Origin of the sequence: Pantoea sp. MT58, assembly GCF_014495885.1 — a bacterium.
Lineage (GTDB): Bacteria > Pseudomonadota > Gammaproteobacteria > Enterobacterales > Enterobacteriaceae > Pantoea > Pantoea eucalypti.
In genome coordinates this window covers 3,036,663-3,262,300 of sequence record NZ_CP061083.1, presented here as the reverse complement: position 1 = coordinate 3,262,300, position 225,638 = coordinate 3,036,663, and the positions used below count along the sequence as shown (strand labels likewise).

219 protein-coding genes, 3 tRNA genes, 3 rRNA genes, 1 other RNA gene and 1 other annotated feature (2 of these 227 cut by a window edge) are annotated in these 225,638 nt (G+C 55.4%); of the genes, 134 read left to right on the top strand and 92 right to left on the bottom strand.

From position 1 onward, the window contains the following. The 13 genes from bamA to IAI47_RS15430 all read left to right on the top strand — a co-directional run. Positions 1-681: the final stretch of an outer membrane protein assembly factor BamA gene (bamA, locus tag IAI47_RS15490; protein ID WP_003852645.1), read on the top strand. Its footprint begins 1,731 nt before the window's first position; only the last 681 of its 2,412 coding nucleotides appear in the window; its start codon lies off the left edge, out of view; the stop codon is at positions 679-681. A gap of 110 nt (positions 682-791) precedes the next feature. Further along, complete coding sequence (skp, locus tag IAI47_RS15485) at positions 792-1,289, top strand: molecular chaperone Skp (RefSeq protein WP_003852644.1); 498 nt, start codon at positions 792-794, stop codon at positions 1,287-1,289. 3 nt (positions 1,290-1,292) lie between these two features. Beyond that, a complete protein-coding gene (lpxD, locus tag IAI47_RS15480) occupies positions 1,293-2,318 on the top strand; it encodes a UDP-3-O-(3-hydroxymyristoyl)glucosamine N-acyltransferase (RefSeq protein ID WP_008925640.1) in 1,026 nt (341 codons plus the stop codon). Between the two features lie 152 nt (positions 2,319-2,470). Next, on the top strand, positions 2,471-2,926 hold the full coding sequence (gene fabZ / locus IAI47_RS15475) for a 3-hydroxyacyl-ACP dehydratase FabZ (RefSeq protein ID WP_003852639.1): 456 nt from the start codon (positions 2,471-2,473) through the stop codon (positions 2,924-2,926). A gap of 3 nt (positions 2,927-2,929) precedes the next feature. Then, positions 2,930-3,718, top strand: coding sequence for an acyl-ACP--UDP-N-acetylglucosamine O-acyltransferase (lpxA, locus tag IAI47_RS15470; protein ID WP_003852636.1), 789 nt, complete (start codon positions 2,930-2,932; stop codon positions 3,716-3,718). Between the two features lie 3 nt (positions 3,719-3,721). After that, positions 3,722-4,870 (top strand): lipid-A-disaccharide synthase, encoded by a 1,149-nt coding sequence (gene lpxB / locus IAI47_RS15465; protein WP_003852634.1) that lies wholly within the window; start codon positions 3,722-3,724, stop codon positions 4,868-4,870. Next, the gene (gene rnhB / locus IAI47_RS15460; protein WP_008925641.1) at positions 4,863-5,489 is read left to right on the top strand and encodes a ribonuclease HII; all 627 of its coding nucleotides are present in this window, start codon (positions 4,863-4,865) and stop codon (positions 5,487-5,489) included. The genes lpxB and rnhB overlap by 8 nt, the downstream gene beginning before the upstream one ends. A gap of 31 nt (positions 5,490-5,520) precedes the next feature. Further along, positions 5,521-9,003 carry a DNA polymerase III subunit alpha gene (dnaE, locus tag IAI47_RS15455; RefSeq protein WP_003852631.1) on the top strand — a complete coding sequence of 1,161 codons (3,483 nt, stop codon included), beginning with the start codon at positions 5,521-5,523 and terminating at the stop codon, positions 9,001-9,003. A gap of 12 nt (positions 9,004-9,015) precedes the next feature. Next, a complete protein-coding gene (gene accA / locus IAI47_RS15450) occupies positions 9,016-9,972 on the top strand; it encodes an acetyl-CoA carboxylase carboxyl transferase subunit alpha (protein ID WP_003852630.1) in 957 nt (318 codons plus the stop codon). Positions 9,973-10,143: 171 nt separating this feature from the next. After that, positions 10,144-12,294 carry a lysine decarboxylase LdcC gene (locus tag IAI47_RS15445; protein ID WP_008925642.1) on the top strand — a complete coding sequence of 717 codons (2,151 nt, stop codon included), beginning with the start codon at positions 10,144-10,146 and terminating at the stop codon, positions 12,292-12,294. Between the two features lie 64 nt (positions 12,295-12,358). Next, a complete protein-coding gene (locus tag IAI47_RS15440; protein ID WP_003852628.1) occupies positions 12,359-12,748 on the top strand; it encodes a VOC family protein in 390 nt (129 codons plus the stop codon). Positions 12,749-12,800: 52 nt separating this feature from the next. Next, the gene (tilS, locus tag IAI47_RS15435; protein ID WP_008925643.1) at positions 12,801-14,120 is read left to right on the top strand and encodes a tRNA lysidine(34) synthetase TilS; all 1,320 of its coding nucleotides are present in this window, start codon (positions 12,801-12,803) and stop codon (positions 14,118-14,120) included. Further along, positions 14,120-14,428 carry a cytochrome c gene (locus tag IAI47_RS15430; protein ID WP_003852625.1) on the top strand — a complete coding sequence of 103 codons (309 nt, stop codon included), beginning with the start codon at positions 14,120-14,122 and terminating at the stop codon, positions 14,426-14,428. Before tilS ends, IAI47_RS15430 begins: the two co-directional genes overlap by 1 nt. 40 nt (positions 14,429-14,468) lie before the next feature. Here IAI47_RS15430 and rof read toward each other — a convergent pair whose 3' ends face one another. After that, positions 14,469-14,729 carry a Rho-binding antiterminator gene (gene rof, locus IAI47_RS15425; protein WP_008925644.1) on the bottom strand — a complete coding sequence of 87 codons (261 nt, stop codon included), beginning with the start codon at positions 14,727-14,729 and terminating at the stop codon, positions 14,469-14,471. Further along, positions 14,716-14,916, bottom strand: a complete 201-nt coding sequence (locus tag IAI47_RS15420) for a YaeP family protein (RefSeq protein WP_003852623.1) — start codon at positions 14,914-14,916, stop codon at positions 14,716-14,718. Before IAI47_RS15420 ends, rof begins: the two co-directional genes overlap by 14 nt. Before the next feature lie 217 nt (positions 14,917-15,133). Between IAI47_RS15420 and arfB the strand changes: the two genes are divergently transcribed. After that, positions 15,134-15,544, top strand: coding sequence for an alternative ribosome rescue aminoacyl-tRNA hydrolase ArfB (arfB, locus tag IAI47_RS15415; protein WP_003852622.1), 411 nt, complete (start codon positions 15,134-15,136; stop codon positions 15,542-15,544). Between the two features lie 350 nt (positions 15,545-15,894). Here arfB and proS read toward each other — a convergent pair whose 3' ends face one another. From proS to metN, 6 genes are all read right to left on the bottom strand, one after another. Continuing rightward, the gene (gene proS / locus IAI47_RS15410) at positions 15,895-17,613 is read right to left on the bottom strand and encodes a proline--tRNA ligase (RefSeq protein ID WP_003852621.1); all 1,719 of its coding nucleotides are present in this window, start codon (positions 17,611-17,613) and stop codon (positions 15,895-15,897) included. Positions 17,614-17,702: 89 nt separating this feature from the next. Further along, entirely contained in the window at positions 17,703-18,407 is a 705-nt protein-coding gene (tsaA, locus tag IAI47_RS15405) for a tRNA (N6-threonylcarbamoyladenosine(37)-N6)-methyltransferase TrmO (RefSeq protein ID WP_003852620.1), read from the bottom strand. Next, positions 18,404-18,802: an Rcs stress response system protein RcsF gene (gene rcsF, locus IAI47_RS15400; protein WP_003852619.1), complete on the bottom strand. Its 399-nt coding sequence runs from the start codon at positions 18,800-18,802 to the stop codon at positions 18,404-18,406. The genes tsaA and rcsF overlap by 4 nt, the downstream gene beginning before the upstream one ends. Before the next feature lie 128 nt (positions 18,803-18,930). Further along, positions 18,931-19,746 (bottom strand): MetQ/NlpA family lipoprotein, encoded by an 816-nt coding sequence (locus IAI47_RS15395; protein ID WP_003852616.1) that lies wholly within the window; start codon positions 19,744-19,746, stop codon positions 18,931-18,933. A gap of 30 nt (positions 19,747-19,776) precedes the next feature. Next, complete coding sequence (locus tag IAI47_RS15390) at positions 19,777-20,430, bottom strand: methionine ABC transporter permease MetI (RefSeq protein WP_003852613.1); 654 nt, start codon at positions 20,428-20,430, stop codon at positions 19,777-19,779. Further along, positions 20,423-21,454: a methionine ABC transporter ATP-binding protein MetN gene (gene metN / locus IAI47_RS15385; RefSeq protein WP_003852611.1), complete on the bottom strand. Its 1,032-nt coding sequence runs from the start codon at positions 21,452-21,454 to the stop codon at positions 20,423-20,425. Before metN ends, IAI47_RS15390 begins: the two co-directional genes overlap by 8 nt. A gap of 189 nt (positions 21,455-21,643) precedes the next feature. Between metN and gmhB the strand changes: the two genes are divergently transcribed. From gmhB to IAI47_RS15350, 7 genes are all read left to right on the top strand, one after another. Further along, a complete protein-coding gene (gmhB, locus tag IAI47_RS15380; RefSeq protein ID WP_003852609.1) occupies positions 21,644-22,204 on the top strand; it encodes a D-glycero-beta-D-manno-heptose 1,7-bisphosphate 7-phosphatase in 561 nt (186 codons plus the stop codon). Positions 22,205-22,610: 406 nt separating this feature from the next. Then, positions 22,611-24,151 (top strand): 16S ribosomal RNA (locus tag IAI47_RS15375). Between the two features lie 88 nt (positions 24,152-24,239). Continuing rightward, positions 24,240-24,314: transfer RNA gene (locus IAI47_RS15370), tRNA-Glu, on the top strand. A gap of 230 nt (positions 24,315-24,544) precedes the next feature. After that, positions 24,545-27,452 (top strand): 23S ribosomal RNA (locus IAI47_RS15365). Positions 27,453-27,547: 95 nt separating this feature from the next. Beyond that, positions 27,548-27,663: ribosomal RNA gene (gene rrf, locus IAI47_RS15360) — 5S ribosomal RNA — on the top strand. The 16S, 23S and 5S rRNA genes sit together here with 2 tRNA genes alongside, the layout of an rRNA operon. A gap of 87 nt (positions 27,664-27,750) precedes the next feature. Then, positions 27,751-27,827 (top strand) — tRNA-Asp (locus IAI47_RS15355). Between the two features lie 634 nt (positions 27,828-28,461). After that, a complete protein-coding gene (locus tag IAI47_RS15350) occupies positions 28,462-29,253 on the top strand; it encodes an endonuclease/exonuclease/phosphatase family protein (protein WP_033742994.1) in 792 nt (263 codons plus the stop codon). Between the two features lie 110 nt (positions 29,254-29,363). Here IAI47_RS15350 and mltD read toward each other — a convergent pair whose 3' ends face one another. Both mltD and gloB read right to left on the bottom strand, forming a co-directional pair. Continuing rightward, a complete protein-coding gene (mltD, locus tag IAI47_RS15345) occupies positions 29,364-30,740 on the bottom strand; it encodes a murein transglycosylase D (protein ID WP_033742950.1) in 1,377 nt (458 codons plus the stop codon). A 71-nt stretch (positions 30,741-30,811) separates the two neighbouring features. Continuing rightward, positions 30,812-31,567: a hydroxyacylglutathione hydrolase gene (gloB, locus tag IAI47_RS15340; protein WP_003852545.1), complete on the bottom strand. Its 756-nt coding sequence runs from the start codon at positions 31,565-31,567 to the stop codon at positions 30,812-30,814. A 42-nt stretch (positions 31,568-31,609) separates the two neighbouring features. Between gloB and IAI47_RS15335 the strand changes: the two genes are divergently transcribed. Then, positions 31,610-32,347: a class I SAM-dependent methyltransferase gene (locus tag IAI47_RS15335; RefSeq protein WP_003852547.1), complete on the top strand. Its 738-nt coding sequence runs from the start codon at positions 31,610-31,612 to the stop codon at positions 32,345-32,347. On the opposite strand, the gene rnhA is transcribed toward IAI47_RS15335, so the two are convergent. After that, on the bottom strand, positions 32,329-32,796 hold the full coding sequence (gene rnhA / locus IAI47_RS15330) for a ribonuclease HI (RefSeq protein ID WP_003852549.1): 468 nt from the start codon (positions 32,794-32,796) through the stop codon (positions 32,329-32,331). The two genes, IAI47_RS15335 and rnhA, sit on opposite strands and share 19 nt — an antisense overlap. Positions 32,797-32,847: 51 nt before the next feature. On the opposite strand from rnhA, the gene dnaQ reads away from it, so the two are divergent. Further along, positions 32,848-33,579 carry a DNA polymerase III subunit epsilon gene (gene dnaQ / locus IAI47_RS15325; RefSeq protein WP_008924823.1) on the top strand — a complete coding sequence of 244 codons (732 nt, stop codon included), beginning with the start codon at positions 32,848-32,850 and terminating at the stop codon, positions 33,577-33,579. A 134-nt stretch (positions 33,580-33,713) separates the two neighbouring features. Beyond that, a tRNA-Asp gene (locus IAI47_RS15320) sits at positions 33,714-33,790 on the top strand. Positions 33,791-33,839: 49 nt separating this feature from the next. Here the strand turns inward: IAI47_RS15320 and IAI47_RS15315 are convergent. Beyond that, entirely contained in the window at positions 33,840-35,348 is a 1,509-nt protein-coding gene (locus IAI47_RS15315) for an NCS1 family nucleobase:cation symporter-1 (protein ID WP_003852551.1), read from the bottom strand. A gap of 143 nt (positions 35,349-35,491) precedes the next feature. Between IAI47_RS15315 and IAI47_RS15310 the strand changes: the two genes are divergently transcribed. From IAI47_RS15310 to puuE, 3 genes are read left to right on the top strand one after another with little or no spacing between them, the layout of a single operon-like run. After that, entirely contained in the window at positions 35,492-36,214 is a 723-nt protein-coding gene (locus tag IAI47_RS15310; RefSeq protein WP_003852553.1) for a GntR family transcriptional regulator, read from the top strand. Then, positions 36,211-36,942, top strand: coding sequence for an allantoin racemase (hpxA, locus tag IAI47_RS15305; RefSeq protein ID WP_003852554.1), 732 nt, complete (start codon positions 36,211-36,213; stop codon positions 36,940-36,942). Before IAI47_RS15310 ends, hpxA begins: the two co-directional genes overlap by 4 nt. 32 nt (positions 36,943-36,974) lie before the next feature. Next, on the top strand, positions 36,975-37,928 hold the full coding sequence (puuE, locus tag IAI47_RS15300; protein WP_003852556.1) for an allantoinase PuuE: 954 nt from the start codon (positions 36,975-36,977) through the stop codon (positions 37,926-37,928). 50 nt (positions 37,929-37,978) lie between these two features. Here the strand turns inward: puuE and hpxZ are convergent, their stop codons facing one another. The 4 genes from hpxZ to IAI47_RS15280 are packed head-to-tail and all read right to left on the bottom strand — an operon-like array spanning position 37,979 to position 41,534. Next, positions 37,979-38,359 carry an oxalurate catabolism protein HpxZ gene (hpxZ, locus tag IAI47_RS15295; protein ID WP_003852558.1) on the bottom strand — a complete coding sequence of 127 codons (381 nt, stop codon included), beginning with the start codon at positions 38,357-38,359 and terminating at the stop codon, positions 37,979-37,981. Next, on the bottom strand, positions 38,359-39,756 hold the full coding sequence (locus IAI47_RS15290) for an AtzE family amidohydrolase (RefSeq protein ID WP_003852560.1): 1,398 nt from the start codon (positions 39,754-39,756) through the stop codon (positions 38,359-38,361). The genes hpxZ and IAI47_RS15290 overlap by 1 nt, the downstream gene beginning before the upstream one ends. Then, on the bottom strand, positions 39,753-39,935 hold the full coding sequence (gene hpxX, locus IAI47_RS15285; RefSeq protein WP_003852562.1) for an oxalurate catabolism protein HpxX: 183 nt from the start codon (positions 39,933-39,935) through the stop codon (positions 39,753-39,755). Before hpxX ends, IAI47_RS15290 begins: the two co-directional genes overlap by 4 nt. A gap of 12 nt (positions 39,936-39,947) precedes the next feature. After that, complete coding sequence (locus IAI47_RS15280; RefSeq protein ID WP_003852564.1) at positions 39,948-41,534, bottom strand: gamma-glutamyltransferase family protein; 1,587 nt, start codon at positions 41,532-41,534, stop codon at positions 39,948-39,950. 151 nt (positions 41,535-41,685) lie between these two features. Here IAI47_RS15280 and hpxU point away from each other — a divergent pair, with 151 nt between their 5' ends. The 9 genes from hpxU (at position 41,686) to uraH (ending at position 49,085) form a co-directional block, all read left to right on the top strand. Then, the gene (hpxU, locus tag IAI47_RS15275) at positions 41,686-42,525 is read left to right on the top strand and encodes a MurR/RpiR family transcriptional regulator HpxU (RefSeq protein WP_008924824.1); all 840 of its coding nucleotides are present in this window, start codon (positions 41,686-41,688) and stop codon (positions 42,523-42,525) included. Between the two features lie 191 nt (positions 42,526-42,716). Continuing rightward, positions 42,717-43,502, top strand: a complete 786-nt coding sequence (locus IAI47_RS15270) for a transporter substrate-binding domain-containing protein (RefSeq protein WP_003852569.1) — start codon at positions 42,717-42,719, stop codon at positions 43,500-43,502. Between the two features lie 10 nt (positions 43,503-43,512). Then, the gene (locus IAI47_RS15265) at positions 43,513-44,181 is read left to right on the top strand and encodes an amino acid ABC transporter permease (protein WP_008924825.1); all 669 of its coding nucleotides are present in this window, start codon (positions 43,513-43,515) and stop codon (positions 44,179-44,181) included. Next, positions 44,181-44,837 (top strand): amino acid ABC transporter permease, encoded by a 657-nt coding sequence (locus IAI47_RS15260; RefSeq protein ID WP_033742952.1) that lies wholly within the window; start codon positions 44,181-44,183, stop codon positions 44,835-44,837. Before IAI47_RS15265 ends, IAI47_RS15260 begins: the two co-directional genes overlap by 1 nt. Beyond that, positions 44,818-45,549, top strand: coding sequence for an amino acid ABC transporter ATP-binding protein (locus tag IAI47_RS15255; protein ID WP_008924827.1), 732 nt, complete (start codon positions 44,818-44,820; stop codon positions 45,547-45,549). The genes IAI47_RS15260 and IAI47_RS15255 overlap by 20 nt, the downstream gene beginning before the upstream one ends. Before the next feature lie 220 nt (positions 45,550-45,769). Further along, the gene (locus tag IAI47_RS15250; protein ID WP_003852571.1) at positions 45,770-47,005 is read left to right on the top strand and encodes an alanine--glyoxylate aminotransferase family protein; all 1,236 of its coding nucleotides are present in this window, start codon (positions 45,770-45,772) and stop codon (positions 47,003-47,005) included. Then, entirely contained in the window at positions 47,002-48,255 is a 1,254-nt protein-coding gene (hpxK, locus tag IAI47_RS15245; RefSeq protein WP_008924828.1) for an allantoate amidohydrolase, read from the top strand. The genes IAI47_RS15250 and hpxK overlap by 4 nt, the downstream gene beginning before the upstream one ends. A gap of 3 nt (positions 48,256-48,258) precedes the next feature. Further along, positions 48,259-48,753 carry a 2-oxo-4-hydroxy-4-carboxy-5-ureidoimidazoline decarboxylase gene (uraD, locus tag IAI47_RS15240; RefSeq protein ID WP_008924829.1) on the top strand — a complete coding sequence of 165 codons (495 nt, stop codon included), beginning with the start codon at positions 48,259-48,261 and terminating at the stop codon, positions 48,751-48,753. Next, a complete protein-coding gene (gene uraH / locus IAI47_RS15235; protein WP_008924830.1) occupies positions 48,750-49,085 on the top strand; it encodes a hydroxyisourate hydrolase in 336 nt (111 codons plus the stop codon). The genes uraD and uraH overlap by 4 nt, the downstream gene beginning before the upstream one ends. An 11-nt stretch (positions 49,086-49,096) precedes the next feature. On the opposite strand, the gene IAI47_RS15230 is transcribed toward uraH, so the two are convergent. Both IAI47_RS15230 and IAI47_RS15225 read right to left on the bottom strand, forming a co-directional pair. After that, the gene (locus IAI47_RS15230) at positions 49,097-49,864 is read right to left on the bottom strand and encodes an amidohydrolase (RefSeq protein WP_008924831.1); all 768 of its coding nucleotides are present in this window, start codon (positions 49,862-49,864) and stop codon (positions 49,097-49,099) included. Further along, on the bottom strand, positions 49,852-51,012 hold the full coding sequence (locus tag IAI47_RS15225; RefSeq protein ID WP_187961150.1) for a pyridoxal phosphate-dependent aminotransferase: 1,161 nt from the start codon (positions 51,010-51,012) through the stop codon (positions 49,852-49,854). The genes IAI47_RS15230 and IAI47_RS15225 overlap by 13 nt, the downstream gene beginning before the upstream one ends. Before the next feature lie 332 nt (positions 51,013-51,344). Between IAI47_RS15225 and IAI47_RS15220 the strand changes: the two genes are divergently transcribed. The 3 genes from IAI47_RS15220 to IAI47_RS15210 are packed head-to-tail and all read left to right on the top strand — an operon-like array spanning position 51,345 to position 53,183. Beyond that, entirely contained in the window at positions 51,345-51,959 is a 615-nt protein-coding gene (locus IAI47_RS15220; RefSeq protein ID WP_003852577.1) for a methylthioribulose 1-phosphate dehydratase, read from the top strand. Continuing rightward, positions 51,956-52,639 (top strand): acireductone synthase, encoded by a 684-nt coding sequence (gene mtnC / locus IAI47_RS15215; RefSeq protein ID WP_008924833.1) that lies wholly within the window; start codon positions 51,956-51,958, stop codon positions 52,637-52,639. The genes IAI47_RS15220 and mtnC overlap by 4 nt, the downstream gene beginning before the upstream one ends. Position 52,640: 1 nt before the next feature. Further along, positions 52,641-53,183 (top strand): acireductone dioxygenase, encoded by a 543-nt coding sequence (locus IAI47_RS15210; protein WP_003852580.1) that lies wholly within the window; start codon positions 52,641-52,643, stop codon positions 53,181-53,183. Between the two features lie 54 nt (positions 53,184-53,237). Here IAI47_RS15210 and mtnA read toward each other — a convergent pair whose 3' ends face one another. Next, positions 53,238-54,260 (bottom strand): S-methyl-5-thioribose-1-phosphate isomerase, encoded by a 1,023-nt coding sequence (gene mtnA, locus IAI47_RS15205; protein WP_003852582.1) that lies wholly within the window; start codon positions 54,258-54,260, stop codon positions 53,238-53,240. A 121-nt stretch (positions 54,261-54,381) separates the two neighbouring features. Here mtnA and mtnK point away from each other — a divergent pair, with 121 nt between their 5' ends. Continuing rightward, positions 54,382-55,581, top strand: coding sequence for an S-methyl-5-thioribose kinase (mtnK, locus tag IAI47_RS15200; RefSeq protein ID WP_187961149.1), 1,200 nt, complete (start codon positions 54,382-54,384; stop codon positions 55,579-55,581). 383 nt (positions 55,582-55,964) lie between these two features. On the opposite strand, the gene fadE is transcribed toward mtnK, so the two are convergent. After that, positions 55,965-58,415 carry an acyl-CoA dehydrogenase FadE gene (fadE, locus tag IAI47_RS15195; protein WP_008924834.1) on the bottom strand — a complete coding sequence of 817 codons (2,451 nt, stop codon included), beginning with the start codon at positions 58,413-58,415 and terminating at the stop codon, positions 55,965-55,967. A 253-nt stretch (positions 58,416-58,668) separates the two neighbouring features. On the opposite strand from fadE, the gene lpcA reads away from it, so the two are divergent. Continuing rightward, positions 58,669-59,247: a D-sedoheptulose 7-phosphate isomerase gene (gene lpcA, locus IAI47_RS15190; protein WP_003851153.1), complete on the top strand. Its 579-nt coding sequence runs from the start codon at positions 58,669-58,671 to the stop codon at positions 59,245-59,247. Between the two features lie 49 nt (positions 59,248-59,296). After that, a complete protein-coding gene (locus IAI47_RS15185; protein ID WP_003851154.1) occupies positions 59,297-60,064 on the top strand; it encodes a class II glutamine amidotransferase in 768 nt (255 codons plus the stop codon). Here IAI47_RS15185 and dpaA read toward each other — a convergent pair. Beyond that, entirely contained in the window at positions 60,035-60,781 is a 747-nt protein-coding gene (gene dpaA / locus IAI47_RS15180; protein WP_008924835.1) for a peptidoglycan meso-diaminopimelic acid protein amidase, read from the bottom strand. The genes IAI47_RS15185 and dpaA overlap by 30 nt on opposite strands. Positions 60,782-61,025: 244 nt before the next feature. Here dpaA and dinB point away from each other — a divergent pair, with 244 nt between their 5' ends. Next, positions 61,026-62,081, top strand: coding sequence for a DNA polymerase IV (gene dinB, locus IAI47_RS15175; RefSeq protein ID WP_008924836.1), 1,056 nt, complete (start codon positions 61,026-61,028; stop codon positions 62,079-62,081). A 36-nt stretch (positions 62,082-62,117) separates the two neighbouring features. Here dinB and IAI47_RS15170 read toward each other — a convergent pair whose 3' ends face one another. From IAI47_RS15170 to pepD, 6 genes are all read right to left on the bottom strand, one after another. Next, a complete protein-coding gene (locus IAI47_RS15170; RefSeq protein WP_008924837.1) occupies positions 62,118-63,185 on the bottom strand; it encodes a sugar ABC transporter substrate-binding protein in 1,068 nt (355 codons plus the stop codon). Between the two features lie 25 nt (positions 63,186-63,210). Next, positions 63,211-64,212, bottom strand: a complete 1,002-nt coding sequence (locus tag IAI47_RS15165; protein ID WP_008924838.1) for an ABC transporter permease — start codon at positions 64,210-64,212, stop codon at positions 63,211-63,213. Then, entirely contained in the window at positions 64,209-65,714 is a 1,506-nt protein-coding gene (locus IAI47_RS15160) for a sugar ABC transporter ATP-binding protein (RefSeq protein WP_008924839.1), read from the bottom strand. Before IAI47_RS15160 ends, IAI47_RS15165 begins: the two co-directional genes overlap by 4 nt. A gap of 595 nt (positions 65,715-66,309) precedes the next feature. Next, entirely contained in the window at positions 66,310-66,759 is a 450-nt protein-coding gene (locus tag IAI47_RS15155) for a DUF943 family protein (protein ID WP_003851165.1), read from the bottom strand. 1 nt (position 66,760) lies between these two features. Then, the gene (locus tag IAI47_RS15150; protein ID WP_008924841.1) at positions 66,761-67,603 is read right to left on the bottom strand and encodes a YPO3983 family protein; all 843 of its coding nucleotides are present in this window, start codon (positions 67,601-67,603) and stop codon (positions 66,761-66,763) included. 271 nt (positions 67,604-67,874) lie between these two features. After that, complete coding sequence (pepD, locus tag IAI47_RS15145) at positions 67,875-69,332, bottom strand: beta-Ala-His dipeptidase (protein ID WP_003851169.1); 1,458 nt, start codon at positions 69,330-69,332, stop codon at positions 67,875-67,877. 253 nt (positions 69,333-69,585) lie between these two features. On the opposite strand from pepD, the gene gpt reads away from it, so the two are divergent. The 3 genes from gpt (at position 69,586) to crl (ending at position 71,965) form a co-directional block, all read left to right on the top strand. Next, positions 69,586-70,044: a xanthine phosphoribosyltransferase gene (gene gpt, locus IAI47_RS15140; RefSeq protein WP_003851171.1), complete on the top strand. Its 459-nt coding sequence runs from the start codon at positions 69,586-69,588 to the stop codon at positions 70,042-70,044. A 115-nt stretch (positions 70,045-70,159) separates the two neighbouring features. Continuing rightward, positions 70,160-71,407, top strand: coding sequence for an esterase FrsA (frsA, locus tag IAI47_RS15135; protein WP_008924842.1), 1,248 nt, complete (start codon positions 70,160-70,162; stop codon positions 71,405-71,407). 156 nt (positions 71,408-71,563) lie between these two features. After that, positions 71,564-71,965 carry a sigma factor-binding protein Crl gene (gene crl, locus IAI47_RS15130; RefSeq protein ID WP_003851176.1) on the top strand — a complete coding sequence of 134 codons (402 nt, stop codon included), beginning with the start codon at positions 71,564-71,566 and terminating at the stop codon, positions 71,963-71,965. A gap of 259 nt (positions 71,966-72,224) precedes the next feature. Here crl and ompC read toward each other — a convergent pair whose 3' ends face one another. Beyond that, positions 72,225-73,337, bottom strand: a complete 1,113-nt coding sequence (ompC, locus tag IAI47_RS15125; protein WP_008924843.1) for a porin OmpC — start codon at positions 73,335-73,337, stop codon at positions 72,225-72,227. Positions 73,338-73,575: 238 nt separating this feature from the next. Between ompC and proB the strand changes: the two genes are divergently transcribed. From proB to IAI47_RS22080, 10 genes are all read left to right on the top strand, one after another. Continuing rightward, positions 73,576-74,679 carry a glutamate 5-kinase gene (gene proB, locus IAI47_RS15120; protein WP_008924844.1) on the top strand — a complete coding sequence of 368 codons (1,104 nt, stop codon included), beginning with the start codon at positions 73,576-73,578 and terminating at the stop codon, positions 74,677-74,679. 10 nt (positions 74,680-74,689) lie between these two features. After that, entirely contained in the window at positions 74,690-75,943 is a 1,254-nt protein-coding gene (proA, locus tag IAI47_RS15115; RefSeq protein WP_008924845.1) for a glutamate-5-semialdehyde dehydrogenase, read from the top strand. Between the two features lie 360 nt (positions 75,944-76,303). Beyond that, positions 76,304-77,035: a S24 family peptidase gene (locus IAI47_RS15110; protein WP_008924846.1), complete on the top strand. Its 732-nt coding sequence runs from the start codon at positions 76,304-76,306 to the stop codon at positions 77,033-77,035. Between the two features lie 422 nt (positions 77,036-77,457). Next, entirely contained in the window at positions 77,458-77,736 is a 279-nt protein-coding gene (locus IAI47_RS15105) for a hypothetical protein (protein ID WP_008924847.1), read from the top strand. Positions 77,737-77,939: 203 nt separating this feature from the next. After that, positions 77,940-78,407 (top strand): glycoside hydrolase family protein, encoded by a 468-nt coding sequence (locus IAI47_RS15100; protein ID WP_003854415.1) that lies wholly within the window; start codon positions 77,940-77,942, stop codon positions 78,405-78,407. Next, positions 78,404-78,751 carry a hypothetical protein gene (locus IAI47_RS15095; protein WP_008924848.1) on the top strand — a complete coding sequence of 116 codons (348 nt, stop codon included), beginning with the start codon at positions 78,404-78,406 and terminating at the stop codon, positions 78,749-78,751. Before IAI47_RS15100 ends, IAI47_RS15095 begins: the two co-directional genes overlap by 4 nt. Beyond that, positions 78,748-79,041 carry a hypothetical protein gene (locus IAI47_RS15090; protein WP_008924849.1) on the top strand — a complete coding sequence of 98 codons (294 nt, stop codon included), beginning with the start codon at positions 78,748-78,750 and terminating at the stop codon, positions 79,039-79,041. Before IAI47_RS15095 ends, IAI47_RS15090 begins: the two co-directional genes overlap by 4 nt. 203 nt (positions 79,042-79,244) lie before the next feature. Continuing rightward, on the top strand, positions 79,245-80,999 hold the full coding sequence (locus tag IAI47_RS15085) for a glycosyl hydrolase family 28-related protein (protein WP_003854410.1): 1,755 nt from the start codon (positions 79,245-79,247) through the stop codon (positions 80,997-80,999). Between the two features lie 377 nt (positions 81,000-81,376). Beyond that, on the top strand, positions 81,377-81,589 hold the full coding sequence (cspA, locus tag IAI47_RS15080; RefSeq protein ID WP_003854408.1) for an RNA chaperone/antiterminator CspA: 213 nt from the start codon (positions 81,377-81,379) through the stop codon (positions 81,587-81,589). Between the two features lie 3 nt (positions 81,590-81,592). Then, the gene (locus tag IAI47_RS22080) at positions 81,593-81,763 is read left to right on the top strand and encodes a cold-shock protein (RefSeq protein ID WP_085980553.1); all 171 of its coding nucleotides are present in this window, start codon (positions 81,593-81,595) and stop codon (positions 81,761-81,763) included. A 297-nt stretch (positions 81,764-82,060) separates the two neighbouring features. Here the strand turns inward: IAI47_RS22080 and IAI47_RS15075 are convergent, their stop codons facing one another. The 3 genes from IAI47_RS15075 to IAI47_RS15065 form a co-directional block, all read right to left on the bottom strand. Next, positions 82,061-83,638: a methyl-accepting chemotaxis protein gene (locus IAI47_RS15075; protein ID WP_008924850.1), complete on the bottom strand. Its 1,578-nt coding sequence runs from the start codon at positions 83,636-83,638 to the stop codon at positions 82,061-82,063. A 299-nt stretch (positions 83,639-83,937) separates the two neighbouring features. Further along, complete coding sequence (locus IAI47_RS15070; protein WP_003850104.1) at positions 83,938-84,087, bottom strand: hypothetical protein; 150 nt, start codon at positions 84,085-84,087, stop codon at positions 83,938-83,940. 81 nt (positions 84,088-84,168) lie between these two features. Next, complete coding sequence (locus tag IAI47_RS15065; RefSeq protein ID WP_003850102.1) at positions 84,169-85,131, bottom strand: chemotaxis protein; 963 nt, start codon at positions 85,129-85,131, stop codon at positions 84,169-84,171. 167 nt (positions 85,132-85,298) lie between these two features. Here IAI47_RS15065 and IAI47_RS15060 point away from each other — a divergent pair, with 167 nt between their 5' ends. Beyond that, positions 85,299-85,691 carry a YgiW/YdeI family stress tolerance OB fold protein gene (locus IAI47_RS15060; protein ID WP_008924851.1) on the top strand — a complete coding sequence of 131 codons (393 nt, stop codon included), beginning with the start codon at positions 85,299-85,301 and terminating at the stop codon, positions 85,689-85,691. Positions 85,692-85,727: 36 nt separating this feature from the next. Here IAI47_RS15060 and dbpA read toward each other — a convergent pair whose 3' ends face one another. Further along, positions 85,728-87,110, bottom strand: a complete 1,383-nt coding sequence (dbpA, locus tag IAI47_RS15055) for an ATP-dependent RNA helicase DbpA (protein ID WP_008924852.1) — start codon at positions 87,108-87,110, stop codon at positions 85,728-85,730. Positions 87,111-87,523: 413 nt separating this feature from the next. On the opposite strand from dbpA, the gene IAI47_RS15050 reads away from it, so the two are divergent. Beyond that, entirely contained in the window at positions 87,524-87,742 is a 219-nt protein-coding gene (locus tag IAI47_RS15050) for a hypothetical protein (protein WP_008924853.1), read from the top strand. 192 nt (positions 87,743-87,934) lie between these two features. On the opposite strand, the gene IAI47_RS15045 is transcribed toward IAI47_RS15050, so the two are convergent. Then, complete coding sequence (locus IAI47_RS15045) at positions 87,935-89,323, bottom strand: amidohydrolase family protein (protein WP_008924854.1); 1,389 nt, start codon at positions 89,321-89,323, stop codon at positions 87,935-87,937. Positions 89,324-89,413: 90 nt separating this feature from the next. Continuing rightward, entirely contained in the window at positions 89,414-90,274 is an 861-nt protein-coding gene (locus IAI47_RS15040; protein WP_003850092.1) for a LysR family transcriptional regulator, read from the bottom strand. An 87-nt stretch (positions 90,275-90,361) separates the two neighbouring features. On the opposite strand from IAI47_RS15040, the gene IAI47_RS15035 reads away from it, so the two are divergent. The 6 genes from IAI47_RS15035 to yniD all read left to right on the top strand — a co-directional run bounded on the left by IAI47_RS15035 (position 90,362) and on the right by yniD (position 96,066). Then, positions 90,362-91,534, top strand: a complete 1,173-nt coding sequence (locus IAI47_RS15035) for a cyanate transporter (protein ID WP_008924855.1) — start codon at positions 90,362-90,364, stop codon at positions 91,532-91,534. A gap of 206 nt (positions 91,535-91,740) precedes the next feature. After that, positions 91,741-93,396, top strand: coding sequence for an L-lactate permease (gene lldP, locus IAI47_RS15030; protein WP_003850089.1), 1,656 nt, complete (start codon positions 91,741-91,743; stop codon positions 93,394-93,396). Then, positions 93,393-94,166: a transcriptional regulator LldR gene (lldR, locus tag IAI47_RS15025; RefSeq protein ID WP_003850087.1), complete on the top strand. Its 774-nt coding sequence runs from the start codon at positions 93,393-93,395 to the stop codon at positions 94,164-94,166. Before lldP ends, lldR begins: the two co-directional genes overlap by 4 nt. Next, positions 94,166-95,353: an FMN-dependent L-lactate dehydrogenase LldD gene (gene lldD / locus IAI47_RS15020; protein ID WP_008924856.1), complete on the top strand. Its 1,188-nt coding sequence runs from the start codon at positions 94,166-94,168 to the stop codon at positions 95,351-95,353. Before lldR ends, lldD begins: the two co-directional genes overlap by 1 nt. A 57-nt stretch (positions 95,354-95,410) precedes the next feature. Continuing rightward, the gene (locus IAI47_RS15015) at positions 95,411-95,839 is read left to right on the top strand and encodes an OsmC family protein (protein WP_003850085.1); all 429 of its coding nucleotides are present in this window, start codon (positions 95,411-95,413) and stop codon (positions 95,837-95,839) included. A gap of 155 nt (positions 95,840-95,994) precedes the next feature. After that, entirely contained in the window at positions 95,995-96,066 is a 72-nt protein-coding gene (yniD, locus tag IAI47_RS22075) for a small membrane protein YniD (protein ID WP_370581736.1), read from the top strand. 115 nt (positions 96,067-96,181) lie between these two features. Here yniD and IAI47_RS15010 read toward each other — a convergent pair whose 3' ends face one another. The 3 genes from IAI47_RS15010 to IAI47_RS15000 all read right to left on the bottom strand — a co-directional run bounded on the left by IAI47_RS15010 (position 96,182) and on the right by IAI47_RS15000 (position 97,506). Beyond that, on the bottom strand, positions 96,182-96,415 hold the full coding sequence (locus tag IAI47_RS15010) for a hypothetical protein (protein WP_008924857.1): 234 nt from the start codon (positions 96,413-96,415) through the stop codon (positions 96,182-96,184). A gap of 99 nt (positions 96,416-96,514) precedes the next feature. Next, positions 96,515-96,685, bottom strand: coding sequence for a hypothetical protein (locus tag IAI47_RS15005; RefSeq protein WP_003850083.1), 171 nt, complete (start codon positions 96,683-96,685; stop codon positions 96,515-96,517). A 170-nt stretch (positions 96,686-96,855) separates the two neighbouring features. Then, positions 96,856-97,506, bottom strand: coding sequence for a CPBP family intramembrane glutamic endopeptidase (locus IAI47_RS15000; protein ID WP_003850082.1), 651 nt, complete (start codon positions 97,504-97,506; stop codon positions 96,856-96,858). 213 nt (positions 97,507-97,719) lie between these two features. Between IAI47_RS15000 and IAI47_RS14995 the strand changes: the two genes are divergently transcribed. The 3 genes from IAI47_RS14995 (at position 97,720) to IAI47_RS14985 (ending at position 101,373) form a co-directional block, all read left to right on the top strand. After that, on the top strand, positions 97,720-100,323 hold the full coding sequence (locus IAI47_RS14995; RefSeq protein WP_008924858.1) for an EAL domain-containing protein: 2,604 nt from the start codon (positions 97,720-97,722) through the stop codon (positions 100,321-100,323). Positions 100,324-100,600: 277 nt separating this feature from the next. Further along, positions 100,601-100,897 carry an I78 family peptidase inhibitor gene (locus tag IAI47_RS14990; RefSeq protein WP_003850080.1) on the top strand — a complete coding sequence of 99 codons (297 nt, stop codon included), beginning with the start codon at positions 100,601-100,603 and terminating at the stop codon, positions 100,895-100,897. Positions 100,898-101,055: 158 nt separating this feature from the next. Continuing rightward, positions 101,056-101,373 (top strand): hypothetical protein, encoded by a 318-nt coding sequence (locus IAI47_RS14985; protein ID WP_003850079.1) that lies wholly within the window; start codon positions 101,056-101,058, stop codon positions 101,371-101,373. Positions 101,374-101,386: 13 nt separating this feature from the next. Here IAI47_RS14985 and IAI47_RS14980 read toward each other — a convergent pair whose 3' ends face one another. Next, positions 101,387-101,638, bottom strand: a complete 252-nt coding sequence (locus tag IAI47_RS14980) for a biofilm development regulator YmgB/AriR family protein (RefSeq protein WP_003850078.1) — start codon at positions 101,636-101,638, stop codon at positions 101,387-101,389. Positions 101,639-102,072: 434 nt separating this feature from the next. On the opposite strand from IAI47_RS14980, the gene IAI47_RS14975 reads away from it, so the two are divergent. Beyond that, entirely contained in the window at positions 102,073-103,344 is a 1,272-nt protein-coding gene (locus tag IAI47_RS14975) for a multidrug efflux MFS transporter (RefSeq protein ID WP_008924859.1), read from the top strand. Here IAI47_RS14975 and IAI47_RS14970 read toward each other — a convergent pair. Then, entirely contained in the window at positions 103,229-106,363 is a 3,135-nt protein-coding gene (locus IAI47_RS14970) for a beta-galactosidase (RefSeq protein ID WP_008924860.1), read from the bottom strand. The two genes, IAI47_RS14975 and IAI47_RS14970, sit on opposite strands and share 116 nt — an antisense overlap. Positions 106,364-106,762: 399 nt before the next feature. Then, positions 106,763-106,954 (bottom strand): hypothetical protein, encoded by a 192-nt coding sequence (locus IAI47_RS14965; RefSeq protein ID WP_003850076.1) that lies wholly within the window; start codon positions 106,952-106,954, stop codon positions 106,763-106,765. Here IAI47_RS14965 and iraP point away from each other — a divergent pair. The 3 genes from iraP (at position 106,953) to IAI47_RS14950 (ending at position 109,377) form a co-directional block, all read left to right on the top strand. Further along, positions 106,953-107,207, top strand: a complete 255-nt coding sequence (gene iraP, locus IAI47_RS14960) for an anti-adapter protein IraP (protein WP_003850075.1) — start codon at positions 106,953-106,955, stop codon at positions 107,205-107,207. The two genes, IAI47_RS14965 and iraP, sit on opposite strands and share 2 nt — an antisense overlap. A gap of 112 nt (positions 107,208-107,319) precedes the next feature. Then, positions 107,320-107,622, top strand: coding sequence for a PsiF family protein (locus IAI47_RS14955; protein ID WP_003850074.1), 303 nt, complete (start codon positions 107,320-107,322; stop codon positions 107,620-107,622). 228 nt (positions 107,623-107,850) lie between these two features. Beyond that, a complete protein-coding gene (locus tag IAI47_RS14950) occupies positions 107,851-109,377 on the top strand; it encodes an FAD-dependent oxidoreductase (protein WP_008924861.1) in 1,527 nt (508 codons plus the stop codon). 54 nt (positions 109,378-109,431) lie between these two features. Here the strand turns inward: IAI47_RS14950 and proC are convergent, their stop codons facing one another. Next, the gene (gene proC, locus IAI47_RS14945; protein ID WP_003850072.1) at positions 109,432-110,244 is read right to left on the bottom strand and encodes a pyrroline-5-carboxylate reductase; all 813 of its coding nucleotides are present in this window, start codon (positions 110,242-110,244) and stop codon (positions 109,432-109,434) included. Between the two features lie 168 nt (positions 110,245-110,412). Between proC and IAI47_RS14940 the strand changes: the two genes are divergently transcribed. Further along, positions 110,413-110,868 (top strand): YaiI/YqxD family protein, encoded by a 456-nt coding sequence (locus tag IAI47_RS14940; RefSeq protein ID WP_003850071.1) that lies wholly within the window; start codon positions 110,413-110,415, stop codon positions 110,866-110,868. On the opposite strand, the gene IAI47_RS14935 is transcribed toward IAI47_RS14940, so the two are convergent. Next, the gene (locus IAI47_RS14935) at positions 110,865-111,593 is read right to left on the bottom strand and encodes a DUF2076 domain-containing protein (RefSeq protein ID WP_003850070.1); all 729 of its coding nucleotides are present in this window, start codon (positions 111,591-111,593) and stop codon (positions 110,865-110,867) included. The two genes, IAI47_RS14940 and IAI47_RS14935, sit on opposite strands and share 4 nt — an antisense overlap. Before the next feature lie 315 nt (positions 111,594-111,908). Between IAI47_RS14935 and aroL the strand changes: the two genes are divergently transcribed. The 3 genes from aroL (at position 111,909) to ppnP (ending at position 113,308) form a co-directional block, all read left to right on the top strand. Further along, positions 111,909-112,433 (top strand): shikimate kinase AroL, encoded by a 525-nt coding sequence (aroL, locus tag IAI47_RS14930; RefSeq protein ID WP_008924862.1) that lies wholly within the window; start codon positions 111,909-111,911, stop codon positions 112,431-112,433. 111 nt (positions 112,434-112,544) lie between these two features. Next, positions 112,545-112,736, top strand: coding sequence for a YaiA family protein (locus IAI47_RS14925; protein WP_003850063.1), 192 nt, complete (start codon positions 112,545-112,547; stop codon positions 112,734-112,736). A 275-nt stretch (positions 112,737-113,011) separates the two neighbouring features. Next, entirely contained in the window at positions 113,012-113,308 is a 297-nt protein-coding gene (ppnP, locus tag IAI47_RS14920) for a pyrimidine/purine nucleoside phosphorylase (RefSeq protein WP_003850060.1), read from the top strand. 28 nt (positions 113,309-113,336) lie between these two features. Here ppnP and IAI47_RS14915 read toward each other — a convergent pair whose 3' ends face one another. Continuing rightward, positions 113,337-114,749: a hypothetical protein gene (locus IAI47_RS14915; protein WP_008924863.1), complete on the bottom strand. Its 1,413-nt coding sequence runs from the start codon at positions 114,747-114,749 to the stop codon at positions 113,337-113,339. A gap of 83 nt (positions 114,750-114,832) precedes the next feature. Next, entirely contained in the window at positions 114,833-115,744 is a 912-nt protein-coding gene (gene rdgC, locus IAI47_RS14910; protein ID WP_003850053.1) for a recombination-associated protein RdgC, read from the bottom strand. Between the two features lie 146 nt (positions 115,745-115,890). Between rdgC and mak the strand changes: the two genes are divergently transcribed. Beyond that, on the top strand, positions 115,891-116,802 hold the full coding sequence (gene mak, locus IAI47_RS14905) for a fructokinase (protein ID WP_003850052.1): 912 nt from the start codon (positions 115,891-115,893) through the stop codon (positions 116,800-116,802). 84 nt (positions 116,803-116,886) lie between these two features. Here mak and eat read toward each other — a convergent pair whose 3' ends face one another. Further along, positions 116,887-118,251 carry an ethanolamine permease gene (gene eat / locus IAI47_RS14900; protein WP_008924864.1) on the bottom strand — a complete coding sequence of 455 codons (1,365 nt, stop codon included), beginning with the start codon at positions 118,249-118,251 and terminating at the stop codon, positions 116,887-116,889. 250 nt (positions 118,252-118,501) lie between these two features. On the opposite strand from eat, the gene IAI47_RS14895 reads away from it, so the two are divergent. Together IAI47_RS14895 and IAI47_RS14890 are read left to right on the top strand one after the other, a co-directional pair. Beyond that, positions 118,502-119,506, top strand: coding sequence for a phosphotransferase enzyme family protein (locus IAI47_RS14895; protein ID WP_008924865.1), 1,005 nt, complete (start codon positions 118,502-118,504; stop codon positions 119,504-119,506). 161 nt (positions 119,507-119,667) lie between these two features. Beyond that, on the top strand, positions 119,668-120,735 hold the full coding sequence (locus tag IAI47_RS14890) for an AraC family transcriptional regulator (RefSeq protein WP_003852478.1): 1,068 nt from the start codon (positions 119,668-119,670) through the stop codon (positions 120,733-120,735). Here the strand turns inward: IAI47_RS14890 and IAI47_RS14885 are convergent. Further along, complete coding sequence (locus IAI47_RS14885; protein WP_223296435.1) at positions 120,732-121,109, bottom strand: cell envelope integrity TolA C-terminal domain-containing protein; 378 nt, start codon at positions 121,107-121,109, stop codon at positions 120,732-120,734. The genes IAI47_RS14890 and IAI47_RS14885 overlap by 4 nt on opposite strands. Positions 121,110-121,277: 168 nt before the next feature. On the opposite strand from IAI47_RS14885, the gene IAI47_RS14880 reads away from it, so the two are divergent. The 3 genes from IAI47_RS14880 to IAI47_RS14870 are packed head-to-tail and all read left to right on the top strand — an operon-like array spanning position 121,278 to position 122,979. After that, positions 121,278-121,955: a CsgG/HfaB family protein gene (locus tag IAI47_RS14880; protein ID WP_008924867.1), complete on the top strand. Its 678-nt coding sequence runs from the start codon at positions 121,278-121,280 to the stop codon at positions 121,953-121,955. Positions 121,956-121,966: 11 nt separating this feature from the next. Then, on the top strand, positions 121,967-122,326 hold the full coding sequence (locus tag IAI47_RS14875; protein ID WP_008924868.1) for a DUF4810 domain-containing protein: 360 nt from the start codon (positions 121,967-121,969) through the stop codon (positions 122,324-122,326). Then, a complete protein-coding gene (locus IAI47_RS14870; protein WP_008924869.1) occupies positions 122,323-122,979 on the top strand; it encodes a DUF799 domain-containing protein in 657 nt (218 codons plus the stop codon). Before IAI47_RS14875 ends, IAI47_RS14870 begins: the two co-directional genes overlap by 4 nt. A 29-nt stretch (positions 122,980-123,008) precedes the next feature. Here IAI47_RS14870 and IAI47_RS14865 read toward each other — a convergent pair whose 3' ends face one another. After that, a complete protein-coding gene (locus IAI47_RS14865) occupies positions 123,009-126,683 on the bottom strand; it encodes an AAA family ATPase (RefSeq protein WP_008924870.1) in 3,675 nt (1,224 codons plus the stop codon). Then, positions 126,680-127,879, bottom strand: coding sequence for an exonuclease subunit SbcD (gene sbcD / locus IAI47_RS14860; protein ID WP_008924871.1), 1,200 nt, complete (start codon positions 127,877-127,879; stop codon positions 126,680-126,682). Before sbcD ends, IAI47_RS14865 begins: the two co-directional genes overlap by 4 nt. A 197-nt stretch (positions 127,880-128,076) precedes the next feature. On the opposite strand from sbcD, the gene phoB reads away from it, so the two are divergent. The 6 genes from phoB (at position 128,077) to proY (ending at position 135,436) form a co-directional block, all read left to right on the top strand. Then, positions 128,077-128,766, top strand: a complete 690-nt coding sequence (gene phoB / locus IAI47_RS14855; RefSeq protein WP_008924872.1) for a phosphate response regulator transcription factor PhoB — start codon at positions 128,077-128,079, stop codon at positions 128,764-128,766. Between the two features lie 14 nt (positions 128,767-128,780). Continuing rightward, complete coding sequence (phoR, locus tag IAI47_RS14850) at positions 128,781-130,094, top strand: phosphate regulon sensor histidine kinase PhoR (protein WP_008924873.1); 1,314 nt, start codon at positions 128,781-128,783, stop codon at positions 130,092-130,094. Positions 130,095-130,113: 19 nt separating this feature from the next. After that, entirely contained in the window at positions 130,114-131,034 is a 921-nt protein-coding gene (locus IAI47_RS14845) for a PstS family phosphate ABC transporter substrate-binding protein (RefSeq protein ID WP_008924874.1), read from the top strand. Positions 131,035-131,195: 161 nt separating this feature from the next. Continuing rightward, positions 131,196-132,302, top strand: coding sequence for a cobalamin-independent methionine synthase II family protein (locus tag IAI47_RS14840; RefSeq protein ID WP_008924875.1), 1,107 nt, complete (start codon positions 131,196-131,198; stop codon positions 132,300-132,302). A gap of 391 nt (positions 132,303-132,693) precedes the next feature. Continuing rightward, positions 132,694-134,013: a branched-chain amino acid transporter carrier protein BrnQ gene (brnQ, locus tag IAI47_RS14835; protein ID WP_008924876.1), complete on the top strand. Its 1,320-nt coding sequence runs from the start codon at positions 132,694-132,696 to the stop codon at positions 134,011-134,013. A 70-nt stretch (positions 134,014-134,083) separates the two neighbouring features. After that, entirely contained in the window at positions 134,084-135,436 is a 1,353-nt protein-coding gene (proY, locus tag IAI47_RS14830) for a proline-specific permease ProY (RefSeq protein WP_003852502.1), read from the top strand. 513 nt (positions 135,437-135,949) lie between these two features. Here the strand turns inward: proY and IAI47_RS14825 are convergent. The 3 genes from IAI47_RS14825 to IAI47_RS14815 form a co-directional block, all read right to left on the bottom strand. Continuing rightward, on the bottom strand, positions 135,950-137,206 hold the full coding sequence (locus IAI47_RS14825) for a histidine-type phosphatase (RefSeq protein WP_008924877.1): 1,257 nt from the start codon (positions 137,204-137,206) through the stop codon (positions 135,950-135,952). After that, positions 137,207-138,019 (bottom strand): inositol monophosphatase, encoded by an 813-nt coding sequence (locus tag IAI47_RS14820; RefSeq protein ID WP_003852505.1) that lies wholly within the window; start codon positions 138,017-138,019, stop codon positions 137,207-137,209. A gap of 207 nt (positions 138,020-138,226) precedes the next feature. Continuing rightward, a complete protein-coding gene (locus IAI47_RS14815; RefSeq protein ID WP_008924878.1) occupies positions 138,227-138,808 on the bottom strand; it encodes an ACP phosphodiesterase in 582 nt (193 codons plus the stop codon). Positions 138,809-138,911: 103 nt separating this feature from the next. On the opposite strand from IAI47_RS14815, the gene queA reads away from it, so the two are divergent. From queA to secF, 5 genes are all read left to right on the top strand, one after another. Continuing rightward, entirely contained in the window at positions 138,912-139,982 is a 1,071-nt protein-coding gene (gene queA, locus IAI47_RS14810; protein WP_003852507.1) for a tRNA preQ1(34) S-adenosylmethionine ribosyltransferase-isomerase QueA, read from the top strand. Between the two features lie 77 nt (positions 139,983-140,059). Next, complete coding sequence (gene tgt / locus IAI47_RS14805; protein ID WP_003852508.1) at positions 140,060-141,208, top strand: tRNA guanosine(34) transglycosylase Tgt; 1,149 nt, start codon at positions 140,060-140,062, stop codon at positions 141,206-141,208. Beyond that, positions 141,208-141,540, top strand: coding sequence for a preprotein translocase subunit YajC (gene yajC, locus IAI47_RS14800; RefSeq protein ID WP_003852509.1), 333 nt, complete (start codon positions 141,208-141,210; stop codon positions 141,538-141,540). The genes tgt and yajC overlap by 1 nt, the downstream gene beginning before the upstream one ends. A gap of 25 nt (positions 141,541-141,565) precedes the next feature. Continuing rightward, positions 141,566-143,413, top strand: coding sequence for a protein translocase subunit SecD (gene secD / locus IAI47_RS14795; protein WP_071778534.1), 1,848 nt, complete (start codon positions 141,566-141,568; stop codon positions 143,411-143,413). Positions 143,414-143,423: 10 nt separating this feature from the next. Beyond that, a complete protein-coding gene (gene secF / locus IAI47_RS14790) occupies positions 143,424-144,392 on the top strand; it encodes a protein translocase subunit SecF (protein ID WP_003852511.1) in 969 nt (322 codons plus the stop codon). A 59-nt stretch (positions 144,393-144,451) separates the two neighbouring features. On the opposite strand, the gene IAI47_RS14785 is transcribed toward secF, so the two are convergent. Both IAI47_RS14785 and lysM read right to left on the bottom strand, forming a co-directional pair. Further along, positions 144,452-145,030 (bottom strand): DUF3251 domain-containing protein, encoded by a 579-nt coding sequence (locus IAI47_RS14785; RefSeq protein WP_008924881.1) that lies wholly within the window; start codon positions 145,028-145,030, stop codon positions 144,452-144,454. A gap of 16 nt (positions 145,031-145,046) precedes the next feature. Then, positions 145,047-145,484, bottom strand: coding sequence for a peptidoglycan-binding protein LysM (gene lysM / locus IAI47_RS14780; RefSeq protein ID WP_003852513.1), 438 nt, complete (start codon positions 145,482-145,484; stop codon positions 145,047-145,049). 186 nt (positions 145,485-145,670) lie between these two features. On the opposite strand from lysM, the gene nrdR reads away from it, so the two are divergent. From nrdR to pgpA, 6 genes are all read left to right on the top strand, one after another. Next, positions 145,671-146,120 carry a transcriptional regulator NrdR gene (gene nrdR / locus IAI47_RS14775; RefSeq protein WP_003852514.1) on the top strand — a complete coding sequence of 150 codons (450 nt, stop codon included), beginning with the start codon at positions 145,671-145,673 and terminating at the stop codon, positions 146,118-146,120. Between the two features lie 3 nt (positions 146,121-146,123). After that, entirely contained in the window at positions 146,124-147,224 is a 1,101-nt protein-coding gene (ribD, locus tag IAI47_RS14770; RefSeq protein WP_008924882.1) for a bifunctional diaminohydroxyphosphoribosylaminopyrimidine deaminase/5-amino-6-(5-phosphoribosylamino)uracil reductase RibD, read from the top strand. Positions 147,225-147,314: 90 nt separating this feature from the next. Then, on the top strand, positions 147,315-147,785 hold the full coding sequence (gene ribE, locus IAI47_RS14765) for a 6,7-dimethyl-8-ribityllumazine synthase (protein ID WP_008924883.1): 471 nt from the start codon (positions 147,315-147,317) through the stop codon (positions 147,783-147,785). A gap of 19 nt (positions 147,786-147,804) precedes the next feature. Next, on the top strand, positions 147,805-148,224 hold the full coding sequence (nusB, locus tag IAI47_RS14760; protein WP_003852517.1) for a transcription antitermination factor NusB: 420 nt from the start codon (positions 147,805-147,807) through the stop codon (positions 148,222-148,224). Between the two features lie 55 nt (positions 148,225-148,279). Beyond that, entirely contained in the window at positions 148,280-149,257 is a 978-nt protein-coding gene (gene thiL, locus IAI47_RS14755) for a thiamine-phosphate kinase (protein WP_003852519.1), read from the top strand. Next, complete coding sequence (pgpA, locus tag IAI47_RS14750; RefSeq protein WP_003852520.1) at positions 149,247-149,741, top strand: phosphatidylglycerophosphatase A; 495 nt, start codon at positions 149,247-149,249, stop codon at positions 149,739-149,741. The genes thiL and pgpA overlap by 11 nt, the downstream gene beginning before the upstream one ends. A gap of 56 nt (positions 149,742-149,797) precedes the next feature. Here pgpA and IAI47_RS14745 read toward each other — a convergent pair whose 3' ends face one another. The 4 genes from IAI47_RS14745 to xseB form a co-directional block, all read right to left on the bottom strand. Beyond that, positions 149,798-150,772, bottom strand: a complete 975-nt coding sequence (locus IAI47_RS14745; protein WP_008924884.1) for an aldo/keto reductase — start codon at positions 150,770-150,772, stop codon at positions 149,798-149,800. An 81-nt stretch (positions 150,773-150,853) separates the two neighbouring features. Continuing rightward, positions 150,854-152,719 carry a 1-deoxy-D-xylulose-5-phosphate synthase gene (dxs, locus tag IAI47_RS14740; protein ID WP_008924885.1) on the bottom strand — a complete coding sequence of 622 codons (1,866 nt, stop codon included), beginning with the start codon at positions 152,717-152,719 and terminating at the stop codon, positions 150,854-150,856. 19 nt (positions 152,720-152,738) lie between these two features. Beyond that, positions 152,739-153,638 carry a (2E,6E)-farnesyl diphosphate synthase gene (ispA, locus tag IAI47_RS14735; RefSeq protein ID WP_003852522.1) on the bottom strand — a complete coding sequence of 300 codons (900 nt, stop codon included), beginning with the start codon at positions 153,636-153,638 and terminating at the stop codon, positions 152,739-152,741. Continuing rightward, positions 153,638-153,880 (bottom strand): exodeoxyribonuclease VII small subunit, encoded by a 243-nt coding sequence (xseB, locus tag IAI47_RS14730; protein ID WP_003852524.1) that lies wholly within the window; start codon positions 153,878-153,880, stop codon positions 153,638-153,640. The genes ispA and xseB overlap by 1 nt, the downstream gene beginning before the upstream one ends. Positions 153,881-154,112: 232 nt before the next feature. Here xseB and thiI point away from each other — a divergent pair, with 232 nt between their 5' ends. Further along, entirely contained in the window at positions 154,113-155,561 is a 1,449-nt protein-coding gene (gene thiI, locus IAI47_RS14725; protein WP_003852525.1) for a tRNA uracil 4-sulfurtransferase ThiI, read from the top strand. A gap of 66 nt (positions 155,562-155,627) precedes the next feature. On the opposite strand, the gene yajL is transcribed toward thiI, so the two are convergent. Next, positions 155,628-156,224, bottom strand: a complete 597-nt coding sequence (gene yajL / locus IAI47_RS14720) for a protein deglycase YajL (RefSeq protein ID WP_003852527.1) — start codon at positions 156,222-156,224, stop codon at positions 155,628-155,630. Next, the gene (gene panE, locus IAI47_RS14715; RefSeq protein WP_008924886.1) at positions 156,178-157,098 is read right to left on the bottom strand and encodes a 2-dehydropantoate 2-reductase; all 921 of its coding nucleotides are present in this window, start codon (positions 157,096-157,098) and stop codon (positions 156,178-156,180) included. Before panE ends, yajL begins: the two co-directional genes overlap by 47 nt. A gap of 135 nt (positions 157,099-157,233) precedes the next feature. Here panE and IAI47_RS14710 point away from each other — a divergent pair, with 135 nt between their 5' ends. Then, positions 157,234-157,725: a YajQ family cyclic di-GMP-binding protein gene (locus tag IAI47_RS14710; protein WP_003852530.1), complete on the top strand. Its 492-nt coding sequence runs from the start codon at positions 157,234-157,236 to the stop codon at positions 157,723-157,725. A 565-nt stretch (positions 157,726-158,290) separates the two neighbouring features. Here the strand turns inward: IAI47_RS14710 and IAI47_RS14705 are convergent. The 8 genes from IAI47_RS14705 to IAI47_RS14670 form a co-directional block, all read right to left on the bottom strand. Continuing rightward, a complete protein-coding gene (locus IAI47_RS14705; RefSeq protein ID WP_008924887.1) occupies positions 158,291-159,655 on the bottom strand; it encodes an MFS transporter in 1,365 nt (454 codons plus the stop codon). A gap of 132 nt (positions 159,656-159,787) precedes the next feature. Next, positions 159,788-160,675 (bottom strand): heme o synthase, encoded by an 888-nt coding sequence (gene cyoE, locus IAI47_RS14700; protein ID WP_008924888.1) that lies wholly within the window; start codon positions 160,673-160,675, stop codon positions 159,788-159,790. 13 nt (positions 160,676-160,688) lie between these two features. After that, complete coding sequence (locus tag IAI47_RS14695; protein WP_008924889.1) at positions 160,689-161,018, bottom strand: cytochrome o ubiquinol oxidase subunit IV; 330 nt, start codon at positions 161,016-161,018, stop codon at positions 160,689-160,691. Continuing rightward, positions 161,018-161,632, bottom strand: coding sequence for a cytochrome o ubiquinol oxidase subunit III (locus tag IAI47_RS14690; protein WP_008924890.1), 615 nt, complete (start codon positions 161,630-161,632; stop codon positions 161,018-161,020). Before IAI47_RS14690 ends, IAI47_RS14695 begins: the two co-directional genes overlap by 1 nt. Further along, positions 161,632-163,614: a cytochrome o ubiquinol oxidase subunit I gene (gene cyoB / locus IAI47_RS14685; RefSeq protein WP_008924891.1), complete on the bottom strand. Its 1,983-nt coding sequence runs from the start codon at positions 163,612-163,614 to the stop codon at positions 161,632-161,634. The genes IAI47_RS14690 and cyoB overlap by 1 nt, the downstream gene beginning before the upstream one ends. Before the next feature lie 4 nt (positions 163,615-163,618). Next, the gene (gene cyoA / locus IAI47_RS14680) at positions 163,619-164,545 is read right to left on the bottom strand and encodes a cytochrome o ubiquinol oxidase subunit II (RefSeq protein ID WP_008924892.1); all 927 of its coding nucleotides are present in this window, start codon (positions 164,543-164,545) and stop codon (positions 163,619-163,621) included. A gap of 444 nt (positions 164,546-164,989) precedes the next feature. Continuing rightward, complete coding sequence (gene ampG, locus IAI47_RS14675) at positions 164,990-166,480, bottom strand: muropeptide MFS transporter AmpG (protein ID WP_008924893.1); 1,491 nt, start codon at positions 166,478-166,480, stop codon at positions 164,990-164,992. Between the two features lie 57 nt (positions 166,481-166,537). After that, positions 166,538-167,116 (bottom strand): lipoprotein, encoded by a 579-nt coding sequence (locus IAI47_RS14670; protein WP_008924894.1) that lies wholly within the window; start codon positions 167,114-167,116, stop codon positions 166,538-166,540. A 286-nt stretch (positions 167,117-167,402) separates the two neighbouring features. Here IAI47_RS14670 and bolA point away from each other — a divergent pair, with 286 nt between their 5' ends. From bolA to IAI47_RS14625, 9 genes are all read left to right on the top strand, one after another. Then, positions 167,403-167,717 (top strand): transcriptional regulator BolA, encoded by a 315-nt coding sequence (bolA, locus tag IAI47_RS14665; RefSeq protein WP_008924895.1) that lies wholly within the window; start codon positions 167,403-167,405, stop codon positions 167,715-167,717. A 293-nt stretch (positions 167,718-168,010) separates the two neighbouring features. Next, on the top strand, positions 168,011-169,315 hold the full coding sequence (gene tig, locus IAI47_RS14660) for a trigger factor (RefSeq protein ID WP_008924896.1): 1,305 nt from the start codon (positions 168,011-168,013) through the stop codon (positions 169,313-169,315). A 335-nt stretch (positions 169,316-169,650) separates the two neighbouring features. Further along, positions 169,651-170,274, top strand: a complete 624-nt coding sequence (clpP, locus tag IAI47_RS14655) for an ATP-dependent Clp endopeptidase proteolytic subunit ClpP (protein WP_003850496.1) — start codon at positions 169,651-169,653, stop codon at positions 170,272-170,274. A 134-nt stretch (positions 170,275-170,408) separates the two neighbouring features. Then, the gene (gene clpX / locus IAI47_RS14650) at positions 170,409-171,680 is read left to right on the top strand and encodes an ATP-dependent protease ATP-binding subunit ClpX (RefSeq protein ID WP_003850494.1); all 1,272 of its coding nucleotides are present in this window, start codon (positions 170,409-170,411) and stop codon (positions 171,678-171,680) included. A 186-nt stretch (positions 171,681-171,866) separates the two neighbouring features. Next, complete coding sequence (lon, locus tag IAI47_RS14645) at positions 171,867-174,221, top strand: endopeptidase La (protein WP_003850493.1); 2,355 nt, start codon at positions 171,867-171,869, stop codon at positions 174,219-174,221. A 214-nt stretch (positions 174,222-174,435) separates the two neighbouring features. Beyond that, positions 174,436-174,708: a nucleoid-associated protein HU-beta gene (gene hupB / locus IAI47_RS14640; RefSeq protein WP_033731763.1), complete on the top strand. Its 273-nt coding sequence runs from the start codon at positions 174,436-174,438 to the stop codon at positions 174,706-174,708. Positions 174,709-174,957: 249 nt separating this feature from the next. After that, positions 174,958-176,826: a peptidylprolyl isomerase gene (ppiD, locus tag IAI47_RS14635; protein WP_008924898.1), complete on the top strand. Its 1,869-nt coding sequence runs from the start codon at positions 174,958-174,960 to the stop codon at positions 176,824-176,826. A 140-nt stretch (positions 176,827-176,966) separates the two neighbouring features. Beyond that, a complete protein-coding gene (locus IAI47_RS14630) occupies positions 176,967-177,320 on the top strand; it encodes a helix-hairpin-helix domain-containing protein (RefSeq protein WP_008924899.1) in 354 nt (117 codons plus the stop codon). A gap of 100 nt (positions 177,321-177,420) precedes the next feature. Further along, positions 177,421-177,819 carry a thioesterase family protein gene (locus IAI47_RS14625; protein ID WP_003850485.1) on the top strand — a complete coding sequence of 133 codons (399 nt, stop codon included), beginning with the start codon at positions 177,421-177,423 and terminating at the stop codon, positions 177,817-177,819. Between the two features lie 49 nt (positions 177,820-177,868). Here IAI47_RS14625 and queC read toward each other — a convergent pair whose 3' ends face one another. After that, on the bottom strand, positions 177,869-178,564 hold the full coding sequence (gene queC / locus IAI47_RS14620) for a 7-cyano-7-deazaguanine synthase QueC (RefSeq protein ID WP_008924900.1): 696 nt from the start codon (positions 178,562-178,564) through the stop codon (positions 177,869-177,871). Positions 178,565-178,605: 41 nt separating this feature from the next. Further along, complete coding sequence (locus tag IAI47_RS14615; protein WP_008924901.1) at positions 178,606-180,324, bottom strand: SgrR family transcriptional regulator; 1,719 nt, start codon at positions 180,322-180,324, stop codon at positions 178,606-178,608. A gap of 91 nt (positions 180,325-180,415) precedes the next feature. Between IAI47_RS14615 and cof the strand changes: the two genes are divergently transcribed. Continuing rightward, on the top strand, positions 180,416-181,237 hold the full coding sequence (cof, locus tag IAI47_RS14610) for an HMP-PP phosphatase (protein ID WP_008924902.1): 822 nt from the start codon (positions 180,416-180,418) through the stop codon (positions 181,235-181,237). 34 nt (positions 181,238-181,271) lie between these two features. Here the strand turns inward: cof and IAI47_RS14605 are convergent, their stop codons facing one another. Further along, on the bottom strand, positions 181,272-182,306 hold the full coding sequence (locus IAI47_RS14605) for a PLP-dependent cysteine synthase family protein (protein ID WP_008924903.1): 1,035 nt from the start codon (positions 182,304-182,306) through the stop codon (positions 181,272-181,274). A gap of 116 nt (positions 182,307-182,422) precedes the next feature. On the opposite strand from IAI47_RS14605, the gene IAI47_RS14600 reads away from it, so the two are divergent. From IAI47_RS14600 to amtB, 5 genes are all read left to right on the top strand, one after another. Further along, complete coding sequence (locus IAI47_RS14600) at positions 182,423-182,884, top strand: Lrp/AsnC family transcriptional regulator (protein ID WP_033742960.1); 462 nt, start codon at positions 182,423-182,425, stop codon at positions 182,882-182,884. Between the two features lie 24 nt (positions 182,885-182,908). Continuing rightward, positions 182,909-184,678, top strand: a complete 1,770-nt coding sequence (locus tag IAI47_RS14595) for a SmdA family multidrug ABC transporter permease/ATP-binding protein (RefSeq protein ID WP_008924905.1) — start codon at positions 182,909-182,911, stop codon at positions 184,676-184,678. Beyond that, on the top strand, positions 184,671-186,446 hold the full coding sequence (locus IAI47_RS14590) for a SmdB family multidrug efflux ABC transporter permease/ATP-binding protein (protein ID WP_008924906.1): 1,776 nt from the start codon (positions 184,671-184,673) through the stop codon (positions 186,444-186,446). Before IAI47_RS14595 ends, IAI47_RS14590 begins: the two co-directional genes overlap by 8 nt. A 257-nt stretch (positions 186,447-186,703) precedes the next feature. Further along, a complete protein-coding gene (gene glnK, locus IAI47_RS14585) occupies positions 186,704-187,042 on the top strand; it encodes a P-II family nitrogen regulator (protein WP_003850469.1) in 339 nt (112 codons plus the stop codon). A gap of 34 nt (positions 187,043-187,076) precedes the next feature. Beyond that, positions 187,077-188,363, top strand: a complete 1,287-nt coding sequence (gene amtB, locus IAI47_RS14580) for an ammonium transporter AmtB (protein ID WP_003850465.1) — start codon at positions 187,077-187,079, stop codon at positions 188,361-188,363. Positions 188,364-188,412: 49 nt separating this feature from the next. Here amtB and tesB read toward each other — a convergent pair whose 3' ends face one another. Continuing rightward, positions 188,413-189,276 carry an acyl-CoA thioesterase II gene (gene tesB / locus IAI47_RS14575; RefSeq protein WP_008924907.1) on the bottom strand — a complete coding sequence of 288 codons (864 nt, stop codon included), beginning with the start codon at positions 189,274-189,276 and terminating at the stop codon, positions 188,413-188,415. Between the two features lie 190 nt (positions 189,277-189,466). On the opposite strand from tesB, the gene IAI47_RS14570 reads away from it, so the two are divergent. Continuing rightward, the gene (locus IAI47_RS14570) at positions 189,467-190,024 is read left to right on the top strand and encodes a YbaY family lipoprotein (RefSeq protein WP_008924908.1); all 558 of its coding nucleotides are present in this window, start codon (positions 189,467-189,469) and stop codon (positions 190,022-190,024) included. A 30-nt stretch (positions 190,025-190,054) separates the two neighbouring features. On the opposite strand, the gene IAI47_RS14565 is transcribed toward IAI47_RS14570, so the two are convergent. Further along, positions 190,055-190,372 (bottom strand): MGMT family protein, encoded by a 318-nt coding sequence (locus IAI47_RS14565; RefSeq protein ID WP_003850460.1) that lies wholly within the window; start codon positions 190,370-190,372, stop codon positions 190,055-190,057. Between the two features lie 187 nt (positions 190,373-190,559). Here IAI47_RS14565 and ffs point away from each other — a divergent pair. Then, positions 190,560-190,656: signal recognition particle sRNA small type (gene ffs / locus IAI47_RS14560), an RNA gene on the top strand. A 135-nt stretch (positions 190,657-190,791) separates the two neighbouring features. Here ffs and IAI47_RS14555 read toward each other — a convergent pair. From IAI47_RS14555 to IAI47_RS14545, 3 genes are all read right to left on the bottom strand, one after another. Beyond that, positions 190,792-191,007, bottom strand: a complete 216-nt coding sequence (locus IAI47_RS14555; RefSeq protein WP_003850458.1) for an HHA domain-containing protein — start codon at positions 191,005-191,007, stop codon at positions 190,792-190,794. Between the two features lie 24 nt (positions 191,008-191,031). Continuing rightward, positions 191,032-191,409, bottom strand: a complete 378-nt coding sequence (gene tomB, locus IAI47_RS14550; protein WP_003850455.1) for an Hha toxicity modulator TomB — start codon at positions 191,407-191,409, stop codon at positions 191,032-191,034. A 147-nt stretch (positions 191,410-191,556) separates the two neighbouring features. Further along, entirely contained in the window at positions 191,557-191,910 is a 354-nt protein-coding gene (locus IAI47_RS14545; RefSeq protein WP_008924909.1) for a hypothetical protein, read from the bottom strand. Positions 191,911-192,250: 340 nt separating this feature from the next. On the opposite strand from IAI47_RS14545, the gene IAI47_RS14540 reads away from it, so the two are divergent. From IAI47_RS14540 to IAI47_RS14530, 3 genes are read left to right on the top strand one after another with little or no spacing between them, the layout of a single operon-like run. Continuing rightward, a complete protein-coding gene (locus IAI47_RS14540; RefSeq protein WP_008924910.1) occupies positions 192,251-192,919 on the top strand; it encodes a metal ABC transporter ATP-binding protein in 669 nt (222 codons plus the stop codon). Then, positions 192,916-193,755 carry a metal ABC transporter permease gene (locus IAI47_RS14535; RefSeq protein ID WP_003850449.1) on the top strand — a complete coding sequence of 280 codons (840 nt, stop codon included), beginning with the start codon at positions 192,916-192,918 and terminating at the stop codon, positions 193,753-193,755. Before IAI47_RS14540 ends, IAI47_RS14535 begins: the two co-directional genes overlap by 4 nt. 15 nt (positions 193,756-193,770) lie before the next feature. After that, positions 193,771-194,649, top strand: a complete 879-nt coding sequence (locus IAI47_RS14530; RefSeq protein ID WP_187961148.1) for a metal ABC transporter substrate-binding protein — start codon at positions 193,771-193,773, stop codon at positions 194,647-194,649. A gap of 45 nt (positions 194,650-194,694) precedes the next feature. Here IAI47_RS14530 and ykgO read toward each other — a convergent pair whose 3' ends face one another. From ykgO to IAI47_RS14510, 4 genes are all read right to left on the bottom strand, one after another. Beyond that, positions 194,695-194,835 (bottom strand): type B 50S ribosomal protein L36, encoded by a 141-nt coding sequence (ykgO, locus tag IAI47_RS14525; protein WP_003850445.1) that lies wholly within the window; start codon positions 194,833-194,835, stop codon positions 194,695-194,697. Positions 194,836-194,838: 3 nt separating this feature from the next. After that, positions 194,839-195,099, bottom strand: coding sequence for a type B 50S ribosomal protein L31 (locus IAI47_RS14520; protein WP_008924911.1), 261 nt, complete (start codon positions 195,097-195,099; stop codon positions 194,839-194,841). Positions 195,100-195,260: 161 nt separating this feature from the next. Beyond that, complete coding sequence (locus tag IAI47_RS14515; RefSeq protein ID WP_003850443.1) at positions 195,261-198,416, bottom strand: multidrug efflux RND transporter permease subunit AcrB; 3,156 nt, start codon at positions 198,414-198,416, stop codon at positions 195,261-195,263. A 16-nt stretch (positions 198,417-198,432) separates the two neighbouring features. Then, entirely contained in the window at positions 198,433-199,626 is a 1,194-nt protein-coding gene (locus IAI47_RS14510; protein ID WP_008924912.1) for an efflux RND transporter periplasmic adaptor subunit, read from the bottom strand. Positions 199,627-199,768: 142 nt separating this feature from the next. Here IAI47_RS14510 and acrR point away from each other — a divergent pair, with 142 nt between their 5' ends. Further along, on the top strand, positions 199,769-200,407 hold the full coding sequence (gene acrR, locus IAI47_RS14505) for a multidrug efflux transporter transcriptional repressor AcrR (RefSeq protein ID WP_003850439.1): 639 nt from the start codon (positions 199,769-199,771) through the stop codon (positions 200,405-200,407). On the opposite strand, the gene rsmS is transcribed toward acrR, so the two are convergent. Genes rsmS through priC form a run of 3 tightly spaced genes read right to left on the bottom strand, consistent with a single transcriptional unit; the run spans position 200,404 to position 201,398 of the window. Continuing rightward, positions 200,404-200,556 carry a pleiotropic regulatory protein RsmS gene (gene rsmS, locus IAI47_RS14500; protein ID WP_003850436.1) on the bottom strand — a complete coding sequence of 51 codons (153 nt, stop codon included), beginning with the start codon at positions 200,554-200,556 and terminating at the stop codon, positions 200,404-200,406. The two genes, acrR and rsmS, sit on opposite strands and share 4 nt — an antisense overlap. An 8-nt stretch (positions 200,557-200,564) precedes the next feature. Continuing rightward, positions 200,565-200,810, bottom strand: a complete 246-nt coding sequence (locus IAI47_RS14495) for a membrane protein (RefSeq protein ID WP_008924913.1) — start codon at positions 200,808-200,810, stop codon at positions 200,565-200,567. A gap of 57 nt (positions 200,811-200,867) precedes the next feature. Beyond that, positions 200,868-201,398 carry a primosomal replication protein PriC gene (priC, locus tag IAI47_RS14490; protein ID WP_008924914.1) on the bottom strand — a complete coding sequence of 177 codons (531 nt, stop codon included), beginning with the start codon at positions 201,396-201,398 and terminating at the stop codon, positions 200,868-200,870. A gap of 57 nt (positions 201,399-201,455) precedes the next feature. Here priC and IAI47_RS14485 point away from each other — a divergent pair, with 57 nt between their 5' ends. The 6 genes from IAI47_RS14485 to htpG all read left to right on the top strand — a co-directional run bounded on the left by IAI47_RS14485 (position 201,456) and on the right by htpG (position 207,745). Then, on the top strand, positions 201,456-201,845 hold the full coding sequence (locus tag IAI47_RS14485) for a DUF454 family protein (RefSeq protein WP_003850431.1): 390 nt from the start codon (positions 201,456-201,458) through the stop codon (positions 201,843-201,845). Positions 201,846-201,989: 144 nt separating this feature from the next. Further along, on the top strand, positions 201,990-202,541 hold the full coding sequence (apt, locus tag IAI47_RS14480) for an adenine phosphoribosyltransferase (RefSeq protein WP_008924915.1): 552 nt from the start codon (positions 201,990-201,992) through the stop codon (positions 202,539-202,541). A gap of 157 nt (positions 202,542-202,698) precedes the next feature. After that, the gene (gene dnaX, locus IAI47_RS14475) at positions 202,699-204,777 is read left to right on the top strand and encodes a DNA polymerase III subunit gamma/tau (RefSeq protein WP_008924916.1); all 2,079 of its coding nucleotides are present in this window, start codon (positions 202,699-202,701) and stop codon (positions 204,775-204,777) included. Next, positions 204,119-204,180, top strand: a sequence feature (DnaX frameshifting element). It overlaps the preceding gene by 62 nt. Positions 204,778-204,832: 55 nt before the next feature. After that, positions 204,833-205,165, top strand: a complete 333-nt coding sequence (locus IAI47_RS14470) for a YbaB/EbfC family nucleoid-associated protein (RefSeq protein WP_003850423.1) — start codon at positions 204,833-204,835, stop codon at positions 205,163-205,165. Next, positions 205,165-205,770: a recombination mediator RecR gene (gene recR, locus IAI47_RS14465; protein ID WP_003850420.1), complete on the top strand. Its 606-nt coding sequence runs from the start codon at positions 205,165-205,167 to the stop codon at positions 205,768-205,770. Before IAI47_RS14470 ends, recR begins: the two co-directional genes overlap by 1 nt. A 100-nt stretch (positions 205,771-205,870) precedes the next feature. After that, complete coding sequence (htpG, locus tag IAI47_RS14460; protein ID WP_008924917.1) at positions 205,871-207,745, top strand: molecular chaperone HtpG; 1,875 nt, start codon at positions 205,871-205,873, stop codon at positions 207,743-207,745. A 33-nt stretch (positions 207,746-207,778) separates the two neighbouring features. Here htpG and IAI47_RS14455 read toward each other — a convergent pair whose 3' ends face one another. Next, entirely contained in the window at positions 207,779-208,648 is an 870-nt protein-coding gene (locus IAI47_RS14455; protein WP_003850416.1) for a LysR substrate-binding domain-containing protein, read from the bottom strand. 189 nt (positions 208,649-208,837) lie between these two features. Between IAI47_RS14455 and IAI47_RS14450 the strand changes: the two genes are divergently transcribed. The 4 genes from IAI47_RS14450 to IAI47_RS14435 all read left to right on the top strand — a co-directional run bounded on the left by IAI47_RS14450 (position 208,838) and on the right by IAI47_RS14435 (position 212,905). Further along, a complete protein-coding gene (locus IAI47_RS14450; RefSeq protein WP_008924918.1) occupies positions 208,838-209,722 on the top strand; it encodes a DUF6024 family protein in 885 nt (294 codons plus the stop codon). A 105-nt stretch (positions 209,723-209,827) separates the two neighbouring features. Further along, a complete protein-coding gene (gene adk, locus IAI47_RS14445) occupies positions 209,828-210,472 on the top strand; it encodes an adenylate kinase (protein ID WP_003850412.1) in 645 nt (214 codons plus the stop codon). Between the two features lie 113 nt (positions 210,473-210,585). Beyond that, the gene (hemH, locus tag IAI47_RS14440; RefSeq protein ID WP_003850410.1) at positions 210,586-211,545 is read left to right on the top strand and encodes a ferrochelatase; all 960 of its coding nucleotides are present in this window, start codon (positions 210,586-210,588) and stop codon (positions 211,543-211,545) included. Between the two features lie 58 nt (positions 211,546-211,603). After that, positions 211,604-212,905, top strand: a complete 1,302-nt coding sequence (locus IAI47_RS14435) for an inosine/guanosine kinase (RefSeq protein WP_003850408.1) — start codon at positions 211,604-211,606, stop codon at positions 212,903-212,905. A 223-nt stretch (positions 212,906-213,128) separates the two neighbouring features. On the opposite strand, the gene ybaL is transcribed toward IAI47_RS14435, so the two are convergent. Then, positions 213,129-214,823 (bottom strand): YbaL family putative K(+) efflux transporter, encoded by a 1,695-nt coding sequence (gene ybaL, locus IAI47_RS14430; protein ID WP_003849412.1) that lies wholly within the window; start codon positions 214,821-214,823, stop codon positions 213,129-213,131. Between the two features lie 587 nt (positions 214,824-215,410). Between ybaL and ushA the strand changes: the two genes are divergently transcribed. Next, positions 215,411-217,147, top strand: coding sequence for a bifunctional UDP-sugar hydrolase/5'-nucleotidase UshA (gene ushA / locus IAI47_RS14425; protein ID WP_225613890.1), 1,737 nt, complete (start codon positions 215,411-215,413; stop codon positions 217,145-217,147). Between the two features lie 34 nt (positions 217,148-217,181). On the opposite strand, the gene IAI47_RS14420 is transcribed toward ushA, so the two are convergent. Further along, positions 217,182-217,613 carry a multidrug/biocide efflux PACE transporter gene (locus IAI47_RS14420; RefSeq protein WP_003849418.1) on the bottom strand — a complete coding sequence of 144 codons (432 nt, stop codon included), beginning with the start codon at positions 217,611-217,613 and terminating at the stop codon, positions 217,182-217,184. 89 nt (positions 217,614-217,702) lie between these two features. On the opposite strand from IAI47_RS14420, the gene IAI47_RS14415 reads away from it, so the two are divergent. After that, positions 217,703-218,572 carry a LysR family transcriptional regulator gene (locus IAI47_RS14415; RefSeq protein WP_033742998.1) on the top strand — a complete coding sequence of 290 codons (870 nt, stop codon included), beginning with the start codon at positions 217,703-217,705 and terminating at the stop codon, positions 218,570-218,572. On the opposite strand, the gene ybaK is transcribed toward IAI47_RS14415, so the two are convergent. From ybaK to copA, 3 genes are all read right to left on the bottom strand, one after another. Beyond that, entirely contained in the window at positions 218,569-219,048 is a 480-nt protein-coding gene (gene ybaK / locus IAI47_RS14410) for a Cys-tRNA(Pro)/Cys-tRNA(Cys) deacylase YbaK (protein ID WP_003849421.1), read from the bottom strand. The genes IAI47_RS14415 and ybaK overlap by 4 nt on opposite strands. A 172-nt stretch (positions 219,049-219,220) precedes the next feature. Next, the gene (locus tag IAI47_RS14405; RefSeq protein WP_008924922.1) at positions 219,221-220,024 is read right to left on the bottom strand and encodes a TraB/GumN family protein; all 804 of its coding nucleotides are present in this window, start codon (positions 220,022-220,024) and stop codon (positions 219,221-219,223) included. 70 nt (positions 220,025-220,094) lie between these two features. After that, on the bottom strand, positions 220,095-222,608 hold the full coding sequence (gene copA, locus IAI47_RS14400; protein ID WP_008924923.1) for a copper-exporting P-type ATPase CopA: 2,514 nt from the start codon (positions 222,606-222,608) through the stop codon (positions 220,095-220,097). Positions 222,609-222,705: 97 nt separating this feature from the next. Between copA and cueR the strand changes: the two genes are divergently transcribed. After that, positions 222,706-223,110, top strand: a complete 405-nt coding sequence (gene cueR / locus IAI47_RS14395; RefSeq protein ID WP_003849426.1) for a Cu(I)-responsive transcriptional regulator — start codon at positions 222,706-222,708, stop codon at positions 223,108-223,110. On the opposite strand, the gene IAI47_RS14390 is transcribed toward cueR, so the two are convergent. The 4 genes from IAI47_RS14390 to IAI47_RS14375 form a co-directional block, all read right to left on the bottom strand. After that, positions 223,098-223,544, bottom strand: coding sequence for an NfeD family protein (locus IAI47_RS14390; RefSeq protein ID WP_003849428.1), 447 nt, complete (start codon positions 223,542-223,544; stop codon positions 223,098-223,100). The two genes, cueR and IAI47_RS14390, sit on opposite strands and share 13 nt — an antisense overlap. After that, a complete protein-coding gene (locus IAI47_RS14385; RefSeq protein WP_008924925.1) occupies positions 223,544-224,458 on the bottom strand; it encodes an SPFH domain-containing protein in 915 nt (304 codons plus the stop codon). The genes IAI47_RS14390 and IAI47_RS14385 overlap by 1 nt, the downstream gene beginning before the upstream one ends. A gap of 58 nt (positions 224,459-224,516) precedes the next feature. Beyond that, positions 224,517-225,374, bottom strand: coding sequence for a co-chaperone YbbN (locus IAI47_RS14380; RefSeq protein WP_003849432.1), 858 nt, complete (start codon positions 225,372-225,374; stop codon positions 224,517-224,519). Positions 225,375-225,453: 79 nt separating this feature from the next. Further along, on the bottom strand, positions 225,454-225,638 hold the 3' end of the coding sequence (locus IAI47_RS14375) for an SDR family oxidoreductase (RefSeq protein ID WP_003849434.1). It continues 589 nt past the right edge of the window; 185 of the gene's 774 nt are visible here — the last part of the coding sequence; the start codon falls outside the window, past its right edge; the stop codon is at positions 225,454-225,456.

Genomic DNA, 225,638 nt, shown 5'->3' with positions numbered 1-225,638 from the left:
AACACCCTGGACCGCGGATTCTTCCCGACATCCGGTAACCGCACTAACCTGAATGGTAAAGTGACGATTCCTGGTTCAGATAACAGCTTCTATAAGGCCACGCTGGATAGTCAGCAGTATGTGCCGATTAACCAGGATCGTACCTGGGTGCTGTTGGGACGTGGTCGTATCGGCTATGGCGATGGACTCGGCGGCAAAGAGATGCCGTTCTACGAGAACTTCTATGCCGGTGGTTCAAGCACGGTTCGCGGCTTCCAGTCCAACACCATTGGACCGAAAGCAGCCTACTTTAATAACAACTCGTCGAACTGCCGAATTGCCGATCCAAATGGCGTTTGTAAGTCTGACGATGCGGTGGGCGGTAACGCCATGGCGATCGCCAGCCTTGAGCTGATCACGCCAACGCCGTTCCTGAGCGAGAAGTATGCTAACTCGGTGCGTACCTCGGTGTTCGTCGATGCCGGTACCGCGTGGGATACCCATTGGGAAAATACAGCGGAAACGCGTGCGGCAGGCATTCCTGACTACAGCGATCCAAACAACATTCGTGTATCAAGCGGTGTTGCGTTGCAGTGGATGTCACCGCTTGGCCCGCTGGTGTTCTCTTACGCCCAGCCGTTCAAGAAAGTCGATGGAGACAAGTCAGAGCAGTTCCAGTTTAACATTGGTAAAACCTGGTAATGTTCTGAGCAAGGATGCATAGCTGAAGTATTGCTGCCGGGCAGCACCTGTTGCTGTTCCGGCGCAAACACTGTGTCGCTGACACAAACGTTGATGGTAAGGAGTTTATAGTGAAAAAGTTGTTGTGTGCCGCAGGTCTGGGTCTTGCTTTAGCGGTTTCCGCTGGTGTTCAGGCTGCTGACAAAATTGCAGTGGTAAACGTGTCCAGCATTTTCCAACAGTTACCGCAACGTGCGACTGTTGCTAAACAGCTGGAAAACGAGTTCAAAGGCCGTGCAACTGAGTTGCAGAGCCAGGAGCGCGATCTGCAAACTAAAATGCAGCGTCTGCAGCGTGACGGTTCTACCATGAAGGCAAGCGAACGCAGCCGCATGGAAAAAGATGTCATGTCTCAGCGTGAAGCGTTCTCTTCAAAAGCACAGGCTTTTGAGCAGGATAACCGTCGTCGTCAGATGGAAGAGCGTAACAAGCTGCTGAGCCGTATTCAGGATGCCGTTAAGAAAGTCGCTGACAGCGATGGTTACGACGTCGTGATCGACGCCAACGCGGTGGCTTATGCATCAAACGCAAAAGACATCACAGCTGACGTGCTGAAACAGGTTAAATAATTCATGTCATCTATTCGACTGGCTGATTTAGCCCAGCAGTTGGATGCAGAATTGCACGGAGATGGCGATATCGTCATCTCCGGTATTGCTTCTATGCAATCCGCCACAACTGGCCAAATCACTTTTCTTGCAAACAGCCGTTACCGCGAGCAACTCGCCCTGATTAAGGCCTCAGCCGTGGTGCTGACGGAAGCGGATCTGGAGTGGTGTAATACCGCAGCGCTGGTAGTGAAAAATCCCTACCTGACTTATGCGCGTATGGCACAAATACTCGATACCACGCCACAGCCGGCGCAAAATATCGCCCCCAGCGCGGTAATTGACCCCTCAGCCCGACTCGGCAACAATGTCGCCATTGGCGCCAATGCAGTGATCGAAGCGGATGTTGAGCTGGGTGACAACGTAGTTATTGGTGCGGGATGTTTTGTTGGCAAAAAAACCCGTATTGGCAGTGGCACCCGTCTCTGGGCCAACGTCTCTGTTTATCACGAGATCGAAATTGGCCAGGATTGTCTGATTCAGTCAGGTACCGTCATCGGTTCTGATGGTTTCGGCTATGCCAACGATCGCGGTAACTGGGTGAAAATCCCGCAGTTAGGCGCGGTAATTATCGGCGATCGCGTCGAAATAGGGGCCTGCACCACCATCGATCGCGGTGCGCTTGATAACACTCTGATCGGCAATGGTGTTATCATAGACAACCAGTGCCAGATCGCTCACAACGTAGTTATTGGCGACAATACTGCGGTTGCAGGCGGTGTGATCATGGCGGGTAGTCTGAAGATTGGACGTTACTGTATGATTGGCGGTGCCAGCGTCATTAACGGCCATATGGAAATCTGTGACAAAGTAACGGTGACCGGTATGGGTATGGTCATGCGTCCTATCACAGAGCCAGGCGTTTATTCGTCAGGCATTCCGCTGCAACCCAACAAAACCTGGCGTAAAACTGCAGCGCTGGTGATGAACATCGATGATATGAGCAAACGCTTAAAAGCCATCGAGCGCAAGGTCGGCAAAGACGACTAACCGCCATCCCAAAACTGACCGGCTTTCATAATAAAAATGTTAAGCAGGGAAGCCCGGCGCCACAGTACCTATTTGCGGCCTGCGGAAGATCATTTTGATCTGTGCAGGCCGTGTTATTGATGTCATCAGATTTTTAGGACAGGAAGAGTATTTTGACTACTGAAACTCATACTCTGAAAATTGAAGAGATTTTAGAGCTGCTGCCGCATCGCTATCCGTTTCTGCTGGTAGACCGTGTGCTGGAATTTGAAGAGCACAAATACCTGCGTGCAGTGAAGAACGTTTCTGTTAATGAACCGTTTTTCCAGGGGCACTTCCCTGGTAAACCGATTTTTCCTGGCGTTCTGATCCTGGAAGCGATGGCGCAGGCCACCGGTATTCTGGCGTTTAAAAGCGTAGGTAAACTGGAGCCAGGCGAACTCTATTACTTTGCCGGTATCGACAGTGCCCGCTTTAAGCGTCCTGTGGTACCAGGTGACCAAATGATCATGGAAGTCACTTTCGAGAAAACCCGCCGTGGTCTGACCCGCTTTAAAGGCGTGGCGACTGTTGACGGTAAAATCGTTTGTGAAGCGACCATGATGTGTGCCCGCAGCCGGGAGGCATAATTCGTGATTGATCCAACCGCCACTATCCATCCCAGTTCTGTCATCGAAGAGGGCGCTATCATTGGCGCCCGTGTTCACATTGGCCCGTTTTGCTTTATCGGCGCGAATGTTGAGATTGGTGAAGGAACAGTACTGAAGTCACATGTTGTGGTGAATGGCCACACGCGTATCGGTAAAGATAATCAGATCTACCAGTTTGCCTCAATTGGCGAAGTGAATCAGGATCTGAAATATGCCGGTGAGCCAACACGGGTTGAGATCGGTGATCGCAACCGTATTCGTGAAAGCGTGACGATTCATCGCGGCACCACGCAGGGTGGCCATGTCACCACAGTGGGCAGCGATAATCTGCTGATGGTCAATGTCCACATTGCGCATGACTGCGTGATTGGTAACCGCTGTATCTTCGCGAACAATGCCACCCTGGGTGGTCACGTGACGGTCGATGATTTCGCCATTATTGGCGGCATGACAGCGGTACATCAGTGGTGCATCATCGGTGCGCACGTGATGGTTGGTGGCTGTTCCGGCGTGGCGCAGGATGTTCCGCCTTACGTTATTGCGCAGGGTAACCATGCGACGCCGTTCGGTATCAATATTGAGGGTCTTAAGCGTCGTGGCTTCAGCAAAGAGTCGTTGCATGCGATTCGCAACGCTTACAAGCTGCTCTATCGCAGTGGCAGAACGCTGGAAGAAGTGAAGCCGGAGATCGAAGCCATTGCGCAACAGCACAGCGAAGTGCAGCCTTTCTACGACTTCTTTACCCGTTCAACCCGTGGATTAATTCGTTAATCCATGTCAGCGCGTCCTTTAACGATTGCCCTGGTCGCCGGAGAAACCTCCGGCGATATTCTTGGTGCAGGTCTGATTCGTGCCCTGAAAGTGCGCCATCCTGATGCACGCTTTGTCGGTGTGGCGGGCCCACTGATGCAGGCTGAAGGGTGTGAAGCCTGGTATGAGATGGAAGAGTTAGCGGTAATGGGCATTGTCGAGGTGCTGGGTCGCCTGCGACGCCTGCTGACAATCCGCCGCGATCTCACCCGACGTTTTAGCGAGCTCAGACCCGACGTTTTTGTCGGTATTGATGCGCCCGATTTTAATATCACGCTGGAAGGCAATCTCAAACGTACGGGCATCCGTACGATCCACTATGTCAGTCCTTCGGTGTGGGCATGGCGGCAAAAGCGCGTGTTTAAGATTGGCCGAAATACCGATCTGGTGCTGGCCTTCCTGCCGTTTGAAAAAGCCTTCTACGATCGTTATAACGTTCCCTGCCGCTTTATCGGTCACACCATGGCGGATGCCATGCCGCTGCAACCTGATAAGCAGGCTGCGCGCCGTCATCTCGGCATTGCGGACGATGCGCTCTGTCTGGCACTGCTGCCGGGCAGTCGTGGTGCGGAAGTGGAAATGCTCAGTGCTGACTTCCTGAAAACAGCCCAATTATTGCGTCGTCACTATCCGGCGCTGGAAATCGTGGTGCCGCTGGTTAACGCCCGTCGCCGTGAACAGTTTGAGAAGATTAAAGCTGACGTTGCGCCTGAACTGCCGATGCATCTGCTGGATGGACAGGGTCGTGAGGCGATGATTGCAAGCGATGCCGCACTTCTGGCATCCGGGACTGCCGCACTGGAGTGCATGCTGGCAAAATGCCCGATGGTCGTCGGTTATCGCATGAAACCGGCCACTTACTGGCTGGCGAAACGGCTGGTGAAAACCCCTTACGTCTCGCTGCCAAACCTGCTGGCAGGGCGTGAGCTGGTCAAAGAGTTACTGCAGGATGCGTGTCAGCCCGACGCCCTGGCTGCAGCGTTAGATCCGCTGTTGCATGCCGGGCCTGAGCGCGAAACTTTGCTGCAGACGTTTCATGAATTACATCAACAGATCCGCTGGAACGCCGATGAGCAGGCAGCGGATGCAGTACTGGAGCTGGTGAATGCCTGATTTTATCTATCCTGTCGCCAGACTGATTGCCGGTGTGGACGAAGTGGGGCGCGGTCCGCTGGTTGGCGCGGTGGTCACTGCTGCGGTGATCCTCGATCCGGCAAATCCGATTACCGGCCTGGCGGACTCGAAGAAACTGTCGGAAAAACGCCGCCTGGCGTTGTACGACGAAATCAAAGAGAAGGCGCTGGCATGGAGTCTGGGACGCGCAGAACCTGAAGAGATCGATCAGCTCAACATTCTGCACGCTACCATGCTGGCGATGCAGCGTGCGGTAGCTGGCCTGAGTATCCAGCCCGACTATGTGCTGATTGATGGTAACCGTTGCCCGGCATTGCCTATGCCTTCACAGGCCGTCGTCAAAGGGGATAGCCTGGTTGCCGAAATCAGTGCAGCATCGATCATCGCCAAAGTCTCGCGGGATCGTGAGATGGCCGAACTGGATCTGCTGTTCCCGCAGTATGGTTTTGCACAACACAAAGGCTATCCAACGGCGCTGCATATGGAAAAGCTGACACAATATGGCGCCACGCCGCACCACCGTCGTAGTTTTGCGCCCGTACGTAATGCGCTGCTCGATGCTGAAGTACTGGCTGCCCGCCAGACCCTTACGCTTTAATAGCCTGACGCTGTTTTAACCGGAAACTGATATGGCTGAACCCCGTTTTATACATCTGCGTGTCCACAGTGACTATTCGATGGTTGATGGCCTGGCAAAAACCGGGCCGCTAATCAAGAAAGCGGCTGCCCTTGGCATGCCGGCGATAGCGATTACCGACTTCACTAACCTCTGTGGCCTGGTGAAATTCTACGGTGGCGCGCACAGCGCAGGGATAAAGCCGGTCATTGGTGCCGATTTCAACGTGGCCAGTGAGCTGATGGGGGATGAGCTGACACAGCTTACCGTGCTGGCGTCCAGTAATACCGGATACCAGAACCTGACGCTGCTGATCTCCCGCGCCTATCAGCGCGGTTATGGCGTGGACGGACCCATTATCGATCGCGACTGGCTGATCGAATTGCAGGAAGGATTAATACTGTTGTCGGGTGGGCGACGCGGCGATGTAGGTCGTAGCCTGCTGCGCGGTAACAATGCGCTGGTGTCGCAGTGCCTGTCGTTTTACCAGCAACATTTTCCCGATCGCTACTACCTGGAGCTGATCCGTACTGGCCGACAGGACGAAGAGAGCTATCTGCATGCAGCCGTTGAACTTGCGATTGCAGAGGGAATACCGGTCGTTGCCACCAATGAAGTCTGCTTTATCAATGCAGAAGATTTCGATGCGCACGAAATTCGCGTTGCCATTCATGACGGCTATACGCTGGATGATCCCAAGCGTCCGCGCAACTACAGTCCTCAGCAATATATGCGCAGCGAAGAGGAGATGTGCGAGCTGTTCTCGGACATCCCGGAAGCGCTGGAGAACAGCGTAGAGATTGCTAAGCGTTGTAACGTGACGGTGCGACTGGGCGAATATTTCCTGCCACAGTTCCCGACCGGTGATATGACTACCGAAGATTATCTGGTGGTGAAATCCCGCGAGGGGCTGGAAGAGCGCCTGGCGTTCCTGTTCCCGGACGAAGCTGAGCGCGCAGAAAAACGTCCGGAATATGATGAGCGTCTGGAGATTGAGCTCACCGTTATTAACCAGATGGGATTCCCCGGCTACTTCCTGATCGTGATGGAGTTCATCCAGTGGTCCAAGGATAACGGCGTGCCGGTGGGCCCAGGTCGTGGCTCCGGTGCCGGTTCGCTGGTGGCCTATGCGCTGAAAATCACCGATATCGATCCGCTGGAATTTGACCTGCTGTTCGAACGTTTCCTGAACCCGGAACGCGTCTCGATGCCCGACTTCGACGTCGATTTCTGCATGGAGAAGCGCGATCAGGTCATCGAACACGTCGCTGATATGTACGGACGTGAAGCGGTTTCCCAGATTATCACCTTCGGTACCATGGCGGCGAAAGCGGTTATCCGCGATGTGGGCCGCGTGCTGGGTCATCCTTACGGCTTTGTTGATCGCATTTCAAAACTGATCCCGCCCGATCCCGGCATGACGCTGGAAAAAGCCTTTATTGCTGAACCGCAGCTTCCTGCGATGTATGACGCAGATGAAGAGGTGAAGGCGCTGATCGATATGGCGCGTAAGCTGGAAGGGGTCACGCGAAACGCCGGTAAACATGCGGGTGGCGTGGTCATTGCGCCAACGAAAATCACGGATTTCGCGCCGCTTTACTGCGATGAACACGGGCAGTTCCCGGTCACTCAGTTCGATAAAAATGATGTGGAATATGCCGGCCTGGTGAAGTTCGACTTCCTGGGTCTGCGTACGCTGACCATCATCGACTGGGCGCTGAAGATGATCAACCCGCGCCGGGAGAAGCAGGGGCTGGAGCCGATCGATATCGCCTCAATCCCGCTGGATGATAAGAAAAGCTTCGATATGCTGCAGCGCTCGGAAACCACAGCGGTATTCCAGCTTGAATCGCGCGGCATGAAAGATCTGATTAAGCGTCTGAAGCCCGACTGCTTCGAAGATATGATCGCACTGGTGGCGCTGTTCCGTCCTGGCCCACTGCAGTCCGGCATGGTAGATAACTTTATTGACCGTAAGCATGGCCGTGAAGCGATCTCTTATCCCGACATTCAGTGGCAGCACGAAAGCCTGAAGCCGGTGCTGGAACCGACTTACGGCATCATCCTCTATCAGGAACAGGTGATGCAGATCGCCCAGGTTCTCTCCGGTTACACCCTGGGCGGCGCAGATATGCTGCGACGCGCCATGGGTAAAAAGAAACCCGAGGAGATGGCCAAACAGCGCTCCATATTCCGCGATGGTGCCGAAAGCATGGGCATCGACGGCGAACTGTCGATGAAGATCTTCGATCTGGTAGAAAAATTTGCAGGTTATGGCTTTAACAAGTCACACTCTGCGGCTTACGCACTGGTCTCCTATCAGACCCTGTGGCTGAAAGCGCACTATCCGGCCGAGTTCATGGCGGCGGTGATGACCGCCGATATGGATAACACCGAGAAAGTGGTGGGCCTGGTTGATGAGTGCTGGCGGATGGGGCTGAAAGTCCTGCCGCCCGATATTAACTCGGGTCTCTATCCCTTCCATGTTAATGACGCGGGCGAGATCGTTTACGGTATCGGCGCGATCAAAGGCGTGGGTGAAGGCCCGATTGAAGCGATTATCGACGCCCGTAATGAAGGTGGCTATTTCCGCGAACTGTTTGATCTCTGTGCCCGTACTGACACTAAAAAGATCAACCGTCGGGTGATGGAAAAACTGATTATGTCCGGGGCTTTCGATCGCCTTGGACCGCACCGCGCCGCCCTGATGAGTTCACTCAGTGACGCGTTAAAAGCCGCCGATCAACACGCGAAAGCGGAGGCGATTGGCCAGGCAGATATGTTTGGCGTGCTGGCGGAGGAGCCGGAGCAGGTTGAGAAATCGTACGCCAGCGTCACGCCGTGGCCTGAGCAGGTGCAGCTGGATGGTGAGCGGGAAACGCTGGGGCTATATCTTACCGGCCACCCTATTAATCAGTATCTGAAAGAAATTGAGCGTTATGTTGGCGGGGTGCGTCTGAAAGATATGCATCCTACCGATCGGGGTAAAATTACTGTGGCGGCTGGTCTGGTGATCGCCGCGCGGGTAATGGTCACCAAGCGCGGCAACCGAATTGGTATCTGTACTCTGGACGATCGCTCCGGTCGTCTTGAGGTGATGTTATTTACCGATGCGTTAGATAAATACCAGCAGTTGCTGGAGAAAGACCGAATCCTGATCGTCAGCGGACAGGTCAGCTTTGATGACTTCAGTGGCGGGCTTAAAATGACCGCGCGTGAAGTCATGGACATCGACGAAGCTCGCGAAAAATACGCGCGCGGACTTGCTATCTCGCTGACGGACAGGCAAATTGATGACCAGCTATTAAACCGGCTCCGTCAGTCCCTGGAACCTCATCGTTCAGGGACTATTCCGGTGAATCTCTACTATCAGAGAGCCGACGCGCGAGCGAAGCTGCGCTTTGGTGCAGCGTGGCGAATTTCGCCCAGCGATCGTTTACTTAACGATCTGCGCTCGTTGATTGGATCGGAGCAGGTGGAACTGGAGTTTGACTAGAACAGGAACATTATGAGTCTTAATTACCTGGATTTTGAACAGCCAATTGCAGAACTGGAAGCGAAGATCGATTCGCTGACTTCAATTGGTCGTCAGGATGATAAACACGTTAATCTGGATGAAGAAGTTCAGCGTCTGCGTGAGAAAAGTGTTGAGCTGACCCGTAAAATCTTCGCTGATTTGGGCGCATGGCAGATTGCTCAACTGGCGCGTCATCCGTTACGTCCTTACACCTTTGACTATGTTCGCAACGCCTTCGACGATTTCGATGAGCTGGCGGGCGACCGTGCTTATGCGGATGACAAAGCGATTGTGGGCGGGATTGCGCGTCTTGATGGACGTCCGGTGATGATCATCGGGCATCAGAAAGGCCGTGAAACCAAAGAGAAGATTCGCCGTAACTTCGGCATGCCAGCACCGGAAGGCTATCGCAAAGCGCTGCGCCTGATGGAGATGGCTGAGCGTTTCAAAATGCCAATCATCACCTTCATCGACACACCGGGTGCGTATCCTGGCGTGGGCGCGGAAGAGCGTGGGCAGTCTGAAGCGATCGCCCGCAACCTGCGTGAAATGTCTGGCCTGAAAGTACCGGTTATCTGTACGGTTATCGGTGAGGGCGGTTCTGGCGGTGCGCTGGCGATTGGCGTGGGCGACAAAGTGAATATGCTTCAGTACAGCACCTATTCAGTGATCTCGCCGGAAGGCTGTGCCTCCATTCTGTGGAAAAGCGCTGACAAAGCGCCGCTGGCTGCTGAAGCGATGGGCATTACCGCTCACCGTCTGAAAGAGCTGAAGCTGATTGACTCAGTGATCCCTGAGCCGCTGGGTGGTGCACATCGCCGTCCGGTTGATATGGCGCAGTCTCTGAAGCAACAGCTGCTGGCTGATCTGGCCGATCTCGATGGATTAAGCACTGAAGAGCTGCTGGATCGTCGTTATCAGCGCCTGATGAGCTACGGCTACGCCTGATTCAGGCTCAGCCAATCAGGAAGCGGACTTCGGTCCGCTTTTTTTATGCCATGGGTTTAACGCGGTACGCTGCCTGATGCCTTTCAGCCTCATCTGATCGTCCCCTTGCTACACCTTCCCCTGGTTAGCGGTTATGCTTGTCCGGTTGCACAACAATCACGGAGATGGGCATTGAATATTCTGGCGATCATGGGCGCGCACGGCGTGTTTTATAAAGATGAACCGTTACGCGAACTCGACGCGGCGTTAAATCTGCAAGGCTTCCAGCTGCTTTACCCAAAAAACAGTGACGATCTGCTGAAACTGATCGAACACAATCCGCGTATCAGCGGCGTCATCTTCGACTGGGACGCGCACAACAGCCCGGAACTGTGCGGTGAGATTAATCAGCTCAACGAATACCTGCCACTGTATGCCTTTATCAACACCCACTCTCAGATGGACATCAGCATCAATGAGATGCGCATGCCACTGCACTTTTTTGAATATGCGCTGAATGCCGCCGACGATATTGCATTGCATATCCGGCAGTATACCGATGACTATCTCGACCACATTACGCCACCACTGACTAAAGCGCTGTTCACCTATGTGAAAGAGGGCAAGTACACCTTCTGCACGCCGGGCCATATGGCGGGTACCGCGTTTCAGAAGAGCCCGGTAGGCTGCCTGTTTTATGATTTCTTCGGGGCCAATACCCTGAAGTCAGATATCTCAATTTCCGTTACCGAGCTGGGTTCGCTGCTGGATCACACCGGTCCACATCTTGAAGCGGAAGAGTATATCGCACGCACTTTTGGTGCCGAACAGAGTTACATGGTGACCAACGGCACCTCAACGTCGAACAAAATTGTCGGCATGTATGCGGCACCGTCGGGCAGCACCGTGCTGATCGATCGCAACTGCCACAAGTCACTGACGCATCTGCTGATGATGAGCGATCTGATCCCCATCTGGCTGAAGCCGACCCGCAATGCACTGGGGATTCTTGGCGGGATTCCAAAGCATGAATTCACCCGCGAGAGCATTACGCAGAAAGTCGCGACGACCGATCGCGCCACGTGGCCGGTTCATGCGGTAATCACCAACTCCACTTACGATGGGCTGCTCTATAACACCCAGTACATTAAAGAGACGCTGGATGTGCCGTCGATTCACTTCGATTCAGCCTGGGTGCCTTACACCAATTTCCATCCGATTTATGCCGGGAAAAGTGGTATGAGTGGCGAGCGCACCCCGGGCAAAGTGGTGTATGAAACGCAATCGACCCATAAACTGCTGGCGGCGTTTTCGCAGGCATCCATGATTCACATTAAAGGCGACTACGACGAACAGACGTTTAACGAAGCCTATATGATGCACACCACCACGTCGCCCAATTACGCCATCGTCTCCTCTATTGAAACTGCTGCTGCAATGCTGCGTGGTAATCCCGGCAAGCGGCTGATCAATCGCTCGGTTGAGCGTGCGCTGCACTTTCGTCGTGAGGTTCAGCGCCTGCGTGAAGAGTCCGACAGCTGGTTTTTCGATATCTGGCAGCCGGAACAGGTCGACGAAGCGCAATGCTGGGCGATCCAGCCCGGCGACGAGGATTGGCACGGATTTACGCAGGCCGATCGCGATCATATGTACCTCGATCCGATCAAAGTCACTATCCTGACGCCAGGAATGAGCGAGCTGGGAGAGATGGCAGACGAGGGGATCCCGGCAGCGCTGGTGGCGAAGTTTCTTGATGAGCGCGGCATCGTGGTGGAGAAAACCGGCCCCTACAACCTGCTGTTCCTTTTCAGTATTGGCATCGACAAAACCAAAGCGATGAGCGTGCTGCGCGGTCTGACTGAGTTCAAACGCGCCTACGATCTCAATCTGCGGGTAAAGAACATGCTGCCGGATCTCTACGCTGAAGATCCCGACTTCTATCGCAATATGCGCATTCAGACGCTGGCGCAGGGGATTCATCAACTGATCCGTCATCATGACCTGCCGCGACTGATGCTGCAGGCATTTGATGTCCTGCCCGAAATGAAGATGACGCCGCATCAGGCGTTTCAGCAACAGGTGAAGGGCAACATCGAAACGGTGGATCTCAGCGAACTGGTCGGGCGGGTGTCGGCCAACATGATTCTGCCTTATCCACCAGGCGTGCCACTGGTGATGCCAGGAGAGATGATTACGGAGAAGAGCCGTGCCGTGCTCGATTTCCTGCTGATGCTGTGCAGTATCGGCCGGCATTATCCGGGCTTCGAGACCGATATTCACGGTGCCAGTCTGACGGAAGAGGGCGAGTATCGCGTCCGCGTGCTGAAAAACGATCCGGCATAAATCTTTAAACGACTAATAGCGGCAGGGTGTCTGGGGACAGCCTGCCCGAATCAGGATATTCAACATGTTGCAGTTAACCGCTATTCACCACATCGCCATCATCGCTTCCGACTATCAGCGCAGCAAAGCGTTCTATTGTGACGTGCTGGGCTTTCGTCTCATGGGCGAATATTACCGTGAAGCGCGCGACTCCTGGAAAGGCGACCTGGCCCTGGAGGATCGCTACACTATTGAGCTGTTCTCTTTTCCTGAGCCGCCGGCGCGCGTCAGTCATCCCGAAGCGTGTGGCCTGCGTCATCTGGCCTTTACCGTGCCGGATGTGGCCGCCGCTGTCGCAACGCTGGCCAGTAAAGGCGTAATCTGCGAGCCGATTCGCATCGATGAACTGACGGGTAAACAGTGTACGTTCTTTGCCGATCCGGATGGTTTGCCGCTGGAGCTTTATCAGGCGTAAAATAGCGCGCTCAGCGGGCGACATTCAGTGGCCCGACTTTCTGGATCCTGCCATGCCTTTGCCCGCTTTTGACGCCATGTTGCAACCTGATGCCGCGCTGGTGGTCGCCTTCAGTGGCGGACTCGATTCAACCGTGCTGCTGCATCAGCTTCGCGGCTGGCAGCAGCAGCATCCCGAATCCCATCTGCGGGCGTTACATGTTCATCATGGGCTTAGCCCGAATGCCGATTGCTGGGCAGCGCACTGCCTGTCGGTATGCGAGCAGTGGCAACTGCCATGTGAGGTACTGCACGTTACCGTGGATGGCAGGGAAAACGGCATTGAAGCCGCCGCCCGCACCGCCCGTTATCAGGCGCTCAGTGCGGCATTGTTGCCGGGTGAAGTGTTACTGACCGCGCAGCACCTCGACGATCAGTGTGAAACCTTTATGCTGGCGCTGAAGCGCGGCAGCGGTCCGGCCGGGCTGGCGGCGATGCCTGCTGCGCGTGCGCTGGGTTCGCATCAGCTGCTGCGTCCACTGCTGAATCAGTCGCGGCAGTCGCTTGAAACCTATGCCAGAACCCATCAGCTGGTGTGGATCGAAGATGAAAGTAATCAGGATCTTCGCTACGACCGTAACTTCCTTCGTCAGCGGCTGCTGCCGGCGCTTTACCAGCGCTGGCCCCATTTTGCCGAGGCGACAGCCCGAAGTGCGGCGTTGTGCAGTGAGCAGGAGCAGTTACTGGATGAACTGCTCACCGGACAACTCAATGAGCTCATCCAGCCAGATGGCAGCCTGCACTTTCCGCCCTTGATGGTCATGAGTGAGTTGCGTGCTAATGCGTTATTGCGCCGCTGGATCGCCGGGCAGGGCGGCAGGATGCCCTCCCGTGAAGCGCTGAAACGTATTCGCGATGAAGTCATGGCGAGCCGGGGGGATGCACAGCCGAAGCTGCGATTCGGTCAGGCTGAACTCCGCCGCTACCGTCAGCAGCTCTACTGGCTGCCGTTGCGCAGTTCACTGCGCTACACCGAGCTGGCATGGCCCGATCTCTGCCAGCCGCTGGTGTTACCGCAGAATCTCGGCACGTTATGCGCCAGCCAGGCGCAGAGCCTGTTGCGTTATCCTCAGCCGGATGAGCAGGTCAGCGTACGCTTTCATGCGCAGGGTCACGTTCATCTGGTGGGCCGTCAGGGTGGAAGGGAAATGAAAAAGTTGTGGCAGGAGTTGCAGATACCTCCGTGGCAGCGAGAACGGCTGCCGTTAATCTTTTATAACCAGACGCTGATCTGTGTTCCGAATCTGTTTGTCACCCACGCTGGCGCGGCTGTTGATCAACAGGGCTGTCAGATAGTCTGGGACAGGGCATGCAGCGCAGAGGAACAACAATAATGAAGCAATGGTTTATCGCCTTTTTAGTGGGCGCCGTATTACCGGCGTGGGCTGCGGGCGATGCGCAACGCGGCGCACAAAAAGCAGGGAGCTGCATGGCCTGCCATGGTGCAGCAGGTAAAGCGGCTGTGCCCCTCTATCCCAATCTGGCCGGGCAGCACGCACCTTATCTGGAACAGGCTTTGCACGCCTACAAAAAGGGCGAGCGCACTGGCGGCCAGGCTGAGGTGATGAAGGCATTTGTAGCGGGATTGAGTGACAGTGATATAGCTGATCTGGCGGCGTACTACAGTTCGTTGCAGCCCTGAGGGTTAACAGGGCGGGAAGGTCCCGCCCGTGATGCGTCTATTACTCAGCGCTGACAACCACCGTACCCAGTTCGGGATGGGTAAAGCTGGCAATATGGTCGAGACGTAATTCGCGATGTTCACCGGAAAGATCGATAGCCAGATATTCCACGTTCTTGCGTGAAAAAATCTCTTTGGCCTTTGCCTTGAGCTGTTCGCCATCTTTCATTTCCAGCGACAGCATCCAGGTATTCTGGCAGGCGAGTTCCAGATTATCGTAGTCATCACAATTGATAGGTTGGTACGCTTCATTTATCAACATAGTCGCTCACCAATAAGTTAGCAGCGGCGTAGGCCGCCTGTTCCCTGACAGAAGAGTTTAGCTCAGTATTTGCGGCAATATCATTAAGTGCCTTCAATGCGCAGCCAATCGCATCCGGAATGTAACCTAAGTCTCCGCTGCCGATTTCGGCATATTTCCGGCGAACTAACTCACAATAATTTTGCACATGGCCCCCCTCAGCAGAGCGTCGATACTCTGGTTAACTGGCGACTATATCATAGCCATTTAGAGGAAATCAGCCTGCGTAAAGCAGGAACAGTGCGCGAATCACTGCTAAAGTGACAGATTCCGCTGTCTGGGACGGAATGAATCAGAGCACAAAAGGTTAATTTGATGAACAGGTTATCGGAGGTCAACGTGATTAAGGTGTGGGGAGCAAGCTGATGATTATGCTATCCCGTTCGGTTGAGATTCCGGAGAGTGAGATCGAGCTGACGGCTATTCGCGCTCAGGGCGCTGGTGGACAACATGTCAACAAAGCCAGCACGGCCATTCATCTGCGCTTTGATATTGCTGCTTCTTCGCTGCCCGCGTTTTATAAAGAGCGGCTGCTCACTGCCAGTCATCATTTGATTACCGGAGATGGCGTGGTGGTGATTAAGGCGCAGGAGTATCGCAGTCAGGAGATGAATCGTGAAGCGGCACTGCAACGTCTGGTCAATCTGATCCAGGAGCTGAGTACCGTGGAAAAAGCCCGGCGCGCTACGCGGCCGACCCGCGCCTCGAAAGAGCGTCGTCTGGAAGGAAAAGCCCGTCGCAGTTCGACGAAATCGATGCGCGGCAAGGTGCAATAAAAAACGCCCCGCAGGCGGGGCGTTTGAGTACTGATCAGGCAGCTCAGCGTGACTCTGGCAGCAACGAATAAGCGCATGGCGAAGGGAACAGGGTCAGAAGAGGAAAGCGTCCCGCGCCATGGACAAAAACGCCGGGAGCGTTTTTGAACAACGCCATGCGTTGGCCCGGTCAGGGCGCACCTCATGGATGAGGTGCGTAATCGCGCGGGCCGAGCATGCCATGGATGGCGGCTTTTGCGTCTTTCCGATCTGACCCTGTTTCCTGAGCAGATACGGAATTACAGCAACCGGGCAAACTCTTAAGCTGTTAGAGGCCACACAAGCAAGTTATCTGACCTTTCCTTCACAATTTACTTGTTCAGTGCTTTCAGCAGGAACTCAACAATTTCATCCTGCTTAATCATCTGCTTCTCACCGGCACGACGTGATTTGTATTCAATCTCCTGGTTGTCGAGATTGCGATCGCCGATGACGATGGTGTGTGGCACCCCGATCAGTTCCATATCGGCGAACATCACGCCCGGACGCTCTTTGCGGTCATCCAGGATAACTTCAACGCCTTTGGCACGCAGCGTGGCATATAACTCTTCTGCCAGCTCTTTAACACGGAACGATTTCTGCATATTCATCGGCAGAATCGCCACCTCGAACGGTGCCAGTGCGGCTGGCCAGATGATGCCACGATCGTCATGGTTTTGCTCAATGGCTGCCGCCACCACGCGAGTGATGCCGATGCCGTAGCAGCCCATGCTCATCACCTGATTACGGCCATCTTCACCCTGAACGGAAGCTTTCAGCGCGTCAGAATACTTAGTACCGAGCTGGAAGATGTGACCGACTTCAATACCACGTTTAATCTGCAGCGTGCCTTTGCCATCCGGGCTTAAATCGCCTTCGACCACATTACGGATATCCGCAACGCTGGCCAGCGGCAGATCGCGCTCCCAGTTAATGCCGAAGTAGTGTTTACCATCGACGTTGGCACCGGCGCTGAAATCGCTCATCTTCGCCACGGTACGGTCAGCAATGATCGGCATCTGCAGACCCACAGGCCCGATTGAACCCGGACCCGCACCCACTGCGGCGCGAATCTCTTCTTCCGTCGCGAACACCAGCGGCGATGCAACGATGGCAGATTTCTCTGCTTTGATCTCATTCAGCTGATGATCGCCGCGAACCAGCAGGGCAACCAGCGCGTGACCGCTCTCTTCTGCACCTTTAACAATCAGCGTTTTCACTGTCTTTTCGACAGGTACATTGAATTGCTCAACCAGCTCCGCGATGGTTTTTGCGTCTGGTGTTTCGACCAGCTGCATCTCCTGAGATGGTGCGGCACGTTCACCGGCCGGTGCGACGGCTTCGGCCAGCTCAATGTTAGCGGCGTAATCAGAATCGGTAGAGAAAATCACATCATCTTCACCGCTCTGCGCCAGCACCTGGAACTCATGTGATGCGCTGCCGCCGATAGAGCCGGTATCGGCCTGCACAGCACGGAAATCCAGTCCCATACGGCTGAAGATCTGACTATAGGCGCGGTACATCGCGTCATAGGTTTCCTGCAGCGACGCCTGCGACGTATGGAACGAGTAAGCATCTTTCATGATGAACTCACGTGAACGCATCACGCCAAAACGTGGACGCACTTCATCACGGAATTTGGTCTGAATCTGATACAGGTTGAGCGGCAACTGCTTATAAGAGCTCAGTTCGTTGCGGATCAGGTCAGTGACCACCTCTTCATGCGTCGGACCCAGCACGAACGGACGCTCGTGGCGATCGGCAATACGTAACAGTTCCGGGCCATACTCCTCCCAGCGACCGCTCTCCTGCCACAGGTCGGCGGGCTGCACAACCGGCATTAAAATCTCAACAGCGCCCGCGTTGTTCATCTCTTCACGCACGATGTTTTCGACTTTTTTCAGCACGCGAACCCCGGTCGGTAACCAGGTGTACAAGCCAGAAGCCAGTTTGCGGATCATACCGGCGCGCAGCATCAGCTGGTGGCTGATCACTTCAGCGTCGGAAGGCGTCTCTTTCTGAGTAGAGAGCAGATATTGAGTAGTACGCATTGATTACGGTTCCAGTTGATCGGAAAGTCACAGACAGAATTTTGCTGGCGGCTAGTGTACCAGTGAGATCACCGCCTCAAAAGCGGGTTTTAACGCGGGTCGATAGCGATCACTTCAGTACCGGCATCATCAATGCGCCAGCGGACATTAAAATCCATCAGCCAGGCCGCATATTCCCGCGCCTGCGTTTCGCCCTGACGATAAGCCGGACGGGGATCCTGTGCCAGCACTTCACGGATAAAGCGTGCCAGATTGGGGTAGCGCGACTGCTGCTGAAGCTGCTGCTGGGCCAGTGCGGAGAAGCGAACCGGCATATCAGCCGCAGGGGCAGCCTGAGCAAAACCTGCCTGGGCATGAGGCAGCGCTTCGGCAAAAGGCAGATAAGGTTTGATATCCACTACCGGAGTACCATCGACCAGGTCCAGACTGCCAAGCTGCAGAATCACCTGCTGCTTCTCAATTCTGACACCTTTCAGTTCAACCAGCGACATCCCAATGGGGTTGGGACGGAACGTGGAACGTGTCGCGAAAACACCCATGCGCGCATTGCCGCCCAGACGGGGAGGGCGAACCGTGGGACGCCAGCCACCTTCCATCGTCTGATGGAAAACAAACAGCAGCCAGAGATGGCTGAACGCTTCCAGTCCACGTACCGCTTCCGGCTGATTGTAAGGTGGCTGCAGATGAAGCTCGCCGCCGCCATCCTGCACCAGGCCTGGCTGACGCGGTACGGCAAACTTCTCCTTCCACGGCGAACGAATTACCCCAATTTGCGCAAAGGCGAATTCACTCATTGATTGCTGACTTTCAGCGCTGAACCCTGACACACCGCCTGGCGATAACAGCCTGGTGTGCCGGTAACGATTTCACACTGATGCAGCAGCACTGCATTGGCTTTCATCTGTGATGCTTTGATCTGCAGACGTTTCCGTGCTGTAGCGATATTGGCCGGGGAGTTCTGATTGCTCATCTGGCAATCTTCAGCGGAGACTTCACCCAGATCGCGGAACGGCTTACTGACCAGATCGGCGGCATCGGTATAGAGCTTAACGGGTGCGGGTCGTGCCACAGGCTTATGGGTCGGTTCACTGGATTGCTGCGGCCGGGACGGTGCGCTGCTTATCGGGTGATACTCATGAACACACCCTGTCAGCATCAATGCTAACAAGCAGAGCGGTAAAAAACGCATGGCAACATCCTCAGGTTTCAAAAAGTGGCGTTATTGAAACAAGGACAAGAATAAATAACAAGTCGGGCAGGGCACCCAATAGCAGAAAGGGCGGCATAGCGCCGCCCTTAGGGAGATCACGGACTGAATTACCAGCCTTTAACCGCGCCGCCGTTAAAGACTTTATTAGCTTCTGCGTTAACTTCGTCAGACTGGTAAGCCTTAACGAATTTCTTCACGTTTTCCGCATCTTTATTATCTTCACGCGCGACAATCAGGTTCACATAAGGTGAATCTTTATCTTCGACGAAAATGCCATCTTTCGCGGGTGTCAGGCCAATCTGGCTCGCGTAAGTGGTGTTGATCACTGCCAGAGCAATCTGCTGATCGTCCAGTGAACGTGGCAGCTGTGGCGCTTCCAGCTCAACAATTTTCAGATGCTTAGGGTTCTCAGTGATATCCAGTGAGGTTGGCAGCAAGCCCACGCCATCTTTCAGTTTGATCAGACCGACTTTCTGCAGCAGCAGCAGTGTACGGCCCAGGTTGGTCGGATCGTTTGGAATAGCAACCTGCGCGCCATCCTGCAGCTCATCCAGTGATTTGATCTTCTTCGAATAGCCCGCGATTGGGTAGACGAAAGAATTACCCACTGAAACCAGCTTGTAGCCACGATCTTTGATCTGCTGATCAAGGTAAGGTTTGTGCTGGAAGGCGTTAACGTCGATATCGCCTTTGCTCAGCGCTTCATTCGGCAGAACGTAATCGTTGAAAGTGACCAGCTCAACGTCCAGACCATACTTATCTTTAGCCACTTTCTGCGCGGCTTCAGCAACCTGCTGCTCAGCACCGACAATCACGCCCACTTTGATGTGGTTAGGGTCTTTCTCTTTTTGATCGCAACCTGCCAGCGCAATCGCGCCAATCAGTGCACCCACAGCGGCAATTTTCTTGAATCTGAAAGACATATCCTTTCCTTCTTAATAATGTGATATTGCTTACTTATGGGACACAGCATGCACGATGCGGTCGCCACAGAATTGAATGAGATACACTAAAACCACTAACAACACTAATACCGTATTCATCACAGTGGCGTTATATCCGATATAACCATACTGATAACCGATCTGGCCCAGGCCACCGGCACCCACCGCGCCACCCATGGCGGAGTAACCGACCAGCGTAATCAGCGTGATGGTCGCCGCGTTCACCAGGCCCGGCATCGCTTCCGGCAGCAGAACTTTACGGATGATCTGCATTGGCGTGGCACCCATGGCACGTGACGCTTCAATCAGGCCGGTTGGCAGTTCCAGTAAGGCGTTTTCAACCATACGCGCAATAAACGGCGCAGCACCGACGGTCAACGGCACGATAGCCGCCTGCAGTCCGATTGAGGTGCCGACGATCACGCGGGTAAAGGGAATCATCCAGACCAGCAGGATAATGAAAGGAATCGAGCGGAAGATATTTACCAGCGCGGAAAGCACGCGATAAAGACCCTGATTCTGAAGAATCTGTCCTGGACGGGTCACATAGAGTAAAACGCCGACCGGCAGGCCCAGCACAAAACCGAAAAAGCCTGAGACGAAGGTCATCATCAGCGTTTCCCACACGCCCCGTCCCAGCAACCACATCATCGCTTCAGACATAACCTAACACCTCTACTTTCACATGATTCTCCTTCAGCCAGGCAATCGCCTCGCGGGTATCGCTCTCTGTGCCGTGCATTTCTGCCAGCATAATGCCGAACTTCACGCCACCGGCGTAATCCATCTGCGCACTGATAATGTTGTTATTCACGTTGTAACGGCGGGCCGCTTCGGAAAGCAGCGGCGCATCAACCGATTTACCGGTGAATTCCAGTCGCAGCAGCGGCACGGTATTTTCAGATGCGGTGGCAGAAAGGCGCTGCTGATAGTCATCCGGGATATCCAGATGCAGCGTGGACTGAATAAACTGCTGCGCCAGTGGCGTTTTAGGATGAGAGAAGACTTCGCTGACACTATCTTTCTCAATCAGCTCACCGTGACTGATGACCGCAACCTGATCGCAGATGCGTTTCACCACATCCATCTCATGGGTAATCAGCAGAATCGTCAGCCCCAGGCGGCGGTTGATGTCTTTGAGCAATTCCAGAATTGAACGTGTGGTCGCGGGATCCAGTGCGCTGGTCGCTTCATCACACAGCAGGACCTTGGGATTACTGGCCAGGGCACGAGCAATCGCGACGCGCTGCTTCTGTCCGCCCGACAGATTGGCGGGCCAGGCATCATGCTTATCGGATAATCCCACCAGTTCCAGCAACTCAGTGACGCGAGCGTTGATCTGCGCACGCGAGAGATTACCCAGTTCCAGTGGCAGAGAGACATTGCCCGCAACCGTTCGTGAGTTCATCAGGTTAAAATGCTGGAAGATCATGCCGATCTGGCGGCGCGCCTGGGTTAACTGGCGTTCGTTGAGTGCGGTTAAATCCGCCCCATCGACCAGTACGCGGCCCGAGGTTGGGCGCTCCAGCAGGTTAACGCAACGAATCAGTGTACTTTTACCGGCACCGGAAGCACCGATAACGCCATAAATCTGTCCGGCAGGCACATGCAGGCTCACATCCGTTAATGCCGGAATAGTCCGCGAGCCTTGCTGAAACACTTTGGTGATATTTTCAAGTTTAATCATTATGTTATTAATTATCGTATTGCGTTGTCCGTGGTGTGGGAAACCTCGTCGCTTTTGTTCATTATAAAAGCTGGATGGATGTTAAGGCATCCAGACGTCTAAATCAATGAAAGTGATTCAATCTGACATTCTCCCTTTTATAGCAATCATGCGATACTGATCGGCAATTTTTACAGCAGGAGTTTCTACGTGGCGAATAAAGTCCCCGCTATTTTTCTTGATCGTGATGGCACCCTTAATGTCGATAATGGCTATGTCCATGAGATTGATGACTTCCAGTTTATTGACGGCACCATTGAAGCGCTGCAACAACTGAAGGCAATGGGATATGCGCTGGTGGTTGTGACCAATCAGTCTGGTATCGCGCGCGGTATGTTTACCGAAGATACCTTTATGCGGCTGACTGAATGGATGGACTGGTCGCTGGCCGATCGCGACGTTGATCTTGATGGCATCTATTTCTGTCCTCACCATCCTGAAGCAACAGTTGAAGCGTTTCGTCAGGAATGTGACTGCCGTAAGCCGCAGCCAGGCATGCTGCTGACGGCACAGGAAGAGCTGCACATTGATATGGCTGCTTCTTATATGGTGGGTGACAAGCTGGAGGATATGCTGGCCGGGCAGGCTGCCGGTGTCGGCACCAAAGTGCTGGTGCGCAGTGGCAAACCGATTACCGCTGAAGGTGAAGCCGCAGCAGATTGGGTAATTAATAGCCTTGCAGAGCTGCCAGGACGCATTAAAAAGGGTTAAAACGGCGCTTTTGTGCAAATTTCAGGCGAACAGTGAAAAAGTTGTAATTTGCACTTGCGCTATCTCAGCCGTTCCCTATAATGCGCCTCCACTGACACGGCAAACCGGCAACGGAAAACGGGTCAGCAGGCACAGGAGACTGCGCCGCCGGAGAAAAACTTCTGAAATAGAGGTTGACTCTGCAGGAGGAAAGCGTAATATACGCCACCTCGCGACAGGACGCTAACGCACTGTTCGCACTGCTCTTTAACAATTTATCAGACAATCTGTGTGGGCACTCGCAGGATTGATATCAGCGTCTTAGGACGCAACAAAATATCAAAGCCTCACGAGTGAACACATAATGAAATTCATTATGACGTTTTACAGATGAGCACCGCTTAACTTGTTTAAGCAAATCAAACTTAAATTGAAGAGTTTGATCATGGCTCAGATTGAACGCTGGCGGCAGGCCTAACACATGCAAGTCGGACGGTAGCACAGAGAGCTTGCTCTTGGGTGACGAGTGGCGGACGGGTGAGTAATGTCTGGGGATCTGCCCGATAGAGGGGGATAACCACTGGAAACGGTGGCTAATACCGCATAACGTCGCAAGACCAAAGAGGGGGACCTTCGGGCCTCTCACTATCGGATGAACCCAGATGGGATTAGCTAGTAGGCGGGGTAATGGCCCACCTAGGCGACGATCCCTAGCTGGTCTGAGAGGATGACCAGCCACACTGGAACTGAGACACGGTCCAGACTCCTACGGGAGGCAGCAGTGGGGAATATTGCACAATGGGCGCAAGCCTGATGCAGCCATGCCGCGTGTATGAAGAAGGCCTTCGGGTTGTAAAGTACTTTCAGCGGGGAGGAAGGCGGTGAGGTTAATAACCTTACCGATTGACGTTACCCGCAGAAGAAGCACCGGCTAACTCCGTGCCAGCAGCCGCGGTAATACGGAGGGTGCAAGCGTTAATCGGAATTACTGGGCGTAAAGCGCACGCAGGCGGTCTGTTAAGTCAGATGTGAAATCCCCGGGCTTAACCTGGGAACTGCATTTGAAACTGGCAGGCTTGAGTCTTGTAGAGGGGGGTAGAATTCCAGGTGTAGCGGTGAAATGCGTAGAGATCTGGAGGAATACCGGTGGCGAAGGCGGCCCCCTGGACAAAGACTGACGCTCAGGTGCGAAAGCGTGGGGAGCAAACAGGATTAGATACCCTGGTAGTCCACGCCGTAAACGATGTCGACTTGGAGGTTGTTCCCTTGAGGAGTGGCTTCCGGAGCTAACGCGTTAAGTCGACCGCCTGGGGAGTACGGCCGCAAGGTTAAAACTCAAATGAATTGACGGGGGCCCGCACAAGCGGTGGAGCATGTGGTTTAATTCGATGCAACGCGAAGAACCTTACCTACTCTTGACATCCACGGAATTCGGCAGAGATGCCTTAGTGCCTTCGGGAACCGTGAGACAGGTGCTGCATGGCTGTCGTCAGCTCGTGTTGTGAAATGTTGGGTTAAGTCCCGCAACGAGCGCAACCCTTATCCTTTGTTGCCAGCGCGTGATGGCGGGAACTCAAAGGAGACTGCCGGTGATAAACCGGAGGAAGGTGGGGATGACGTCAAGTCATCATGGCCCTTACGAGTAGGGCTACACACGTGCTACAATGGCGCATACAAAGAGAAGCGACCTCGCGAGAGCAAGCGGACCTCACAAAGTGCGTCGTAGTCCGGATCGGAGTCTGCAACTCGACTCCGTGAAGTCGGAATCGCTAGTAATCGTGGATCAGAATGCCACGGTGAATACGTTCCCGGGCCTTGTACACACCGCCCGTCACACCATGGGAGTGGGTTGCAAAAGAAGTAGGTAGCTTAACCTTCGGGAGGGCGCTTACCACTTTGTGATTCATGACTGGGGTGAAGTCGTAACAAGGTAACCGTAGGGGAACCTGCGGTTGGATCACCTCCTTACCTGAAGATACCTTCCCGCGCAGTGTCCACACAGATTGTCTGATAAAAAGTAATGAGCAGGACGGCTGCGAAGTCGTGACACTATCGTGTCCCCTTCGTCTAGCGGTTAGGACTCCGCCCTTTCACGGCGGCAACAGGGGTTCGAATCCCCTAGGGGACGCCACCTGCTTGGTGACAGGTGAAAGGTGTCTCCATACAGTATCTCAAAACCGTTCTGGTTGCGTAAGCAGCCGTGGCGCGTTTGAGATATTTGCTCTTTAACAATCCGGAACAAGCTGAAAATTGAAACGACGTGTCGTTTTCATTCTCCGTAATAAGAATGAAAAGCGCGACATGTTCGAGTCTCTCAAATGCTTGCAGCTCGCAGCGTTGTAAAACGCCTGTGGGTTGTGAGGTTAAGCGACTAAGCGTACACGGTGGATGCCCAGGCAGTCAGAGGCGATGAAGGACGTGCTAATCTGCGTAAAGCGACGGTAAGGTGATATGAACCGCTACAGCCGTCGATGTCCGAATGGGGAAACCCGGTGCACTCTGTGCATCATTGCAGCATGAATACATAGTGCTGCAAGGCGAACCGGGGGAACTGAAACATCTAAGTACCCCGAGGAAAAGAAATCAACCGAGATTCCCCCAGTAGCGGCGAGCGAACGGGGAGCAGCCCAGAGCCTGAATCAGCATGTGTGTTAGTGGAAGCGTCTGGAAAGTCGCAGGGTACAGGGTGATACTCCCGTACACAAAAGCACACGTGCTGTGAGCTCGATGAGTAAGGCGGGACACGTGGTATCCTGTCTGAATATGGGGGGACCATCCTCCAAGGCTAAATACTCCTGACTGACCGATAGTGAACCAGTACCGTGAGGGAAAGGCGAAAAGAACCCCGGCGAGGGGAGTGAAACAGAACCTGAAACCGTGTACGTACAAGCAGTGGGAGCCTTCTTTATGGGGGTGACTGCGTACCTTTTGTATAATGGGTCAGCGACTTATATTCTGTAGCAAGGTTAACCGTATAGGGGAGCCGCAGGGAAACCGAGTCTTAACTGGGCGTTAAGTTGCAGGGTATAGACCCGAAACCCGGTGATCTAGCCATGGGCAGGTTGAAGGTTGGGTAACACTAACTGGAGGACCGAACCGACTAATGTTGAAAAATTAGCGGATGACCTGTGGCTGGGGGTGAAAGGCCAATCAAACCGGGAGATAGCTGGTTCTCCCCGAAAGCTATTTAGGTAGCGCCTCGTGAACTCATCCTCGGGGGTAGAGCACTGTTTCGGCTAGGGGGCCATCCCGGCTTACCAACCCGATGCAAACTGCGAATACCGAGGAATGTTATCACGGGAGACACACGGCGGGTGCTAACGTCCGTCGTGAAGAGGGAAACAACCCAGACCGCCAGCTAAGGTCCCAAAGTCATGGTTAAGTGGGAAACGATGTGGGAAGGCACAGACAGCCAGGATGTTGGCTTAGAAGCAGCCATCATTTAAAGAAAGCGTAATAGCTCACTGGTCGAGTCGGCCTGCGCGGAAGATGTAACGGGGCTAAACCATGCACCGAAGCTGCGGCAGCGACACTATGTGTTGTTGGGTAGGGGAGCGTTCTGTAAGCCGTCGAAGGTGTGCTGTGAGGCATGCTGGAGGTATCAGAAGTGCGAATGCTGACATAAGTAACGATAAAGCGGGTGAAAAGCCCGCTCGCCGGAAGACCAAGGGTTCCTGTTCAACGTTAATCGGAGCAGGGTGAGTCGACCCCTAAGGCGAGGCCGAAAGGCGTAGTCGATGGGAAACAGGTTAATATTCCTGTACTCGGTGTTACTGCGAAGGGGGGACGGAGAAGGCTATATCAGCCGGGCGACGGTTGTCCCGGTTTAAGCGTGTAGGCGGAGGGTCCAGGTAAATCCGGTCCCTTATCAACGCTGAGGCGTGACGACGAGGCACTACGGTGCTGAAGTGATAAATGCCCAGCTTCCAGGAAAAGCCTCTAAGCATCAGGTAACACAGAATCGTACCCCAAACCGACACAGGTGGTCAGGTAGAGAATACCAAGGCGCTTGAGAGAACTCGGGTGAAGGAACTAGGCAAAATGGTGCCGTAACTTCGGGAGAAGGCACGCTGGCGCGTAGGTGGAGGGATTTACTCCCCGAGCCGAAGCCAGTCGAAGATACCAGCTGGCTGCAACTGTTTATTAAAAACACAGCACTGTGCAAACACGAAAGTGGACGTATACGGTGTGACGCCTGCCCGGTGCCGGAAGGTTAATTGATGGGGTTATCCGCAAGGAGAAGCTCTTGATCGAAGCCCCGGTAAACGGCGGCCGTAACTATAACGGTCCTAAGGTAGCGAAATTCCTTGTCGGGTAAGTTCCGACCTGCACGAATGGCGTAATGATGGCCAGGCTGTCTCCACCCGAGACTCAGTGAAATTGAACTCGCTGTGAAGATGCAGTGTACCCGCGGCAAGACGGAAAGACCCCGTGAACCTTTACTACAGCTTGACACTGAACATTGAGCCTTGATGTGTAGGATAGGTGGGAGGCTTTGAAGCGCGGACGCCAGTTCGCGTGGAGCCAACCTTGAAATACCACCCTTTAATGTTTGATGTTCTAACGTAGGCCCGTGATCCGGGCTGCGGACAGTGTCTGGTGGGTAGTTTGACTGGGGCGGTCTCCTCCTAAAGAGTAACGGAGGAGCACGAAGGTCAGCTAATCACGGTCGGACATCGTGAGGTTAGTGCAATGGCATAAGCTGGCTTGACTGCGAGAGTGACGGCTCGAGCAGGTGCGAAAGCAGGTCATAGTGATCCGGTGGTTCTGAATGGAAGGGCCATCGCTCAACGGATAAAAGGTACTCCGGGGATAACAGGCTGATACCGCCCAAGAGTTCATATCGACGGCGGTGTTTGGCACCTCGATGTCGGCTCATCACATCCTGGGGCTGAAGTAGGTCCCAAGGGTACGGCTGTTCGCCGTTTAAAGTGGTACGCGAGCTGGGTTTAGAACGTCGTGAGACAGTTCGGTCCCTATCTGCCGTGGGCGCTGGAGAATTGAGGGGGGTTGCTCCTAGTACGAGAGGACCGGAGTGAACGCACCACTGGTGTTCGGGTTGTCATGCCAATGGCATTGCCCGGTAGCTAAGTGCGGAAAAGATAAGTGCTGAAAGCATCTAAGCACGAAACTTGCCCCGAGATGAGTTCTCCCTGACTCCTTGAGAGTCCTGAAGGGACGTTGAAGACTACGACGTTGATAGGCCGGATGTGTAAGCGCAGCGATGCGTTGAGCTAACCGGTACTAATGACCCGTGAGGCTTAACCTTACAACGCCAGAGGCGTTTTTGAGAGAGACGATTTTCAGCCTGTACCGGATAATAATCTGCGCGGCCTTCACGGGCGGCGCGGAGAACAGAATCTGCCTGGCGGCTTTAGCGCGGTGGTCCCACCTGACCCCATGCCGAACTCAGAAGTGAAACGCCGTAGCGCCGATGGTAGTGTGGGGTCTCCCCATGCGAGAGTAGGGAACTGCCAGGCATTAAATTCGTTCCTTTTCCCCTGACAAGGAAAGCAACAGGAACAGACGGTTCTCAGCCGGTTGCTGAGAACCGTGAAAGAATCGGTGGAGCGGTAGTTCAGTTGGTTAGAATACCTGCCTGTCACGCAGGGGGTCGCGGGTTCGAGCCCCGTCCGTTCCGCCACTTAATTGGAAAGCCCTGACTTAACGGTCAGGGCTTTTTCCATTGCAGCTAAATCAGTCCGGGAAGTTCGCGCACTGATTCCCATCGATTTGCAGGATCATGTTAACGACAGCTGATAATCTGAACATAAAGCAATAATCCCGTTGTCGATTCCACCATTACGAATGTGTTCGGTTAAACGCCGACAATGCCAGCCTCTTAAGCGTTCACATACGCTGTCGCTGCTCAGCTGTCCACTCAGTAAGAAAACGATAAAAGCCCGCACCCAGGCTGGCTCACCCCAGTGTCGTAGCAGTCAACCGCATTAAGGCGCATCCCGACCGGCAGACGTAGTGACTGCAACGGTGCTCCCTCCGCCACTTCACAATCGATCATAAAGTCCGAAAGACGGCTAATATCCTTACCCAAAGACAGAGCTGATTAATTGTCTGCCCACTGTCAGGGCTCAATGATGACAAAGACAATGTCGCCTCCCGATCTGCCTCGATTTGCTTAGCGAGCGAAAAAGGGCTGCTTTATGCTGGAAATGCGTGATGAATTCCGACATTCACCTGCATCCATTGAAACCCCGGTCTAGAATCCCTATAACAGACAGGTGTTAACTGTATTTTTGAATCATCAGCCAGGCGGGAAAGTGCGCAAAAAAACTTATGCAATGCGATATGTAGCAGGACAACCAGTGGAACAGATCTTTCCACCTGGCGCGATGCTCCATCTCGGTCAGGCACTGCCTCCCGGCGCCCCGTTGCCTGCGCATCCAAATCTCAAGGTCCTGGTATGGAACATCTTTAAGCAGCAACGCGCAGATTGGATGTCAGTACTGGAAGGATTTGGTAAGGATGCACATCTTGTATTACTGCAGGAGGCGCAGACCACACCTGAACTGGTGGAGTTTGCGACCAGTAACTATCTGGCTGCCGATCAGGTGCCCGCCTTTGTGCTGCCTCAGCACCCCTCTGGAGTGATGACACTTGCCTCTGCGCACCCGGTCTATTGTTGTCCGTTACGTGAGCGAGAACCTCTGCTGAGGCTGTCAAAATCGGCACTGGTCACGGCTTACCCTCTGCCGGCCGGTGATATGCTGATGGTCGTCAACATCCATGCGGTTAACTTCAGCCTCGGTGTGGACGTTTACAGTAAACAGCTGGGACCTATTGGTGAGCAGATTATGCACCACCAGGGACCGGTAATTATGGCCGGTGATTTTAATGCATGGAGCCGTCAGCGCATCAATGCGCTCTACCGGTTTGCACAGCGGATGAAACTGGAAGAAGTCATGTTTACTGTCGACCATCGTCGTAAAGCGTTTGGCCGCCCGCTGGATTTCGTCTTCTATCGCGATCTCAGAGTGAGCGAAGCATCCGTACTGGTCACGCGCGCGTCCGACCATAATCCGCTACTGGTGGAGTTCAGTTCAGGACGTTAGTAAGAGACATTAAGGCTGCCAGCAGAAGGCAAGGGAAGGGGAGGGGAATGCGTAAACGGCGGCAGATGCATAAAAGAAAAAGGCTGACAATTGTCAGCCTTTTCAACGTATCAGGTATCAGGGGTTGCGTTATTATTCACAAACAGCGTTAAGTTATCGCCGGGTTGAATATCTTTCGCATTGTCCAGCACACTGTTCCAGCGCATCACGTCTTTAATATTGACGCCGTGATGACGGGCAATACTGTCAAGAGAATCACCCTTACGAACACGGTAGGTGATGCTGTTGCCGTTATCAGCCAGTCGGGTGCCATTCGAACCGATAGTCAGAGTCTGACCCGGTCGGATATCAGCACCGCGCAGGTTGTTTTCCTGCTTCAGTGTCGAGACGCTGACGCCAAGTTTAGCGGCGATACCAGAAAGCGTATCCCCACGTCGCACTTTATACCCGCCACTCGCGCTGGCTTTTGCAAGCTGCGTCGGCTGTACTGCTGCGATGTCACCGGAAGCCAGTGAGTTACGCAGTTTAGCGACGTTCGACTTCGGCACCATAATATAGTGCGGGCCGTTTGGCGCTGTTGCACCGCCTTTGTAGCCGGTATTGAAGCTCTTCAGTTTCGTGAGCGACATACCTGCCATTTCGGCAGCCTGCGTCAGCTGTATCTGCTGACCCACTTCCACTCGCGCCAGAGCACGACTTTCATTAGGTGTCGGCAGTTTGATACCGTAACGCTTGTTATTTTTGAGCAGTTCACTCAGAGCTAACATTTTAGGCACATACACGGTTGTTTCGCGTGGCAGCGATAAATGCCAGAAGTCAGTCGGCTTACCGCGCGCCTTGTTCTGCTTAATCGCTTTAAGCACACGTCCTTCACCACTGTTATAGGCGGCGATGGTTAATAACCAGTCACCGTCAAACATAGTGTTAAGACGCTGCATCATATCCAGCGCAACTTTCGTGGATGCGACCACATCACGTCGCCCATCGTAATACTGGTTTTGTTTCAAACCATAGTTTCGACCCGTAGCTGCAACAATCTGCCAGATGCCAGCGGCATTGGCGGATGACGTTGCCCGGGGGTCAAAAGCGCTCTCCACTATGGGTAGCAGTACCAGTTCCATCGGCATTTTACGTTTCTGTATCTGCTCGACTATCCAGTACATGTACGGCTCTGCCCGTAATGTTACATCGTGGAGATAGCTCTTATTTTTTAAAAATTTTCTTTTTTGTTCGCGGATTGCCGGGTTTTCCGGAATCCCCATCTTCAACTCGTCACTAATGAAACTCCAGAGATCTGCGTCTGCTGCGAGGCCAGTTCCATCTTCCTGCCATCGCGGCGACAAAAACTCGTCTCCGTACTTTCCATTTTCACCTTGACCAGCTGAAGACAGACTCTGTGCATGCTGTTCGGGAATATTGGCATCGTTCCTGGACGCCTGACATCCCACCAGCAAGACTGAGGCGAGTAATATCGCTTTAGCCTTCATATGTGTGTCAATAGTTCGCTTAAAAGACGAGCAACTATACGTGACGACTTTTCACAACACAACCCGAAAAATCAAAAAGCGTCTTTCTTCTCGCGTAGAACAGCAAATGTATGCCATAGCGGTTCATCAGAAACATTAACGTTTAAAGCGCGTTGTAAATCAACGTCTTGCGAACGGAGAAATAAATTAATTGACCGTTCGTGCGCCAGTTTTACAGGCAGACTAATGCCATTTTCAGCGCGTAAGTCCTTAATTTTCTGATATTCGGCCATTATTTGCGGGTCATGAGGCAGAATAGCCGCAGCAAACTTCAAATTGGATAAAGTATATTCATGCGCGCAACAGACTAAGGTTTCTCCTGGTAGCTGATTAAGCTTTTGAAACGAATCATACATTTGCTCTGCTGTGCCCTCAAAAAGGCGTCCACAGCCACCTGAAAAGAGGGTGTCTCCGCAGAAAAGATAAGGGGCGCTGTAATATGAGATATGTCCTAAAGTGTGACCAGGGGTATGAATCACGTCGAAAGTCAGCCCCAGAACCGTGACTTTATCCCCTTCGCTGACGATCGTTCTGGCTCCTTTGGCCTCGGTTTCCTGAGGGCCGTACACCTCCAGTTGCGGGAAATGCTCACACAGGGTTTTCACTCCACCGGTATGATCGTTATGGTGGTGAGTCAGCAGGATGGCGACCGGCTCCCAGCCGTTGGACGCCATTTTTTCTAACACCGGTTGGGCTTCGCCGGGATCGACAATCAGGCATTTACCTTGATCATCCGTCAGTGCCCAGATGTAGTTGTCCTGCAACGCAGGAATACTGGTAAGATTCATCATCACCTCTCGCAGGTCGTAGTAAAAGGAAGAGCGTAAAGCATGAAGCCCGCTAAATCACGCCAGATTCTGAACGCTCCGCTGTCATGGCGCGATATGCCGTGGGGAGAGTATTTCCGCGACGCGTTAACGCAGCAGCTTCAGCCTTACCTCGGAAAGCTATATGGCTTTCATATGCTTAAGCTTGGCAATCTCAGCGCAGAAATCAACACAGAAAATTGTGCTATTTCACATCAGGTCAATGTGGGCAGTAAAGGTGAGCAGTTGCAGGTGCTGGCCGACCCGATGCAGTTGCCGTTTGAGTCGAAGTCGGTGGATGCCTGTCTGATGGCCCATACGCTCGCCTGGAGCCAGGATCCTCATCGGGTATTGCGCGAAGTGGACAGGGTGTTAATCGATGATGGCTGGATGATCATCAGCGGTTTTAATCCCTTCAGCCTGCTTGGCGTGAGCAAAATGGTGCCGGGATTAACTCGCAAGGCGCCGTGGAGCGGACGGATGTTCAGCCAGATGCGGTTGCTCGACTGGCTGGGGCTGCTGAATTATGAAGTGGTTTATCGCACCCGGTTTCAGGTGCTGCCGTGGCATCGACAGGGCGGGAAACTGATCAGCGCCCACTTACCGGCGCTGGGCTGCCTGAATATTGTGGTGGCACGTAAACGCACCTTCCCGCTGCTGCCGACACGTGCAAAGAAGAGCCTGAGTACCAGCAAGATCCGCCAGACGGTCAACGCGACGCGTCAGTTCCGCAAGGCAGAGGATCAGGACTCGGCTTTATAACCGATATCTTCAAAGGCAGGGTTTTCAGCTGCAGTGCGGGCCAGCACGTCGCAGCGTTCATTTTCCGGATGTCCGGCATGCCCTTTAACCCACTCCCACTGAATTTTGTGGGTGCTGAGTGCTAAGTCGAGACGCTGCCAGAGATCGACATTCTTTACTGGCTTTTTATCGGCGGTTTTCCAGCCACGCTTTTTCCAGTTATGAATCCAGCTGGTGATTCCCTGGCGCACATACTGACTGTCGGTGCTGAGCACCACATCGCAGGGTTGAGTCAACGCTTCAAGCGAAACAATCGCCGCCATCAACTCCATCCGGTTATTGGTGGTAAGGTGATAGCCCGCGCTGAACGTCTTTTCATGCTGACCGTAGCGTAAAATCGCACCATAACCGCCGGGACCGGGATTTCCGAGGCAGGATCCATCGGTGAATATTTCTACCTGTTTGCGCATCTCTGGTAGACTTCCTCTCAAAAACGCTAAGTCTGACATAAAACGGGTCTTATGAGCACTGCAAATAACCGCCAGATCGTTCTCGATACTGAAACCACCGGCATGAACATGATCGGGGTACATTATGAGGGGCACCGCATCATTGAGATTGGTGCGGTGGAGGTGATTAACCGTCGCCTGACCGGCAACAATTTTCATATGTATCTCAAGCCCGATCGGCTGGTCGATCCTGAAGCCTTTGGTGTCCACGGGATTGCAGATGAATTTCTTGCCGACAAGCCCGCGTTCAGCGACATCGCTGATGAGTTTCTCGACTACATTCGCGGTGCTGAATTAGTCATTCACAACGCACCGTTTGATATCGGCTTTATGGACTACGAGTTCTCAAAGCTGAACCGTGGCATTGAGAAAACCGAAACCTTCTGCAAAATTACCGATAGCCTGGCGCTGGCGCGTCGTATGTTTCCCGGCAAGCGTAACAGCCTTGATGCGCTCTGCTCGCGTTATGAAATAGACAACACCAAGCGTACTCTGCACGGCGCACTGCTCGATGCCGAGATTCTGGCGGAAGTCTTCCTGACCATGACCGGTGGTCAGACGTCGCTCTCGTTCTTATCGGAAAGTGAAAGTGCCCGTGAGGCGCAGGGAGAGAGCATTCAGCGCATCGTCCGTCCCGCCTCTGCACTGCGCGTGGTTACGGCCAGCGAAGAGGAAGTGGTTGCCCATGAGTCCCGTCTGGATCTGGTGATGAAAAAGGGTGGCAGCTGTCTGTGGCGTGGCTGAATGGCCTGTTTTTGTGGATAAAATCAACGCCAAGCTGAAAAAAACAGCAAACGATTTATTCACCTGGAAAAAGCGTTGACGCCGTAACAACCTGCCATTACTATGCGCCTCGTTCTCGACGGGGAACAAAGCGCGGAGCGGTAGTTCAGTTGGTTAGAATACCTGCCTGTCACGCAGGGGGTCGCGGGTTCGAGCCCCGTCCGTTCCGCCAATCTCTTTAAAAAAGCCGATTCAGAAATGAATCGGCTTTTTGCTGTCTGCTATTCAGCGACGGCCTGGTTCTTCTGCGCCACTACCTCGCCATGCGCGCGGGTCACATCTTCAGCTTCACGATCTTCACGGGCGATAAAGCGATAGCAGCCCGCCGCCAGACCAGCACCAATGAACCAGCTGAAGTTCGCCACCTGATGCAGGGAAGGGATAAAACTAATCACCAGGCAAATCGCTACCGACGGCAGCAGCGCGCCAATTGCTTTGGGGTTAAAGCCACCGCGATACCAGTAACGACCAGATGGCGTGTCATTAAACAGATCGTCGACTGAGATACGGCCACGCTTAATCAGATAGAAATCGGTTAACAGAATCCCGAACAGCGGCCCGATAAAGGATCCCAGCACATCCAGTGTGTAGTGAATCAGCTCAGGCGACTGGAACAGGTTCCACGGCGTTAACAGCACTGAACCAACGGCGGCGATCATCCCACCGGTGCGGAAGCTGATTTTCTGTGGGGAACAGTTCGAGAAGTCAAACGCGGGTGAAACGAAGTTCGCCACGATGTTGATGCCGATAGTGGCGGTAATCATGGTCAGCAGACCAATCGCGACCGCCAGATCGTTGCCGACCATGCTTACGGTTTCGATGGGATCGGTAATCATTTTGCCAAACAGCGACTGGGTGCCCGAGACAATCACCACCGTCACCACTGAGAACAGCAGGAAGTTAAACGGCAGGCCCCAGCGGTTGCCGCGACGAATCTCGGACATATTCTTGCCGTAGCGTGAAAAATCACCGAAGTTTAACAGCGGCCCGGAGAAGTAAGAGACCACCAGCGCCGTGGCCGTAATCATCTGCCAGGTCTGTTCGCCTGCGGTCAGCGATTTGCTGGCGAGGGTAAAGGAGATGCCATCGAAACCGGTCTTGTATACAATCCAGCCCGCCAGTGCCACCATCACCACATAGACCGCCGGTCCAGCGACATCAATAAACCGCTTAATGGCGTTCATGCCGTGCCAGAACACCATCGCCTGCAGTAACCACATAATGCCGAAACAGCACCAGCCCAGCAGCGACAGGCCCAGCCAGTGTGGCACGGTCATTGATGTCAGCGACGGCGCAAACTTCAGCAGCACCAGCATCAGGGCATTCGCCGCCAGATAGGTCTGAATGCCATACCAGGCGAACGCGATCAGCCCGCGAATCACCGCCGGAATATTGGCACCAAACACGCCAAACGCCTGACGACAGATCACCGCATAAGGGACACCCGCCATCTGGCTCGGTTTCGCCACCAGGTTGGCACAGATTTGCACGATGCAAATCCCGGCCAGCAGGCAGAGCAGCACCTGCCAGCTGGCTAATCCCAGCGTGAAGAAACTGGCGGCTACCACATAGCCGCCCATGCTGTGCACATCGGACATCCAGAAAGAGAAGATGTTGTACCACGACCAGTTCTGATTGCGAGTCGGTGCCAGGTCTTCGTTACAAAGCCGTGGGCTGTAACGTGCACTGGCTTCAGAGGCCGCGCTGGCCACCGTTGATTGTTTTGGCATGAAACCTGCTCCTGTACCTGAAAGTGGAATGAATAATCTGGTAAGACGGCATTGCAGGATTCAGGCCAGATCTGTTTTGTTGTATACAATATTTATTTTTCAAGTATACGATAGTGGCACACAGCGAGCGACCGGAGCAGGTAATGACGAGTAAAACAGGCCAGCGAGACGCCACTCATCTGCAGGACAAAGATGAAGGGATTTACCAGGCGTTGATGAACGCTATTGTTGAGCACCAGCTGCCGCCGGGCAGTAAATTGCCGGAAGAGGCACTTTCCGCGGTCTTTGGGGTGAGTCGCACCGGCATCCGCAAAGTGCTGCAGCGCCTCGCGGCGGTGCAGATGGTCACCCTGACGCCCAAACGTGGTGCGCAGGTGGCGACACCCGGCGTTGAAGAGGCACGTGACATCTTCTCAACCCGCAGTTTAATGGAGTGCGCCAATCTGCCTGCGGTACTGGCGCATCTGCAGCCTCCGCATCTGGCTGCACTGGAGCAGCTCATTGCACAGGAAAACCAGGCGCACGCCGATCATGATGGTCCGGCAGCCATCCGGCTTTCCGCCGCGTTTCATATTCAGCTACAGGCGATCTCCGGTAATCAGGTGCTCACCGGCATGGTGACCAGCCTGACTCAGCGCTCCTCACTGGTAATTGCCGCCTGGGGCGCGCCCTGGCAGCGCGGCTGTCGCTGTGACGATCACGCAAATCTTCTGGCGTTACTGCGCGCTCGTGCGCTGGAACCGCTGACTCTCGCGCTTCAGCATCACTTTGAGCACATCGTTTCCAGCCTGCACTTTGAGCGCAGCGGAGAAACCCTGCCCGATTTCTCCCGACTGTTTGCCTCAGTCTCTGGAGTCGCTTCATGAGTCTGATTCAGGTCATTAATCCCAACACCAGTCTGGCGATGACCGAAACTATCGCTCAGGCCGCGCGTGCGGTCGCCGCGCCGGGCACCGAAATTCTGGCGGTTTCGCCGTCGCAGGGCGTGCCCTCCATTGAAGGGCACTTCGATGAGGCGATCGCCGCCATCGGCGTGCTGGAGCAGATCAAGCTGGGCAGGGAGCAGGGTGTCAGCGGACATGTCATTGCCTGCTTCGGCGATCCGGGTTTACTGGCCGCACGCGAGCTGGCCAGCGGGCCGGTAATCGGCATTGCGGAGGCGGCGATGCACACCGCCACGCTGCTGGCGACACGTTTCTCCATTGTCACCACGCTGCCGCGCACGCTGGTGATTGCGCGTCATCTGTTGCAGCAGTATGGTTTTACCCATCACTGTGCCGCGCTGCATGCCATCGATCTGCCGGTACTGGCGCTGGAGGATGGCAGCGGTCTGGCGCAGGAAAAAGTGCGGCAGCGCTGTATTCAGGCGAAACGGGAAGATGGCAGCGGGGCGATTGTGCTGGGTTGTGGCGGAATGGCGACGCTGGCGGCTTCGCTGACCCAGGAGCTGGGCCTGCCGGTGATTGATGGCGTCAGCGCAGCGGTGAAAATGGTCGAGTCGCTGGTGGCGCTTGGTTTTGGCACCAGCAAACATGGCGATCTGGCCTGGCCTTTGCAGAAACCTCTCTCAGGTGCGTTTCAACATCTAAACTAACGGAACTTTCCCGAATCAAAACAGGTGGAGTAATGACTGACGCTGCAGAGAAGAAAGAGTACAGCTTTAACAAAAACTATCCGCGCGATTTAATCGGTTATGGCGCCAATCCGCCGCACGCCGCCTGGCCCAATAACGCCCGTGTGGCAGTGCAGTTTGTCCTGAATTACGAAGAGGGTGCAGAAAACAGTGTGCTGCATGGCGATGCGGGCTCAGAGCAGTTCCTCTCCGACATCATCGGTGCAGCCAGCTATACCGATCGTCACATGTCGATGGAGTCGCTGTATGAGTACGGCTCCCGCGCCGGCTTCTGGCGCATCCACAATGAATTTCAGAAACGTGGTCTGCCGCTAACCGTTTTTGGTGTGGCGATGGCGCTGGCGCGTCATCCGGAAATTGTCGAGGCGATTAAACAGGCGGACTACGATGTGGTCAGCCACGGCTGGCGCTGGATCCACTATCAGGGCATGGATGCAAAAACTGAACGTCAGCATATGCAGCAGGCGGTGGATGTGCTGGTGGATCTGTTTGGGAAAGCGCCAACAGGCTGGTACACCGGGCGCGACAGCCCGAACACCCGTCGGCTGGTGGTGGAGCAGGGTGGGTTCAGCTACGACAGTGACTACTACGGCGATGATCTGCCGTTCTGGACGCAGGTTACCTGCCAGGATGGCACGGTAAAACCGCACCTGGTTATTCCTTACACCCTTGAGTGCAACGATATGCGCTTTGCCTCGCCGCAGGGGTTTAACACCGCCGAACAGTTCTTCACCTATCTGCGCGACACCTTTGATGTGCTGTATGAAGAGGGAGACACGGCGCCGAAGATGATGTCGGTCGGCATGCATTGCCGCCTGCTGGGTCGCCCTGGCAAATTCCGCGCGTTGCAGAACTTCCTCGATCACATCCAGCAGCACGACGACGTCTGGATCTGTACCCGCCAGCAGATTGCTGACCACTGGATCGCAACTCACCCGGCACCTTAAGCCAGTTCCGGCGCTTGCCCCGTTCTGAACGGGAGCAGCGCCGGATGCCGTCAGCTCATCAGACTGACCTGCGCCGCCACGATGCACCAGCCGTGGGGCATTCGCACCCAGGTCTGCTGCTGACGGCCAATCTTATCGCTGCCAGGGCGGGTAAATTCGGTGCTGCAGACCGCATAATCCTCGCCAAAAGTCGTAATCACGGTGTTCCGTAGCGTCCTGTTCAGACCGGCTGAAGGACGCGCGGCACGGAAGGCCCGAATTTCATCAATGCCATACAGATTCTCACCCGCCCCAAGACGCACGGTTCGCGGGTCATGCCAGAAGAGCGCATCCAGTTCTTCCACGTCATTGCTGACCAGCGCCTGCTCGTAGCGATAAAACTGCGCCGTTACCTCAGTGAGCACCTGCGGTAAATTAATCTCTCTGTTCATCAGGCTCCTGCCATATTCATTTGCGGCATCGTAATGCCCTGTTGTTCCAGTGCCCAGGCGGCGCGTAGTACTGCCTCTTCATTAAACGGACGGGCGATAAGCTGTAATCCAATCGGCAGGCCACTTCGGGTCGCCAGCGGCACGGTACAGACCGGCAATCCCAGGAAGGAGATCGGCTGCGTCAGCATTCCCATGCTCGCCTTGGCGGGCAGCGACTCACCCTGAATCGTCAGAGTTTGCTGACCGATAGTAATCGCGCTGCAGGGCGTCGCTGGGGCGATCAGCACATCGAACCGATCAAACAGCGGTAACACCTGCTGCTGAAAATGGCGACGGAAACGCTGTGCCTGCACATACCAGGCACCAGGCATCATGGTACCGGCCAGCAGACGCTCACGTGAGTTCGGTTCAAACTGCTCCGGCATCTGGCGCAGGGCAGGCAAATAGTGATTGCCGCCCTCGGCAGCGGTCATGATAAACGCCGCCGAGCGGGCCAGCTCCGCCTCCGGCATCAGCACCTCTTCCTGAGCCTCAAGCGCGGCTGCAACTGCCGCGACGGCCGCGCGGGCATCCTCATCGCACCAGCGGGCAAAAAAACCACCCAGTACGCCACAGCGCAATCCTTCGCTGCCCTGTGACAGCCCTGGCAGCGTCTCGGCCAGTGGACGGTCAGCCTGAAACGCGTCAGCGTGGTCTGCACCCTGCAACAGGTCATACACCAGTGCCAGGTCCTCAACCCGGCGCGCCAGTGGGCCGATGTGATCAAGGCTGGCGACAAACGGATGGCTGCCGCTGCGTGACAGACGACCAAAAGTTGGCTTAAGACCAAAAATACCGCACAGCGAGGCGGGCACCCGAATCGAGCCGTTGGTGTCGGTGCCCAGTGAAAAGTGGACCAGCCCGGCGGCCACGGCGGCGGCTGAACCGCCTGAAGAGCCGCCCGCCACGCGGCTCAGATCGCGCGGATTGTGCGTCGCACCATAGTGGCTGTTTTCGGTGGTAAAACCATAGGCATAAGCATCCATGTTCAGCATGCCCGACAGCAGCGCGCCTGCGTGACGCAGTTTCTCCACGGCAAACGCATCTGCCTGGGCCGCAGGGCGATCGCGGAACAGGCTGGCACCGGCCAGTGTGCTGTGACCCGCCACATCAAACAGGTTTTTCACCGCATACGGGATGCCCGCCAGCGGTGGCAGGGTTTCGCCGCGCTGCCGCTGCGCATCAATCGCGCTGGCCTCTTTTAACATGCGCGGCCCGGTCACTTCCGTCCAGGCATTCAGCGCCGGATTATGCTGCTCAACGGCCTGCAGCGTGCTCTTCGCTACCTCCACCGCGCTGATCTCACCCTGCTGGATCGCCCGTTGCAGGCTCTGAATCGAAACATCACCTAATCTCATGCCTGGTATACTCCTGCCACTTCCAGCCGATCGTCCAGCGGAAACGCCATCAGCGGTGCCGCCATCTCCGCGATACGCGACAGCTGGATCAGCAGTTCAGCGCGGCGGGCGTCATCCAGTTCCAGTTGCAGTATCTGCTCCATATGGCCGATGTAGCTGGCCCAGTCGTGTTGATTCATGATTCGCTCCTGTTAAAAACCGGCAGCGCTGCCGTTACTGCGCGGATCGCTTGCGCCCTCAAACATGCCGTTGCTGTGACGCACGATGGCGCCCGCATGGCCAACGGATTCGCTGAAGTCCGGCAGCAGCTCCACCTCATGTCCCCACAGACGCAGCATTAATACCGTTTCGTCGTCAAAGCGGCCTTCCAGTTTTAATGAGTCTGATGATTGCCCCCAGGTCCGGCCCAGCAGCCAGCGCGGCGCACTGACCGCCTGCTGTAACGGCAGGCCCTGAATGACATGGCGGGTAAAAATCGCCGCCTGGGTCTGCGGCTGACCATCTCCGCCCATGGCGCCATACACCATTGTCCGGCCATCTTTCAGGCGTGCAGCGGCGGGATTCAGGGTATGAAACGGCTGCTTGCCGGGCGCAAGGGCGAGTAAATGGTCAGGATCCAGGCTAAACGCCGCGCCACGGTTCTGCCAGGTAATACCGGTGCCGGGCAGCACCACACCACTGCCAAACTCGTGATAGATGCTTTGAATAAAGGAGACCGCCAGACCGCTGCTGTCCATCACGCCCATCCAGACGGTATCGCCCGGGCCGCGTCCGCTCCCCCAGGCTGCCGCCTCACCATCGGTGATCTGGCTGGCGAGTGTGGCAAGGTGATCGCTATCCAGCAGCGCCTGCAGATCTTCGGTAACGTGACGCGGATCGGTGATGTGTTTGTCCCGCAGCGCAAAGGCTTTCTTGGTGGCTTCAACGATGCGGTGCACCGTCTGCGCGTCATCAGCCTCCGCCATCGCCAGCCAGTCGGTGATGCCGAGGATGGCCAGCGACACCATGCCCTGCGTCGGCGGGGCGATATTCCAGATGTCGCCTTCACTGTGTGCGAGGTGCAGTGGCGTTGTGCGGCGGGCGCGATGCTGCTGCAGATCGTTCAGCGTCACCGGCATGCCCAGTGTCGCCATCTCGTCGGCCAGATGATGAGCCAGCGGGCCGCGATAAAAACTGTCGAGTCCCTCTTCGGTGAGCTGACTCAGGGTGTTCGCCAGTGCGGGCTGGGTAAAACGGCTGCCGGGCTGCGGCACCTCGCCGTCAGGCATAAACGTGGCGCTGAAGCCGGGCTGATGCTGTAACTCACTGCGGAACGTTGCGGTGGCGGCGCTCTGTGAAGCGGTCACCGGAATGCCGTCGGCGGCGTAGCGAATGGCATCACGCAGCAGACGAGCCAGCGGCAGCGGCGGGGTGCCCATCTCCTTAGAGAGCATCAGTGCCTCCTGCCAGCCACTGACTGTACCGGCTACGGTCAGCGCCGCTTTCGGTCCGCGATGTGGGATTTTCGGGTGATCGGCGTAAAAATCGCGGTGAGCCAGTGAACCTGCTGCGCCGCTGGCGTCGATAGCGACAGGATCACCACCGGGCGGCAGAATCAGCCAGAAACCGTCGCCGCCCAGTCCATTCATGTGTGGATAGACCACAGCGATAGTTGCGGCGGCGGCCACCATCGCTTCAATGGCATTACCGCCATCACGCAGTACCGCGAGTGCGCTTTCACTCGCCAGATGGTGCGGCGTCACCGCCATCCCCTGCGGGGCCATATTGCTTTGAATCATCGTTTTCTCATTCTTCGGGTGACAGAACCCATAACAAAGCAAGAGCTGTTCCAGTTTTCACCCTGCGATGACAATGCGCCGGTTAACCTGGCGTAAATTGTGCTAGGTTTTGCTAAACAAAAGTGCTGAAACAAAAGTTACAGGACGCCTTATGCAACAGCTTGATGAACGACTCAGAAGTCACTATCCCCAGCTCTCGCCACAGGAACAGCGCATTGCTGACTTCGTGTTTGACCATTTCGATGACCTGATCAGCTACAACAGCGCCGAGCTGGCGCGGCTCAGTGGTGTGTCGAAAGCCACGGTCAGCAGGCTGTTTAAGCGTCTGGGCTACGAGAAATACAAAGATATGCGTGATGAGTTACGCATCCTGCGTCAGAGCGGCATGCCGCTGACAGATAATCGTGATGCCGTGCAGGGCAATACCTTGCTGGCACGCCACTATAAGCAGGAGATGGCGAATCTGACGCAGTGGGTTAACAGCCTGGATGCACAGCACTTTAACGAGGTTATTCAGCAGCTGTCGCAGGCAAAACGCATCTTTATCATCGGTATGCGCAATGCCTACCCGGTGGCGCTGCACCTGCGCCAGCAACTGGTGCAGGCGCGTTCACAGGTGCATATTCTGCCGCAGCCGGGCCAGACGCTGGCAGAGGAGCTGGTGGATATCACACCGGACGACATGGTCATCGTGATGGCCTTTCGTCGTCGTCCACGCATCATTCGCCCGCTGATGCAGCAGTTGCAGGCAGCCGGTATCCCGCTGCTGGCGCTGTGTGAGCCGCAGGCGCAGACGGTGATTGCGCTGGCGCGCTGGCAACTCTGTACGCCGCTGGACAGCGTCTCCGCCTTCGACAGTTACAGTGCCGCCATGAGTCTGGTTAACTTGATCGCCAATGCCCTGCTGCATGAAATGCTGGCTCAGGGACGTCAGCGGATTCATCAGATCGCTGACCTTTATCAGCAGTTCGACGAACTGGAGCACCGTTAGCAGGCACCGTTTTGGTGCTTTGCCCCATTTCAGAACGCCGCTTCCCCGGCGTAGTCGCTCCGATTACGCCCGCATTCTGCTGAACTCTCTGCCGCTTAACCCTTTTTTTGTTGCCGCCCGGATTGGCACATTAGTTGCAGATTGCATGTCAAAGAATCTTTTGTTTCACGTTAATCTCACCGGGGTGCATAATGAAAAAAGTTTTAATGGCGGTAGCAGCTGCAGCATTACTGATGGCTCAGGCGGGAAGTGCGCTGGCCGATCAACTGCAGGACATCCAGAAGCGCGGTGTCATCCGCGTCGCTGTGCCGCAGGATTTCCCACCCTTTGGCTCGGTCGGCACTGACCTTCAGCCGCAGGGGTATGACATCGACACGGCGAAATATCTGGCAAAGCAGATGAAACTTAAGTTGCAGCTGGTGCCGGTCAGCAGTGCCAACCGCGTGCCTTATCTGCAAACTGACAAGGTCGATCTGGTTATCTCCAGCATGGGTAAAAATGCCGAGCGTGAGAAAGTGATCGACTTTACACGTGCCTATGCGCCGTTCTTCCTGGGCGTATTTGGTCCGAAAGGTGATGAGATCAAAGCGGCGTCGGCGCTGAGCGGCAAGTCGATTGGCGTCACGCGCGGTGCGGTAGAAGACATGGTGCTCAGCGACGTTGCGCCGAAAGATGCGCAGATAAAACGCTATGAAGATAACAACACCACGTTGTCTGCCTATCTCTCCGGTCAGGTGCAATATGTCGCCACCGGTAACCTGGTGGTCGCCGCGATTGCACGCCAGAATCCGGCTAAAGCGCCTGTCGCGCAGTTTATGCTGAAAGATTCACCCTGCTTTATCGGCCTGAAGAAAGATGAGCCTGCGCTGAAAGCGAAAGTCAATGCGCTGATTGAGCAGGGCATCAAAGATGGCACTCTGAATAAACTGTCAGAAGAGTGGCTCAAAGCGCCGCTGCCCGCCAACCTCGGCGCCTGAGGACGGATTCATGACCGGGCAACTTAACTTTCCCGCCCTGTGGCCCTACTGGCCGGAGCTGCTCTCCGGTCTGTGGGTCACCCTCCAGCTGACGGTGCTGGCGACGACCGGTGGTGTGGCGCTGGGCATTGCGGGCGCGGCGCTGCGCAGCGGCAAACCCAGCTGGATGAGCCGCCTGTGGGGCATCTATGTCGAGCTGATCCGCAATACGCCGTTTGTGGTGCAACTGTTCTTTATTGTTTTCGGTCTGCCTGCGCTGGGGCTGAAACTTACCGCTGGCGAGGCGGCGCTGCTGGCGATGCTGATCAACCTTGGCGCTTACAGTACCGAGATCATCCGCGCCGGAATTCAGGTAACACCCAAAGGGCAGTGGGAAGCAGGCCGGGTGCTGGGATTAACCCGCAGCCAGACGTTTTTGCGGGTGGTGTTGCCGCCTGCACTGCAGCGCATTTACCCGGCGCTGGTCAGTCAGTGCATCATCGTGATGCTGGGGTCGTCGGTGGTGTCCCAGGTTTCTTATGAGGAGCTGACCTTCGCCGCTAACCTGATTCAGTCGCGTACCTTCTTAAGTTTTGAGGTCTATCTGGTGACCACGCTGATCTACCTGGCGTTGTCGATTGCGATGCGCCATCTGCTGCTGGCAATTGGCCGTAAATGGTTTGGAGTGCAGCCATCATGATGACGACCTTTACTGACTGGGACATCCTGCGCAACCTGCTGCTGGCGGCGCGCTGGACCCTGTTACTGTCGCTGGTGGCCTTTGCCGGCGGAACGCTGGTAACGCTGCCACTGCTGTTTCTGCGTCTGCTGCAACGCAAGTGGCTGACGCGCGTGATACGCGGTTACACCGCGCTGTTTCAGGGCACGCCGCTGCTGATGCAGCTGTTCCTGGCATTTTTCGGCGTCGGGCTATTCGGCATTGATGTCGCGCCCTGGACCGCAGCTTCGCTGGCATTGACCTTCTACACCAGCGCCTTTCTGGTGGACATCTGGTACGGCAGCATTCGCGCCCTGCCGAAAGGGCAGTGGGAAGCGTCGCGCTGCCTCGGCCTGACCTTTGGTCAGACGCTATGGCGGGTGGTGGCACCCCAGGCGATCCGCATCGGTATCGCGCCGACCGTGGGCTTTGCCGTGCAGGTGATCAAGGGCACCGCGCTGGCCTCAATAATCGGCTTCATTGAGCTGACTAAGGCGGGCACCATTCTGAACAACGTGACCTATCAGCCGTTTAAAGTCTTTGGGCTGGTGGCGCTGGGCTACTTCCTGATGTGTTATCCGCTGTCTCGCTACAGCCAGTATCTGGAGAAAAAATTCAATGCCGCTCATCACCATTAATCAGGTGCAAAAATATTACGGCGACAATCATGTGTTGAAAGGCGTGGATCTGGATATCGACATGGGCGAGGTGATCTCGATCATTGGTCGCAGTGGATCCGGCAAAAGCACGTTGCTGCGCTGTATGAACGGGCTGGAAGGCTATCAGGAGGGCAGCATCAAGCTCGGCGGGATGACGATTACTGACCGTGATTCGCAGGCGCGTGAAATCAGCCGCTCGGTCGGAATGGTATTTCAGAGCTTCAATCTGTTCCCGCACATGACGGCGCTGGAGAACGTGATGCTGGCGCCGCGCCGGGTGCTGAAGAAAAGCGAGGCCGAGTGCCGGGCGCTGGCGGCGCAGATGCTGGAGAAAGTCGGGCTGGGTGAACGTCTTGACTACTATCCTGCCAGCCTCTCTGGCGGTCAGCAGCAGCGCGTGGCGATCGCCCGTGCGCTGGCGATGACGCCGAAAGTTTTACTCTGTGATGAGATCACCTCCGCGCTCGATCCTGAACTGGTGGGCGAAGTGCTTAAAGTTCTGGAGCAGCTGGCGGCAGAGGGAATGACGCTGATCCTCGTCACCCATGAAATGAGCTTCGCCCGCGACGTGGGCGATCGTGTGGTCTTTATGCATCAGGGGCGCGTCTGGGAGCAGGGCGACAGTAAAACGCTGTTCGCCCAGCCGCAGACGCCGGAGCTGAAGCAGTTTATCTCTTCGGTTCGTCTCTAAATGTTTAGTTTGACAGGCGTTTATTGTTGCAGACAGTCTGACCACGGACAGCGCGGAACAACCGGAGCGTACACGAAGTACGTGAGGATGACTCGCTGTGCTCGCCCCTTCAGGGCCGCCCTTACGGGCGTTCAGGTTGCTAAAGCAGCCTGTGTGAGCACTGCCCGGGGCCAGAATGGCAAATAAAATAGCCTGTCGGGCATCAGAAAAGGAAATGATGATGGATATAACACAATACCCGCAACTCAATCCGCCACAGCGTCTGCTGATGGGACCGGGACCGATCAACGCCGATCCCCGCGTGCTGCGCGCCATGTCGAGCCAGCTGCTGGGTCAGTACGATCCCGCGATGACCCACTACATGAACGAAGTGATGGCGCTCTATCGCGGCGTGTTCCGCACAGAGAACCGCTGGACGCTGCTGATTGATGGCACCTCTCGTGCCGGCATCGAATCGATACTGCTCTCCGCTATCCGCCCTGGCGACAAAGTGCTGGTCCCGGTGTTTGGCCGCTTCGGTCATCTGCTGTGCGAAATTGCCCGCCGCTGTCGTGCGGACGTTCACACCATCGAAGTGCCGTGGGGCGAAGTCTTTACCCCGGACCAGATTGAAGATGCGATCAAAAAAGTGCGGCCACGCCTGCTGCTGACCGTGCAGGGCGATACCTCGACCACCATGCTGCAGCCACTTGAGCAGCTGGGGGCGATCTGTAAACAGTACGGCGTGCTGTTCTACACCGATGCCACCGCGTCGCTGGCGGGCAACCCGCTGGAAACGGATGCCTGGGGACTGGATGCCGTATCGGCGGGGATGCAGAAATGCCTGGGCGGCCCATCGGGCACGTCACCGATCACCCTGAGCGCAGAGATGGAAGCGGTGATCCGCAAACGCAAATGCGTGGAGCAGGGGATCCGCACCGAGGCGCATCAGGATGGAGATGATGAAATGATCTACTCCAACTATTTTGATCTCGGCATGATCATGGATTACTGGGGGCCGGAGCGGCTTAACCATCACACCGAAGCGACCAGTGCGCTGTTTGGCGCCCGCGAGTGTGCCCGTCTGATCCTGCAGGAAGGGCTGGATAACGGCATCGCCCGTCACAAACTGCATGGTGAAGCGATGCTGAAAGGCATTCAGGGAATGGGGCTGGAGACCTTTGGCGATCTGAAAAACAAGATGAACAACGTGCTGGGCGTGATGATCCCGTCAGGTGTCAACGGCGATCAGGTGCGCAAACTGATGCTGGAGGATTTCGGCATTGAGATTGGCACCTCATTTGGTCCGCTGCATGGCAAGGTGTGGCGCATCGGCACCATGGGTTACAACGCGCGCAAAGATTGCGTGATGCAGACGCTATCGGCGCTGGAAACAGTGCTGACTCATGTTGGTTATCGCACGCCGCAGGGCGCGGGTGCGCAGGCCGCCTGGGATCACTACGGGAGCCAGGCATGATGATGAGTGCCAGCGAAGCTCAGGCCGCTGCACAGCGCGTGATGGCGCGCTGTGATGCGCTGGCAGCGATCAGCGAAACGGCTGAGGGCCTGACCCGCGTCTACCTGTCGGCGGAACATCTGCGCGCCAACGCCTGCGTCGGTGAGTGGATGCAGGCAGCGGGGATGCAGGTGTGGCAGGATGAAGTCGGCAATATCTGTGGGCGCTATGAGGCGGCAGAAGCGGGTGCGCCTGCGCTGCTGCTCGGCTCCCATCTCGACACGGTGCGCAACGCCGGCCGCTACGACGGGATGCTGGGCGTGCTCAGCGCCATTGAAACCGTACAGTGGCTAAATGAACATCAGCGCCGCCTGCCGCTGGCCATTGAGGTGATTGGCTTTGGCGACGAAGAGGGCACCCGTTTTGGCATTACGCTGCTGGGCAGTCGCGGGATTACCGGCAGCTGGCCGCAAAGCTGGGTGACACATCCCGACGGCAATGGCATTACTGTCGCGCAGGCGATGGCCGATGTTGGTCTCGACAGCGACAGGATCGCATCTGCGGCGCGGCGGGTTGAGGATATCGTCGGATATCTTGAGCTGCACATCGAACAAGGCCCCTGTCTGGAGCAGGAAGATCTGGCGCTGGGTGTGGTCACGGCGATTAACGGTGCGCGCCGCCTCAACTGTCGTTTCACCGGCGAAGCGGGCCATGCGGGAACGGTGCCGATGACGCATCGCAAAGATGCGCTGGCCGCCGCCGCCGAGTGGATGGTGTTTATCGAGCAGGCCACCCGTGAGCAGGATCCGCAGCTGGTCGCGACTGTGGGCACGATTAACTGCGCGCCGGGTGCAGTGAATGTGATACCCGGCGAGGTATCGCTGTCGCTGGACGTGCGCGGTCCGCTGGATAATCCGCTGGAGACGCTGCTCTCCAGCCTGCTAACGCAGGCTGAGGCGATTGCGCTGCGTCGTGGACTTCGCTTCGAGTCGAACGAATATTATCGCATCGGTGCTACCGCCTGTGACTCCGTGCTGCAACAGGCGCTGAGCCATGCAGTGGAAACGGTGCAGGGTCGTAGTCTGTCACTGCCGAGCGGGGCCGGGCACGACGCTATCGCTATCGCTGAACGCTGGCCGGTCGGCATGTTATTTGTGCGTAACCATCGCGGCATCAGTCATCATCCGGCAGAGTCGGTGGCGGTTGACGATGTGGCTCCTGCGCTGCAGGCTTATCTGGAAGCGGTCTCGCTGATTGCCGGACGGAGTTAAAATATGGAGTTAGCCACATTTAATCAGCTGTCAGCTGACGAGGCGCAGTCGGCCATCCGGCACTGTGTGGCGATCCCGCACTGGCAGCAGTCGATGGTGGCGGGCCGGCCTTTTGCCACCATTGAGGCGCTACTGGCCACTGCCGATGCGCTGGCTCGCCAGTGGCAGCAGCCCGAGCTGGAAGCGGCCTTGTCAGCACATCCCCGCATTGGCGAACGCGCGGACGGCGCGGACAAAGAGTCTGTACTGTCGCGTGGGGAGCAGTCCGCGATGCAGCAGGCCGATTATGCTCTGCAACAGGCGATGCAGCAGGGGAATAAGGCTTATGAAGCGCGTTTTGGCCGGGTGTTTCTGATTCGTGCCAAAGGGCGCAGCGGCGAACAGATGCTCGCAGAGTTGCAGCGTCGGTTGCAGAATAGCGATGTTACCGAGCAGCAGGAGGCGCTGGATCAACTGCGTGAAATTACCCTGTTACGCCTTAAGGAGACGATTCAATGAGCACTGTGACCACCCATATTCTCGACACGGCGCTGGGTAAACCGGCCAGCGGCGTGGCGATTTCACTGGAGCAGAACAGCCCGGAAGGCTGGTTTCCGATTTCACAGGGTGAAACGGACAGCGACGGGCGTCTGAAAGATCTGACGCCTGAGCCGCTGACGCCGGGCCACTACCGTTTAACGGCGGAAATCGGCGACTATTTTGCCGTCGCCGGTCGGGATGCGCTCTACGTCAGTGCACAGATCGATTTTCTGATCGCTGAGGCGGGCAGCCATTTTCATCTGCCATTTCTGATTTCGCCCTGGTCCTGGTCAACTTATCGCGGCAGTTAACCGGCGGTGGTTTACAGCGAAAACCGGTCTGCATCCTGCCAGGCCGGGAAGCGCTCGCGGTAAGCCTGAAGCGCGTCCAGTGACAGCTCGGCATCCAGCCGGGCGCGCTGATGCTGCTCGGCCGCGCTGAGGATCTCCCCCTGCGGTGAAATAATCTGGCTGTCGCCACTGTAGTGATGCTGATTGCCATCGCTGCCAACGCGGTTACAGCCTGCCACGTAAGCCTGATTTTCAATCGCCCGCGCTAACAGTAGCGCCTGCCAGTGCAACGCACGTGGCGCAGGCCAGTTGGCGACATAGAGCGCCAGATCGTAATCATTGCGGTTGCGCGAGAAGACCGGGAAGCGCAGGTCGTAACAGATTTGCGGCAGAATGCGCCAGCCGCGCCACTCAAACACCTGCCGCTGTTCGCCGGGCTGATAGTGGTGATGCTCGTCCGCCATACGGAACAGGTGACGCTTGTCATACTGATGCAGCGTGCCGTCCGGTTCGACCAGCAGGAAGCGGTTTACCGCGCCGTGTTCTGTCTGAATTGCCGCGCTGCCGCCGACCAGGGCATCGGTGCTGCGGGCATGCTGGTGCAGCCACTCAACCACCTGCGCCTCTGGCAGCGAGCTTTTCGCCGCCTCCATCGCAAAGCCGGTCGTAAACATCTCTGGCAGGATAATCAGATCGCGTCCGGTAAGTCCGGCCAGTTGCGCGTCAAAATGGCGCAGGTTGGCCTCGCCATCCATCCAGCTCAGCGTCTCCTGCAATAGCGTGATTTTCAAAGCTGACATAAGCGCTCCGCGGCGGCATCTAATGTCGCCGGCTGTTTGGCAAAACAGAGGCGGATCAGTTTATGGGGGAAAGCATCGGCGCAGAACACCGACAGGGGTATCGCGGCGACGCCGACTTCACGGGTCAGCCACTGGCAGAAACTGACATCATCCCGATCGGAGATGGCGCTGTAATCGACCAGTAAAAAGTAGGTCCCTTCGCAGGGCAGAACCTTAAAGCGGCTGTTGCTCAGCGCCGTGGCCAGCCTATCGCGGCGATCGCGATAGAACGCTGGCAGTTCAAGATAGTGTTCCGGATGCTCACGCAGCATATCGGCGATTGCCAGCTGCGCCGGGGTATTCACCGAGAAGGTCAGGTATTGATGCACTTTGCGCAGTTCAGCGATGATCGCCGCAGGGGCAATGCAATAGCCCACTTTCCAGCCGGTCATATGGAACGTCTTGCCAAACGACGACACCGCGATGGCGCGCTGACGCAAATCAGGATGGGCCAGCACACTGGCGTGGCCCGCCTCATCGAAGCAGATGTGCTCATAAACTTCGTCGCTCAGCACATAAACCGGGTGCGCCGAAATCGCCTGCCACAGCGCGGCGAAATCGGATTGCTGCCAGACGGTAGCGGTAGGGTTGTGCGGCGTATTCAGAATCACCAGCCGGGTTTTGTCACTCAGCAGCGCAGCAAACGCCTGCCAGTCCACCCGAAAAGCGGGCGGCTGCAGCGTAATGCGTTTCATCACGCCGCCAGACAACTCCACCGCAGGCTCATAGCTGTCGTAGCTGGGATCAAAGCAGATCACCTCATCGCCCGGCCGCACCAGTGCGGTAATCGCCGCATAGAGCGCTTCAGTTGCACCCGCCGTCACCGTAATCTCCGCGTCAACATCCGGGCGGTAATCATAAAGTCGCGCGGTTTTCTCCGCTATCGCCTCGCGTAACGGCAGCGCACCGGTCATCGGCGCATACTGATTCGCGCCCTGGCTGACGTGATACGCCAGCCGCTGCTGCAGATAGTCCGGGCCGCTGAAATCGGGAAAGCCCTGAGAGAGATTGATGGCGTTATGCTGCTGCGCCAGCGCACTCATCTGGCTGAAAATCGTGGTGCCGAGTAAGGGAAGTTTACTCTCGGGGATCAGGTTGTGCTGCGTCATGGTGTCAGGCCTTAAGCGCGAAAATTGATGCGGTGTCACCCGGTGTTTGTGCCACTATAAACAGGATGGTAGTATTTGGCAATCAAGACGCTTAGACGGCTAAATGCTTCATGCTCCGCGCGTCAGCGGTGTTGGCTGCACTTGCTTACCCGAGTCACTTACTCATGTAAGCTCCCCGGGATAAGCGCGCTTGCCGCCTTGCTGACACACGGATCATTTCGCATTTACATGCGCCATGTTACACACGGTCCATTTAGCATTTGCATGCGTCATGATCCGCGCGTCAGCAGCGTTTGCTTACCCGGGATTACATTTCACCGTAAGGAACCTTTATGTCGCAGAGTCTTCCGTTAGATCAGCTGGTCGCCGCCTGTCACTGGATTGGCGAAAAAGGCTGGGCACCGGCCACCGGCGGAAATATGTCCGTGCGCCGCGATGAACATGTCTGCCTGCTGAGTGAATCGGGCAAAGATAAAGGCACGCTGACGCGGGATGACTTTATTGAGGTCGATATCGCCACCAGCCAGTCGCTCTCTGGCCGTAAGCCGTCGGCAGAAACCGGCCTGCACACGATGATCTATCGCCTCTTTCCTGAGGCGGGCGCGGTGCTGCACACCCACACGGTGAATTCGACCGTGCTGTCGCGGGTGGAGCAGGGTGCGGCGCTATTGCTGCACGGCTATGAGATGCAAAAATCGTTAAGTGGTCAGCATACTCACCTGGATACGCTGGCGATTCCCGTGTTCGACAATAGCCAGGATATCGCGGCGCTGGCGTCAGAAATTGAAGATTACGCCGCACGTTTTCCGCTGCGTTACGGTTTTCTGCTGCGCGGCCACGGCTTAACCTGCTGGGGCCGGGATGTCAGCGAAGCCCGCCGTCATCTGGAAGGTCTGGAATTTTTATTTGAATGTGAACGTCAACGTCGCCTGCTGGAGAAAGCATGATTCGCGCCATTGTTACTGATATCGAAGGCACTACCAGCGATATCCGCTTTGTACATAACATCCTGTTTCCCTATGCCCGCAAGCATCTGCCGGATTTCCTGCGTGAAAATGCGCACCAGCCCGACGTGGCGGCCGCACTGCAGTCGGTGCGCGAAGAAGCCGGTCAGCCGCAGGCCGATCTGGCTGGCGTGACAGATATTCTGCTGGGCTTTATGGACCAGGATCGCAAATCGACCGGCCTGAAGGCGTTGCAGGGCATGATCTGGCGCGATGGCTACGTGAACGGCAGTTTTACCGGTCATCTCTATCCCGACGTCGTGCCTGCGCTCAGCCGCTGGAAGGCGCAGGGCATTGAACTCTATGTATATTCCTCCGGCTCGGTTGCGGCGCAGAAATTGTTATTTGGCTACAGCGATGAAGGTGATATTACTGGCCTGTTCAGTGGCTATTTTGACACCCACGTCGGCGCCAAACGCGACGTCGCGGCTTATCGCACTATTGCCGCTGAGATGGGGCAGCCAGCGGAGCAGCTGCTGTTTCTCTCTGATATTCATCAGGAGCTGGATGCCGCCGCAGAGGCGGGCTGGCAGACATTGCAATTACTGCGTGGCGATGCGGACAATGAGAGCCGCCATCGTCAGGTGACGGATTTTTCTCAGATTAACCCGGAGTCGATTTAGCATGAGCGCACTGACTATTTTTACCGACCGTGAAGCCAGCCAGCCGGTGTGGCACAGCACTGACGCGGAAGCGATTCGTGACCGCCTGAATGCAAAAGGTGTCCGTTTTGAGCGCTGGGAAGCCGATCGTGATTTGGGTGAAAATCCGGATCCCGAAACGGTGATCAACGCCTATCAGCATGCGATTGATCGGCTGGTGGCGGAAAAGGGCTATCAGAGCTGGGATGTGATCAGCATGCGTGCTGATAACCCGCAGAAAACCGTGCTGCGGGAGAAATTTCTCAATGAACATACGCACGGCGAAGATGAAGTGCGTTTCTTTGTCGAGGGTGCCGGGCTGTTCTGCCTGCATCTGGATGGCGAGATCCTGCAGATCCTCTGCGAAAAAAACGATCTGATCTCAGTGCCAGCGGGAACGCCGCACTGGTTTGATATGGGGTCGTCACCCCACTTCACGGCTATCCGTATTTTCGACAATCAGGAAGGCTGGGTGGCGAACTTTACCGGCGATAAGATAGCGGATGCCTATCCGCGTCTGGCGTAATCTGTCAGCCTGTTATGCGAGGCGTCTCCATAGCGGCAAACGCCTCGCAGACCATTACTGCGGCTGGAAGATGCCGTCCTGCACCTGGTCAGGCGTCACCACGCCGGTGTCCAGCACCCAGCCGCTGATCAGCGCCGCTGGCGTCACGTCAAACGCCGGGTTATAAACCCAGGCTGCTTCTGGCGCCCACTGCACGCTGCCAAAACTGCCGGCAACGCCCGTCACTTCACTGGCGGCGCGCTGCTCAATGGGAATCGCTGCGCCGTCAGGACAGCTGCGATCCAGCGTGGTATGCGGGGCCGCCACGTAGAACGGGATCTGATGATAATGCGCCAGCACCGCCAGGCTGTAGGTGCCGATCTTATTGGCGACATCGCCATTGGCGGCAATGCGGTCAGCGCCGACCCACACCGCATCTACGTCGCCACGGGCCATCAGGCTGGCGGCCATGGAGTCGGTAATCAGGGTGTAGGGAACCGCCAGCTCGCCCAGTTCCCAGGCGGTTAAGCGGCCGCCCTGTAACAGCGGACGGGTCTCATCAACCCACACATTCTTAATCAGGCCCTGCTGATGGGCACGGGCAATGACGCCCAGCGCGGTACCCACACCCGCCGTTGCCAGCCCGCCGGTATTACAGTGAGTCAGCAGCTGGCTATTAGGTTTCACCAGCGTGCAACCCGCATCAGCGATGGCATCACACAGTTGCTTATCCTCCTGCACCAGCCGCCAGGCTTCCTGAGCCAGCGCAGGCGCAAAGTCCCGCTGGGCCAGCGCCCCTTTCATCCGATCAAGATTGTTCATCAGGTTGACGGCGGTAGGGCGGGCGGCGCGCAGGGTCTCCAGCGCCTGAGCCAGTTCAGCGCGCGGCTGCCCCTGTTCTGCCAGCAGCGCCAGCAGCAGCGAGGCAGAGAGGCCGATTAGCGGCGCACCGCGCACCCGCAGTGCATGAATATGTTCAATCAGTTGAGGCACGCTGTGCGCGGGCAGCCAGTTCTTCTGCTGCGGCAGTGCCTGCTGATCCAGAATCCAGAGCTGATTGTCACGAACCTGTAAGCTGGTGGTTTGAAGTGTCTGCATTGTGGGTGAAATCCATGTTGCGTTAATGATGCGTATTGTGCCAACATGCTGAACGGATGTATAGACGTCTGAACGGCTTATTACACCTGAGTGACCCCCTTCGAATGATGAGGAACAGGCAATGTCGCAATACCGTACCTTTACTGCTGCTGATGCTGTGGAATATGCCCGACAATTTGGCGGCGTGGACAATCCTGCCGCGCTGAGCAGCGCAGAAGAGATTGGTGATGGCAACCTCAACCTGGTGTTTAAGATTTATGACGATCAGGGCATCAGTCGCGTTATCGTCAAGCAGGCACTGCCTTATGTGCGCTGCGTGGGGGAGTCCTGGCCGCTGACGCTGGATCGGGCGCGGCTGGAAGCGCAGACGCTGGTCGAGCACTACAAATATTGTCCGCAGCACACGGTGAAGATCACCCATTACGAGGCGGAGCTGGCGGTGATGGTGATGGAAGATCTCTCCAGCCATCGCATCTGGCGTAGCGAGCTCGTGAAAGGCGCTGACTACCCGGAAGCGGCTCAGCAGTTAGGCAACTATCTGGCGCAAACCCTGTTTCATACGTCCGATTTCATCCTGCATCCGCATCAGAAAAAAGCGGAAGTGGCGCGTTTCATCAATCCGGAAATGTGTGAAATCACTGAAGATCTTTTCTTCAACGATCCCTACACCAATCATGAGCGCAACAGCTATCCTGAAGCGCTTGAACCACTGGTCGCCAGCCTGCGTAATGATGATGCCCTGCGCATCGCGGTGGGCGGTCTTAAGCATCGTTTCTTTGCTCACGCCGAAGCACTGCTGCATGGGGATATTCACAGCGGCTCGATTTTCGTTGCTGACGGCAGCCTGAAAGCGATTGATGCGGAATTTGGCTATTTTGGTCCCATCGGTTTTGATGTTGGTACTGCGGCAGGCAACCTGCTGATTAACTACTGCGGCCTGCCAGGTCTGCTGTCTCCGCGCGAGGCCGCCGATGCCCGCGAGCAGCGCCTCAGCGATGTGCATACCCTCTGGACGACCTTTGCTTCAGGCTTCCTGGCGCTGGCGGCAGAGAAAACCCGCGATGAGGCGCTGGCTTATCCAGGCTATGCGGAAGCGTTTCTGCGTAAAGTATGGGCTGATACCATCGGTTACTGCGGCACTGAGCTGATTCGCCGCACGGTGGGAATGTCACATGTGGCGGATATGAAGCTGATTGCCGATCCGGCGATGCGCACTGACTGCATCCGTAATGCGATTAACCTGGGTCGCACGCTGATTCTGGCAGCCGATCACGTCGAAGATGTGGATGCGCTGATTGCCCGCATCCGTCAGGCAGGATAAAAAAAGCCGACATGATGTCGGCTTTCAGGTAAATCAAAGGCTGGCTATAAGAGTGTGCCCGCGCCGGTAACAGGGACAGATCGGAAAGTTGCTAAAGCCATCCCTGGCTCGCTCGTCCCGCGTCGTCCTGACGCGGGACGCTTTCCTCTTCTGACCCTGTTCCCTGCGCTTTGGGCTTAATTATTGCGGCCAGATTTCCCCTGATTTGGCATAGTGCCGCCCTACTGATGAAGAGCGCTGAACTTCAAGCGATGGGACCATATGCCTGGAATAAAGCATCGCGGGCCATGGATGGCCCGCGCTGAGCATGCCATGGATGGCGTTTTTGCGTCTTTACGGAAGGCGTATGCTCCCTGAGCCGATGCTGCAGGCCAACGCTAACCCTATGCCGCCTCACTTGCGCGTGACGCAGGCTGAGGGGCTTTCTCGGGCACCGGTACTGCCAGTGCCTCCGGCTCAAACTCATCGACGTTGATCGAACGCAGACGGCTGACTTCGGCACGCTGCAACACTTCCGCCTCTTTGGCATCAATCCAGCCCTGATCCAGCGCACGCTTCGCCAGCGCGTCCAGACGGGTAAAGGAGAGGTGCTGCTTCGTCTGTTTGCACAGCCTGTCATGAATCCCTTCTGCCGCCATCACATCCTGCAGCGCCTGTTCCAGCTGACCGGCAGGGTTATGCTCACTCGGCGTCAGGTACATGCCGCGGCCCAGTCGGCTGCGGGTGGCTGACGGCTGCTGCAGCATTTTTGCCAGCTGATGATCCAGACGGTCAGACGGAGCAGGGCAGTGATGACCGCCAGCGAAAATCGTCATCCGCAAGGCGCCCGCCACCAGACGGTTCGGGAAGTTACGCAGCAGATCGTCAATAGCCACTTCTGCCTGATGCAGCGCATCCTGCACGCCCCAGTGAACCAGCGGCAGATCGGCTTCGTTACGACCTTCATCGTCATAGCGTTTCAGGGTTGCGGAGGCCAGATAGAGCTGGCTCAACACATCGCCCAGACGCGCCGAGATACGCTCGCGACGTTTCAGGCTGCCACCCAGCACCGCCATCGACACATCAGAGAGCAACGCCAGGTTGGCACTGATGCGGTTCAGGTGCTGGTAATAACGGCGGGTGCCATCGCGGGTCGGGCTGGCGCTGGTGCGTCCGGCAGTTAAGCCCAGCCACAGGCTGCGCATCGTGCTGCTGCCCACATGACCGATATGGCTGAACAGCGCCTGATCGAACGCATTCACATCGTTGCTGGCTGCCGCCGCCATCTCCTGCAGTACATAAGGATGGCAGCGAATCGCACCCTGACCAAAGATAATCATGCTGCGCGTCAGAATGTTCGCGCCTTCCACGGTGATAGCGATCGGCGCACCCTGATAGGCACGGGCCAGGAAGTTACTGTTCCCGAGCATAATGCCTTTACCGCCGGCAATATCCATAGCGTCGATAATGGCGCGCTGACCGCGATGGGTGCAGTGATATTTCACAATCGCCGACAGCACCGCCGGTTTTTCACCCTGCATAATGCCGGCTGTGATCAGCGTAGCGGCCGCATCCATCACATAAGCATTACCCGCAATGCGTGCCAGCGGCTCTTCAATCCCTTCCATCTTACCGATTGAGACGCGGAACTGGCGGCGGATATGGGCATAAGCACCTGTTGCCAGCGCCACACTTTTCAGGCTGCCGGTTGAGTTCGATGGCAGCGTAATGCCGCGACCCACTGACAGACATTCCACCAGCATCCGCCAGCCCTGGCCGGCCATTTCCGGACCGCCGATAATATAGTCAATCGGCACAAAGATATCGTTGCCGCGTGTCGGCCCGTTCTGGAAAGGCACGTTAAGCGGGAAGTGGCGATGGCCAATTTCCACACCGGGCGTGTTGGTCGGAATCAGCGCACAGGTAATACCTGGATTCTCATTGTCGCTGAGCAGATGATCCGGGTCGGAAAGTTTAAACGCCAGGCCCAGCACGGTGGCGATCGGTGCCAGTGTAATGTAGCGCTTGTTCCAGGTCAGGCGCATACCCAGCACCTGCTGACCTTTCCATTCGCCCATGCAGACGACGCCAGTATCGGGGATCGCGCCGGCATCTGAACCTGCTTCCGGGCTGGTCAGCGCAAAGCAGGGGATCTCATCGCCGCGTGCCAGCCGGGGCAGGTAATGATTTTTCTGCTCTTCGGTGCCGTAGTGCTGCAGCAGTTCGCCCGGACCCAGTGAGTTAGGCACACCCACAGTAATCGCCAGAATCCCGGAGACGCCCGACAGCTTTTGCAGCACACAGGCTTGTGCATAGGCAGAGAAATCGAGGCCGCCATACTCTTTTTTAATGATCATCGCGAAGAAACGATGCTCTTTCAGATATGCCCAGAGTTCCGGCGGCATATCGGCCAGCTCATGGGTGATCTGGAAATCGTTGGCCATGCGGCACGCTTCTTCGACCGGGCCATCAAGAAAGGCCTGCTCCTCGGCAGTCAGGCGTGGCTGAGGATAGTTGTGCAGCTTCTGCCAGTCCGGTTTGCCCTGGAACAGATCGCCTTCCCACCAGGTGGTACCCGCATCGATGGCCTCTTTCTCGGTGCGCGACATCGGCGGCATTACTTTCTGGAAGCGCTGAAAGATCGGCGTTGAAAAGAGGCTGCGGCGCAGCGACGGCAGGTTAAACGGCAGCAGAATGATCGCCAGTGGCAGCAGCAGCCATGGCGTCCAGAGATGCGCAACAGCCATCGCCGCAGTCCACAGCAACAGAATGGCGCTGCTGAGCCGTAACGACAGGCGGTGGTAGAACAGGGCGCCAATCAGCGCCACCGTGGCAAGTATCGAAACAACCATCATAATGAACCGCTCCAAGTAGTAAGAGGTCTGACCTGTTATACAGAGAGGTTTAGAGCAGTTGAGAGCATTTATCAATTTGTTTACATCGCAATTACAACCTGCCTCACAAAAACCTGTTTTAGCCCATTTTTGCAGCACCTTCGGCAACAATATTCCGCGTTAGAGTCCGGACCGACGTGGCATGACGCTTTGCGCTGACCGGCCATTCCGTTAAACTTGCTGCGATTAACCTCTCCTAAAAAAGGACATCCCTATGTACCAGGACATCATCCGCTCTGAGCTCAATGAAGCTGCTGATACGCTGAATAAATTCCTCAGCGACGATGCCAATATCCATGCGATCCAGCGTGCTGCGGTACTGCTGGCTGACAGCTTTAAGGCTGGCGGAAAGGTACTTTCGTGCGGTAACGGCGGTTCACATTGCGATGCGATGCACTTCGCCGAAGAGCTGACCGGTCGCTACCGTGAAAATCGTCCTGGCTATCCGGCGATTGCCATCTCTGACGTCAGCCACCTCTCCTGCGTCAGTAATGATTTTGGTTATGACTATGTCTTTTCGCGCTACATAGAAGCAGTAGGGCGTCCGGGCGATGTGCTGCTGGGCCTCTCAACCTCCGGTAACTCTGCCAATATCATTAAAGCGATTGAAGCTGCCCGTGCGCAGGGAATGAAAGTGATCACCCTGACCGGTAAAGATGGCGGTAAGATGGCAGGCAGTGCCGACATTGAAATCCGGGTGCCGCACTTTGGTTATGCCGATCGCATTCAGGAGATCCACATTAAAGTGATCCACATCCTGATGCTGCTGATCGAAAAAGAGATGGTGAAGTAACAGCGCTGGCCTCCCACAGGCGGAGGCCACTTAATCAGAGGCGGTAGCTATGTGCGAATTGCTCGGGATGAGCGCCAATGTTCCCACGGATATCTGTTTCAGCTTTACCGGACTGGTTCAGCGTGGCGGTGGGACCGGGCCTCACAAAGATGGCTGGGGCATTACCTTTTACGAAGATAAAGGCTGCCGTACGTTTAAAGATCCGCTGCCGAGCTTTAACTCACCGATTGCGCGTCTGGTGCAGGAATACCCGATAAAATCACATTCGGTGGTGGCGCATATCCGCCAGGCGAATCGTGGTCAGGTGTCGCTGGAAAACACCCATCCGTTTACCCGTGAGCTGTGGGGCCGTCACTGGACCTATGCGCACAACGGACAGCTCAAGGGGTATCGGCAACTGGAGACCGGCACATTCCGGCCGGTAGGCGAAACGGACAGCGAGAAGGCGTTTTGCTGGATCCTGCATCAGCTGGCGACGCGCTATCCACGCACGCCGGGCAACTGGCCTGCGGTGTTTCGTTTTATCGGGGAGCTGGCTGGCACGCTGCGGCAGAAGGGCGTGTTTAACATGCTGCTGTCAGACGGGCGATATCTGATGGCCTTTTGCTCCACCAACCTCTTCTGGATCACCCGTCGTGCACCCTTTGGCCGGGCGCAGTTACTGGATCAGGATGTGGAGGTTGATTTTCAGCAGCACACCACGCCGCATGACGTGGTGACGGTGATTGCTACGCAGCCACTGACGGCCAATGAAACCTGGCAGCGGATTGCGCCAGGTGAATGGGCGTTATTCTGCCTTGGAGAGCGCCAGGAATGAACGGGAGGCCGCTTCGGGACTGGCTAAAACCGGTGCCGGGCTGCTGTTCATCACATATTTACCGCTGGCGACGTTGACCGTCGGCGGCTGGTGATATTTAGCAAAATAAGCGTATCCGGGCTGGAGCTGCTGCCAGAAACTGGCATCGCTGGAGTAGCGGTGACGCTGCATGTTGCTGTCAGTCATGCGGAACGGATAGATGCTGATGCTGACATCCTGCTGGCCATTACGCAGCGCCGCGTTCACATAAGTAAAAATCTCATCCATATAGGCGTTCGTCATGGCATAGCAGCCAATTGACTTACAGTCGCCATGAATCATCAGGTAGTTGCCGCTGTAGCCCTGATTACGATCGAACTGATTCGGGAAGCCAATGTTGATCGCGCGATAAAAACGGCTATCCGGCTTCAGCTGATTCAGCTTCACGTTGTAAAAACCTTCCGGGCTTTTGAAATCGCCTTCACGGCGTTTCGGGCCGAGGCCGCCAGAAAAGTTACAGATGCGGTAGGTATCCAGCAGGCGATATTCATTACCGATTTTGCCGTAGAGTTCGAGGGTGCGTTCTTCCTTGAAAATCTGGATATAGACCGGGGTGCCCAGTAACTGTTTCTTTAATTCTTTGCTGACCGGAGCCGCTGTCTGGACGGGTTCGGGTGTCATTGCCATGCTGAGGGCTGGCAGTAAAATCATCGCAAACAGGAGTGCGATTTTGCCCATGCTGTGTATACCTTAAGGTGAATAGAACATGACGCAAATTGTGCGTCTCTGTTTGCATTATCGGAACTGTCCGCTATCGCAGCGCAACATTAAACATTGTCTGTTTTTTTAGCAAGACGCTGGCAGCCAGATTCGCGATTTACTGAAGGATATTCGGCCACAAATTTGTAAACTTTAATTGTGGGCGCGGCAAATATTGCAGTTACCCCTGCCAACTGTATACTTATCCAGTGCCGGAGGGGGTATGCGTAAAATCATTCATGTCGATATGGACTGCTTCTATGCCGCGGTGGAGATGCGTGATAATCCCCAGCTGCGCGACATCCCGATCGCGATTGGTGGCAGCCGTGAACGTCGTGGCGTCATCAGCACCGCCAACTATCCGGCCCGCAAATATGGCGTGCGCAGCGCGATGCCAACTGGCATGGCCCTCAAGCTATGCCCGCATCTCCGTTTGTTGCCAGGACGTTTCGATGCCTACAAAGAAGCCTCCGCACAAATTCGCGACATCTTTACCCGCTACACCCCGCTGATTGAACCGCTCTCCCTGGATGAAGCCTATCTGGATGTCACCGACAGCCCGCACTGTCACGGCTCTGCCACACTGATGGCGCAGGCGATCCGCGCCACCATCTACCGTGAAACCGGGCTGACCGCTTCAGCGGGCATCGCGCCGATTAAGTTTCTGGCAAAGATTGCCTCTGACCTGAATAAGCCCGATGGGCAGTTCGTGATTACGCCGCCGGAGATGGCCGGTTTTTTGCTGACGCTGCCGCTGGCGAAGATCCCCGGTGTTGGCAAAGTCTCGGCCAAAAAGCTGGAGGAGATGGGGCTGGTGACCTGCGGTGACGTGCAGAAGGCCGATCTGGCGCTACTGTTAAAGCGCTTTGGTAAGTTTGGCCGGGTGCTGTGGGAGCGCAGCAATGGCATTGATGACCGCAGCGTCATTGTGGAGCGCGAGCGTAAATCGCTGGGGGTGGAACGCACGCTGGCAGAAGATATCAGCGACTGGGATGCCTGCCTGGAGATAATCGATTTTCTCTATGCCGAGCTGGATCGCCGGCTGACGCAGATCCGACCCGACAGGCAGGTGGCGCGTCAGGGCGTTAAACTCAAGTTCAGTGATTTTCAGCAGACGACCCAGGAGCATATCTGGCCGGTACTGAATAAAGAAGACATGATTGCCATCGCCCGGAAAACCTGGGATGAGCGTCGTGCCGGGCGCGGCGTGCGGCTGGTGGGACTGCATGTCACCATGGTCGATCCCCAGCTTGAGCGTCAACTTCTGCTGGGTCTGTAACGGTCAGCCTCACCGTTCGGCAAGGCTGACGCCGGATTACTTCTTATATTTCGCCTCAAGGGTGGCAAACCACGGCGCGACGAAATCCTCATTGCTGCCCCAGCCCGGAATGATCTTGTTCAGCGACGCGACGTTCACCGCACCAGGCTGGCTGCCGAGCTGCTGCTGAGAGATCGATGCCGCTTTAAACTGGTAAGTCGCAGGCGTCTCTTCACCGGCAATCTTCTTCGCCACCAGCCGCATATTCACCGCGCCAATGGTTTTAGGGTCGACCGCCACCGTCTGCACCCACGGGCTGTTCTTCTCACGCATCAGCTGCAAATCCTGATTCGAGACATCAATACTGTAGAGCTTGATCTCGGTCCGGCCATTCTCCTGCAGCGCTTTGTAAGCGCCCTGGCTGAAGGCATCCCAGGCACCCCAGATTGCGTCGATTTTGCCTTTCGGGTATTTCGCCAGAATCGCACCAATTTTGTTGGCGGTGTCGCCCTGTACGTCCGTTGAAACTGCGCCAATCGACTCCAGCTGATGAATGCCCGGATTCTCTTTCAGCAGCTTTTCATACACCACCTGGCGGCGTTCCATCGGCGGGAAACCGGCAACCCACAGCTTGACGATATTCGCCTTGCCGTTGAAATCATGGATAAGCTGACCCAGCGACAGCTGCGCCAGTGAAGCGTCATCCTGCGCGGTGACGGTGACGCCCGGAATCGGACTATCTACCGGCGTATCAAATACTGACAGCTTGATGCCCGCGTCGGCAATGCGCTTCACCAGGCCGCTGGCGTAGGGCGCTTTACCGTGCGACAGCACGATGCCGTCATATTTCTGGCTGATCGCCTGATTCACGAAATCCTGGAAGCGCGCATCGTCGCCGTTGCTCAGGAAGGTGCTGACTTTAAAGCCCAGCTGGCGACCCTGCTGAATGGCACCGGCCACAAACTGGGTGGTGTTGTCATCAGAGCCAAGGTTGCGGATCACCGCAATACGGATCGGGCCATCATGGCTGGCGATAGCCGCAGGCACCGGCGTGACGGTCTCCGCGAAGGCAGCGCTGGCGTTCAGCAGGCTCAGGGCCAGCAGCGAGAGTGTTATTTTTTGCATTGTTATCAACTCCGGTAAACGCGCCTCAGCGGCGCTGGATATAGGTGATCGCCAGTGCTAAAGCCAGCACCAGCCCTTTAATAATGTCCATCGCGTAGTAGGGAACAGAGAGCATCACCAGACCGTTCTGCAGCACGCCCAGAATCACCGCGCCGACCAGCGTGCCCAGCGCATTGGGCTTGCCGGAGCCGGCCAGCGAGAAGCCGATCCATGCCGCCGCGACGGCGTCCATCAGGTAGCCGCTTCCGGCGTTAACCTGCGATGAACCGATACGCGAGGCGAGCAGGATGCCGCCCAGGCCGGCCAGCAGTGAGGCGATTACATAAGCCAGCACCCGATAGCGTGTAGTGCGGATGCCGGAGAGGCGCGCTGCCTCTGGATTGCCGCCCAGCGCGTACATCCGGCGACCATGTTTGGTCAGAGACAGCGCCAGCTGCGCGGCGACGGTCACCACCAGCATGATGATGACAATGGTTGGCACCTGGCCGAGCAGGCCAAATGTCGCCGGAATAGTGCCTTCCGCCATATCACCGCTCGGCAGCACCATGTTTTCAGTGATGGATCCGCCAAAGCTGTAGGTCATCGCCACACCCTGAATCACAAACAGCGTTGCCAGCGTCGCCAGCATGTCGGGGATACGCAGGATCACAATCAGGAAGGCGTTAAACAGACCGACCAGCGTGCAAAGCGCCAGGGTTATCAGGATCGCGGTGGGGGTGCCGAAGCCGTACCAGACAAACAGTGAAATCACTAACGCATTCGCCAGTGAGGCGGTCGAGCCGACCGACAGATCAAAGCCGCCCACGGTCAGTGATATCGACACGCCAATTGCAATCACCGTAACAATGGCAATCGATCGCAGAATATTGATGATGTTATTGGGTTCAAGGAAGCTGTCGGAGGCCAGGCCAAAGGCGGCAATCAGGATTACCACCGTGAGCAACATGCCCCATTTGTAGAGAAAGTCGAACAACTGGTGACGCCATGGCGAGGGTGTCAGGTTCAGGCTGGTTTCTTTGCTGCTCACGCAGGGGTTCCTCCGGTGGAATAGAGCAAAAGCGTCTCTTCAGTGACGTCGCGTGCAGCCAGCTCGGCCACGATGCGTCCATCCCAGAGCACGCAAATCCGGTCGCATAAACCGACCAGTTCAGAAAATTCACCCGACGCGTAAATAATGCCTTTCCCTTCGCGCGCCAGGTTATCGATCAGGGTGAACAGCTCGGTTTTGGCTTTAATGTCCACGCCTTTGGTCGGCTCATCGAAGATCAGCACATCCGCGTTGTTGCGCAGCCATTTGCCAATGGCCACCTTTTGCTGGTTGCCGCCGGAGAGACGTCGCAGTGTCTGTGCCGGACCGGTGGTGCGCACCTGCAACTGCCGTATAACCTGCTCTGCCCAGCGCCACGCCTGGCGATGACCAAACAGGCTCCAGTGCGAAAAGCTGTCGTCGGCGCTGACGCTGAGGTTCATTGCGACGGATTCATCAATAAAGATCCCCTCTTTGCGACGCTCTTCCGGCACCAGCGCCATACGACGACTGACCGAGTCGTGCGGCGAACGGGGCCGCCACGGCTGACCGTGCAGTTCACCGCCACTGACGCGGCTTTTGCTGGCACCAAACAGCGCTTTGCAGAGCTCGGTTTTGCCGGCACCGGCCAGTCCGGCAATCCCCAGAATTTCACCTTTATGCAGCCGCAGCGAGATATCCTGCAGCAGCTGCTCATCGTGCAATCCTTCCACCGCCAGCAGCAGTGGCTGTGCCTGTTGTTCGCGGCGGGCCGGAAAGATATCGGTCAGCTGATGGCCCAGCATCTTCTCCACGATCTGTTCGCCGCTCAGCGCCGCCATCGGGCCGGTTTCGATTAACCGGCCATCACGCAGCACCGTCAGCTGGTCGCAGATCGCTTTGAGTTCATGGATACGGTGAGAGATAAACACCACGCCGATACCGCTTGCTTTAAGACGACGCACCACGGCAAATAGCCGCTCGCTTTCGTGCTGATCCAGCGGGGCAGTGGGTTCGTCGAGAATCAGGAAGCGGCAGTGATGCGACAGCGCCCGCGCCAGCAGTATTTGCTGCTTTTCCGCCAGAGTGCAGCGCTCAACCAGCCGGTTAACGTCCAGCGCCACGTCGAGCTGAGCCAGTAAGGCCCGGGCCTGACGGCGAATCTCGCCCCAGCGATAGCGGTGGCCTGGCTCTGCCAGCCGATCCAGCAGAATGTTTTCCGCCACGCTGAGCTGCGGTACCAGGGCGACATCCACTTCCTGCTGAACCAGATGGATACCCAGCTGTTTCGCGTCACGCGGGGTGCGGATAGAAACCGGCTCCCCATCCAGCAGGATCTCGCCGCTGTAGTGACTGTGCGCGCCGGAAAGGATCGCCATCAGCGTAGACTTGCCCGCGCCGTTAGCGCCGGTCAGCGCATGCACCGAATGGCCCTCACTGCGGAAATCCACCGACGATAGCGCGGAAAAACCGCCAAAAGCGATGGAGATATTACGCATCTCAAGGCAGTTTACCCCTGGCATGTGATGATTCTCCTGAAGAAACACTGGCCGCATTTTTTCCTGAACCTTCAGGCGCGGCAACAGCCGAAAGCGCATAAGCTAGCACGAAATCTTATTAGCCATCCAGACATCTGGACATAATGGCGGCTGTGACCAGAGAAGCGCGGGAACGTGGCGGAATAGCGGGGGAAAGGGTGGAAAAAGCAGCGAATTATGCTGAGAAAAATTCGCTGCTATAAAAACAGGTTAGAGCCGGGTAGAAGGTACTTAAGAGTCAGATGCCAGCTCAGCGTCTATCCCGGAGCCCGCGATGGTAACGGGAGCTGGGAGATGACAAAATGGGAAAAGGAAAATTTTTTACTAAAACAGCACTGAAGCCGCTACTACCTTTATGAATAGCAATGATCTCAGGCGGATGTGAGGCTAACCAAAAAATAGCCAGCCATCGATACCCCTGCAACAGCAAGCAGTAGGCTCGTCTTTTGTAATAATGCTCTTCATTATAGCTTCCGATATTATTAAGACTCCTGGCTATATTGTTCATGACTATTTTAAAGTTGAAGTGATAACTGGCTAATAGCCGATTTAATAGCTGCCCACTATCCTGTCAGGACAGTTAATGACTTTCTAGCTTTGTTATTTTACCGTCATCTTCCAGGCTGTATTCTCCATCATCGACAGTAAATGTAATGCCACTGTTTTTGCTGTAACTGATTATAAAAACCCTGTCCTTTTCAATGCAATTCATGGGGGGCTTCATGTCAGAAAAACAGAGGCGGTCATATTTATCATCTTCTTTGTACCCTTCTCCAAACAACCAGATGCTTACCGTATAATTACCGTAGGAGGCCGGTTTAGGAATGTCATATTGTCGTTTCAGGGCGTCTTTATTTTTTAACCACCAGTTAATTTTTCCACGATCAGTAATCGGAAAATTTTTTACTAAAATGTCACTGAAATTTCCGGTTCCATGAACGTTGACGATTTCAACAGGACGGCGTTCGGCCCATAGAAAGTAACCAGCCAGCATGAAGCCACAAATCGTCAGTAAAATAAGAATTTTCATTCTATTTTTCATTGAGATTACCTATGATTTCTATAGTAGTTTCCATATTCGTCATGAAAGGTTTAAAACCAAACTTATTGTATCTTTGAAGAACAAACCAGATACGGAAAAAATGAAACTGGCTGAATTTTGTTTTTACTATATCAGCACTGTCGAGACCAAAGTGATCCTGTACTTTATAATGCACCGTTGCCCGATAATGGTTATTATCAATATGCAGTGATTTTATGGTGATATGCGCTGCCGAGATATCATGAACGGTAATCCCCATGCCGTTATAATTATCCTGTAACCTGTCAAATTTTGGTAGTCTTCCCCTTAGAATGACTTCCCGTAATTCTTTTTTTGTCAATGGATAGATCCTATTCTTCCAATCCATTTCTTTTTTAAGATGTTTCTCCAGCAATAAGCGAGTGCTGTTTTCACTTTTATCCCTGATAATATGTTCTTTCAAAGCCTGATCCAACGCCATATCACGGAAGGTCTTACCGCTATTGTTCTGCATATGCGTGATCATTTTTTCGATCAGGTGACTGTATGGCCCGCTCAGGGAAAATTTACGGGATAACGATCGAAATTCATCAAATAGCATTTCAGCACACTGCTGGCGGGAAATCGTTCGACCCTGGCCACGCAGATTACAGCAGAACAGGGATTGAGGACGATCCAGTGAGGAACGCAGAGTCAGGGTCCAGGGATCAACCCGATCAGAAATGTAATCCAGCCGGTATTGGGATTTTAATTGTGCCTCAGTCAGATCGCCGCAGCGCATATCATCAGCACTGTAGTCGTCCATCTTTTTCCGGGTGGTAAATATTGTGCAGGGAAACTGTAATGCGCCCATTATGATACATTCCTTGTATTATTGAGTATTTATATTTTCACGGGAAATATAATACTCTGGTAATAAGGGATGCATAAGACTTGTATCACATTACCGTAATAATTTACCGGATTGGTCATGAAATTTATTTCTATATGAGAATCCCGGCAAACCAGATGTAGAGGATAATGCAGTGGACGTAAAGATGTTAAAACGCTATGAATAAAAAAGTGCCGGTCACTTAAGTAACCGGCGTCAGGCCGGAGCCTGGTTGACTTTTTTTGTGACAGAATTACTTTTCTGGCACCACATTCAGCAGGGTGGTCAGCAGTTTCCAGTAAAGACCCACGCTTTCGATGTGAACCTGCTCATCCGGCGAATGCGGCCCGGTGATGGTTGGCCCAATCGAGACCATATCCATGTCCGGATACGGCTTTTTGAACAGACCACACTCCAGACCGGCGTGAATCACCTGAATGTTAGGGGTTTTATCAAACAGCGCGATGTAGGTCTGACGGGTCAGCGCCATGATGGCGGAGTCTGCATCCGGCTGCCAGCCTGGGTAGCCGCCTTTCGCTTTCGTCTGCGCGCCGGCCAGCTGGCCCAGCGAGGTCAGCATCTGCACCACATAATCACGGCCGGTGTCGATCAGCGAACGAATCAGGCAGTTAATCTCTGCGTGATCGGCTTCCATCGTTACTACACCGATATTCAGTGAGGTTTCGACCACGCCTTTCGCCACGTCTGAATTGCGGATCACGCCGTTTGGCGTGCTGTTCAGCAGGTTCAGGAAGCGATCGCGGCTGTCAGTGCTCAGGGCATCGCCCTGATGCGCCAGCGGCTCGGTGACCAGTGCAATGTTCGGCTCTTTGATGCCGTGCTCGTTTTTGATGGCGCTCAGGAACTGCGCTGCCGCTGATTTCAGCGCATCTGCTTTGTGGCTTTCTACCGCGACGGTAGCGAAGGCTTCACGCGGAATTGCATTACGCAGCGTACCGCCGCTGAACGCCAGCAGACGCAGATCCAGTTCAGCCGCGTGGGCCGCCAGGAAACGCGCCAGCAGTTTGTTAGCGTTGCCCAGACCCATATGAATATCGGCACCGGAGTGACCGCCACGCAGCCCTTTCAGCGTCAGCTTCAGAGTCTGGAACTCAGCAGGCACGGCTTCACGGGTCAGCGGCAGGGTGGAGACGAAATCGATACCGCCTGCGCAACCCATATAGATTTCACCTTCCTCTTCAGAGTCGGTGTTGATCAGGATCTCAGCCTGCAGCCAGTTGGGTTGCAGACCGAAAGCGCCATCCATGCCGGTCTCTTCGGTCATGGTCAGCAGCACTTCCAGCGGACCATGCGTCAGGCTGTTATCAGCCAGTACCGCCAGCGCAGAAGCCATGCCGATGCCGTTGTCGGCGCCCAGCGTGGTGCCGCGCGCTTTCACCCACTCGCCATCAATCCACGGCTGAATAGGATCTTTGGTGAAGTCATGAACGGTGTCGTTATTTTTCTGCGGCACCATATCCAGATGCGCCTGCAGCGCGACCGGAGTACGGTTTTCCATGCCTGCAGTGGCGGGCTTACGAATCAGGATGTTGCCGACCTGATCGCGCTCACACCAGAAGCCCTGCTCTTTAGCCCAGCCAGTGATGTAGTTCGCCAGCGCTTCTTCGTGAAAAGAGGGATGGGGAATAGAGCAGATCTTAGCGAAAATATCCCACAGCGGCTGTGGAGAGAGTTGAGACAATTCAGACACGACAGGTCTCCTGTGTCAGTGTACCGGCGAGGCCGGACATCGCGAGTTTCCAGTGAAAAATCGCCGTCAGAGAATCTGACGAGCCAGTCCTGAGAATATCACTGTTTTTTACCGGGTGCGCTCTCAGACGCGCTAAAAAGCCGCAACCGGCGCACGGGTGCTGGTTTTTAGTGCGTCAACTCCTTATAATCTCGCGCAACCTTTTCCCCGTTGCACATTTTTACGCCACCTCGGTTGGCTGGGATTTCTATTTATGAGCGAAAAATACGTCGTTACCTGGGACATGCTTCAGATTCATGCCCGCAAACTGGCCCAGCGTCTGCTCCCTGTTGAACAGTGGACAGGCATTATCGCGGTGAGCCGCGGCGGTCTGGTACCGGCTTCGCTGCTGGCACGTGAACTGGGTATCCGCTACGTTGATACCGTCTGCATCTCCAGCTATGACCACGATCATCAGCGTGAAATGAAAGTCCTGAAGCGCGCAGAAGGCGACGGTGAAGGCTTTATCGTAATCGACGACCTGGTCGATACGGGCGGCACCGCGCAGGCGATTCGCGAAATGTATCCGAAAGCGCGTTTCTGCACCATTTTCGCTAAACCCGCCGGTCGTTCACTGGTTGATGATTACATCGTCGATATTCCGCAGGATACCTGGATCGAGCAGCCGTGGGATATGGGTGTCGTTTATATCCCGCCGATTGTAAAAAACTGATTGATATACATCAGACAACGCCCGGTTTTCCGGGCGTTGTGCATTCTGAGCCTCGCACCCCGAATTGCCGTACAGTACACTTAGCCATCGCCGTTCTGTTGCAGGAGAAGTGAGTATGTCGAGCAAAAATCTCAGCGAGGAGCTATTCAAGCCGCGCTTTAAACATCCTGAAACCTCTTCCCTGGTTCGCCGCCAACATCACGCTACCCCGAATGTCCACTCTGCCCTGGAGGGTGACAGCCAGCGCGGCTGGTATCGCATGCTGAATAAGCTGATGTGGACATGGCGAGGCCTGACGCCGCAGGAGATCAGTGAAGTGCTGGCACGTATTGCCATCAGCAACGCTGAACATACTGATGAGACGCTGCTCGACACCGTGATTGGTTTTCGCGGCGGCAACTGGCATTTCGAATGGTCTAAGCAGGCGGGCATCTGGCAGCAGAAAGCGCTGGAGGCATCCGACGACAGCGAGGCGGGCGACGACTGGCTACATGCGGCCCATCTTTATAGCGTTGCGGCTTATCCCTATATAAAAGGCGATGAACTGGCTGACCAGGCACAGACGCTGGCCAATCGTGCCTATGAAGAGGCGACTCAGCGGTTGCCTGGCGAACTGAAAATCCTGACGTTTGCTATTCCGGGCGGCAGTCCGGTCAGCGGCTTTCTGCATATGCCGCCGGATGTTGAAGCGCCTTATCCCACCGTACTGTTTTGCGGCGCACTCGACTCGTTACAGAGCGATCACTATCGCCTGTTCCATGATTACCTTGCCCCGCGTGGCATTGCTATGCTGACAATTGATGTGCCGTCAGTGGGCAACTCGGTGAAATGGACGCTGAATCAGGACACCAGTTTTCTGCATCAGCAGGTGCTGCGCGATCTAGTCAATGTGCCCTGGGTCGACCATACCCGCGTGGCGGCATTCGGTTATCGCTTTGGCGCTAACGTGGCCGTGCGGCTGGCCTATCTGGAATCGCAGCGGTTGCGTGGGGTCGCCTGTCTGGGCCCGATTGTGCATGCTCTGCTGACCCAGACGGCGTTGCAGGATGCGATCCCGGATATGTATATGGATATGCTGGCGAGCCGGCTGGGTATGGCCACCGCCTCCGACAGTGCGCTGCGCACTGAACTCAACCGCTATTCGCTTAAAACCCAGGGATTACTGGGCCGCCGGACGCCCACGCCGATGCTGTCGGGCTACTGGCAAAACGATCTCTTCAGCCCGGAAGAGGAGAGCAGGCTTATCGCAAACTCTTCCTCAGACGGCAAAGCGTTGCGAATTCCGGTGAAGCCGGTGATGGCCAGTTTTGATAAGGCGCTGAATGAAATTTGTGACTGGCTGGAGAAGCGTTTAAAAAGGTGACTGGCAAAATTTACAGTATTTGCTACAACTAGTAGCGGAATTCTTCCGGGCTGCCGCTAAGTGAAATATGACGTCATCGGGCCCATGCGGTGTAGCGTCGTGCTGGCCGTCCGGAAATCAAGGCTGTATAGCGGTCAAAACCTATGGAGAATCAGCATGACGTTACCAAGTGGTCATCCCCGCAGTCGCCTGCTTAAGCGCTTTACGGAGCTTGGGCCTTATATTCGCGATGGGAAATGTGGCGAAACCCGTTTCTTCTTCGACTGCCTGGCTGCCTGCGTCAATGTGAAACCGGCACCGGAATTGCGAGAGTTCTGGGGCTGGTGGATGGAGCTGGAAGCACAGGCTGACCACTTTACCTATGTCTACCATATCGGTCTGTTCGATAAAGAGGGTGACTGGTCGGTGGCAACCATCAAAGGGAAAGAGAACACGGCGCGCGTGGAAGAGACCTTACGGAATTTCCATACCCGTCTTAAAGCGATGCTGAAAGAGTTCGAGCTGGATCTGATCCCAGCCAGCGATTTTGATGAGAAACCGGTGAAGCTGAGCGCCTGATAGGGTAGTGTAGTGAAATAAAGACGAAAAAAATGGCGAGTTTAAAAACTCGCCATTTTTGTTGAAGTCTGACCCGCTGTTGGATCGAGCCTTCTCAGAGAACACGGTCAGATCGGAAAGACGCAAAAGCCGCCATCCATGGCACGCTCGGCCCGCGCCGTCCTGGCGCGGGACGCTTTCCTCTTCTGACCGTGTTCCCTGCGTGTTGAATTTATGCGTTGCTGCCAGCTCCAAATCTGCCCGGTTTGCGAGCCTGAAATCAGAACTGGTAAGTCACACCCATCGCCACAATGTCGTCGTTGTTAAGCGACAGCGCATTGTCGTCAGGCAGTTGGTTGATTTTGTAATCAACGAAGGCGGACATATTTTTGTTGAAGTAGTAGGTCGCGCCCACATCGATATATTTCACCAGATCCGCATCGCCGATACCGTTTTCGATATCTTTGCCTTTGGTCTGTACATACCCGATAGACGGACGCAGGCCGAAATCAAACTGATACTGCGCCACCAGTTCGATGTTCTGCGCTTTGTTGGCTGCGCCCGCAACCGCTGCGCCGGTGGCACGGTTGGTACCGCTGATTGGCGTCATATTACGGGTATCGGTGTAGATTGCGGCCAGGTAGACACTGTTAGCATCATACTTCACGCCTGCGCCCCAGGAATCCGCACGGTCACCGCCGCCATAAGCGCGCGCCTGTTGCTGGTTGGTGCGGTCAGATGAGGTGATGGCACTCATCAGGCTCACACCAGAATCACCCAGAGCATAGCCGAGAGACGCACCGTAGCCGTCGCCATTCTGACGGTTAATATCAGTACGGGTGTTGGTGCTGGACGCGTCATTTTTGCCCTGGTACTGCAGCGCAAATTTCAGGCCATCGACCAGACCAAAGAAGTTATTGTTACGATAAGTCGCAACACCGGTGGCGCGCTGTGTCATAAAGTTATCAGAGCGGGCTGTACCGTCACCGCCGAATTCCGGGAATACGTCAGTCCAGGCTTCAACGTCATACAGCACACCGTAGTTACGGCCATAATCTACCGAACCGTACTGAGAGAATTTCAGACCAGCAAACCCGAGGCGGGTTTTGTTGCCATTGTTGGCGTCACTGCCTTCGGAGTTGTTAACGTTGTACTGATATTCCCACTGACCATAACCGGTCATCAGGTCGTTAATCTGTGTCTGACCCTTAAAGCCGATACGGGTATAGGACTTGTCTCCATCCTGGCTGGCATTATCGCTGATGTAGTGCTCAGCTTTAACTTTGCCGTACAAATCCAGTTTGTTGCCATCTTTGTTATAGATTTCGGCAGCCTGCGCGGCAGAAGCCAGCGTCAGCGTGGAGAGGAGCATGGCCAGTGTGCTTTTCTTCATTTGCTATCAATCCCAATGTGAACACCGTAAAAAAATGAAAGTTTTTGTAAAACACGGACTTTTTACCCGTCAGTGATGAACTTTTTATGACACTTTTCATGATTTCTTGTTAACCATGAACTTTTGGTCTACCTCCTTGTCCGCGTAATTTCGTGCTTTTCCCCCGCTGGCTGTTGGCTTCCTTATCGACTCCTGTTAAAACGTCCTTTCGTAAAAATTTTTCTCTACGGCAGGAAATATGAGTGGCAGTCAGACCTTAGTGGTCAAGTTGGGTACCAGCGTTCTCACCGGCGGATCTCGCCGGTTGAACAGGGCGCACATGGTGGAACTGGTTCGTCAGTGTGCGCAGCAGCACGCCGCAGGCCACCGCATTGTGATCGTGACTTCTGGCGCAATGGCCGCCGGACGCGAACATCTGGGCTACCCCGAACTGCCACCGACCATCGCCTCAAAGCAGCTGCTGGCTGCGGTGGGGCAGAGTCGTCTGATTCAGCTGTGGGAACAGTTATTTTCTATCTACGGTATTCATATTGGTCAGATGCTGTTGACCCGTGCCGACATGGAAGATCGCGAACGCTTTCTGAACGCCCGCGACACGCTGCGTGCGCTGCTGGATAACCATATTGTGCCGGTGATCAATGAGAACGATGCTGTTGCCACCGCTGAAATCAAAGTGGGCGACAACGACAATCTCTCTGCGCTGGCGGCGATGCTCGGCGGCGCCGACAAGCTGCTGCTCCTGACCGATCAGCAGGGGCTTTTTACCGCCGATCCCCGTAACAATCCTGAGGCTGAGCTGATCAGTGATGTGCATATCATTGATGATGCGTTGCGCGCCCTGGCGGGCGACAGTGTTTCCGGGCTCGGCACTGGCGGCATGTCGACTAAGCTTCAGGCGGCGGATGTTGCCTGTCGTGCCGGTATCGATGTGATCATCGCCTCGGGCAGCCGCAGCGGCGTGATCAGCGATGTGATTGATGGTAAGCCGGTCGGTACGCGCTTCCATGCGCAGCAATCGCCACTGGAAAACCGTAAACGCTGGATTTTCGGTGCGCCACCGGCGGGTGAGATCACCGTCGATGACGGTGCACTGGCAGCCATTATCGAACGTGGCAGTTCGCTGCTGCCGAAAGGGATCCGGGCGATCCAGGGGAATTTCTCTCGCGGTGAAGTGATCCGCATTCGCAGCCTGCAGGGCCGGGATATCGCTCACGGCGTTTCACGCTACAACAGCGACGCGATGCGAATGATCGCCGGTCATCACAGTCAGCAGATCAGCGAGATCCTGGGATATGAATATGGCCCTGTGGCGGTTCACCGCGACGACATGATCGTCAGTTAAGGAGCGGACAATGCTTGAAGAGATGGGAAAAGCGGCGCGTGCCGCAGCGTATACCGTGGCCGATCTGTCAACGGCAGAAAAGAACGATGTTCTGATGACCATTGCTGACCGGTTGGAAGCCGAGAGCGCTGACATTCTGGCGGCTAACGAGCTGGATTTAGCCGATGCGCGTCAGAACGGCATGAGCGCCGCGTTATTAGATCGACTGACGCTTAATCCGCAACGCCTCAGCAGCATCGCCAGCGATGTGCGCCAGGTTTGTCAGCTTGCCGATCCGGTAGGGCAGTTAATCGACGGTGGTCAGCTCGACAGCGGGCTGCGCATTGAACGCCGTCGCGTGCCGCTGGGCGTCGTTGCGGTGATTTATGAGGCGCGCCCTAATGTGACGGTTGACGTCGCCAGTCTGTGCCTGAAAACCGGCAACGCCGCTATTCTGCGTGGCGGCAAAGAGACCTGGCGCACCAATGCGGCCACCGTTCGGGTCATTCAGAACGCGCTGAAGCAGCACGGTTTACCGGTAGCCATTGTCCAGGCGATTGAAAATCCTGACCGCGAGCTGGTGAATCAGCTGCTGAAGCTGGATCGCTACGTCGACATGCTGATCCCGCGCGGCGGAGCCGGGCTGCATAAACTGTGTCGCGAGAACTCCACCATTCCGGTGATTACAGGCGGCATTGGCGTCTGCCATATCTACATTGATGAGACGATGGAGATTGAACCGGCACTTGATGTGATCGTCAACGCCAAGAAACAGCGTCCCAGCGCCTGTAACTCACTGGAAACGCTGCTGGTGGACCAGGCGATGGCCGAACGTTTTCTGCCAGCTTTCAGCGCGCGAATGGCGCAGGAAGGAATCGCGCTGCATGCTGACAGCAACGTGCTGGCACAACTTCAGCATGGCCCCGCCCCGGTGAAACCCGTGAATCCTCAGCAATACAATGACGAGTGGCTGTCGCTGGATCTTAACGTTAAATTGGTGGCGGATATGGATGAGGCGATCGATCACATTCGTACGCACGGCACACAGCACTCAGATGCTATCCTCACCCGTAATACGCGTAATGCCGCGCGTTTTGTTCGTCAGGTCGACTCGTCAGCGGTTTATGTCAACGCCAGCACCCGCTTCACCGATGGGGGTCAATTTGGCCTGGGCGCGGAAGTGGCGGTCAGTACACAGAAATTGCATGCCCGTGGCCCCATGGGGTTAGAGGCGCTGACCACCTATAAATGGATAGCGTGGGGAGACGATACGCTCCGCCCATAACGACGATAATTTTTAACAAAGCGGGAGTCTTTCAAAGGCTCCCGTTTTTTTTATCCCGATTTTTCGGACCAGTGAAAGATAGGATTTTCTGCGCATCAGATCATTTTCTGTTCTGTTCTCGTCATCCCTGGCAATTATGCTGCCTGATATTCACGCAATTTCTTACGGAACATTCCTGAAAGCCGGGGCTGCAAGCGGCCTGAGGCAATATTTTTTGTTTAGCCGCAGGCTGAAGCGGATAATGATAGTTAGCAATGCTTGATAAAGCGGTTAGGTAGTAAACGAGCGGTAATATAAAATGAACTGGTAGCAATAACGAAAATAACATCCAGTATCTCTTCTATGGCTGATTATTAACTAATGGTTAAAAAAGAAAGTACAAGACAAGCTTTCACCGCCAGGCTGATAGCGGCCTGTGAGAGTGCCGGCATTGTCGGACATGGACGAAACAAACAGGTTGCCAGAGCTCTGCAGCAGCAAGGCTGTAAAATTTCAACGCCAGGCGTGTGGAAGTGGTTTAACGCGCAGTCAGTGCCTGATGGCGGCAATTTACTGGCACTCAGTCAATTGCTGGGCGTCAGGGTAGAGTGGCTCCAGTACGGCATGGAGCAATCCACTGAACCTGTAGCGATGAGTACACTCACTGGCCAAAAGAGTGTGTTTCGTATTGATAGCCTCGACATTGGTCAGCGCAGTGCTGCGGGCCTGCCCGCGCGCGATGAGTTTGTCGAGACTATCCAGGCGATTGAATATGGTCTGGATGAGGCACGGGTTCTGTTCAACGGCCGTCCGGCGGAAAACATTCGGTTGATCGCTATCAACAGTGATTCTATGGCTGACACCTTTGCACCGCGCGATCAGCTGTTTGTGGATATCAGCGTGCGGATGTTTGACGGCGATGGTATCTATATTTTTACCCTCGACGAGCAGCTCTACCTCAAACGCCTGCAGCTGCAGCATAAAAAAATTGCAGTGATATCAGATAATAAACGCTATGAAACGTGGTATCTCAATCGTGATGAGGTCACCAGCCTGAAGGTGCTCGCAAAAGTGATTATGAGCCAGGCGCGACACTATCAAATTCTCGGCTAAAGCCGTTTCTGCCGCTTTTCTCCGGAGAGCTGCAAAAAAATAATCGGCATAAATTCATAAATTTAACCAGCGGTAAATAAAAAATTAACCAACAGTGTTTGATAAAGCATAAGAACCTGTTAATAATTTGGACATGGATGAACGAAGACGTTCTTTTCAGGGATGACCCGCTCTTAAACAATTCAGGCGCTGCACAAGCGCGAATCATACCACCCAAAAGTCAGTGAACTTTGGGATGGGGTGGATGCGCAAATGCAGCGTCGTCAGATGCCGTTTATTTCCCCTCGCTTACTTTCCACCTGGCTGCTTACGCAGCCGGGCGGTGAGCGTGCGACCGCGATATACGACATTCGGGTCCCTTCGGTTTCCCGAAAGCTCGCGCCTGCCACCCCATCGCCAAATACTCATTCACAGGAGGAGTTATGGCGATTATTCACTATGGCAAAAGCGTTTTCACTGGCAACGCACGTACGCGTCGCCATCGGCGGCGCCAGCCTCTCAGCAGCCTGCAACAGAGCATCGATCAGGCACTGAACTTTCCAGCTGAACCACCAACCCTGAGGCGCGCAGAGCAAATCTGCCAGCGTCAGGTCGCCCCGCGCGTTGATCGCGCAATCACAACACCCCGCGTGGCCAGTCAGGAAACACCCAGTTTCGACAATTGCTGTCTTCCGCATGTTCATCTCTACGCCGTGAGCTGAAGCACGAAGCGCGCGCCGTTTTTCGTTCCGGCTAAGGCTTTGTTATCTCCAGCTCTCATTGGGCGCAATCTGCTGAATTACTGTTTAGTTTTGCTGCAGCTTCAGCAAGGCATTTTGCTGTGCCGGGCTTGTTAATGATCAGCGGGCGTTATGTATTTATTTTCACAAGGCTGAAGGCCTTAATTCGTCATTGAGGAGTCCGTATGAGCCAGATCATCGCAGTACTGAATTTTGAAGAGGGATATGTCGACACACCTTATCTCGACACGCTGGGTTTCCCCACGGTGGCGGGCGGCATACGCATTGGGCCAAAAGGGGCGTCGCTCAGTAATTACACTTTCCGCGTGCCACGGCGCGTCGGTGATGTCTGGAAGCAGTGCATTCTGGAAAACAAAGTTCAGGAGATGCAGGGCAGGGAGCTGCTGCGCGATGCGCTGACAAAGTGCAATGACGCTCGTACCGATGTGTTGCTGAGCATGACGTATCAACTGGGCGTGGAGGGCGTCCTGCAGTTCAAAAACATGCTCACCTCCATCATCGCTGAACAGTTTAGTGATGCGGCTGACGCGATGATGAACAGCCTCTGGGCGCGTCAGACGCCGGGCCGGGCCCGGCGTCATGCGGAGATGATGCGCACCGGCACCTATGCGATTTACAGGGGGCTGCTATGAGATGGCTCATGTTTCTCATTGCCGTGCTGACGGCAATCATCATTCTGCTGCTGCTGCAGCGCTTTACCACCCTGCAGTTTGTCTCTCATGCCCGCCTGCTCTTCAAAACCTGGTCTGTCTGGCTTGCGTCGTTGGGTTCCATGCTCAGCGCCTGGGCGCAGTCATTTCCCTCTGCCGCCGTTGATGCCTGGAACGTGCTGCCGGAGGACGTGAAATCGATTCTGCCCCACAACTACCTGGGGCTGGTAGGCGCATTCATGGTGGCGATGGGAGTAATTGCCCAGTTTGTTCGTCAGAAAAACCTGCTCACCGCGAAGGAGCAGGCGGGAGGAGCGAAACCATGACTCTCATTACCACCTTACTGGGCGGCAGCTGGCACTGGCTGGCCGCACTCGCTGGCGTGATTGCGGCGCTGGGCGCCAGTTATTTCGGCGGCAAAAAAATCGGCAAAGTGCAGCAAAAAGCACGTTCTGACGTCGATAACGCGCAACAGGAGGCGTCCCGCGTTAGCGCGGTGGCGCAACAGCAACAATACAACCGCGAGGAGGCTAACCGTGTGGCGACCGACAACCATAGCCTTGATGACGCTGCTGCTCGTGACAAGCTGCAGCAGTCGAAATACCACAAACCCTGAGCCGGTAGCGATTACCGACTCTGCCTGCGTACTTTTTTCCCCTCTTTATACCTACGGCGATGACGCGCAAAAAATGGACGTTCGTACGGTGCGCGCCATCAACACCCACAACGACATGTGGGACTCCCTTTGCGGCCATCCGGCTGCGGCTAAGTAGTGCGCTGATTTCAGCGCGATATCTCTGTGATCCTGAGGAGGATTCTATGATCGAAGTTAACTCTTTTGCTGAACTGCGTACCACTGTTCCACCAAAATCAGGTGAAGTCGCCAGCCTTAAACGCTATTACGATAAGGACTCCAGCTTCCGGGGTGGCGCAGACTTTGTCGGTTTCCTGAGTACGACACCGCTAAAAGATGATGGCGGTACGGTGGCGATAGGCAACGGTTTCTACTGGAAACGCACCATCAACGATCCTACGGAAGTGAACATTCTGCACTTCGGTGCGAAAGGGGATGGCGTCACCGATGATACTGATGCTTTCAAGCGGATGCTGGCATGGACCCAGACCTACAACACCTACGTGAAAGCGATGCCGGTGCGATTTCCGGGTGGCCGCTTCCTGATTTCACCCATCGATCTCACCGATACGGAGTTGCCGTTCTTTGGTATCAGCGGTGATGATACCGAACTCGGATCGTCACCCCGCACCACCATTGTCTCTGACAAAAGCGCGAATACGGTATTCAAGGTGAATGCGCGCAAAATCGTCATTAAAGGCATTTGCTGGCACGGACAGGCTAACGCCGGAACTGTCGACACCTCTCTCAAAGTCACCGTCACGCCTGAACAGTGCAGCAACGTTCAGCCATTCTTTGAAAATACGATTGTTGGAGGCCAGATCGTCAATATCTTCTGCTTCAAGGCTCAAAGCACCGGGGGAACTGTCTTTAAACTGCAGGATACGCTCGACAGTAAATTCGATCAGATCTACAGCTCCAGTACCTATTCCCGTGTGTTTGATGTCGGCTGGTCAAATACACCAAAGGGAAACTGGGACCACTCAACAGCGATTGAGCTGTGTAATGCTAACTTCCAGTCGGGCTATGGGGACGCCACGCTCTACATGCCGCGCGTCACACAGGGAGTCATGCGCAACGTCTGGATTGAGCACACGACTAACCCGGGTGATCTGTCGGACGGGGGCTGGAACATCGAAACGCTTAACATTGAAGATTGCGCCACGCCGCTCAATCTCAACAATGCCCGCGTGGTGATGCGTCATATCAACCTGCAGGCGGGGGCGAAAATCACCAATGATATAGCCGGAAACAAATGGCTATCGACTTTTGAATATGGCTACCGTCGGGATGAGAACTACGGCACGTTCATGACCGGTTCACTGCGTGCCGGCTATTACAGTGGCTATAAAGTGGTGAACAACACCGCTACCGATAACTGGTATCGGCTGGGGCAGCTCTATTTCCCGGCGCCTAACCAGCAATGGGTGATGGAGCTGATCGGTAAAGCGGATGCCACCACGCCGTCCGGCACCGCCGGTTCACCGGTAAATATGCCGGCCACAGGTAAAACCCTGATCAACCTGCAGCGACTGGAGACGGTCTGGGCCGATGCTTACCATATGGGACAACCTTCTGTGCTGGACATTCGTTATGGCCGGGTAGGGACCACCTATGCCGTAATCTGGGTCAAGCTGAAAGCCAATAGCGGCGAGACCATGTTCAATCTGAAGACCACGGGTCCCACCCGGTTTGATACCGGTTCCTGCTCGCTGTTCCAGTCAGATATGACGATGGTTGATGACATCACCAAAATCAGCAACCTGAAACCCGCTGCACGTTTCGGCATGCACAATGGGCTGGCGGGTATCGGTGCCAACGAGAAAGGGGTGGTGACGCTGGCGACTGCGGCGGGTACACCGACTAACAAGACCGCGCCGACCGGTTTTGTGCTGATCAATATCAACGGCGTGGATCGTAAGGTTCCTTACTACGATTGATGATCGGCATATTTTGGGCGAGGTGTGAGCCTCGCCCTTTTTTTGCTCTGTGGGTATCTCCACTTCTCTTTATGTCGGCAGGAACGCATCGCTGCAGAGCCCTGCCAGGCTGCTTCCCTGAGAGAGTCTCGCGCTTTCATGTTCTCCAGTCGACGGATTACGATTAATTTGAATTAGGAGTTGCGTCACTGTGAGAAGTGTGGCCTAATGAATCGTCGGTTTGATTAACAGACACTATCAAAGTAAGTAACCAAAGCAGTTCTCATCTCTAAGTTTGTCGCGAGACATCCCTTCTTTTTGAGTCTTCTCTTACGTTCTGATTAAAATCTGTTCTCAGGCCATTATGCCGGAAGGCTCGATATATTAAGGATTTAAGCATGTCTAACAAAATTCGCGGTACCGTTAAATGGTTTAACGCAGAGAAAGGCTTCGGTTTCATTTCTCCTGCAGACGGCAGCAAAGATGTATTCGTACATTTCTCTGCAATCCAGGGCACCGATTTCCGTTCATTAGATGAAGGTCAGCAAGTTGAATTCACAGTAGAAAATGGCGCCAAAGGCCCAGCTGCTGCGAACGTTGTTGGTCTCTAAGGACTGAAAATTACTTTTAAGTGTCCTCACTGTAATGGCTCACAGTTTCGTACATCACATTTTGATGTTACAAGAGCCAATCCGCATGGAGCGAAATGCATTTTCTGCAAATCTGTCGTCGTTCAGGTGAACATGGCAAGGATTGCAACTCAGAGCCAGCTTCGCGCGCTCTGATAAAGGCTAGTGAGCTTTATAGCGTTGTTGCATTTATAGTAATAAAAGGTCGCCTCTGGCGGCCTTTTTTGTGTCCGCTATTCCTGTCCTCAAACCTCAAACCTCAAACCTCAAACCTCAAACCTCAAACCTCAAACCTCAAACCTCAAACCTCAAACCTCAAACCTTAAACCCTTCCTGCACGCGTCGGGTGACGTCAGCTTTCTTTGTCTCGGAAACAGTGTTAACCGCCTGAAATCTATCCGCTCTCCATCATCGCGTAAAAAAAGACCCGCCGGGGCGGGCCGTTAAGAAGGATTAACGCAGTACGGGTTGCACAGAAAGCTTGCCAGTATTGAACACGCTCATCGCCTGTGCCATGCGCTCGGCCTGATCCTGCAGTGCCTGAGAGGCGGCTGATGCTTCCTGTACCAGCGCGGCGTTCTGCTGCGTTACCGCTTCCATCTGAGTAATTGCCTGATTGATTTCATGGATGCCGCTGCTCTGTTCGCTGCTGGCGATCGTGATTTCGCTCATAATGTTTGCCACGCTCTGCACGCTGTTCACCACTTCACCGATGGTTGAACCTGCATGCGTCACCAGTTTGCTGCCTTCATCGACTTTAGCGACAGAATCTTCAATCAGCACCTTAATCTCTTTGGCTGCGGAAGCTGAGCGCTGTGCCAGATTACGCACTTCACTTGCCACGACGGCAAAGCCACGACCCTGTTCACCCGCGCGCGCGGCTTCTACGGCGGCGTTAAGGGACAGGATATTGGTCTGAAAGGCAATCGAGTCGATAACGCTGATAATATCGACAATTTTGCGTGAGGAGAGGGCGATGGCTTCCATCTTCTCGATGACCTGCTCCATGACCACGCCACCTTCACGTGCCACGCTTGAGGTGGTGGAAACCAGGTGATTAGCTTCACGCGCGTTGTCGGCATTGTGTTTCACCGTCGACGTCATCTGCTCCATCGCAGAGGCGGTCTCTTCCAGGGAGCTGGCCTGCTGCTCAGTTCGGGTTGAGAGATCAAGGTTGCCGCTGGAAATCTGCGTTGATGCAACCGCGATAGTGTCGGAGCCGGTACGCACTTCCGTCACAATTGACAGCAGGTTATCGTTCATCCGCTGCAATGCCTGCATCAGAACACCTGTTTCATCGCGTGAGGTCACCTGCATCTGGGTACTCAGATCGCCGGCCGCCACACGTTCAGCGACATCAACAGCTGCAACCAGTGGACGCACGATTGAACGGGTCAGGAAGTAGCCCAGCATGATAGAAGCAAGAATGGCCAGTGCGGAGAAAATCAGCGTGATGGAGATAGCAGACTGGCCATTTTCCACAATACCCTGACCTTCAGTCCGCAGCTGTGCATCCTGAGAGTTGGCAAAATCCACGGCATCCTGCAGGAATTTATTCTGGGTAGCCGTCATTGATTTCAACACATAGATGCTTGCTGCATCAAAGTTGCCCGCTTTTACCAGGGTAATTAATTCGGCTTTGACCTTTTCAAATGCCTGAGAAGAGGCCAGCAGACCGGCGATCTTTTTCTTACCGATTGGCGTGACCTGAATGTCTTCAATCCTTTTCATGGCGCGGTTGGTACGTTGCGTGGCTTCATCCAGCTGACCATAACGTTTCACATTATTTTCCGGATGTGTCGTGTCGATCACCATGCCGCGCAGGTATTTGATCTGATCGTTGACGCCATCGCGCACATCAAATGCCAGTCGTACTTTCACATAGCGATCATCAACGATCGACGAGATCGCCGTATTGATATTGTTAATTCTGGTAATAGATGTCACACCAATCACTATCAGTAACGTCACAATAATGCCGAAGGCTGCTGCAAGCCGCATTCCGACCTTCATATTCCTGATGCTGAACATGTTCTTTTCCCCGTTATTGTATTAATCAATTTATTAGCAACACTCAGATTCCCTGCTGTTGTACGCAAAGCCTTGCTGAAGTCTGTGGTCACAGCCGCAGGCAAAATGTGATCTCGCGCATACAGTTATCGGAGTGCGGAGTTGTATCTTTAATAATTTTTAAGTAATCATGCAGCGTGAATAAATAATCAGTGAAAAGCATCAGAAAAGGTTAACAAACGAGCGGAGGCGGAATTCAGGCAAAAAAAGGGCTGTCAGCAGTGGTGCTGACAGCCCGATCCAGACAAACATGAATGGATTCAGAAAACTAAAAAGTAGAGGCCTACCCAGAACGCGACGCTTAAACTGACGGCGCTAATCCAGGCCAGCTGACGTAAACGGCCACGCAATACCTTTTGAGGAGAAGGCGTCGCAGGTGCGGGCGTAACAGGTAAAGTTTCAATGTGCATAGTCGTTTCCTGGTCAGGTCAGCGATTCCGCTGATCAAAAAAGTAAAAGTGTGCCGGGCATTCTTTGCGGCCCGTGTTCACTTAACGGGCGGTATCGAGAACGTTGAAAATCACGTCTGAAAGTTCATTCAGCTCAAACTTTGCCACATAGCCGTCGGCTCCCACTTTACGCACGTGGTCTTCGTTGGCGCTTCCAGAGAGTGAGGAGTGGATCACGACCGGCAGCGTTTTCAGAATCGGGTCACGCTTGATGTTGCGGGTCAGCGTAAAGCCATCCATCTCAGGCATCTCCAGATCGGTCAGTACCAGGGCAATTTTGTCGTGAATCGACTCGCCTGAAGCCTGCACTTCCTGGCTTAGCTGCTTAATTTTTTCCCAGGCATCAAGGCCGGTGTTAAACATCAGCGCCGGAATGCCCATGCTCTTCAGTCCCTGCTCCAGCAGCTGACGCGCGACTTTGGAATCTTCTGCCACAATCGCAACCGCACCCGGGCGATAGTTGAAGGCACGCGGTTTGGCCGCTTCAGGCTCGACGCCGCGTGACGACGGGATGATGTCATACAGGATTTGCTCAACGTCCAGCACCATCGCCAGCTCGCTGCCCTGCTTATCGGTGTCCAGGCAGGCGATGCTGGTAATGTTGCGACCGCCGATACCGGCTTCAGCGGTATGGACCTGGCTCCAGTCGAGACGCACGATGTTATCCACGGATTCCACGGCAAATGCCTGGGTGTTACGGGCATACTCGGTGACCAGGAGCAGGTTAAGGCCCGTTTCAGGTACGCAACCTGCCACAGCAGGCAGGTCGATGACCGGAATGAACTGACCGCGAATACTGGCCATACCCAGCAGCGGCGAACTCATTCCCGCGGCTTTGGTGATGGTCTGCATTGGTACAATTTCACGCAGCTTGAAGACGTTAATGCCAAACAGCTCAGATTTGCCTTTCAGCTGATCAGAACCTAAGCGAAACAGCAGCAGCTCAAACTTGTTCGATAATGCGAGGTTCGCTCTCTCATCGATCTCTTTCTGAAAATTATCCATGGTTGCCTCTGCATTAACGCAGCTGGTGAAATAGGGTGTGAACAGGTTATCGGCAGCAAACGGAAAAAGGTGAGAAGAGAAAGGTGAAATAAAACGGACGCCAATTATTGTGCCAGGCTTAACCCTGAAGGTTCAACATGGACACCTTTCCAATAAAGGAGTGTGAAATGAAAAAAGTGATTTTAGCGTCGTTGCTGGTGATGATGAGCGCGGGTGTGTCGGCTGAAGAGGGCGGATACAAAGCGGGTGATGCGCCACCGCCGCAGCACAAGCAGGATGCGGGCTATAAAGGCTCAGAAGATACCGGTCAGACACATATTGATCAGATCCGCGACTTCCGTCAGGGCGGGTATGTGACGCTGGAAGGTTACATCGTGAAGAAAGAGCAGGGCGAGCGCTATCAGTTCCGCGACAACACCGGTACGTTACCGATTATCGCACCGAAGAAGACCTTTGATGGTAAAACCTACACCGCGGAAGACAAAGTACGTGTCAGTGGTAAGGTACAGGGCAAAGGGGATAAAACCACGCTGCATGTGACACAAATCGAAGAGCCATAAGAAATCGGGCGAGGTAATAACCTCGCCCGATTTTATTCAGTCCTTCAGCAGAATCGCCCGGCAGGTTTTGCCTTTGATTTTGCCCTGCTTGAGTTTCACCAGTGCCGCTTTAGCGTGGTTCGCTTCAATCGCCACGTAGGCATGGGTTGGGGTCAGAACGATTTTACCGATCTGATCGGCGCGATAACCCGCTTCACCGGTCAGCGCACCCAGAATGTCTCCCGGACGCATCTTGGCTTTACGACCACCATCAATACACAATGTCATCATGGCGGCAGGCAGAGGCTTGCTACTGCCTTTTTTCAGCGTGCTGGCAGAAACCCACGGCAGTTTTTGCTGCAGGAAATCCTCCAGTGCATGTGCGCGCGCCATTTCATCGGCAGCAACCAGGCTGACGGCAACGCCATGTTCGCCTGCACGTGCGGTACGACCGATGCGGTGCAGGTGGATTTCAGGATCCCAGGCGAGCTGGTAGTTGACCACCATCGCCAGTGATTTGATATCCAGTCCGCGCGCGGCGACATCGGTGGCAACCAGTACGCGTCCACTGCCGTTAGCAAAACGGATCAGCACACGTTCGCGATCGCGCTGTTCCAGGTCACCATGCAATGGCAGGGCGCTGATATCACGCGCGTTAAGCGCCGCAGCGACATCGTCACATTCACGTTTGGTGTTGCAGAAGACCACACAGGATGAGGGCTGACGGTCGCTAAGCAGTGCGATGAGCAGACCCAGTTTTTCATTGTGGCTGGCTTCAAAGAACTGCTGGTCAATTGAAGGCAGTTCGCTGACTTCTTCAGTTACCACGCTCAGCGCATCACGCTGGAAGCGGGTACTGATGGCGGTGATGCCGTCGGGCCACGTAGCGGAAAAGAGCAGCGTCTGGCGCGAGGCGGGCGTCGCCTCAATGATAGTTTCCATATCATTGAGGAAACCCATCTCCAGCATCCGATCTGCCTCATCCAGTACCAGCGTGTTGAGCTGGTCCAGTTTGAGGTTTTCGCGGTTGATGTGGTCGAGGATACGACCCGGCGTGCCGACCACGATATGCGGTGGATGCACCAGCGAGTCACGCTGTGCACTCATCGGTTGTCCGCCACACAAGGTGAGGACTTTGATGTTTCGGGTGAAGCGGGCCAGCTGGCGCAGCACGTTGCCCACCTGATCGGCCAGTTCCCGGGTTGGACACAGGATGAGTGCCTGAGTCTGAAAGCGGGTGCTGTCAATATGGTGCAGTAATCCAATACCAAAGGCAGCCGTTTTACCGCTGCCGGTTTTCGCCTGCGCACGCACGTCGCGTCCCTGTAGTATGGCGGGCAGCGTAGCAGCCTGCACGGGCGTCATGCTGGTGTAGCCCATCTCGCGCAGGTTATCGAGCTGGCTGTCGGGAAGCGAATTGAGGGTAGAAAAAGCGGTCACGGGCGCGGCCTCTGAGGCTGAAAGTGTAGGGCATTATTGCGGGGCAAGTCTGGCAGAAAGCACGCCTGACAGCAACGGGAACCTCGATGGTTAACGGTATGAAACTATCTCTGCCGGCACGCTTAGGAATAGACTGAAGTTTGCCTGGAAAAGACGGTTTTTTTTAATCGATTCGCTAAATGTAAAGCTTTTCATTTCAAAGTGATAATTTACCAGGACCATGCATTGCTATATAAGCCTTCGTTTTTAAATATTTATTTCATTGTTAATCAGATGATTCCTTAATAATCACTCCAGTAATAGAATTAATCATTAAAAAATATCGCTCTCCATGCCGATAAAAATCCTGAGCTAATTGCTTTATATTTAGCGCGCCATATTCCTGGTACAACGACCGGTAGAGGGTATTTGCATTGAGTAAACGCATCCAGGGACCACATGAAAATGTGCTTAAAATAGTAGGCCGCGCCGTACTGACACTGCATATTCATGGAGAGGGCTTATCGGCTGATAAGATCGCTTCGATGATTGCGTGTTATGCGGAAGATGAGCCCTGTGATCAGGAAGATCGTCGCTTATACGCGCTGGCAATGGAACTAATGTCGAATAATCAATGGGCCAAAAGCGCGTAACCCGCACTTCGCTCAGGTAAATGCAGAGCCTCCCTTGTGGAGGCTCTGTTGTTTTTGGGGGAGGGCTGGCTCGCGGCCGATTGAGTCTGGCTCAGTGAAACGGGTGGTGGCCTGCTATGCTTTGCTTCAGGCGCAGGCTCCCATCACTTCACGTCAGTTGGTCGTCTGTTAACCCAATGCGGTTTTGCTGTGTCAGGCTGAGGCCAGTGCAAAGACCGGTTTACCGCGCGAGAAGGTCGCGACCACCGGCGAAATTCGGGCTACGGCTTCGGCGGAACAGCTCGCCGCCACCAGCATCATACTCGCGTCATCGCCCGTCACGGGCCACTGGCGTTGACCCTGAGCAGAGAGTGGCAGCCGGTCGCCTGTGGCAATCGCCAGCGCCCGCGACAGCGAGAATTCATCCGAGCCGCGATAGAGTTGTGCGTAAAGATTCGCTTTTTCCAGCATGCTGCCCGTGCCAAAGGGTGACCAGTGATCGATGACGCTGTCTGTGCCGGTCATCACTTTCACACCCGCTTTCTGTAGCTGTGGAACTGGCATGGTGAGCTTGCCGATCGGCAGCGTTGAGGCGACGCTGAACTGCTGCTCCGCCAGCCCTTCGATCATCCTGTCCAGCGCACTGCCGGTCAGGGTCGCCAGCGCGAAACCGTGGCTCAGCGTCACTTTGCCTTTTAGCACCGGATTCTTCGCCACGGTGTCAATCATGTACTGAATCGCCGCCACGCCAGCAGGGGGGGTTTCATGCAGATGAATATCCACGCCGCGCTGGTAGTCGAGCGCAATCTGGAACATCGCATCCAATGACCTCTCCATCTCACCATCAACATTGGTGGGATCCAGCCCGCCGACATACTCTACGCCGTGCTGCATTGCTTCGCGCATCAGCCCGTCAACCCTGGAGTGCAGCAGGCCGTGCTGCGGGAAAGCAACGATCTCGCAGGGAAAATCGGGGTGCCGGGCTAATGCTGCCTGCAGATGTTCCAGGCTCCTAAGGCCGCTGACCGGATCGATGTTGCAGTGGCTGCGGGCGCGAGTGGTGCCTTTGGCGTGCAACAGAGCGATCAAGGCTTCAGCGCGAGCCTCGGAGTGCGGCAGCAGTTGCGGAATCAGGACTTGTTCGCGCGCAATCATATCCATGATGGTTTTGCCCTGACGGGGACGCGGAGCCTGCCACGGGCCGCCGTAGAAGGTTTTATCCAGGTGAATGTGCATATCCTGCGTGGCGGGCAGCAGCAGGGCATCCTGTGCGTCCCAGGACGGCAGCGTGCTGTCGCCCTGGCCTGCGGGCACCAGCTGGTCAATTTTACCGTCGCGTACGCTGATGTCATAACGTCCGGTCCGGGTCGCGACGATTTCGTCATCCTCGCGAATAAACCCTTCTTCCAGCCTCACATTGCGCAGCAGGTAATGATCCTGCTGTGGCAGGGCGGCGGGCTGGTCGGGATTGATAGCGGGTGAAGGTGAGGACGTGGCGGCACTGGCCTGCCCGAGACCGGCGGCCAGTAAGCCGCCTGCGGCGGTCCAGCGAACACCTTGTCCAAGGAAATCGCGGCGGCTCGGTGAAGAGGAAATAGGCATCAGAGGCTCCTGCAAAGTGAACAAGACATTAATCTGACAAACGACGCTTCACCCTGCTGCGTTATTTTCCACTGACGACTATTCGATATCTCACTGCCAGCGCAGCTGGCCAAAGGCCGCCAGTGACTCTGCCAGTTCGCGCTGCAACGGATCCTGCGGCTGGCGGCAGAACAGTGCCAGTTCAAAGGTATCAATCAACGGCAGTCCCTGCTCAGGACCCAGCACCCGATGTTGCGGCAGGCGGCAGCTGGCGGGCAGTAACGTGAGTCCCAGTCCCTGCGCACTGGCGGCGGCCAGCGCGACCAGGCTGGCGCTGCTGTAGCTAATGCGCCAGCTTCGACCCAGCGCATCCAGCGTCTGGCACACCTCGTCACGATAGAGCCCCTGCTGGGGAAACAGCACCAGCGGCACCGGCGTCTGTTCAAAGCAGGGCCACTCCGCGCTGTCGAGCCACAGCAGGGGTTCGGGACGCGACGCCATCGGACGCTCGCCGTAAGGCTGCTTGATCAGCATGATGTCGAGCTCTTCACGCTGCCAGGCGCGACGCAACTCCACCTGCATGCCACTCATCACATCCAGCCGCAACTGCGGATGGTCGCGGCTGAAGTGCGCCAGCAGGCCGGCAGTGGGTGCAGCGAAATCCTCCGGCACGCCAAGGCGCAACACGCCGTCGCGCCACTGGTCACTCAGCACATCGTGCGCTTCGCCATTCAGAGCAATAATCCGGCGGGCGTAGCCTAAAAGTTTTTCGCCCTCTTCGGTGATCTGCACCTGATGCGAGGTGCGAACCAGCAGTTCCTTTCCTAACATCTCTTCAAGACGCCGCACCTGCTGGCTGACAGTGGATTGCGACAGGTGCACTCTGTCGGCGGCGCGGGTAAAGCTGAAGGTTTCGCACACCGCCACAAAGCTAAGCAACTGCTGCGGGGTAAACATGGGCTGACGATTCATTTTTCCACTACCTGGCAGAGTAATATTTCATTTCCAGATAGTAGCGACTGCTGCCAGGCTGGCAACCTTTAACTGCTTGGATCTCAGATGAAGAGAGAGAACAATCTGCTGCTGGCGGCGCTGGTGCTGGCAGGACTCAATATGCGGCCACTGATGACTTCGGTCAGTCCGTTACTCGGCCAGTTGCGGCAGAGCATTGGTCTGTCGTCACTGGCGGCATCGCTGCTACCTGCGGTGCCGATGATGATGATGGGCGCGATTGCGTTAATCAGCGCCCCGCTGATGCAGCGTTTTGCGGTGCGCAGACTGCTGCTCGGCGGTCTGGTGCTGCTGTTGCTGGCGCTGGTGAGTCGGCTGTTGGTTACTGATGGCCGCTGGCTGGTGCTGACTGCCGTGCCGGGTGGGGCAGGCATTGGCATTGTACAGATGGCGATGCCGGGATTGATCCGTCAGCGTTTTGGCAGCCGGAGCGCCGGCGTGACCGGACTCTGGGCCGCCGCGCTGATGGGTGGCGGCGGAATTGGCGCGGCTATCTCGCCGTGGCTGAGCGCACATTTTGGCTGGCAGGGCGCGCTGAGTAGCTGGGCGCTGCCGGTGGTGCTGGCTATTCTGGTCTGGCTGTTTATCACCACCGCGCCGCCCACAGCCCGGACAGAGGCAGCAGAGATGCCTTCGCTGTGGCGAAAAACCCGTGCCTGGACGCTGGCGCTGAGCTTTGGACTGGTGAACGGAGGATATGCCATCTGTGTTGCCTGGCTGCCTGACTTTTATCATCAGCTCGGCTGGAGCACACAGGCGGGCGGTTCACTGCTTGGTATGATGATCGCCTGTCAGGTCTCGGGTGCGCTGCTGTTGCCGTTGCTGGCTCGGGGCCGCGATCGTCGTCCGCTGTTGCTGTTCACGCTGGCGATGCAGCTCAGCGGCATGCTCGGCTTTCTGCTTGCGCCACAAGGGGCGCCGTGGCTCTGGGCGGGGATTGCGGGCGTCGGACTGGGCGGGGCGTTTCCGCTGGCACTGGTGCTGGCGCTGGATCATCTTGATAAACCCCAGACTGGCGCACGGCTGGTGGCCTTTATGCAGGGCGTCGGCTTTATTATTGCGGGCAGCATGCCGTTTATCGCCGGTCAGCTGCATGCGTTCACCGGCCAGTTCGCCAGCATCTGGATTCTGCAGGCGGCGGTTACGCTGCTGCTGGTCGTCCTGACTCTGCGTTTCCATCCACGCAGCTATCAGCGGGCCTTTCCCGGCGTGAGTAGCTGATTTTGGTCGGACCAATCAAAGCAATAATTTTCTCTGGTTCACACTCCAGAAATATTCGCGCAACTTCTATTGCCACGGATTAACAATACATTAACTATCTCTTGCCACAAGCCCCGATAAAGCATTTTGGTCTGACCAATTCGGGGCGCAGGGCATGCAGCGCTGCGGCTACATGCTTCGTCACCTCTTCCTCTGGAGATACTGGCATGCAGATCTGGCAACAAAACTACGATCCGCTGGGTAATATCTGGCTCTCAAGCCTTGTTGCTCTGATCCCGATTCTCTTTTTCTTCTTTGCGCTGATTAAGCTGAAGATGAAAGGCTATCTGGCGGCTACCACTACAGTGGTGCTGGCGCTGTTGGTGGCGTTGTTTCTCTATCAGATGCCGGTTGCACAGGCGCTGGCTGCCGTGGGTTATGGCTTTCTCTATGGATTGTGGCCGATTGCCTGGATTATTGTCGCGGCGGTATTTGTCTACAAGATCTCAGTCAAAACCGGTCAGTTCGATATTATCCGCGCCTCTATCCTCTCGATTACGCCCGATCAGCGTCTGCAGATGCTGATTGTCGGCTTCTCATTCGGGGCTTTCCTGGAGGGCGCTGCAGGCTTTGGTGCGCCAGTGGCGATTACTGCCGCGCTGCTGGTGGGACTCGGCTTTAATCCACTCTACGCCGCCGGCCTCTGCCTGATTGTAAACACCGCGCCGGTCGCCTTTGGTGCGATGGGCATTCCGATTATCGTGGCGGGCCAGGTGACCGGGCTGGACAGTTTTGCCATCGGTCAGATGGCCGGACGCCAGCTGCCGCTGCTGACCCTGATTGTGCTGTTCTGGATCATGGCGATCATGGATGGCTGGCGCGGCGTGAAAGAGACCTGGCCAGCGGTGGTTGTCGCGGGCGGATCCTTTGCCATTGCCCAGTTCCTCAGCTCCAACTTCCTGGGGCCTGAACTGCCCGATATTATCTCGTCACTCGCCTCGCTGGTTTCACTGACGCTATTCCTGCGGGTCTGGAAACCGGTGCGTATCTTTCGGTTTGCCGATGCAGAGGCGAAGCAGGGCGATCCGCTGCTGCCTCCGCAGAAGTATCGGCTGGGCCAGGTGATCCGTGCCTGGATGCCGTTCCTGTTTCTTACTGCCACCGTCACGCTCTGGAGCATTCCGCCGTTTAAAGCGCTGTTTGCCAAAGGCGGTGCGCTCTATGACTGGGTGCTGGCTGTGCCGGTTCCGATGCTGAATGAGCTGGTGGCGCGGATGCCACCGGTCGTCAGCAGTGCGACGCCTTATCCGGCAATCTATAAACTGGATCTGGTTTCCGCCACGGGTACCGCCATTTTAATCGCAGCCATCATCGCTATGCTGTTCCTGCGCATGAAACCAAAGGCGGCGTTGCAGACCTTTGGTGAAACGCTGAAAGAGCTGGCGCTGCCAATCTACTCCATCGGAATGGTGCTGGCGTTTGCTTTTATCTCCAACTATTCCGGCCTCTCTGCGACGCTGGCACTGGCGCTGGCACATACCGGCCATGCCTTTACCTTCTTCTCGCCGTTCCTCGGCTGGCTGGGTGTCTTCCTGACCGGATCAGATACCTCATCGAATGCACTGTTTGCCGCGTTACAGGCCACCACTGCCCAGCAGATTGGGGTCTCCGATATTTTGCTGGTGGCGGCGAATACCACCGGCGGCGTGACCGGTAAGATGATCTCGCCGCAGTCGATCGCCATCGCCTGTGCAGCGGTCGGGCTGGTGGGGAAAGAGTCCGACCTGTTCCGGTTTACCGTTAAACACAGTCTGATTTTCACCTGTATGGTCGGTGTGATTACCACACTTCAGGCCTATGTTTTCCCGTGGATGATCCCATGAACAGCCATGTCGATCCGCTGGTGATGCGCCTCCGGGCGTATATCACCGAACATCAGCTTGAACCGGGTATGCGACTGCCCGCCGAACGTCAGCTCTCTGCGGAGCTTGGCGTCTCCCGCTCCTCATTGCGGGAAGCGATACAGCAGCTGATCAGCAGCGGAATGCTGATCAGCCGACGTGGCGGCGGCACCTGGCTCCGTCAGCAGCTGGCACCCTGGTCGGAGCAACGCATCGTCGAGCCGATTCGTCAGTTACTGCGCGACGATCCCGACTACCGTTACGACATTCTGGAGGCGCGCCATGCCATCGAGGCCAGCACCGCCTGGCATGCCGCACTGCGCGCCACCGACAGCGACAAAGAGAAACTGCAGTTCGCTTTCGACGCCACCCTGAAACTCAAGGAGAGTGACGATCCCGATCTCGCCGCGCAGGCGGATGTGCGCTTCCACCTGGCGATTGCCGAGGCGTCGCACAATGTGGTGCTGCTGCAGACCATGCGTGGTTTTTTTGAGCTGCTGCAGTCATCGGTGATGCAGACCCGTCAGCGCATGTACACCCAGCCTGCGATTTTCGGCCGCCTGACGGAACAGCATCAGGCGCTGCTTGATGCAATCCTTGCGGGCGACGCCGAAGCGGCCCGTCAGTCGGCGATGCACCATCTGGGTTTTGTGCACACCACCATGAAAAGCCTGCATGAAGATGAAGCGCGTCAGGCGCGCATCACCCGTTTACCGGATAACGACATACGCAACCCTAAGGAATCTGACTGATGATTATCTCAGCTGCCAGTGACTATCGCGCCGCCGCGCAACGTATCCTGCCGCCGTTCCTGTTTCACTATCTTGATGGCGGTGCCTACGCCGAGCACACCCTGCGACGTAACGTGGAGGACCTGTCTGACGTGGCGTTGCGTCAGCGCATCCTGAAGAACATGTCGGAACTGAGCCTTGAGACAACATTATTTAATGAAACATTGTCGATGCCGGTTGCGCTCGCACCGGTCGGTCTGTGCGGCATGTATGCCCGTCGGGGCGAAGTACAGGCCGCGCGCGCCGCCGCTCTGAAAGGCATTCCGTTTACGCTGTCGACGGTCTCGGTTTGCCCGATTGAAGAGGTGGCCCCGCAGATCAACCGCCCAATGTGGTTCCAGCTCTATGTGCTGCGTGATCGCGGGTTTATGCGCAATGCGCTGGAACGCGCCAAAGCCGCCGGTTGCTCAACGCTGGTGTTTACCGTGGATATGCCGACGCCGGGTGCACGCTATCGCGATGCGCACTCCGGGATGAGCGGTAATCATGCGGCGCTGCGTCGATACTGGCAGGCGGTTACTCATCCACAATGGGCACTGGATGTGGGCCTGCAGGGGCGTCCACACGATCTGGGGAATATCTCCGCCTATCTGGGTAAGCCGACCGGGCTGGAAGATTATATCGGCTGGCTGGCGAACAACTTTGATCCCTCGATCAGCTGGAAAGATCTGGAGTGGATCCGCGAGTTCTGGGACGGACCGATGGTGATCAAAGGTATTCTCGATCCGGAAGATGCGCGGGATGCGGTGCGCTTTGGCGCAGACGGCATCGTGGTCTCGAATCATGGCGGACGTCAGCTGGATGGTGTGCTCTCTTCGGCGCGGGCGCTGCCCGCGATTGCCGATGCCGTCAAAGGTGACATCACGATTCTGGCGGACAGTGGCATTCGTAACGGGCTGGATGTGGTGAGAATGATCGCGCTGGGCGCAGACAGCGTGCTGCTGGGAAGGGCCTTTATTTATGCGCTGGCGACCCACGGTCAGCGCGGTGTTGAAAACCTGCTGAACCTGATTGAGAAGGAGATGCGCGTTGCCATGACACTGACCGGCGCAAAATCCATTAGTGAAATCACCCGCGATTCACTGGTCCAGGCGGAGGCGTTGCTGGCCCCAGCAAGCACAAAGCCACGTCCGCGTGCGGTGAATTAGCCTGCGAAAATGAATGTATTGTCTATACTTAGCTTCTTTACCAACAGGAGGAATGACATGACCATTCACAAGAAAGGTTCGGCGCACTGGGAAGGCGATATCAAAGGTAAAGGCACCGTCAGCACCGAGAGCGGCGTGCTGAGCCAGCAACCTTATGGCTTTAATACCCGTTTTGAAGGCGGTAAAGGCACCAACCCGGAAGAACTGATTGGTGCAGCGCATGCAGCCTGTTTCTCTATGGCGCTGTCGCTGATGCTGGGTAACGCGGGTCATCCGCCGGAAAGCATTGATACCACGGCCGACGTGTCGCTGGACAAAAAAGGCGACGGCTTTGCCATCACCAAAGTGGCGCTGACCAGCACCATCTCTCTGCCAGGCATTGATGCGTCAACTTTCGACGAGATTATCAATAAAGCCAAAGCAGGCTGCCCGGTTTCTCAGGTTCTGAATGCGGAAATTACGCTGGATTACACCCTGAACAACTGATGCCGGCGACGGGTCGCCTTTTGGTGGCCCGGACGTTATGCTATCCCCTCGGTCCTGTTACTGACCGAAACTGATGCGCCTTCTGGCGCATCTTCGCTTTCTGATGAGAGGAAACCGAGGTGACAAGATACCGGGCGGCCAAAAAGTACTGGAAGATGGTGCTGGTTCTTTTATGCATTTGCGGTGGTCTGCTGTTGATTCGCTGGGCCGCCATGATCTGGGCATGAGTCGATGAAGGGGACCGGGCGTCACACGCCGTGCAACGTTTTGATGGTGATGATTGCGCTGGAAGGGGAGCTCTGCCGGCTCACAGCCTCATGTCTGCCGGGATAATCGTGTTATTCAGACAAAGGCATCTTCACGCCGTTGTTTAGCCCGCACGTCACTGCGCGCAATGCGATACGCTTTGCGGGGATCGCCCACCACAAATTCAAAGGTTGGCGTGTAGTAAAATGGCAACCAGCCGCCATAGCTGCTCTCCCACTCCCATCGGACGGGGCAGGGCCACAGAATGCCATCATACAAAAGATAGTATACCCAGCGTCCACCAGGACGACGGGGGCGTGATGTTTTCATGGGATTCACTACGGTAATGGTTAACAACAGCTTATATTTTGTACGCTAAAGCGCCAGCTTGCAATGTTACAGCGCCGCTTTATTGAACCTGGTCCTGAATTAGCGATGGACCTCTCCGCAAAGCAGGACCACATTCGGCCTGACTTTATGAATGCGGTTCGCCATCGTTTCGCAGTCGACCTTTGTCGGATAGATGCGCTCCGAGACCGGCAGCGCTTCGCAGGCATCGTAGCCGCACGCGCTCACTAACAACACAAATCCTATCAACATAGTTCCTCTCCTTTGCACGGTCTGGTGGTACGGACTGCGGTGCTTTTTATCCCTTTTTAACATCCAGTATAGACAAACGTGACGGTGCGGCATTGTCAGTGTGAGCTATGGTCCGTCCGCAGGGTCATGCCGGCGTCTGTCAGCGTGTAAGAAGAGGATTGATGCCTGCATTAACCCGCGAAATACCAGGCGGGCAGCAGCGCAATCAGGTTATTCAGGGTGTGGAGGAAGATGGGCAGCGCCAGACTGTTGCTCCGCAGCCGGGCATAGCAGAGCAGCAGTGAAAACAGCGTCAGGGCGATAAGCGTCTGCCAGTGCACATACTGCGTATGCATTACCGCAAACAGCAGCGAGGTGAGCAGCATACAGGCGAAGCGGCTGCGCGGCGCCCACAGCAGAAAACCCTGTAACAGAAAACCGCGGAACAGCACCTCTTCAAAAACCGGCGCCAGCAACACGGCGGTCAACAGCAGGATAAGCAGCGAATTACGTCCCTGCTGCGCCTGCATCACCAGCCAGCCTTCCGGCTGCATAAATTGCATCTGTGCTGCCATCAGGACAAACAACGCGCCGGTAAAGAGCAGGGTTTGCAGGGTATAAAGTTCACCCAGCGGTAAATCGGTACGGCGCTGGCAGTAGAAGCGATAAAGCGGGTAGATCACAGCAAATTCAAACAGACAGAGCACGGGCACCAGCAGGCCGTCATTACGCAGCACGCCGTAATTAGGGAACAGGGTGATCAGCATGGTAACCAGGTAATAGACCACAAAGCTGCCGACGTAGAACAGCGTCAGGGTCACTCTGTCGGAATTGATGTTCATAGGCGACTCAGCCAGCGAAGGTAAGCGCATAGTAGCAATGCCCCCGATCGCTGTCGAGTCAGCCTGTAACACAATATTTAAGCGCAAAATGTTTACCGCAGACTAAACACCCGAGCGCCCGAGCCGATAACTGAGGAAACTAATCGGGTCAGCACCCTGTGTGGTATTGCCGGCCTTTCATCTCAACCCCTGGTTGTGTAGTGGGCACTCTTAATGACTTTTAATCCTCCGGCGCCACCCGCGTTGCCATTCAGACATGTTGCTGAAGATCGCACTGTCCGCTTTACGCGGCGCAGCCTGCGTGTCCTTTCGCTGCTGCTGTTTGGCGTGCTGGCGCTCTCGATGCTGATGGTGCTGACGATTGCGCAGCGGCAAAACAGCGTATCGGTTGAGCATGACCGGCTGCTGATGCAGCAGGCGTGGAAAAGTCGTCAGGAGGCGATGGTAACGGATATCCGGGATTATGCGTTCTGGGGCGAAGCCTGGCAAAATCTCCATGTCAGTGTGGACAAAGTCTGGGCGTTTGACGAAGAGAACTTTGGTCCAGGCCTGTATGAGGAGTATCACTACGAGGGTGTTTTCGTGGTCGATGGTAAAGGCCACACCCGTTATTCAGTCATTAACGGCAAACTGGTGGATACGCCGCTGGAGGCCTGGCTGGGCAAAGAGACCTCTGCATTTATTGCGGCGGCACGTCAGCTTAACAACAAAGCGATGCATCGTGATGTGCTGATCAATCATCTGCCCGCCATCGTGGTTGCTGCCCCTATCACCAGTGGCAAAGTGAGGGCGGTGACGCCAGTGGCGGGGCCTCCGTCCATCATGATATTTGTGAGTCTGTTTACGCCTGAAAAATTAAAGGCGCTGGGAACATCGCTGGATGTACGCGAACTGCGCGCGCCAGCCAGTGAGGAGGATGCCCTGCGTGAACCCCGGATGATGTTAACGTTGCCGATGGGCGACCCGATTGTGCTGCGCTGGACCTCAAAGATGCCTGGCATGGGCCTGATCTGGTTTTTGCTGCCACTGCTGATGTTGATGGCGATCATCATCGCCATAATTACCCGTCGCGTCAGTCGCCATGCGCTCTCAAATGCAATTATCTCTGATCGGCGTTTCGCTATGCTGGCGATCAGTCAGCAGGAGCTTGCCAACAGCGAAGCGCGGTTTCGCGATCTCGCTGAGGCGGCGTCAGACTGGATCTGGGAGACGGATGCAGAGGGCCGGCTAATCTATCTGTCAGCGCGCTTTCATACCGTTACCGGCCATGACATTACGCACTGGCTGGGGCGTCACATCGATCATCTGCTGACGCATCCCAGCCATTCGCTGGTTGCCTGGCTGCGACGTCAGGAGGAGGACGGACAGCAGATGCCGCTGCGCTGTCAGTTCATGTCTGCGCACGGCAATCGTCGCATCGGCCAGCTGGTGGCAAAAACCATCTGGCACGACGCGAAACGCATCGGGTTTCGCGGTACGGTATCGGATATCACTCAGGGTATGGAAGCTGAGGCGCGCATTCAGTTCCTGTCGCGTCACGACGTCCTAACCGGCCTGTCGAACCGCATGCAGCTGCTGGAGTTTCTGACGCTACACCTTGCAATAACGGATGGCTCCGCGCCGCTGACGCTGGTCACCCTCGATCTTGATCAGTTCCGGCCGATTAACGAAACCTGGGGTCATGCAGCAGGCGACGAAGTGCTGAGCCAGATAGCACAGCGACTGAAGCGCTGTATTGGTCCGCAGGAGCTGGTGGCGCGGCTGAGTGGCGATGAGTTTGTGCTGGTATTACGTGAAGCGAACCGTGAGCGGGTCGCTCAGCGTTGTGCTCAGCTGGTGCATGAGGTTCAGCAACCGATCAGCACCGGCCAGCATGTCCACTATCTTACCATCAGCATGGGGATTGCCTGTGCACCTCAGGATGCCAGCCACCCGGAAGCGCTGCTGGAAATGGCAGATATTGCGCTGAATGAAGCGCGTGACGCGGGACGCAATCAGTGGGTCTGGTATGCCAATGAGATGACCAGCCAGCGGGAAGATAAACGTGAAATGGCGCGGCGGATTGAGAAAGCGCTGAAGAACAATGAGTTTCGCCTGCACTATCAGCCACGCTATCAACTGCTGACGGGGCAGCTGGCGGGCGCTGAGGCCCTGATTCGCTGGCAGATTGCCCCGGATCAATGGATAACGCCCGACCACTTCATTCCACTGGCGGAAGAGAGCGGTCTGATCGCCACCATCAGCGACTGGGTGCTGATGCGCGCCTGTGAGGATGCACTGGGGTGGGGCGGCGAACGCTATGTTTCAGTCAATATATCGCCAATGGAGTTTCGCACCAGCGACCTGGTGCAACGGGTCGCGAATGCGCTCGAGAAAAGTGGCCTGCCGGCAACCCGGCTGGAGCTCGAAATTACTGAGAACGTTACCTTTGAACACCCACAGCATGCGCTGGAAATCATGCAGGGGTTACGTTCGCTGGGTGTCCGGTTGACTGTTGATGATTTCGGCACCGGCTATGCCGCGCTGGGCTACCTGAAAACCTTCCCGTTTAATGGCCTGAAGATCGATCGCTCCTGGATGAAAGATTTCCCCGAGTCGCAGCAGGCACAGTCGGTGGTCGCGGGGATCATTGCGCTGGCTCGCGCCTTTGCCCTGACGATCACAGCAGAAGGCATTGAGACAGAAGCGCAGTTAAACCAGCTAAAACAGCTCTCATGCGAAGAAGGGCAAGGTTACTTCCTTGGCCGGCCAATGCCACTGGCTGCATTCAGAACGCTGCTGGAAAGAACGGCGCAAAATCAGCCTGAGATGGCTTAACGCACTTTGACCGCCAGGGCGGTCATTAGCATTGCGCAGACAACAAAAATAATCAGTTCCATTATGACCTCCACGGGGCTGGGTAAGAAAATTCTTAAGAAAGTGTAGAGATTCACGGGGGCTTTTTTTGGCTGAAAATGCGATTAATCTCAAAAGGACGCCTGCCCAGCAGTTGGCTTAATCCTGCTGTAACAACTTTACCTTTTAAGGGTTCAGGTCTGCCGGCGCGTTTTGCTACTCTTGGGCAAGGTGTTACACGTCCAACAGGAGAATAAACGTGAGATTTTATGGAAAAGGGCTGCTGGTAGTCGGTCTGTTCGCATTAACCGCCTGTCAATCTGCCTCTCAACCCGACACTGCCCGTGTGGCGCAGGATCCCGACGCTGACCGCTGCGGCGCCTCACAGTTTCAACACTATATCGGCAAACCGTTGACCGCACTGCAGGGTCAGCACTTCGAACAGCAGGTGCGTCCGATCCCCTATAATTCAGCCGTCACCATGGACTTTAATCTCAACCGGCTTAATTTCCTGGCCGATAAAAATGGCAATATCAGCTCAGTTTATTGTGGCTAATGGCCAGAATGTCATAGGCTTGTCATAACGGCAGGCGAGGATAGCTGCGCGTTTGAGAAACTTCCTCGTCACACAATAGATAGTGCTCGTCTTGTTTATTCCCGCCCCGGCGGGAATTTTTTTAGCGTCCGCGGACCGGAACAGGAGCGAAGAAGAAGATGAAACGCATAGTGGCATTTCTGCCCACGTTGTTACTCAGCAGCACACTGGCGCATGCGTCCAGTGAAGACGCCTGGAAAAAGAGCCGCGAGGTGATGGTTCAGGCGTGCGTCAACGCCAGCCACCTGAGCAAAGTCAGGGTGCTGGGCGAACCGATCGAATATGACGACAACACAGGTTACAGTGCACTGTTGCTGGAGGGACGCTACCCGCAGCAGCACATGAAAAATAAGCGGGGACGGGAGCTCTGCCTGTTTCAGCGCAGCAGCGGACGTGCCAGCGTCAGCGAAGCGGATAAGTTACGCTGGGTGAAGTAGACGCCGGGTTGATTTACGGCTCCGGCTGCGTGTCGATCAACTGAGCCAGCAAGGTGCGATAACGTTGCAACTGCATCTCGTCGCCCTCTACTTCCAGTTTATCGATCACCCGCGCAATCAGCACTTTACTGGTGGCGGGCTCGCCCGCTTCCATTATTTCACGCAGGATCACCGCCAGCAGATCGGACTCTGGCGGTGTCCGCCAGGCCGGGCTTTTAAAATAGTCACTGATTGCACGGCTGGCGCTATTTGGTTGTACTCTCATTTCCCCACCTCCGCTGAAACACGCCACTGCCCCTTACTGCTGAGTAAGGACGTATCTGTATGAAATAAGCTGGTTTGCCTCAGCGTAGCCGGATGGTCTGCACCGTTTTTTGCGGAGGACGTCGCACCGATAAGAATGATCGCCACACCGCCACGGCTGGCGGTTTTTTAAACATAGAAGCGGGGAGCGGGGTTGTCAGTAACAGAATGACATATTTTTCCATATTGATGAGGGGGCGTTTAAGAAGCGCATTTCAGTGCCGTCTGTCATCCGCGCGCTTCGCACTCTGAATTCCTGCGTCGGTGAAATTTGTGCCGGTAATTGAGCCGAATCAAAGCAGATTCCGTTCTTTCACTCTCTGTGCCATGTTTTGTCGGTCACGCTGAGAATGCGCGCGTTAGACTGAGCCTACCCTCTCTTTATATCGTCTGCTCATGCCACGCACTATTGAACCCTGGAAGATAAACCTGATCTCGGTCTGGTTTGGCTGCTTTTTTACCGGACTGGCGATTAGTCAGATTATCCCGTTTCTGCCGCTCTACCTTGAACAGCTAGGCGTAACCGGTGGCGAATCACTGAGCCTCTGGTCGGGTCTTACCTTCAGTATCACCTTTGTGGTCTCGGCGGCGGTGGCGCCGCTATGGGGCAGCCTGGCCGATCGCAAAGGTCGTAAACTGATGCTGCTGCGTGCGGCTTTTGGCATGGGCGTGGTGATCCTGCTGCAGGCTTTTGTCACGGAGGCCTGGCAGTTGCTGCTGCTGCGTGCCCTGATGGGGCTAACCTCCGGATATATCCCCAACGCCATGGCGCTGGTGGCGGCTCAGGTTCCGCGTGAACGAAGCGGCTGGGCGCTGAGCTGTGTCTCAACCGGTCAGATTGGCGGGGTGATTCTGGGGCCAATGCTGGGCGGGCTGCTGGCCGACTGGGTCGGTTTGCGTACGGTGTTTATTGTCACTGCGGTGCTGTTGATGGTCAGCTTTCTGGTGACGCTGTTCCTGATTAAAGAGACCGGTTATATCCCGGTCAGTAAAAAAGATAAGCTCAGCGGACGCGAGGTTTTCCGCTCGCTGGATAACCCAAAGCTGATGCTCTGCCTCTTTTTTACCACCATGGTGATTCAGATGTGCAACGGGTCGGTGAACCCGATTCTGACGTTGTTTGTGCGTGAACTGGCACCGACTGCGGAGAATATCGCTTTTCTGAGTGGCGTGATTGCCGCGCTGCCAGGCGTCTCAGCGCTGCTGGCGGCACCCCGGCTGGGGCGACTCGGCGATCGCATCGGCACGCAGCGTATCCTGCTGGCGACAATGGTTATCTCGCTGCTGCTGTTTGTTGCGATGTCGTTTGTGACCAGCACGACACAGCTGGGGATATTGCGGTTTCTGCTGGGCTTCGCCGATGGCGCAATGATGCCTGCGGTGCAGACGCTTCTGGTATGTCATTCGCGCGACAACATCACCGGACGAATCTTCGGCTATAACCAGTCGTTTATGTATCTCGGCAATGTCGCAGGCCCGCTACTGGGGGCTGCGGTGTCGGCGGTGGCAGGTTTCCGCTGGGTCTTTTTTGCCACCGCCGTGGTGGTGCTGATTAATGTGCTGTTTCTGAAGCGTTTTTACCGGCGTCCGAAGACCGAGCTGCCCCTGGCTGAGAAATCGTCAGCTCAGCCTGCCAGCGCTGCTGAGTCAGTAAAAACTCAGGACTGACGCTGGGGCTCCAGGAGTCATCGCCGCCAACGCCCATGTGAAACGCATCCAGATGCAGCCAGCAGCCCGTTTCAGGATGCAGCAGGTGGCGGTGTGAAGTCTCCCGTAGCTGCTCCAGACTGAAGCGGCTCAGCGAGAAAGCGAAGTCGCCGCTGACCTGCCAGCTGCCGCTGTCGAGCTGACGCGTACCGCCACGCTGACCATTCTCGCTGGGGAAAACGTAGGGCGTTGATAGCTGATCCAGCGGCAGCTGCCAGCGGGAAAACTGCGCGGCCAGCTGGCGGTCGGGATAGTTTTCATGCGGACCCAGGCCCAGCCAGCTAACCTGCTGCGGGATGTGTGCCAGCTCACAGCGCAAGCCGATGCGTGCGGGCGGTGGCAATCCGCGCGACTGCTCAACCGACAGCTGCAGCTGTAACTCACCCTGCGCGTTGATCACATAACGTTTACGGCTGATGAACGCGAGCTCACCGTTGGCGAGCCAGCCATGCAGCGTCTCAATCTGCACTGCCTGCGACAACGTATTCGCCGTGATCGATACCAGACTGCTGCTCATCTGGTCATAACCCGCCGTTTTCCAGCGTTCAACCCAGGCATCAGGATCAACCCGTTCCGCTTCGCTGGTGCCGATGTCATTGTCCAGCGGCGCGCGGATAAAGCAGTCCTGAAGAGGGGAGAGCAGCGTCGGCTCCTCATTGACAAACCACTGCGTCAGTTCGCCGCTGTGGCGTGAAAAATGCCAGCGTTGCTGCTGATGAGTGACAACAATGTCACTGGCATCATTGTGCAGCACAGGTGCTTCGGCCGCCTCTGGCTGTGATGGCATCGCCAGCGCCGAGGGCAGCGCCCACTGGTGCCAGGCGACGCGCCAGCCAGCAACGCTCCAGGGTGTGGCGTTAATCTGATGAATCGCGACGTTCAGCCAGCATTCGCCGTATAACGCGGGCGGTGTGGGCAGCGTGATTCGCTGCTGACTCTGCGCGGTGATATCCAGCACTATTTCGCCTTCTGTCACCACCTCTCCTTCCTGCTCAATGGACCATCGCAGCACTTCATTGTCACTGTGGCGGAACAGATAGTCGCTGCTGATCGTAACGCTCAGCGGATCGCGGGGATCAACGGTAAACTGATAAAACTGCTGGGCGCGCTGCGCTTCATAAAGCGCTGGATGTGGCGTGCGATCGGCAAACACCAGCCCGTTCATACAGAACTGACGATCGTTAGGCTTATCGCCAAAATCACCGCCGTAAGCCTGCCAGGAGTTGCCCTGTTCATCATGGCGGGTCAGGCTTTGATCCACCCAGTCCCAGACGAAGCCGCCCTGCAGTCGCGGGAACTGACGGAAGGCCTCCCAGTACTTCGCAAAACCGCCGAAACTGTTGCCCATGGCATGCGCGTATTCACACAGGATCAACGGACGCGTTTCGCCCGGCAGACCGATCCACTTCTTAAGCGACCATTTCGGCACTGCCGGGAACGGCTGATCTTCATCAACCCTGGCATACATCGGGCAGATAATATCGGTTGCGGCGGTATCTGCACCGCCGCCTTCATACTGCACCGGACGGGTTGGATCGCTGCTTTTCACCCAGCGGTAGAGCGCGTCATGGGTGGCGCCATGTCCTGACTCGTTGCCCAGCGACCAGATGATAATGCTGCAGTGATTACGATCGCGCTGCACCATGCGCGTGACACGTTCGCTGTAGGCCGCGAACCAGCGGGGATCATCGGAGAGCCGGTTCATCGGCTGCATGCCGTGGGTTTCGATATTGGCCTCATCCACGACATAAAGCCCGTACTGGTCACACAACCGGTACCAGAGCGGATGATTAGGGTAGTGCGAACAGCGGACCGCATTGAAATTGTGCTGCTTCATCAGCTCGATGTCACGGCGCATCGTCGCCTCATCCACTACCTGACCGTGCTCCGGATGGTGCTCATGGCGGTTGGTGCCCCGGATCAGCAGCGGTTTGCCGTTGAGGCAGAGCAGGCCGTTGTCGATGGTGACCTGACGGAAGCCAACATCGTAAGCTTCCACTTCGACCAGCTGCTGATCGCCATCCAGCAGCGCCAGCGTCGCACGATAGAGGTGGGGCGTTTCGGCGCTCCACAGCGCGGGCTGTTCAACCGGCAGGCTGAGCAGGGCGCGTTCAGGATAGTGACCCCGTTCGTCAATGATCGCGCTGCCCAGCGGCTGCTGACACTGCGCAACCTGCTGTTTACCCTGCCACAGCGTCAGGCGCAGCTGATAGCGCGAGGTGGCGTCCGGCGGTAAGGCGACGCGGACCTGGGCGCGTAGCTCGGCACGGGTAAACTCCGGGCTGAGCCGGGTTTCCAGCTGAACGTCGGCCAGATGCACCTGCGGTTTATGCAGTAATGTGACATCGCGGAAAATGCCGCTCATCCGCCACATATCCTGATCTTCCAGATAGCTGCCGTCGCTCCAGCGCAGCACCATCACCGCCAGCCGGTTTTTGCCCGGTCGCAGATGAGGACTCAGGTCAAATTCGGCGGGCAGGCGGCTGTCCTGAGAGTAGCCAATCCAGCGCCCATTGCACCACAGGTGAAAAGCCGAATTTACGCCGTCAAAAATGATGCGTGTCTGTCCCGAATCGAGCCAGGCTGTGTCAGTCGTGAATGTGAGCGAGTAACATCCGGTGGGATTCCCGGCGGGAACCAGCGGAGGATTAACGGGAATCGGATATTGTACGTTGGTGTAAATGGGCGCATCGAAGCCGTGCATCTGCCAGTTAGCCGGGACCGGAATCGTGCTGGCATCCGGCAGATCCTGCAATAACCAGCTGGCAGGCACCGCTTCAGGCTGAGCAAAGTAACTAAATCCCCACTCTCCGTTGAGACATTGCCGTGACGCCGAAGGATGATCATCGCGCGCCGCCGCTTCATCGCGCCAGCTGGCGAATGGCGGATGGGCATCCAGGCGATGCAGCGAGGTCACGACCGGGTTCTCCCAGTCGCGCCGGGAGAGGATGTCACTGAAAGTAGCCAGAGAGAGAGTCATGATTTTATCCTGTAAATGTAATGCGCTCACAATGCGCAAAATTCGTCAGTCTGTAAAGTGTTCACCCTCCCGATTTACACAAATAGTCCTGTTAACAAACTCACCGGGATGTTGAGAATACGACGACATACTGGCGGTAAAACGTTAAGTCTGGTCAGCAAAGATGAATAGCCGCCTGAAGCAGAGGAATCTCACTTGTCGCCATGCCAGCGGCTTCATACACTCAGCCCGATTTTTTCACTCTGAGGTAGATAGGGTACGAATCAATAAGCTGGTGGCTGTTGTGGGATTAGTGACTGCATTAGGTGGATGTATTTTCCCGCCTCCCGGCGGCGGTTGGGGCGCACACGGTGGCGGGCCGGGTCACGGATTCGTAAATCCTCGTTAAGCTTCTCTGTTTCATTTCAGGCAAGCGACATTTAACCGCGGCAGTGCAACCCCGCAAAACGTTTCGCCAGCAAAATAACCGTAAATGGCTGAACAGATGGGATAAATGTGGGCTAAGCCACTGAAAAAATGGCTGTCGCCCTCTGTTTTTTTAGCCAGCGTGGTGATAATTTCAGCTTTTCTCCACCGCTGAGACAACAGCATGAAAAACCTGATTGCTGAGTTACTGGTAAAGCTGGCTGAAAAAGAGGCGACAGCGAAAGAGCAAATGGCGCAGATTGAAGCACTGGAGATCGTTGTCACTGCGCTGGTTCGCAAGCTGGAGCCGCAACAACATCTGGCAATCACCACCAGCATTGAAAGCGCTATGGACAACGTGGCTGATGCTGATGATAACGATGCACGCCTGCTGCGCAATTACATTGAAAAGCTGCTCCATCATCCCCGCCAGTATTGATCCCGGAACAGGTCGGGAATGGGATCTTCCCATCACTTTGACCTCAAACATTTTCTGCTTTGCTTATTCGCTGCCAGAATAATAGAGGACAATCCACTGTGGAGTTATCAAGATGAAAGTCGGTTTAATGGCGATGATGATGGCAGGCCTGCTGGTCAGCGGGCTGGCAGGTGCTGCGGAGAAAACTCCGCAGCAGGAGAAAATGACGATGTGCAACCAGCATGCGAAATCACAGGATCTCAAAGGGGATGCGCGCAAAACCTTTATGAGTGAATGCCTGAAAAAGGACAGCAAGATGTCGCAGATGTCGCCGCAGCAGATGAAAATGAAAAGCTGTAACGGTGAAGCCGGTGATAAAAAACTGGCAGGCGATGCCCGTAAAACCTTTATGAGTCAGTGCCTGAAAAAGAGCTGATGATGCCCACGACCACGCAGGTGGCCGGTTCTCTCTGCTGCCCGATGCGGTTTCACTTCCCCCTCAACACCGATTAAATTACCTGCCACAACAGCAGGTTATCTTTCTGAAACAGATTCCTCATCAGGCTTCCCGGTTCCTTTGCCACACTTACTGTTTGTAGGGGATTGCGCAACGGGCTTTTTTGCCGTGCAGCATAAGACCAGAAACAGTGAAAGGAGCCATGCCGTGAACTATCAATTTACCGTCGACCTGAACGACCTGCCGCAGCGACAGCCGGTTAAAAAGACGCTCGGCGATGTTGATCTATTATTGATTCGCGACGGTGACAACGTCCGTGCTTTTCAGGCGAAATGTCCACACGCTGGCGCACCGCTTGAACAGGGCGCGATTTGCGGCGATCGGCTGGTCTGCCCGTGGCATAAAGCCGCGTTTGATATCGCCGATGGCAAAATGTGTGAACCGCTGGCGTTAGCCGATCTCAAACAGTACCCGCTTCGCATTGAAGAGGGCCGGGTACTGATAAACCCCAAAGCGATGTCACCCGCAGCACCCATTGGCAGCGGGGCAGATGCACCGGTCTATGTGGTATTAGGTGGCGGCGCGGCGGGTAGCGCAGCGCTATGGCGTCTGCGTCATGAAGGTTTTAAAGGCCGCCTGATACTGGTCGAGCGTGAAGCAGATGCACCCTATGACCGCACCGCGCTGACCAAATTTGTGCCGTCGGGAAAAATGGATATTAACGAAGTGCCGCAGCTGCTGAAAGCGGATGTGATGGAGCACGTTGAACGACTCCAGGCTACAGTGAGCCGGCTGGATGCACAGCAGCAGCGGTTAATCTTCGGGGATGGCGGTACGCTTGCGTTCGACAAACTGTTGATCGCCAGCGGCGCGACGCCTGTTCTTCCCGATTTGCCGGGCAGCGATCTTGACGGGGTTCATCTGCTGCGCAGCAAAGCGCAGACCGATGAGCTGCTTCAGGCGGTGGATGCCAGCCATAAAATCGTGATTATCGGCAACAGTTTTATCGGTACCGAACTGGCGTCGGCACTGCGTAACCGCGATATTGACGTCACAGTCATTGCCCGCCAGGCACTGCCTTTTGCTAAACGGTTTGGCGAGCAGATTGGTCGCTATTTCTACCAGCTTCATGAGCAAAACGGCGTGAAGTGGGTGCAGGGCGAGATCGAAGCGCTGCAGGGTGACCAGAAGGTAAATGGCGTGCAGCTGAAGGGCGGACGCAAGCTGGATGCTACCGTTGTGCTGTTCGCGACCGGGGTTAAACCGGCCACCGACTTTATTCACGATCTGCCGCTGGCAGAGGATGGCAGCCTGCAGGCGGATGATCAGTTGCGGGTCGCTGATAATATCTGGGTGGCGGGGGATATCGCCACCTATCCGGCGGCACAGGGGCCGCTGCGTATTGAGCACTATCGCGTTGCACATCAGCAGGGACAGACTGCCGCATGGAATATGCTGGATCAAAACGTCGCTTTTGATCGGGTGCCGTTCTTCTGGACGACCCAGTATGGCACTCGTTATGAGTATGTTGGCCACGCGGCAGAATGGGATGAATTCCAGCTAATCGGTTCGCTGGAGGATAAAAAGTTTATGGCGTTTTATGGTCAGCAGGGGCAACTGGCGGCGATCTGCTCATGCGGTATGTATACGCTGACCGCTGAGCTGGTGCAGCAGATGCAGCATCCCATGACGCTTTCTGACGCGGTGGCGCGCTGTCAGGCGAAAATCAGTTAAGCTGCACGCAGGGCGGACCAGGCTGACGGGCCGCCCTGCGCACTTTCTCACCGGTTAGCTGCGACTCAGTTTCTCTGACTTCGCCATGCACTGCTGCATCGCTTCCATCACTGCCGAGCGCATCCCTTTTTCTTCCAGCACTTTCACCGCTTCAATGGTGGTGCCGCCTGGAGAGCAGACCATATCTTTGAGTTCAGCCGGATGTTTACCGGTGGTCAGCACCATCTGCGCCGCGCCTTTCACCGCCTGCGCAGCAAACTGATAGGCCTGAGCACGCGGCATGCCACCGAGTACGGCTGCATCCGCCATCGCCTCGATAAACATAAACACGTAGGCCGGTGCAGAACCGCTCACGCCGACCACAGAGTGAATCAGATATTCATCCACTACGGCCGCTTTGCCGAAGCTCTCAAAAATCGCCACGACTTCGTCGATCTCCGCCTGCTCAACCAGCACGTTAGGCGTTACCGAGGTCATGCCTTCGCTCACCAGTGAGGGCGTATTCGGCATTGCGCGGACAATTTTGCGATCGTAACCCAGCACGGATGAGAGCGAGTCCAGCGTCACGCCAGCGGCAATCGACACCACCAGCGCCTCTTTTTTCAGGCTGCCTGCCAGCTCTTTTAATACTTTCAGAATGACATTCGGTTTTACTGCGCCGAACAGGATGTCCACTTCACGCGCCAGCGCATCCGCGCTCTCTGCTGCGTTGATGCCATACTGCTCTGCCATCGCCTGGTTGGTCTCAGCTTTGCGATCGTAAACGAAGATATCAGACGGGGCGATTTTGCCGCTGTTGACCAGTCCGCCGATAATGGCTTTCGCCATGTTTCCCCCGCCGATAAATCCGATTTTCTTTGCCAGCATCGCCATCTCCTTAGGACATTATTCGTTTTTCTCAGTGAGCTAGCTTACTTCAGCCAGCCCGAATAACAAGTCAGCTGCAAGCGCGCTGGAAAGCGTGGCGCAAATTAAATTTGCCATTTAAGAGGAACCCGGCAAGATCTCAGGCTTCTCTGACTGTAAGGAATCATGATGTTTATCTGGGTCGATGCCGATGCCTGTCCGAATGTGATCAAAGAGGTGCTCTACCGTGCGGCGGATCGTACCGCGACCACGGTCACTTTTGTGGCGAACCAGTTTTTGCGCGTGCCGCCATCGCCGTATCTGCGCACGCTGCAGGTGCCTGCTGGCTTTGATGTGGCGGACAATGAGATTGTCAGACGTTGTCAGCCCGGCGATCTGGTGATCACCGCCGATATTCCGCTGGCGGCTGAGGTGATTGAGAAGGGGGCAGCAGCGCTGAATCCGCGCGGCGAGCGTTACTCACCGGCGACGATACGCGAACGCCTGACGATGCGTGATTTTATGGATACGCTGCGGTCAAGCGGCGTGCAGACCGGCGGCCCCGCGACGATGAGTCCGCGTGACCGCCAGCAGTTTGCGAATGAACTGGATAGCTGGCTCACCCAGCAAAAACGCTCAACTTAAACGAAGCTGTCGTCGTCGTCGAAATCGTTGCCGCCAAAATCGTTGAGATCGCTGTTGTCGGCATAATTGCTGTCCCAGCCCGTGTTCTGGTCGAGGAAGGCGCTGTCGTTACCGCCGTTAAAGTTATCGGCATTGTCATCGCCACCGTTGAAGGTGTTGAGATTATCATTCACCTCCGGCAGCGGCGGCTCATTGATGATATTCACAATCTCTTCCGGCTGTGAATGGTGGAACATGCTGGTCAGCATGTCGGCCATCACGACACCACCCGCGACGCCCACGGCAGTTTGCAGAGCGCCGCCAAGGAAACCGGTGCCGCGTGGCGCGGGTGCCTGGGCAGGGGCATACTGCTGCTGTGCCGGTTGCTGCGGCGCACTGTTCCACGGCGACTGTTGCTGCGGCTGCTGAACGGGAGGCTGCTGACGCGAACCGCTGCCAAACAGTCCCGACAGGAAGCCGCCGCTGCTCTGTGCAGGCTGCTGCTGTTGTTGTTGCTGCAACTGTGCCACCTGGCTTTCCAGCGCTGACACTTTCTCATTGAGTTTTTTCAGCGCCGCTTCCTGAATCAGGATTGCCTGCGTCATGTAGTAAGGCGCGCCTGGCTGCGCCTGAAGATGCTGGTTAATCAATTGTTCGGCAGCGGCATCGCGTGCCACGGCCTGGCTTTCGGCCTGTTTCAGACGGCTGAACAGCCCATCAATCAGTTGTTGTTCTTCGCGTTGCATGATGACTCTCCTGTGGCGATTGTTATCAGTATATGGGGTCGTCAACACGAAAAGTAAAATCCGGGCGGTAAGCAAATATTGCCAGCCCATTTCAGCCGCCGTTTTATGCGTTTTTTAGCGCCCGGTTACTCACCTGATGCACAAAACGTGCATGCATTTCCCCTTGAAAATAGAGAGATTATCGCTGTTCATGTGAGGAAAAAGCGTAAATCATGCCTGACAGGTGGAGGCCATAATAATTTCCAGTTATTATGCGTCGCATTAATCAGCTAACCATGCAGCCGCATCGCGCGGTCAGGCGGAGGAACGGCCCTGATGTCACTACCCATCTTTTTGATTGGCGCTCGCGGTTGCGGCAAAACCACGGTCGGCGAGGCGTTATCGCAGGCGCTGGGCTACGCCTTTACGGATACCGATCACCATCTGCAACTCAGCACGCAACGCAGCGTGACGGAGATTGTCGAGGCGGAAGGCTGGGAAGGTTTCCGCGCCCGTGAAACGGAGTCGCTGAAAGCAGTCACGGCCCCCAGGACGGTCATTGCCACGGGCGGTGGCATGATCCTGGCTGAAGAGAACTGCCGCTTTATGCAGGAGCATGGGCAGGTGATCTGGCTGAGTGCATCACCTGAGGTGCTGGCAGAGCGACTGGAAAGCGAACCTGAAGCGGCCCAGCGTCCGACCTTAACCGGACGTCCGATCGCTGACGAGATGAGTGATGTGCTGCGTGAACGCGCGCACCTTTACCAGGCGGCGGCCCATCATCAGGTGAATGCCATGCAGGCACCGGAGTGTGTGGTGGAAGAGATTCTGCTGTCACTTTCTCTGGCGCGCGCCAGCTAACCCTCAGATTTTTCCCGCTTTGATCCCGCTTCAGATGGCATTGTCTATACTTATCCTATGACAGGCAGCAGCCTGTCCTGTGGAATGTTGTTCAGACAAGAGGGACACAGTATGCCTACCAGACCGCCGTACCCGCGTGAAGCGAAAATTGTGACTGTTGAAAAGGGGCCTGAAGGTAATAAGGTAACCTTTTATGAATTGCGTGCTGATCATCCCAAACCGAATTCATTAATCAGTGAGCATGAGACGGAAGAAGAAGCGCACGATGCTAAAGCGCGCTACGAAGACGTCGAAAAAGAGTAAAGCATTGCGGCTGGCAGGGAGGCCAGCCTGATATTCAGCGTCATTTCGCCGTTTGTCAGTACGTTGCCTGAGTTATGCCCATCGCCTCTTTATTCCCGACATCCCCTTGCCGACGCACAACAAAGCTGCCTGGAATACTGGCTTAACGCTTTTTCGCTCTGCGCGTCTGATTTCTCCCGCCGGAACAGATCACAAACGACCATCATTTCGCGTGACAGATCAGCGGGTTCCCTTCTACACTGCCAGACACACAACATGTGCTCTGGAGAACTATTATGCTCAACGTTAGTGAGTATTTTGACGGAAAAGTTAAATCTATTGGTTTTGACAGTGCGAGCACCGGTCGTGCCAGCGTCGGCGTGATGTCTGAAGGTGAATACACATTTGGTACCGGCCAGCCGGAAGAGATGACCGTCGTTAGCGGCTCGCTTAAGGTGTTGCTGCCAGGTGAGACCGAGTGGAAATGGTTTGAAGCGGGTTCGGTGTTTAATGTGCCGGGTCACAGCGAGTTTCATCTGCAGGTTGGCGAGCCAAGTTCCTATCTCTGCCGTTACCTGAAAGATAAAGATTAAAAAAAGGGCCGCTAAGCGGCCCTTTTTTCTAGCGAATAATCTTCACATAACTCAGGGTGATAGCGCCCATCGGTTTATCACCTGTTTTTGCCCTTAGTGGCGCTAAAATCCGCAGGTCTTCAAGCCAGGCACTCTCTATGACGGTGACAGGCTGTTTGTCTGTCGCAATGGTACAGGTTACCTTCAGATAGCGTCCGCTAAATGCCGGGTTAATCTCTCGCGCGTCGCCACCGCTGGAGACGGCACAGGTTTCCCGCTGATGACTGTCCTCATCCTTGCCCACGCTACTCTCACTCACCGCGTCGTTCTGATAGTGCTGTCCGGCGGTTAGCGGATAACGCAGCGTCGAACTAAGTTGTTTTAACCGCGAAGGGGAATAGGAAATCGACATGGTATAGGCGAGCTGGATATCATTGGCAATCGTCAGACGCTGCACTTTCCAGATACCGTAATCCTCCAGCTTGCGAATAAATCCAGCGTCATCCGCCACCATATGCACGCTGACGCGACCTTCCCGACTATTTTCGACCCAGCTGAGCTGCTGAAAACGCGGTGTGGCCCAGGGATGGACCAGGGTTTTCAGTTGTTGCTGCAGGGCAGGGGCAAGCGGGACGGCGGCCAGCACCGAGGCCGGATTGCCATTCAGGTCGGGTAGCATCTGTTGTGCCATCGAACCGGGCGATTTATGCGAAGCGGGTCTGAAGTGGCCCAGTGCATGAAATCTCTTAACATCTGGCAGCGTACAGAGCTGGGCAAAAGTTTTTTGCAGCAGAGGCGTCAGATCAAAAGCGGTTTTACGGCGCGCCAGCTGACCTCCATCCAGTGAATCGGTTACGTAACCGTTGTCATCAATATCAAATGCGGATAACGGTGTACTGACACCGGTTTCGCAGTTAAAACGGTAATTTTCGACCTTTAGACTGTAGGGCGCATCATAGGGTGGATCGAAATCGCTGGCCGCATAATCAGTGCCGACCCGGACCCGCAATATCTCTGCCTCACGCTTCAGGCTGGCAATGTCAATCAGTGTCGTGGCACCATACTTATCAGCAGATTCAATTTTTTCCCATAGCACTGACCTTTCGGGTAATCCGCAGATTTTTTTCAGAACAGCCGGATCCTGATTTGAGCCAGGCTGAGGTGCGCTGTAGCGGCCATATTCATTGCCGTAAAACCGGCCTTGTGGGCTGCCTTCTGCATCGACCATGTGGCGGTAAAGCGCTTCGGCATAAGGTTTTTGGCAATCATAAGCCTGCCAGACCTGCATTGCGCCCCCGTTTTTACCGGGAATAGCCACCATCACATTCAGGCGATCATTGATGCGCACCGCATCGAAACGGCTGACGCTGGGCGGATCATCCGAGGCGGGCTGACTGCGTGCAGAGAGTGAAAGAAGCGACAGTGTGCAAAATAAAAACAGGTGCCGAAATAAGCGGGACATAAGTGGAATTCCTTTGCCAAAGACCCGGTTATCGACAAAGTATGCCAAAACTTCAGGGCGGAACGGCGCCGCCCTGATAATGCTTAACGCTGGGCTTCGCCGCCTAACGCTTCCACCAGATTACTGGTGAGTGCCGCCAGTTCGCTGGTCATCAGAATAAAGTCCGCATCAAAGCGCTGCGCGAAATCTTCACGGTCGATATCGTCGTTCTGGTCGCGCAATGTGTCGCTGAACTTCAGACGCTTCACTGAACCGTCATCGGCCAGCACGAACTGAATACGCTCCTGCCAGTCGAGTGCCAGTTTTGTCACGACCTTGCCGGCTTCGATATGGTTGGCGATCTCATCGCACACCAAATCCTGTTTCTTGCAGCGGATGACGCCGCCATCTTCCAGCAGGGCTTTCAGCTCCGCTTCATCCATCAGCGCAAACCCGGCTGGCAGGTCGCCTGAACGCACCCATTGGGTCAGCGTCAGTTCAATCGGATTTTCCAGCGTCAGTGGCACCACCGGCAGTGAACCCAGGCTTTTGCGCAGCAGCGCCAGGGTATCTTCCGCTTTTTTCGCGCTGGCACAGTCCACCATAATCAGGTTATTGACCGTGTCGATCCACAAATAGGTCTGGCTGAAACGGCTGAAAGCACGCGGCAGCAGGCTATGCAGCACTTCATCTTTCAGCGAATCTTTTTCGGTCTTTTTGAGCTTGCGGCTCTGCTCAGATTCCAGCTTGTCGATTTTTGCTTCCAGCGCCTGTTTCACGACCGGCGAAGGCAGGATTTTCTCTTCTTTGCGGGCGCAAATCACAATCTGGCCTTTATTCTCGTGGGTCAGCGCGTCGCTGCGGTTACCCATCGGCGAGACCCAGCCGGTCTTGCTCATATCCTGACTGCCACACGGTGAAAAAGTGAAGGCGTCGAGCTGTTTTTCCATCTCATCTGCGGACAGCGGAATGTCACGATTCAGACGATAAACCATCATATTTTTAAACCACAACATCGGGATTCCTTACCGTGGCGCGATCGGGCGCACAAGTCTGCGAGAGTCAGCGCGCATGATAGCGAAACATCGGAGTGGTTTCATTGCCTTTAAGGCAGCCGCCTTTTACTGTATCTCTCACCTGAACGAATAACGAGGAAGTAACCTTGCGCATAGGCATAGATCTGGGTGGCACCAAGACAGAAGTGATTGCATTGTCAGATAAGGGAGAGGAGCTGTTCCGTCACCGCGTGAATACCCCGCGTGACGACTATCAGGCAACGGTGCAGGCAATTGTTGATCTGGTCACGCTGGCGGAGCAGAAAACTGGCGAGACCGGTACGGTCGGCCTGGGCATTCCCGGCTCGCTTTCGCCTTTCAGTAAGCGGGTGAAGAATGCGAACTCCACCTGGCTTAACGGCCAGCCGCTGGATAAAGATCTGGCTCAGGCGCTGAACCGGGAAGTACGCATCGCCAACGACGCGAATTGCCTGGCCGTATCGGAAGCGGTCGACGGTGCCGGTGCCGGACAGTCGCTGGTGTTTGCCGTGATTATCGGTACCGGATCGGGTGCAGGTATCGCGATTAACGGTGAATCGCGCATCGGTGGCAACGGTAATGCCGGTGAGTGGGGCCACAATCCGCTGCCATGGATGGATGAAGATGAGCTGCGTTATCGTCAGGAAGTGCCCTGTTATTGCGGGCAGCAGGGTTGCATTGAGACCTTTGTTTCAGGCACCGGTTTTGGTATCGACTATCAGCGGCTGAGCGGCGTACATCGCAAAGGTGCGGAGATCGTCTCGCTGCTGGCGCAGCAGGATCCGATCGCCGAACTGGCAATGAGCCGCTATGAACTGCGTCTGGCAAAATCGCTGGCGCAGGTGGTGAACCTGATCGATCCTGACGTGATCGTGCTGGGCGGCGGGATGAGCAATGTGGATCGGCTCTATCAGACCGTGCCGGTGCTGATGAAGCAGTGGGTGTTTGGCGGGGAGTGTGAAACGCCGGTGCTGAAGGCGCAGCATGGCGACTCCAGCGGCGTACGCGGTGCGGCGTGGCTCTGGCCGCTTAACGGCTGAGTGTCCCGCACATCCGCTGACGTTCAGCGCCTGGATTGCAGGCGCTGAACGTAACCCCCGGCGCGGCATCCTGCCGCGCCGCGTTTATTCGCCAACCAGCATCGTGTCCTGTGGCGCCCGGTCGCGCTGCGCTTTGGTGGCGAGGAAGTAAATATAGCCGACCAGCATGATGGCAAAGAACAGCGCGCCAATCACCGGGTTAAACCACAGCATCGCCAGCAGACAGACCACCGACAGCAGCAGGGCGATGCCCGGAACAATTGGATAGCCCGGCGCGCGGAAACTGCGGGGCATTTCCGGCGCGCTGCGGCGGAGTTTAAACAGGCTCAGCATGCTCATGATGTACATCACAATCGCGCCAAACACCGCCATGGTGATCATCGCCGCCGTCAGCGTCATTCCCTGCAGATTAATCACGCCATCGCTGTAAATCGCCGCGATGCCCAGTACGCCACCGAGAATAATCGCCCGATGCGGGGTCTGGAAACGTGACAGTTTTGCCAGAGAAGGCGGCAGATAGCCCGCGCGTGCCAGAGCAAAAAACTGCCGGGAATAGCCGAGAATAATGCCGTGGAAGCTGGCAATCAGACCAAACAGGCCAATCCACACCAGCATATGCATCCAGTTAGAGTGTTCGCCGACAATCATTTTCATCGCCTGCGGCAGCGGATCGTTTATGTCCGAGAGTTTGCGCCAGTCGCCCGCGCCGCCTGCCATCAGCATCACGCCAATCGCCAGCACCACCAGCGTCAGAATCCCGCTGATGTAGGCGCGGGGAATGGTTCGGGTGGGATCTTTTGCCTCTTCGGCGGCCATCGCTGCACCTTCAATGGCAAGGAAGAACCAGATGGCGAAGGGAATGGCGGCGAAAATACCGGAGAAGGCGGGCATGCCGAAGGTGTCGCTGCCTGCCCAGCCGTGCGCGGCAAAATTCGCCAGGCTAAAGCCGGGTGAGACCACGCCCATAAACACCAGCAGCTCAATGACAGCCAGCACGGTGACAACCAGTTCGAACATCGCCGCCAGTTTTACACCCAGAATATTCAGCGTCATGAACACCAGGTAAGCCCCGACCGCTGCGGTTTTTGGGTTGAGCTGGGGATACTGCACATTGAGATAAGCCCCAATCGCCATGGCGATCGCCGGTGGCGCAAAGACAAACTCAATCAGCGTCGCCAGACCGGCAATCAGTCCGCCGGTTTCGCCAAAGGCGCGACGACTGTAGGCAAACGGCCCGCCCGCATGAGGGATCGCAGTGGTCAGTTCGGTGAAGCTAAAGATAAAGCAGGTATAGAGTGTGGCGATCAGCGCGGTAGTGACCAGAAATCCCAGCGTGCCTGCCACAGCCCAGCCGTAACTCCAGCCGAAATATTCGCCTGAGATCACCAGGCCAACCGCAATCCCCCACAGGTGCAGGGTGCCCAGCGTGGGCTTGAGTCTGTTTGTCATACTGTTATCCCCGTCGTTGTTGGTCGCACGCGGCGTTACACCGCCATTACGACTAAAGTAAGGTGATAATGCCGTTGCATTACTCACCACGACTTGACGCGGGCGCAGTGACTTCTGTCCTCCACGGTCAACTCACAGGCAACAACCGGGCCGGATGCACGCTGCGGTCAACTTTGTCTCTTCTGAGGTCAAGCAGCTCACCTTCTGGCAACGCATGCTGAGATAACGCAAGTGAAAAGGAGCCGGACTGATGAGCGCTAAACAATATGACAACCTGACTGATTCCCAACTCACCCTGATGGCGCAGCAGGCGCTGGCCTGCTATCCCGCCGCGCTACAGGGAGATCTCAGCCTGCTGTGCCGCTCAGAGAATGCCACATTCCTCTTGCAGGCAGCAGGCCGGCGTTATGCACTGCGGCTGCATCGCGGCGATTACCATCAAAAAGCGGACATTGTCAGTGAGCTGCTGTGGCTCGATGCGCTGCGTGAAACCGGCATTATGGTGCCGGAAGCGGTGCCGGACAAAGAGGGTGAAACCGTACTGACGCTGCGACTGCCGGATGGCGGTGAGCGGTACGTAGTGTTGTTTCACTGGATTGATGGCGAGATGCCAACCACCGACGTCGATCCCCGCGCTTTTCAGCAGCTGGGCACGATTACCGCGCGGCTGCATCAGCACAGTAAACAGTGGCAGCCGCCTGCGGGTTTCCAGCGGATTATCTGGGATCACCACACCATGACGAGTAGCGAGAGTCACTGGGGACGCTGGCAGGATGCGCCTAATCTGAATCCCGCCGATCACGGCGTGGTCGAGCAGGCGATAAGTCAGGTGGGTGCGTCGATGGCGCAGTTTGGCAAAGGATCTGATCGTTATGGCCTGATCCACGCCGATCTGCGACTCACCAATCTGCTGCTGCACAAGGGTGAAACGCGGGTGATCGACTTCGATGACTGCGGACTTGGCTGGTATCTGCACGATCTGGCGGCGGCGATCAGTTTTGTTGAGCATCATCCGCGCGCGCCAGAGTGGATCGATCACTGGATTCGCGGTTACGAGCAGGTGGCGCATATCAGCGACGCGGAGATGGCCATGTTACCCGTGCTGCTGATCCAGCGTCGCATCCAGCTCACTGCATGGGTGGGATCCCATGCCGAGACTGAAATGGCGCACAGTCTGGGTCCGGAGTGGGCCAGCCATTCGGTTCGTCTTTGCCGCCGCTATCTGGACGGTCAGCAGCTGCCGGTTGGCGTCTGATGCACCAGCGGCGGGCGTGACTGCGCCGCCGCAGTGCCCGATGCCATGCTCACGCGCAGCCTGACGCCCCCACAGGCGGCGTGGCAGGCATCGGGGACCTGGTATGGAATTTGCTCTGATCATGTGACGGGTGATCCACCTGAATTCTGACAGAGGCGACCATGAATCCGACACTGATAAAGCCTGATGCCTTTGCGGCCTGTTCTGCAGCGGCGGGCGCAGGCAATCACGGCGTGCTGGCAGCGGCGGCGACCGGCTTAAGCGACTTTATTCATACCCAGGGCGGCGATGTTGATCGCATCTTCGGCATCAGCGGCATCGATCCCGAGCGCCTGGCCAGCCCGACGCTGAGTCTGGGACTGGTTAACTACTGTCGGGTACTGGAAGAGGCGGCGCGTCACTCTGGTTTTGATAACTTCGGTTTGCACTACGGCAGGCAGTTTAAACCGCAGTCATTAGGCCTGATAGGTTATATCGGCTTGTGCTCCGACACGCTGGAGCAGGCGCTGCACAATGTGGTCAATGCGTTTCCCTGGCATCAGCACGACACCTTAACCCGGCTGGTGGATAAGGGGGAGTGCTGGCGGCTCGACTATCAGGTGCGACACGGCGCAATCCTGTCGCGCCGTCAGGATGCCGAGCTTACACTTGGCATGTTTATGAATCTGATCCGTCACGTGGCAGGCAGGCACTGGGCACCTCGTGAAGTTCACTTTGAACATCCGCGTCCCGGCCAGTGGCACGATCACTGTAAAGTGTTTGATGCGCCAGTCTGGTTCGATCAGCCGTTTAATTCGCTGGTGATCCCGAAGCGCGATCTGCTGCGCGCAATGCCAGAGAGCGATCCGATCCTGTTGATGGTGATGCAGGATGCGATCCGGCGGCTTAATCGTGGTACGTCACAGCAAAGCATGATTGAACAGGCGCGATCGCAGGTTAATTTATCGCTGATGCAGGGCGAGCCGGTGCTGGAAGAGGTGGCGGATAAACTCGGGCTGTCGAGCTGGTCACTGCAGCGGCGACTGCGCGAAGAGGGCAGTAGCTTTACCGCGCTGGTGGATCAGGTGCGCTGCGAAATGGCGACATATTATCTGCAGCAAAAGCAGCTGCCGATCTCAGAGATGGCGCTGCTGCTGGGCTATTCGGAAGTCAGTGCGTTCTCACGCGCGTTTCGCCGCTGGTTTGGCATCAGTCCGCGCCAGTGGCGTCAGGAAGGTCTGGCAAGCTAACCGCGCGGCGCAAAGCCGAACCACGCCGGTTGCCCGGGCTCCGGTGGCGGCGGCAGATCGCGGGTCTGCGCCACCAGCTGCCAGGCACGCAGGCAGAGCGCTTCATCACCCTGAGTCTGTGTCACCGCATAATGTCTGCTGTGCGCCTGCCACTCCATCCGTACCAGACATTGCTGACCGGCATAACGCGCCGCATCCGTGAACTGCCTGTTGAGCACCGGCTGCATTTGATTAGTCCAGTGACAGGATTTGCTGTCCGGATCTTTCGCAGGCTGACAAAGATTTGCCACACTATCCTGTTGCTTTGCCACAGGTTGCTGACAGGCGCTGAGCGACACTGCAATAATCATCCCCAGCAATATTCTCATCTTCATATTAATTAAATTCATTTAACTGGCCAATTTTCCTTAAAGATCTTCCTGTCTGCTGCCGACAGTCTACAGACCGGCATCATGAATGCTATGGCATTACTCCGACTGTCGACAGAACCAGAATTTACCGCCCTGGCGCGGATTACGTCTCTTTTACTTCATGGATTAGAAATGCAGAAAAATTATGCCTTTGCGGCACTCTCCCTGTTAATGGCGTCACTGATCAGCGGCTGTGCCACCGAATCTTCCCGCGCTATTCAGGCCCCGCAGGTTCGCGCAGCCAGTCAGCCGGTTTACCAGGGCGTGCGCAGCCCGATTGCGGTAGGCCAGTTTGATAATCGCTCCTCGTACATGAACGGCATCTTCTCTGATGGCGTCGACAGGCTGGGCAATCAGTCGAAAACCATTCTGATTACCCATCTGCAGCAAACCAACCGTTTCAGCGTGCTGGATCGCAGCAACCTGAAAGAGCTGCAGCAGGAGTCGGATTTCAAACGCAGCCAGCAGAATATCAAAGGTGCGAACTACATCATCACCGGTGATATCACCGAATTTGGCCGCAAAGAGGTGGGCGATCAGCAGCTGTGGGGGATTCTGGGCCGCGGCAAAACGCAGGTCGCCTATGCCAAAGTGAATCTGAACGTGGTGGATGTCACCACTTCTGAAGTGGTCTACAGCTCCCAGGGCGCAGGCGAGTACCAGCTTTCGGCGCGTGAGGTCATCGGCTTTGGCGGCACCAGCAGCTATGACTCAACGCTGAACGGCAAAGTTATGGATCTGGCGATTCGTGAAGCGGTCGATCATTTAGTGGATGGAATCAACAACGGCGCATGGCGTCCGGCTAAATAAGGAAGCAGTAAATGAAGATGATGACATTGAGCAGCCTGCTGATTGCCGCAGCGCTGCTGGCCGGCTGTGCGCCAAAAGCACCGAAGACGATCTACTACTGGGGCGATTATCAGCAGCAGGTCTACAGCTACTATCAGCCGGGCAGCGATCCGCTGAAGCAGATTGATGCGCTGAATCTGGATATCGAAAAAGCCCGTGCTGTTAACCAGCCGGTTGCGCCTGGCCTGCATGCCCAGTTGGGTCTGCTCTTTGCCAAAACCGGCGATACCAATAAAGCCTTTGAGCAGTTTGCCATCGAGAAGCAGCTGTTTCCCGAATCGGCACCTTACATGGATTTTCTGATGAGTAAAAAACAAGGAGTGGTTCAGTGAAAAAACTGATTGCCCTGAGCGGCGCGCTGATGGTGTTGTTGCTGACCGGCTGTGCGCACCCGAAAAAACCTTATGATTACAGCGCGTTTCGTGCCAGCAAGCCCGCCTCAATTCTGGTGTTGCCTGCGGATAATAAATCACCGGATATCAACGCTGCTCACAGCCTGAACTCGCTGGTGACGCGTCCGCTGGCCGAAGCCGGTTACTACGTCTTCCCGGTGGCGGTTGTTGAAGAGACCTTTCAGCAGAATGGCGTGACCAGCGCCACTGACGCCCAGGCGGTCAGCGCGAAGCGTCTGAATGAGATTTTCCATGCCGACAGCGCGCTCTATGTCTCGATCAGCGAATATGGCAGTAGCTATCGGGTCATTGACAGCGTGACGACCGTGACGGCCCAGGCACGGCTGGTGGATCTGCGCAGCGGCAAAGAGATCTGGCAGGGTAAGGCCACTGCCAGCGACAGTGAAGATAACAACAATAACAATGGCGGACTGGTGGGGATGCTGGTGAACGCGGCGATCAAACAGATTGCCAGCAACGTCACTGATAAAGCGCACACCGTGGCCGGACTGACCAGCAATCGACTGCTGGCCCAGAACGAGCAGGGCGGGTTACTTACCGGCCCACGCTACACACTGGTTAGCGCCCGCTGATCAGACTCAGACGGGCGCGCTGGCGCCCGTTATCCCTGCGGCAGTTCCAGCTGGCTGTAGCCTAACCCATTCATCTTACGCACTTTAATCTGCACCGGAATACGCTCTTTCATCGCTTCCACGTGGCTGATCACCCCAATGGTTTTACCGCTGGCGTTAAGCGCGTCCAGCGCATCCAGCGCGGTATCCAGCGTCTGAGCATCCAGCGTGCCGAATCCCTCATCCAGAAACAGCGATTCGATACGCGTTTTATGACTGACCAGATCCGATAGCGCCAGCGCCAGTGCCAGACTCACCAGGAAGCTCTCGCCACCCGACAGCGTGCGGGTGTCGCGTGCCGCATCAGCCTGCCAGGTATCGACCACATCCAGCTCCAGCAAATCCTGCGCCCGCCGTTGCAGCAGATAGCGGCCATGCAGCCGATCGAGCTGCCTGTTAGCGAGCGACACCAGATGATCCAGCGTTAAGCCCTGGGCGAAGCGCCGGAATTTATCGCCGGTCGCGGAACCGATCAGATCGTTGAGCCGGCTCCACTGCGCCAGCACCACACCATCCTGTTCAATCTGCGTCATCAGGCTCTGCTGACGGGCGCGAAGGCTGGCATCGCTGTGCAGCTGCTGCTGAACCTGGCCCTGCAGGCTGGCGTTGTCGCGCAGAGCCAGCCGTAACTGCTCGAGCTGTTGTGCCAGCGCTTCGGCGGATTCCGGCATCGCGTCAGGCTTCGCCTGCTGATGGACACTGAGCCGCTGACGCAGATCTGCCCGTCGCGCCTGCTGCTGCTGGCATTGCTGGTCGAGCTGCTGCAGCTGCTGACGCAGTTGCAGCGCGGTCTGCTCATCCAATAGCGCCGCGCGCAGGCTGGCTTCATCCGCGAATCCGGCGCTCTCCAGTGACTGCTGCAATGCACTTTCCGCTTCAGCCAGTTTGCCGCTGAGCGTCTGACGCTGATTTTCCAGTCCCGACAGCTCACCCTGCAGTCGACTGACCTCAGCCTGCGCCTGCTGCAGGGCAGCGAGCTGCTGCGTCAGCTGTTCATCAGACTGCTGAATACGGGCCTGCATCTGCTGACGGGCGAGGGTGACCTCGCGATCGCCAAACAGCGCCTGACGCTGCTGACGCATTTCACCTAACTGTCTCTGGCTCTGCTGTTGTTGCTGTTGACGGATGGCCAGTTGCTGCTGTTCCTGCTCTGCCTGCTGTTGCAGGGCGGTGAGCTGGGTTTCGCCTTTTAACAGTTGCGGCTGCAGGTTAGCGAGCAACTGCTCACTCTCCTGCCAGCGCTGCCAGCGCCTCTGCTGTTCCGCCAGCCACGTGTCGCGATTCGCGGCATCGGGAAGGGCAAGGTTGTGGGCGCTGAACTGTTGGGCTAAACGGGATTGCAACTGCGCCATGGCCTGCTGTTCCTGCTGCTTCCGCTGGTGCAGCGCATCCAGCGCCTGCTGCAGGCTGATCAGCGACTGCTGCGCCAGTTGCTCTGCCTGCAGATGTTGCTGCCAGGCCTGCAACTGCTGAAGATGGTGATCTTTCGCGGCCTGACGTGCCTGTTCGGCGGCTTCCTGTGCCTGCCGCTGTTGCTCAAGCTGGCTTTCGTGTTCGCTTTGCTGCTGCTGCCACGCGGCTAACGCTTCGCGGTCGGCAAGGGTGAAGGTAAGTGCCAGCTCACCGCTTAGTGCCTGCCATTGCTGCTCAAGCTGGTCAAGCTGACGCTGCATTTCCGCGATTTCGTCACGCAGGGTCTGCTGCTGAACGGCAGATTGCTTTAGCTGTTCGCTTTTTGCCGTTCCTGCTTCACGCAATGTCTCAGTTTGCTGCAGCAGCGCAGCCCGGCGCTGCTGGTTAGCACTCACTTCCAGCGTGCTGTAGGTTTCAATGGCCGGATGGGTGCAGGAGCCGCACAGCGGGCACGGCTGATCGGGGGTGAGCCGGGCGCGGTAATCGCTGAGATCGATAATCTGCTGCTCCAGCGCACAAATTTTTTCAACGTCATCCAGCTGCTGCTTTTCGCGTTTCCACGTTTCACGCAGAGTCTGAAGTTCCGCTTCGCTCTGCTGTTGCGCTTTTTCAAGCGCGGTCAGCCGCTGCTGGCGCTGATTCAGCTGCTGATGCAGTGGCTGCCACTGCGTGGAGAGCAGCAACAGTTGCTGACGGGCCGGACGGCTGGTCTGCAACTGGCTTAATGCCTGCCGCAGTGCAGCGGGCGGATGCTGTTCATGAAGCGAAGTGAGTGCCTGCTCCGCCTGCAACAACGCCTGGTGCGCCTGTTGCTCCGCCTGCTGGCGCGGCAGGGCCTGCTGTGCCTGCTGTTGCTGTTTCGCCTGCTGGGCGTCGATCTGTTTTTGTTGCTGTTCGCACTGCTGCTGCAGTTCGGCCAGCATCGCCTCACGCTGTGCCAGCAGGGCAAAGTTCTCCTGCCATACCGGCAGTGAAGCGCCCCAATGCGCAAGATCGGCAAGCTGCTCACGTAACTGATGCTGTTCAGTCATCGCCTGCTGCACTGACGTGACCTGACGCTTCTGCTCAGCCAGTCTGGTCTGCGTCTGGTCAGCCTGCTGTTGCTGGCGGGCATTTTCCTGCTGTTGCTCTGCAAAGTGCTGCTGCAGCGTCATGATTCGCTGATCCAGCGGTAATACCTGTTCCGTCAGCAGGTTCTCCTGCTGCTGCTGTTCCTGAAGCGCCTGCTGGCGGGCCGTCTGAGCAGCAGCGTAATTTTGCTGATGCTGCTGCTGTTGGTTCTGCGCCTGCTGCGCCGATGCGGTCAGTTGCTGGCAGTGGCTCACGATCTGCTGCTGTTCGGTGCGTAATGCATCACGCTGCTGCAGTTTTATCCGCAGCTTTTCAGCCGGTTCGCTGCGAGCCAGCCGCTGGCGGTCCGTCTCTGCCGCCTGGGATGCGGACTGGGCCTGCTGCAACGCGGCATCAGCCTGCTCACTCTCCTGCTGTAACTGCTGCGCCTGCTGCTGCCACTGCTGCTGCTGCTGCGCCTGTTGATAGTGCGCGCTGAGCCGCTGTTCCGCGTCGGTCAGATCGGTGAGCTGCTGTTGCAGGGCGTCACGCGCGTCACTATCCAGCAGTGCCATCGCACTCGCCTGACTGCGCAACATATCCAGCTGCGTTTTCGCCTCTTTGTGACGCTCGTAGATAGCGGCGGAGATCAGGCCGTAAATTTCGGTGCCGGTCAGCTCCTCCAGCAGTTCGGCACGCTCACTGGCTTTAGCGTTGAGGAAGGCGGCAAACTGGCCCTGCGACAGCATCATTGAGCGGGTAAAACGTTCGAAATCAAGCCCGGAGAGGGTTTCGATCATCTTCAGCTTGTCACCGACTTTATCGGCAACAATGGTGTTGTCGGCGCAGCGCGCCAGCTCAACGCGCGGGGCCTGCAGCTTACCGTCGGCGGTGCCACGCGCACGGTTCTGGCTCCAGAAGGCGCGCCAGGCTTCGCCTTTGATCTCAAACTCTACTTCAGCCAGACATTCGGCACAGTCGCGCGTCATCAGCGCATTCTGGCTCTGGGAAATCGCGCCCAGGCGCGGCGTCTGGTGATAGAGCGCCAGACAAATGGCGTCCAGCAGGGTGGTTTTACCCGCGCCGGTCGCGCCGGTTATGGCAAACAGGCCATTGCTGGCAAAAGGCTCGGCGCGGAAGTCGATGAACCATTCACCGCGCAGAGCATTGAGGTTTTTAAACCGTAGCGTGAGGATCTTCATTGGGTCTCTTCCATGGCGGCCAGCGTCTGGCGGAACAGGGTGGTCATCTCGTCGATTTGCGCAGGTTGCAGCTTCTCATCCAGCGCGAGCCGGCGGGCAAAGACCTCTTCCACTTTCAGTTCACTCAGGGTTTCGTTGTCGAGCCGCGCCAGGCTCTGCTGCCGCTGCTCGCGGCTGCGGCGCAGCAGCAGGACTTCAACCGGCAGCGTGGCGGTCAGGGTTTCGACCTGATGCTGCAGATCGCTGAGGTACTCCTGCGTAGTGACTTCGATGTCGAGCCAGGTTGGCTTCTCCTGCTCAGCCGTGCTGAAGGCGTGTAACTGTTCCGCAATCTGCGCCAGCGATCCTTTCAGCACCTGCATCGGCTGCGCCTGCGGCACCACCAGCGGCGTAACGGATTGCAGGCCGCTTGCCGCAAGCTCCAGCAGAAAGACGCTTTTTTCGCTGCCCAGCTCATCAAAACTCAGCGGAATGGGCGAGCCGCTATAGCGGATATGCTCGCTGCCCGCCACGCGCTGGGCGCGATGAATATGGCCCAGTGCAATGTAGTCAGCGGCCGGAAAGGCACTGGCGGGGAAGGCATCAAGCGTACCGATGTAGATGTCACGCACCGAATCGCTCTGGCTGACCCCGACGGTGGTGAGATGTCCGGTAGCGATAATCGGCAATGCATGGCCCAGCGCCTGGGCGGCGGCAAAGCGCTGCTGATAGTGATGGGCAATCGCCTCCAGCAGCGAGGTCTGTTTATCGCGCCCTGACTGACCCGCCCGGCTGCGCAGAATATCGCGCGGTCGCAGATAGGGAATGGCACAGAGCAGTGTACCTGGTTCGCCCTGGCGTGTGTTCAGCAGCAACACATCATCCTGCTCCTGGGGGGTGGCGATTACCCGGGTGTTGAGACAGGCGAGCAGTTCGCGTGACTCATTCAGCGTCGCCACGGAATCGTGGTTGCCCGCCAGCACAATCAGCTGACAACCGGTGGGCTGCAGCGCCACCACAAAGCGGTTAAACATCTCGCGGGCGTAGCTGGGCGGCGTGCCGGTATCAAACAGATCGCCTGCAATAATCAACGCATCCACCTGATGCTGTTCAATCTGGATCAACAGCCAGTCGAGAAACGCCTGATGTTCGGCTGCCCGACTTTTGTTGTAAAAGAACTGCCCCAGATGCCAGTCCGCAGTATGAATGATGCGCATGATGAGTCCCTGCCGTTGTGATTCGCCCGGCGATTATACTGGCTCTGCGGCCAAAGCGAAAAATTGTCGCTGCGCTGTCATAAATGATTACCAACGGCGTTACAGGCAGGTTATGTTTTTCATAAAAGTGTCACAAATCTGACGCATAATGGCGCCGCGAATCTCAGTGACAGCCGTCATAATCAGCAGGAGTAATAATGGCTAAGCGCATTTTGGTTGTGGAGGATGAAGCCCCCATCCGTGAAATGTTGTGTTTTGTTCTGGAGCAGAACGACTATCAGCCAATTGAGGCGGAAGATTATGACAGTGCCGTGGGCAGGCTGATTGAACCCTGGCCCGATCTGATTTTACTGGACTGGATGTTACCTGGAGGCAGCGGTATTCAGTTTATCAAGCATCTGAAACGCGAGGCGATGACGCGGGATATCCCGGTGATGATGCTCACCGCGCGTGGCGAAGAGGAAGATCGGGTGCGTGGCCTGGAAGTGGGCGCCGATGATTACATTACCAAGCCCTTTTCACCCAAAGAGCTGATGGCGCGAATTAAAGCGGTGATGCGCCGTATTTCACCGATGGCGGTGGAAGAGGTGATTGAGATGCAGGGACTGAGTCTGGATCCTTCTTCACATCGCGTGATGTCCGAAACCACGCCGCTGGAGATGGGCCCGACCGAATATAAGCTGCTGCACTTCTTTATGACTCACCCGGAACGCGTATACAGCCGCGAACAGCTGCTGAACCACGTCTGGGGCACCAATGTGTATGTGGAAGATCGCACTGTTGATGTTCACATTCGCCGTTTACGTAAAGCGCTGGAAGTCTCCGGCCACGATCGCATGGTACAAACCGTCCGTGGAACAGGGTATCGTTTCTCTGCCCGCTACTAAACGGAGCCTTTACCGTGCTGGAACGCCTCTCCTGGAAGAGATTACTGACAGAACTGCTGCTGGCCTGTCTGCCTGCGGTGCTGCTGGGCCTGCTGTCTGGCGGTTTGCCCTGGTGGTTGCTGCTGAGCGTGGTCATGGTGCTGTTATGGCATTTCCACAATCTGATGCGGCTGTCGCACTGGCTGTGGCTCGACCGCACCATGACGCCACCCGCCGGGCGTGCCAGCTGGGAACCGCTGTTTTATGGTCTTTACCAGATGCAGCTGCGCAACCGGCGGCGGCGACGTGAACTCGGCAATCTGATCAAACGTTTCCGCAGCGGTGCCGAGTCGCTGCCGGATGCGGTGATCCTGACCACGGAAGAGGGCACTATTTTCTGGTGTAACGGTCTGGCGCAGCAGCACCTGGGTCTGCGCTGGCCGGAAGATAATGGCCAGAACATCCTCAATCTGCTGCGTTATCCGGAGTTCTCACGCTATCTGCGCCAGCGCGATTTTGACAAGCCCCTGACGCTGGTGCTGAACAACAAACTTCACATGGAATTTCGCGTCATGCCCTACAGCGAGGGGCAGTGGCTGCTGGTGGCGCGTGATGTGACGCAGATGCATCAGCTGGAAGGGGCGCGCCGTAACTTCTTTGCCAACGTCAGCCATGAGTTACGTACGCCGCTCACGGTGCTGCAGGGCTATCTGGAGATGATGAACGACTCGGTGATGAGCGAGCCTTCGCGCAGCAAAGCGCTGCACACGATGTCTGAGCAGACGCGTCGTATGGACAGCCTGGTCAAACAGCTGCTGACGCTGTCGCGCATTGAAGCCGCGCCTGCCATCGATCTGAAAGAGAAGGTGGATGTGCCGGTCATGCTGAAGCTGCTGCAGCATGAGGCGGCGACGCTAAGTGGCGGTCGTCACGATATTCATTTCCATACCGATCCCCATTTGAAAGTGTTCGGCAACGATGAACAGCTTCGCAGTGCTATCTCCAATCTGGTTTATAACGCGGTAAATCACACTCCGGATGGCACGCGGATTGATATCAGCTGGCTGCGCGGCAAACAGGGCGCCACCTTCCGGGTTTGCGACAACGGGCCGGGTATTGCTTCAGAACATATTCCCCGTCTGACCGAGCGTTTCTACCGCGTCGATAAAGCGCGTTCACGTGCCACTGGTGGCAGCGGGCTGGGTCTGGCGATAGTGAAACATGCGCTGAGTCACCACAACGCGCGGCTCGACATCACCAGCGTGCCGCACAAAGAGACCTGTTTTACGTTTACGCTGCCCGCGAGGTTGATTGTCAGCAGCGTGATGCAGGAGAATGCCGTTCATTAATGGCTGCCGGATCTTCCTGATGCGCATTCTTCTTGTATTGATTGTTACGCTGCTGCCGGGCCTGGCGCTGGCCCAGCACGGCACGCTCTCCGGCAATCTCAGCAGTGTCGGCTCAGATACGCTTGGCTATCTTATGACCCTGTGGGGCGAGGATTTTAGTCGGCAGGCGCCGGGCGTCAATGTGCAGGTTCAGGCCTCCGGTTCCTCAACCGCGCCGACCGCGCTGGCAGCAGGTGCCGCACAGCTCGGTCCGATGAGCCGCCCGATGCAGGCCGATGAGCGTCAGGCTTTTGAGGCGCGCTACGGCTATCCGCCGCTGGCGGTGCCGGTGGCGATGGATGCGCTGGTGGTGGTGGTGAATCAGCGTAACCCGCTGCAGCAGATTGAACCGCGTCAGCTCGACGCCATCTTCTCCGTTACCCGTCTGTGTGGCGCACACAGTGTGCCGCTGCGCTGGGGCGATCTCGGTTTAACCGGCGCGCAATGGAACAAACGCCCCATTCAGCGCTATGGACGTAATTCCGCCTCCGGCACCTGGGGTTTCTTCAAACAGCAGGTGCTATGCAAAGGCGATTTCCGCAGCGACGTAGCGGAGTTTCCTGGCTCGGCCGCGGTGGTGCAGGCGGTGGCCGGTAATTCGCGCAGCATCGGCTACGCCAGTTTTGGCTTTCATCTCAGCGGCGTAAAAATGCTGGCGGTGACGAATGATCAGGGCCAGGCGATTGCTCCGGATGCCGATGCTATTCGTAGCGGCCGTTATCCCTGGGCGCGCCCACTCTATCTCTATGTTAATAAAGCACCCGGTAAACCACTGCCGCCGCTGGTGGCGGCATTTCTGCAGCAGGTTCTTTCACCACAAGGACAGCGGCGGGTCAGCGAAGCGGGCTATCTGCCGCTCTCAGACAGCCAGATGGCAGAGGCGCGCGCCGCCCTGCGTTAATCCCGGTTGAATTTTTTTCATCATCCCTGAATTTACTTCAGTTGCAGATGCATGCCACTCATGACACTCTGTTTTCAGACATGTAGCCATCCAGATGGCTATTTATTTCGGAGTGCAATGATTTCCTGTCGTTATTACCGGCAGGAGAGACAGGAGTGATCATGCAAAGAGAAACCGCCCCGTTCCGTGCCGACACCGTTGGCAGTTTTCTGCGTCCCGCTGCGATTAAGCAGGCGCGCGAAGCGTTTGCTGCCGGAGAGATTGATGCGGCGGCCCTGCAGCAGGTAGAAGATGAGGCGATTCGCGATGTGGTAGCGAAGCAACGTGAAAATGGCCTGAAGGTGGTCACCGATGGCGAGTTTCGTCGCGGCTGGTGGCACTTCGACTTCTTCTATGGCCTGAATGGCGTTGAGCGCTATGAAGCGGAACAGGGCATCCAGTTTAATGGCGTGCAGACCAAAGCGCATGGCGTGAAAGTGGTGAGCAAACTCGGTTTCCCGGCGGATCATCCGATGCTGGCGCATTTCCGTTTCCTGCAGAGTATTGCCGGGGATGCGGTGTCAAAAATGACCATTCCCAGCCCCAGCGTTTTACACTTCCGCGGTGGCCGCAAAGTGATTGATGCAGAGGTCTATCCCGATCTGGCGGACTACTTCGAGGATCTGGCGCAGACCTACAAAGCGGCGATTCAGGCCTTTTATGATGCGGGCTGCCGCTATCTGCAGCTGGATGACACCGTCTGGGCTTATCTCTGCTCTGAAGATCAGAAGCGCGATATCCGCGAACGCGGCGACGATCCGGATCAGCTGGCACAGATTTACGCTCAGGTACTGAATAAAGCGCTGGAGGATAAGCCTGCCGATCTGACGGTGGGTCTGCATGTCTGCCGCGGGAACTTCCGCTCCACCTGGATCTCAGAGGGGGGCTACGGGCCGGTGGCAGAAATCCTGTTCGGCAGCGTCAACGTGGATGCGTTCTTCCTGGAGTATGACAATGCCCGGTCCGGCGGCTTTGAGCCACTGCGTTACATTAAACCGGGTCATCAGCAGGTGGTGCTGGGTTTAATCACCACTAAGGTGGGTGAACTGGAAGATCCGGCGCAGGTGAAAATCCGGCTGGAAGAGGCGGCGCAGTACGTCAGCCTGGATCAGATTTGCCTCAGCCCGCAATGCGGTTTTGCCTCAACTGAAGAGGGCAACAGCCTGAGTGAAGCGCAGCAGTGGCAGAAAATTCGTTTGGTGGTGGATATCGCGAATCAGGTCTGGTAGTGCTGTAACGTTGTGCAGACAGGCGCGTAAAACGCGCCTTTTGTGTATCTGAAACCCCGTTTATGCGGGGATTTCTCACGCTCTGTCTATTATTTAGGCACATCATCTTGTGTCCCTGCAGCAAAAATTAACGCTATCCACTGCCTTTGGGAAAAATGGTGGTATAACCTTCTGGTTTTCCGATCCCGTATTGCCTTTCACCGCTATAAACGTTTTACTTAGCGCCGTTGTCGATCCATCCCTCTGTGAACAGAATAAAAGCAGCTTAAATCACCTGCGCTTTACCCTGCGACGAGCATAATGCGCTGACATTGTCAGCCAGATCGCGGTTTACACGCAGCGAGGGGACAACACTAACCCAACTTCCACCGCAACATCAGTGACAGGCCGTATGACACATCGTTTAACTTCGAAGGACATTCTCGCGCTGGGCTTTATGACATTCGCCCTGTTTGTTGGCGCGGGCAACATCATTTTCCCGCCAATGGTCGGTATTCAGTCTGGTGAACACGTCTGGACCGCCGCAATTGGTTTTCTGATTACCGCAGTCGGGTTACCGGTGATGACCGTGATCGCGCTGGCTCGCGTCGGCGGCGGCGTGGATGCACTCAGCACTCCGATTGGCAAGGTTGCGGGCATTGTGCTGGCTACCGTGTGCTATCTGGCTGTTGGGCCGCTGTTTGCCACCCCGCGTACGGCAACGGTTTCATTTGAGATGGGTATTGCGCCGCTGACCGGCGATGGTGCGCTGCCCCTGTTTATCTACAGCCTGATCTACTTCGCGCTGGTGATTGGTGTATCGCTTTATCCGGGCAAACTGCTCGACACTGTAGGTCACTTCCTTGCGCCCTTGAAAATTATCGCGCTGACCGTGCTGGGCGTGGCTGCACTGGTGTGGCCGGCGGGTGGCACCATTCCCGCGACCGTTGATTATCAGCATGCGGCGTTCTCAAGCGGTTTCGTTAACGGCTATCTGACGATGGATACGCTGGGCGCGCTGGTTTTTGGCATCGTGATTGTCAACGCCGCCCGTTCGCGTGGCGTCGACAATGCCGCGCTGCTGACGCGCTATACCGTGCTGGCAGGCCTGATCGCGGGTCTGGGCCTGACGCTGGTCTACCTTTGCCTGTTTAAGCTGGGCGCGGGCAGCGGTGCGCTGGTTGATCAAAACGCCAACGGCGCAGCGATTCTGCATGCGTATGTTCAGCACACCTTTGGCAATATGGGCAGTCTCTTCCTGGCCGCACTGATTTTTGTTGCCTGCATGGTGACCGCCGTTGGCCTGACCTGTGCCTGTGCGGAATTTTTTGCGCAATACCTGCCGTTATCGTATAAAACGCTGGTGTTTATTCTGGGTCTGTTCTCGATGGTGGTGTCGAACCTCGGCCTGAGCCACCTGATTCAGATCTCCATCCCGGTACTCACGGCGATTTACCCGCCTTGTATCGTGCTGGTTGTACTGAGTTTCACCCTCAACTGGTGGAACAAGAGCAGCCGGATTATCGCGCCAGCGATGCTGGTAAGCCTGCTGTTTGGCATTGTTGATGCGATTAAAACCACCGGGTTTAAAGATTTGCTGCCCGCTTTCAGTCAGCATCTGCCGCTGGCCGATCAGGGTCTCGCCTGGTTGCCGCCGTCGCTGGTGATGCTGCTGATTGCCGCTGTTGTTGATCGGGTGAAGGGGCCGGAACAGGTTGCCGTTCACTCGTAACAGAACGCACTGATTTTTCTTTAACCACGGGCCTGCCCGTGGTTTTTTCATTTCACAGGTACAGGTTGTTATGCAAGAAACCAACAAGCTCAAACGCGGACTGAGCACGCGCCACATCCGTTTTATGGCGCTGGGATCGGCGATTGGCACCGGGCTGTTTTACGGTTCCGCCGACGCGATAAAAATGGCCGGCCCGAGCGTGCTGCTCGCCTATATCATCGGTGGGGCCGTGGCTTACATCATCATGCGTGCGCTGGGTGAGATGTCCGTTAATAATCCTCAGGCCAGTTCCTTTTCACGCTATGCGCAGGACTATCTTGGGCCGATGGCGGGTTACATTACCGGCTGGACCTACTGTTTTGAGATCCTGATTGTCGCGATTGCAGATGTCACCGCGTTCGGCATCTATATGGGCGTCTGGTTCCCCGAGGTGCCGCACTGGATTTGGGTGCTGAGCGTGGTGCTGATCATCGGTGCCGTCAATCTGATGAGCGTGAAAGTGTTCGGTGAAGTGGAGTTCTGGTTCTCCTTCTTCAAAGTCGCCACCATCATTGTGATGATTCTGGCCGGTTTCGGCATGATCATCTGGGGGATTGGCAACGGCGGCCAGCCGACCGGCATCCATAATTTATGGACCAATGGCGGCTTCTTCGCGCACGGCGTGGTCGGCATGCTGCTGTCGCTGCAGATGGTGATGTTCGCCTACGGCGGCATTGAGATCATCGGGATTACGGCGGGTGAAGCGAAAGATCCGGAGAAGTCGATTCCGCGTGCGATTAACTCAGTGCCGTGGCGCATTCTGGTGTTCTATGTCGGTACGCTGTTTGTGATTATGTCCATCTACCCATGGAATCAGGTAGGCACGTCGGGCAGCCCGTTTGTGCTGACATTCCAGCATCTTGGCATCGCCGCCGCCGCCTCTATCCTCAATTTTGTGGTGCTGACCGCGTCACTCTCGGCGATTAACAGTGATGTGTTTGGTGTGGGTCGCATGCTGCACGGAATGGCGCAGCAAGGCCATGCGCCTAAAGTCTTTATGAAGGTCTCTTCACGCGGGATTCCGTGGGTGACGGTTGTCGTGATGATGTTTGCCATGCTGATTGCGGTCTATCTCAACTACCTGATGCCCGAAAAAGTCTTCCTGGTGATCGCGTCGCTGGCGACCTTTGCAACAGTATGGGTCTGGATCATGATTCTGCTGTCGCAGATCGCGTTCCGTCGCAAAATTGGCAAAGAGGCGGCCAGTAAGCTGAAGTTTGCACTGCCAGGTGGCAGCTGGACGGCGGGTGTCGGCGTTGCCTTCCTCTGCTTTATCATCGGGCTGATTGGATATTTCCCCGATACCCGTATTTCACTCTATGTGGGTATGGTGTGGATAGTGGTATTGCTGCTGGGTTATAAGCTGGTGCGTAAAACCCGCTAATCCTCTGTTCTGCTCTCCCGATTTATGGGGGAGCAGAACACGCTATTTCCCCTCTCAAATTTTCCCCGCATCTGATTATTTATGTGATCCCCGCCACAACACGAACTCCTTTTATTCGGCACTTATTGTGTATCAGCGAAATAAGGTCATGCATCACATTATTTCAGCAAATAGTTCCGGGAATGATTATTTCAAAGAGCAGTGAATATCACGGAGGATGCAAACCGGGGACAGGGACACAAGAGAGCCTGAGCAGGAGAGGGTGCAGCTAATCGGGCACGAAGGGTAATAAAGGCAGAAATAAAAAACGGCGAAACCAGTCGCCGAAATACTCAAGGATTACAGGAAAATAGTTAATAAAGGGATGATTGACGTAACTATCGTAAAACAAAACGGGTAGCGCTGATAGTCAGTCGTTTTAAATAAGAATAGGTCGGAGTGGCGTTAATTAACCGTGGTTAACATTATTAAGGCCGCATTGAGACTGCGGCCTTAATTTCATTAGCCACAGACTCAGGGCAATATAACCGAAACCGGCAACACAGCGCTGTTATCCAGGTTTTTCCGCAGCTGAGTCAGCGTGGATTGATAAGGGCAGAGCACGCCGACATGGGTAACTCTGCAGTCTGACTGATGCCATTCCTGATGTAATAACGGATGTTTATCATCAATTGGTTGCAGCTGTCGGATACCATCCAGACTCTGCGCCTGAAAATAGAGTCGCAAAAAACGTTTGCCACTGTGAATGTCGCGCCAGCGCTCCAGCACCAGACTGCTGCCCGGCGGAATGTTGCCGCGTGAATAGCCGGGTAACTGCCAGCTAAAGTCCATCAGAGTGCGCACCATTGCGATGTTGGTGTCATGCGCCACCAGAATCAGCCAGCGGGTTGGCGAGCTGTCAGACGCAATTTCTGACAGCAGGGCGTTAAGCAGTATTGAGCCACGGTGCTGAGCCAGATAAAGGATATCGTTGCTCAGATCGTAGTTTGCGGTCAGCAATGGAAGCAGCGAGGTGATCTGCGCGGCAGAGGTGATGTGTCCCCAGGCGAGCTGATCAAACGGCAGGTTTTCGCTGTAACCCAGTCGCAGCGTCTCCACCATGCTCGCCATCACACTCAGCCCGTAAACGTAAGTATTGCCGTTGCGCGTCTGCCGAAACGCCCAGGGCGCATCAAACAACGGGCAATCTGTTGCGGGCGGGCAGACGGCAGCTTTCAGTTGCTGAATCGCCGGCTGCAGCTGCTGTTGCAGCCGGGCCAGATCGCCTGCTTTCTGCTGTTTCGCGGCGAGCTCCTGAGCGGGATCGGTCCGGGTGATGGTCAGCTTTTCGCTCTGAAACAGGGGATCGGCATCGCCTGCTACGTGATGCACGGGCACGCCGCAGCCGGGAAATGCGCCGTCCGTCAGCGCCGCGGCGGTGGCGCGGGTGCGCTGAAGCGGACTGGCGCGAACGTAGACCTCAGCCGCGTCAGGACAGCCCGTGCTCAGCAGCCCGAGCTGACGATAGCGATCGCCTTCCCAGCGTCCTTTATTCACCACAGCGCTGTAGCCATGGCCGGTCAGCTCACCATCGGCAGTGGTCCACTGCGTCCAGGGTTGCTGGCTGGCGGCTTCGATCTCTTTGCGATTGCCGGGCGTGGGCGGACGAACACCGTGACGGCTCAGTTCGACTACTTTCTCCAGCTGGTAATCCGCCGCCTGTGACGCCGGGCTTAGCAGCCAGAGAGAACTGAGGATCAGCGCGCAGCGGTACAGGGCAGGCATCGTCATTTATTCCTCCAGCGCCAGATTGCCGGTCAGCGCTTTTATTTTCGGGTAAAGGGCTGCATTGGACAGCAACACCGGGTTGCCGTTTTTCATTCCGTCATTACGCAGGTAATCATTGGTGACACCGCCTGCTTCACGCATCAGGACGATGCCCGGCAGACTGTCCCAGGGATGCATATGCGCTTCATAGTAGCCAATCAGCCGCCCGGCGGCCGCCCAGGCGCTGGTAAGCGCACCAGAACCGATACGAATAAACATGCCACCCTGTTCTGTTAAGCCGCGAATCAGCCGCGAGGTACTTTCACCCGGTGTGCGGCTGGAGTTGCTGATGCCGAGTAACCCCTCGTTGAGATGCTGCGCGTCATGGGCCTGCAGACGGCTCTCATTAACCCACGCGCCCTGGCCCGCTCGTGCATGAAACAGCTCCTGATGGTTAGGATCGCAGACCACGCCGATCACCGGTTCGCCCTCACAGACGACGGCCAGCGAGACGCACCAGTTAGGCAGGCCATTGACGAAGCAGGCGGTGCCATCGATCGGATCAACGACCCAGATAAAAGGCGCGCCCTGGACCTCGCCACCGCTCTCTTCGCCATAGACGGCATCCTCAGGAAAACGCTCGGCAATTAACGACTTAATTAATGCCTCAACGTTACGATCAGCCTCGCTGACCACATCCTGCAAATCCCTTTTGTGTTCCACTACCAATGTCTGACGCTGTTGATACCATGACAAAGCCCGGCTGCCCGCAGCACGGGCAATGTCGCAGGCGTAACGATAACGCGCGTCTATTTCAGAATGCGAAGCGGATGACATCTTTTCCTCTTATGATTTTTTTGCCATAACGAACGGAAGGTGCGCCTGAGCAGGCGGTCTGGCTGTAATGTTTTCTTAGCTATTGTTAAGAAAGGCTTCATTAAGCCGCAGATAAGCAGCAATGGCAAGATGGCGGGAAGTCAGGAAAGCGGCTTTTTATTCAGACGAAAGCTGGCATCCGCCAGCCCGGCAGCAGAGGATCGGGTTTTACAGGGTTCTGCTGGTCGCCAGCGCCATTAAACGCGGATAAAAAATAAAAAACAGCGCTTCCAGCTGATCATAGTGTTGGGTGAAATCATGGTAGGAGTCGCGCAGTGCCGCCAGGCGTGGACGGCGGCTGGCCATGCCGTGCAGCACCCGCTCAAGCCGTGCAGGCTGGGCATAATGCTCAAACCAGCGCTCACGCCACATCACAGCATTGAGTTCCTGAAATTCAGTGGGGGTATCTGGCAGTTGCGGCAGGATTTCGCGCTCGGCGGCGGCAGAAAACTGCACCAGCGTCTGCTCGGGTGTGAAACGCTGCCAGTGGCGAGCCAAAAAATGGTCCCAGATGACATCCAGTGTGATGGGTGCCACGCGATACGTTTCCGCACGGAACAGCTGACGGGCGCTGCGCACTTCCGGCAGCCCATCGGTCATCACATCCAGACGACGATGCATCAGAATGCCGTCTGCAACAGGTGCAGACCAGTGCTGGTGCGGGTTGCCACGCACAAAGTCGGCCATTAAATTGCCGAGTAAGGAGCTGTTGGCCAGCTTAGCCAGATGGAGATGCGCAAGAAAGTTCATGCCGCATTATAGGCTGAACTGCCTTAGCGCAGCCAGTTGTTCAGAATTGGTCGTTTTTCCGCTAAACTGTGCCGCCTGTTTTTGCCTGAGAAAGAACATTTCAATGCGTGTCGCTGATTTTGCTTTTGAACTGCCCGAATCCCTGATTGCTCACTATCCCCAGGCGCAGCGCAGTGGCTGTCGCCTGCTGTCGCTCGATGGCCCCAGCGGGGCCTTGTCGCACGGTGTTTTCACCGACGTGCTGGATAAGCTGAATCCAGGCGATCTGCTGGTGTTCAACAACACCCGCGTGATTCCGGCGCGCGTCTTTGGCCGTAAAGCCAGCGGTGGCAAAATCGAAATGCTGGTAGAGCGGATGCTCGACGATAAGCGCGTACTGGCACATGTGCGCGCCTCGAAAGCACCAAAGCCGGGCGCAGAACTGCTTCTGGGTGAAGATGAGAGCGTGAAAGCGACGATGGTGGCACGCCACGATGCGCTATTTGAGATTGTCTTTGATGATGAGCGCGCGGTGCTCGATATTCTCAACAGCGTCGGCCATATGCCGCTGCCGCCCTATATTGACCGTCCGGATGAAGAGGCGGATCGCGAGCTTTATCAGACGGTTTACAGCGCCCGTCCGGGTGCTGTCGCGGCCCCGACCGCCGGTCTGCATTTCGATGAACCGCTGCTGCAGGCGCTGAAAGAGAAGGGCGTTGAAATGGCGTTTGTGACGCTGCATGTTGGGGCGGGGACTTTCCAGCCGGTGCGTGTCGAGACCATCGAAGAGCATCACATGCACGCAGAATATGCCGAAGTGCCGCAGGAGGTTGTTGACGCGGTGCTGGCCTGTAAAGCGCGCGGCAATAAGGTGGTCGCCGTCGGCACCACCTCCGTCCGTTCGCTGGAGAGCGCCGCCAAAGCGAGTCAGGATGCTCTGATTGCGCCGTTCTTCGACGATACCCAGATTTTCATCTATCCGGGCTATGAGTATCAGGTGATCGATGCGCTGATCACCAACTTCCATTTGCCCGAATCGACGCTGATTATGCTGGTCTCGGCATTCGCCGGTTATCAGCACACCATGGCGGCGTATCACGCAGCCGTGGCTGAGCAATATCGTTTCTTCAGTTATGGTGACGCGATGTTTATCAGCAAAAATCCGCAGGCGCCGCTGGAAAAAGTGGGCGACTGATTTATTAACCGATAGCCGGAACCGCCTTAATAGCGTGAAGGTTGTATACATTGGACTGTTTCTCCAATGGGGGCTTTGTGAAATTTGAACTTGATACTACAGACGGGCGCGCACGCCGTGGCCGTCTGATTTTTGATCGCGGTGTGGTGGAAACCCCTGCGTTTATGCCTGTCGGCACCTATGGCACCGTGAAAGGCATGACGCCGGAAGAAGTGCAGGAGACTGGCGCACAGATCATTCTGGGCAATACCTTCCACCTCTGGCTGCGTCCGGGCCAGGAGATCATGAAACTGCATGGCGATCTGCATGATTTTATGCAGTGGAAAGGGCCGATTCTGACCGACTCCGGCGGCTTCCAGGTCTTCAGCCTGGGTGACATCCGCAAAATCACCGAAGCGGGCGTTCACTTCCGTAACCCGATCAATGGCGACCCGATCTTCCTCGATCCGGAAAAATCGATGGAGATTCAGTATGACCTCGGTTCCGACATCGTCATGATCTTCGATGAATGTACGCCCTATCCGGCGGACTGGGACTATGCCAAACGCTCCATGGAGATGTCGCTGCGCTGGGCGCGACGCAGCCGTGATCGTTTCGACAGCCTGGGGAATAAAAATGCGTTGTTTGGCATTATCCAGGGCTCGGTTTACGAAGATTTACGAGATGTCTCGGTGAAAGGTCTGGTAGAGATTGGCTTTGATGGGTACGCTGTGGGCGGCCTGGCGGTGGGTGAGCCCAAGCAGGACATGCACCGTATTCTTGAGCACGTCTGTCCGCAGCTTCCGCAGGATAAACCACGTTATCTGATGGGTGTCGGCAAGCCAGAAGATCTGGTTGAAGGCGTCCGTCGCGGCGTCGATATGTTTGACTGCGTGATGCCTACCCGTAATGCCCGAAATGGTCACCTGTTTGTGACTGAGGGTGTGGTGAAAATCCGCAACGCCCGATACAAAGATGACACTGCGCCGCTGGATGCGGAGTGTGATTGTTACACCTGTCGCAATTATAGCCGCGCCTACTTGTATCATCTCGACCGTTGTAACGAAATACTGGGCGCGCGTCTGAACACTATCCACAATTTGCGCTATTACCAGCGTCTGATGGCAGGTTTACGCCAGGCCATTGAAGAGGGTAAATTAGAACACTTTGTAACTGAGTTTTACCAACGGACGGGCAAAGAAGTTCCGCCATTAACGTCTGATAATTCATCAATGAGGGAAATTTAATGAGCTTATTCATTTCTGACGCCGTGGCTGCAGCTGGCGCACCGTCTCAGGGAAGTCCGTATTCTCTGGTGATCATGCTGGTGGTGTTTGGTCTGATTTTCTACTTCATGATCCTGCGTCCGCAGCAGAAACGTGCGAAAGAGCACAAGAAGCTGATGGATTCCATCTCTAAGGGTGATGAAGTGCTGACCAGCGGTGGCCTGGTAGGACGCGTAACGAAAGTCTCTGACACGGGATACGTCGCTATCGCGCTGAATGACACCAATGAAGTCGTCGTTAAACGTGATTTCGTCGCTGCCGTGCTGCCTAAAGGCACTATCAAGGCGCTGTAATTCTTTCTTCCCTAAGGGAACTGCCGTGTTAAATCGTTATCCTTTGTGGAAGTATGTGATGCTGGTCGTCGTGATTCTCGTCGGCCTGCTCTATGCGCTTCCCAACCTGTATGGTGAGGATCCGGCCGTTCAAATCACTGGTGCGCGCGGAAGCGCCGCCAGTGAGCAGACGTTGGATCAAATTCAGTCCGCATTAAAACAAGACAATATCCAGAGCAAATCTGTTGCGCTGGAAAATGGTGCGATTACCGCGCGCTTCAACAATACGGATGTGCAGTTACGCGCCCGTGAAGCCATCATGAAAGCGCTGGGTGAGAACTACGTTGTCGCGCTGAACCTTGCGCCAGCCACGCCGCGCTGGCTGAGCATGCTGTCAGCAGAGCCGATGAAACTCGGTCTCGACCTGCGTGGTGGTGTGCACTTCCTGATGGAAGTGGACATGGACACCGCGCTCAGCAAGCTGCAGGAGCAGAATGCTGACACGCTGCGTAGCGATCTGCGCACCAAAAATATCCCTTATACCACCGTCAACAAAATCGCGAACTACGGCGTGGAAATTCGTTTCCGTGACGCTGCCAGTCGTGATGCGGCGATCTCCTGGCTCTCCTCGCGTCATCAGGATCTGGTGATCAACAGCAGCGGCAGCGATGCGCTGCGTGCCACCATGAGCGATGCCCGTCTCAGCGAAGCGCGTGAATATGCGGTTCAGCAGAACATTACGATTCTGCGTAACCGTGTAAACCAGCTTGGCGTGGCGGAACCGCTGGTTCAGCGTCAGGGCTCCGATCGCATCGTAGTTGAGCTGCCGGGTATTCAGGATACGGCGCGTGCCAAAGAGATTCTGGGCGCAACCGCGACGCTGGAATTCCGTCTGGTGAACACCAGCGTAGATCCTACTGCGGCGGCCAGTGGCCGTGTTCCGGGTGACTCAGAAGTTAAAGACATGCGTGATGGCCAGCCGGTCGTGCTCTACAAGCGGGTGATCCTGACCGGTGACCACATCACCGACTCGACGTCCAGCATGGATGAGTACAACCAGCCACAGGTGAACATTTCACTTGATAGCGCAGGCGGTAACATCATGTCCAACTTCACCAAGGACAACATCGGCAAGCCGATGGCGACCCTGTTTGTGGAGTATAAGGACAGCGGTAAAAAAGATGCTAACGGCCGTTCAATTCTGGTGAAACAGGAAGAGGTGATTAACGTCGCTAATATCCAGTCTCGCCTGGGGAACAGCTTCCGCATCACCGGTATCAACAACCCGAACGAAGCGCGTCAGCTGTCGCTGCTGCTGCGTGCCGGTGCGTTGATTGCGCCCATCCAGATTGTGGAAGAGCGTACGATCGGGCCGACCATGGGTCAGCAAAACATTACTCAGGGTCTGGAAGCCTGCCTGTGGGGTCTGCTCGCCTCGATCCTGTTTATGGTGGTGTTCTACAAGAAGTTTGGTCTGATTGCGACGAGTGCGCTGCTGGTTAACCTGGTGCTGATTGTCGGCGTCATGTCCCTGCTGCCTGGTGCGACCCTGACCATGCCGGGTATTGCCGGTATCGTGTTAACACTGGCGGTAGCAGTCGATGCTAACGTACTGATTAACGAACGTATTAAAGAAGAGCTGCGTAACGGGCGCTCGGTTCAGCAGGCAATTCATGAGGGCTACAAAGGCGCCTTCTCCAGTATTGTCGATGCGAACGTGACCACCCTGATCAAAGTTATCATTCTTTACGCGGTCGGCACCGGTTCGATCAAAGGCTTTGCTATTACCACCGCAATTGGTATCGCGACCTCAATGTTCACCGCGATTATCGGTACCCGTGCCATTGTTAACCTGGTTTACGGTGGCAAACGCATCAACAAGCTGTCTATCTGAGGAGTGCGTTGTGGCACAGGAATATAACATTGAGCAGTTAAACCACGGGCGTAAAGTCGTCGACTTTATGCGCTGGGATAAGCTGGCCTTCATCATTTCAGGACTGCTGATTCTTGCCGCGATTGCGATCGTGGGTGTGCGTGGTTTTAACTGGGGCCTCGATTTCACCGGTGGTACGGTGATTGAGATCGCGCTGGAAAAACCGGCCGACCTTGAAGTCCTGCGTGGTGATCTGGTGAAAGCGGGCTTTGACGAGCCGCTGGTGCAGAACTTTGGCAGCAGCCGTGACGTCATGGTGCGTATGGCACCGGTGACCGGCCCGGCGGGTACTGAGTTAGGCAATAAAGTGGTGTCGGTGATTAACCAGACTACCCAGCAAAACGCGACCGTTAAGCGCATTGAGTTCGTTGGCCCGAGTGTGGGTAGCGACCTGGCGCAGGCGGGTGCGATGGCGCTGCTGTCTGCACTGATTGCGATTCTGATCTATATCGGTTTCCGCTTTGAGTGGCGTCTGGCGCTGGGTACCGTGCTGGCGCTGGCGCATGACGTGATCATCACCTGCGGCCTGCTGGCGCTGTTCCGCATTGAAATCGACCTGACAATTGTTGCCTCGCTGATGTCGGTGATTGGCTACTCGCTTAACGATAAAATTGTGGTCTCTGACCGTATTCGTGAAAACTTCCGTAAGATCCGTCGCGGCAGCTCTTACGATATTACGAACGTGTCACTGACACAGACGTTAAGCCGTACCCTGATTACCTCGCTGACGACGCTGGCGATGATCCTCATCCTGTTCGTGTTTGGTGGTGCGTTGCTGAAAGGCTTCTCACTGACCATGCTGATTGGTGTGACGATTGGTACGATTTCATCCATTTATGTCTCTTCGGCGCTGGCGCTGAAGCTGGGCATGAAGCGTGAACATATGATGGTGCAGAAAGTCGAGAAAGAGGGCGCCGATCAGCCTTCTATCCTGCCTTAATCACGCGTCAGAAATAAAAACGGGCAGCCAACAGGCTGCCCGTTTTTTTTGCACCGCGGCTATGGGTTAGCGGGTGCGGCAGGGGAAGTCTGAGTCGGCGCATCCCCGGTTACGTTATGCACGCGGACATAACCCAATTGCTCCGGTGTCAGGCCACTGAGCCGCAGCGGGATGCTGGTCGAATGCTGGGGCAGCAACGAGGCCGGCACCGTGACGGTCTGGCTCAGACTGTCGCTGTTCAGCGGTTTACCGGTCGCCGGGTCGAGCTCACCCCAGATCACCGTCGCATGCAGGGCGGGCAGAGGCCGGTCGTCCATTGAACGCACAGTCAGGGTTGCCCGCGAGCCGCTGGCTTCAGCGGTCACAGGCGACAGCGTCAGTCGCAGTGTGCCGAGCTGGGTTTGCAGCGCCACTGGCGTTTTCGCCTGCGGCACCAGCCATGCGCCTTGTTGCAACTGACTGTTAAGCTGTCCCTGGATTTCCAGTGCACTGGCCTGCGTGGTCAGGTGCTGCATCTGCTGATTTAGCTGACTTACTTCCTGATGCAGCTCTCTGACCTGCGGATTGCCTGCCGTGGTGCTGCAGCCGCTCAGCGTTACCAGAGAGAGCACCACCGGAATCCAAACCATCCTGCTCATAAGTTATCCTTGTCCGTTATTTTGGAATACGTAAAACCTGGCCAGGATAGATCTTATCAGGATGCGAGAGCATTGGCTTATTCGCTTCGAAAATCTTGTTATATTCGTTAGCGTTGCCGTAAACCTGTTTGGAAATCGCGCTCAGCGTATCGCCTTTTTTCACGGTGTACAGCTCTGACTCGACCGCGGTATCTGTCACGGTCACCTTGTCTTCAACTTTCGTGATGCCTGCAACGTTACCTGCAGCAATCAGAATCTTTTCTTTCAGCTCCTGGGACAGGCCATCTCCGGTCACGGTCACGGTATCGCCATTGACCTTGACGTCGACCTTGTCGCTGTCAGGCAAGCCGAGCTTGTTAATGTGATCCTGCAGCTTTTTATTCTGGTCATCTCCGCCGTTTACCGCGTCCCAGAGTTTTTCACCGGCTTCTTTCACAAAGTTAAACAGACCCATACAACCTCCAGAGTGTTAGTGGAAAATTTTACTTGCAGCTCTTAAAGCGTAGTCCCTTTTGCCGCAGACGAAATTTAGCCGCGTTTATCCTGCGATGAGAAGCCCGGTAAAGGCACGGAAGAGATTTTGTTGATTCGCAGTTCGCGCTACACTGTCAGACCCATCACTCTCGCGTCAGGAAACGTCATGCATTGCCCATTCTGCTCCGCTGTGGACACCAAAGTGATTGATTCTCGTCTGGTTAGTGAAGGCTCTTCGGTGCGTCGCCGCCGCCAGTGCCTGGTGTGTCATGAACGCTTCACCACCTTTGAGGTGGCGGAACTGGTGATGCCACGCGTGGTGAAGAGCAATGATGTGCGCGAGCCTTTTAATGAAGACAAAATGGCCAGCGGGATGATGAAAGCGCTTGAGAAACGTCCGGTGAGTGCCGATGCGGTTGAAAGCGCTGTGAACCATATTAAAACGCAGTTGCGTGCGACTGGCGAACGCGAGATCCCCAGTAAACTGATTGGCAATCTGGTGATGGATGAGCTGAAGAAGCTCGATAAAGTGGCCTATATTCGCTTCGCCTCAGTTTACCGCAGCTTTGAAGATATTCGTGATTTTGGCGAAGAGATCGCCCGGTTACAGGATTAAACCATGGATGAACTTTACATGGCGCGCGCGCTGGAACTGGCGCGACGCGGTCGTTTTACGACCATGCCGAACCCCAATGTCGGCTGCGTGATTGTGCGCGATGGCGAAGTAGCAGGCGAGGGCTGGCATCAGCGTGCCGGTGAACCGCATGCCGAAGTTCACGCCCTGCGCATGGCGGGCGAAAAAGCCCGTGGTGCAACCGCCTATGTCACGCTGGAGCCCTGCAGCCATCATGGTCGCACACCGCCCTGTTGTGATGCGCTGATTGCTGCTGGCGTTAGCCGTGTTGTGGCTGCGATGCAGGACCCCAATCCGCAGGTCGCAGGACGCGGGCTGCACCGTCTGCATCAGTCAGGCATTGCGGTCAGCCACGGCCTGATGATGCCGGAAGCGGAAGCGCTGAATCGCGGCTTCCTCAAGCGGATGCGCACCGGCTTTCCCTGGATTCAGCTCAAGCTGGGCGCGTCACTGGATGGCCGCACGGCAATGGCCAGCGGTGAAAGCCAGTGGATAACGTCGGCTGCGGCCCGCCGGGATGTCCAGCGTCTGCGTGCGCAAAGCGCCGCAATCCTCAGCAGCAGCGCTACGGTGCTGGCGGACGATCCCTCGCTGACGGTACGCTGGTCTGAACTTGATCCGGAGAGCCAGTCACTGCTTGATGAACAGCAACTGCGTCAGCCGGTGCGGGTGATTGTTGACAGTCAGAATCGCGTCACGCCGCAACATCGGCTCATTTCTCAGCCGGGCGAAACCTGGCTGATGCGTCATCAGCCGGATCAGCAACACTGGCCCGCTGAGGTGACGCAGATTGCCGTGCCGCTGCGCGAACAGCAGCTGGATCTGGTGGCGATGATGATGCTGCTGGGACAGAAACAGATTAACAGCGTCTGGGTTGAAGCGGGTGCCTCACTGGCCGGGGCGCTGTTGCAGGCCGGACTGGTCGATGAACTGATTGTTTATCTGGCACCTAAGCTGTTGGGTCATGAAGGACGTGGCCTGTGTCAGCTGCCGGGGCTCCGCTCGCTCGCTGACGCGCCTGCCTTCCGTTTCAGCGACGTCCGGCAGGTCGGTGACGATTTACGCCTGACCCTGACACCCCAATAACACGGTCGGAAAAGCGAGAGCACGCCGCCCAAGAGTATGATAGAATCCGCCCCCCTGCGCGGGGCTAACCAAACCCCTGAAAGGATAAGTATGAAAGTTATCGAAGCTGCTGTTGCAACGCCTGAGGCCAATCTTGCCATCGTTATTGCGCGTTTTAACAACTTCATTAATGACAGCCTGCTGGATGGCGCAGTTGATGCCCTGAAACGTATCGGCCAGGTCAAAGATGACAATATCACCGTAGTCTGGGTGCCAGGTGCCTACGAACTGCCTCTGGCAGCCCGTGCGCTGGCTAACTCCGGCAAATATGATGCGATTATCGCACTCGGCACCGTCATTCGTGGAGGCACTGCCCACTTCGAATATGTGGCGGGTGAAGCCAGCTCCGGTATCGCCAGCGTTGCCATGAACAGCGATATTCCTGTCGCGTTTGGCGTGCTGACCACGGAAAGCATCGAGCAGGCCATTGAGCGTGCCGGCACCAAAGCGGGTAACAAAGGTGCTGAAGCGGCTCTGACTGCGCTCGAAATGATCAACGTATTGAAAGCCATTAAAGCCTGATTTTTGTAAGGGGAATTTTGTGAAACCTGCTGCTCGTCGTCGCGCCCGTGAGTGCGCTGTTCAGGCGCTTTACTCCTGGCAGTTGTCGAATAACGACATTGCCGATGTGGAATACCAGTTTCTGGCGGAACAGGACGTCAAAGACGTCGACATTACCTACTTCCGCGAACTGCTGTCCGGTGTGGCGACCAACAGTGCGTATCTGGATGGACTGATGAAGCCCTATCTGTCGCGTCAGCTCGAAGAGCTGGGCCAGGTAGAAAAAGCTATCCTGCGCATCTCGCTGTATGAGCTGAGCAAACGTAACGATGTGCCTTATAAAGTGGCCATCAACGAAGGGATTGAGCTGGCGAAAGTCTTCGGTGCCGAAGACAGTCATAAATTTGTTAACGGCGTGCTGGATAAAGCCGGTCCACAAATTCGACCCACTCGCAAATAAACAAAAAGGCCGGCTTGCCGGCCTTTTTTCATTAAGGGTTAAGCGGAACGCAATTATGTCTTGTGGTGAATTTGAACTCATCGCACGCTACTTCAACCGCAGAACACGCAGCCGCCGTGATGTCGAACTCGGCATCGGTGACGATTGTGCGTTACTTAGCGTGCCGGAAAAACAGACGCTGGCGATCAGCACCGATACCCTGGTCGCGGGTGTGCACTTCTTACGGGATATTCATCCTGCCGATCTGGGTTACAAAGCCCTGGCTGTGAATCTCAGCGACCTTGCTGCTATGGGCGCCGATCCCGCCTGGCTGACGCTGGCCTTAACGTTGCCGCAGGTCGATGAAAGCTGGCTCTCGGCCTTTAGTGAAAGCCTGTTTGAACTGCTGGAATATTACGATATGCAGCTGGTGGGTGGTGACACCACACGTGGCCCGCTGAGTCTGACGCTGGCGATTCACGGTCTGTTGCCGCAGGGCCGCGCCCTGAAACGATCCGGCGCGAAGCCGGGCGACTGGATCTTCGTGACCGGTACGCTGGGTGACAGCGCGGCGGGTCTGGCGTTGCTGCAGCATCACTGTCGCATCAACGATCCGGCAGTGCATGAAGCGCTGATTAAACGTCATCTGCGTCCGATGCCGCGCATTCTGCAGGGTCAGGCACTGCGTTCGCTGGCTTCCTCTGCAGTGGATATTTCCGACGGTCTGATTTCCGATCTCGGCCATGTGCTGAAAGCCAGCGGCTGCGGCGCGCGGCTTAACCTGGATGCGTTGCCGCTGTCGGCGGCCCTGCGCGACCACTTCGAGCCTGAGCAGGTACTGCGCTGGGCGCTGAGTGGCGGCGAAGACTATGAACTCTGCTTCACTGTGCCAGAGGTTAATCGCGGCGCGCTGGATGTGGCGCTGGGGCATCTGGGCGTGCCTTATACCTGCATCGGACAAATAGCACCGGAGTCGGAAGGCTTGACGCTGCTGGATAATGGCAAGCCCGCCACCTTCCGTCACAAAGGGTTTGATCACTTTGATGCTAAATAACGACGTGGCCAAACGTCGCCTGCGGATGAGCAATCCCTGGCATTTGCTGGCGACCGGTTTCGGCAGCGGATTAAGCCCGGTTGTGCCGGGCACTATGGGATCGCTGGCGGCCATCCCATTCTGGTGGCTGATGACTTTCCTGCCGCAGGATCTCTATTCGCTGGTGGTGCTGGTGGGTATCTGCGTCGGCGTTTATCTCTGCCATCGCACCGCCAAAGATATGGGCGTACACGATCACGGCAGTATTGTCTGGGATGAGTTTATCGGCATGTGGATTACGCTGATGGCGATTCCGGTCAACAGCTGGCAATGGGTGCTGGGGGGCTTTGTGCTGTTCCGTATTCTTGATATGTGGAAGCCATGGCCGATTCGCTGGTTTGACCGCAATGTGCATGGCGGCATGGGCATTATGGTTGATGACATTATTGCTGGCGTGATTTCCGCTGCCATGCTCTATGGAATCGGGGTCTGGCTGGCGGCTTAACCGCCATGCTAAACGCCTGATAAGAGGTGACGCCCGGGAAGGGCGTCACGTCAGGTTTACTCGAAACCTACCGCCTGATGTGGCTGATAGACCTCTTCCAGCAGGGTAATTTCCTCGTCACTCAGCGTGACATCCACCGCCTTCACCAGATCGTCAAACTGCTCAGCACGCGACGCGCCAATAATCGGTGCCGTGACGGCAGGTTTGCTCAGCAGCCAGGCCAGGGCCACCTGCGCCCGCGTTACGCCTTTACCTTCCGCCACCAGCGCCAGTCGTTCTGCAATCGCGGCATCGTTCTCTTCGGTGTTGTCATAAAGCTTTGCCATTACCTGGTCAGATGCAGAGCGCGCGGTGTTTTCACCCCACGGGCGGGTCAGCTTGCCGCGCGCCAGCGGACTCCAGGGCAGCACGGCGATCTGCTCCTTCAGGCAGAGAGGATGCATTTCCCGTTCCTCTTCGCGCTGAATCAGGTTGTACTGATCCTGCATGCTGACAAAGCGGTGCCAGCCCTGTTCAGACTGCATCTGCAACGCCTGAGCAAACTGGCTGGCGTGCATCGACGAGGCACCGATGTAGCGGGCTTTGCCAGACTGCACGACGTCATGCAGCGCTTCCAGCGTCTCCTCCAGCGAGGTGTTGTAGTCCCAGCGGTGAATCTGCAGCAGATCGACATACTCCATGCCGAGGCGCTGCAGGCTGTCATCAATGGATTGCAGGATATTCTTGCGCGACAGGCCCTGTGAAAGATTAGTCAGGGGGAAATAGACTTTGGTGGCGACAACAACCTCTTCGCGGCGGGCGAAATCCTTCAGCGCCCGGCCCAGGATCTCTTCGCTGCTGCCATCAGAGTAGCTGTTAGCCGTATCGAAGAAGTTGATACCTGCATCCAGTGCCTGCTGGATTAGCGGACGGCTGCTTGCTTCTGGCAGCGTCCAGGCGTGGTTGCCACGCGTTGGCTCGCCATAGGTCATACAACCGAGACAGAGACGAGACACCTGCAGATCGGTGCTACCGAGTTGAATCGTATTCATGGTGAAGGCTCCTGCGAAAGTGCAAAGGTTACAGCATAGCAGGATGTTGCGCTCCCTGAGGGGGAGCGCAGAGAAGGGAGGTTACTGCGCCAGCCAGCGGGCGATCTGTTGCTGAATGCCTTCCGCGTCAAGCAGATAGTCATGACGCACTTCATCCTGCGTACCCTGCGGGATAAATTCATCCGGCAGACCGATGTTCAGCACCGGAACAGCCAGACGTTTCGCCATGATAAATTCATTCACGCCACTGCCTGCACCGCCTTTGATTGCGCCTTCTTCCAGCGTAATCAGTGAGTCGTGCGTGGCAGCGAGCTCAGCAATCAGCGCTTCATCCAGCGGCTTTACAAAGCGCATATCGACCAGGGTCGCATTCAATGCTTCCGCTGTGGCGGCGGCTTCTGGCAACAGAGTGCCGAAGTTCAGAATTGCCAGCTTTTCACCCTGGCGTTTCACGACCGCTTTACCCAGCGGCAGGCTCTGCAGGGGTGCCAGCGGTGTACCGACACCGGTGCCGCGCGGATAGCGCACTGCACTTGGGCCAGCCTGATAGTGATAGCCGGTGTAGAGCATCTGCCGACACTCATTCTCATCGCTTGGGGTCATGATCACCATATCCGGCACACAGCGCAGATAGGCGAGATCAAACGCGCCCTGGTGAGTCTGACCGTCCGCACCCACAATACCACCGCGATCAATGGCAAACAGGACCGGCAGTTTCTGGATGGCGACGTCGTGAATCAGCTGATCATAGGCACGCTGCAGGAACGTCGAGTAGATGGCAACAATCGGTTTGTAGCCGCCAATCGCCATACCCGCTGCGAAGGTCACCGCATGCTGCTCGGCGATTGCCACATCAAAATACTGTTTCGGGAACTCACGGGAGAAGGCCACCATGCCAGAGCCTTCACGCATCGCCGGGGTAATCGCCATCAGCTTCGGATCGTCGGCAGCCATTTCGCACAGCCAGTTACCAAAGATTTTGGAGTAGCTCGGCAGACCTTCCGCACTTTTTGGCAGTTCGCCAATCGCCGGGTCAAATTTAGGCACGGCGTGCCAGGCAATCGGATCTTCCTCTGCCGGCGCGTAGCCTTTGCCTTTCTTCGTCATGATATGCAGGAACTGCGGCCCTTTCAGGCTGCGCATGTTGCTCAGCGTATTGACCAGCGTCAGCACATCGTGGCCGTCAACCGGGCCGATGTAGTTAAAGCCCAGCTCTTCAAACAGCGTACCCGGCACGACCATGCCTTTGAGGTGTTCTTCGGTGCGTCTTACCAGCTCTTTAATCGGCGGCAGGCTGGTCAGCACACGCTTGCTGCCTTCGCGCAATCGCGCGTAGGTTTTACCTGACAGGATTTGCGCCAGGCGGTTATTCAGCGCACCGACGTTTTCAGAGATCGACATCTCGTTGTCGTTGAGGATGACCAGCATATCCGGCTTGATATCACCGGCATGATTCATCGCTTCAAACGCCATGCCCGCCGTGATCGCGCCATCGCCGATAATACAGGCGGTGCGACGGCCCTGGCCTTCACGTTCAGCCGCCGCGGCCATGCCGAGACCGGCACTGATCGAGGTCGATGAGTGTCCGACGCTTAAGACGTCATATTCACTTTCACCGCGCCACGGAAACGGGTGCACGCCATTTTTCTGACGAATGGTGCCGATGCGATCGCGGCGACCGGTCAGAATTTTATGCGGATAAGCCTGATGACCCACGTCCCACACCAGATGGTCAAAGGGGGTGTTATAGACATAATGCAGCGCGACCGTCAGTTCGACTACGCCCAGACCCGACGCAAAATGGCCGCTGGAGCGGCTTACACTGTCTAACAGATACTGACGCAGTTCATCACACAGCGCAGGCAACTTCTCTTTGGGCAGGGCGCGCAGCTCCTGAACCGTGTTTGCCAGCGCCAGTGTCGGGTATTTAGCAATATCAAAACTCATCAGAGACTCATTATGGAAGTTATTTGTCGCGTTCAATTATGAAGCTCGCCAGCGCCTGCAGTGCTGTAGTGTTATAAGAGTGCGCAGCGAGCAATTCTAAAGCATCAAGAGCTTCCTGATACAAATCCCGCGCTTTTGCACGGGCATTTTCAAGGCCTAACAATGAAGGATAGGTGCTTTTTCCCAGATCCTGATCGGCACCCTGGCGTTTTCCGATCACGGCCGTATCACCGACCACATCGAGAATGTCGTCCTGCACCTGAAACGCGAGACCAATAGCCTCAGCATAGCGGTCAAGCAGCGGCAGCGCTTCACGGCCCGCATCGCCTGCCGTTAACGCGCCTAACCGGACTGCTGAGCGGATCAGCGCGCCGGTTTTGTGGCGGTGGATCTGTTCAAGCTGGTCCAGATCGACAGATTTGCCTTCCGCCGCTAAATCCAGCGCCTGTCCGCCACACATCCCGGCCACGCCGCTGGCCTTAGCCAGTTCGGAGAGCATCATCAGACGGTATTCGGCACTGACACCCGGCATCGCTTCATCTGCCAGGATAGAGAAGGCCAGCGTCTGCAGGGCGTCGCCCGCCAGAATCGCCGTATCTTCGCCATATTTAATGTGACAGGTTGGCTGCCCGCGACGCAGTGCGTCATCGTCCATCGCAGGGAGATCGTCATGTATCAGAGAGTACGCATGGATGCATTCAACCGCGGCGGCGGGCGCATCCAGACTCGCCGGGTCGGCGTGGAGCATTTCACCGGTAGCGTAGACCAGAAAAGGACGCAGGCGTTTACCGCCTAATAATGCCCCATAATGCATGGCATTCACCAGAGGAGAACTCTGAAAAGGAAGTGGCTCTATAAAACGCGTCAGGGCAGCGTTCACCTGCTGCTGATAAACGTCGAGTAATCGGGCGAAATCCATTAGTCGTTTTCCGGCGTGAAAGCGGTGAGGTCGGCCTCTTTATCATCGTTCAGCAGAATACGAACCCGCTGTTCAGCCTGCTGCAGCGTCTGCTGGCCATTTCGCGCCAGCTGCACGCCGCGCTCAAATTCGTTCAGGGCTTCTTCAAGCGGCAGTTCACCACTTTCCAGACGGCTGACAATCTGCTCCAGCTGCTGCAATGACGTTTCAAAGCTGGCTGGCTGTTCGGCTTTTTTCGGCATATTTCGTGTCGACTCACGGTTGGGACATTATCTCGCAATCGGTCATGGTAGCTGAGACCCAATGATTAGCAAAATAATCAATGCGGCGGCTGATGAAGAAGCAGTCACCTGACAAAGGTGATATACTCCCGCGCCTCGGATGCGGTTGCGCCTTGCAGCCCGCAATTTTGTGATTTTACCAGCTAAGTGCCGCCTGTTTTAGCACTTATTTGCCCAACGAAGCTGTGTCGCCATGAAGTTTATCATCAAGTTATTTCCTGAAATCACCATCAAGAGTCCGTCGGTGCGTTTGCGCTTTATCAAGATTCTTGCCAGCAATATTCGCAACGTCCTGAAAACCGTCAGCGACGATATCGCCGTTGTGCGCTACTGGGATCACATTGAAGTGCGGTCAAAAAATGCAGCGCTGGCGGATATTATTCCCGATGAGCTCGCCCGCATTCCCGGTATTCATCACGTTTTAGCGGTCGAAGATCGCGAGTACACGGATATTCATCACATCTTTGAACAGACGTTAGCGCAGTATCGCGACAGTCTGGAAGGAAAGAGTTTCTGTGTGCGTGTTAAGCGTCGTGGCAAGCATAGCTTCAGTTCGCAGGATGTGGAGCGCTATGTAGGCGGCGGTCTGAACCAGCATATCGAAAGCGCCCGCGTGCAGCTTAAAAATCCGGACGTGACGGTGAATCTGGAAGTTGAAGAGAATCGTCTGACGCTGGTGACTGCGCGCTACGAAGGCCTGGGTGGCTTCCCGATTGGCACGCAGGAAGATGTGCTGTCGCTGATTTCCGGCGGTTTCGACTCCGGCGTCTCCAGCTATATGCTGCTGCGTCGCGGCAGCCGTGTGCATTACTGCTTCTTTAACCTTGGTGGAGCCGCCCATGAGATTGGCGTCCGTCAGGTTGCGCACTATCTGTGGAATCGTTTTGGTCGCTCACACCGCGTACGCTTTGTAGCGATCAATTTTGAGCCGGTCGTCGGTGAGATCCTCGAGAAAGTGGATGACGGCCAGATGGGCGTAGTGCTGAAACGCATGATGGTGCGGGCTGCCTCGACGATTGCTGAGCGCTACGGCGTACAGGCACTGGTCACCGGTGAAGCGGTAGGCCAGGTGTCGAGCCAGACGCTGACCAACCTGCGTCTGATCGATAACGCGTCGGATACGCTGATTCTGCGTCCGCTGATCTCTCATGACAAAGAGCACATTATCCGAATTGCCCGTGAAATCGGCACCGAAGATTTCGCCAGCACCATGCCGGAATATTGCGGCGTGATCTCAAAAAGCCCGACCGTGAAGGCGGTGAAAGCGAAGATTGAGGCGGAAGAGCAGAATTTCGACTTCACGATTCTCGATCGGGTTATCGAAGAAGCGACCAACGTCGATATCCGCACCATCGCTGAGCAGACAGAAGAGGAGGTGGTGGAAGTTGAGACCGTCGCCTTGCTGAGTGAGAACGATGTGGTGCTGGATATCCGATCTATCGATGAGCAGGAAGAGAAGCCTCTGACGCTAAACGCGACGGAAGTGAAATCGCTGCCGTTCTATAAACTCAGTACGCAGTTTGGCGATCTCGATCAGAATCGCACCTGGCTACTCTATTGCGATCGCGGTGTGATGAGCCGTCTTCAGGCGCTCTATCTGCATGAGCAGGGCTTTAAGAACGTTAAAGTTTACCGCCCGTAGTCACGTTTCAGAGCCAGTCAGCACCTGTTCAGGACTGACTGGCTTTCTCGTTTTAAGCCTTAGTATTTAAGCCTGATAGTCATAAATGCCGGGAGCCAGCACCAGTTGTGCGGCAACCTCGCGCGCCATCTCTTTTCCCACCAGCAGATCAATCAGCTTCAGCGCAAAATCCATTGCCGTGCCGGGTCCCTGGCTGGTCAGCAGATTAACGCGCGGATCCCAGACGACACGGCGCTCCATCCACTTATCTGCCGGAATGGTCTCTTTTAAGCCGGGGAATCCGGTCATGTTACCGACCGGGAAGAGATCGTGGGGGATCAATACGGTGCCTGCCGCTGCGCATATCGCGGCGACAATTTTCTCATTGAGATGAAACTGACGCACCGTTTCGACTAACAGCGGACTGTCACGGAAAGTCTCAGCCCCTTTAAGGCCACCAGGCAGGACGATGGCGGCGAAGTCATTGTCGGCGACTTCAACCAGTGTGACGTCAGCCAGCAGACGCACACCGCGAGAGCAGACGATCTCCCGGCTGCCATCGCTTTCGACGCTGGCGGTAACAACGTTTAGCCCGGCCCGAACCAGCAGGTCGATAGTGGTGACAGCTTCGGTTTCTTCACTGCCATGTGCCAGGCAAACCAGCACCGATGCGTTCGCGGTCATAATGGGACTCCTTGCGTTTTACAATGTCATACAGACGGGTGTTCTCCGTCAGCACCAGGCCGTGCGTCCGGGCGCGGCGCAGCAGAAAGCCGCTGATATAGTCGATTTCGGTGAGCCGTTGCGCGCGAACATCCTGCAGCATTGAAGAGGTGTTGGCCGCAGTGCTTTCAATCACGTCGAAGACGATGTCCTGAAGGCTTTCACTGGCTATGCTCTGGCCTTCGCGCTCCATGACCCAACTGATCTCTTCACACAGTTGCGCGATCTGTTCCGGATAAGCACGCAGTGCACCGTTCTGACACGCATATTCCACGCTGAGCGGGTTGATGACGCAATTGACGGCCAGTTTGCGCCAGCAGGCGGCCCGGATATTGTCATGCCAGGCAACGTCGGGCAGGGCAGGGTGCAGGATATCGGCGAGATCGCTATAAGCGGCGCTTTTACGGTTGCCGGGGCCGATATGGGTGATACCACTGGCAATGTGTTTGATGACGGTGCCATCGCGCATCGCCGCATGGGTAGTGACGCCGCGCAGCAGTGGCTGAGTCAGCCCTTTCAGCTCTTCAAGCGTCCCCATGCCGTTGTGCAGCAGCAGCACCGGGCAGTTCTTCTGCAGCACGCTCTCCAGGTTTTTCACCGCAGGCGAGACCTGCGGGGCTTTGAGCGTGACGAGCAGCAGCTGGCTTTCCGCCAGAAAGAGCGGATCATTGGCAATAAACGTGCGGTTCGATATGTTGCCTTGTGGGTCAACCACATTGGCTGAACAGTAGGGCTGTGGCACCCGCAACCATCCCTGTACCTCATGTCCCTGGCGGGCCAGTGCTGTCAGCCAGACCTGTCCCAGCGCACCGCAACCTAACACGGTAATTTTCATGCTGCCTCCCGCTGGCGGGCTATCCATCTATTATTCATTGTCACACTTTCATTATAGCGTTGTGTGCAGCCTGATTTTATTTAGCACCTTAAGACGCGTATTATGCATGTCACTTTAGCGTCAGGAGAAGAAGAGATGCCATCTTTCGATATCGTTTCAGAGGTCGATCTGCAGGAAATTCGCAATGCGGTGGAGAATGCCAACCGTGAAGTGTCTACCCGCTTCGATTTCCGCAACGTGAGCGCCGAGTTTGAGCTCAACGAAAAGAATGAAACCATCAAGATCACCAGCGAGTCTGATTTTCAGGTTAAGCAGCTGGTCGATATTTTGCGTGAGAAGTTACTGAAGCGCGGGATTGAAGGCGGCGCCTTAGAGGTGCCCGAAGAGATTGAGCATAGTGGCAAAAGCTGGGCGGTCGATGCCAAACTGAAGAAAGGCATTGAAAGCGACGTCGCGAAGAAGCTGGTGAAGCTGATTAAAGACAGCAAGCTGAAAGTGCAGACCCAGATTCAGGGTGAAGCATTGCGTGTGACCGGCAAAGCACGTGATGATTTGCAGGGCGCGATGGCGATCGTGCGCGGCAGTAATCTGGGCCAGCCGTTCCAGTTTAAAAACTTCCGCGATTAAGCGTGATTGGCTGAGTTTTCAGCATGAATGCAGTGATATAAACCCGGATAATGCCGGGTTTTTTGTTATCTGGCAGGAGCAGCGCTGCATCGTTCCAAATTTGTGAGCCGTCTGAATGAAGGCGTGGTTTGTGACGTCAGTGGCATCGTGTGCTGGCTTGCATCTCTTTGAAGAAGTGGGTGTGAGCTGTAGGGCGTCTGTGCGATCACGCACTTGCTCAGGGAGCCTGTGCCTTTCGCAAAGACGCAAAAGCGCCATCCATGGCGGCTCATCGCGGGCCATCCATGGCCCGCGATGCTTTGCTACAGGCACAGGCTCCCATCGCTATGAATTTCTGAGTTGTCTGTAAGAATGGTTATGCGGGTTGGAGGTTGCTTAGAAACTTAAATGCGGGTGAACCATTCAGAAACTCAAAAGCTTAGGAGGCGAAGGGAATACGGCCAGAGGAGGAAAGCGTCCCGCGCCATGGATGGCGACTTTTGCGACTTTCCGATCTGACCTTGCCCCCTGCGCCAGCTCGATCCTGAAGCGAAACGAGCTGACGTTATCACCAAACTTTTTTAAGCTAGCAACTCCCCAGCAGCGCTTCCAGTTCAGGGCGGCTGGTGACCTTACTATCAATTTTGATATACGCGCTTTTCTCTTCCGGCACGATAAACACGGAGTTAACGCCAGGCTGCGCTTTCAGGCGCTGCTCCAGATTTGGCACAGCCAGAGCCGCATCACTCAGCACGATGCGCAGGCTACTGACATAAGGCGGCTCCTGCATCGTCATGCTGACAAACAGCCAGGCCGCAGCCACCATCGCGCCAACCAGGAACACGGTCTGAGCATCGAAATGACCAAATACCCAGCCACCCATACTGCCACCAACGGCCACACCCAGGAACTGGCTGGTGGAGTAGATCCCCATCGCCGTACCTTTATAACCTGCAGGGGACTCTTTACTGATCAGTGAAGGCAGGATGGCTTCCATCAGATTGAAGGCGAAGAAGAAGAGCTGAACACCCACGACCAGCGTCCAGAAATGACCTTCCGCGCCCCACAGTACAATCTCAGCAATGACAATCATCCCGACGCAGCCGACAAACACGCGCTTCATACGACGCTTCACTTCGGCATAAATAATAAACGGCACCACGCCGGCAAAGGCGATAAGCATAGTGGAAAGATAAACTTTCCAGTGCTCGGGGGCCGGGAATCCAGCCTGCTCAAACTGTCCGGGTAACGCCACAAAGCTCGACATCAGCAGAACATGCAGGCAGAAAATACCGATATTGAGCTTTACCAGACGCGGGTTAGCCAATACTTTGCGGAAGCTGCCTTTCACCATACCCGATTCACGGTTCAGGACATGATGTGAAGCGGACGGCACCACAAGCAGGGTAATCACGATACCCAGCGACGCCAGAATCGCAATCATCCAGAACAGCGCATGCAGACCCAGCGCGTGCGTAACAATCGGGCCGACGACCATAGCAATCGCGAAGGTCACGCCAAAACTGATGCCGATAAACGCCATTGCTTTGGTGCGGTTCTGCTCACGGGTTAAATCGGATAACAGGGCCATTACGGCAGCCGCAATCGCGCCTGAACCCTGCAGCGCACGACCCAGAATAATGCCCCAGATGGAATCGGTGCAGGCGGCGATAACGCTGCCCAGAACAAACAACAACAGTCCGCCGACAATTAACGGCTTACGGCCGATGCGGTCGGAGAGCAGACCAAAAGGAATCTGAAAGATTGCCTGGGCAAGGCCATAGATGCCAATTGCCAGACCGATTAAGGTTTCACTTGCGCCCTGTAATGCCATGCCATAAGTGGTCAGTACCGGCAGGACCATAAACATTCCCAGCATGCGCAGGGAAAAGACCGTACCGAGGCCCCATGTGGCGCGCAGCTCCACCGGAGTCATTTTATTATCGTTCATTCCAACCTCTGTTAATGTGCTGCTTTTATTCTAGGTGGCGGGGCAGGGCGGGTAAAACAATAGTTTTTAAGCAGTGGTAACAAAAAGAAAGGGCGCGATAATCGCGCCCTTTTCATGCTGTATCGGTGCCAGTTACCAGACGTAAGTCAGCAGGTCCTTTGAAGCCGGAGCCAGCGAATCTACCGACATCATCACGCTCAGCGCGGTGATGGTCACGATAGAAAAGACAAACAGCTTGCGTGCCCAGACACGGTCATCTGCGGTTTTGTAACCCGATAACGCCATGCCCAGCCACCAGACGCTGACCGCAGCAGCCACAACCAGATATTTGTAACCCGCGTAGCCACCCAGCGTCAGCATCAGCGTGGCAATCATAAACGCCAGAATATAGAGCGTAATATGATTCTTAGCCACGGAAATGCCTTTCACCACCGGCAGAACCGGGATGTTCGCTGCCTGATAATCTTTAAAGCGGAAGATAGCAATCGCGTACGAATGCGGCATCTGCCACAGGCTAAAGATCGCCAGCAGGATTAACGCACCAGCATCAAACTGGTTAGAGACTGCACAGTAGCCGATAACCGGCGGCGCAGCACCTGACAGACTGCCAATCAGCGTTCCGTAAACGGAATTACGCTTCATGTAGAGACTGTAGATACCCACGTACACCACGAAGCCCATCACCGCCAGCCACATGGCCAGCGGATTAGCACCGAAGTAGAGCAACGCAAAGCCGGCAATACCCAGCACAGTGGCATAAACCAGGCTTACTTTCGCGGAGATGAGGCCTTTTACCAGCACCCGATTCCTGGTTCTCTCCATCTTGATGTCAATGTCGCGGTCAATCACGTTGTTGAAAACACAACCCGATGCAACCACCAGTGACACGCCCACCAGGGTGATGAGAAACAGGGCGTAATCTGTGTTGCCTTTGGAAGCCAACAGAAATCCGCCGATCACAGAAATTAAATTCCCGAAAATAATTCCTGGTTTTGTAACTTGCAGGTATTGCTTAAACATTACGCGTGACTCTTTAGTGAGGCATCATGTTGTAGTTGAGGTTCCACATGATCCACAGTGAGCCCACTACGACAATCAGGATGATGATGGCCGAGAAAACAATGGCTACCATGTTCCAGCCACCCTCAGATTTGCTGTCTAAGTGCAGGAAGTAGACCAGGTGAACCAGCACCTGGATTACCGCACAAACCAGAACAACACCGAGGATAGTACCGTGAGATGCACTGCCATCCATTACCATCCAGAACGGGATGGCCGTCAGGATGATAGAGAGGATGAAGCCGATCATGTAGGACTTCACGCTACCGTGTGAAGCGCCATGTTCGTTAACAGAATGACTCATTACATGGCTCCCATCAGGTAAACAACGGTGAAGACGCAAATCCAGACCACGTCCAGGAAGTGCCAGAACAGGCTCAGACACATGATACGGGTGCGGTTAGTCGCGTTCAGGCCACGTTTAGAAACCTGGAACATTAGAACCAGCATCCAGATCAGACCGGAGGTCACGTGCAGACCGTGAGTACCGACCAGCGTAAAGAAGCCAGACAGGAAGCCACTGCGATCCGGACCAAAGCCTTCAGCAATCAGGTGATGGAATTCATAGATTTCCATCCCGATGAAGCCCAGACCGAACAGGAAGGTCAGCGCCAGCCAGCCGATAACGGCACCTTTTTGCTCCTTGTTCATGGAGATAACAGCCATGCCGTAAGTGATCGAACTCAACAGCAGCAGGGCGGTTTCTACCAGAACAAACGGCAGCTCAAAGATATCTTTACCTGCCGGGCCACCGGCAGTGTTGTTGACCATGACAGCATAGGTCGCAAACAGGGTTGCGAAGATAATGCAGTCACTCATCAGGTAGATCCAGAAGCCAAAGACTTTATTGGCTCCTGCATCGTGATGCCCATGCTCCGCATGGGCGTCGTGGTGATGTTTAAGAGTTTCAGTTGACATTATTTCAGACCTGCTTTGCTGATTTCGTCAAAGTGCTGGTTTTCAATCTTCTGAACTTCAGCAACCGGAACGTAGTAATCCACGTCTTCGTCGAAGCTCTTCACGATCCAGGTAACGATCATGCCGAGGAAGGAAAGACCAGCCATCCACCAGATATGCCAGATCAGCGCGAAGCCCATTACAGTAGCGAATGCGCAGATGACGATTGCAGCACCACTGTTTTTCGGCATATGAATCTCTTCATAAGATGCCGGCTGTTTGTACGCTTCGCCTTTCTCTTTCATTTCCCAGAAAGCATCACGCTCATGCACATGTGGGATGACAGCAAAGTTATAGAACGGTGGTGGTGAAGAGGTTGCCCACTCCAGCGTACGACCGCCCCACGGGTCACCTGTCACATCACGGTTCTGATCACGGTCACGTACTGAAACGTAGAACATGGTCAGCTGACACAGGATACCCATTGCAATCAGACCAGCACCGACCGCCGCAACCACCAGAAGAGGGTGGAACTGTGGATCGATATCCTGGCTCAGACGACGGGTCATGCCCATGAAGCCCAGTGCGTACAGCGGCATAAAGGCAACGAAGAAGCCAATGATCCAGAACCAGAATGCGCGCTTACCCCAGGTTTCGTTCAGGGTGAAGCCGAATGCTTTCGGGAACCAGTAGGTCACGCCTGCCATACAACCGAAGACCACACCACCGATGATAACGTTGTGGAAGTGAGCAATCAGGAACAGGCTGTTGTGCAGAATAAAGTCAGCGCCCGGAACGGCCAGCAGTACGCCGGTCATACCCCCTACAGAGAAGGTTACCAGGAAGCCAACGGTCCACAACATGGCAGAGTGCATCTGAATGCGGCCCTGATACATGGTGAACAGCCAGTTAAAGATTTTAACCCCGGTCGGAATCGCGATGATCATCGTCATGATACCGAAGAAGGCGTTAACGTTGGCACCTGCACCCATGGTGAAGAAGTGGTGCAACCAGACGATAAACGACAGCACGGTAATGGCGATGGTCGCCCACACCAGAGAGGTATAACCAAACAGACGTTTTTTGGAGAAGGTCGCAGTAATTTCTGCGAACACACCAAACACCGGCAGTACCAGGATATACACTTCCGGATGGCCCCAGACCCAGATCAGGTTGACGTACATCATCATGTTCCCGCCCATTTCATTGGTGAAGAAATGGAAGCCGAGATAACGATCAAGGGTCAACAGCGCCAGGGTCACGGTCAGAACCGGGAACGCAGCGATGATCAGGACGTTGGTGCACAGTGCGGTCCAGGTAAAGACCGGCATTTTGAACAGGCTCATGCCCGGTGCGCGCATCTTCAGGATAGTCACGAAGAAGTTAATACCGGTTAAGGTCGTACCAATACCTGAAAGCTGAAGGCTCCAGATCCAGTAATCGACCCCGACGCCGGGACTGTACTCCGCGCCGGAAAGCGGCGGATAAGCCAGCCAGCCGGTCTGTGCGAACTCGCCCACGCCCAGCGACAGGTTAACCAGGATCACACCGACCGCAGTAAACCAGAAGCTCAGGTTGTTCAGGAACGGGAACGCGACGTCACGTGCACCAATCTGCAACGGAACGGCGATGTTCATCAGGCCAACCACGAAAGGCATCGCCACGAAGAAGATCATAATCACGCCGTGCGCGGTAAAGATCTGGTCGTAGTGGTGCGGTGGCAGAATGCCCGCTTCACCGGCCGAAGCCATAACCTGCTGGGTACGCATCATAATGGCATCAGCGAAACCACGAATCAGCATGACGAATGCCATGATGATGTACATGATACCCAGGCGTTTGTGGTCGATTGACGTCAGCCATTCAGACCACAGATATTTCCACTTACCAAAATAGGTAATCGCAGCGACCAGCGCCGCACCACCTATCAGGATAGCGGCAACCGTAACCATGATAATCGGCTCATGGTACGGCACTGCATCAAGTGTTAATTTTCCGAACATCGTATTATTCCTCGGCTCCCGCGGAAGCGGCGTGACTCATGTCCATACCTTCATGCTGTGGCATGTCCATTTTCCCGTGGCTCATCTTGAACTTGTCGATGACTTGCATGAACAATTTAGGATCAGCTGAAGAGAAATATTCCACCGGGTGATTTTCGCTTGGCACAGCCACTTTCTCGAAATCATCCATAGTAGTCAGCGTGTTAGGGGCTGCTTTAACTTTAGCCACCCACTGCTGGAATTCCGCATCGTCTTTGGTTGCAATGGCTTTAAACTTCATGCCAGAGAAACCACGACCACTGAAGTTCGCAGAGATACCGTCGAAAATTCCCGGCTCATTCGCAATCAGATGCAGTTTGGTCTGCATACCAGCCATCGCATAAATCTGGCTGCCGAGCGTTGGGATGAAGAAAGAATTCATGACGGAGTTAGACGTAATTTTGAAGTTCACCGGAGTGTTTGCCGGGAAGGCAATCTGGTTCACGGTCGCAATACCCTGCTCCGGGTAAATGAACAACCATTTCCAGTCCAGTGCAACCACATCGATCTCAACCGGTTTCACATCAGATTGCAGCGGTTTGCTGGGCTCCAGTGCGTGGGTCGATTTCCAGGTCAGCACACTGAGGAAGATAATGATCAGGATCGGAATGGTCCAGACCACGGCTTCCACTTTGTTAGAGTGTGACCAGTTAGGGCTGTACTTCGCATTCGTGTTGGATGCCCGATATTTCCAGGCAAACACCACGGCCATCAGGACTGCGGGAATCACGACGATCAACATCAGGCCAAAGGCAGTCAGTATCAGCGAACGTTGCTCCAGTGCAATCTGTCCTTTGGGATTTAACAATGCACTATCGCAGCCACTCATTAATAAAGTGCCTGCAATTAATGACAAAATCCCCAAACTTTTATTGTATTTACTGAGTCTCATTTAACGACCTCAATGACAAAGGGCTCTATTGTCGTTTAAGTGTGCGCGCATTTTACGGGAAGGTTTATGCAGTGTAAACCAGCTTAAGGATGTGTCAGATACGTGTTGACACCTTTTGCTAAGGGTGTCACAGATGTTGCGCCAGGTGACAAATAATTAACGCAGACAAGCAGTTGGCATCAATATAACAAAAACCAATGGAAGTAACCGTAAAAAAATCAGGGAAAGGAATAACCCTTACTTTTAACTCCCAAATATTTAACAAGTCTGCATCATTTGCGCGATGAAATTTAACTAAAGTAATTGCTCACCGGTTTTTAGTATTTCCGCTACGCCTCCTCAGGTCATATTCTTATTTTTTAAAAATAACACGCGATGATAAATGATGGCGACTTATCGGCATGGCATAAAATAAGTCGCCGCTCGTTAACCTATCGATTTTACTTAAGCATCTGATGCAGGTAACACCGGCGTTTTCTTCAGCGCCCGGTAGTCCAGCAACACCCCGGCAAGCACCGCCAGTAAGGAGAGGGTCATGCCCAGCTCGAACAGGCGGGTCAGCAGCGGTGCCAGCGCAGTCAGTCCCAGTGCATTCAGTGCCAGCGCTACCAGCCAGAGAGCCAGTACGCCGCATCCGGCTGCAAACAGACGATTAGTCCAGCGATAACCATGAGGATAGTAGCTTCGTGTGAGGAAATTGCCACTTTGCTCGACCTGATTCAGTGTGTGTCGACAAAAAGTCAGCAGTAGCAGCCCAGGCAGTCCCGCAAATACCGTAAAAGCATAAAATGTTGGCCAGCCCCAGAGTTCAACCAGCCAGCCCGCAGCCGGGCCAACATAGACCCGACCAACGGCCGAGAGCGCCGACAGCAGGGCAAACTGTGTTGCAGAGAAGGATTTGTTGCAAAGGGTCATTAACAGGGCCACGAAGGCCGCCGTGCCCATGCCGCCGCACAGGTTTTCAACAAAAACCGCGCTGGCCATACTCCACAATTGTTTGTCGGTCACCGCCAGCAGCCAGTAACCAAAGTTTGAGACTGCCTGCAGCACGCCGAAAATCATCAGTGCCCGGAACAGACTCAGACGCTGCATCAGAACACCGCCATAGAGCGCCCCGATAATCGTCGCCAGCAGGCCCAGCGTCTTGTTGACCAGGCCGACGTCACCGGCATTGAAGCCGACGCCACGAATCAAAAAGGTGGTGGTCAGCGAGGCGGCGAATGCATCGCCCAGCTTGTAAAGAATAATCAGGGTAATCAGCAACCAGGCGTTGTTACGCTGGAAAAAATCCTTAAGGGGATCAACAACCGCCTGACGCAGCGAATGTGGGGTAGAGATGCGTGTGTCGGGCTCGCTGGCCGCAAGCGTCGCGATAATACCCGGCACCATCATCAGCGCCATCAGCCAGTAGGTTGCCTGCCAGCCCAGATAGCGGTCAGCCAGCCACAACGCCAGTCCGCCTGAAATCAGCATCGCCAGACGATAACCCAGCACGGTAATCGCGGCACCGCTGCCACGTTCTTCAGGTGGCAGGATATCCGTTTTCCAGGCATCAAAGACAATATCCTGAGAGGCGGAGCAGAAAGCGATCAGCACCGCCAGCGCGGCCATCAGGGTCAGATCACGTCCTGGTTGCAGAAATCCCATCGCGAAAATCCCCCCCACCAGCGCCAGCTGACTGAGCAGCAACCAGCCGCGGCGGCGGCCCAGAAACGGCGGCGTATAGCGGTCCATCATGGGTGACCAGAGAAATTTAAAGACGTAGGCCTGGCCGACCAGCGAAAAGAAGCCAATGGTTTTTAAATCGACATTTTCCACCGTCATCCACGCCTGCAACGTGCCCGATGTCAGTGCCAGCGGCAATCCCGAAGCGAACCCAAGGAGCAACAATACGGCGGCGTTTTTCTGGCTGAAGAGGCGAAGGTAGTGGTTCATGCGGATCCTGCAGATAACAAAATGCCCTGCACAAGGCAGGGCAGAAGAGAGAGGGTGTTAACGGGCGTTTTGCTTGATGAAGTCGTTGACGCTGGTGTCCTGCGCCATATCCGCGATCACATCGCTCATGGTGGAGTTAACCGCGTTGGTGATCTTCTGGTTACTGGCGTTGAACGCGCCTTCTACGCTGTAAGTCTGGCGGTAGTTTTTAACCTGTTTGTTGCCGTTTTTTGCGGTCGCAATGATCGAAATGTCCGCTTTGGTGGTGATGCTATAGCGCACATTGCCCTGCGTCACGTCAGCATAGAGGTTGTTAACCACAATCTGAAGGTCTACCGCGCCATTAGGACCAACCATATAACCGCGAGCGGTCATCTGCTTCTCCAGCACTTCCTGCAGCAGGAAACGCAGATCGCGCGAAGGTGTTAAGGTCACTAGCTGACCATCACGGTTTACTTTTGCCAGCGCCTGATCTTTACGCTGGTCGGCACCGTTGATGCTGACGGTTACGCCCATCAGGCCCGGGTCCTGCTGTGGCAACTGAATTTTAGGCTGGATTGTCAGGGTATTATTGCTGGTTGCACAGCCGGCTAAAATGAACGCAGCCAACAGTGGGAATAACAGTTTTTTCAACATACTTTTTCTCGTTGGTGTCAGGGGGTTGGTTTGCAAAAACTGGAGGCATGATAGCATTGCCCGGCAGTGAAAAAAGCCCTGTTGCCGGTGAAATTGTGTCTGAAACCGTTTTAAGCCCCTTCTCTGACAGGTTAGTTTGCTGTTCGTTTCAGCTACGTTATTATGCGCGTCGGAGGCGGGCTGACATAAAATGCAATATTTAGCCTCTGCTGACGGGTAAGCGCACTAAAAGCGACTAAGATTGAATGAGATGGGGCACAGCGCTCGCCATTGAGGAGTAATAGCCATGATCCGCGAACAAATAGAAGAAAAGCTGCGTGTGGCATTTCAGCCAGCTCATCTGGAAGTGCATGACGAAAGCTACCGGCACAACGTTCCTGCCGGCTCAGAAAGTCACTTCAAAGTGGTCATTGTCAGCGACTGTTTTGCAGGCCAGCGCTTTCTGGCGCGTCATCGCTTAATTTATGGCGAGCTGGCGGCTGAATTAGCGGGCAGCGTTCATGCTTTAGCCCTGCATACTTACACCCTGAAAGAGTGGGAAGGATTGCAGGATACCGTACTGGCTTCGCCTAACTGCCGCGGTGCCGGTACACTCGCCTGACATCCCTTCTCTAAAACGGCCTGCGGGCCGTTTTTTCTGTTATTTAGCGAAAAACGCGATCCCTGGCTCAAAAAAGCAGCAAACCTGCTGAAAAGTGGTGAGTTAGCGTCCTCGACTCATTCCAGCGATGCCGCTATAATGCTGCGTCTATTTTTCCGGAATGTCTTCGGGACGCTTCTGGTAACAGGGATCAGGTTCTCTTCACGGAAGCCGTCCCGGTTGTTGGATACGGCGCATTTCACTATGTGTGGTGTCTGAAGTTGACCGAGCACGTGATTTTTTGAGGTAACAAGATGCAAGTTTCTGTAGAAACCACTCAGGGCCTGGGCCGTCGCATTACGATTACTGTTGCAGCTGACAGCATCGAAAGTGCAGTAAAAAAAGAACTGGTTGACGTTGCCAGGAAAGTCCGTATCGATGGTTTCCGTAAAGGCAAAGTGCCGATGAACATCGTTGCGCAGCGTTATGGCGCTTCTGTCCGTCAGGACGTGCTGGGCGAGCTGATGACGCGCAACTTCGTTGACGCCATCATCAAAGAAAAAATTAACCCGGCTGGCGCACCAAACTACGTGCCAGGTGAGTACAAAGAAGGTCAGGATTTCACTTACGCGGTTGAATTCGAAGTTTATCCGGAAGTTGAGCTGAAAGGCCTGGAAAACATCGAAGTCGAAAAACCAATCGTTGAAGTCACTGACGCTGACGTTGATACCATGCTGGACACGCTGCGTAAGCAGCAGGCCAACTGGATCGAAAGCGACGCTGCTGCAGGCCCGGAAGATCGTGCCACTATCGATTTCAACGGTTCTGTTGACGGTGAAGAGTTCGAAGGCGGCAAAGCCACTGATTTCGTTCTGGCCATGGGCCAGGGCCGCATGATCCCAGGCTTTGAAGAAGGCGTTGTGGGTCACAAAGCGGGCGAGACTTTCACTATCGATGTGAAATTCCCGGACGACTACCACGCAGAAACCCTGAAAGGGAAAGATGCGAAGTTCGAGATCGTGCTGAAGAAAGTTGAAACGCGCGAACTGCCAGAGCTGACTGAAGAGTTCATCAAACGTTTCGGCGTTGAAGATGGTTCAGTTGCCGGTCTGCGTACCGAAGTGCGTAAGAACATGGATCGCGAGCTGAAAGGCGCTATCCGTAACCGCATCAAAACGCAGGCGATCGACGGTCTGGTTGAAGCTAACGAAATCGACGTGCCAGCTGCGCTGGTTGACAGCGAAATCGACGTTCTGCGTCGTCAGGCTGCACAGCGTTTCGGTGGCAACGAACAGCAGGCGCTGGAACTGCCACGCGAACTGTTCGAAGAGCAGGCTAAACGCCGTGTTGTTGTCGGTCTGCTGCTGGGCGAAGTGATTCGTACCCATGAGCTGAAAGCTGACGAAGCACGCGTAAGCACCATGATCGAAGAGATGGCTTCTGCGTATGAAGATCCGCAGGAAGTGATCGAGTTCTACAGCAAGAATAACGAGCTGATGAACAATATGCGCAACGTCGCGCTGGAAGAGCAAGCGGTTGAAGCAGTCCTGGCGAAAGCTAAAGTGACTGAGAAAGAGACCAACTTCCAGGATCTGATGAATCAGACCGCTCAGGCCTGATCTCACATTTAACCGTCTGTGCTAAGCCCGTGACTGAAAAGTCACGGGCTTTTTTGTGTTTTGCGTACAGAACGGCACTCTTCGCTGCTATTTGTTTAATTAATCGGCAAATTATTCACGCATCGCTTTTTCCGGGTTAGCGAACAGGGAAAAGATTGTTATGCTTGAAACATGCGTGCAGCATCCCCAGATAGTGGGAGTATGCAGAAATGAGAGTGAGGCTGGCTGATTAACCGTCCTGAAGGTGTCGGAAAAGGTGCGACGTGGAGTTTCCCGCGCGTCTTACGTAGAATCGGTACAGAATGTTGCCAATGAAATTTATCCAGGAGACGGTAATGTCATACAGTGGCGATCGTGAATATACTGCACCGCACAATGCGCTGGTGCCAATGGTGGTTGAACAAACTTCGCGTGGTGAGCGTTCATACGACATCTACTCCCGTCTGCTGAAAGAGCGTGTCATTTTTCTGACCGGCCAGGTTGAAGACCACATGGCAAATCTGATCGTGGCGCAGATGCTGTTTCTGGAAGCTGAAAATCCGGAAAAAGATATCTATCTGTACATCAACTCACCTGGCGGTGTGATCACGGCCGGTATGTCGATCTACGACACCATGAAATTTATTAAACCGGATGTCAGCACCATCTGTATGGGACAGGCCTGTTCAATGGGTGCGTTCCTGCTGACGGCGGGTACCAAAGGTAAACGTTTCTGTCTGCCAAACTCACGTGTAATGATCCACCAGCCGCTGGGCGGCTATCAGGGCCAGGCGTCAGATATTGAGATCCATGCGCGCGAGATCCTGAAAGTTAAGCAGCGTATGAATGAGCTGATGGCTGAGCATACCGGTAAAACGCTGGAAGAAATTGAGCGCGATACCGAGCGTGATCGTTTCCTCTCTGCAAGTGAAGCGGTAGAGTATGGATTAGTCGATTCAATTCTGACGCATCGCCAATAAGACCCGACTTACCGTTGTCCCTGGTCTATAGTTAACAGGGTAACGGTACTATTATGGGTTGAATGAATTTCGGCCGTCTCTGCACGGCCTGAGCCGTACGCGTGTATGGCCTGAGAACTAGAAGAGGTTAACTGATGACAGATAAGCGCAAAGACGGTTCAGGAAAGTTGCTGTACTGCTCTTTTTGCGGCAAAAGCCAGCATGAAGTGCGAAAGCTGATTGCCGGGCCGTCAGTGTATATCTGCGATGAATGTGTTGACCTGTGCAACGACATCATTCGCGAAGAGATTAAAGAAGTTGCGCCGCATCGTGAACGTAGTGCGTTGCCAACCCCACATGAAATTCGCCATCACCTTGATGATTATGTCATCGGCCAGGAAAGAGCGAAGAAAGTGCTGGCGGTTGCCGTTTACAACCACTACAAGCGTTTGCGCAACGGCGATACCAGCAATGGCATCGAACTGGGCAAAAGTAACATTCTGCTGATTGGTCCCACCGGTAGTGGTAAAACGCTGCTGGCAGAAACCCTTGCACGCCTGCTGGATGTGCCGTTCACCATGGCTGACGCCACTACGCTGACTGAAGCCGGTTATGTGGGTGAAGACGTTGAAAACATCATCCAGAAACTGCTGCAGAAGTGTGATTACGACGTTCAGAAAGCACAGCGCGGCATCGTTTATATCGATGAAATCGACAAAATCTCACGCAAGTCAGATAACCCGTCGATTACCCGTGACGTGTCAGGTGAAGGCGTACAGCAGGCTCTGCTTAAGCTGATTGAAGGCACCGTCGCTGCCGTTCCACCGCAGGGTGGACGTAAGCATCCGCAGCAGGAGTTTTTGCAGGTTGATACCTCGAAAATTCTGTTTATCTGCGGCGGCGCATTTGCCGGCCTGGACAAAGTGATTTCCCAGCGTGTTGAAACCGGATCCGGTATCGGTTTCGGCGCCACCGTGAAAGGGAAGTCGCAGAAAGCCAGCGAAGGCGAATTGCTTTCACAGTGTGAACCTGAGGATTTGATCAAATTTGGTCTGATTCCTGAGTTCATCGGTCGTCTGCCAGTGGTTGCCACTCTGAGCGAACTGAGCGAAGAAGCACTGATTCAGATTCTGCGTGAACCTAAAAACGCCCTGACGAAACAGTACCAGGCGCTGTTTAACCTGGAAGGCGTTGAGCTGGAGTTCCGTGACGAGGCGTTAACTGCCATTGCGAAGAAAGCGATGTCACGTAAAACCGGTGCACGTGGTCTGCGTTCCATCGTAGAAGGCGCATTGCTGGAAACGATGTATGATCTGCCTTCCATGGACGACGTGGAAAAAGTAGTGATTGATGAATCAGTTATTGAAGGTCAGTCTGAGCCCATGTTGATCTATGGTAAGCATGAAGCGCAGGCGTCTGGCGAATAATTAAACAGATCGTCCATGTTGTCATAATAAAAAAGGGGAAAATGTTTCCCCTTTTGCTTTTCTCGCCTCTGTGACGTTGAATGTCGGATAAGCATCCCCATATACTCAGATACCTGTGGGTTTAACTGCATACCTGCCTGATGCGGTTCCCATCACCTGGCGGACATTAAACAAAGAGAGAGCTCTATGAATCCTGAGCGTTCTGAACGCATTGAAATCCCCGTGTTGCCGCTGCGCGACGTGGTGGTTTATCCGCACATGGTAATTCCGTTGTTTGTTGGCCGGGAAAAATCAATTCGGTGCCTTGAAGCCGCAATGGATCATGATAAAAAAATCATGCTGGTCGCACAGAAAGAGGCTTCAACGGATGAACCTGGCATTAACGATCTCTTTTCAGTAGGGACCGTAGCCTCAGTATTGCAAATGCTGAAACTGCCGGACGGCACCGTCAAAGTTCTGGTCGAAGGTTTACAGCGCGCCCACATTACGACGCTGGCCGATAACGGTGACCATTTTGTGGCACAAGCTGAATATCTGGTTTCGCCTGAGATCGAAGAGCGCGAGCAGGAAGTGCTGGTGCGCACGGCGATCAATCAGTTTGAAGGCTACATCAAACTCAATAAAAAGATCCCACCAGAGGTTTTAACCTCGCTGAACAATATTGACGATGCGGCCCGCCTTGCCGACACCGTCGCAGCACATATGCCACTGAAACTGGCAGACAAACAGTCTGTGCTGGAGATGTCCGACGTCAACGAGCGTCTGGAATATCTGATGGCGATGATGGAATCTGAAATCGATCTGCTGCAGGTTGAGAAGCGTATTCGCAACCGTGTTAAGAAGCAGATGGAGAAGAGCCAGCGCGAGTACTATCTGAATGAGCAGATGAAGGCGATTCAGAAAGAGCTGGGCGAGATGGATGACGCGCCTGACGAGTACGAAGCGTTAAAACGCAAAATCGACGCGGCAAAAATGCCGGAAGAAGCGCGTGAGAAAGCAGAAGCTGAGCTGCAGAAGCTGAAAATGATGTCCCCGATGTCCGCTGAAGCCACCGTGGTTCGCGGCTACATCGACTGGATGGTTCAGGTTCCGTGGAACGCGCGCAGCAAAGTGAAGAAAGATCTCCGTAAAGCGCAGGAGACGCTGGATACCGACCATTACGGCCTGGAGCGCGTGAAGGATCGTATTCTTGAGTATCTTGCGGTTCAAAGTCGCGTCAGCAAAATCAAAGGGCCGATTCTCTGCCTCGTCGGACCGCCAGGGGTAGGTAAAACTTCTCTGGGTCAGTCGATCGCGAAAGCGACCGGACGTAAATATGTGCGTATGGCGCTGGGTGGCGTGCGTGATGAAGCAGAAATCCGTGGTCACCGCCGTACTTACATCGGCTCTATGCCGGGTAAATTAATCCAGAAAATGGCGAAAGTGGGGGTTAAAAACCCGCTGTTCCTGCTGGATGAGATCGACAAAATGTCTTCTGACATGCGTGGCGATCCTGCGTCTGCCCTGCTGGAAGTGCTTGATCCTGAGCAGAACATTGCGTTCAACGACCACTATCTGGAAGTCGACTATGACCTCTCTGATGTGATGTTTGTGGCAACGTCGAACTCAATGAACATTCCGGCACCGCTGCTGGATCGTATGGAAGTGATTCGTCTGTCGGGTTACACCGAAGATGAAAAGCTGAATATCGCTAAGCAGCATCTGCTGACTAAGCAGATTGAACGTAACGCCCTGAAAGCCAGCGAAATTACGGTTGAAGACAGCGCGATTGTCGGCATTATCCGTTACTACACCCGTGAAGCCGGTGTGCGTAGCCTTGAGCGTGAGCTGTCGAAGTTGTGTCGTAAAGCGGTGAAATCACTGCTGATGGACAAGACTAAGAAGCACATCACCATCAATGGCGAAAACCTCAAGGACTTCCTGGGCGTACAGCGCTTTGACTATGGCCGTGCTGACAGTGAAAACCGTGTTGGTCAGGTTACTGGCCTGGCCTGGACGGAAGTGGGTGGCGATCTGCTGACCATTGAAACCGCCTGCGTGCCGGGTAAAGGCAAACTGACTTACACCGGTTCTCTGGGTGAAGTGATGCAGGAGTCGATTCAGGCTGCACTGACCGTAGTGCGTGCCCGTGCCGAGAAGCTTGGCATCAATGGTGACTTCTACGAAAAACGTGATATTCACGTTCACGTGCCAGAAGGCGCCACACCGAAAGATGGTCCAAGTGCCGGTATCGCCATGTGTACTGCGCTGGTTTCCTGTCTGACCGGTAACCCGGTTCGTGCAGATGTCGCCATGACCGGTGAGATTACCCTTCGTGGTCAGGTACTGCCGATTGGTGGGCTGAAAGAAAAACTGCTGGCAGCACACCGTGGCGGTATTAAAACTGTGCTGATCCCGGACGACAACAAGCGTGATCTGGAAGAAATTCCACAGAACGTGATTGCCGATCTGGAGATTCATCCGGTGAAACGCATTGAAGAGGTGCTGAATCTGGCACTGGAAAATGCGCCATACGGCATGCAGGTCGCGACAGCAAAATAGTGATTAACGGCATAAACCGTTAAAAAGCGGAGCTGGCAAGGCAATTGGCGCTTGCCAGCTTTTTTTTGTGCCGCTAATTTAGGTGGCTGACGACGCGACGTTCTCAGAGAAATTACGTTGTTTCGGCGTCACTGGCTTGATATAACTTGCTGCGCGCTCGGACCTGGCTGGATGCAGGGTGCGATGTGAAATAATAAAAGAGGGGATGAATAGAGTGAATAAGTCACAATTGATCGACAAAATTGCTGCCGATGCTGATATTTCTAAAGCTGCTGCAGGACGTGTTTTAGATGCATTTATGGGCTCAGTTTCAGATGCGCTGAAAGAGGGTGATGAAGTGGCTCTGGTGGGTTTCGGCACATTCTCTGTGCGTGACCGCGCTGCACGTACCGGTCGTAATCCGCAAACCGGTAAAGAGATCACCATTCCGGCCGGTAAAGTTCCCGGTTTCCGTGCTGGTAAAGCATTGAAAGACGCTGTCAATTAATAACAACGAATAGATTCATTGACGCATTTTCTTCAGTGGATTAGAGGACGATTAACCCGTTCTCATGTAACATACGGGCACATCAATCTGATGTGCCTTTTTTTTGTTTTAACCGGTGAGAATCGGGCCGTAAGATGGACCTGGACCGGATTGAGACTGCCAGCTAAGCCTGCAGTTGCGTGAGTCGCCAGCGAGTGGCGAATTGCGACCGAGCTTTACATTCACACTACAGCGGAGTGTTGCCATACCATGATGGACAATTTACGCGCGGCGTCGAACAATGTCGTGCTCAAGATTATTCTGGGACTGATTATGGTCTCCTTTGTGCTGACGGGCGTTGGCAACTATCTGATTGGCGGCAATAACGATTATGCGGCCAAAGTTAATGGTCAGGAGATCAGCCGTGGACAGCTGGAGCAGGCGTTCAACAGCGAACGCAGCCGTCAGCAGCAGATGCTGGGCGACCAGTTCTCGCAGTTGGCCAGCAACGATGGCTACATGCAGCAGATCCGCCAGCAGGCGCTGTCGCAGTTAATCGATCAGGCGCTGCTTGACAGCTACATCAAAGATCTCCACCTCAGCATCAGTGACGATCAGGTTAAGCAGGCTATCTTCAATCAGCAGGCTTTCCAGACCAACGGCAAATTCGATAATGCGAAATATCTGGCTCTGATCGGCAACATGGGTTTCAGTGCTGACCAGTACGCTGAAGCATTGCGTAAGCAACTTTCTAATCAGCAGCTGATTAATGCCGTTGCTAACACCGATTTCACGCTCAAAGGCGAAGCCAGTAAACTGGTGGACCTGGTTTCACAACAGCGTGACATTCGTCAGGCGACGCTGGACGTCAACGCGCTGGCGGCGAAGCAAACCGTCACCGACGATGAAATCAGTCAGTATTATCAGCAGCATAAAACCAGTTTTATGGCGCCGGAACAGTTCCGTGTCAGCTATATCCTGATGGATGCGGCCAGCATGCAACAGGATGCCAGCGAGGCGGATATTCAGGCCTGGTACGACCAGCATAAAGCAGACTATACACAGCCGCAGCGTACGCGTTACAGCGTGATTCAGACTAAAACTGAAGCCGATGCCAATGCGGTACTGGCCCAGCTGAAAGGTGGCGCCAGCTTCGCGGATGTGGCGAAAGCCAAATCAATCGACCCTATTTCTGCGCGTAAGGGCGGTGATATGGGCTGGCTGGAACCTTCAACGACGCCGGATGAGCTGAAAAATGCGGGTCTGACTCAGAAAGGCCAGATGTCAGGCGTGATCAAATCCTCAGTGGGTTTCCTGGTCGTTCGTCTCGACGATATTCAGCCAGAGCAGGTTAAGCCGCTGAATGACGTTCGCAGCGCCATTGCCGCGAAAGTGAAGCAGGAAAAGGGCGTTGATGCCTTCTACAAACTGCAACAGAAAGTCAGCGAAGCAGCCAGCAATGACAATGAGTCACTGGCGGGTGCGGAGCAGGCTTCGGGTCTGAAAGCGAAAGAGACCGGCTGGTTCAGCCAGGATACGCTGCCAGACGCACTGAACTTCGATGCGGTGAAGCAGGCGATCTTTAATGGTGGCCTTGTGGGGCAAAACGGCGCGCCGGGCAACAACTCCGATATCATCACTGTTGATGGCGATCGTGCCTTTGTGCTGCGTATCAGTGAGCACAAACCAGAAGCGGTAAAACCGCTGGATCAGGTTAAGGCGCAGATCACGGACACGCTTAAGCATGATAAAGCGACGCAGCAGGCGAAAGCCCAGGCGGATAAACTCCTGACCGATCTCAAAGCCGGTAAGCAGGATGCGCTGACTGCCGCGGGTCTGACCCTGAGCGCCAGCAAAACTGTTGACCGTAACGCGCAGGATCCTGTTGCACAGGCGGCCTTTAATCTCCCTCAGCCCGCGGAAAATAAACCTTCATGGGGTGTGAGCGAAGATATGCAGGGCAACGTGGTACTGGTGGCGGTTGATAAAGTTAAAACGGGTAGCATGCCGCAGGCGCAGATTGACGAAATGGTCAAAGGCGTCACGCAGAATAATGCACAGCTGACGTTTGAAGCGTTGCTGCAAAACCTGCGTAAAGAAGCCAAAATTAAGTACGGCGCTGCTGCACAAATGCAGTAAGCCTCGCAGAAACAGTGCAACAACAGTAACAATCAAAGGCCGCATTCGCGGCCTTTTCCATTTCTGCAATTCCACTTTTGTGCCTTGTGCGCAGCGGTGACACGCTGTCGCTGCTGTTTAAACACAAGGAGAAACACAGCATGGCTAAACCTAAACTCGTTGCCCTTTATCTTTCCCTCGCGCTGGGTGGTGCACTCTGTCATACCAGCGTCTCTGCGGCCCCTGAATCTGCCAGCGACGCTGTCACGCAGAGCGCACTATCCGCGTCAAAGCCGGCATCACCATTACAGCCACAGCAGGAGCAGGTCAGTATCAATGACGCGACAGCGGAACAGCTCACTGCCGTCATGAATGGCGTAGGGTTGAAAAAAGCCCAGGCGATTGTGAGCTATCGCGAACAGTACGGGCCCTTTAGCGCAATTCAGCAACTTAGCGAAGTGCCGGGCATTGGCAACGCGTTGATAGAGCGGAATGCGGGCAGGCTGAAATTGTGAGGCAGTACACATCTGTGATGCTTAAGCCGCGCTGAGCAGGCGACTCTGCTAAAGTGAACAGGTCCAACCAGTTAACTTACAGTAGCAGGAGAGCATGACCATGCAGACCACCATAAAAGTGCGCGGCTATCATCTGGATGTCTATCAGCACGTCAACAATGCACGCTATCTTGAGTTTCTTGAGGAAGCTCGCTGGGAATGGCTGGAAGAGGTTGAAGCATTCCACTGGTTGCAGGAACAGAAACTGGCTTTTGTGGTGGTCAACATCAACATCAATTATCGTCGCCCGGCCGTGCTGGGCGACGTACTCACTATCGACAGTGCAATCACGCAGTTGAATGGTAAAAGCGGCATTATTGCGCAGCGGGTTTTGCTGGCAGGTCAGGAAACCGTCGTGGCGGATGCTGCCCTCACGTTTGTCTGTATTGATTTGCGGACCCAGAAGGCGGTTGCGCTGGAAGGAGAATTACGCGAGCGACTGATGCGTCTGATGGCATAAACCGGGTAAAGGCGGCAAACTAAATTCTCTGCCGCCACGCCAGAGTGCCTTAACTAAGGCCGCTCTTAGCTTTCATCGCGGCCATTACGCTATCACGATCGTTGAGATACCCCTGCAAGCCATTAGCCCTTAAATTGCAGGCAGCACACTCACCACATCCGTCACCTTTCACGCCGTTATAGCAGGTCAGCGTCTGCTCACGTACCAGCGAAAGCTGCTGCCAGTAGTCCGCCAGCGCCCAGGTTTCCGCTTTGTTGAGCCACATCAGCGGCGTCTCAAAACGAACCTCGCGCGCCATGCCAAGCGACACCGCATGGTTCAGCGCTTTAACAAACTCATCACGGCAATCGGGATAGCCAGAGAAATCGGTCTCACAGACGCCAGTGATCACCGCTTCCGCTTCAACCTGGTAGGCGTAAACCGAGGCCAGCGTCAGAAAGAGAATATTGCGGCCCGGCACGAACGTACTGGGTAAACCACTGGCCTCAGGATTGTAAGCCGGCACCGGAATGTTATCCCGTGTCAGGCTGCTGACGGCGAGTTCGTTCAGCATGGTCACATCCAGTACTTTATGCGCGCGCGCGCCCAGTTTACTGGCCAGATCCCGGGCAACCTCAATCTCTTCCCGGTGGCGTTGTCCATAATCGAACGTGACGCAGTGAACCTCATCATATTGCTCTAAGGCCTGAATCAGACAGGTAGTGGAGTCTTGTCCACCGCTGAAAACTACAACAGCGCGTTTCATGGTGTTTTCCTGGTCATTAATTTTGCGCTTATGGTAATGCCTCAGTCCGCTGCTGAACAGCTGCAAGGCGGATCAATGGGCGGTGGAATCCAGGCGCGACTGAAATCGAACCAGCCCAGGGTGTTGAGCTCAATGCCTTCAACGCCAGGCGGTGCGTGGATTTGGTAGCGATAATTGAACAGCGGCAGCAGAATGCCCTTCATCATCAGCTGATGATAAAGCTGGTGAAGCGTGTGAGTACGAATGTTGCTGTCCGCGATCTGCTGAATAGCCAGCAGTTGCGCCTGGACGTCTTCGCCCTCTGGTGTGACCCACAGCGGCCGCCATAGCGGATCGCTCTGCAACCAGTTGGCCAATGTAAAGACCGGCGCATCGCCAATCAGCCTGTCACCCATCACGATATCTGCTTCATCGAGTTGCTCAATGCGGTGCCAGTTTTTTACCGGGTGAAACACTACGTTCAGGCTGCAACCGTGCCGTTTTAACAGGGCAACCAGCGCCTGTGACATCTGGTGTAATTCAACCGGTAACTGATAATGCAGCGTCAGTGTCGCCGGCAAGGGGACCGGGACACGATTAATCCGCGGCACATCCCAGCCAGGTAACAGTTCGCTGCTGGGCGTGATTAATCCTTCATCCAGTGGCAACCGGCTGACGATGCCGCTTTGCTGAATTAGCTGAAAAAGCGTACGTGCCTGATCGCGCGTAAATCCGGCTCGTGGTCGGCAGACCAGATAACAGAAGCCCAGACTGATGCTGCTGCTCACCGGTTGTAACGTCCTGAGCTCATTGGCATCCCCTATGGCAATTTGCACCGGATGACGACAGCTACTGCCGAGAGCAGGATCAAACAACTGAGGCGTAATCCAGTACTCAACGGCTTGCAACAGCGGCCGCTGCAGATGCCAGCGGGAATGACTTTCAATCCTGACCAGTTCAGGACTAAAGTGCGCCAGTTTCCATGGGCCGCTGCCAATGACAGCATCATCAGGATGGGGCAACAGGCATAACAGATGGGCAAGGCGATGAGGCAGCCAGAAGTCAGGGCGTCGCAGGATAAACCGCAGCGCAAGCGGATGGGGGGCATCCACGCTAATCACATCAGCCAGCAATACACGCACGCGGGTATCGTGCAATAGCTGACGGAATTGCGTCACCAGTTGTGCGGCCTGCACTGGCTCGTCGTTGTGCCACATTAGCTGAGGCCGTAACCAGAATAACCAGCTACATGATGCCTCATCATGTTGCCAGTGGTGTGCCAAATCGCCCACCGGCTCATCCTGTTCAAACCGGGTCAGTCCTGAGTAGATCTGGCGCACCAGATGCTGTTCAGCCCGTCCGGCAATCTGGCGCGGCTCAGTGCTTTCCATCGGGCGATAGTAGGGAATACGCAGAACCGGCGTATCGTTCTGCCACTGACCACCCATGAGTGGCCGCAGCATATTGATCAGCCTTTCCGGTGCCAGATCCAGCAACTGCAAAGCATCCGCCGCCTCTCCGGCATCAAGCTGGCGTTGCAGCAACTGCTGTCGTAATTGTTCAGGCGTTTGCAGAAACGTTAATTTCCCCTGCTTGCCACGGCCTGGCTCGCCATGCCAGCGAAGCCAGCCTGCGTGCTGCCACTGTGACAGCAACGTTCGCAGATGGCGTTCGCTGCAGATGCAGTGGCGCGCCATCTCTGCCACGCAGGTCTGCTGAGAGGCGCCCAGACTCTGCTGCCACAGACGTTGAAACTGATTAAGGCGATTAAGTTGGCGCATGCTAAACCCGGAACAGTTTTTTTTAAGTATTCACTATTAGTTCCGCAATTTACAGGCAATAGTAAAGCCATCTTTCAGCAGGAGGGGAATCATGGTGCGTTTAGCCGCGTTCGATATGGATGGCACATTGTTGCTGCCGAATCATCAGTTGGGGCAGCAGACTCTGGAGAGTTTGCAGGCATTGCATCTGCGTGATGTTAATCTCGCGCTGGCAACGGGCCGCCATCTGCAGGAAATGCAGATCCTGCGGGAAAAAATGACACTTCCCGCATGGCTGATCACCGGTAATGGCACCCGCGTACACGATCGATCTGGCAATCTTATCTTCGCACGTGATCTGCCTCCTGCCGTCGCTGAAGAGGTCATCCACCGCCACTGGGATACCACCGCGACAATCCATATTTTCAACGATCAGGGGTGGTTTACCGATCGACCTGCTCCGGAGCTGCTGGTGGCCCATCAGATGAGCGGATTCGGTTATCAACTGTGCGATCTTAAAAAGCTGCCTGCGCATCAGGTGACAAAAATCTGCTTTATTGATCAGCATCAGAATCTGTGTCGGCTAAAGATCTCGCTGGATGCCGCATTGGGCGAGCAGGCTACGATCTGCTTCTCTGGGGTGGACACGCTGGAGGTCTTGCCCGCTCACTGCAACAAAGGCAGCGCGCTGGCGCTGTTATGTGATCACCTGTCGCTGACAATGGCGGAATGTATGGCGTTTGGTGATGCGATGAACGATCGCGAGATGCTGGCGCAGGTCGGGCAGGGCTTCATCATGGGCAATGCGATGGCGCAATTGAAAGCCGCACTTCCGCATTTACCCGTATTAGGGCATTGCGAGACACAGGCAGTGTCTCACTATTTAAATCACTGGCTGGCTACACCTGACCTCGCGTATTCCCCCGAATGCTGAGGATTGCCATGCACCGGACAGGATGTCCGGTTTTTTATTCCAGCTCGCGCTGCCACGGCGTGATATCGCCAATATGTTTTGCTACCCACTCTGGCTGATAGTAGCTATCGGGATAACGTTCGCCACTGTCGCAAAGCAGTGTCACCAGCGCCCCTTGCTGATTTGCCGCCCGCAAGCGTTTCGCCACCTGCATCATGCCCCAGAAATTAGTGCCGGTAGAGGCGCCAGGTTTGCGTCCCAGAATCTTTTCCAGTTTCAGCATGGCGGCCAGCGTCGCACCATCCGGCACTTTTATCATTTCATCGATCACGTCAGGCATAAACGAGGGTTCTACCCGTGGACGGCCAATCCCCTCGATCATGCTGCCGCGCGTGCTGGTCAGAGTGGCATCACGCTGCCTCCAGTAGTCGAAAAAGACAGAATGCTGCGGATCCACTACCAGCATTTTCGTTTCCAGTCCCTGGTAACGAATATAGCGGCCCAGGGTCGCTGAAGTGCCGCCGGTGCCTGCACTCATGATGACAGTATGGGGAATGGGATAGGGCTCGTGCTGCATCTGACGAAAGATGCTCTCTGCAATGTTGTTATTGCCACGCCAGTCTGTCGCGCGTTCAGCGTAAGTAAACTGATCCATAAAATGGCCATTCAGCTGCCGCGCCAGCCGTTCAGACTCTGCGTAAAGCTGGCAGGGATCCTCGACAAAATGGCACTGTCCGCCATAAAACGCGATCTGCTCAATTTTACGCTTCGCTGTACTGGCGGGCATCACTGCAATAAACGGCAGGCCCAGCAGCCTTGCGAAGTACGCCTCAGAAACGGCAGTGCTGCCTGACGAGGCTTCTATAATCGGCGTATCCTGTTTAATCCAGCCATTAGAAAGGCCGTAAAGAAAAAGAGATCGTGCCAGCCGATGTTTAAGACTGCCACTGGGATGGGTGCTCTCATCTTTCAGATAGAACCAGATGCCGGGAAAATCCGCCAGATCGAACCGGATCAAGTGGGTCTCTGCCGATCGTTGAAAGTCAGCATTAATTTCGTTGATAGCGTGACGAATCCAGCAAGTGTGCATCTCAGGCGTCCGATAAAAAATAATGAGACTATTTTATGGCACGTGCAGGAAAAAGAGATTGCAAAATTACCGCTAAAATCGCGGTAATGGAGAAAATTATTCTCTCGGAGCCCCGAATGTTAGATAAAACTGACCTCAAATTGCTCGCGCTACTGCAGCAGGACTGTACCCTGTCACTGCAGGCATTGGCGGATGCCGTCAACCTTACCACCACACCCTGCTGGAAGCGCCTGAAAAAACTGGAAGATGATGGCATTATTCGCGCTCGGGTAGCGTTGCTGGATGGTGATAAAATCGGACTGTCACTGACGGCATTTATGTTTGTGAAAACCCAGCAGCACAGCCGCGACTGGTATCAGACTTTTGTCTCCGTGGTGAGTAGCATGCCGGAGGTCATGGCCTTTTACCGCATGGCAGGGGAGTATGATTACCTGCTGCGCATTCAGGTGGCCGATATGAAAAGCTATGATGCTTTTTACAAGCGAGTAGTCAATGGGGTGCCCGGCCTGATTGATGTGACATCCAGCTTCGCCATGGAAGAGATTAAATACACCACGGCTTTACCTGTCGCCCTCTGAGGGCCTGAGATTGAGAGCAGCGTTGTGCGATTATTCAGTCAGTTAAGTTGGTATTTCCTGCGGGAGTGGCGGCGCTATCTGGGCGCGGTCATCCTGCTTATTGTTATTGCTATTCTGCAGTTGCTGCCGCCGCATGTAGTCGGCGTGATTGTCGATGGTGTAACACGTGACAACATGAGTTCCAGCCGCATCATGATGTGGATTGGGATCATGCTGGCAACGGCAATCGTGGTCTATCTGCTGCGCTATGTCTGGCGCGTCCTGTTGTTTGGTGCCTCCTACCAGCTGGCGGTTGAACTGCGCGAAGATTTTTATCGCCAGTTGAGTCGTCAGCAACCGGCATTTTACCTGCGTCACCGCACCGGCGACCTGATCGCGCGCGCCACCAACGACGTGGACCGGGTGGTGTTTGCGGCCGGAGAAGGGGTACTGACGCTGGTCGATTCGCTGGTGATGGGATGTGTGGTGTTACTGGTGATGAGTACTCAGATCAGCTGGCAACTGACGCTGCTGGCGCTGGTGCCGATGCCGATTATGGCTATCGTGATCCATCGTTACGGCAATCAGTTGCACCACCGCTTTAAGCTGGCACAGGCGGCCTTCTCCAGCCTCAACGATCAGACGCAGGAGAGCCTGACCAGCATCCGGATGATCAAAGCCTTTGGTCTGGAACAGCATCAGTCGCAGCAATTTTCCGACATCGCCCGTGATACCGGGGAAAAAAACCTGCGCGTCGCGCGGGTCGATGCCCGTTTCGATCCCACAATCTACATCGCGATCGGTTTCTCAAACCTGCTGGCGATTGGCGGCGGCAGCTGGATGGTGTGGCATGATCAGATGACGCTGGGACAGCTCACCAGTTTTGTGATGTATCTCGGCCTGATGATTTGGCCAATGCTGGCGCTGGCGTGGATGTTTAATATTGTCGAACGCGGCAGCGCCGCCTGGAGCCGCATCGGTGCGCTGCTGGCAGAAGCGCCAGCGGTGGAAGATGGCGATAAATCTTTACCCCACCAACCCGGCATGCTGCAGGTCGCTATTCGCGCCTTTCACTATCCGGACAGCACAGGTCCGGTGCTAAGCGATATCATCTTCCAGTTGAAACCCGGTGAAATGCTGGGACTGTGCGGGCCAACCGGCAGTGGCAAAAGCACACTGCTCAGCCTGATTCAGCGTCACTTTGATATTCAGCAGGGTGACATCCGCTACCATCAGATCCCGCTGCCGCAGTTACGGCTGGACAGCTGGCGCAGCCGTCTGGCCGTAGTCAGCCAGACACCGTTCCTGTTCTCAGACAGTGTGGCGAACAATATTGCATTGGGGAAACCGGGCGCAACCCAGCTGGAGATAGAACGTGCAGCTATGCTGGCCTGTGTTCATGACGATATCCTGCGTCTGCCGCAGGGTTATGAAACGGAAGTCGGGGAGCGCGGCGTCATGCTGTCCGGTGGACAGAAGCAGCGTCTTTCAATTGCCAGGGCACTCCTGCTGAATGCCGAAATCCTGATTCTGGACGACGCACTTTCTGCAGTGGATGGACGTACCGAACACGAAATCCTGCATAATCTGCGCATCTGGGGGCAGGGGAAAACACTGATTATCAGCGCACACCGCCTGTCGGCGCTGACAGAAGCCAGTGAAATTCTGGTGCTGCAACAGGGCAGTGTGATGCAGCGAGGCGATCACGATGCGCTGGCCAGCAGTGCTGGCTGGTATCGTGATATGTACCGGTATCAGCAACTCGAAGCGGCACTGGATGATGATGAAAATGAGAAAGGAGTGCCGCATGGCTAAGTCTGCACGCTTGTGGCCAACCCTGAAGCGTCTGCTGAGCTACGGCAAGCCATGGCGCAAATCTCTGTCGCTGGCGGTTGGCATGCTCTGGATTGCTGCCGCAGCGGAAGTGACCGGCCCGGTGCTGGTCAGCTATTTTATTGATAATCTGGTGGCGAAGCATCAGATGCCCTGGGGTATCGTTGCCGGACTGGTGGTGAGTTTTATCCTGCTTCAGTTACTGGCCGCCGGGCTGCACTACTGGCAGGCGCTGTTATTCAACCGTGCCGCGATTGGCGTGGTCCAGCAGTTGCGCTGTGACGTGATGAATGCAGCACTCTGTCAGCCGCTGAGCGCCTTTGATACCCAGCCGGTCGGTCAAATCATTTCGCGTGTGACGAACGACACCGAAGTCATCCGCGATCTCTACGTCACGGTGGTCTCCACTGTGCTGCGCAGTGCTGCACTCGTTGGTGCCATGATGGTAGCGATGTTCAGCCTTGACTGGCGTATGGCACTGGTGGCGATGATGATCTTCCCGCTGGTACTGATAGTCATGTTTATCTATCAGCGCTACAGCACGCCGATTGCCCGACGGGTTCGTAGTTATCTGGCAGACATTAACAACGGCTTTAACGAAGTGATCAGCGGCATGAGCGTGATTCAGCAGTTTCGCCAGCAGGCGCGATTTGGTGAGCGTATGGGCGAAGCGAGTCGCTCCCACTATCTGGCGCGAATGGAGACGCTGCGTCTTGATGGCTTTCTGCTGCGCCCTCTGTTGAGCCTGTTTTCAGCGATGGTACTGTGTGGGTTGCTGATCCTGTTCAGCTTCTCGGTGCCTGGCGTGTTTGAAGTCGGGGTGTTGTATGCCTTTATTACTTACCTGGGCCGCCTGAATGAGCCGCTGATTGAGCTGACCACGCAGCAATCGATGCTGCAACAGGCGGTGGTTTCTGGTGAGCGTATTTTCGAGCTGATGGATGCTACGCAGCAGCAATATGGCATCGACCCGCAGCCACTGGCTTCAGGTCGTATCACCCTGAACAATCTCAGTTTTGCCTACCGTGAAAACCGCGATGTACTCAGTGATATCAATCTTGACGTCGCACCGCGTGAATTCGTGGCACTGGTGGGCCATACCGGCAGCGGCAAGAGTACTCTGGCTAATTTGCTGATGGGCTACTACCCGGTGACGCGCGGCGAAATCCGGATTGATGACCGGCCTATTGGTGACCTGAGTCATGCCGTGCTGCGACACGGTATCGCGATGGTGCAGCAGGATCCGGTCGTACTGGCCGATACGCTGCTGGCCAATGTCCGGCTGGGCCGCGACATCAGTGAAGAGGCTGTCTGGCAGGTGCTCCAGCAGGTACAGCTGGCGCCACTGGCGCAGGCTTTACCAGAGGGAATTCATACCCGGCTGGGCGAGCAGGGCAATAATTTGTCGGTCGGACAGAAGCAGCTGCTGGCGCTGGCCCGGGTACTGGTTGATCTGCCGCAGATACTTATCCTCGACGAGGCAACAGCCAATATCGACTCCGGTACCGAACAGGCGATTCAGCAGACACTTGCGACGCTTCGTCAGCACAGTACGCTGGTGGTGATTGCGCACCGACTATCAACGATTGTGGAAGCGGACAAGATTCTGGTGCTGCATCGCGGTCGTGTGGTGGAGCAGGGTACCCATCAGCAACTGCTGGCGATGCAGGGACGCTACTGGCAGATGTATCAGCTACAACAGGCAGGTGAAAATCTGGCGTCGGGCGTGCCTGTAACATCTGAAGGTTGAGCTGCACCTTTTTTGAGCATGTTTATCAGAATAATCTGTACAAATGCACTCCTTTGACGCCTTAAGCACCAAAGGAGTGCAGTCCCTGGCAGTATTCCCCTTCATCCAGGCTTCAGGTTTCCGCTACGGTTAAAACCATGCCTTGCCGCGTCTCGCCTGACTCACTGATTAACGTCAGTTTTACACTCTGGCACAGGCTTTGCTTATATCCCTTCGTGTCCATAAACGTTACCAATTTACTCGCTGGAGGGGATCCAATGAAGCTGGTCACCGTCGTAATTAAGCCATTCAAGCTGGAGGATGTACGTGAAGCTTTATCCTCTATCGGCATTCAGGGACTGACCGTCTCCGAAGTGAAGGGGTTTGGCCGTCAGAAAGGCCATGCAGAGCTTTATCGTGGCGCAGAATACAGCGTAAATTTCCTGCCAAAAGTCAAAATTGATATCGCGATTGCCGATGATCAGCTGGACGAAGTGGTGGATGTCATCAGTAAAGCGGCTTACACCGGCAAAATTGGCGACGGTAAGATTTTCGTGGCTGAACTGCAGCGCGTCATCCGTATTCGTACCGGCGAGACCGACGAAGCCGCTCTGTAATCAAGACTCAGTACTGTGATGGGATGGAATAAAAATGAATAAAATGTTAGCTAAGTTGGGCCTCACCAGCCTGGCACTGTTACCCTCACTCGCGATGGCTGCGCCTGCCGTTGCGGACAAGGCTGATAACGCATTTATGATGATTTGCACCGCGCTGGTGCTGTTTATGTCAATTCCAGGTATCGCGCTGTTTTACGGTGGTCTGATTCGCGGCAAAAACGTTCTGTCGATGCTGACCCAGGTCGCGGTGACCTTCTCGCTGGTTTGCGTATTGTGGGTGGTCTACGGCTACTCCCTGGCGTTCAGTGAAGGCAATGCTTTCTTTGGTGGCTTTGGCTGGGCCATGCTGAAAAACATTCAACTTACCGCCGTAATGGGCAGTTTCTATCAGTATATCCACGTCGCTTTCCAGGCCTCATTTGCCTGTATCACCGTGGGCCTGATTGTCGGTGCGATAGCTGAACGTATCCGCTTCTCTGCAGTACTGATTTTTGTCGGTGTCTGGCTGACGCTCTCCTATTTACCTATCGCGCACATGGTGTGGGCGGGCGGTTTCCTGGCTCAGGATGGTGCGCTGGACTTTGCTGGCGGTACAGTAGTGCATATTAACGCCGCAGTAGCAGGTCTGGTGGGCGCTTATCTGGTAGGCAAACGTGCTGGCTTTGGTAAAGAGGCCTTTAAGCCACACAACCTGCCAATGGTCTTCACCGGCACCGCGATTCTTTATGTTGGCTGGTTCGGCTTCAACGCCGGTTCTGCGTCTGCAGCAAATGAAATCGCGGCATTGGCCTTCCTGAACACCGTCGTCGCAACCGCGGGCGCAGTCCTGGCATGGACCTTTGGCGAGTGGGCGGTACGTGGTAAGCCTTCTCTGCTGGGTGCCTGTTCAGGCTTTATTGCCGGTCTGGTAGCGATTACCCCAGCCTGTGGTTACGTTGGCGTGGGCGGATCCCTGATCATCGGTCTGGTTGGCGGCCTGGCAGGATTGTGGGGTGTGACCACCCTGAAGAAATGGCTGCGTGTGGATGATCCCTGCGATGTGTTCGGCGTACACGGCGTCTGCGGAATTGTAGGCTGTATTCTGACTGGCGTGTTTGCTTCCTCTTCACTGGGCGGCGTGGGCTATGCACAGGGCGTTACCATGGGCCATCAGGTCTGGGTGCAGCTGTTCAGCGTCGGCCTGACTATCGTCTGGTCGGGTGTTGTCGCCTTTATCGGCTTCAAGCTGGCTGACCTGATTGTTGGTCTGCGTGTACCGGAAGAGCATGAGCGTGAAGGTCTGGATGTAAACAGCCACGGCGAGAACGCTTACAACCAGTAATGTGTCAGTACGGAAAAGATTAATCGGGGGCGAGAAATCGCCCCTTTTTTTATTCGCTGCGCTGACGCATCACGCCTTCCTGAACCGTCGACGCCACCAGCACACCTTGCTGATTGTAAAACTCACCCCGGACAAAACCGCGTGCGCCAGAAGCCGAGGTACTGACTACGCTGTAGAGCAGCCATTCAGTGAAGTCGAACGGGCGATGGAACCACATGGAATGGTCGATCGTGGCGACCTGCATGTCCGGTTCTAAAAAGCCTTTGCCGTGCGGCTGAAGCGCGACCGGCAGGAAATTGAGATCGGAAGCATAGCCGAGCAGGTACTGATGAATACGTAAGTCGTCAGGTAGTGGGCCAGTGGCACGGATCCAGACCTGGCGCTCAGGCTTAGCCACATGTCCCCGCAACGGGTTGTGAATCTGTATCGGACGGATCTCCAGCGGACGTTCAGCAATGAATTTCTCGCGTAGCTTTTCTGGCAGAAGATGTGCCATTTTCTGCGCCATCGCCTGTTCAGTTAACAGGTTTTCAGGCCCGACGACTTCAGGCATCGGATTTTGATGTTCAAATCCGCTTTCCGGCGACTGAAACGATGCGGTCATGTAAAAAATCGGCTGTCCATTCTGAATGGCACTTACCCGCCGGGCACTGAAACTTTTGCCATCACGCAGCGTTTCAACATCATAGATAATCGCTTTCTGGCTATCGCCGGGCCGCAAAAAGTAGCTGTGGAAAGAGTGGATAACGCGATCTGGCGGAACGGTTTGCTTAGCGGCATAAAGCGCCTGACCGACCACCTGACCGCCAAAAACCTGGCGCAGACCCAGATCTTCGCTCTGGCCGCGATATAAACCCTCTTCGAGTTTTTCCAGATTTAACAGATTCAGCAGATTTTGCAGTGCCTGACTCATGGCGCATTCCTCAATAAAGTGACCTGCTCAGTGTGAAAGATCGGACCAGTTAACGTCAATCAGACTTTCCGCTTTAGCTGAGCCAGGCAAAATTTCATTTTTGTGCCAACATTAAGGACATACGGCGAGTGAAACGCTGTAAGCAGGATTCGCTGCCGACAATCATTTTGATCAAATGGAGACGACATCAATGAAACTCAGGCATGTGTGTAGTGGTGTAATTATGGCGCTTGCTGTTGCGGGATGCGCCGATAAGAGTAAACCCGTTCCGACCCCCACTCTGGGTTCTGCGGTTGCAGGCCAGACCGCGGCAATTGCGCAGCCTAACGTAAGTGGCTCTGTATTTATCCGCCAGCGCATTGCGCTGCCGCCGGATGCGGTGTTAACGGTAACCCTGTCTGATGCCTCTGTATCCGATGCACCATCAAAAGTGCTGTCGCAACGCGTGGTGCGTACTGAAGGTAAACAGGCACCGTTCCAGTTCGTGCTGCCGTTTAACCCGGCCGACATCCAGCCTAATGCGCGCATTCTGTTAAGCGCAGCGATCTCAATCGACGGCAAGCTGGCTTTTGTCACTGAAGGCGTGAAGCCGGTGATCAACCAGGGTGGCACTAAAGCTGAACTGCTGCTGGTACCCGTGCCATCAATGGCGATGCCAACCCAGCCGGGGGCAGCGACCACCGTTCCTTCGACCTCACCGACTCAGGTGACGCCGTCTGCAGCTGTTCCTGCACCAACCCATATTTAATCACTTTTCGGGGCGACCTTGTCGCCCCTTTTACTGCCTGAAATCCCAGCGATACGTTCCGATATCAAGCTGTCCCTCATCACTTACCTCTATGCCTTCGGCTTCCAGTGCATCGCGCTGTCTGAACAGACGGTCGCCCTGCAGTGAAATTTTACCGTGACGATTGACGACGCGATGCCAGGGAAGGGTAGTGCCTTCAGGTAACCGACTGAGCACGCCGCCGACCTGACGTGCCGCCCGCGGAGAACCTGCCAGCAGCGCCACATCGCCATAGGTAGTGACATGGCCATACGGAATAGCGGCAACAATTTGCCAGATGCGTTGCTGGAAGGTGTCAGGCTGATCCATGTGTTTATTTCATCTGCTTATTTCATCAGGAATAGGGTCTTAACTTTAGCATGGGGAGAAAGCAGTGAAAGCGTTATAGCGGCGGTTGTTCAAGAAAACAACGGTTGTCCCGACTACGCTTGCAATTGCACCCTCCTTCCCAGATAATGCCCCCGCTCTCGTAAAGAGGGCTTGTCAATGGGGGCCCTGTTGGTTCTCCCGCAATGCTAGCTTGTGAACTCGGTCAGATCCGGAAGGAAGCAGCCGTAGCAGGTGACGCGTGTGCCGGGATGTAGCTGGCAGGGCCCCCACCACTTTCTCCCTCGCAATATCCCTTCAAAGAAACTGCAGACAGGCAAAACCCGCCTGGCCGATTGGTTTGACGGCAGGCAGGAATATCCGGTACTAAAAAGTGTAAAGCTAAGTACTAATCAATAAAACTAGCGGACAAATTTCCAGACTGAACCCGGGACTTTATCGTAAAGCTTGTTCATCGTCAGTTCTGCCAGACGATGGTCAGCTGCCGAGTAAAATACCGCTAACTCATCTTCAGGTAATTCATACTTATTTTTTTCAATGACCCTTTCCAGGGTATCAAGTGAACGGCAACGCCGTAGTCGCATCAAATAATCAGTTTTAGTCAGGGTTTTGTTCATAAATAAACCGTTCTCATGTCTGTACTATAATGAATGGCTCGGTTGCTGGAGAAAAGCGCACTCTTCAGTGAACAGATTAAATAAGCGTTTAGCTGAACGTTGCCACCGTTGAAGATCCGGACTATTGACACCATAGTTGCTGAATAACATAAAGGTATCATCAAGATATTCATCGATTTGCGAAATCAGCGCTTCATCTTCAACGTGCTTAATTTTGTAATTCATGGTGAAAGAGGCGATGTGCTCAATCAAATCGTTAAGCTGCAGATTGCTTTCAGAAGTGGGATCATTTACCCAGCCATGATGGCTGTCGGTTAATGTTGCCATGCTGTCGTCAAACAGGCTTTCACATAGGTATTTAAGCTGGGCAATATCATGCCGTTTCGGTGAGTATTCGTCCATCTTTTTCCCCTCCATAGCTAGCACAGTTGCCGCAGGGCAGCGAGTCACGATAACGCCGCCGGGAAGCGATTATTCGGGCAGTTATTAAACGGGATATCTTAAAGATAGTGTAAAACCATTAGTTCTGCTCACCTCCATTACTAAATATTACAATTCATCGCTGGGGGAGGGTTGTGCATTGTCAATCGCATCAAACTCAAGTGCACCGGGCACAATGCGAAACTTCACCTGCTCCGATTGCGTTACTGTTTCATTTAAATCCTGACAAGGACTAAATAAATTCCAGTCAAAATCGTAAAGTAATTTAAAACTATCCAGATCCTGATATTCAACACAAATAATTTTTAAACTGCCAGGAACTAACTGCGCATTCTGCGAATACCAGCGTAAATCCCCTACCAGCAAATCTGTTATTTTGAGAATATTCCGCTGAACAATCTCCGCTAATTTTGCGCAGTCTGATTCGCCCACAGCAATATCACATTCAATTCGTGACAACATATCTGGTCCGCTTATAACCGTTAATAAACCTATCATTGGATTTCTGCAACCAGTTTGCAAGCCAGCAGAGCACAAAACCGTTAATTGTTAACCTGCGCGAGTGGTGTGAGCAGGCTGCATCGCATGTCTGCGACTGCCAGTGACACCTGGCGTTATTTATCTTTTGATACACATTCGCGCATAGGTGCAACAACAATATCCGATATATTATTGTTATGTTATAACATATTGGTGAAGTGATGCGTCAGAGTGGATTACTTATGTCATTAGGTGGGCGACTGGCTATCGCACTGCTGTTCATTGCGCTGCTTGCTGTGGCGATAAAATGGGGGATCAGCGCATGATCCGGTTCAACGCACTTCGCGCGGGCTATCAGGGACAGGCTGTTACCCCCGCCATCAATGGTCAGCTCAGCGCTGGCTCGATGACAGCCCTGGTCGGCGCGAATGGTAGCGGCAAATCAACACTGTTAAAAACCATCGCGGGCTTGCTGCCACCAATAGCGGGGCGCTGCGAGCTGCAGGTTTCGCGGCGGGCTATTGGCTGGATGCCACAGCGTACTGAACTGGAGACGCGCTTTCCCCTGACGGTATTTGAACTGGTTTCAATTGGCTGCTGGCCTCGCTGCGGCTGGTTCGGCGGCATCAACCGGGAACTGCGTCGGGAAATCTGGCAGGCGCTGGAGGCGGTTCAGATGCGTGATTATGCAGATGCGCAGCCCGCGACCTTATCGGGCGGACAGCTTCAGCGCGTCTTGTTTGCGCGACTGATGTTGCAGCGCAGCCAGCTCTGGCTACTGGATGAGCCTTTTAACGGCATTGATAGTCAGACGGTAACATTACTGATGTCGATACTGGAACAGCAACAGCAGGCTGGAACAACGCTGCTGGTGGTGCTGCACGACCGTCCACTGGTCGCTCGCTACTTCAGTAATGTGATGTCGATGGATGATACGGAGGTCAGTTGCACCTGGCTCCCTGATCCCCCTCTGCGGAGTTATGCGCCGTGACGTTGATACAGCCTTTTATTGAGTTTGGGTTTATGCGGCGCGCACTGGTTGCCTGCGTCGCGCTGGCTATCAGTGCCACGCCACTCGGCGTATTTCTTTCGCTGCGCCGTATGAGTCTGATTGGCGATGCGTTATCACATGCCGTGTTGCCGGGGGCGGCTATTGGCTATCTGATCTCCGGACTGTCACTGGTCGCGATGGGTATCGGCGGCCTGATCGCAGGTTTAGCCGTGGCGCTGCTCTCGGGCGCGGTGAGTCGATACACGCCCTTAAAAGAGGATGCCAGTTTTGCCGGGTTTTATCTCGGTTCGCTGGCGCTGGGCGTCACGCTGGTCTCACTGCGCGGCTCAAGCGTGGATCTGCTGCACGTGCTGTTTGGCTCGCTGCTGGCGGTGGACAACGCTGCACTGTTGCTGGTTGGCGGCATCGCCGCCTTTACGCTGATTATGCTGGCGATCATTTATCGTCCGCTGGTCATCGATGCCTTTGACAGTGACTTCCTGCGGGCGCAGGGAAAATGGAGTGCACCGCTGGTGCATGGTCTGTTTTTAATGCTGGTGGTGCTGAATCTGGTGGCGGGCTTTCAGGTGCTGGGCACGCTGATGTCGGTGGGATTAATGATGCTGCCCGCTGCCAGCGCCCGTTTCTGGAGTCGCCATCTTGCCGCGATGCTGGCTATCGCCATTTTCATGGCAATGCTTTCAGCCCTGGCTGGCCTGATGCTCTCCTGGCACTTTTCATTACCGGCCGGTCCCGCTGTGGTGCTGAGCGCCGCCATGCTGTTTTTTTTCTCCATTCTTGCAGGGCCATGCGGCGGGATTTTGCGCCGCCATTAATCTTAAGGGGTATCTATGAAAAAATTACTGGTTAGCCTGGCGCTCGCTGCGCTGTTTGCCACGCCATTTGCAATGGCAAAAACGGTGGATGTCGTGGCCAGTTTTACTGTGCTGGCAGATATTGTCAAACAGGTCGGCGGCGATCATGTCAACGTAAAAAGTCTGGTGGGACCGAATGGCGATCCCCATACGTTTGAACCGACGCCACAGGACAGCCAGGCGCTGGCGAAGGCCGATCTGGTGTTTGTCAGCGGACTGGGACTGGAAGGGTGGATGGATCGCCTGGTCAGCGCGTCGGGATATCGCGGGCAGCCCGTGGTCGCTTCAACGGGTGTGACTACCCGCAGCATGGAGGAGGAGGGTAAAACGGTGACCGATCCACACGCCTGGAACAGCATGCAGAACGGCGTTATCTACGCGACCAACGTGATGAATGCGCTGGTCAAAGCCGACCCTGAAGATGCACCAGCAATCCGCAAGCGTGGGCAGAATTACATACAGCAACTGCAGGCGCTGGATAGCTGGGCAAAAACGGCCTTTGATGCTATTCCAGTCGACAAACGTAAAGTGCTGACCAGTCACGATGCGTTTGGTTACTTTGGACAGCGATATGGCGTAACGTTTCTGGCACCCGTCGGATTCTCTACTGAAGCAGAAGCGAGTGCCAGCAACGTGGGGAGCTTAATCAACCAGCTCAAACAGCAGCACATTAATCGCTATTTCATCGAGAATCAGACGGACCCGCGGTTAGTGAAACAGATAGCCAGCGCGACCGGTGCTGAGCCAGGTGGTGAGCTCTATCCGGAAGCGTTATCCACGGCTTCTGGCCCGGCGGCGACTTATCAGGCGGCCTTTAAACATAACGTGAATGCGATGCTGAAGAGTATGCAATAGGCATAAAAAAGGCCGGGCGAGCCCGGCCAGTCATCACGACACAAACTAGCGTTTCTTCTTCCTTCCCTGTACAGCCTTAAAGCGTGGATTTGTTTTACAGATGACGTAAACACGTCCTTTCCTGCGCACCACTTTGCAATCCCGATGGCGATTTTTGGCGGAGCGCAGAGAGCTTAATACCTTCATGAGTTACCTCTTCTTTGCGGCCAGGAAAGAACCGAAACGCTGGTTAAAGCGCGCGGTGCTGCCTTCTTTAGCAAAATCTTTCTGTTTGCCGGTGTAGAAAACATGCGAGGCGGATGACACGTCCAGAGTGACGTAGGGCAGTGTTTCGCCTTCGAACTCAACTGTGCGATCGGTTTTAATGGTGGATCCGATTTTGAACCACACATCCGCGGATGTGTCATGGAAGACCACGTGACGATAGTGAGGATGAATATTCGCTTTCATAATGCACGCCTGTGTAATGTTATAATATAACATTATTATGCGCCGCACTTTTCAGCATTGCAACTGCCAGCGCGTTATTAAAAGCAGAGGATCTGCAAAGAGCAGGGACAGAATCGCAGGCATAAAAAAGGCCGCTTGCGCGGCCTCAGATGATTTACAGCTTAGTGAGTCTGGTTATGTTCAACCGGATGACTGTTCGCTGATTCTTCTTTTTTCTTGCCAAAGCGGCGGCGTACCACCACAAAGAACACCGGCACAAAGAAGATCGCCAGGATGGTCGCGGTAACCATACCACCGATTACGCCTGTACCTACCGCGTTCTGCGAACCGGAGCCAGCACCGGTACTGATCGCCAGCGGCAGTACCCCGAGAATAAACGCCAGTGACGTCATCAGGATAGGACGCAGACGCATACGACACGCTTCCAGCGCAGCTTCAATCAGCCCTTTGCCCTCTTTATCCATCAAATCTTTAGCAAATTCGACAATAAGGATGGCGTTCTTGGTCGAGAGGCCGATGGTGGTCAGTAACCCGACAACAAAGTAGACGTCATTACTTAAGCCACGCAGAGTGGTAAAGAGCAGTGCACCAATGACCCCGAGCGGGACAACCAGCATAACCGAGAAGGGAATCGACCAGCTCTCGTACAGTGCGGCGAGACACAGGAAGACCACAATCAGCGAGATAGCATAGAGCGCAGGAGCCTGATTACCGGACAAGCGTTCCTGATAGGACATGCCAGTCCAGTCATAGCCGATACCGGCAGGCAGTTTCGCCGCCAGCTCTTCCATCAGATCCATTGCCGCACCCGAACTTTTACCGGGAGCTGCCTGTCCCAGGATTTCCATCGCAGGCAGGCCGTTGTAACGCTCAAGGCGCGGTGAACCATACTGCCATTTCGCTGACGAGAAGGCAGAGAAGGGCACCATGGTTCCACTGCTGTTGCGCACGAACCATTTACCAATGTCGTCCGGCAACATGCGAGAGTCCGCTTTACCCATCACGTAAACTTTTTTCACACGACCGCGGTCAATGAAGTCGTTCACGTAAGAGCCACCCCAGGAAGCCGCCAGCGTAGTGTTGATATCACTGAGTGATACGCCCAGTGCCTGCGCTTTTTCCTGATCGATCGTCAGCTTGTACTGCGGTGTATCTTCCATACCGTTCGGGCGCACGCCAACCAGCGTATCAGGATGCTGTGCAATCATACCAAATAGCTGATTACGCGCTTCCGTCAGCTTATCGTGACCCAGGTTATTCTGATCGATGAGCTCAAAATCGAAGCCAGTCGCGTTACCCAGTTCAATGATAGCGGGCAGGTTGAACGGAATGACCATCGCATCTTTGATTGCGCCCAGCGCCTTCATGGCGCGGCCAGCAATCGCCGGAACTTTCATGTCTGCGCCGGTACGCTCATCCCACGGCTTGAGACTGACGAAGGCGATACCGGTATTCTGTCCACGACCAGCAAAGCCGAAGCCGTTAACGGTGAACACCGATTTAACCGTGTCTTTCTCCTGCGTCAGGAAGTAGTCCGTCACCTGATCAAGCACTTTCTGAGTACGCTCCTGCGTTGCGCCTGCAGGCAGCTGCGCCTGAGCCAGCAGCAGACCCTGATCCTCTTCCGGTAAGAATGAAGAGGGCAGTCGCATAAACAGAAACGCCATTCCGACCACGATGACCAGATAGATCAGCATGTAGCGACCCGTACTGCGAACCATGTGGCCGACACCATCCACATAGTGACTGGTGCTTTTGTCGAATATACGGTTGAACCAGCCGAAGAAACCGGTGGTTTTCCCGTGATCGCCTTTTTTGATCGGTTTCAGCATGGTGGCACAGAGTGCCGGCGTCAGAATAAAGGCGACCAGCACCGATAGCGCCATCGCCGAAACGATAGTAATGGAGAACTGGCGATAGATAACGCCGGTCGAGCCACCAAAGAACGCCATCGGAATAAATACAGCGGCCAGTACCAGCGCGATACCGACAAGTGCGCCCTGAATCTGCTCCATTGAACGCTTCGTTGCTTCTTTTGGCGGTAATCCTTCTTCCGCCATCACGCGCTCAACGTTCTCAACCACCACGATGGCGTCATCCACCAGCAAGCCGATGGCCAGCACCATCCCGAACATCGTCAGGGTGTTTATCGAATAACCAAACGCGTTGATAACGGCAAACGTACCCAGCAGTACCACGGGCACAGCGATAGTTGGAATGAGCGTGGCGCGGAAGTTCTGCAGAAACAGATACATCACCAGGAACACCAGCACAATCGCTTCGATCAGCGTTTTCACCACTTCGAAAATCGAGATCTTAACGAAAGGTGTGGTGTCATACGGATAGACCACTTTCAATCCGGCCGGGAAGGTCGGCTGCAATTTGGCCAGTTCTTCTTTCACCGCATTGGCGGTATCCAGCGCATTCGCACCGGTGGCCAGCTTGATACCGATACCGGACGCAGGCTTGCCATTATAACGGGCAACGATTTCGTAGTTTTCTGCACCGAGTTCAATCCTTGCCACATCACGCAGACGAACCTGAGAACCATCTTCGTTCACTTTGAGCAGGATTTTGCCGAACTCATCCGTTGAGGTCAGACGGGTTTGCGCAATGATTGAGGCATTGAGCTGCTGTCCTGGCACCGGCGGCGTACCACCTAACTGACCGGCAGCGACCTGGGTGTTCTGAGTGTTCAGCGCACTGATCACATCAACCGGCGTCAGGTTGTAGTTGTTCAGCTTGTGCGGATCCATCCAGATACGCATCGCGTACTGCGCACCAAATACCTGGGTATCACCCACGCCTTTGGTACGGCTGATCGGATCTTTGATTGATGACGAAATAAAGTCAGAAATGTCATTCTGCGTCATGTTGTCATCGTCGCTGATGAAGCCCGCAACCATCAGGAAGCTACTGGACGATTTCTTAACCTGAATCCCCTGTTGCTGCACTTCCTGCGGCAGCAGCGGCGTCGCCAGCTGCAGTTTGTTCTGCACCTGAACCTGCGCGATATCTGCATCTGTACCCGACTCAAAGGAGATGGTCAGGGTCAGCGTACCGGACGAGTCGCTGCTCGAGGACATATACATCAGTCCATCGATACCGTTCATGTTTTGTTCGATAACCTGGGTCACCGAGTCCTGCAGCGTTTTAGCATCCGCACCAGGGTAGGTGGCCTGAATCTCAATCGCCGGCGGGGCAACATTGGGATATTGCTCGATCGGAAGTTTGAGAATCGACAGCGCACCGACCAGCATGATGATGATGGCAAGCACCCACGCAAAGATGGGTCGATCGATAAAGAACTTAGCCATGAATCAACGGCTCCTGTTATGACGGTGACTTGTCAGACTGCGGCTTTGAATCGGGTGCCGCTTTCGCATCGTCTGAGACTTCTTGTGGGGTCACCTGTGCGCCCGGCTTGGCACGCTGCAGACCGGTGCTGATCACACGTTCACCCGCTTTAACACCGTCAGTGACTAACCATTTGTCGCCAATCGCCTGAGAGGTGGTGACCTGACGCGCTTCAACTTTGTTATCTGCACCCACGACCATGACCGTTGCCTGACCCGTTGGGGTACGGGTTACCGCCTGTTGCGGAACCAGCAATGCATCAGGATTGGTGCCTTCATCCAGACGCGCACGAACAAACATGCCCGGTAACAGGGTATGGTTCGGGTTCGGGACAATGGCGCGCAGGGTGATAGAACCGGTGGTTTCATCAACGGTGACGTCAGAGAACTCCAGCGTACCAGGCTGTGGATAGCTGCTGCCGTTCTGCATCAGCAGTGTCACATTGGCTTTGCCCTCGCTCTGCTTCAGCTGACCCGACTCCAGTTCTGAACGTAAGCGCATAAAATCTTCGCTCGACTGGGTGACGTCGACATACATGGGATCAAGTTGCTGCACGGTGGCCAGTGCGGTGGTTTGTGCGCTTTGTACCAGCGCACCTTCCGTTACCGACGATTTACCGATGCGGCCACTGATAGGCGAGGTGACTTTGGTGTAAGCCAGATTAATGCGGGCCGTTTCGACATTGGCTTTTGCTACCTGAACTGCAGCCTCGTTTTGCGCGGCTGTAGCAACAGCGGTGTCATAATCCTGCTGACTGATATATTTGGTGCCGAGCAGAGGTTTATAACGTTTGACGGTCAGCTGAGCGATATGTGCGTTAGCCTGCGCCTGCGTTAAATCACCTTTGGCGCTGTCATAGGCTGCCTGATAGGTAGCCGGATCGATCTGATAGAGAGACTGACCTGCTTTAACGTCGCTTCCTTCAATAAAGTTACGCTTCAGAATAATACCGGACACCTGCGGACGGACTTCAGCCACACGGTATGCCGAGGTGCGGCCTGGTAATTCAGTTGAAATCTTAAGGGGTTCCGTTTTCAGTGTAACAACACCTACGGCTGGCGGTTGCTGGGCGGCTTGTTCGGATTTATTGTTGTCACATCCTGTTAACAAAAAGCTGCCTGATAGCATCAGGACGGCCGCCAGAGGCGATAATCCTCTGATTTTATTCATAAATAAACCTCTAGTGTCCGGTATCAATTGGTCAATGGATCACAAAATGAAAAACCCATTGCTGTGGCAAGGCGCAGGTCATGCTATGGTACATACATTCACAAATGTATGTAAACTTACCTGTTTGTAAAAAAAGCCCACTATGGCACGAAAAACCAAAGCGCAAGCACTTGAAACACGGCATCAAATTCTTGATGCCGCTATTGTTCTCTTTTCGCAGCAGGGCGTCTCAGCCACCTCACTGGCAGATATCGCCACCGCAGCCAGCGTTACACGCGGGGCAATCTACTGGCATTTCAAAAACAAAGCCGATGTATTACACGAAATATGGCTTCGTTGTGATGCGGGTCTGGACGATGTGGAACTTGAGTATCAGACAAAATACCCTGGCGATCCACTCTCTGTGTTGCGCGCAATGCTGGTCTATATCTTTGAAGCGACTGCAAAGGATCCACAGCGACGCGCGTTGATGGAGATCATTTTCCATAAATGCGAGTTTGTGGGCGAAATGTCAGCACTGAAGAATATGCAACAAAGCTTACTGCTGGAATGCTACGATAAAATTGAAGATGTCCTGCGCCAGTGCATTGACGCCGGACAACTTCCGGGCACTCTCAGCACGCGTCAGGCTGCCCTGATTATGCGCGGTTACGTCAACGGTATGATGGAAAGCTGGCTGTTTTCGCCGGACAGTTTTGATTTAGCCGCAGACGCACCCGTTCTGACCAACGCCTTTATCGATATGCTGCGCCTCAGTCCGACGCTGACGGCTTCCTGTTAGGTCGGCTGGCTATCGCGCTTGTTCTCGAAATCGCGCTGCACCATAGCCAGCGCGGAGAGCACGGTCTCAACCGGCAATTGATGCTCTTCCAGTAGCTGAATCAGATCAACAGCCAGTTTGACGTCGTCAGGGGCGTTTTCCAGTGACATCTTGTCTCCTAAATACGTAATCGGGCCGCGACCAGCAGCATCAGTAACGCGCCGACAATCGCTATGCCCAGGGCGCCAGCATGCAGCGTTGCCAGCGAGCCCAGTTCAAAATAGGCGGCGATATAGCCGCCGATCAGTGCGCCGATCATCGACAGCGTCAGGGTCGCCATCAGGCCACCGGGCCGACCCGGTATCAGCAGACGCTTTAACAGGCCCAGCAGTAGCCCGCAAATTAGCCAGCTCAGTAAACCCATGGTTCGTCTCCAGGCAGAATTGCACTCAGTATAGAAGCGCTTTTCTCACGCTGCGCTTTATTCGCTGTGCACGCCGCCGCGCAGGGAAGCGCCCCATTCGACAGAGCGAATCGCCTGACGGCAGCGCGCCAGTCTTCCCTCTAGTGTTTCCAGATCCTGCTTCAGCTGACGCTGGACCGCCAGCGTTTCGGCCAGTGCCAGCCGCTGTTCACGCTGATCGATCATCGCCAGTAAGCGCCGTTCAAATTCACGGTACTCCTGATATTTTGAGGCGCGTGGGTTCTTAACCGGCTGTTCACGTTGGGTACGCAGCTTTTGGGTACTCGCCTCGCGTTGCAGGGCAGCAATCTGATCCACCAGGTGTTCAGCCAGCCAGGCACTGCGCGCCAGATCGTTGACGCTGTCGCACAGTCGGGCGAAATTCTGTTCCACTTCCAGCAGGTAATCTGCCAGCCGCGTGCCTTTGGTGTGAAAAAGCTGCGAGTCAAAGCGTGGCATACGGCACTCACCATCCGGATGACGCGCAATCTCCTGACGCAGGTCGATCAGAAGCTGTTGCAGGCGCTGTTGCAAAGCGATCGCACTCATCGCGTGACGTCCGGTTGTGCTAACGTAGTCGGATGAGGAAAGAGCTGGGCGGGATTCATGCAACGCATTCTGTTATTAACCCTCGGCTGGCTGGCGATTGTGCTGGGGACGCTGGGCATTGTATTACCTTTATTACCTACCACGCCATTCATGCTGCTTGCGGCCTGGTGTTTTGCGCGGTCATCGCCGCGCTTCCATCACTGGCTGCTGTGGAAATCGCCATTTGGCCGCTATTTGCGTCACTGGCAACAGCATCGCGCAATGCCGCCGGGCGCCAAAGTCCGTGCTATCTGCCTGATAGTCGCAACATTTAGTCTTTCGCTTTTCCTGGTGCATCAGCTCTGGGTACGCATCATGCTGCTGATCATGCTGGCGGCGCTGCTGCTGTTTATGTGGCGTATTCCGGTGGTGGCAGAAGCAGCGGACGCACCCAAGTCGCCGCGATAAAGTTGCATTTAGCCGGTCATTTGCTTAGATTTGGGCGTCTTCGTGCGTGGCTTCCCTTTGTGAATTGACTTCCGCTGAGCCTTTTACCAGGTATTAGCGCTTTTGAAGCTGCGCGAAACAGAATTTTTTACCAGGCGTATCATTATGACCGACACTGCGCAGCAGCTTGAATTCATTAAAAACAGCATTAAAAGTATTCCCGATTATCCTAAGCCAGGCATCCTGTTCCGCGATGTCACCAGCCTGCTGGAAGATCCCAAAGCCTATGCCGCGTCGATTGCGCTGCTGGTTGAGCGTTACCGTAATAAAGGCATCACTAAAGTGGTGGGTACGGAAGCGCGCGGTTTCCTGTTTGGTGCCCCGGTGGCATTAGGCCTCGGCGTCGGTTTTGTTCCGGTGCGTAAGCCCGGCAAACTGCCGCGTGAGGTTTACAGTGAAGCTTATGAGCTGGAATATGGCACCGATCAGCTGGAATTGCACAAAGATGCCATCCAGCCGGGCGATCTGGTGCTGGTGGTTGATGACCTGCTGGCGACCGGTGGGACCATTGAAGCGACCGTTAAACTGATCCGTCGTGCAGGCGGTGAAGTGAAAGACGCGGCTTTCATTATTAACCTGTTCGATCTGACCGGTGAATCGCGTCTCAATGCCCTGGGCGTTGAGAGTTACAGCCTGGTCAAATTCCCCGGCCACTAAGCCACTCTTTCGGCCTTGCCACCCGGTGAGGCCGTCACGCCTCTGGCGTCAAGATAACGAGTGCCAGCCAAAAGCGTAGCTGATAGACTACTGCAATCTTATACAGGGGTTGCAGAGCGTCTGCGCTCATCTTTCCATCCAACTTCGTCGAATCCACATGAGCTATCAGGTACTTGCGCGAAAATGGCGTCCCCAGGCTTTTGCTGATGTTGTCGGTCAGGAACATGTTCTGACGGCGCTGGCGAATGGATTGTCTCTGGGACGCATCCATCATGCTTATCTCTTCTCCGGCACCCGCGGCGTGGGGAAAACCACCATTGCGCGTCTGCTGGCCAAAGGCCTTAACTGCGAAACCGGTATCACCGCCACGCCCTGTGGTCAGTGTGATAACTGCCGTGAAATTGAGCAGGGCCGCTTTGTCGATCTGATCGAGATTGACGCCGCATCGCGTACCAAGGTTGAAGACACCCGCGATCTGCTCGACAACGTGCAGTACGCCCCGGCCCGTGGACGCTTCAAAGTCTATTTGATCGATGAAGTGCATATGCTGTCGCGTCACAGCTTCAATGCGCTGTTAAAGACGCTGGAAGAGCCGCCTTCACACGTTAAGTTCCTGCTGGCGACCACCGATCCGCAGAAACTGCCGGTGACGATTCTTTCGCGTTGCCTGCAGTTCCATCTCAAAGCGCTGGATGTTGATCAAATCCGTCAGCAGCTTGAGCATGTGCTGAAGCAGGAACAGATTGAGAGCGAAACCCGGGCGCTTCAGCTGCTGGCGCGCGCCGCCGATGGCAGTATGCGCGATGCGCTGAGCCTCACCGATCAGGCGATTGCCATGGGGCAGGGCGCGGTGACCAGCAACACGGTCAGCGTCATGCTCGGCACGCTGGATGATGAACAGCCGCTTGGGCTACTGGAAGCGCTGGTGGACGGTGACGGTCAGCAGGTCATGACACTGCTGAGCCAGGCGGCTTCACGCGGTGTGGAATGGGAGGCGTTGCTGGTGGAGATGCTGCGCCTGCTGCACCAGATTGCAATGGTGCAACTGCTGCCGGCTTCGCTCAGCGATGATGACGAGAGCAACGCTCTGCGACTGCGCGAACTGGCTCGCGTGGTGCCACCCGCCGATCTGCAACTCTATTATCAGACGCTGTTGATGGGCCGCAAAGATCTGCCGATTGCGCCCGATCGCCGCATGGGCGTGGAGATGACGCTGCTGCGCGCACTGGCGTTCCACCCCAAAGCGGCGGTGGCAGAACCGATTGCCCGTCCCGCGCTAACCCAGCAGATGGCACCTGTCGCGCCGGCGCAGACGGCACCGGCACCTTCCGGGCCTTCACCTGTCGCACGACACGCGGCAGCACAGCCCGCCACATCGTCACCTGCTCAGACAGCGTCACCTGTGGCGCAGCAGCCTCAGCAGCCGATGCCTGCGCCGCAACAGCACGTTGCCGCTCAGCCGCAGATGGCCGCGCCCGATGCGGCTCCGCAACCCGCGCCGCCGCCGGATGCGGCACCTGAAGCGCCACTTTCAAGCTCCACCAGCCAGCTCCTCCAGGCGCGCACGCAGTTGTTGCGTCAGGGAGCGAACAAACCAAAAAAGAGTGAGCCGGCGGCGCCAGGTGCGCGGCCGGCCAACTCGGCACTGGAGCGGCTGGCTTCGGTTACCGAGCGCAGTCAGCAGCGTATCCGCGATCGCGAGCCTGCCGCGCCGGTAAAAGAGGAAGCGTACCGCTGGAAAGCCGTTAATCAGCAGGTTGAAGTGGCAGAGCCGGTCGCGACGCCGAAGGCCTTGCGTTCTGCGCTGGAGCATGAGAAAACCCCTGAGCTGGCGGCGCGACTGGCGGAAGAAGCGCAACAGCGCGATCCCTGGGCCGCAGAGATTGCGACCCTGCCGCTGCCAAAACTGGTGCAGCAGCTGGCATTAAATGCCTGGAAAGAGACCACCGAAAACGGGGTCTGCCTGCATTTACGCAGCAGTCAGCGTCACCTGAATTCACCGTCGGCGCAGCAGGTGTTATGCGATGCGCTGAGTGAGCGTGCCGGGCAGAAAGTTGAACTCTCGGTCGTTGAAGACGATAATTCATCGGTGTTGACGCCACTGGAGTGGCGTCAGGCCATTTACGAAGAGAAACTGGCGCAGGCGCGTCAGTCGATCAACTGTGATACCCACATCCAGACGCTGCAGCGATTTTTCGATGCTGATCTGGATGAGGAGAGTATCCGACCTGTTTGAACACGCTGCTGCTATCGTAACGATAGCGTTGTAGCCTTAGCTGAGAGAGAAAACTATGTTTGGTGGTAAAGGCGGATTGGGCAACCTGATGAAACAGGCCCAGCAGATGCAGGACAAAATGGCCAAGGTTCAGGAAGAGATCGCCGCGATTGAAGTGACCGGCGAATCGGGTGCTGGCCTGGTAAAAGTGACCATTAACGGCGCGCACAACTGCCGTCGCGTGGAAGTCGATCCCAGCCTGCTGGAAGATGACAAAGATATGCTGGAAGATCTGATCGCTGCGGCGTTCAACGATGCGGCACGTCGCATTGATGAAACCCAGAAAGAGAAGATGGCGTCTGTCTCTTCGGGTATGCAGCTGCCACCAGGCTTTAAGATGCCGTTCTGATGCAAACCAGTCCACTGCTTGAATCATTGATGGAGTCGCTGCGCTGTCTGCCCGGCGTTGGGCCGAAATCGGCACAGCGCATGGCTTTTCAGCTGCTGCAGCGCGATCGCAGCGGTGGTATGCGCCTGGCGCAGGCGCTGACCCGGGCGATGTCGGAGATTGGTCACTGTGCTGATTGCCGGACATTCACCGAGCAGGAAATTTGCACCATCTGCGCCAATCCACGGCGTCAGCAGAATGGTCAAATCTGCGTAGTGGAAAGCCCGGCAGATATTCACGCCATTGAGCAGACCGGCCAGTTTGGCGGCCGCTACTTTGTGCTGATGGGACATCTGTCGCCGCTCGACGGCATTGGTCCGGCAGATATCGGCCTGGATCGTCTGGAACAGCGACTGGAGAGTGAAACGCTGCAGGAAGTGATCCTCGCGACCAATCCGACGGTGGAAGGCGAGGCGACCGCAAACTACATTGCGGAACTCTGTGGTCAGTATGGCGTTGACGCCAGCCGTATCGCGCACGGTGTGCCGGTGGGCGGAGAGCTGGAGATGGTCGATGGCACCACGCTGTCCCACTCGCTGGCAGGTCGTCAGAAGTTTAAATTTTAATCACTTGCCGGTGTTGTGAAAGACACCGGCTTGAAAACCCCCGCGTCATCCCCACATCAACCTCAACAACGTTTGTTCAACCTGTTTTGTTGAGGTAGCAATGACCATGAAAGGACAAGAGACCCGTGGCTTTCAGTCGGAAGTAAAACAACTTCTGCACCTGATGATCCATTCTCTCTATTCAAACAAAGAGATTTTCCTGCGTGAGCTGATTTCCAATGCCTCGGATGCGGCAGACAAACTGCGTTTCCGCGCGTTGTCAGATTCCAGCCTGTATGAAGGTGACGGCGAGCTGCGCGTTCGTCTCTCTGTTGATAAGGACAACCGTACCCTCACGCTCAGCGACAATGGTATCGGTATGCGTCGCGATGAGGTCATTGAGAACCTCGGCACTATCGCCAAATCGGGCACCAAATCCTTCCTGGAATCCCTCGGCTCCGACCAGGCTAAAGACAGCCAGCTGATCGGTCAGTTCGGTGTGGGCTTCTACTCTGCCTTTATCGTGGCAGATAAAGTCACCGTTCGTACCCGCGCTGCGGGCGCATCTGCCGATGAAGGTGTGTTCTGGGAATCTGCGGGCGAGGGCGAATATACCCTGGCTGAGATCGAGAAAGCCGATCGTGGTACTGAGATCACGCTGCATCTGCGCGAAGGCGAAGATGAGTTCCTGGACGCATGGCGCGTTCGCAGCATCATCAGCAAATATTCCGATCACATCGCGCTGCCGGTTGAGATCGAGAGCAAAGATGAAGAGGGCGAGGGAACTCACTGGGAGAAAATCAACAAAGCCCAGGCGCTGTGGACCCGCAACAAAGCTGAGATCAGCGACGACGAGTACAACGAGTTCTACAAACATATCGCCCATGACTACAGCGATCCGGTCGCCTGGAGCCACAATCGGGTGGAAGGTAAGCAGGAGTACACCAGCCTGCTCTACATTCCGGCGCGTGCGCCATTTGATATGTGGAACCGCGATCAGAAGCATGGCCTGAAACTCTACGTGCAGCGCGTCTTTATCATGGATGATGCTGAGCAGTTCATGCCGAACTACCTGCGCTTTGTGCGTGGTCTGATTGACTCCAGTGATCTGCCGCTCAACGTCTCCCGCGAGATCCTGCAGGATAGCCGCGTGACCCAGAGCCTGCGTGCTGCGCTGACGAAGCGTACTCTGCAGATGCTGGAAAGACTGGCGAAAGATGACAACGAGAAATACCAGACCTTCTGGAATGAGTTCGGCCTGGTGCTGAAAGAGGGGCCGGCGGAAGATAACGCCAACCAGGAAACGATTGCGAAACTGCTGCGCTTCGCCACCACCCAGAGCGAAGGTTCAGCACAGACCATTTCACTGGAAGACTACGTCAGCCGCATGGTGGAAGGTCAGGAGAAGATTTACTACATCACTGCTGACAGCTATGCCGCTGCGAAGAGCAGCCCGCACCTGGAGCTGTTCCGCAAAAAAGGCATCGAGGTGCTGCTGCTCTCTGACCGCATCGACGAATGGATGATGAGCTACCTCACTGAGTTCGACGGTAAGACCTTCCAGTCGGTCAGCAAAGCGGATGAGTCGCTGAGCAAGCTGGCGGATGAAGAGACCGAAGAGCAGAAAGAAGCGGAAAAAGCGCTGGAGCCATTTGTTGAGCGTGTGAAAAATCTGCTGGGCGAACGCGTGAAAGAGGTGCGTCTGACCCATCGTCTGACCGACACGCCAGCGATTGTGACTACCGATGCCAACGAGATGACCACGCAGATGGCGAAGCTGTTTGCGGCGGCCGGACAGGAAGTGCCGGAAGTGAAGTACCTGTTTGAAATCAACCCGGATCACCCGCTGGTGAAACGTGTTGCGGATACGCAGGATGAAGCACGCTTCGGTGAGTGGATTGAGCTGCTGCTGGATCAGGCGTTGCTGGCAGAGCGCGGTACGCTGGACGATCCAAACCAGTTTATCCGCCGCATGAACCAGCTGCTGACGGCATAACGGCTAAAGGCCGGTGATTATCACCGGCTTTTTTTATGGCTGTGCGGCCTCCTGCAGCCAGTCACGAAACACACGGATCTCTGTATCCTGACGACGGCTCTGCTTCGTCATCATCCAGGTCGCACGCTCCACGGGAACAAAGCCCAGCGGGGCGATCAGCGTGCCATCTTCCAGCTCTTTGCGAACCAGCAAACGCGGTGCCATCAGAACACCCAGACCACTTCGTGCGGCCTGAATGCCCAGCGACAGCGTCTCAAAATGTTTACCGCTATTAAAGCGACCCCTGACTCCGGTCTGGACCGCCCACTCTGACCAGGCGTGCCGTCGGGTATCTGCATGGAGCAGAGGCAGTGCTACCAGATCCTCTCCGACCCGCAGTTGCGTGGCAAAATGCGGTGCGCAAAGCGGTCCAATCTCATCCTCGCTGACCAGCGTGGCGTCTAAATCGGGTTCAGGTGGATCGCCATGGCTGAGGATCAGTACATCCACATGTTCGCTGCGCAGTTGCGCGATCTCAGCGAGCGGCAGAAAGTGAACTTCAATCTCCGGATAGCGTTGGTAAAAGCTGGCGATTCGGGGGATCAGCCATTGTGACAAAAAGCTGGGAGCACAGGAGACGCGGATTTGCTGAAGCAGGCCGGTGCGAATAGTCTCGCAGCTGCTGCGTAACTCACTGAATGCCTGCTGACAGCTCAGAAGCAGCCGGTCGCCGTGTGCGGTCAGTTTCACGCGGCCATGACTACGGACAAACAGCGGCTTACCCATCCAGCTCTCCAGCTGGCGAATCTGATGGCTGATGGCGCTGTGGGTCACATGCAGATGTTCAGCCGCCACACTAAAGCTGCTGTGTAAGGCTGCCTGGTGAAAATAGTGCAGCGCTCTGAGTGGTGGCAGTCCGTTCATCCCTATCTCCTGTGCAGAAACCTAACAGGGATTGTTAATTTATATCATTTTAATGTCCAGCCGCATTCCTCTACTCTGTAAAGCAAATTCTGGCGGGTTGACTCAGCCTTATATCTGTGTTTTTTTTCACCGATATTCCGCCTCGCTTAACCTGCGCTCACGCCGCACACTCCCTGAAGCGAGACAACCATGGCTCACAGCCCTTTATCCTCTGAAACGTCAGCAGAGGCGCGCCATCGGTTACGCCTGGCGCTCTCACGCTTTTACCGGCTGGAGCAATTCGATCTCTTCTTCGCGCCCTCACTGCATGTAGCGCAGGTCCTGCTTTCTCAGCTTTTTCTGCGTCAGGAGCAGGCACGTAATCAGCAGCGCTACGCCTCGCGTTATCCGATCACTGAACTTAGTAACCTGCCAGCGATTCCGCTGATAGCAGGCAGCATTATGCTGGTCCCACATATCGAATTGCCGAATGGCCGCGTACGTCCCTTACAGGATTGCCAGAATCAGGGCGTGACTGAGGCGAGCGAGAGCTTCGCCAGCGTGCTGCATCAGAGACTGATCGACGAATCCCATTTGTTTGTAACCCGGCTGGATCGGCACGCTGAAATCTGTAGCGATCTGGTGCTGGTAGCGTTGCGGACCCATGACTTCAGTACGCTGGTGCGCAGCGAACTGCGGCTATTTGAACAGGGACTGACTCTTAACGCCACGTACGAGGCGCTGCGCCGCTTCGACGATCCGCTGTGGCGCCCCTACAATGCTGCCACCGTCGATGCGCTTTCCCTGTCATCCCCACTGCCGCTGAACTCCTGTCATCAGCCTGGTTTGCCGTTCGCCAGCTTTAATGTTCCGGCCTCGCTGATCTCTGCGCTGTCAGATGCGGACGATGTGGTGAAATGGCCGCAGCTGGCGAGGCTGCAGCTGAATGCTAACGTGCGGGGCAGCGGCAAAAAAAGCGTGAATATGACGCATCATCTGAGTCGGCGACTGCAATTTCTGCTCAGCGCAGGTGGTAAATCTGAAAAAGCGTCAGTCAGGCCGGGCGGGTCGGGGTCAGGGCCAGAAAGCCGCTAAAGTCACCCTGCGCGATCCGCGCCCTTCCTTGTGATGAGCGGGTCATAATGGTATGTTCTTCCGCTTCTAAGATAGATCAATGCGATTCGCAAGGGGATTTACGCAATGCGTATTATTCTGCTCGGAGCTCCGGGCGCAGGTAAGGGGACTCAGGCCCAATTCATCATGGAGAAGTACGGTATTCCGCAAATCTCCACCGGCGACATGTTGCGTGCAGCAGTAAAAGCAGGCAGCGAGCTGGGCAACCAGGCGAAAGCCATTATGGATGCTGGCAAACTGGTGACCGATGAGCTGGTGATTGCGCTGGTCAAAGAGCGTATCACTCAGGAAGACTGCAAAAACGGTTTCCTGCTGGACGGTTTCCCGCGCACCATTCCTCAGGCAGATGCAATGAAAGAGGCCGGGATCAAGGTTGATCACGTGCTGGAGTTTGCCGTACCGGACGAACTGATTGTTGAACGCATCGTGGGCCGTCGTGTTCACACCCCATCTGGCCGCGTTTATCACGTCACCTTTAATCCACCGAAAGTGGAAGGCAAAGATGATCTGACCGGCGAAGAGCTGACCACGCGTAAAGACGATCAGGAAGAGACCGTGCGTAAGCGCCTGGTGGAATACCATCAGATGACCGCGCCACTGATTGCTTACTACAGCAAAGAAGCGGAAGCGGGCAACACCGCCTATCACAAAATCGACGGGACCCGTAAGGTGACCGAAGTGAGTGCTGAGCTGGCTAAGATCCTCGGCTAAGCTCAACGGGGCCGGTATTACTGGCCCCTTTTGCAGTAATCGATTTTACCTCCCACTAATTCCGCTACAATTTCCCCGTTTTCACGCATCCCCGCTGTCATCAAGGAACTCCAATGAGGCAAGATAAGCCCGGCGTGTTATTGGTAAATTTAGGTACGCCAGACGCCCCAACCACACCTGCAGTTAAACGCTATCTGAAACAATTTTTAGGCGATCCGCGCGTGGTTGATGCGCCGCGCTGGCTCTGGTGGCCGGTTCTCAATGCTGTCATTCTGCCGTTTCGCTCGCCACGCGTCTCTAAACTCTACGCATCGGTCTGGATGGAAGGGGGATCACCGCTACTGGTTTACAGCATGCGTCAGCGCGATGCCCTGGCGGCCCGTGTTGATATGCCCGTCGAGCTGGGCATGAGCTATGGTAACCCGAGCCTGAAAAGTGCAGTCGATAAGCTGATGGCGCAGGGCGTGACCCGCCTGATTGTGCTGCCACTCTACCCGCAATTCTCCTGCTCCACTGTGGCCTCAGTGTGGGATGGTCTGACCGCCGTATTCAAAGATTACCGTTCGCTGCCTGACGTGCAGTTTATTCGCGACTATGCCGAGCATCCGGCCTATATCGCCGCGCTGAAAGCGACGGTGGAGCGCTCATTTGAGCGGCACGGTCAGCCCGATCTGCTGGTGTTATCGTTCCACGGCATTCCGCAGCGTTTTGCCAACGAAGGCGATGACTACCCGCAGCGCTGTGCGGATACCACTGCGGCCCTGGTTAAAGCACTGGGTCTGCGTGACGGTCAGTACATGATGACCTTCCAGTCACGTTTTGGTCGTGAACCCTGGCTGATGCCTTACACCGACAAAACCATGGAAAGCCTGCCCGCCAAAGGGATCAGGCATGTTCAGGTGATGAGTCCGGGCTTCTCCTCTGACTGTCTGGAGACGCTTGAGGAGATCAGTGGCGAAAACGGCGAGATCTTCATGCATGCCGGTGGTGAGAAGTTTGAGTATATCCCTGCGCTGAACGCCGATGAGGCGCATATCGACATGATGGCGCAACTGGTCGACGCACGCCGTTAAAGCGCAGGCGGAGAGTGTGATATCATTCTCCGCCTGTTTTTCCAGACGGCACCTCCCGATGAAATTTCCCGGCAAACGCAAATCCAAACACTACTTTCCCGTCAGCGCACGCGATCCCCTGTTACAACCCGCACAACACGACGTTGATGCCGGCAGCTGGGTGGTGGGTATCGACCAGACGCTGGTGGATATCGAAGCAAAAGTCGATGACGCTTTTCTTGAGCGCTACGGCCTGAGTGCCGGGCACTCGCTGGTCATCGATAATGCCGTCGCGGAAGCGCTCTATAACGAGCTGATGCGCGAAGCGCTGATCACCCATCAGTTTGCCGGTGGCACCATCGGTAACACGCTGCATAACTTCTCGGTACTGGCTGATGACCGCTCGGTGCTGCTGGGTGTTATGTGCAATAACATCCAGATTGGCGGCTACGCCTATCGTTATCTCTGTAACACGTCAAGCCGGGTCGATCTCAACTATCTGCAGGGTGTCGATGGCGCTATTGGCCGCTGCTTTACGCTGATTGGTGAACATGGCGAGCGAACGTTTGCTATCAGCCCAGGCCAGATGAACCAGTTACATCCGGATAACGTGCCGGAAGAGGTGATTGCCGGTGCCTCTGCCCTGGTACTGACCTCTTACCTGGTGCGCTGCGCCGAAGGTGAGCCGATGCCGCAGGCGACGTTACGGGCGATTGAGTATGCCAAACGTCACAACGTGCCGGTGGTGCTGACGCTGGGCACCAAGCATGTGATTGGCGATAATCCTGAGTTCTGGCGGGACTTCCTGCGTGATCATGTCAGCATTGTGGCCATGAATGAAGAGGAAGCGCTGGCGCTGACCGGCGAAGCCGATCCACTGCTCGCTTCCAATATGGCGCTGGATTGGGTGGATCTGGTGCTCTGCACCGCCGGCCCGATTGGGCTTTACATGGCGGGCTACACCGAAGACGAGTTCAAACGTAAAACCAATCATCCGCTGTTGCCGGGTGCGATTGCTGAGTTCAACCAGTACGAGTTCAGCCGCGTAATGCGCCAGCAGGATTGCCAGCAGCCGCTGCGTGTTTTCTCGCACATCGCGCCTTATATGGGCGGACCGGAAAAGATCATGAACACCAACGGTGCCGGTGATGGGGCGCTGGCGGCGTTACTGCATGACATCACCGCCAATAACTATCACAGCCTGAATGTGCCTAACTCCAGCAAACATGCGCGTCCGTATCTGACCTATTCGTCGCTGGCGCAGGTGTGTAAATATGCCAACCGTGTCAGCTATCAGGTGCTGAATCAGCATTCGCCGCGTTTAACCCGCGGCCTGCCGGAGCGGGAAGACAGTCTGGAAGAGTCTTACTGGGATCGGTAAAGCGGGTCGCCACAGGGCGGCAGACAGTTTGCAAACTTAAATGAGGGTGAATCTGACAGCAATGGATTAATTCAACGCGCAGGGAACAGGGTCAGAAGAGGAAAGCGTCCCGCGCCAGGACGGCGCGGGCCGAGCATGTCATGGATGACGGCTTTTGCGTCTTTCCGATCTGAACCTGTTCCCTGTGCCGTCTCGGTATCACAGCTATACGGGCCAGACTTAATCAGCGCACTACGTCGCAGGCCTGTAAATCCTCGCCCTGCGTCATCTCATCCTGCAGAATTTGCAGCATACTGCTGGCAATCTCACGCTCACCCATCACCACGCGAGTGGCGCCACGTTCCATGATGTACTCCACTTCATCGTCATAGTGAGCGCGGGCGATAATCTCGATATTCTGATGTTTTTCACGCGCGGCGGTGACCACTTCTCCCGCCTCATATCCATTCGGGATGGTCAGCAACAGCCAGCGGGCGCAGTCGAGTCGGGCCAGTTCCATGGTGTCCGCGCGAGCCGCATTTCCCAGCACGGCTTTGATGCCTTGCTCGCGCAGTGCTTCAACACGCGTGCGGGAATTCTCAACCACCACCAGCGGAACATTGGCTTCAAGCAGCTTCTGGCCAATCAGGCTGCCAACACGGCCATAACCCACAATCACGGCGTGATTGCAGAAATCGACCGGGATCTGCTTCTCTTCTTCAATTGCTTCTTCCAGCGTCTGCTCTTCCATCGTCTCCGTTTTCGCCAGGAAACGCTCAAGCAGGGTAAACAGAATCGGGTTCAGCATAATCGACAGGATGGCGGCGGCCAGCACCAGATTGCGGCCCTCATCATTCAGCAGCCCAAGTGAGATACCCAGGCCGGCCAGAATAAAGGCGAACTCACCAATCTGCGCCAGGCTGACCGAAATGGTCAGAGCCGTACGACGCGAATGGCCAAGCAGCGACACCAGCAGCCAGGCAGCGACTGACTTACCCACCACAATAATGACCAGCGCGCCCAGCACCGCCAGCGGCTGCGTGACCAGAATCGACGGGTCAAACAGCATGCCGACCGACACAAAGAACAGTACGGCAAACGCATCGCGCAGTGGAAGGGTATCGCGCGCAGCGCGGTGGCTCAGTTCCGACTCGTTCAGCACCATACCGGCGAAGAAAGCGCCCAGCGCAAACGACACATCAAAGAATTCAACCGCACCAAAGGCGATGCCCAGTGCCAGTGCTAACACCGCCAGTGTAAACAGCTCGCGTGAGCCAGTGGCGGCGCTGCGGGCGAGAATCCAGGGCACAGCACGGCGTCCCACCACCATCATCAGCACCATAAAGGCGGCGACTTTGCCAATCGTCCACAGCAGGTCCCAGACCAGCAGTCCGGCGCTGGCGTTACCCTGTTCCATCATGCCGGCAATCGCAGGCAGCAGCACCAGCGTCAGTACCATCACCAGATCTTCAACGATCAACCAGCCAATCGCTATCTGTCCACGCTGGCTGTCGATCAGCTGTCGCTCCTCTAACGCGCGCAGTAACACCACGGTACTGGCGGTAGAGAGGCACAGACCAAACACCAGGCCCGTCATCCATGACCATCCCATCGTCCACGATAATCCCATTCCCAGTAACGTCGCGACCGCGATCTGTGCGATGGCACCGGGAATGGCGATCGACTTTACCGACATCAGATCTTTCATCGAGAAGTGCAGGCCGACACCAAACATCAGCAGGATAACGCCGAGTTCTGCCAGTTCAGGGGCCAGATTCGTATCTGCAACAAAGCCGGGAGTAAAGGGACCGGCCAGCACGCCAGCTATCAGGTAGCCGACCAGGGGAGAAATTCGCAGGCGATTTGCCAGCATCCCAAGGAGAAATGCCAGAACCAGTGCTCCGACAATGGTAGTGATCAGCGGTGTGGTGTGATGCATGCCTGTCTCCTTGTATACAAATGTGTCCGCTTGTAACAAATGAGTTTAAAACAAAATCTATTCTTTCGCTGAGCAATTTGCGGGAATACCTTAAAAAACCACGAAAAAAAGTCAAATGTACAGTTGAGTGGGTGTTTTTATTCATTATCCGCAATATTCACTGATTTGACGCTTCAGACCAGGGGATGAGAAATAAATATCAGATGCAGTAAATGATGCCGTTCTGGCGTGAAAAAGAGATAAATGTGTGTGCAGAGCAGTTAAATTCTGTCAGCGGCACTTTTTACAGCAGTCAGCAGGGAGGTCAGCAATAGCGTTTACTGCCTGTATCTGCACTCTCCACCAATAACCGGACAGGGTCACTGGTAAAGCGCGTTATCGCACTAACGCCGCTTTGCAGGGCTGTCCTGCTCATCAAAGGCGGATCAGAAATAAAAAGATCAGGGCGTGTCAGGCAGATGAATGTGCATTGGCCTTGAGTTCGCCGGGGGAATGTGCGACACAGTGGGGCAAAGCGGCAGAAAGTCGGGCCAGAAGATAAATTAAGGAGAGTCACAGTGTTGTTATCTAAATGGACAGGGGTGGGCATGGCACTGCTGGTGGCCGTGATGCCGCTGTTTTCACAGGCCGCCCAGGCCGATCGCACCTATCGTTTCAGTCTGCTGCACACCAACGATGAGCACGGTCACTTCTGGTTTAATGAACAGGGTGAGTATGGCCTGGCCGCGCAGAAAACCCTGATGGATACCATGCGCTACGATGTTCAGTCCCGCGGCGGCGGCGCATTGATCCTCTCTGCCGGTGATGTGAACACGGGCGTGCCGGAGTCCGATGAGCTGGACGCTGAACCCGATTTCCGCGCGATGAATCTCATTGGCTATGATGCGATGGCGCTGGGCAACCATGAATTTGACAAGCCGATCGCGGTCCTGCGTAAGCAGGAACAGTGGGCGAGATTCCCGCTACTGGCCGCCAACGTGTATCAAAAAAGCACCGGTCAGCGCCTGTTCAAACCCTGGGCGGTATTCAACCGTCTCGGATTAAAGATCGCGGTGGTCGGGCTTATCACCCCGGACACGGCGAAACTGGCTAATCCGGCCGGACTGACAGATACCGAGTTCCGCGATCCGGTCGCTGAAACGGTGAAAGCGGTGGCTGAATTGCGCGCCACCGAGAAGCCGGACGTGATTGTCGCGCTGACCCATCTGGGCCACTATGACGACGGTAAACACGGCAGCAACGGCATAGGTGATGTCACGCTGGCGCGCAGCCTGCCTGCCGGAACGATCGACCTGATTGTCGGCGGTCATTCGCATGATGCGGTCTGCATGGAAAAAGAGAACGTCAGCGTAAAAAATTATCAGCCAGGCCAGCCGTGTGAGCCGGATAAGCAAAATGGTATCTGGATTATGCAGGCTGACAAGTGGGGCAAATATGTCGGCCGCGGCGACTTCACCTTCCGTAATGGTCAGGTGACGCTGGAGGCTTATCAGCTGGTGCCGGTTAACCTCAAACATAAGATAAAGAATGCAGATGGCAGCGAAACCTGGCTGACCTGGCAGGAAGAGATCCCGAAAAACACCGCCATGATGAAGTTGCTGATGCCGTTCCAGAAACGTGCAGAGGCGAAGTTAATCGTGAATGTTGGCAGCGCTGACGGCAATTTCAGTGGTGAAAAAGAGCAGGTTCGCTTTGAGCAGACGAATCTGGGCCAGCTGATTCTGCGCGCCCAGATGGCGTTCACCAAAGCCGATTTTGCGGTGATGAGCGGTGGCGGTATTCGTACCTCACTGAAAGCAGGCAAGCTGAACTGGCGTGACCTGTTGCAGGTTCAGCCATTTGGCAATCAGGTGGTTTCGGTCACCCTGACCGGTGCGGAGATCAAAAAATATCTGGATGTCGTTGCTAATATTCAGCCTGATTCAGGCGGCTACGCGCAGTTTGCCGGCATCAGCCTGACCACCGACGGTAAGCAGGTCAGCAACGTCAGCATTAACGGTAAACCGCTGCAGGACACGCAGATTTATCGCATGGCGACCAACAGCTTCAATGCAGCAGGTGGCGACGGTTACCCGCGTCTGGATAATCACCCCGGGTATGCCAACAGTGGAGCCGTTGATGCGCAGGTGCTGCGCGACTTCATTAAGGCGCATTCGCCAGTGAAAGCCAGCGACTATCAGCCGAAAGAGCAGATTGTGCACCTGACCGATGAGCAGATTCGGGCACGGGATGAAGCAGCGGAAAAAGCGCGGAAGCGTAACTATCCAAAAATGATTCTGGCGTGGATCTGGCCGTGGGGGAATGAAACAGCCCGTACGCATTGAACTCACCGGGAGGCGCTTGCGCCTCCCTTTTTTCTTACGCCTGGCAGGAGTGACGTCTAATCCAGCGCTCGCGCAGTTTGTCCCATACCCAGTTGTAGGCCATGGTGTAGGGCAGGAAGAAGAGGAAAAAGGCCACTTCTACCAGCAATGCCTGACCCAGGGAGATATCCAGCATCCAGGCGGCAATCGGCAGACCAATCAGGATAAATCCGCCTTCAAACCCCAGTGCATGTAACACACGCACGCCGGGTCCGCGTTTCTGGCCCGGCGCATAGAGCCTGTCAAATCCGCTGTTATAAATCATGTTCCATAGCATCGCGACCGTTGAGAGCATAATCGCCAGCGATCCCATCTGAAACAGCGGCTTATTCATCACCCATGCCGCCAGCGGCGAAACGGTCAGAATCGCCAGCGTTTCAAAGCAGACAGCATGAAGAATACGTTCTTTAATTGAGCGGGTACGCATTGTTAATTCTCCTTGAATAATGCGGCGCATTTTCACACGTCAGAATGCTAAGATAAAATGAACACCTATCGAAAAAAGCGATGGTTCAGATGCGTTACTCCCCGGAATCCCTTGAGGCTTTTATGCAGACCGTGGCGAGCGGTTCTTTCTCTGCGGCGGCGCGCGCGCTGGGTAAAAGTCAGTCCACCATCAGCGCAGCAGTGGCAAATTTAGAAGATGATCTCGGTTTCGTGCTGTTTGATCGCGCCGGTCGTCAACCCATCCTGACCGAGCAGGGACGCCGTGTTATTCCTCAGGTTCAGCAAATCCTCGCCGCCAGTGAGCGGCTGGATGCGCTGGCGATACGTCTGTCGCAGGGCGTTGAGCCCCGGCTGAGTTTTGCTATGTCCGATTTCTGGCAAACCGATCACCACGAGCATCTGCTCAGGCAATTTGATGCCCGTTATCCGGAGATTGAACTGGAGGTCATGATTGCCGAGGATGGCGATGTGCTGGATCTGCTGCAGGCCGGGCGGGTCCATCTGGGTGTGGTGCGGGCACAGCCTAATCTGCCGGTGGATATTGCGGTAGCACGACTGCAGGTTGAAGCGCAGATGGCCGTCTTTTTACATCGCGATCATCCGCTGGCGCAGCTTAGTACCGTCAGCGAAAGCGAGCTGGAAGGCGTTCGTCACCTGCGGCTAAACACCTGGGTTGAGGCCTCTGAACCCGCGCCGATGGGACGAATCTGGTCGGCACCCACGTACTTACTGCTGTTAGAGATGGCGGAGCAGGGATTTGGCTGGACTGTTTTGCCGCGCTGGCTGGTGAAGCAGTTTGGACATGACGTCCTGAAAGAGCTGTCGATGCCGGGCTGGCCGCAGCATATCGCCATTGAGGTGGTGTGGTCGCGACGCACGCCACCTGGCCCGGCGGGCCGCTGGATGATCGATCAGCTTTGCGCCCAGCCACGGGTTTAATCGTGGCGGGCGATATCCGCAAACGGGGCGTCCAGCAGCCGCGAAAGATCCTGTGGTGCCAGTTCGATATCCAGTCCACGCTTACCGCCTGAAATAAACATGGCGTCAAACGCGCGGGCAGAATGGTCAATCACCGTAGGCAGCCGTTTTTTCTGCCCCAGTGGACTGATACCGCCCACCAGATAACCGGTAACCCGCTGCGCCAGCTGGGGATCGGCCATATCTGCTTTCTTCGCGCCCAGCGCTTTTGCCACCTTCTTGAGATCCAGCTGTGTCGAAACTGGCGTAATCGCCACCGCCAGCTGTTTCGCCTCGCCATTCAGCGCCACCAGCAGCGTTTTATACACCTGCCGCGCATCCAGATTGAGTTTGCGCACGGCTTCATCACCAAAATGCGTTTCGTGACTGTCATGCTCATAGGGGTGCAGGACGAAGCTGACTTTTTGTTTTTCCAGCAATTTTACGGCGGGCGTCATACGGGCTCCTTACTAAGAAAAATCTTATTGCGCAGATCCATTGAAAAAGGTGGCGAAATTTTGTTCTTTGCGTAAAATTGGCCTCGCGCCCGCAATCTGATTGCTGGCGATAACCAAAATCATAAACAAATTCCTCTTTGACGGGCCGATAACATTATCGGCTCTCTTTTTTTCAGGGCTTCTTCAGCATCTCAGGCAGATTAGCTTCGCCGTACAGATGCAGCGCGCCGACCGCGACCACATAGTTTCCTGCCGCGAGCCCTCGCAGGCTGCCACACCATTGCGCATTGCGCTGACCGATCAACGTATCATTCAGCGCCTGACTAAACGTGGCGGGCAGGGTAATTTCCGGCTGGCGTGGCGGCGTATCGAGCCACCAGCTCACCATCATCTGCAGCAGTCGCGCATTGGTATGCCAGTGCAGCAGTGTGTCCTGTAACAGCGCCATACCGTCATCCGGCAGTGCGGTCAGCAGGGCGATCTGTGCATCTGCGCCTTCCAGTTCAATCACCGGCTTGTTCAGATCTTTTGCTGCCTGCAGCAACTGATAATCGATGCCGTAGTCAGGTCGCAATCCCAGTCTTTGCGCCTGCTGTGCCTGTAACATCAGCGCCACCTGCCAGGCGGGCAGGTTATCCAGCAGGCTCAGGTTGAGACTCATCTCCTGACACAGTGCGGTGAGCGTTTGCATCGTACTGCTCTCCAGCCGTGTCGTGAGTGCTGGACGATCGCCCCGGTGATCAAAGGGTGATCCACCCTGCGTAATATCCGCTTCCACTATGAGCGCATCCGCCTGCTGCAACAGATGCAGCAGGCGCGGCGGCAACGGTTGCATGTCGCGCGTTCCCATATGGATGCTGCCCACCAGATGCAACTGACGATCGCCAAGCCGGACATCCATCGCAGGCCAGCGGTAACTGGCGGGAAAAAGTTGGCTGATAAAGCCGCGCAGTGAGCGCCAGATGTTGCCTGTCATTCCCAATCCTTGCGGTTCAAAACGCCATGCTAGCGACTTCAGAGAACGAAAAACAGCGCTGAAAAGGCGATTACTGGCGCGGCGGTTGGTAACGCAGCAGGCGGTTTGCATTGCTGACCACCGTTATAGAGGAGAGCGCCATCGCTGCACCCGCCACAATCGGGCTAAGCAGAGTACCGGTCAGCGGATAGAGCACACCCGCAGCCACCGGAATACCGATGCTGTTATAGATAAATGCGCCAAACAGGTTCTGCCGGATATTGCGCAGTGTCGCAGAAGCGAGCGCTAACGCATCCGCCACGCTGTTCAGGTCGGCACGCATTAATGTAATGCCTGCCGTTTCCACGGCGACATCGCTGCCGCCGCCCATGGCAATGCCCACTTCGGCCTGCGCTAGCGCAGGCGCGTCATTGATACCATCACCGACCATCGCAACGCGGCGGCCCTGCTGCTGTAAGGCTTCAATGGCAGCCGCTTTGCCATCCGGCAACACGCCAGCAATGACTTCATCAATACCGGCTTCGGCTGCAATGGCGCGCGCGGTATTTTCATGGTCACCGGTCAGCATAATCAGGCGATAACCCTGCTGATGCAGCCGCTTCAGGGCGGCGCCACTTTCTGGCCGAAGCTGATCGCGGAGCGCAATCAAACCGGTTAGCTGGCCCTGTTCCGCCAGTAACACCGGCGTTGCCCCCTGTTGTGTCAGGCGCGCAATCTCTGCTTCTGCCACCTGATAATCAATGCCGCTGTCGTGTAACAGTGCAGCATTACCCAGCAGCAGCGTTCTGCCATCCAGAATACCGCTGACCCCTTTACCGCGTATTGTACGAAATTGCGCTAACTGAGGCGGTTGCGTCAGTTTCGCTTCAGCGACAATCGCTTTCGCCAGCGGATGACCCGAGGAAAACTCCAGCGCGGCCGCAGTCGCTAACACGGATTCACGGCTGGCATCACCCCAGACCAGCACCTCGCTGACCTGCGGCTTACCGGCGGTGAGAGTACCGGTTTTATCAAACACCAGCGTGTCGATTTGGCTGGCGCGCTGCAGGGCATCGGCGTCGCGGACCAGCACGCCCAGTTCAGCGGCACGTCCAACACCGGCAATAATTGACATCGGTGTCGCCAGTCCCAGCGCACAGGGGCAGGCAATAATCAGGACGGTAGTCGCGATTACCAGCATGTAAGCGATGTGTGGCTGTGGCCCGAACAGATACCACACTGCGCCGCTGAGCAGTGCAATCAGCACCACGACCGGAACAAAAACAGCAGAGATACGATCGGCCAGACGCCCCAAATCCGGTTTGCTGCTCTGTGCCTGACGTACCAGCCGGATAATGCGCGACAGGGTGGTGTGATTCCCGGTGGCCCGTGCGGTAAATTCAACCGAGCCGTCCTGCACCAGCGTGCCGGCGAAGATCGCCGCACCCGGATTTTTGCTTTGCGGCACTGCTTCGCCGGTAAGCATCGCTTCATCAAACCAGGCTTCACCCGTGACGATTTCACCATCGACCGGAACCCGATCGCCGGTGACCAGGCGCAGCGTCATGCCAGGCTGGACGTCGCTTACCGGGATCAGCCGGTCACCCTGTTGATCGACCAGCCGCGCCTGGGCCGGCGTCAGATCAAGCAGGCGTTCCAGCGCCTTAGACGATCGCTGACGCGCCCGCTGCTCCAGCGCATGCCCCAGATTGATCAGTCCCAGAATCATGACGCTGGCTTCAAAATAGAGATGGCGTGCCTGCGGCGGGAAAAAGTCGGGCCACAGCACCACGCTAAAGGAGTAGACCCAGGCGGCGCCTGTGCCGAGTGCCACCAGCGTATCCATGGTGGCGCTGCCATTGCGTAAACTGCGCCAGGCACTGCGATAAAAGTGGCTGCCGGTCACGACCATGATCAGCAGGGTTACGACGCCCAGCGCCAGCCAGGTGGTGTGGTTGCTGTCGGTGAGCATCATGTTGTTGCCCACCATGCCCCAGATCATCAGTGGCACGCCAAACGCCAGGGCGACAGCAGCCTGCCAGCTGAAACGCCGCATGGCACGGCGAGCGCTGTGCTGCTGTTTTTCACGTCGCTCCTGCTCGTCATCAACGACCTGTGCGCCGTAACCTGCGGCATCGACGGCAGCTACAAGCTGGTGCGGGTCAGCATTACCCAGCACCAGCGCGCTGCGTTCACCGAGATTGACCCGTGCCTGGCTGACACCGGTAACCTGCTGCAGCGCTTTTTCAACACGACTGACGCAACTGGCACAGGTCATGCCTTCAATCAGCAGCATATGGGCAGGCAACGCTTTTTCTGCCGGATGAGAAGCGGTCTCCGTTGTCAGCGCCTCCGGCGGCGGCTCCGATGCTGTCAACGGTTCAGACTTTGGGGAGGCGTCTGCTGTTTTCAGCGTGGCGTGATAACCCGCCTGTTCCACAGTAGCAATCAGCGCGGCCGCATCCGCCTGACCAGAAACCTGCGCTTCCTGTTGAGTGACCTCAGCCAAATCAACATCGTCGCGTTGTTCCAGTGCCTCTTTGACGCGTTTGACACAGTGACCGCAGGATAAGCCGTCGAGTGCCAGGGAAATAGTGTGTGACATAATCAACTCCTTCTGTAATCCCATTTGACGAATTGGTCAGTTCCGATTCATGCTTAAGCATAAACCTTCCATCAAGGGGAAGGTCAAGGGGATGCAAATGAACATCAGCGATGTGGCGAAAAAGACCGGGCTGACCAGCAAGGCGATTCGCTTTTACGAAGAGAAAGGCGTGGTGACACCGCCGTTGCGCAGTGAAAATGGTTACCGCACGTATAGCGGTCATCACATTGACGAGCTAAACCTGTTACGTCAGGCGCGTCAGGTGGGGTTCACGCTGGATGAGTGTCGTGAGCTGGTGGCGTTTTTCAATAATCCCTCGCGCCACAGTGCTGATGTCAAAGCCCGCACGCTGCAGAAAGCTGATGAAATCGCGGCCCACATTGAAGAATTGCATACCATGCGCGCACGCCTGCTGGCGCTGGCGGACGCCTGTCCCGGCGATGACAGTGCCGAGTGTCCCATCATCAATAATCTGGCCGGATGCTGCGGTCAGCGTGGCTGAATACGCAGTGTGATGCCCTCAACACCCACCACGACCACCGCTGTGCCCGCAGGCAGATCCCGATCTGCCTCAACACGCCAGCTGCTGTCCCCGATGCGCACATGGCCGGTGCGGTTGTGCAGGGCGGTATCCAGTGTAAGCTGCAACCCGATCATCTGGCTGCCGCGCTGGTTCAGAGCGTTGGGTTTTTGATGCGCCTCGCGGTGGCGCATCCAGCGATACCACAAAAAAACACACACCAGCGTCATCGCGGCAAACAGGGAGCCCTGTGCCGTCCAGCTCACTGGCATAAACCATTCAATGAGGCCGACAATAACCGCCGCCAGACCGCTCCACAGCAGATAACCGCTGGTGCCCAGCATCTCAGCCGCCAGCAGTAATCCACCCAGCGTCAGCCAGAACCAGTGCGGGTGCGCGATAATGTCGGCCAGCATCAGCGTTTCGACTCAGTGCGTGAGTCCTTCAGCAGTTCACCGATGCCTGCAATTGAACCCAGCAGACTGCTTGCCTCCAGCGGCATCATGACGACTTTGCTGTTATTCCCCTCACCGATTTTTTGCAGCGCATCGGTGTATTTTTGTGCCACGAAGTAGTTGATCGCCTGAATATCGCCTGCTGCGATCGCTTCAGAGACCATTTTCGTGGCGTTAGCTTCTGCCTCAGCCTGACGCTCACGCGCCTCTGCCTGAAGGAATGCCGACGTACGTTCACCTTCGGCTTTAAGGATTTGCGACTGCTTTTCCCCTTCAGCGCGCAGGATTGCCGCCTGCCGTACACCTTCGGCTGTGAGAATGTCGGCGCGTTTGGTTCGCTCCGCTTTCATCTGCGCATTCATCGCGCCAATCAGTTCCTGCGGCGGACGCACGTCACGAATCTCGATGCGGGTGATCTTAACGCCCCACGGATTCGTCGCTTCATCCACGATGTGCAGCAGGCGGGTGTTGATGCTGTCGCGCTGTGACAGCATTTCGTCCAGCTCCATACTGCCAAGAACAGTACGCATGTTGGTCATGGTGAGGTTCAGGATAGCCTGCTCAAGATTGCTGACTTCATAGGCGGCACGCGCAGGGTCAACGACCTGAATAAAGCAGACGGCGTCGATGGTGACGTTGGCGTTGTCTTTAGAAATGATCTCCTGCGAGGGAATATCCAGTACCTGTTCCATCATGTTGATCTTACGACCGACACGATCCATGAACGGCACTACCAGGCTTAATCCTGGCTGCAGGGTGCAGGTATAACGGCCAAAGCGCTCGACCGTCCATTGAAAACCTTGTGGCACGATTTTAACGGTCGCCCAGACCGCTACCAGTGCCAGGATAATCAGGGCAGGAATAACAGTAATCATACAACCTCCGCATTGTCAGATTAACGGGCCGAGTCGCTTCGGCCCGTGGTACTGCTGTTTAATACAGCAGGGAGTAGAGCTGGCGACGATAGCGCGCAGCCAGTGCATCGCCGGTTCCCAGCGCGGCCAGAATTTCCTGTAGCATTTTACGCGCCTGGCCATCAGCGGCATTAAGATCAGATTTCAGGAAACTGAACAGCAGTTCCAGTGCTTCTTCATTACGACCCACCTGATGCAGCTGTAACGAGAGTTTAGCAGCCAGTCCGGCGTTAGTCGGGTCCGCTTCCAGCTCGGATTGCAGCTGCTGAATCTCCGGCGTATCCGCAGCCTGTTTCAGCAGATCGATCTGTGCCATCAGGCTCTGATAACGGGTATCCTGGTCCTGCAGCGGCACCACTTTCAGCACTGCCTCCGCTTCATCGCTGCGGTTCAGGGTAATCAGCACCTCCGCCAGTAGGAAACCAATTTCGCTGGACTGGTTGCTCAACTGCCACGCATCTTTTAACAGTGGCAGCGCCTCCAGCGGTTTCTCTTCCTGCATCAGCGCCATCGCCTGTTGCGCTTTCAGCTCTTCTTCGCGCGGCAGCACTTTTTCCAGCAGGGCGCGGATCGCTTCTTCTGGCTGTGGTCCCTGGAAGCCGTCGACCGGCTGGCCATCCTGGAACAGGTAGACGGTCGGAATTGAACGCAGACCAAACTGCGAGGCCACCCGTTGCTCTTTGTCACAATCCAGCTTTGCGAGGATAAACTGACCCGCGTACTCCTGGGCAAGACGCTCCAGCACCGGCGTCAGCTCCAGACAGTGCTGGCTGCGCTCAGACCAGAAGTAGAACAGCACCGGCAGCTGCATCGACTGCTCAAGGGTCTGCTGCAGGTTAGATTCGTTGATGTCGATGATAGAAGCTTGTGGTGACATGGATAAGTCTCTTTGCAAAAAGTGTTCTAAGAATATGGGGCCAACTGGCCCGGCTTCAAGCGCTATTACGCAGGCCTGATTAATGGCTGCGCAAAATGCGATCCAGCATCCAGCCAGGCAGTAACCGTTTCAACAGGCTCATTACGTGTGCGACCAGTGTCACCGGGTAGCGTAAACGTGGATGTTTACTCTCGAGTGCATGACGAAGTTTAGGCAGAATGGCTTCCGGTGGCAGGGTGAAGCGTGCCGCGATGCCGGGGTTAC

What these genes read in the sequence shown, in the direction of transcription:
- lpxD (WP_008925640.1), top strand. Translation starts at nt 1,293, where the DNA reads ATGTCATCTATTCGACTGGCTGATTTAGCCCAGCAGTTGGATGCAGAA.
- lpxB (WP_003852634.1), top strand. Translation starts at nt 3,722, where the DNA reads ATGTCAGCGCGTCCTTTAACGATTGCCCTGGTCGCCGGAGAAACCTCC.
- rnhB (WP_008925641.1), top strand. Translation starts at nt 4,863, where the DNA reads ATGCCTGATTTTATCTATCCTGTCGCCAGACTGATTGCCGGTGTGGAC.
- dnaE (WP_003852631.1), top strand. Translation starts at nt 5,521, where the DNA reads ATGGCTGAACCCCGTTTTATACATCTGCGTGTCCACAGTGACTATTCG.
- accA (WP_003852630.1), top strand. Translation starts at nt 9,016, where the DNA reads ATGAGTCTTAATTACCTGGATTTTGAACAGCCAATTGCAGAACTGGAA.
- IAI47_RS15440 (WP_003852628.1), top strand. Translation starts at nt 12,359, where the DNA reads ATGTTGCAGTTAACCGCTATTCACCACATCGCCATCATCGCTTCCGAC.
- tilS (WP_008925643.1), top strand. Translation starts at nt 12,801, where the DNA reads ATGCCTTTGCCCGCTTTTGACGCCATGTTGCAACCTGATGCCGCGCTG.
- IAI47_RS15430 (WP_003852625.1), top strand. Translation starts at nt 14,120, where the DNA reads ATGAAGCAATGGTTTATCGCCTTTTTAGTGGGCGCCGTATTACCGGCG.
- rof (WP_008925644.1), bottom strand. Translation starts at nt 14,729, where the DNA reads ATGTTGATAAATGAAGCGTACCAACCTATCAATTGTGATGACTACGAT.
- arfB (WP_003852622.1), top strand. Translation starts at nt 15,134, where the DNA reads ATGATTATGCTATCCCGTTCGGTTGAGATTCCGGAGAGTGAGATCGAG.
- proS (WP_003852621.1), bottom strand. Translation starts at nt 17,613, where the DNA reads ATGCGTACTACTCAATATCTGCTCTCTACTCAGAAAGAGACGCCTTCC.
- tsaA (WP_003852620.1), bottom strand. Translation starts at nt 18,407, where the DNA reads ATGAGTGAATTCGCCTTTGCGCAAATTGGGGTAATTCGTTCGCCGTGG.
- rcsF (WP_003852619.1), bottom strand. Translation starts at nt 18,802, where the DNA reads ATGCGTTTTTTACCGCTCTGCTTGTTAGCATTGATGCTGACAGGGTGT.
- IAI47_RS15395 (WP_003852616.1), bottom strand. Translation starts at nt 19,746, where the DNA reads ATGTCTTTCAGATTCAAGAAAATTGCCGCTGTGGGTGCACTGATTGGC.
- IAI47_RS15390 (WP_003852613.1), bottom strand. Translation starts at nt 20,430, where the DNA reads ATGTCTGAAGCGATGATGTGGTTGCTGGGACGGGGCGTGTGGGAAACG.
- metN (WP_003852611.1), bottom strand. Translation starts at nt 21,454, where the DNA reads ATGATTAAACTTGAAAATATCACCAAAGTGTTTCAGCAAGGCTCGCGG.
- mltD (WP_033742950.1), bottom strand. Translation starts at nt 30,740, where the DNA reads ATGAAGGCTAAAGCGATATTACTCGCCTCAGTCTTGCTGGTGGGATGT.
- gloB (WP_003852545.1), bottom strand. Translation starts at nt 31,567, where the DNA reads ATGAATCTTACCAGTATTCCTGCGTTGCAGGACAACTACATCTGGGCA.
- IAI47_RS15335 (WP_003852547.1), top strand. Translation starts at nt 31,610, where the DNA reads ATGAAGCCCGCTAAATCACGCCAGATTCTGAACGCTCCGCTGTCATGG.
- rnhA (WP_003852549.1), bottom strand. Translation starts at nt 32,796, where the DNA reads ATGCGCAAACAGGTAGAAATATTCACCGATGGATCCTGCCTCGGAAAT.
- dnaQ (WP_008924823.1), top strand. Translation starts at nt 32,848, where the DNA reads ATGAGCACTGCAAATAACCGCCAGATCGTTCTCGATACTGAAACCACC.
- IAI47_RS15315 (WP_003852551.1), bottom strand. Translation starts at nt 35,348, where the DNA reads ATGCCAAAACAATCAACGGTGGCCAGCGCGGCCTCTGAAGCCAGTGCA.
- IAI47_RS15310 (WP_003852553.1), top strand. Translation starts at nt 35,492, where the DNA reads ATGACGAGTAAAACAGGCCAGCGAGACGCCACTCATCTGCAGGACAAA.
- hpxA (WP_003852554.1), top strand. Translation starts at nt 36,211, where the DNA reads ATGAGTCTGATTCAGGTCATTAATCCCAACACCAGTCTGGCGATGACC.
- puuE (WP_003852556.1), top strand. Translation starts at nt 36,975, where the DNA reads ATGACTGACGCTGCAGAGAAGAAAGAGTACAGCTTTAACAAAAACTAT.
- hpxZ (WP_003852558.1), bottom strand. Translation starts at nt 38,359, where the DNA reads ATGAACAGAGAGATTAATTTACCGCAGGTGCTCACTGAGGTAACGGCG.
- IAI47_RS15290 (WP_003852560.1), bottom strand. Translation starts at nt 39,756, where the DNA reads ATGAGATTAGGTGATGTTTCGATTCAGAGCCTGCAACGGGCGATCCAG.
- hpxX (WP_003852562.1), bottom strand. Translation starts at nt 39,935, where the DNA reads ATGAATCAACACGACTGGGCCAGCTACATCGGCCATATGGAGCAGATA.
- IAI47_RS15280 (WP_003852564.1), bottom strand. Translation starts at nt 41,534, where the DNA reads ATGATTCAAAGCAATATGGCCCCGCAGGGGATGGCGGTGACGCCGCAC.
- hpxU (WP_008924824.1), top strand. Translation starts at nt 41,686, where the DNA reads ATGCAACAGCTTGATGAACGACTCAGAAGTCACTATCCCCAGCTCTCG.
- IAI47_RS15270 (WP_003852569.1), top strand. Translation starts at nt 42,717, where the DNA reads ATGAAAAAAGTTTTAATGGCGGTAGCAGCTGCAGCATTACTGATGGCT.
- IAI47_RS15265 (WP_008924825.1), top strand. Translation starts at nt 43,513, where the DNA reads ATGACCGGGCAACTTAACTTTCCCGCCCTGTGGCCCTACTGGCCGGAG.
- IAI47_RS15260 (WP_033742952.1), top strand. Translation starts at nt 44,181, where the DNA reads ATGACGACCTTTACTGACTGGGACATCCTGCGCAACCTGCTGCTGGCG.
- IAI47_RS15255 (WP_008924827.1), top strand. Translation starts at nt 44,818, where the DNA reads ATGCCGCTCATCACCATTAATCAGGTGCAAAAATATTACGGCGACAAT.
- IAI47_RS15250 (WP_003852571.1), top strand. Translation starts at nt 45,770, where the DNA reads ATGGATATAACACAATACCCGCAACTCAATCCGCCACAGCGTCTGCTG.
- hpxK (WP_008924828.1), top strand. Translation starts at nt 47,002, where the DNA reads ATGATGATGAGTGCCAGCGAAGCTCAGGCCGCTGCACAGCGCGTGATG.
- uraD (WP_008924829.1), top strand. Translation starts at nt 48,259, where the DNA reads ATGGAGTTAGCCACATTTAATCAGCTGTCAGCTGACGAGGCGCAGTCG.
- uraH (WP_008924830.1), top strand. Translation starts at nt 48,750, where the DNA reads ATGAGCACTGTGACCACCCATATTCTCGACACGGCGCTGGGTAAACCG.
- IAI47_RS15230 (WP_008924831.1), bottom strand. Translation starts at nt 49,864, where the DNA reads ATGTCAGCTTTGAAAATCACGCTATTGCAGGAGACGCTGAGCTGGATG.
- IAI47_RS15225 (WP_187961150.1), bottom strand. Translation starts at nt 51,012, where the DNA reads ATGACGCAGCACAACCTGATCCCCGAGAGTAAACTTCCCTTACTCGGC.
- IAI47_RS15220 (WP_003852577.1), top strand. Translation starts at nt 51,345, where the DNA reads ATGTCGCAGAGTCTTCCGTTAGATCAGCTGGTCGCCGCCTGTCACTGG.
- mtnC (WP_008924833.1), top strand. Translation starts at nt 51,956, where the DNA reads ATGATTCGCGCCATTGTTACTGATATCGAAGGCACTACCAGCGATATC.
- IAI47_RS15210 (WP_003852580.1), top strand. Translation starts at nt 52,641, where the DNA reads ATGAGCGCACTGACTATTTTTACCGACCGTGAAGCCAGCCAGCCGGTG.
- mtnA (WP_003852582.1), bottom strand. Translation starts at nt 54,260, where the DNA reads ATGCAGACACTTCAAACCACCAGCTTACAGGTTCGTGACAATCAGCTC.
- mtnK (WP_187961149.1), top strand. Translation starts at nt 54,382, where the DNA reads ATGTCGCAATACCGTACCTTTACTGCTGCTGATGCTGTGGAATATGCC.
- fadE (WP_008924834.1), bottom strand. Translation starts at nt 58,415, where the DNA reads ATGATGGTTGTTTCGATACTTGCCACGGTGGCGCTGATTGGCGCCCTG.
- lpcA (WP_003851153.1), top strand. Translation starts at nt 58,669, where the DNA reads ATGTACCAGGACATCATCCGCTCTGAGCTCAATGAAGCTGCTGATACG.
- IAI47_RS15185 (WP_003851154.1), top strand. Translation starts at nt 59,297, where the DNA reads ATGTGCGAATTGCTCGGGATGAGCGCCAATGTTCCCACGGATATCTGT.
- dpaA (WP_008924835.1), bottom strand. Translation starts at nt 60,781, where the DNA reads ATGGGCAAAATCGCACTCCTGTTTGCGATGATTTTACTGCCAGCCCTC.
- dinB (WP_008924836.1), top strand. Translation starts at nt 61,026, where the DNA reads ATGCGTAAAATCATTCATGTCGATATGGACTGCTTCTATGCCGCGGTG.
- IAI47_RS15170 (WP_008924837.1), bottom strand. Translation starts at nt 63,185, where the DNA reads ATGCAAAAAATAACACTCTCGCTGCTGGCCCTGAGCCTGCTGAACGCC.
- IAI47_RS15160 (WP_008924839.1), bottom strand. Translation starts at nt 65,714, where the DNA reads ATGCCAGGGGTAAACTGCCTTGAGATGCGTAATATCTCCATCGCTTTT.
- IAI47_RS15155 (WP_003851165.1), bottom strand. Translation starts at nt 66,759, where the DNA reads ATGAAAATTCTTATTTTACTGACGATTTGTGGCTTCATGCTGGCTGGT.
- IAI47_RS15150 (WP_008924841.1), bottom strand. Translation starts at nt 67,603, where the DNA reads ATGGGCGCATTACAGTTTCCCTGCACAATATTTACCACCCGGAAAAAG.
- gpt (WP_003851171.1), top strand. Translation starts at nt 69,586, where the DNA reads ATGAGCGAAAAATACGTCGTTACCTGGGACATGCTTCAGATTCATGCC.
- frsA (WP_008924842.1), top strand. Translation starts at nt 70,160, where the DNA reads ATGTCGAGCAAAAATCTCAGCGAGGAGCTATTCAAGCCGCGCTTTAAA.
- crl (WP_003851176.1), top strand. Translation starts at nt 71,564, where the DNA reads ATGACGTTACCAAGTGGTCATCCCCGCAGTCGCCTGCTTAAGCGCTTT.
- ompC (WP_008924843.1), bottom strand. Translation starts at nt 73,337, where the DNA reads ATGAAGAAAAGCACACTGGCCATGCTCCTCTCCACGCTGACGCTGGCT.
- proB (WP_008924844.1), top strand. Translation starts at nt 73,576, where the DNA reads ATGAGTGGCAGTCAGACCTTAGTGGTCAAGTTGGGTACCAGCGTTCTC.
- proA (WP_008924845.1), top strand. Translation starts at nt 74,690, where the DNA reads ATGCTTGAAGAGATGGGAAAAGCGGCGCGTGCCGCAGCGTATACCGTG.
- IAI47_RS15110 (WP_008924846.1), top strand. Translation starts at nt 76,304, where the DNA reads ATGGTTAAAAAAGAAAGTACAAGACAAGCTTTCACCGCCAGGCTGATA.
- IAI47_RS15105 (WP_008924847.1), top strand. Translation starts at nt 77,458, where the DNA reads ATGGCGATTATTCACTATGGCAAAAGCGTTTTCACTGGCAACGCACGT.
- IAI47_RS15100 (WP_003854415.1), top strand. Translation starts at nt 77,940, where the DNA reads ATGAGCCAGATCATCGCAGTACTGAATTTTGAAGAGGGATATGTCGAC.
- IAI47_RS15095 (WP_008924848.1), top strand. Translation starts at nt 78,404, where the DNA reads ATGAGATGGCTCATGTTTCTCATTGCCGTGCTGACGGCAATCATCATT.
- IAI47_RS15090 (WP_008924849.1), top strand. Translation starts at nt 78,748, where the DNA reads ATGACTCTCATTACCACCTTACTGGGCGGCAGCTGGCACTGGCTGGCC.
- IAI47_RS15085 (WP_003854410.1), top strand. Translation starts at nt 79,245, where the DNA reads ATGATCGAAGTTAACTCTTTTGCTGAACTGCGTACCACTGTTCCACCA.
- cspA (WP_003854408.1), top strand. Translation starts at nt 81,377, where the DNA reads ATGTCTAACAAAATTCGCGGTACCGTTAAATGGTTTAACGCAGAGAAA.
- IAI47_RS15075 (WP_008924850.1), bottom strand. Translation starts at nt 83,638, where the DNA reads ATGTTCAGCATCAGGAATATGAAGGTCGGAATGCGGCTTGCAGCAGCC.
- IAI47_RS15070 (WP_003850104.1), bottom strand. Translation starts at nt 84,087, where the DNA reads ATGCACATTGAAACTTTACCTGTTACGCCCGCACCTGCGACGCCTTCT.
- IAI47_RS15065 (WP_003850102.1), bottom strand. Translation starts at nt 85,131, where the DNA reads ATGGATAATTTTCAGAAAGAGATCGATGAGAGAGCGAACCTCGCATTA.
- IAI47_RS15060 (WP_008924851.1), top strand. Translation starts at nt 85,299, where the DNA reads ATGAAAAAAGTGATTTTAGCGTCGTTGCTGGTGATGATGAGCGCGGGT.
- IAI47_RS15045 (WP_008924854.1), bottom strand. Translation starts at nt 89,323, where the DNA reads ATGCCTATTTCCTCTTCACCGAGCCGCCGCGATTTCCTTGGACAAGGT.
- IAI47_RS15040 (WP_003850092.1), bottom strand. Translation starts at nt 90,274, where the DNA reads ATGAATCGTCAGCCCATGTTTACCCCGCAGCAGTTGCTTAGCTTTGTG.
- IAI47_RS15035 (WP_008924855.1), top strand. Translation starts at nt 90,362, where the DNA reads ATGAAGAGAGAGAACAATCTGCTGCTGGCGGCGCTGGTGCTGGCAGGA.
- lldP (WP_003850089.1), top strand. Translation starts at nt 91,741, where the DNA reads ATGCAGATCTGGCAACAAAACTACGATCCGCTGGGTAATATCTGGCTC.
- lldR (WP_003850087.1), top strand. Translation starts at nt 93,393, where the DNA reads ATGAACAGCCATGTCGATCCGCTGGTGATGCGCCTCCGGGCGTATATC.
- lldD (WP_008924856.1), top strand. Translation starts at nt 94,166, where the DNA reads ATGATTATCTCAGCTGCCAGTGACTATCGCGCCGCCGCGCAACGTATC.
- IAI47_RS15015 (WP_003850085.1), top strand. Translation starts at nt 95,411, where the DNA reads ATGACCATTCACAAGAAAGGTTCGGCGCACTGGGAAGGCGATATCAAA.
- IAI47_RS15010 (WP_008924857.1), bottom strand. Translation starts at nt 96,415, where the DNA reads ATGAAAACATCACGCCCCCGTCGTCCTGGTGGACGCTGGGTATACTAT.
- IAI47_RS15005 (WP_003850083.1), bottom strand. Translation starts at nt 96,685, where the DNA reads ATGTTGATAGGATTTGTGTTGTTAGTGAGCGCGTGCGGCTACGATGCC.
- IAI47_RS15000 (WP_003850082.1), bottom strand. Translation starts at nt 97,506, where the DNA reads ATGAACATCAATTCCGACAGAGTGACCCTGACGCTGTTCTACGTCGGC.
- IAI47_RS14995 (WP_008924858.1), top strand. Translation starts at nt 97,720, where the DNA reads ATGACTTTTAATCCTCCGGCGCCACCCGCGTTGCCATTCAGACATGTT.
- IAI47_RS14985 (WP_003850079.1), top strand. Translation starts at nt 101,056, where the DNA reads ATGAAACGCATAGTGGCATTTCTGCCCACGTTGTTACTCAGCAGCACA.
- IAI47_RS14980 (WP_003850078.1), bottom strand. Translation starts at nt 101,638, where the DNA reads ATGAGAGTACAACCAAATAGCGCCAGCCGTGCAATCAGTGACTATTTT.
- IAI47_RS14975 (WP_008924859.1), top strand. Translation starts at nt 102,073, where the DNA reads ATGCCACGCACTATTGAACCCTGGAAGATAAACCTGATCTCGGTCTGG.
- IAI47_RS14970 (WP_008924860.1), bottom strand. Translation starts at nt 106,363, where the DNA reads ATGACTCTCTCTCTGGCTACTTTCAGTGACATCCTCTCCCGGCGCGAC.
- iraP (WP_003850075.1), top strand. Translation starts at nt 106,953, where the DNA reads ATGAAAAACCTGATTGCTGAGTTACTGGTAAAGCTGGCTGAAAAAGAG.
- IAI47_RS14965 (WP_003850076.1), bottom strand. Translation starts at nt 106,954, where the DNA reads ATGCTGTTGTCTCAGCGGTGGAGAAAAGCTGAAATTATCACCACGCTG.
- IAI47_RS14955 (WP_003850074.1), top strand. Translation starts at nt 107,320, where the DNA reads ATGAAAGTCGGTTTAATGGCGATGATGATGGCAGGCCTGCTGGTCAGC.
- proC (WP_003850072.1), bottom strand. Translation starts at nt 110,244, where the DNA reads ATGCTGGCAAAGAAAATCGGATTTATCGGCGGGGGAAACATGGCGAAA.
- IAI47_RS14940 (WP_003850071.1), top strand. Translation starts at nt 110,413, where the DNA reads ATGTTTATCTGGGTCGATGCCGATGCCTGTCCGAATGTGATCAAAGAG.
- IAI47_RS14935 (WP_003850070.1), bottom strand. Translation starts at nt 111,593, where the DNA reads ATGCAACGCGAAGAACAACAACTGATTGATGGGCTGTTCAGCCGTCTG.
- aroL (WP_008924862.1), top strand. Translation starts at nt 111,909, where the DNA reads ATGTCACTACCCATCTTTTTGATTGGCGCTCGCGGTTGCGGCAAAACC.
- IAI47_RS14925 (WP_003850063.1), top strand. Translation starts at nt 112,545, where the DNA reads ATGCCTACCAGACCGCCGTACCCGCGTGAAGCGAAAATTGTGACTGTT.
- ppnP (WP_003850060.1), top strand. Translation starts at nt 113,012, where the DNA reads ATGCTCAACGTTAGTGAGTATTTTGACGGAAAAGTTAAATCTATTGGT.
- IAI47_RS14915 (WP_008924863.1), bottom strand. Translation starts at nt 114,749, where the DNA reads ATGTCCCGCTTATTTCGGCACCTGTTTTTATTTTGCACACTGTCGCTT.
- rdgC (WP_003850053.1), bottom strand. Translation starts at nt 115,744, where the DNA reads ATGTTGTGGTTTAAAAATATGATGGTTTATCGTCTGAATCGTGACATT.
- eat (WP_008924864.1), bottom strand. Translation starts at nt 118,251, where the DNA reads ATGACAAACAGACTCAAGCCCACGCTGGGCACCCTGCACCTGTGGGGG.
- IAI47_RS14895 (WP_008924865.1), top strand. Translation starts at nt 118,502, where the DNA reads ATGAGCGCTAAACAATATGACAACCTGACTGATTCCCAACTCACCCTG.
- IAI47_RS14890 (WP_003852478.1), top strand. Translation starts at nt 119,668, where the DNA reads ATGAATCCGACACTGATAAAGCCTGATGCCTTTGCGGCCTGTTCTGCA.
- IAI47_RS14885 (WP_223296435.1), bottom strand. Translation starts at nt 121,109, where the DNA reads ATGAAGATGAGAATATTGCTGGGGATGATTATTGCAGTGTCGCTCAGC.
- IAI47_RS14880 (WP_008924867.1), top strand. Translation starts at nt 121,278, where the DNA reads ATGCAGAAAAATTATGCCTTTGCGGCACTCTCCCTGTTAATGGCGTCA.
- IAI47_RS14875 (WP_008924868.1), top strand. Translation starts at nt 121,967, where the DNA reads ATGAAGATGATGACATTGAGCAGCCTGCTGATTGCCGCAGCGCTGCTG.
- IAI47_RS14865 (WP_008924870.1), bottom strand. Translation starts at nt 126,683, where the DNA reads ATGAAGATCCTCACGCTACGGTTTAAAAACCTCAATGCTCTGCGCGGT.
- sbcD (WP_008924871.1), bottom strand. Translation starts at nt 127,879, where the DNA reads ATGCGCATCATTCATACTGCGGACTGGCATCTGGGGCAGTTCTTTTAC.
- phoB (WP_008924872.1), top strand. Translation starts at nt 128,077, where the DNA reads ATGGCTAAGCGCATTTTGGTTGTGGAGGATGAAGCCCCCATCCGTGAA.
- IAI47_RS14845 (WP_008924874.1), top strand. Translation starts at nt 130,114, where the DNA reads ATGCGCATTCTTCTTGTATTGATTGTTACGCTGCTGCCGGGCCTGGCG.
- IAI47_RS14840 (WP_008924875.1), top strand. Translation starts at nt 131,196, where the DNA reads ATGCAAAGAGAAACCGCCCCGTTCCGTGCCGACACCGTTGGCAGTTTT.
- brnQ (WP_008924876.1), top strand. Translation starts at nt 132,694, where the DNA reads ATGACACATCGTTTAACTTCGAAGGACATTCTCGCGCTGGGCTTTATG.
- proY (WP_003852502.1), top strand. Translation starts at nt 134,084, where the DNA reads ATGCAAGAAACCAACAAGCTCAAACGCGGACTGAGCACGCGCCACATC.
- IAI47_RS14825 (WP_008924877.1), bottom strand. Translation starts at nt 137,206, where the DNA reads ATGACGATGCCTGCCCTGTACCGCTGCGCGCTGATCCTCAGTTCTCTC.
- IAI47_RS14820 (WP_003852505.1), bottom strand. Translation starts at nt 138,019, where the DNA reads ATGTCATCCGCTTCGCATTCTGAAATAGACGCGCGTTATCGTTACGCC.
- IAI47_RS14815 (WP_008924878.1), bottom strand. Translation starts at nt 138,808, where the DNA reads ATGAACTTTCTTGCGCATCTCCATCTGGCTAAGCTGGCCAACAGCTCC.
- queA (WP_003852507.1), top strand. Translation starts at nt 138,912, where the DNA reads ATGCGTGTCGCTGATTTTGCTTTTGAACTGCCCGAATCCCTGATTGCT.
- yajC (WP_003852509.1), top strand. Translation starts at nt 141,208, where the DNA reads ATGAGCTTATTCATTTCTGACGCCGTGGCTGCAGCTGGCGCACCGTCT.
- IAI47_RS14785 (WP_008924881.1), bottom strand. Translation starts at nt 145,030, where the DNA reads ATGAGCAGGATGGTTTGGATTCCGGTGGTGCTCTCTCTGGTAACGCTG.
- lysM (WP_003852513.1), bottom strand. Translation starts at nt 145,484, where the DNA reads ATGGGTCTGTTTAACTTTGTGAAAGAAGCCGGTGAAAAACTCTGGGAC.
- nrdR (WP_003852514.1), top strand. Translation starts at nt 145,671, where the DNA reads ATGCATTGCCCATTCTGCTCCGCTGTGGACACCAAAGTGATTGATTCT.
- ribD (WP_008924882.1), top strand. Translation starts at nt 146,124, where the DNA reads ATGGATGAACTTTACATGGCGCGCGCGCTGGAACTGGCGCGACGCGGT.
- ribE (WP_008924883.1), top strand. Translation starts at nt 147,315, where the DNA reads ATGAAAGTTATCGAAGCTGCTGTTGCAACGCCTGAGGCCAATCTTGCC.
- thiL (WP_003852519.1), top strand. Translation starts at nt 148,280, where the DNA reads ATGTCTTGTGGTGAATTTGAACTCATCGCACGCTACTTCAACCGCAGA.
- pgpA (WP_003852520.1), top strand. Translation starts at nt 149,247, where the DNA reads ATGCTAAATAACGACGTGGCCAAACGTCGCCTGCGGATGAGCAATCCC.
- IAI47_RS14745 (WP_008924884.1), bottom strand. Translation starts at nt 150,772, where the DNA reads ATGAATACGATTCAACTCGGTAGCACCGATCTGCAGGTGTCTCGTCTC.
- dxs (WP_008924885.1), bottom strand. Translation starts at nt 152,719, where the DNA reads ATGAGTTTTGATATTGCTAAATACCCGACACTGGCGCTGGCAAACACG.
- ispA (WP_003852522.1), bottom strand. Translation starts at nt 153,638, where the DNA reads ATGGATTTCGCCCGATTACTCGACGTTTATCAGCAGCAGGTGAACGCT.
- xseB (WP_003852524.1), bottom strand. Translation starts at nt 153,880, where the DNA reads ATGCCGAAAAAAGCCGAACAGCCAGCCAGCTTTGAAACGTCATTGCAG.
- thiI (WP_003852525.1), top strand. Translation starts at nt 154,113, where the DNA reads ATGAAGTTTATCATCAAGTTATTTCCTGAAATCACCATCAAGAGTCCG.
- yajL (WP_003852527.1), bottom strand. Translation starts at nt 156,224, where the DNA reads ATGACCGCGAACGCATCGGTGCTGGTTTGCCTGGCACATGGCAGTGAA.
- panE (WP_008924886.1), bottom strand. Translation starts at nt 157,098, where the DNA reads ATGAAAATTACCGTGTTAGGTTGCGGTGCGCTGGGACAGGTCTGGCTG.
- IAI47_RS14710 (WP_003852530.1), top strand. Translation starts at nt 157,234, where the DNA reads ATGCCATCTTTCGATATCGTTTCAGAGGTCGATCTGCAGGAAATTCGC.
- IAI47_RS14705 (WP_008924887.1), bottom strand. Translation starts at nt 159,655, where the DNA reads ATGAACGATAATAAAATGACTCCGGTGGAGCTGCGCGCCACATGGGGC.
- cyoE (WP_008924888.1), bottom strand. Translation starts at nt 160,675, where the DNA reads ATGTTTAAGCAATACCTGCAAGTTACAAAACCAGGAATTATTTTCGGG.
- IAI47_RS14695 (WP_008924889.1), bottom strand. Translation starts at nt 161,018, where the DNA reads ATGAGTCATTCTGTTAACGAACATGGCGCTTCACACGGTAGCGTGAAG.
- IAI47_RS14690 (WP_008924890.1), bottom strand. Translation starts at nt 161,632, where the DNA reads ATGTCAACTGAAACTCTTAAACATCACCACGACGCCCATGCGGAGCAT.
- cyoB (WP_008924891.1), bottom strand. Translation starts at nt 163,614, where the DNA reads ATGTTCGGAAAATTAACACTTGATGCAGTGCCGTACCATGAGCCGATT.
- cyoA (WP_008924892.1), bottom strand. Translation starts at nt 164,545, where the DNA reads ATGAGACTCAGTAAATACAATAAAAGTTTGGGGATTTTGTCATTAATT.
- ampG (WP_008924893.1), bottom strand. Translation starts at nt 166,480, where the DNA reads ATGAACCACTACCTTCGCCTCTTCAGCCAGAAAAACGCCGCCGTATTG.
- IAI47_RS14670 (WP_008924894.1), bottom strand. Translation starts at nt 167,116, where the DNA reads ATGTTGAAAAAACTGTTATTCCCACTGTTGGCTGCGTTCATTTTAGCC.
- bolA (WP_008924895.1), top strand. Translation starts at nt 167,403, where the DNA reads ATGATCCGCGAACAAATAGAAGAAAAGCTGCGTGTGGCATTTCAGCCA.
- tig (WP_008924896.1), top strand. Translation starts at nt 168,011, where the DNA reads ATGCAAGTTTCTGTAGAAACCACTCAGGGCCTGGGCCGTCGCATTACG.
- clpP (WP_003850496.1), top strand. Translation starts at nt 169,651, where the DNA reads ATGTCATACAGTGGCGATCGTGAATATACTGCACCGCACAATGCGCTG.
- clpX (WP_003850494.1), top strand. Translation starts at nt 170,409, where the DNA reads ATGACAGATAAGCGCAAAGACGGTTCAGGAAAGTTGCTGTACTGCTCT.
- lon (WP_003850493.1), top strand. Translation starts at nt 171,867, where the DNA reads ATGAATCCTGAGCGTTCTGAACGCATTGAAATCCCCGTGTTGCCGCTG.
- ppiD (WP_008924898.1), top strand. Translation starts at nt 174,958, where the DNA reads ATGATGGACAATTTACGCGCGGCGTCGAACAATGTCGTGCTCAAGATT.
- IAI47_RS14630 (WP_008924899.1), top strand. Translation starts at nt 176,967, where the DNA reads ATGGCTAAACCTAAACTCGTTGCCCTTTATCTTTCCCTCGCGCTGGGT.
- IAI47_RS14625 (WP_003850485.1), top strand. Translation starts at nt 177,421, where the DNA reads ATGCAGACCACCATAAAAGTGCGCGGCTATCATCTGGATGTCTATCAG.
- queC (WP_008924900.1), bottom strand. Translation starts at nt 178,564, where the DNA reads ATGAAACGCGCTGTTGTAGTTTTCAGCGGTGGACAAGACTCCACTACC.
- IAI47_RS14615 (WP_008924901.1), bottom strand. Translation starts at nt 180,324, where the DNA reads ATGCGCCAACTTAATCGCCTTAATCAGTTTCAACGTCTGTGGCAGCAG.
- cof (WP_008924902.1), top strand. Translation starts at nt 180,416, where the DNA reads ATGGTGCGTTTAGCCGCGTTCGATATGGATGGCACATTGTTGCTGCCG.
- IAI47_RS14605 (WP_008924903.1), bottom strand. Translation starts at nt 182,306, where the DNA reads ATGCACACTTGCTGGATTCGTCACGCTATCAACGAAATTAATGCTGAC.
- IAI47_RS14600 (WP_033742960.1), top strand. Translation starts at nt 182,423, where the DNA reads ATGTTAGATAAAACTGACCTCAAATTGCTCGCGCTACTGCAGCAGGAC.
- IAI47_RS14590 (WP_008924906.1), top strand. Translation starts at nt 184,671, where the DNA reads ATGGCTAAGTCTGCACGCTTGTGGCCAACCCTGAAGCGTCTGCTGAGC.
- glnK (WP_003850469.1), top strand. Translation starts at nt 186,704, where the DNA reads ATGAAGCTGGTCACCGTCGTAATTAAGCCATTCAAGCTGGAGGATGTA.
- amtB (WP_003850465.1), top strand. Translation starts at nt 187,077, where the DNA reads ATGAATAAAATGTTAGCTAAGTTGGGCCTCACCAGCCTGGCACTGTTA.
- tesB (WP_008924907.1), bottom strand. Translation starts at nt 189,276, where the DNA reads ATGAGTCAGGCACTGCAAAATCTGCTGAATCTGTTAAATCTGGAAAAA.
- IAI47_RS14570 (WP_008924908.1), top strand. Translation starts at nt 189,467, where the DNA reads ATGAAACTCAGGCATGTGTGTAGTGGTGTAATTATGGCGCTTGCTGTT.
- IAI47_RS14565 (WP_003850460.1), bottom strand. Translation starts at nt 190,372, where the DNA reads ATGGATCAGCCTGACACCTTCCAGCAACGCATCTGGCAAATTGTTGCC.
- IAI47_RS14555 (WP_003850458.1), bottom strand. Translation starts at nt 191,007, where the DNA reads ATGAACAAAACCCTGACTAAAACTGATTATTTGATGCGACTACGGCGT.
- tomB (WP_003850455.1), bottom strand. Translation starts at nt 191,409, where the DNA reads ATGGACGAATACTCACCGAAACGGCATGATATTGCCCAGCTTAAATAC.
- IAI47_RS14545 (WP_008924909.1), bottom strand. Translation starts at nt 191,910, where the DNA reads ATGTTGTCACGAATTGAATGTGATATTGCTGTGGGCGAATCAGACTGC.
- IAI47_RS14540 (WP_008924910.1), top strand. Translation starts at nt 192,251, where the DNA reads ATGATCCGGTTCAACGCACTTCGCGCGGGCTATCAGGGACAGGCTGTT.
- IAI47_RS14530 (WP_187961148.1), top strand. Translation starts at nt 193,771, where the DNA reads ATGAAAAAATTACTGGTTAGCCTGGCGCTCGCTGCGCTGTTTGCCACG.
- ykgO (WP_003850445.1), bottom strand. Translation starts at nt 194,835, where the DNA reads ATGAAGGTATTAAGCTCTCTGCGCTCCGCCAAAAATCGCCATCGGGAT.
- IAI47_RS14520 (WP_008924911.1), bottom strand. Translation starts at nt 195,099, where the DNA reads ATGAAAGCGAATATTCATCCTCACTATCGTCACGTGGTCTTCCATGAC.
- IAI47_RS14515 (WP_003850443.1), bottom strand. Translation starts at nt 198,416, where the DNA reads ATGGCTAAGTTCTTTATCGATCGACCCATCTTTGCGTGGGTGCTTGCC.
- IAI47_RS14510 (WP_008924912.1), bottom strand. Translation starts at nt 199,626, where the DNA reads ATGAATAAAATCAGAGGATTATCGCCTCTGGCGGCCGTCCTGATGCTA.
- acrR (WP_003850439.1), top strand. Translation starts at nt 199,769, where the DNA reads ATGGCACGAAAAACCAAAGCGCAAGCACTTGAAACACGGCATCAAATT.
- rsmS (WP_003850436.1), bottom strand. Translation starts at nt 200,556, where the DNA reads ATGTCACTGGAAAACGCCCCTGACGACGTCAAACTGGCTGTTGATCTG.
- IAI47_RS14495 (WP_008924913.1), bottom strand. Translation starts at nt 200,810, where the DNA reads ATGGGTTTACTGAGCTGGCTAATTTGCGGGCTACTGCTGGGCCTGTTA.
- priC (WP_008924914.1), bottom strand. Translation starts at nt 201,398, where the DNA reads ATGAGTGCGATCGCTTTGCAACAGCGCCTGCAACAGCTTCTGATCGAC.
- IAI47_RS14485 (WP_003850431.1), top strand. Translation starts at nt 201,456, where the DNA reads ATGCAACGCATTCTGTTATTAACCCTCGGCTGGCTGGCGATTGTGCTG.
- apt (WP_008924915.1), top strand. Translation starts at nt 201,990, where the DNA reads ATGACCGACACTGCGCAGCAGCTTGAATTCATTAAAAACAGCATTAAA.
- dnaX (WP_008924916.1), top strand. Translation starts at nt 202,699, where the DNA reads ATGAGCTATCAGGTACTTGCGCGAAAATGGCGTCCCCAGGCTTTTGCT.
- IAI47_RS14470 (WP_003850423.1), top strand. Translation starts at nt 204,833, where the DNA reads ATGTTTGGTGGTAAAGGCGGATTGGGCAACCTGATGAAACAGGCCCAG.
- recR (WP_003850420.1), top strand. Translation starts at nt 205,165, where the DNA reads ATGCAAACCAGTCCACTGCTTGAATCATTGATGGAGTCGCTGCGCTGT.
- htpG (WP_008924917.1), top strand. Translation starts at nt 205,871, where the DNA reads ATGACCATGAAAGGACAAGAGACCCGTGGCTTTCAGTCGGAAGTAAAA.
- IAI47_RS14455 (WP_003850416.1), bottom strand. Translation starts at nt 208,648, where the DNA reads ATGAACGGACTGCCACCACTCAGAGCGCTGCACTATTTTCACCAGGCA.
- IAI47_RS14450 (WP_008924918.1), top strand. Translation starts at nt 208,838, where the DNA reads ATGGCTCACAGCCCTTTATCCTCTGAAACGTCAGCAGAGGCGCGCCAT.
- adk (WP_003850412.1), top strand. Translation starts at nt 209,828, where the DNA reads ATGCGTATTATTCTGCTCGGAGCTCCGGGCGCAGGTAAGGGGACTCAG.
- hemH (WP_003850410.1), top strand. Translation starts at nt 210,586, where the DNA reads ATGAGGCAAGATAAGCCCGGCGTGTTATTGGTAAATTTAGGTACGCCA.
- IAI47_RS14435 (WP_003850408.1), top strand. Translation starts at nt 211,604, where the DNA reads ATGAAATTTCCCGGCAAACGCAAATCCAAACACTACTTTCCCGTCAGC.
- ybaL (WP_003849412.1), bottom strand. Translation starts at nt 214,823, where the DNA reads ATGCATCACACCACACCGCTGATCACTACCATTGTCGGAGCACTGGTT.
- ushA (WP_225613890.1), top strand. Translation starts at nt 215,411, where the DNA reads ATGGCACTGCTGGTGGCCGTGATGCCGCTGTTTTCACAGGCCGCCCAG.
- IAI47_RS14420 (WP_003849418.1), bottom strand. Translation starts at nt 217,613, where the DNA reads ATGCGTACCCGCTCAATTAAAGAACGTATTCTTCATGCTGTCTGCTTT.
- IAI47_RS14415 (WP_033742998.1), top strand. Translation starts at nt 217,703, where the DNA reads ATGCGTTACTCCCCGGAATCCCTTGAGGCTTTTATGCAGACCGTGGCG.
- ybaK (WP_003849421.1), bottom strand. Translation starts at nt 219,048, where the DNA reads ATGACGCCCGCCGTAAAATTGCTGGAAAAACAAAAAGTCAGCTTCGTC.
- IAI47_RS14405 (WP_008924922.1), bottom strand. Translation starts at nt 220,024, where the DNA reads ATGACAGGCAACATCTGGCGCTCACTGCGCGGCTTTATCAGCCAACTT.
- copA (WP_008924923.1), bottom strand. Translation starts at nt 222,608, where the DNA reads ATGTCACACACTATTTCCCTGGCACTCGACGGCTTATCCTGCGGTCAC.
- cueR (WP_003849426.1), top strand. Translation starts at nt 222,706, where the DNA reads ATGAACATCAGCGATGTGGCGAAAAAGACCGGGCTGACCAGCAAGGCG.
- IAI47_RS14390 (WP_003849428.1), bottom strand. Translation starts at nt 223,544, where the DNA reads ATGCTGGCCGACATTATCGCGCACCCGCACTGGTTCTGGCTGACGCTG.
- IAI47_RS14385 (WP_008924925.1), bottom strand. Translation starts at nt 224,458, where the DNA reads ATGATTACTGTTATTCCTGCCCTGATTATCCTGGCACTGGTAGCGGTC.
- IAI47_RS14380 (WP_003849432.1), bottom strand. Translation starts at nt 225,374, where the DNA reads ATGTCACCACAAGCTTCTATCATCGACATCAACGAATCTAACCTGCAG.